Genomic DNA, 165145 nt, shown 5'->3' on the forward strand with positions numbered 1-165145 from the left:
CTACGTGCGGATCGTCGTGATGCAGCTGACCGTGATTTTCGGGGGATTCTTGGCCTTCATCATCGGCACGGTTGCCGGGGTCATCCTGCTGGCGGTGGTCAAGTCCGTCGCGGACCTGCTTGCCGAACCGATCATTGCGTGGCTCCGCAAGATGGAGCCGGGCAACGCGACGCCACCCGGACCGCGTTGAGGCGGCCTTAAAGGGTTTCGGGCATGGCTTGAGGCGGATCGTTCGCCTGGAGAGAATCATGCAGAAAGACGTCGCAGACATGGTCAAGGCGATTGCCAGCATGTTCGCCTTCTTTGCCGTTGCGACGTTCCTGAGCTTGCTCGGGCTCGATCTCCTGGTCCGGAATGGGGGCGGGCTGCCGGTGATCGGCGGCCTTTCGGCGCATGGCTATGCGGAGGCACTGGGGGTTCTGACCGGGACCGGGCTTTACCGGCTCGTCGGCCCCGTGTTCCTGATGGCAAGTGCCATCGCCCTGGCGCTGCGAAGCGCCTATCTCGACCACATGCTGCAATTGATCGGCAAGGCGGCAGCGTTGCTGATCGCGGCGTCGCTCGGGCTCGTGGCGGGGCATTGGGGCGTCCTGCGGCTCATGCAGGGGCGCGACATCGCGCTCGACCCTTTCGTGCCGATCGTCATTGCCTTTGCACTGGCAACGATTGCAGGGCTCTTCTTCCGGCCCGAAAACTATCGCGCCTCCACGCCGGTGCGCGTCGTGCTGGTCGGCGCGCTCGCGCTTGCCGCGCCGATCACGCTCGCCATGCTCTGAGGCTTCATCCGCAAGGGAAAGCGGCGATGAGGGCTCTTACGGTCAGCGCATGTGCGGGAAGCTCGACCTCGCCCGGATTGGCGTCGAGATAGGTCAGAAGAGGCTCGCGCAGGGCTTCGGGCGTGCTGTCTTCGGGCAGGCAGATGAGGGCGGTCTCCCCGAAATTGGCCCGGTACTGATCGTGTACGCCGGCAAGAAAGCCCATGCATTGGCCGAAGAGATAATAGAGTTCGCCATCGGCACAGGCCTCGGCGAGAACAGCGCCGGTCCAGAGCGAAGACGCCGCGCTGGCAGGCTGGGGGAGGGCGAGAAGGCCCGCAAGAGCGAGTGGAGCGAGGATGGTCTTCATCGAAACGTCCCGAGCCGAGATCGGCCGAGACTACGGAGCGCGCGCTGTGCCCGTCCAGCCCCTCAACGGGGGAGGCTTGCCCTCAGCTGGCGCGGCGACATGCCGTATTCGGCGCGGAAGGCGCGGCTGAACTGGGCCGGGTCGGTGAAGCCGCAGCGATAGGCAATTTCTGAGATCTGCGCGGCATTGCCCGGGTCGGCGAGGGCCCGGTGCGCGGCCTCGAGCCGCTGACGCCGGATATAGGTCGCGACGCCGCCCTCGGGCGCAAAGGCGCGATAAAGGGCCGAGCGCGAGATGCCGGTGAGCGCGACGAGCTGATTGACGTCGAGGTCGGGGTCGGCGAGGCGCTGGGCGATGATGCGGCTCGCCTGAAGTGCAGCCACGGCATCGCCGCGCTCGTCTCCGGCCAAGGCCTGTCCCGACATTGCGAGACCGGCCAGAACGGTATTGACGAGGGCTTCTGCCAGCATGGGCGCGACGACGTCCGGGACGTCCCGCAGATTGCGGCGGAGCATGAGGACGTGCTCGACGATGAGGGTTGCCGCAGCGCCGTCAAGGACGAGGCCGTGCACGCCCTCGAGTGCGGGCAGGGCGCGGCGCACGATGGCGCGCGGCAGAGCGAGGGTGACGGTCTCGGACCGCGTGGAGCGCTGCCGGAAGGGCTGGCCAAACTCCCCGATCAGGACGGTGCCGGCACCGCCGGCAAACGCGCTGGCCCGCGTCTCGCCGCTATATGTGCCTGCCACCATGATGGCGATGCCGACGTGATCGATGCCGTCGCGCCGGATCAGGCTCTGGGAGCGGACGTAGTCGAGCCCGTCAATCCGGGCGTAGGTGAGCGGAATGCCTGCGAGACTGAAGGTTTCGGTGCGGGCCGAGAAGGGTGCCTCCGGCGGCATCGAATCCATTACCGGGGCGAGGCTTGGCCAGTCGCGGTTGCGCCACGCCTCGTAGCGGTCGGCGGGGCGATGGGCGTCGGTGGAAAAGAGCGTGCTCTTCAAGGCCGGGCCTCGGCGTTTGGGCGAACAGGGCGACGCGCGATCACCCTAGCGGCGCGGGATCCGCCGGACAAGGCCGCTCCGCCCGCCCATGACCTACTTTGGCCAGAGCGAGAAGAGGTAGACCCCATAACACGCCAGAAGCAGCGCGCCCTCGCGCCGCCCGACGCGCATGCCGGTCCAGGCGAAGGCGACGAACAGCACGGTCGCCGCGATCATGTAAGGATTGTCAAAGGTACGGATCTGTTCGGGCACTTCGAGCGGCGAGACGATGGCGGTGATGCCGCCAATCCCGAGGATATTGTAGATGTTGGAGCCGATGATGTTGCCGAAGGCGACATCGGACTGGCCTCGGATGGCTGCAACGATCGAGGTCACGAGCTCGGGCATCGAGGTGCCAATGGCAACGATGGTGAGCCCGATCACGGCTTCGGAAATGCCGAAATCGCGGGCGAGCGCGGTGGCGCCGTCTACGAGGAAGCGCCCGCCGAAGACGACGAGGACGAGGCCCGCTATCGCGATGAGGATGGCGATCGGCAGGCTACCGCCGGGCGCCGGGGTGAGCCCGGGATCGACACTGCGCGCCGCTTCGCCCTTGTCATAGGCCGCGCCATGATCGGGCACTGCCTGCCGCTCCTGCATGAAGGAGAAGACCACATAGCCCGCAAGCGCGAGCACGAAGGCGCCGCCGACGAGCCGGTCGATGACGAAGAACCAGCAGAGGACGGCAAAGAGTACGGCGGTTCCCAGCATCACGCCGCCATCGCGCTTCAGCGCTGCCGAAGAGACGGCAATCGGTTTCAGCAGCGCAGCCGCGCCGATGATGAGCAGGATGTTGGCGATGTTGGAGCCCACGATATTGCCGACCGCGATGGCCGGGGCACCCGCGAGGCTCGCCTGGATGGAGGTGACGAGCTCTGGGGTCGAGGTGCCGAAGCCGACGAGGGTCAGTCCGATCACAAGCGGGGAGACGCGCAGGATCGTCGCCGCCTGCACGGCGCCGCGGACGAGCAGTTCGCCACCGGCGATGAGGAGGACGAGGCCGCCGAGGATGGAGAGGAAGACGGTCATAGTGAGAAGGCTCCGGGGCGCCACCTGGCGCTGGCCTAATCTAGGGTGCACTCTGCGCTTTGCAACGGGGGAAGGCGTTGATCAACAGCGCTTAAGCTGGCTTTAACCGGGGCGGCCATAGCGTCTTGCGTACCCGCGGTTACCCGAAGGATGGGCACGTGCAGGATCCGACCCGCGCCGAAGACGCTCGTGAGCACGCGCTGCTTTTGAACGCCGCGCTCGAGAGCATTCCCTACGGCTTCTGCGTCTGGGGCAGTGATTTTCGGCTCGTGATGTGGAACAGGCATTGGCGGGAACTCTACGGGTTTCCCGAAAAAGCCGTCAGCCGCGGGGTGAGCCTTGCCGAGGTCGTCGCGCTCAGCGCCCGGCTCGGAAACCACCCGGACGTGACGCCGGAGGCCTTTCTCCACGGATATACGTCCGAACTGCTCGCCAACCGGGGCGGGGCGCGCGCCAAGAGCCGCGAGCGGCTCCTGCATGGCCGGGTGATCGAGACGGCACACGTCTATGCACCCGGGCTGGGATGGGTCGTGACCCATGAAGACGTCACCGAGGAGATCGCGGCCGACGAGATCGTCCAGGAGCGCAAGCGACGGCTCGAGGTACAGAACCTCCGCTTCGACGCTGCGGTCAACAACATCTCCCAGGGCCTCAGCATGTTCGACCGGACGGGCCGGCTCGTCATCTGCAACGGCCCCTTCGCCGCGATTTACGGATTGCCGGCCGAAATGGTTCGCCCCGGCACAGAGCTCGAGGACATCCTCGGCCATCTCTTCGCGCGCGGCATGTATGCGGAGGCAGACCAGGCCGAATACATGGCGTGGCGCCGGCAGGTGATCGCGTCGGGCAGTTTCGCCAAGACCGTGCACGAGCTCGATGGGCGCATCATCCTGATGCAGCACCATCCGATGGCCGATGGTGGCTGGGTCTCGACCCATGAGGACGTAACCGAGCAGCGCGAGAACGAGGCGCGGATCCGCTATCTGGCCCGGCACGATGCGCTCACGGGCCTGCCGAACCGGGCGCAGTTCCTCGACGCCATGGGGGAGGCCGAAAAAAGCCTAGGGCGCGGACACGGCTTCGCCGTGCTCTGCATCGACCTCGACCATTTCAAAGCGGTCAACGACACGCTCGGCCATGCCGCGGGCGACAGGGTGCTGCGGGAGGTTGCCGGAAGGCTGAGCAGCGCGGTGCGCGAGGGGGATCTGCTCGCGCGGATCGGCGGCGACGAATTCTCCCTCCTGATGCACGAAGTCGACCAGCCGGGGGATGCCGCGACCGTCGCCGAGCGCATCATAGAGGCAATGACGCCGGCGCTGCTGATCGACGGGCACCAGGCGCTGGTCGGGGCCAGCGTCGGCATTGCCATGGCGCCCGCCGACGGGGCGACGACGGACGTGCTGCTCAAGAATGCGGATCTCGCGCTCTATCGCGCCAAGATGGAGGCGCGTTCGGCCTTCCGCTTCTTCGAGCCCGAAATGGATGCGGCCATGCAGAAGCGCCGCACCATCGAGGCAGGCCTGAGGCAGGCACTCGAGCGGGACGAAATGCGGCTCGTGTTCCAGCCGCTGGTGGGGCTCGCCGAGAACCGGGTGACCTGTTTCGAAGCGCTGCTGCGCTGGGAGCTCGATGGCCAGATCATTTCACCTGCCGATTTCGTGCCGATTGCCGAAGAGACCGGGCTGATCGTCAGCATCGGGGAGTGGGTGCTGCGGCGCGCCTGCGCGGTGGCGGCAGGCTGGCCGGAGGATGTGCGGGTGGCGGTCAACCTGTCGCCGGTGCAGTTCAAGAACCGCGGCCTTTTCGACATCGTGCAGTCGGCGCTGGCGGCGTCGGGCCTGTCGCCGAGGCGCCTAGAACTCGAGATCACGGAATCGCTTCTTCTGGCCGAGAACGACCAGACGCTCGAGACCCTCCACAGATTGCGCGCGGAGGGCGTCCGGATCTCCATGGACGATTTCGGGACCGGCTATTCTTCGCTCTCCTATCTGCGCAGCTTTCCGTTCGACAAGATCAAGATCGACCGCTCCTTCATGCGCGACCTGTCCAAGACCGGGGGCGACCTCGCCATCATCAAGGCGGTGATCGGTCTCGGGCAGAGCCTTGGCATGTCGACCACGGCCGAGGGCGTCGAGACCCAGGAGCAGCTCGATGCGGTGCGCGAGCAGGGGTGCAGCGAGGTGCAGGGCTTCCTCTTCAGTCCGCCCCTGCCTGAGGGCGCGGTCGCGGCATTCCTGAGCGGGCAGGCCGATGAGGAAACGCTGCGCGCCGCGAGCTGAGGTTCCTCACAGGGTGGCGACGAGCGCCTCGAGCTGGTCTGTGCACTGGCCCCAGCCTTCGTGAAAGCCCATCTTCTCGTGCGCGTCGCGATCCTCGGCGCTCCAGTGAAGGACGCGGGCGGTGTAGCGCGTCTTGCCAGCCTCCTCCTCGAAAGTGAGGATCAGCGTCATGAAGGGCTTTTCGGAGGGCTGCCAGGCGCTCACATAGGCGTCCGTGACGACGATGCGGCGATTGGGGACCACTTCGAGATAGACCCCGAGATTGGGGAATTCATTGCCGTCCGGATCGGCCATGGTGATCCGGTTGGAGCCGCCGGGGCGCACATCGAGCTCTGCGCGCGGGGTGGTCCAGGGCTGGGGCGCGAACCACTGCACGACGAGCTCGGGATCGGTCCATGCGCGAAAGAGCTTGTCGGGGCTGGCATCGATCAGGCGGGTCAGAACGAGTTCGCGATCGCCGGCGGGGGCGGATTGGGGTTGGGTCATGGGGGTTCTCCTTGGCGGGTTCAGGTTCGACCCAAAGGACGGCCGAAGGCAAGCGGTGCCGACATGGGCCCAGGATTTTTGCGGTGCGTCGCCATGCCTCGGGAACCGGGCCGGGCGCGGCGCCTTTTCCACCGACCGGATAAGCGGAGAAGGATGGGTGATGCTGATTGCGAGCGTGGTGCTGTTCGGGGCGTTCTGCCTTCTGGCCGTAGGCGTGCTGCAGGGAGCGCTGGACGGGATCGACTTGGCGATCATGAACCTGCTGCGCAATCCGGATGCGCCCGACGCTCTTCTCGGCCCGACCTGGCTGCACGAGATGGGGCGGGATGTCACCGCGCTCGGAAGCCTCTCGGTGCTGTTCCTCGTTACGGGCACGAGTTTCGCTTACCTGCTCGTCACCGGACGGACGCGGTTGGCGGCTTTCCTTGCCGGGGCATTCGGGGGTGCGTTTCTGCTCAGCTTCGCGCTCAAAGAACTCGTGGGGCGTCCGCGGCCCGAGTTCATCTCGATCGCCGAAGTGTTCACGCCGAGCTTTCCGAGCGCGCATGCGTCGCTTTCGGCTGCAACCTTCCTGTCGGTGGGACTACTGCTGACCCGCGCCGAGCCCGGCGAGACCAAGGACCGTTACGTCATCGGCGTCGCCATCGTACTGACGTTGCTCGTCGGCCTCAGCCGGCTCTATCTCGGGCTGCATTACCCATCGGACATCCTCGCCGGATGGATGCTGGGGGCGGGCTGGGTCTGCCTCTGCTGGTGGTATGCCGAGCGCCGGGAGCACCGCGCGGAGATCGCGCTGGCCGAAGCTCGGCGCTACTGAGGGGCACCGCCTCAGATCAGGTTCAGGCGGCCTCGTCCTCGGGCTGCGCTTCGGGGGCAGGATCGCCCGGCATGACGACGAGATCGCTCATCTGCACCGCGCCCTCGTCGCCCACGACGGCCACCGCTGCGCTGGTCCCCAGATCGAAGTTCTGCTTTTCGGCCTCGCTCAGGCCCTCGCGGCGCGCGAGGCGGGCCAGCACGAAGACGATGAGAACGAGCTGGATGACGCCGTTGACCGCAAAGAGCGCGGACTGGCCGAACCCTTCCACAGCAAGCGAGGCGATCAGAGGCCCGAGCGTGGAACCCAGCCCGTTTAGGAGCAGGAGGCCGGCGGAAATCTCGACATAATCGCCCCGCTCGGCGAAGTCGAAGACGTGGGCTGTGGCGATGGCGTAGGTCGGCAGCAGACCGGCCCCGAAGAGGAAGGCGATGCCGAGCCAGGGGCCATCGATCGCGGGAATGGCGATGATGACGACGCCGACGAGGGCGCAGAGGGTGGCGAGGGCGATCAGCACTTTCCGGCGGTCCATGCGGTCCGAGATCTTGCCGGCCGGCCATTGCGCAAGCGCACCACCGAGCACGGCCGTGCTCATGAAGAGCGCCGCCGTGGTGACGCTGCCGCTCTTGGCGCTCGCAAAGATCGGTGCCAGCGACCAGAATGCGCCGGTGGCGAGCCCGATGAGGAAGACCGACACCGTGCCGGTAGGCGAGAGCCGATACATGCGGAGGGGGCGGAAACGGACATAGGTGATCGGGGGCGGCTGGCTCGAGCGAGTGAGGGCGACCGGCACGGCGGCGACCGAAACGAGAATCGAGGCGATCGAGAACAGCACGAAGGACGTGGGCTGGAAGAGCGTCACGATCATCTGGCCAAGGGTGATGACGGTGAAATTGATCGCCACATAGGTCGAGATCAGCGCGCCGCGGGTTTCATTGGTGGCCCGATCGTTGAGCCAGCTTTCGACAACGAGGTAGAGCCCCGCAAGGCAGAAGCCCGTGATGAGCCGCAGCACGACCCAGATGCTCGCATCGACGGCGAGCGGGTAGCCGAGCGCGGCCGCCGAGGCGATGGCGACGAGCGCCGCGAAGGTGCGGATGTGCCCGACCCGCGCGATCAGCCGGGGCGTGAACGCGCAGCCGAGTACGAAGCCGAGGAAATAGCCCGATCCGAGCAGGCCGATGGCGAGCGGCGAGAAGCCTTCGATCTCACCGCGGATGGGGAGCAGCATGAGCTGCAGGCCGTTGCCGGTGATCAGCAGCGCGACGCTCATCAGGAGCGCGGCGACCGAAAGAAGGGGCGACGGATTTGATGTCGATGGCTGGGCCAAAACGCGGTCCGGGTCTGCTCTGTCGAGCGAGCGACACTCGCACAAGGGCCCGATGATGAACAGGGGCAGGTGGCCGCAGGGGCTGGCCCCGTCGGACGCCTGCCCCTATAAGCCTCGCCGACCGAAGGCAGGGACGAGAGGCGGGACGACATGGCTTCGGGAGAAAACGGCACGGGACGCCGTCCCGTGATCCCATCGAGCCTCAAGGCGCTTGCGCCGGGGCTGTTCCTCGCCCTGACGGTTGCGGCGGCAGCCAATTTCGTCGCTTCGGCCTATGGCGGGCCGGTCATGCTGATGGCGCTCCTGATCGGGATCGCGCTCAATTTCACCGCAACCAGCGAAAAGACGCGGCAGGGGCTCGCCTTTGCCTCGCGCACGGTGCTGCAGGTGGGGGTGGCGCTGCTGGGGCTGCGGATATCGGTCGAGCAGGTGGTGGGGCTCGGCGCCGAAACGCTGGCGCTGGTGATCGGCGGGGTGCTGGCGAGCATCGGAGCGGGCGTTGTGCTCGCCCGGTTCAACGGCCGATCGCGGGCGTTCGGAATTCTCGCGGGCGGGGCCACCGGGATTTGCGGGGCGTCGGCGGCACTCGCCATTTCCTCGGCACTGCCGCCATCTGAGCAGCGCGAGCGGGAGACGGCGTTCGTTATCGTCGCCGTCACGACCCTGTCGACGCTGGCGATGGTGCTCAATCCGGTGCTGGCGCACGGGCTCGGGTTCGACGACCGCATGACGGGCATCTTCCTTGGCGCTACCATCCACGACGTCGCCCAGGTGGTGGGCGCGGGCTACGCCGTGTCGGATGAGGCGGGCGACACGGCGACGGTGGTGAAGCTCTTCCGGGTCGCGCTGCTGCTGCCGACGATCCTCGTCATCTCGATGGTCGTTGCACGCAGGCGACCAGAGGGTGGGCGCGCGACCCTTCCGGTGCCTCTCTTCGTCATCGCCTTCGCCGTGCTCGTGGCGTTCAACTCGGCCGGATGGGTGCCGGCGGTGGCTCAGGCGCCGCTGGGTGAGATCGCGCGATGGTGCCTCGTCATCGCGGTGGCGGCGATCGGGATCAGGACTTCGATCCCCGACATGCTGGCGATGGGGCGCTCGGCGCTTGCGGTGCCGGTGGGGGCAACCCTGCTGCTGCTGGTGCTGGTGGTCGGTGTGCTTCTGCTGGGCTAGCTGCCGGTCAGCGCGGCCTGGCAGATTTCGGCCTCATCCTCGACCGCGCGGGCTTCGGCGAGCCCTGCCACCTTGACGAGCGCGGTATAGAACTGGTCGGCCTCCGATCGGCTCAACCGCGAAAGGATCTCGTGTTCGACCGCCCCCACCGCCTTGCTCAGCTGCGCGAGGGCATCGGTGCCTTCGGCAGTGAGGTTGATGTGGCGACTGCGCCGGTCCATGGGATCGGTGCTGCGCCGGATGAGGCCGCGCTTTTCGAGCCCGTCGAGAAGGTAGGTCAGCGTGGTCTTGTCCAGCCCGAGCCGCTCGGCGATGGCGATTTGGCTCTGGCAGGTTTCCCGCTCGACCAGCGACATGACGAGAAAGGCGCGCGAGCCACCGGGCAGGTCGGCCAGAACGGCTTCGACCTGCTTTTGGTAATCTCGCAGCACTGAGGCCAGCGCCCAGCCCAGATTGACTGGGAGGGCAGGCGATGTCGATGGCCGGTCCGAACTCTTCATGCAGCCATTTTAGCTTCCGGTGCGTGCCAAGTCGAGCATGGGGGCGGAGCCCACAAGCCGCTGGGCGAGCCGCCGGCCGTTTTCCTCTGCTGCAGCGTGGGCTCGGGCGAGATTTTCGGCCGCGAGGCCGCGCAGGGACTCCATGGCGGGCGTGACGTCGGCGAGGGTCAGTTCACATTCGATCAGCTCGACCTCGAGCATCCAGACGTCCTCGAGCATGCGCCGGTACCAGGCCGTGCCGTGGTCCCAGCCATGCCGGGGCGTGCCCGGACCATAGCCGCCGCCGCGGGCAACGATGAGCTCGGCGGGGCGCCCCTTGATCGCGCCGTGGCCGCCCGGGCCGACGCGGGGATCGGTGAGGGCGAGATCCACCCAGGCTTTGAAGTGCTGCGAGACCCCGAAATTGTAGAAGGGGACGGCGAAGACATAGGCGTCCGCCTCGACCAGTTCGTCGACGAGCGTGGTTGCGAGCGCCATAGCCTCGTCCTGCCGGGGCGAGCGCTGTTCGGCCGGAGTATGGGGGCCGAAGACGGCATCGGCCCACGCGGTGGCGGGCACCGGCGTCAGCCCGATCTCGCGCCGGACGATCTCGGCATTGCCGAGACCCGACAGGAGGCTCTTCTCGAGCGTATCGGCGATGGCGCGGGTGGCCGAGCCGGTCTGCCGGATGCTGGCATCGAGGCGGAGGATGGTGGTGGTCATGGGTCGCTCGTTCATTTGGTATCAGCTGCAGATGATCTATAACATAGACGATCTATAGTCAATATCGTCTGTTGCGTCGATCGTGTGTGGCGCGGATCGCGTTCAGCCGAAAGTACCGAGAGGCCCGGCACCGCGACCGGGCAGGCGGTGGCCCCGAGGTGGGAAGGCGCAGATTTCTGGGATCAGAAGGGGTTGGCGGGCGGAACGCCCCTACGCAGCCGCGGCAGGACGTGCGGCGCGCAGCAGCCAGTCGTGCAGCGCCATGACGGCGCGGCGGCGGGCTTCGGAGGCGCTAGGCTGGATGAAATAGTGCGCCTCGTCGTCGATGCCGACGTCGCTGATGGCAATGAGCCGGCCGGATCTCAGGTCCTCGGCGATCAGGTTCTCCCGGCAGATGGCGATCCCATAGCCCTTGAGCGCAGCGTCATGGAGCATGGCCGAGCCGGAGAGGAACAGAAGACCCCTGTCGCCCGGGGTGCGCGAGGGCAGGCCTACGGTGGCGAACCAGAGGTCCCACATGCGCGAATCCTCGTCGTGGAGGAGGCGGGCCCTGGCGATGTCGGCGGGTGAGCCGATCGGATGCGCCTCAAGATAGGTGGGGGCGCAGACCGGAATGGCCCGACCCGAGAGCAGCGGGCTCGCGCCTGCGGGGATATCGCCATTGAGCGAGAAGAGGATCGAGATGTCGGGTTGGGGCGACATGTTGCGATCGGACGGGATGTCGGCGACGTGGACCGAAATGTCGGGGTTCTGCGCCATGAAGGCTTCGACCTGGCCGATCAGCCATTGAGACGTGACCAGAGGCATGGACGCGATGGTGACCGGCATGCGCTCGCGCATGGTGAGCCGGTCCATCTCGTGGCGCATGGCATTGAAGCAGTCATGGGCGACCCGCGCGAGGCTGTCGCCGGCATCGGTGAGGATGGTGCGACGCCCGTCCCGCACCACGAGATGGACGCCCGACCATTCCTCGATCATGCGGATCTGGTGGGAGACGGCGGAGTGCGAGACGTTGAGCATGCGAGCGGCGCCGGTGACCGAACCGGTACGCTGAAGCGCTTCGAGCACGAGCATGGCCCGCAAAGGGGGCAGGCGGTCGATGTGCACCATTGGTGGATCCCGCGCAAAATCGTGCTCCAACATGTGAGAAATTTAGACCGCTGGCAAGTTTATTGCGCTTTTTCAAGACGGCTTACTGGCTTAGCCTTTGGTCACAGTGCTCGCGGGCACGAGACACGAGGCCGGAGACGAAGCGATGCAGCAGGATGGCACCGGGGCGGACGGACGGGAACGCGACACGCTGAAGCTCGCCATCGCACAGATGTGCTCGAGCAATACGCACGCCGCCAATGTCGCGACGCTCGAAGCTCTGGCCGCAGAGGCGCATGCGGCGGGCGCGGATCTCCTGGCGCTTCCCGAAGCGGCCGGGCTCGTCAACAAGGACTTCGTCGCGGCCAGCCAGATCGTGCGGCCGGAGGCCGATGATCCGTTCGTTGCCGCCTGCAGGGCGCTGGCGTCGCAATACGGCATGTGGATACACACGGGCTCCACTCCGATCCGGCTCGAGGGCGAGGAGCGGTTCCGCAATCGGGGCCATCTCATCGATCCGCAGGGCAAGATCCTCGCCCATTACGACAAGATCCACCTTTTCGACGTCGACCTGCCGGGCGAGACGCCCCGGCGGGAATCGGACCGCTACGTACCGGGCGAAGAGGCCGTGTCGGTGCCCACGCCCTGGGGCGTCTTCGGGCTCTCGGTCTGCTACGACATCCGCTTTCCGCATCTTTATCGCGACTATGCGCGGGCCGGCGCCAGCGTGCTCCTCGTGCCATCGGCCTTTGCGCTGCGCACGGGCGAGGACCATTGGGAGACACTGCTGCGGGCGCGCGCCATCGAGAACGGCGCCTATGTCATCGCCGCCGCGCAGGCGGGCCATCACGATGACGGGCGGCAGACCTGGGGGCATTCGCTCGTCATCGATCCCTGGGGCAAGGTTCTGCTCGACATGGAAAAGCGTATCGGGCTCGCCGTGCTCGAACTCGACATGACCGCCGTCAACCGTGCGCGCGCCTCGATCCCGTCGCTCGCCAACGAGCGCCCCTATCACATCCGGGCCTAACCGAACGGCGCCCCGCGCCGATGCCCGCTTTCACGTAAACCCAAACAGGACAAAGCCATGACAAACCGAATACAGCGCCTGCTGTTCGTTCTCGCTGCCAGCTTCCTGCTGGCCTTCGGGATATCGGGCGCGCAGGCCCAGGAGGACGCCCGTCCACCCTTCGTCTTTGCCGTGGACGGGCTCTGGCCCACGCTCGATCCGGTGATCGGCATTTCCACGACCGGCGGGCGTGTCCACACCAACATTTTCGACACGCTGGTGCGCCGCAATTACGACGAGGATCCCGAGGGCAACACGCTCGTTCCGGGCCTCGCCGAGAGCTGGGAACGGACGTCTCCGACCGTCTGGACGCTGACGCTGCGCGAGGGCGTGCTGTTTCACAATGGTGAGGAAATGACGTCCGAGGACGTCGCGTTCTCGCTTTCGGCCGAGCGCCTCTGGGGCGAAGAGCCGATGGCGCCGCGCGGCTCCAATTTCGCCCGCGGGCTCGTGCGCGTCGAGGCGACGGGTCCCTACACGGTCGAGCTCGAGACCGAGTTTCCCGATGCCACCTTCATTGCGCGGCTGACCACCGCCATCGGCTTCGTCTTGCCCAAGGCCTATTACGAGGAAGTCGGCACGGACGCCTTTGGACAGGCCCCGATCGGGACGGGTCCATACCAGCTGACCGAATTCGACCCCTCCGAACGCGCGGTTGCCGTGGCGTTCGACGAGTATTGGGGCGAGCCCGCGCCGTTCTCGCAGGTGACCTGGCTCGTGGTACCGGAGTTCTCCACCCGGCTCGCTGGCCTTGCGTCGGGCCAGTACGATCTCATCATCAACGTGCCGATCGACCAGCAGGACGTTGTCGCCTCGACGCCGGGAGTGAAGCTCCTGGTCAACCAGGTCGGGAATTACCCGATGTTCGCGTTCAATACGCTGACCGTGGACGGGATGGATGACAATCCGCTCCAGGATGCCAATCTGCGCAAGGCGATGGTGGCCGCCATCGACATGAACGAGATCACCGAGGCGCTCTGGGACGGGCAGACCTTCACGCCGACCCCGTTCAACTTCCCCGAATATGGCGACTATTACGATGCCGAGCGGGAAGCCGCGATCGGGTATGATCGTGCGCAGGCCGAGGCCTATCTCGACGCAAGCGACTACAATGGCGAGACGCTGATCTGGCACGTGGTGCGCGGGTTCTTCGACAATTACGAGACCGCCGCCGAGTTCATGATCGAGGAGTGGCGTGACCTCGGCATCAATGTCGAGATGCGCATCCTCGACAATTTCGCCCTTGCCTATGAGCGGCCGTTCCACCTGCTCAACATGTCGATGTCGTCAGAGTTCACCGGCGATCCCTACCGGCCGCTCTGGCTCGACTGGGGCCCGTCCTCGAGCCGCGTGACCGCGTCGCATCGCACCTGGGAGCCGAGCGAAGCCTTCCTCGAGGCCGGGGAGCGGTTCGAGCGGGCCGAGGAGTTCGAAGAGCGCAACGCTGCCTACCTCGACCTCGTCGCAGCCTGGGAAGACGTGACGCCGGGCATGTATCTGTGGCGGAACCTCCAGACCTTCGCCATGCGCGAAGACCTCGACTGGACGCCCGGCAACACGCAAGTGACGGTGTTCGACGCCCGTTTCGTCGATCCCCAGAGCTGAGGGTCAGTCCATCTTGGATCCAGCGATGACCAGCGTGCTGGACATATCAAACCTCACGGTCGCCCTCCCTGAAGGGGGCGACCGGCCTTTCGCCGTTTCGGACCTGTCGCTTTCGGTTGGCGCGGGCCAGTGCGTCTGCCTCGTGGGCGAGAGCGGCTCGGGCAAATCGGTGTCCGCCCAGGCGATCCTCGGCACGCTGCCACGTGCCCTCAAGCGGAGCGGCGGCCGGATCAGCTTCCTGGGCAAGGATTTGCCGCTCGAGGACAAGGCTGCAATGCAGACGCTTCGGGGCGGGCGGATCGGCATGATCTTCCAAGAACCGTCTGCGAGCCTCGATCCGGTGATGCGGGTCGGCGCGCAGCTCGACGAACTGCTCAGCGTCCACGGGGTCGCCTCGCGCCAGGAGCGGCGCCGGCGGATCCGCGAGCTCTTCGCGGCGGTGCGCCTTCCCGATCCCGAACGGATCTATGCGGCCTATCCGCACCAATTGTCCGGCGGGCAGGCGCAGCGCATCGTGATCGCCATGGCGCTGGCGCTGGAGCCGGCGCTCCTCATCGCCGACGAACCGACCACCGCGCTCGACGTGACGACGCAGGCCGAGATTCTGAAACTGATCAAGGATCTGCAGACGCGCTCGGGCGCCGGGCTCCTGTTCATTACGCACGATCTGGGGGTCGTCGCCGATATCGCGGACCAGGTGCTCGTGATGCAGGAGGGCAAAGTGGTCGAGGAGGGGACGCGCGATGCGGTGTTTTCGCGCCCGACCCATCCCTACACGATCAAGCTCCTGAAGGCCATTCCGCGCCGGCAGGCAAGGCCCGAGCGGGAGGCCGGGCCTCTGGTGCTCGAAGCGGAGGGCATCCATCTCACCTATCGGCCTTCTGCGGGCTTCCTGAAGCGGCGCGAGATCGTCGCGGTCGAAGACGTATCGATCACGCTGCGGCGCGGGCAGGTGCACGGCATCGTAGGCGAGAGCGGCTCGGGCAAATCCTCGCTCGTGCGTTGCATATTGAAGCTCGAGACCATGGATGCGGGCCGGCTGATGATCGGCGGCGAAGATGCCGGGCAATGGCGCAAGGGCATGCCCAAGCCGATGCGCAAGCGGCTCCAGATCGTGCTGCAGGATCCCTATAGCGCGCTCGATCCGCGCCAGAAGATCGGAGACGCGATCGCCGAGGCGGCCCGGGTGCATGGCGCAAGCGGCGCGGAGGCCGCCGCCAAGGCGCGCGAACTGCTCGGCATGGTCAACCTGCCGCCCCAGGCCTATGAGCGGTTTCCGCATGAATTCTCCGGCGGCCAGCGCCAGCGCATCTGTATCGCGCGAGCGCTCGCGACCGATCCCGAAATCCTCATTGCCGACGAAGCGATCTCCGCGCTCGACGTGTCGATCCAGGCGCAGATCCTCAAACTCTTCAGGGATTTGCAGGAGCGGCTGGGGTTCGCAATGCTGTTCGTCACCCATGATCTGCGCGTGGCCTCGGCCATCTGCGACGACATCACCGTGATGTGGAAGGGGCGCGTGGTCGAACAGGGCAGGGTGGACGACGTTTTCGACCGGCCGCGGCACGACTATACCCGACAATTGCTCGATGCCATTCCCGACAAGGGGAGCTTTGCGACCTCGGGGCTCTCGCATCTCGAGGCGACGCCATGACCGGTTTGGTGCTGGGCAAGATCGTGCGGGCCATGATCACGCTTCTGATCACGGTGACGCTCGTCTTCTTTTTCATCCGCCTCTCGGGCGACCCTGCCGCAGCGCTTGCCCCGCCAGATGCGCCGCCCCAGGTGATCGAGCAGTACCGGCGCGCCATGGGCCTCGATCAGCCCCTGCCGGTACAATATTTCAACTATGTGCTGGGGCTGGTGCAGGGGGATTTCGGCTATTCGATCCACACCGGTCGGCCGGTTGAGGAAATCTTCCTTGCGCGTGTGCCCGCGACGCTGCTGCTCGGGCTAACGGCGCTCGGCATCGCGCTGGTGCTCGGGGTGACGCTGGGCACGGTCGCTGCGCTCAGCCGGGCGAGCGTGCTGGACCGGTTCGTCATGGCCTTTTCGGTCTTTGCCTTTGCCATGCCGAACTTCTTCTTCGGCATTCTGGTCATCCTCACTGGCGCGTTGGTGTTCGGGGTCTTCTTCGGAGGCACCGGCGGCATCGCCAATTTCGGACAGGTGCTGGCACCAGCGGCGACGCTCGGGCTCGCTTCGATGGGCTCGTTCGCCCGGTTCACGCGATCCTCACTGCTCGAAACGCTGAACAAGCCCTTCATGGGGGCGCTCGAAGCGCGCGGGATCCCGCCCATGCGCCGGCTGCTGCGCCACGCTGCGCCCAATGCGGCGATCCCGATCGTCACAATGCTGGGGCTCAGCCTCGGTGGCCTCGTCGCGGGCGCGGTGGTGACCGAGCAGGTCTTCAGCTGGCCTGGCGTGGGCCAATTGCTGATCCGATCCGTTCAGACGCGGGATATCGCCGTCATCCAGTTCAGCGTGATCGCGGTCTCGTTCACCATGACGCTCGCCAATCTCGTCGTCGATCTCGTCTATTTCTGGCTCGATCCCCGCATCAGGAGGAGCGGCAATGTCTGAGCGGCGCGCACCAGCAGGCGGGAGCATGCCCTGGAGCGTTCGGCTCAGCATGGGCTTCGTGGCGCTCTTCGTGCTCTTTGCGCTGTTCGGGCAATGGCTGTCGCCCTTCGATTTTCGCGAAACCTCGCTTCTCAACCGGCTCGAGCCGCCGGCGCTTTTCACCGGTGAGGACAGCCCCTATCTGCTCGGCACCGATGCGCGCGGGCGCGACCTTCTGGTCCGGCTTGCCGTCGGCGCGCAGATTTCGCTCATCGTCGCGGTGGTCGGCACGCTGATCAGCGCCGTCTTCGGCTCGCTGCTCGGGCTGATCGCCGGAGCGCGGCGGGGCTTTGCCGAGACGGCCATCATGACGGCGGTCGACGTGCAGGCGTCCCTGCCGATCATCATCGTGGCGCTGTTCGTGCTCGCCATGTTCAACAACAGCTTCATTTTGCTGCTGATCATGATCGGGTTCACCGACTGGGAGGGCTATGCGCGGCTCGTCCGGGCGGCAACGCTTTCGGCCAAGGAGCAGGGCTATGTGACCGCTCAGCGCGTGCTGGGGTCCTCTGCGGCGCGGATCTATCTGCGGCACGTCCTGCCCAATATCTTCAACATCATCCTCGTGAAATTCACCGTCAGCCTGCCGCTGACGATCCTGCTGGAAACGGCACTCAGCTTCCTCGGGCTCGGGGTGCAGCCGCCGATGACGAGCCTTGGGCAGATCATGAGCGAGGGGCGCGACCGGCTGCTCAACGCCTGGTGGCTGACGCTCTTTCCGGGGGCGATGATCTTCCTTCTTGCCCTCAGCGTGTCGCTGATCGGGGACTGGCTGCGCGACCGGCTGGACCCCACGCTGATCGAGGGGCGCCGGGCCTGATGGCTCATTTTCAAATCGGTTCGAGGTAGACGATGTATCATATGGGTTCGATGCCGGCGCAGGTGGATGCCGAGGCGCTGGCGCTTCTGGCCGAGGCCGAGACGGCGACGATCGGGCATTTCCGGCACATGGGCTTCATGCACCGCGCGATCCAGGCGCTGCGTCCCGGCCGGGTGGTGGGCACGGCGGTGACGCTGGCGCTGCCGGGGCTCGATTCGACGCTGCTGCACCATGCGCTTTCGGACGTGCGGCCCGGCGACATCCTCGTGATCGACCGGCTCGGAGACGACCGGCACGCCTGCTGGGGCGGCGGGGTAACGCGGGCCGCCAAGGCGGCCGGCGTCGTCGCGGCGATCATCGACGGCCCGTGCACGGACCCATCGGAGATCATCGAAGAGGCGTTTCCGCTCTGGTCGCGCGGGCCGGCGCCGATCACCACGCGCGTGCTCGACCTCGGCGGCGGCATGAACGTTCCGGTCTCATGCGGGGGTGCGGTGGTGCTGCCGGGCGATGCGATCCTCGCCGACGAGAGCGGGGTCATCGTCCTGCGGCCCGAGGAGGTGCGCGCGACCGCCGAGGAGGCGATCCGCCGCCAGGAGCGCGGCAAGATCCGGCAGGCCGAGATCGCCTCGGGCCGGCTCAAAATCGGCGATGCTTCGGGCGCCCGCGCCAAGGTCGAGGCGGCGCTCGCTGCGGGGCGCTGAGGCGGGGATCAACGAAGGCGTCGGAGGGGCGAACCTGCATTCTCCTCCGGCATGGCTCTGATGCACGGGGCGCCTTGCTCGCCTCTTGCCCCCTCGCCAAGCGTGGGTATAGTGCGGGCCGAAAGCGAGGACGGCCTCCCCCGGTGCGGGCAAGTCAGTCGGGACGACCCGGCGCCATATGGGGTTTTCCATGCGCACCGTTCGCGATCGTATCCGCCACGCCCTCAGCTTCGAGATCATCGGCCTCATGCTGGTGACCCCGCTTGGGGCCATCGCCTTCCACATGCCCATGCATCACATCGGCGTCGTCAGCCTTGTCGGGGCGACGATCGCGACGGCGTGGAACTATGTCTACAACTGGCTTTTCGATCACGCCATGGTGCGGATCGCAGGCACCGTCCGCAAGACTGTTGCGGTGCGCGTCCTGCATGCGGTGCTGTTCGAGCTCGGCCTGCTTGCCGTGCTGCTGCCCTTCATCGCGTGGTATCTGGGGATCTCGCTGATCGATGCGCTGATCATGGATATCGCCTTCGCGCTTTTCTACATGGTCTACGCCTTCGTCTTCAACTGGGGCTATGACCGGGTATTTCCGCTGCCTGTCGAAGAGCCGGCTTCGGCATTGGGGATGGAAAGTGCGGTGCGGGCGGATTAGACTTCTCCCATGAGCGAACTCGTCCTCACCACGTTCGACTGGGTGCCGCCGCCACCGCGTGGCCTTGTCCGCGATTTGCGCATCCGCTGGGCGCTCGAGGAGGCAGGGCTCCCCTATCGTGTGGCGAGCGTGCCCTTTTCCGACCGCGGTGAGGGGCACCTTCGGCACCAGCCCTTCGGCCAAATTCCCTGGCTCGAAGATGGCGACCTCTCCATCTTCGAGAGCGGCGCCATCCTGCTGCACCTCGGCGAGCGCAGCGAAAAGCTCATGCCGCGCGATCCGCCAGGCCGGGCCAAGGCCATTGAATGGGTCTTTGCCGCACTCAACTCGGTCGAAATGGCGAGCCTCACCTGGGGGCTCTACAAGTTCAGCGGCGATGATGAAGACACGCCTGCCTTCGCCCGCATCGACCAGTTCCTCACTCTTCGTCTCACGCGCCTCGAGCCGGTGCTGGCAGAGGGGCAATGGCTTGCGGGGCCGTTCAGCGTTGCGGACATCCTGATGGCAGACGTCCTGCGGCTGGTCGACCGCTTCGACGGGCTGGCCCGCTATCCGGCCGTCTCGGCCTACCTCGCCCGCGCCACTGCCCGCCCAGCCTTCGGCAAGGCGCTGGCGGACCAGCTCGCCCATTTCGCGGCGGGGGATCGGGCAAGGAATTGAATGGTGGGCCCACCAGGACTCGAACCTGGAACCAGACCGTTATGAGCGGTCGGCTCTAACCATTGAGCTATAGGCCCTCGGGGCCTGCATTAGCCAATCGCGGCGGCGGCGTCATCGAAAAAGTGCGCGCGGGCCGGCCGGGAGGGTCCGACCGACCCGCGCATCCGTTTCCTCAATGGGCAACCAGCACCGGGACGGGCGCTTCGTTGAGCAGGGTGCGGGTGACGCCCCCAAGGACCCACTGGCGGAAGCGCGAATGGCCATAGGCGCCGCTGACGATGAGCTGTGCGCCTGAGCGGCCGGCTTCGTTGAGGAGCGCCGCGCCGGCGTCCGCCCATCCGTCGAGGTTGCGTACCTCCACATTGACGCCGTAGCGGGCGAGATGACGGGCGATATCCGCTGCCGGCTCGCGACGTTCCGCTTCGCTCGAATGTTCACTCGCGGTGCAAAGGACGACGTTTTCGGCGCGGGTGAGGAAGGGCATCGCTTCGGCGAGGGCGCGGGTCGATTCGCGGCTGTCGTTCCATCCCACGAGGATGGTCCGGTATTGCCCCTGCGGCGTCGTACGGGGGACGAAGAGACAGGCACGCCCGGCATTGAACAGAACGGTCTCGGCCAGCTCCGCTGCATCGGGCGCATCCGGATGATGGATGGGGGCGATGTAGAGGTCCGCCGCGCGGGCCTCGCTCGAGACGACGCGTCCGGCCGCGGGAGAGTAGAGTTCGATCAGCCGATGTTCGGCCGGGACGGACAGGCGATCGAGCCGGCGCTTCAGAGTGTCCCGGAGCGTCCGGGCCTCGGCGCGGGCCTCCTCCACGATATCCTGCACGAGCCCCGCACTGACCGGATAGCCCATGCCCTGCAGCTCGGGCAGGATATTGACCTGCAGCGCCAGGATGCTGGCGCCGAACTGGCTCGCAATGGGTTCGGCATGGGCGAGCAGCGTCTCGTCATCCTGCGAACCGTCGAGCCGCACTACGATATCCTTGGGCATTGATCCCTCCTCGATCGCGCGCCCTCTGCGCGCCATGTCCCGGTATCGGGCTTCCAGGGGCGCGATGCCTTGACCTGCATCAAGCCGCGCCGTGCGCTCGGAAACCAAATCGCCCGAGCGACTTGCGGGCCAAACCACAATCGCCCATGGTGGACCATTGTCAGAAAGGACCGACTTCGGCCGGGTCCGCAGATGCGGAGCATGCCATGTCCGAAAAACGCAGGGACGTGCACAATTCAGACGTGCCGATCCTCTGTCGCAGCTGCGAGGCGCGGCACAAGGGGATGTGCGGCGTGCTGGAGCCCGAGGAACTCGTCGCCCTCGCGCGGCGCACGCACAAGACGAGGCACGAGCCGGGCGCCGAGCTCATCGGTGAAAGCACCGAAATCCGCAGCTACGCCAACGTCATGCGGGGGGTGGTCAAGCTCACCAAGGGGCTGGAGGACGGCAGGCAGCAGGTCGTCGGGCTGCAATTCGCGCCGGACTTTCTCGGGCGCCTGTTCGGGGACGAAAGCCAGACCACGGCGCTAGCGGCGTCCGATGTCGATCTCTGCGTCGTCCCGCGCGGTGCGCTCGAGCAGCTCATCGCCGAGAACCCGGCGCTCGAGCACCGGCTGATGCAGCAGACGCTGCGCGAGCTCGACGAAGCGCGCGACTGGATGGTGACGCTCGGACGAAAGACCGCGCAGGAGAAGGTGGCGAGTTTCCTCCATCTGATTGCCCTGCATGCCGATCCCCACCGACCCGACGGCGCGCTCGGGGCAGTTTTCGACCTGCCACTGAGCCGGGCAGACATTGCCGATTTTCTTGGGCTCACCATCGAAACGGTGTCCCGGCAGATGACGAAGCTGCGCCAGGCAGGCGTGATCACCATCACCGCCAATCGCCATGTCGAGGTGCCCAATCTGCGGCGTCTGGCCGACATGTGCGGCTGATCAGGCCGAGCGCAGCACCCCACTCGCCGGCGCATGCCGCATCAGCGCGGCCAGGGGCAGGAGCGCCTGGCGCTCGAAGGCGACGTGGCGGCGGATGCCTTCGAAGAAGCCGCGCAGCATGAAGCCTGCCGCATCGGGGGCGGGGCTCGGCCGGCCCTCGCCATAGGCGCGCAGCATGTCCTGGATCTCCTCGGCATAGCAAAGATCGCTCTGGTGCTCGAAGCGCAGGCGCTCGAGGGTTTCGGCCATTTCAGGCTCGAGGCTCTGCCAGCCGGCAAGCACGGGAAAAGCGAGCGTCTCCTCCACCGTCTGGATGCGGTAGAGCGCAGGGCCGAGCGCACGGGCGAGGACGAGGCATTCCTGCCGGTCGATCCCGTCGGGCAACCGGTCTGCGATGCGCTCGAGCTGGTCACAAAGCGCGAGCAGGAGGCGGTGATTGTTCCTGATACGCGTCAGTTCGCTTTCAGCCATGGGCATGTCATGCCTCCGAGAAGGGATTATGGGGCGCTCGCGATGCGGTCGGAAGAAGTCGGCCGGCACGGAGGCGCAGCACGGCGTCGAACCCTTGCACGGGCAGGGCGGCGTGAGTGATGACGACGATGGTGCGACCATTGGCGAGGGCCGGCAGGTCGGCGAGGAAGGCGGCTTCAGCCTCGGCGTCGAGGCCGCTCGTGGGTTCATCCAGAACGAGGATGCGTGCTGGCGAAAGCAGGGTCCGCGCAAGCGCGAGGCGCCTCACCTGACCGGCCGACAGGGTCTGGCCGGCTTCCCCAACCAGCGTCGAAAGCCCGTCCGGCAAACCTGCGACGAAATCGGCGAGGCCTACGTCGGCGAGCACCCTCCAGAGCGCCGTATCGTCCGCGTCCGGCCTTCCGAGCCGCAGATTGTCGGCGATGGTGTCGAGGAAGACCGGAGCATCCTGCGTCATCAGTCCGATGGTCTCGCGGAGATCGGCGAGGCGTAGTGTCGCGATGTCAGTGCCGCCCAGGGTGATCGTGCCCGACTGGGGCTCGGCGAGCCGGACGAGCAGTTGCGCGATGCTCGACTTGCCCGCCCCGCTCGGGCCGGTGATTGCGGTGCAACTGCCCGGCGCCAGCGTGAAGCTCAGATCGTGCAGCACGGGCCGGCGCGGATCGTGCCCGAAGGCGACGGCATTGAAGGCGAGCGTCATGTCGCTCGGAAGAGGCGCGGGAACGGCCGGCTCGGCAATGGCGGGCTCGAGATCGGCGAGGGCCCGCAGTCGCTCGGCGGAGGCAGCGGCAGCCGCGAGGCGGGTGGCGCTTCGTACGAGCGGGGCATAGGCCTCGAAGCTCGCGATCACGGCGAGGAGGAGAGCGGCGAGCACCGGTCCATCGAGCAGTCCGTCTGCCAGTGCCGAGAGCCCTGCCAGCAGCGTGCCGAGCATGGCAAGTCCCGCAAGCGCCCCGAGCAGCGCCGAAGCGATCGCGCCGTGGAGGGAAAGACGCCGGCGCGCACGCGCGAGCGCCTCGGCTGCCCTCGTGGCACGGAGCCGGGCGCGGTCGAGGCCATCAAAGACCACGAGGTCCTGATGCCGGTCGAGCCCGTCGAGGACGGCGTTGCGCAGGAGAGCCGACGCGCGCGCGGCATCCCGTGCGGCGGCACGCGAGGCGCGGATGAGGCCGACCGGCACGAGGATCGCCGTTGCGAAGGCCGCCGCGCCATAGGGCAGAGCGGCGGATGGCAGCAGAGCGACAAGGCCGAGCGTCATCGCAAGGCCGACGAGCAGGGCGTTGGTGATCGGCCCGAGGGCGACGAGGAAGGCGGTATCGAGCGCATCGATGTCGGCGACGAGCCGGCTGACGAGATCGGCCCGGTCGTGCCCCTGCCGGCGCAGCGGGAGGAGGGGGAAGAGGCGCCCGAAAAGCCAGCGGCGGAGATCGGACAGGAGCCGCAGGGTCGCATCGTGGCCGGCGAGCTTTTCGCCATAGCGCGAGAGGATGCGGAGGAAGGAGAGGCCCCGTACGCCGGCCGATGGCGCAAAGAGATTGAAAAGGGCCCCTGCGGTGGTGAGCGCCGCCGCCGTCAGGAACCAGCCGGAGAGCCCGAGCAGCGCGATGCCTGCGGCGATGGTGACGAGGCCGAGGACAAGCGCGCGGGCAAGGCGACCCTTGTGCTGGGCAAGCAGCGGGGCGAAAGACAGGAGAGCGTTCATGCGCTGGCTCTCCAAACGCTCGAGGCGGGCAGGGTGGGGTGCGGGGTGGGCAGGAGCGAGCGGCCGGCGATGCGCAAGGCTAGGTCCATGCGCGCGGCGACCGCGAGGGAGTGGGTGGCCACGATCATGGTGCGGCCGGCTGCGAAAGCCTGGAGCCCATCGAGAACCGCCATTTCGGTTTCGGCATCGAGGTGCGCTGTCGGTTCGTCGAGGAGGATGAGGCCGGGATCGCGCAGATAGAGGCGGGCGAGCGCCACGCGCTGGATTTCGCCGCCCGAAAGGCCAAGCCCGTTCTCGCCGAGCAGCGTGCCGAGACCACGGGGCAGGGCGGCGCTGAAATCGGTGACGCAGGCGCGCTCGGCGGCCAGCCGGATCGCCGTGCCGCAGGCATCGGGGCGACCTATCGCTATGTTTTCGGCGATCGTGCCGGAGATGAGACGCGGGCGCTGGCCGAGAAAGCCGATCCGGCGGCGGAGGACGGCTTCGTCAAAACGGTCGAGCGGCCAGCCGTCGAGTACGATCTCTCCCCCATGCGGGCGCAGCCGGGCGATGGCTTCGAGGAGCGTGCTCTTGCCCGAGCCGCTGGGGCCGAGGATCGCAAGGTGCTGGCCTGGTCTGAGGGCAAGGCTGACATCCTCGAGCAGCGGGCGGCCTTCGGGATCAGAGATCGCGACGCGCTTCAGCGAGAGAAGGGCGGGCGCGAATGGTCGGTTGGGCGTTGCCGGAATAGCCGGTTCGACATCTGCCGCAGGCAGCGGCAGGGCGCCAAGCATAGACTCGATCTCGCGCGCCGCGGCCTTGGCGGTGGCCCGATCGTGGTAATGGGCGGCCAGCAAGCGGAGCGGATTATAGATTTCGGGCGCCATCAGGAGGCAGAAGAGCCCCGCCTGCAGCGTCAGCGGATCTGCTCTCAGCGCGATCAGGTCGAGGAAGGTCAGACCCACATAGAGCGCTACCCCGGCGACCCCAAGTGCGGCAAAGAACTCGAGGACTGCGGAGCTCAGAAACGCAATGCGCATGACCACCATGCTGCGACGCCGAAGAGCTTCGCTCGTCTCATGGATGGCGTCGGTCTCTGCCTGTTGCCGGCCGAGAAGTTTCAGCGTGACGAGGCCGCGCAGGCGATCGGCAAAGCGTCCCCCTAGCCGTAAGAGCGCGCGTGCCTGAGCGCGGCTTGCAGCCTCCGCGCCCCAGCCCGCCAGCATCATGAAGACCGGGATCAGCGGCGCCGTAACGAGAAAGAGCAGCCCGACGATCCAGTCGACCGGCATGATGATTGCGGCGAAGGCGATGGGCAGGACCGCCGCCTGCACCATGGCGGGCATGTAGCGGGCGAAATAGCCATCCAGCGCCTCGACCTGCTCGAGGACCAGCCCCGAGAGTGCGCCGGAAGGGCGGCTTGCCGTCCAGACCGTGCCGCGCGACAGGAGGCCCGCGAAAAGGGTTGTGCGCAGGCGCGCCTTGATCGCTTCGCTTGCGCGTGCACCGCTCACGTCCGACAGGAGACCGAGGGCGGCCCGGAAGACGACGAGCAGGGCGATGCCGGCGATGGGCAGGTGGAGGCTTTCGATTGGTGCGCCATCGGCAATGGCGCGTCCGAGGACCAGCGCCAGCAGCCATGCCTGGGGGATGAGCAGGAGGCCCGAGAGTAGAGGCACGCCGAGGGCCAGGGAGGCGGACATGCCGCCCCCCTTGAAGAGGCGCGCGAGCCAGCGCCCGGACGTGCGATCGTGTGCGGCATCAGATGTCATGGAGCGGCCTCGAAGCTGATCCCTCGCTCCTAGGCTCGTGCCGGCATCTGCACCTTGATCCAGGTCAAGGCGAGGGGTCGAAGGCGGGCCTACCTGACGCGGGACGCCGGCAGCAGCCGGATCGTGACAAGGGGCTCTCTGCCATGATCGATCAGACCATCGTCGATCTGTCGCGCCTGCAATTTGCGGCGACAGCGATGTACCATTTCATCTTCGTGCCGCTGACGCTCGGCCTCTCCTTCATGATGGCGATCATGGAAAGCGTCTATGTGATGACGGGCCGCCCGATCTGGCGGCAGATGACGCTGTTCTGGGGAACGCTGTTCGGCATCAACTTCGCCATGGGCGTCGCCACCGGCATCGTGATGGAGTTCCAGTTCGGCATGAACTGGGCCTATTACAGCCATTATGTCGGCGACGTTTTCGGCGCGCCGCTCGCCATCGAGGGGCTGATGGCGTTCTTCCTCGAAGCGACGTTCGTCGGGCTCTTCTTTTTCGGCTGGGACAGGCTTTCGAAGGTCGGGCACCTGACGGTAACCTGGCTCGTCGCGCTGGGTGCCAATTTCTCCGCGCTGTGGATCCTGATCGCCAATGGCTGGATGCAGAACCCGGTCGGGTCGCGTTTCAATCCCGACACCATGCGCATGGAAATCACCGATTTCATTGCGGTGATCTTCAATCCCGTCGCGCAGGCAAAATTCGTCCATACGGTCAGCGCGGGCTATGTGACGGGCGCAGTGTTCGTTCTGGGCATCAGCGCCCTCTTCCTGCTGCAGGGGCGGCACCGCGAACTCGCACGGCGCTCCATGGTGGTCGCGGCCAGCTTCGGTCTGGCTTCGGCGTTGTCGGTCGTCGTGCTCGGGGACGAGAGCGGCTATGTCGCGACCGAGCACCAGAAGATGAAGATCGCCGCAATGGAGGCGATGTACCATACCGAGCCCGCGCCGGCTGGGCTCACGCTCTTTGCCATCCCCAATGCCGATGGCGAGCCGAGCTTCGAGGTGCGCCTGCCCTGGGTGCTCGGACTGATCACCACGCGGTCGCTCGACATGGAGCTGCCCGGCATCACCGAGCTCGTCGAGCACGCAGCGACACGCATCCAGAACGGCCTCGTCGCCTATCAGGCCCTCGCCGACATCCGCGCCAATCCGGACGACCAGACCGCAAGGACGGTTTTCGAGGAGACCTCGCAGGACCTGGGCTATGCGCTGCTGCTCAAGCGCTATCGCGAGGACGTCGAGAACGCCACCGGCGAGGAGATCGCGCTCGCAGCCTTCGACACGGTTCCCGATGTCTGGCCGCTCTTCTGGAGCTTCCGCATCATGGTGGCGATCGGGCTCTTCTACATCGGCTTTTTCGCGCTCTGGTTCTGGAAAGCCAGCCGGCATCGGCTGGAGGACAACCGCGCCATGCTCTGGACCGCCGTCGCGACCCTGCCGCTGCCCTGGGTCGCGGTGGAAGTCGGCTGGATCGTTGCCGAATACGGCCGGCAACCCTGGGTGGTCGAGGGCGTGCTGCCGACCTTCTATGCGGCGTCCGACCTGCGGTTCTGGGATCTCGTCATCTCGCTCTCGTTCTTCATGATCGTCTACACGGTGCTTCTGGGCATCATGGCCTGGCTGATGGTGCGGGTCGTCCGGGCGGGTCCCTCGGACAAGCCCGTCTTCGCGATCGATGACGAGCCGGCCATCATCCCCGCGCCCGCGCCCCCGCCTGCCGCACCCCGCACTCCAACTCCGGAATTTGCCAAATGACCGCGCTTCCGCTCGACTACGAGATTCTTCGCCTCATCTGGTGGGCCCTGCTGGGCATCCTGCTGATCGGCTTCGCCATCATGGGCGGGATGGATCTGGGGGTGGGCACGCTGCTGCCCGCGGTGGCGCGAAACGACGAGGAGCGGCGCGTGCTGCTCAATCTCGTCGGCCCGACCTGGGAAGGCAATCAGGTGTGGCTGGTGCTGGGAGGCGGGGCGATCTTCGCTGCGTGGCCGCCGCTTTATGCGGTGTCCTTTTCGGGCTTCTACATCGCGATGATCGCGATCCTTCTCGCACTGATCCTGCGGCCGGTGGGCTTCAAGTTCCGCGGCAAGGTCGACGATCCCCGCTGGCGGAGCGCCTGGGACTGGGGCCTGTTCGTCGGCGGATTCGTGCCGGCGCTGGTGTTCGGGGTCGCCGTCGGAAATGTGCTCCTGGGGGCGCCCTTCGGGCTCGACCCCGTGCTGCGGCCATCCTATGCCGGAAACTTCTTCGGCCTTCTCACGCCTTTCGCCATCCTCACCGGGCTCGTCAGCGTCGCGATGCTGGTGATGCAGGGGGCGGTGGTGATCGCATCGCGAACCGAAGGTGCCCTTGCCAAGCGGGCAAGGATCTACGGCCGCTGGGCGGCACTCGCGACCATCGGGCTCTTCGCGCTAGCCGGCCTCGTCGTCGTCTTCTGGCTCGACGGCTACCGCGTGGTCAGCGTCCAGGATGCGCTCGGGCCATCCAATCCGCTGGGCAAGACCGTGATGATCGAGCGCGGAGCATGGGCCGCCAATTACGGGGCCCATCCCTGGATGATGATCGCCCCGGCACTGGGCCTTGCAGGGGCCTGGCTTGCCTATACCTTCCTCGGGCTCAAGGCGGGCGCGCGGGCGATCATCGCCTCGAGCACGGCGATCTTCGGGATCGTGGCGACGGCGGGGCTCTCGCTTTTCCCGTTCCTTCTGCCGTCTTCGCTCGATCCGTCGGCAAGCCTCACGGTCTGGGATGCGAGCTCGAGCCAGCTGACACTCTTCATCATGCTGGGCGCTACGATCGTCTTCCTGCCGATCATCCTGCTCTACACCGCCTGGGTGTTCCGCGTGATGCGGGGACCCGTCACCACGGCCAGCATCGGCCGCAATCCGAACGCCTATTGAGGACAATCAGATGTGGTATTTCGCCTGGATACTCGGTGTCGGCCTTGCCTGCAGCTTCGCCATTCTGAACGCCATGTGGTTCGAGATGCGGGAGGACAGGCAGCGCTAAGCGCGCCTTTGCGCAAACGGGAGAAAAGGGGCCGCCCATGGCCCCTTTTTTCTTTTGTCGTCAGGGGGTTGATCTGGATCAAGGGAGAGCAGGGCAGGGAGTGGTCTAGTGAGGCTGTCCAACACAGAGGAGTTGAAAATGCCTATCGAGGCCGCCATCGTCGTCTTCGCCGTGCTCTGCGCGTTCGGAACGTTCATCAGCGCGCTCAGCATCGCCCACTGGCGCGAAAGCCACGTCCGAAAGGCCGGCTGACGCATCGCCAACCTTAAGAGGAGACCGATCGTGCAGACCGACATCTTCATGCCCGTCCTGACCTATCCCGACCCCACCGCCCTTGCAGCGGTCGGGCAGATGATCGGGCTCGTCTCACCGCTCGCCAGTGCGATCAGCGTCTGCGCATTCGAGATCGACCTGCCGGCCCCGCCGGCACGGATGGTGAGCGGCCTCGTCGACGTCAAAGGCATGTCGGCGGCAGCCGAGGGCCGGAGCCGCGCGGTGGCGGCGGATCTGATCGCGGCAGCAAGGGCAGCCGGCGCGAGCGTGCCGGTAACGACCGGATCGGTCCGGTTGACGCAGGACCAGGTCGGCAATGGGGCGGCGCGCATGGCGCGCAGCCATGATCTCAGCGTCATCGCCATGGACCGGGGCAGCGCCGACAAGGCAGGCCTTGCCGAAACGGTGATCTTCGGCTCGGGCCGACCAGTGCTCCTCGTGCCAGAAGGTCCGGCCGGCTCCGCCGATTTGCGGTCGATCGCCATAGCCTGGGATGGCGGACGGGCTGCGTCCCGGGCGCTCCACGACGCCATGCCGCTGATCGTCCAGGCACGTGAGGTGACCCTGGTTACCGCGATGGAAGATAAGGACATCGGCGAGCGCGCAATCGCCGAGGTGCGCGCCTATCTGGGGCGGCATGGCATCAGCGCCGGGCACCATGATTTTTCGAGTGCCGGCAAGAGCATCGGGCTGGCGCTGCAGCAGGGCGCGATTGCGCAAAATGCGGGGCTACTGGTCATGGGCGCGTTCGGGCACAGCCGGCTGCGCGATTTCGTGCTTGGCGGCGCCACGCGCTCGACCCTCGACGATCTGCGTCTGCCGGTGCTGCTCTCGCACTGACGCCCTCATCGCAGCGCCCGGAGGGCGTTGAGGATGACCGCAACATCGATCGCCTCCTGCAGAAGCGCGCCCTGTACCGGCGGGAGATAACCGAGGGCCGCCACTCCCATCGCCGCGAGCGAGAGGCCCAATCCCACAACGACGCTCTGGAGGGCGATCCTGCGGCTGCGGCGTGCGATCTCCACCGCGCGGGCCAGCGGTTCGAGCGCATCGACCAGCAGCACCACACCTGCGGCCTCCGAGGAAGCCGCGGTGCCGCGTGCACCCATCGCGACCCCGACATCGGCTGCGGCCAGGGCGGGCGCATCGTTGACGCCATCTCCCACCATCATCACCGGCCCCGCTGCGCGCTCTTGGGCAATGATTGCAACCTTCCCCGCAGGGTCGAGCCCGCCTTCGACACGGTCGAGGGCAAGCGACCGGCCGATCGCGGTTGCGATCTCGGGACGATCGCCCGAGGCGAGGACGAGGCGGGCAATCCCGGCGGCGCGAAGCCTCCCGAGCATGGCGCCTGCATCGGGGCGCAGCTGGTCGCGCAGCACGATGAGCCCCGCGAACGTGCCGTCGATCGCCACCGCCACGGTCATCGCGTCGGCAGGCAACCCATCGCCCAGCGTGCGCGGATCTGAATTGCCGCTCCGGCGGGAGACATAGGTATTACCCCCCAGAGCGATCTTGCGGCCGCCAACCCATCCCTCGATACCGGTCCCCGCCTGTTCCTCAGTGTCTCTGGGCGGCGAGAGCGGCAGATCGCGGGCGGTCGCGGCATCGATGAGGGCGTTGGCCACGACATGGGCGGAGGCCTGATCGAGGCTGGCGGCAAGGCGCAGAATCTCGTCTTGCGGCACGTCGCCGGCGGATATGATGTCGGTGACGCGCGCGCGGCCATGGGTCAGCGTGCCCGTCTTGTCGAGAATGCCAATCTTCACCTGCGCAAGCGCTTCGAGCATGCCGCCGCTCTTGATGAGCGCCCCGCTGCGGGCTGCGCGCGAGAGGCCGGAAATGAGGGCGACCGGGACGGCGAGGATCAGCGGGCAGGGGGTCGCAACGACGAGCACCGAGAGTGCGCGCACCGGGTCGCCGCTCCATCCCCAGGCGCCGCCGGCGACGAGAAGCGTGAGGGCGAGAAACCAGATGGCGTAGCGGTCGGCGAGCCGCGCCATTGGCGCATGGCTCTGCTGCGCGGCCTCGACGAGCCGGACGATGCCGGCATAGGTGCTCGCCGCAGCCGGCCTCAGGCAGCGAAGCCGAAAGGCAGGCCCGACCGAAGTGGCGCCGCTGAGCGCTTCGCCACCGGCAAGGATGCGCTCGGGCACGGCTTCTCCGGTCAGCGCGGAGAGATCGAGCAGCGCCTCGCCCTCATCAACCCGGCCGTCGACCGGCAGGGTCTCGCCGTGACGAATGAGGATGACGTCGCCGGGAGCGAGGGTGTCGATGGGGATCTCTTCGAGCCGGTCGCCCGCATAGCGCATCGCGGTGCGCGCAACACGCCCGAGGAGCGCGCTCATCTCGTTCCGTGCCCGGCCCTGGGCGTAAGTCTCGAGGATCTGTCCGCCCGCATACATGAGCGCGACGACATTTCCGGCCAGGGGCTCGCCGAAGGCGAGTGCTGCCGACATCGACAGGGCAGCGACGATATCGAGCCCGACATCGCCGCGCCGAAGCGAGGTGACGATCTCGAAAAAGAGAGCGAGGAGCACGGGCGCGGTACCGCCGGCCCAGGCGAGGGCGGCAAGATCGCCGCGGCCGGTCAGCCAGAGGATGCCGCCCCCGGCAAGGCCGACACTGGCAATGATCCCGAGCAAAGTCTTGCGTTCGAAGACCACCTGGCTCGCGCGGCGCAACATCGAGGCCCCGATTGGCTATACGGAGGCATCCTAGCCGGGCCGTCTCGGTCGTGGAAGCGACTAGCGATCGCTCCGGTCTGCATTTGCGCTTCCGATGGCCACGCCAAGAGCGAGGCCGACGCCGATGCCCAAGCCTACATTGTCCATCGCAACGCCGATCCCGACGCCGAGCGCCAGCCCGATCCCGATCCACTTGCCCATTACTGCCTCCGCTTTGTCATCAGCATCTGCTCTGCTAATGCCCTCCGGGAACGGTGGTTGCGGGCGCCCGGGCGGGCTAGTGTGCGCACGGTCCAGCGGCATTGAACGGGGGGACGACATGGACGAGGCGCTGAAATTCGGCACGAGCGGGCTAAGGGGCCTTGCCGAGGCGCTCGATGGCCCGGCGGCCGTGCGCTATACGCGCGCCTTCATCGCCCATCTGCGTGCGACCGGCCGGATGGGAGACGCCGATGCGGTTCTCGTCGGGCGCGACCTGCGCGAAAGCAGCCCCTCGATCAAGACGAGGGTTTTTGCCGGCGTTGCCGAGGAGGGACTGCGCCCGCTCGACTGTGGCGCGCTGCCGACGCCAGCGCTCGCCCATTTCGCCATGGAGACGAGACGACCGGCAATCATGGTGACGGGCAGTCACGTGCCGGCCGACCGCAACGGGCTCAAATTCTACTGGCCCGGCGGTGAAATCGACAAGGACGACGAGGCCGGAATTCTCGCGGCGCTGGAGTCGGTTGGCGGCGAAATCGGAGAGACCGATTCAGCCGAGTCGACGCCGGAGGCGGGCACCCGCTTCATTGCGCGCTGCATGGCGATCCTGCCACGCGGCGCGCTGGCGGGGCTCAGGATCGGCGTCTTCCAGCACAGTTCGGTCGCGCGGGACGGGCTCGTCAACATCCTTACCGATTATGGCGCAGAGGTGCAGCAGCTGGGGCGCGCGACGAGTTTTCGCGCGCTCGATACCGAGGCCATCGACGCCGAGGACGAGACGCTCGCCCGGGCCTGGGTTTCCGGCATGGGGCTTGACGCGCTGGTTTCGACCGATGGGGATGCCGACCGGCCGATGATGGTCGACGAGACCGGTGCGATGCTGCGCGGCGACGTCATCGGCGTTCTCGTTGCCCGTGCCTTGCGGGCTGACCATGTCGTCACCCCAGTAACGTCCAATTCGGCCATCGAGGCAACGCGGTTCTTTCCCCGTGTCATCCGCACGCGGGTGGGTTCGCCCTATGTGATCGCGGGGATGGAGGAGGCGGCGCGCGCGGGTGGCCGGATCATCGTCGGGTTCGAGGCCAATGGCGGCGTGCTGCTGGGCAGCGACGTGCGTCCGGCAGGGAGCCTCGTCAAGGCGTTGCCGACGCGGGACGCCATGCTGCCGATCCTCGTGCTGCTGGGGGAGATCGCCTCCCGGCGCCAGACGCTCTCGGCGCTCGTCGCGGAGATGCCTTCGCGCCAGGCCCGCAGCGACCGGCTCGAGGACGTGCCGGCAGAGCGGAGCGCGGCGCTGCTTTCGGAGCTCGCCGGCCCCGAAGCCGCCGCCCGCTTCTTCACGGAGGTCGGCCGGATTGCCTCGGTATCCGACATCGACGGCATGCGGTTCGGTTTCGAGGGTGGCGAGATCATCCATTTTCGCGCCTCGGGCAATGCGCCCGAACTGCGCTGCTACACCGAAGCCGAAAACGGCGCCCGCGCCGGCGCGCTGCTCTATTGGGCGCTGGCAGCAGCGCGCCGGGCCGTCCGCGGCTAGCGCCAGACGACCGCCGCGGCGGCCGCAGTCATGATTGCAGCGGCGGTCTTGTTGAGCCGGCCGAGCGCCACCGGGCTGCGGAAGACGTCCCGCGCGGCCGCGGCAAGGAAGGCGTAACCGCATCCGATTGCGAGCAGCACGACGATGACGATGGCGGTCAGTTCGGCAAAGGCGAGGGCCGTCATCTGGTCGAGCGGGACCACGGTGGGCAGAAGCGCAAGATAGAAGACTATGGTTTTCGGATTGCCGAGCGTCAGCGCCACCCCGGCAAGGAGCGTGCGGCTCCAGTGCTCGCCGGCGCGGGCGCGGACGGTTTCGGCGTCGGGCCGCGCCGTCCAGAATTTGTAGGCGATGTAGAGCAGGTAGAGCGCCCCGGCCCATCGGACGACGATGAAGACGGCGCTGAAATGCATGGCGAGCGCAGCAAGCCCGAACACGGCGACGACGAGGTAGAGGAGATCCCCGATCAGGATGCCCAAAACCATCGGAAAGGCACTCGCGAACCCGCCGCCGAGCGCGCGTGCTACGACCGCGGCCACGCCCGGCCCAGGCACGAGGACGGCGATCGCATAGGCGATGGTGAAGGTGAAAAGGGTAACCAGGTCCATTGTCGGCATCCGCAGCGTGGGCGGCGCAATCTAGCCGAGCTCCGCCCCGTCGCCAATGGGCTCAGGGGAGCCGCGCTAGCCGTTGGAGGAGAAGCGCATAGAAGCCCTGGGCATTCCCGCTGCGCAGGAAATTCACGTTCTTTGGCCGGTCCGTCACGCCCCAATAATCGGCGACTGTGGCGCCGATCGTCAGTGGGCTCGCCGTTTCGATCTCGACATTGATCAGCCGACCTTCGAAGAGTTCGGGTGCGAGCAGATAGGCGATCACGCACGGGTCGTGCAGGGGTGCGCCCTCCCAGCCATATTTTCTGAGATCGAAGCGCTCGGAGAAACCCAGCATCTCAGCGATGGCAGACCCGGCGCGGTTGCCGAGGGCCTCGAAGCGGGAGAGGCGGTCGGGGGTGGTCAGCATGCCGTGTGTCACGTCGAGCGGGACCATCGTGACCGGCACGCCGGAGCCAAGCACGACAGCGGCGGCCTCCGGGTCCACATAGATGTTGAATTCGGCCGACGGGGTGATGTTGCCGCCTTCGAAATAGCCCCCGCCCATGAGGACGATGGCCTCAATGCGCTCGGCGATCTGCGGGGCCTTGACCAGCGCCATGGCGATATTGGTCAGCGGGCCGAGGGCGCAGAGGGTGACGGTCCCGGCGGGATGGGCGAGCAGCGCCTCGATGATGAAGTCGACCCCATGCTCGGCCTCGAGCCGGATCTTGGGCTCGGGCAGGACGGGGCCATCGAGACCGGTCTCGCCATGGACGTGCTCGGCCGTCACCAGCATGCGGTGCATCGGGCGTTCGCACCCGGCATAGACGGCGACGTCGCGCCGCCCGGAAAGTTCGACGACCTTGAGCGCGTTGCGCGCATTCTGCGCGAGCCGGACGTTGCCGGCGACCGCCACGATGCCGAGCACCTCGAGTTCGTCAGGCGACGCGAGCGCGAGGAGGATCGCCACGGCGTCGTCCTGCCCCGGGTCTGTGTCGATAATGATCTTCTTTCTCATGTGCCTGGCCCGGGGTCCGCAGAAATTGATTCCGCTCGATGATAGAGGGGCGGGCGAGGCAAGTCGACGCGGCCGGGAACCCCGGCCCGCGGGGCGGGTTTACGTGGCGGAGGGTCCGCCAGTGGCTATTAGAACATCGTCCGGGCGTGACAGAGCCCTGCCCAGGGAAATGAGCGAAACGCATTTCGAGCGCGTGCTGGGCAACGCGTCGCGGATCGCGCTCGTGCTCATCGGCGCGGTCGTGCTGCTCGCGACGCTCCAGATGGGGCAGATGTTCCTCGCACCCATCGCGCTCAGCATCGTCATCGGACTGATGTTCGGCCCTGTCGCCGACATGATCGAACGGCACGGGGTGCCTGCGGGTGTCTCGGCCGCGGTCCTCGTCCTCCTGTTCCTCGTCATGATCGCGACCTTTGTGATGGCGTTTGCCATGCCCCTTTCGGGGTGGATAGACAGCCTGCCGGTGATCTGGGAAAAGCTCCGCAGCGAGCTCATGAACTTGCGCGCTCCGCTCGAGGCGCTGTCCGGTATCGAGGAGCAGGTCAAGTCGATCTTCGGCAACAGCCAGGGGATGACTGTGTCGGTCGAGGACTCGAGCCCGATGCGCGATCTCGCCATGCTCGCTCCTACCTATCTGGCGCAGATCGGCATATTCCTCGTAAGCCTCTATTTCTTTCTTGCGACGCGCAATGCGATCCGGCTCTCGGTGCTTTCGCTCTGCTTTTCGCGGCGGCTGCGCTGGCGGGTGGCGCATGTGTTCCGCGATGTCGAGCAGCAGGTCAGCCGGTTCCTGATCACGGTCTCGCTGATCAATCTCGGGTTCGGCATCATCGTAACGATCGCGATGTACGCGGTCGGGATGCCCTCGCCGATCCTCTGGGGCGTGCTGGGCGCGATCCTGAACTTCATCCCCTATGTGGGACAGGTCATCATGCTGACCATCCTGTTTGCCGTCAGCATCGGCACTCAGGATGGCTGGTTCGCGATCCTGCTGCCGATCGTCGTCTACAGCTTGATCAACTTCACCGAGAGCCAATTCGTGACCCCCCATTTCATGGGGCGCGCGCTGACCCTCAATCCGTTCATCATCTTTCTCTCGCTCACATTCTGGATCTGGGCATGGGGGCCGGTGGGGGGACTCGTCGCCGTACCGTCGCTGCTCATCATGCAGGCGATCATCACCCATATCATCCCCGTCCGCCGTGAGATCAGCGCGGTGCACCAGCGCGTCAACGCAAAGACCGCGCAGGATGTCGTGGCCGCCGAATCCACCTCGCCCTGCGATACCGATCCGATCGTGCCGCCTGCAGAGTTCGATCGCGGCGCCACCAGAGAACCTGGGCCACGGGGCGCTGCGCCGGCGCGCTGAGGCTGCGTGCAGCTCATACCCCATGCGCAGTGTGGCAGCTTGACGCAGCAGGGCAGCGGCGCAACATGGGCCCATTCACGGCACTGGGCCGGGTCGAGGCACGGACATGGCAGGCGAAGCTGCGGCCCACGGGGTCGATCTCATCCAGGTGGTAGCGCTCCTGGGCGCCGGCGTCCTCGCGGTGCCGCTCTTCAGGCGGCTGGGGCTCGGCTCCGTCCTCGGATATCTCGCGGGCGGGCTCGTCGTCGGCCCCTATGGTCTCGGCCTCGTCAGTGAGCCCGAAACGATTTTGCATGCGGCCGAGCTCGGCGTCGTCATGTTCCTCTTCATCATCGGTCTCGAGATGGAGCCGGCCAAGCTCTGGAGCCTGCGCAAGCAGATCTTCGGGCTTGGCATCATCCAGGTGGCGGCCTGCGGAGCGCTGCTGACGGCGATGGGCGTGCTGCTCGGCTTTGCTCCCGTCGTCGCCTTCGTCTTCGGCCTCGGCTTCGTGCTGACCTCCACGGCCATCGTCATGCAGGTGCTTGGCGAGCGTGGGGAGCTCGCGCTCCCATCGGGGCAGAAGATGATCTCGATCCTCCTGCTCGAGGATCTCGCAATCGTGCCGCTGCTCGCCATCGTCGCGATCCTCGCGCCGCGCGGGGTGGAGGAAACGCTGGGCGAGCGGCTCTTCGGCATCGGGCTTGCGCTGGGTGCGATCATCCTCCTCATCTTCATCGGTCGGCGCATCCTCAACCCGTTTTTCAGCCTGTTGGCCAAATCCAAGGCGCGCGAAGTGATGACGGCCGCAGCGCTGCTTGTGGTCCTTGGCGCTGCGCTCCTCATGCAGGTCAGCGGCCTCTCCATGGCGATGGGCGCATTCCTTGCCGGGGTGCTGCTCTCGACCTCGACGTTCCGCCATCAGCTCGAGGCCGATGTCGAGCCGTTCCGCGGCATCCTGCTCGGGCTCTTCTTCCTTGCGGTCGGCATGTCGCTCGACCTCGCCACGGTCGCCTCGAACTGGCAGATCATCGCTGCAAGCGTCATGGCCTACATGATCGCGAAGGCGGGGATGATCTACGTGATCGCGCGGCTCCTCCGTTCGAGCCATGTCGAAGCGCTGGAGCGGGCGGTGCTGATGGCGCAGGGGGGAGAGTTCGCCTTCGTTCTCTTCACCCAGGCCGCAACGGTCGGGATCATCGATGCGCAGACCAATGCGGTCTTCACCGCGACCGTGATCATCTCGATGGTGCTGACGCCGCTCGCGATCATGGCTCTCGATCGGCTGATGCCGCGCCGCGCCCCTTCGATGGACGGGGTGGAGGCGCCGCATGATCTGAGCGGGCGCATCCTGATCATCGGGTTCGGCCGGTTCGGACAGATCGCGAGCCAGCCGCTGCTCGCCATGCGCCACCGTATCTCGATCATCGACAACGACACCGACATGATCCGCGCGGCAAGCCAGTTCGGCTTCAAGGTCTATTACGGCGACGGAACGCGCCTTGACGTGCTGCATGCCGCCGGCGCGGACTCGATCGATGCGGTGCTGATCTGCGTCAACGACAAGGAGGCCGGCACGCGGATCGCCGAGCTCTTCCGGGACGAGTTCCCGCTGGTCAAGGTCGTGGCGAGGGCATTCGACCGCGGGCATGCCATTGCTCTCGTGAAGGCAGATGTCGACTATCACATACGCGAAGTGTTCGAGTCGGCGCTGACCCTCGGGGCTGCGACCATCCGGATGCTCGGGGCGACCGATGAGGAGGCCGACGATGTGATCGCAGCCGTGCGCGATCGCGACACCCAGCGCTTCGAGGCGCAGGTGTTCGGCGGAATCACCGCCGGCGCGGGCCTCTTGCTGTCGAACGCAGTCGAGCAGGCCCGCGAGCAGGGCGTCCAGGCGCCCGATGCGCCGGCCGAGGAATCCCGTGCGGCTGCGGACGCCTGAACAATTGCCCCGGCCATTGCGCTGGGGCACTTCCCAGCCCCTTCAATGCGTGCCAAGGTACGTGCAAGAGGGGAACATCGTCATGAAACTTGGATTGCGATATGCCGCAAAAGCCCATCGTTTTCGACGCTCCTCAGCCCGAGCCTCGCGCACGCACAGTTGAGGCCCTGAAGGCCGAAATCCTCGAAAGGCTGACCTATTCGGTCGGCAAGGACCCCGCAGTCGCAAGGCCTCATGACTGGCTGACCGCCACGATTCTCGCAGTGCGCGAGCGCGTCATCGACGGCTGGATGGAATCCTCGCGCGAGACGTGGCGGACCGGCAACAAGCGGGTCTACTATCTCAGCCTCGAATTCCTCATCGGCCGCCTGATGCGGGACGCCTTCAGCAATATCGGGCTGATGGAACCGGTCCGCCAGGCGCTTGACGGGCTCAATGTCGACCTCAAGGAACTGATGGATCTCGAGCCGGATGCGGCACTGGGCAATGGGGGTCTCGGCCGGCTTGCGGCGTGCTTCCTTGAATCCATGTCGACGATCAAGATCCCGGCCTATGGCTACGGTATCCGCTATGCGCACGGGCTCTTCCGCCAGGAAATGAGCGAGGGCTGGCAGGTCGAGCTTCCAGAGGAATGGCTCGCCCATGGCAATCCTTGGGAATTCGAGCGGCGCGAGAGCAGCTACGAGATCGGGTTCGGCGGGCATGTCGAGCCGGTGCAGGAGCCCGACGGGTCGGTGCGGCACGAATGGCATCCATCCGAGCATCTCAACGCCGTCGCGTTCGATACCCCGATCGTCGGCTGGCGCGGGGCGCGGGTGAACACGCTGCGGCTCTGGAGCGCGCAGCCGATCGACCCGATCCTGCTCGACAAGTTCAACGAGGGCGACCACATCGGCGCGCTTGCCGAAAGCGCCAAGGCCGAGGCGATCACGCGCGTGCTCTATCCGGCCGACGCGACCCCGGCAGGGCAGGAGCTGCGCCTGCGCCAGGAGTTCTTCTTTTCCTCCGCCTCGCTTCAGGACATCGTGCGGCGGCACCTGCAGCAGTTCGGCGATCTCGGCTCTCTCCCCGACAAGGTCGCCATTCAGCTCAACGACACCCATCCCGCGATTTCCATCGCCGAGATGATGCGCATCCTGATGGACACGCACGGGCTGCGCTGGGCAGAAGCCTGGAAGCTGACCAAGGGTGTCTTCAGCTACACCAACCACACCCTCATGCCCGAAGCGCTCGAGAGCTGGCCGGTGGCCCTTCTCGAGCGGCTGCTGCCGCGCCACATGCAGATCATTTACGCGATCAATGCGGAGGTGCTGACCGAGGCGCGCACCGTCGCCGGCTTCAACGACGCGCAGATCGCCAACGTCTCGCTGATCGACGAGGGCGGGCAGCGGCGCGTCCGCATGGGGCAGCTGGCCTTCGTTGGCTCGCACGCCATCAACGGGGTTTCGGCGCTGCATACCGAGCTCATGAAGAAGACGGTCTTTGCGAACCTCAACACGCTTTACCCGGACCGGATCAGCAACAAGACCAATGGGGTGACGCCGCGTCGGTGGCTGCTGCAGTGCAATCCGGGGCTGACCCGGCTGATTACGGACCGGATCGGGCCTGCCTTCCAGGATGATATCGAGCGGCTCGCCGATCTCGAGGCGCATGCGGAGGATCCGAACTTCCAGGCGCAGTTCGCCAAGGTCAAGCATGCCAACAAGCAGGCGCTGGCGGCGCTGATCAAGGAGCGGCTGAACGTCACCGTTTCGCCCGACGCGCTCTTTGACGTGCAGATCAAGCGCATCCACGAGTACAAGCGGCAATTGCTCAACGTCATCGAAGCGGTCGCCCATTATTCGGCGATCCGCGCCCATCCGGAGCGCAACTGGGTGCCGCGGGTGAAGGTGTTCGCGGGCAAGGCGGCCCCGAGCTACTGGAATGCCAAGCTGATCATCAAACTGACCAACGACATTGCGCGGGTCATCAATAACGATCCGGCGGTCCGGGGACTCCTGAAGGTCGTGTTCCTGCCGAACTACAATGTGAGCCTCGCCGAGACGATCATCCCGGCCGCCGACCTCTCCGAGCAGATCTCGACGGCGGGCATGGAAGCCTCGGGCACCGGCAACATGAAGTTCGCGCTCAATGGCGCGCTCACCATCGGCACGCTCGACGGCGCCAATGTGGAGATGCGCGAAGCGGTCGGGCCGGAGAACATGTTCATCTTCGGGCTCACGGCCGAGGAAGTGGCCGAAAAGCGCAGCCGGAGCGAAGTGCCGCGTGGCGCGATCGACAATTCTCCGGCGCTCAAGGAAGCTCTCGAGATGATCTCCTCGGGCGTCTTCTCGCCTGACGATCCCAACCGGTATCGCGAACTGATCGGTGGGCTCTACGACCATGACTGGTTCATGGTGGCCCGCGACTTCGACACATATGCCGATGCGCAGCGCCAGGTCGACACGGTCTGGGCCGACCGTCGGCGGTGGAACGCCATGGCGATCCGAAATACCGCGCATATGGGCTGGTTCTCCTCGGATCGCACCATCGCGCAATATGCGGCCGAGATCTGGAACGTGCCGACGAGCAGGGGCGGGGCGTGACCACAGCGGGCTGGCAGGCGCCCCAGGGCGATGTCGAGGCGATCATTGCGGGGCGGCACGCCGATCCATTTTCCGTCCTCGGGCTCCATGAGAGTGCCGCGGGCTGGGTGGCGCGTGCCTTCATCCCCCACGCCGCGAGCGTCCATGCGTTCACGCGTGACGGCGAGGCACTGGGAGCGCTGACGCTCCGGGACGAGGCCGGGTTCTTCGAGGGTCTCGTCGCGGTTTCAGGGCGCCAGCCCATCCGCTATCGGGCCGAGAATGCGGGCGGTGCGTGGGACGTCTACGACCCATACAGCTTCGGTCCGGTGCTCGGCCCGCTCGACGATTATTATATCGGCGAAGGCAGCCATCTTCGGCTCTTCGATCGGCTGGGCGCACATGCCCGGACGTTTGAAGACGTTGAGGGCACAAGCTTTGCAGTCTGGGCGCCCAATGCGCGCCGGGTGAGCGTCGTCGGCCCGTTCAACGACTGGGACGGGCGCCGCAATCCGATGCGGCTGCGCCACGATACGGGCGTGTGGGAGGTCTTCGTGCCCGGCGTCGGGCCCGGGGCGCTCTATAAATTCGAACTCGTCGGCCCTGATGGGAGCCTCCTGCCGCTGAAGGCCGATCCGTTCGGCCGCCAGTCCGAGATGCGGCCGCGCACCGCCTCCGTCGTCGCCGATCCCACGCCCTTTGCCTGGAGCGACGGAGACTACATGGCTGCGCGGGCCGACCGGGATTGGCGACGGACGCCGATCAGCATTTATGAGGTGCATCTGGGCTCGTGGCGGCGGCGCGCGGATGGCAGCTTCATGAGCTACGACCAGCTCGCCGAACAGCTCGTCCCCTATGTGGCGGATCTGGGCTTCACCCACATCGAATTGCTGCCCATCACCGAGCATCCCTATGATCCGAGCTGGGGCTACCAGCCGGTGGGCCTCTACGCGCCGACGGCGCGCCATGGCGATCCGGCGGGGTTCAAGCGGTTCGTGGATGCCGCGCATGCCGCAGGGCTCGGGGTGATCCTCGACTGGGTGCCGGCGCATTTCCCGACGGACGCACACGGGCTTGCCCAGTTCGACGGCACGGCGCTCTACGAGCACCTGGACCCGCGCAAGGGCTATCACCCGGACTGGAATACGGCGATCTACAATTTCGGGCGCAAGGAGGTGGCGAGCTTCCTGCTCAACAACGCCCTCTACTGGCTAGAGGAATTCCACATCGACGGGCTGCGCGTGGATGCCGTGGCGTCCATGCTCTATCTCGACTATTCGCGTCAGCCCGGGCAGTGGGTGCCCAACCAGCATGGCGGCAACGAGAACCTCGAGGCGGTCGAGTTCCTGCGGCGCGTCAACACCGAAGTCTATCGGCTCCATCCGGGAGCGTTCACCATCGCCGAGGAATCCACCGCCTGGGGTGGGGTCAGCGCGCCGGTGCATGCGGGCGGTCTCGGCTTCGGGTTCAAGTGGAACATGGGCTTCATGAACGACACGCTGCGCTATATGGAGCGCGAGCCGGTTCATCGCCGCTATCACCACAACGACATGACCTTCGCTGCGCTCTATGCGTATTCGGAGAATTACGTGCTGCCGCTCAGCCATGACGAGGTGGTGCATGGCAAGGGTTCGCTGATCGCCAAGATGCGCGGCGACGACTGGCAGCAATTTGCCGGGCTTCGCGCCTATTACGGCTTCATGTGGGGCTGGCCGGGCAAGAAACTCCTGTTCATGGGCCAGGAATTCGCCCAGCGCGAGGAGTGGAGCGAGGCCAAGGGGCTCGATTGGTGGCTGCTCGACGCCGGCTGGCACGAGGGGATGCGCCGCCTCGTCGGCGACCTCAACGCGGCCTATCGCGACCTGCCGGCGCTTCACGCCCGCGACAACGAGCCCGAGGGCTTTGAATGGCTGATCGGCAACGACCAGGCCAATTCCGTCTTCGCCTGGGCGCGCCACGTGGAGGGGCATCCTCCCGTGGTGGTGATCTCCAACATGACCCCCGTCCCGCGGGAAGGGTACCGGGTGCCCATGCCGAAGGCGGGGCTCTGGAGTGAGCGGGTCAATACCGACGCCGAAGTCTATGGCGGCACCAATACGGGCAATCAGGGCAAGGTGGAGGCGCGGCCGGTTGCGGACGGGCACTGGCCCGCCGAAGCAAGCCTCTACATTCCACCGCTCGCAACGCTAATCTTGAAATACGATCCGGACTGAACGGATCGCCGGAGGAGGGCAGGACTATGGCCGACTATCGAAACCCATCGCCTCTGGCGCGCGATGCGATGGCGTATGTGCTCGCGGGAGGGCGCGGCACGCGCCTGATGGAGCTGACGGACCGCCGCGCAAAGCCGGCGGTCTATTTCGGAGGGAAGTCGCGCATCATCGACTTCGCGCTCTCCAATGCGCTGAACTCGGGCATCCGCCGCATATCGGTGGCGACGCAATATCAGGCGCACAGCCTGATCCGGCACCTGCAGCGGGGCTGGAACTTCCTTCGCACGGAGCGTAACGAAAGCTTCGACGTGCTTCCGGCAAGCCAGCGCGTCAAGGAAGACATGTGGTATGCCGGCACCGCCGATGCGGTCTACCAGAACATGGACATCATCGAGGATTACGGCCCGCGCTATCTCGTCATCCTCGCGGGCGACCACATCTACAAGATGGACTACGAAATCATGCTCCGCCAGCACGTGGATACGGGCGCGGACGTGACGGTGGGGTGCCTCGAGGTGCCGCGCATGGAAGCGACCGCTTTCGGCGTCATGCATGTCGACGGGCGCGACCGGATCATGGATTTCGTCGAAAAGCCGAAGGACCCGCCGGCCATCCCCGACAAGCCCGATACCGCGCTGGCGTCGATGGGTATCTATGTGTTCGAAACCAAGTTCCTCATGGAGCAGCTGCGCCGCGACGCAGCCACGGAGGGGTCCTCGCGCGATTTCGGCAAGGACATCATCCCCCATATCGTCAAGAACGGCACGGCATGGGCGCACCGGTTCACCCGCTCCTGCGTGCGCTCGGCCAATGAGGAGGTCTCCTACTGGCGCGACGTGGGCACGGTCGACGCCTACTGGAAAGCCAATATCGACCTCACCGACGTGACCCCCCAGCTCGATCTCTATGACCGGGACTGGCCGATCTGGACCTATGCCGAGATCACCCCGCCGGCAAAGTTCGTGCATGATATGGACGGGCGCAGGGGCTCGGCGGTTTCCTCCCTGGTGTCGGGCGACTGCATCGTCTCGGGCGGCATGCTGACGCGCACGCTCCTCTCGACGGGCTCGCGCGTCCATTCTTACTCCGAGCTCAGCGAAGCGGTGGTTCTGCCCTATTGCACGATCGGGCGGGGCGCGCGGCTGCGCAAGGTCGTCGTCGACCGCGGCGTCAACGTGCCGGACGGGCTGATCGTGGGCGAGGATCCCGAGTTCGACGCCAAATGGTTCCGCCGGACCGCGGACGGGGTCACGCTCGTGACCCAGTTGATGGTGGACAAGTACCTGTCCAGCCAATGACCGAAATCCTTTCGGTCGCGTCCGAGGTCTATCCGCTCGTCAAGACCGGCGGGCTAGCCGATGTCGTCGGGGCGTTACCGGGCGCCCTGTCGCCGCTCGGGCTTTCGGTGCGCACGCTGGTGCCGGGCTACCGGCCGGTCATGGGTGCGCTCGGGCGGACGCGGGAGGTGGCGCGGCTCGAAGACCTCTTCGGCGGTCCGGCCCGGATCCTCGCAGGCCATGCAGGCGGGCTCGACCTCATCGTCATCGATGCACCCCATCTCTACGATCGGCCGGGCAACCCCTATGTCGCGCCGGAGGGCGGGGACTGGCCGGACAACTGGCAGCGTTTCGCGGCGCTGAGCCGCGTCGGCGCTCTTCTGGGAGAGGGGCTGGTCGATGGTTACCAGCCGGACATTCTCCATGCCCATGACTGGCAGGCCGGCCTCGCCCCGGCCTTCGTGAAATACGGCGCCAATCCTCGCCTGCGCACGGTCATGACAGTTCACAACCTCGCTTTCCAGGGCCATTTCGGCGCGGACATCTTCGGGGCGCTCGGGCTGCCCGGGGAGGCCTGGGCCGAGAGCATCGAGTATTTCGGCGGTGTGGGGTTTCTCAAGGCCGGCCTTGCCACCGCTCACGCCGTCACCACCGTCAGCCCCACCTATGCCGCCGAAATCCGGACGCCGGCTTTCGGTATGTCGCTCGATGGCCTGCTGCAGGCACGGGCCCGCGACCTGCACGGTATCCTCAACGGCATCGACACCGATGAATGGGATCCCGCGACGGATCCTGCCCTTGTGCGCAGCTACGGACCGGCGACGCTGCATCGGCGCCGCACCAACAAGCGCGCGCTTGAAGAGCGGTTCGGGCTTGCCAATGACGAGGGTCCGCTGCTGGGCGTCGTGAGCCGGCTGACCTGGCAGAAGGGGATCGACCTGCTGCTCGCCGCGCTCGACGGGGTCGTTGCCCAGGGCGGGCGCCTCGGCGTCCTGGGGTCCGGGGATCCCGAGCTCGAGGAGGGTCTGCGCGCGGCCGCGGTGCGGCATCCGGGGCGGGTCGGCATCGTCACGGGTTATGACGAGACGCTCTCGCGGCTCGTGCAGGGTGGGGCCGACATGATGGTCGTGCCCTCCCGCTTCGAGCCCTGCGGGCTCACCCAGCTCTATGGGCTGCGCTATGGTTGCGTGCCGGTGGTGAGCCGCGTCGGCGGGCTCGCGGACACCATCATCGATGCGAACGAGGCGGCGCTCGACGCAGGTGTCGCAACGGGCATACAGTTTGCCCATTCGGATGCCGGGGCGCTGTCCGAGGGGCTGCGCCGGGCCATGGCGCTCCACGCCGAGCCGGCCGTGTGGACGAAGATCCAGCGGCGGGGGATGAAGTCGGACGTCTCCTGGGCCCGCAGTGCCCAAAAATATGCCGATCTCTACAAGAGCCTTCTGGGGCAGGACCAATGACCATCAAGACCATCGCCACCACGCCATTTGACGATCAGAAGCCGGGCACGTCCGGGCTGCGGAAGCGCGTGAGCGTGTTCGCCCAGCCCAATTATGTCGAGAACTTCGTGCAGGCGCTTTTCGACAGTCTCGAGGGCTTTGAGGGCAAGACGCTGGTGATCGGCGGCGACGGCCGGTATTTCAACGATGTCGCGATCCAGCGGGCGATCAAGATCGCCTCGGCCAATGGTTTCGGCCGCGTGCTGGTGGGCCGCGGCGGGATCTTGTCGACGCCCGGTGCGAGCCATGTGATCCGTCATCACGGCGCCTTCGGCGGGATCGTGCTGTCGGCAAGCCATAATCCGGGCGGGCCGGAGGGCGATTTCGGCATCAAGTACAATGTGGGCAATGGCGGCCCTGCGCCCGAGCGCATCACCGATGCCGTCTTCGCGCGCACCAAAGCGATCACCGCGTACCGCATCGCAGACGTGCCGGACGTGGATCTGGGCCAGGTTGGCATCCAGCAATCGGGCGACATGGTGGTCGAGATCATCGATCCGGTGGCCGACTATGCAGCGCTGATGGAGACGCTGTTCGATTTCGACGCGATCCGCGCGATGTTCGCGTCGGGCTTTTCCATGCGCTTCGATGCCATGCATGCGGTCACCGGCCCCTATGCCACCGAAATCATCGAGAAGCGGCTGGGTGCCCCGACGGGTACGGTCATCAATGGCACGCCGCTTCCGGATTTCGGGGGAGGGCATCCCGATCCGAACCTCGTCTACGCCAGGGATCTCTACGAGTTGATGATGGGCCCTGATGCGCCCGATTTCGGTGCGGCGTCCGATGGGGATGGAGATCGCAACCTCATCATCGGGCGCGGGCGGTTCGTCACCCCGTCCGACTCGCTCGCCATTCTCGCGGCCAACGCCCATCTGGCGCCTGGTTATGCCAGGGGGATCGCCGGCATAGCCCGCTCGATGCCGACGAGCGCCGCCGCCGACCGGGTGGCCGAAAAGCTCGGCATCGAGATGCACGAGACGCCGACGGGGTGGAAATTCTTCGGCAACCTGCTCGACGCCGGCCGGGTCACGATCTGCGGGGAGGAGAGCGCCGGCACCGGCTCCGACCATGTCCGCGAAAAGGACGGGCTCTGGGCCGTGCTCCTCTGGCTCAACATCCTCGCGGTCCGCAAGGAGGGTGTCGACGAAATCGTCAGGGGGCATTGGGCCGAGTACGGGCGGAACTACTACACCCGCCACGATTACGAGGAGGTCGATGCCGAGGCCGCCAATGCGCTCGTCGACGATCTGCGCGCGCGTCTGCCGGGGCTGGTCGGCCAGACGCTTGATGGTCGCGAAGTCGCTTATGCCGATGACTTCGCCTACACCGATCCTGTCGATGGGTCGACGAGCGCGAAACAGGGCATCCGCATCGGCTTTTCCGATGGTGCCCGGATCGTGCTGCGGCTCTCGGGCACCGGCACCGTGGGGGCGACGCTCAGGCTCTATCTCGAGCGCTACGAGCCGGCCGACGGCGATCACGAGCTCGAAACGCAGGCGGCGCTCGATGATCTGGTGCAGCTCGCCGACAGGCTCGTGGGGATCAGGCGCGGCACGGGTCGGGACGCGCCGAGCGTGATCACCTGACCGAGCGTGGCAGGATGACCCCGGTGCTGGTGCCCAGTGGTGGTTCGCCGGAGACGCTGGGCGCTACGGTGACCGCCGAGGGCGTGGTGTTTGCGGTCTATTCCGAGACCGCCGAGTGGATCGCCGTCTGCCTGTTCGACGCCGGGGACAGGGAGATCACGCGCTTCCGCCTCGACGGGCGCGAGGGCGCGGTCCATTTCGGGCTCGTAGGCGGGCTGGGCGCCGGCGCGCGCTACGGGCTCCGGGCAGACGGGCCATGGGCGCCCGAGCGCGGGCTCTGGTTCGATCCCGACAAGCTGCTCGTCGACCCCTATGCAAGGCGCGTGGACCGGGTGTTCCACCGGCAGGACAGCCTTGGCCGGCCGCGCGGATCGGGTGTCGATACCGCCCCTGACATGCCCAAGGCGATCGTGCCCGGCGAACCACGTGCAGCCGCAAATCCGATCATGTCTGCGCCAGGCCTCTTCTACGAGCTCAATGTCCGCGGCTACACGCTGCTGCACCCGGACGTGCCGCGTCCGCTACGGGGCACGATCGAAGGGTTGATGAGCGACGCGGTGGTCAAGCATCTGTCGCGCCTCGGTGTGACGACGGTGGAGCTCATGCCGGTTGCCGCCTGGATCGACGATGCGCATCTGCCGGCCCTGGGGCTCTCCAACGCGTGGGGCTATAATCCCGTCACCTATTTCGCCCCCGATCCGCGCCTCGCGCCGAGCGGCATGGCCGATGTCCGCGCGCTCACCGACCTCTACCGCGCCCATGGCATCGGGGTCATTCTCGACGTCGTCTACAACCATACCGGTGAGGGCGATGCCGAGACCGGGCTGACGCTCAGCCTGCGCGGGCTCGATGCGCCGACCTATTACCGGCACTTCGAGGCGGATGGGCGGCTGCGCCTCGTCAACGACACCGGCACGGGCAATACGCTGCGGTGTGACCATCCTGCGGTACAGAGGCTTGTCATCGAAAGCCTCAGATACTGGGTCGAGGAGGGTGGCGTTTCGGGCTTCCGCTTTGATCTGGCACCGATCCTGGGCCGCACGCCCGGTTTCGACCCCGAGGCGGAACTCCTGCGCATGTTGCGCGAGGATCCTGTGCTGAAGGCGGCCGTTCTCGTTGCCGAACCATGGGATCCGGGGCCGGGCGGCTACCAGCTCGGGCGGTTCGGGGAACCCTTCATGGAATGGAACGACCGGTATCGCGACGACGTCCGATCGTTCTGGCGCGGCGACGGGCGCATGCTCGGACGCTTCGCCACCCGGCTGGCGGGATCCGAGGATGTCTTTGGCGAGAGCGGGCGCGGTCCGGCTCACGGGGTCAATCTGATTGCGGTCCATGACGGGTTCACGTTGGCCGATCTCGTCAGCCATGCCAGCAAATGGAACATCCCCAATGGCGAGGACAACCGCGACGGGCACGACCACAATTTTTCCTGGAACGGCGGCGCGGAAGGCCGGACGGACGATCCCGACATTCTTGATCGACGTCGGGCGGACATGCGCGCTCTGCTCGCAACCTTGTTCGTCTCGCGTGGCACCCCGCTTCTCCAGCAGGGCGACGAGTTCGGGCGCACGCAGGCGGGGAACAACAATGCCTATGCCCAGGACAATGCCACGACCTGGGTGGACTGGGCCGGAGCAGACCATGGCCTGATCGGTTTCGTTGCCCGTCTCGTCGCCCTGCGCGCGGCCCATCCGGCGCTGCGGGCCGACCGTTTTCTTTCGCCCGAGGACGTGGACTGGCTGCGGCCCGGGGGCGGGCAGATGGCGGATGCCGATTGGAACGCCGGCGACGCCGACGTGCTGGGCATGTGTCTGCGCGAGGGCGCGGACGTCGTGCTCGTCTGGTTCAACCGCCGGCACATCGCGGTCGACGCCGAGCTCCCCCGAGGCGACTGGACGCTCGTCCTGTCATCGGCAGATGGCGGGGAGATCGCCCGGGGGCGTCTCATCCTCCCGCCGCGCTCGGTCAGCGTGCTGGTGCTGGCCGAAAGGGTTCAGGCGGCCGCGAAACCGATGTCGTCGTAAAGGTGCCGGGCCACTGCGTTTTCTTCTTCCACGCGCAGCGCCACCTGATCGACGCCGCGGGCCGAAAATGCCTGAAACGCCTCGGCGAGCAGCGCACTTGCAAGCCCCAGCCGCCGGTAGTCGGCATGCACGGCCAGTTCCCGGATGAAGCCCGAGCTCCGGCAGAGCGCGAACCCGACGATATGCCCCAGAGGGTCCTGCGCGATGAAGCAGAGCAGCGGGTCGAACTCCTCATCGCTGCGGATCGCGTCCCACCAGGCCAGAAAACCGGGCATGGACCGCCCCGCTTCCTCATAGCTCGCCGAAAGGAGGGCGTGGATCTCGCGCGGATCGGCATCGACGAGCGGCACGCGCACGATGCCTTCGGGCCAGACGGGTTCCGGCAACGCCCCGGAAACGTCGCGCCACATGAGAATTGAGCGCGTCATCTACTGCGCCGCCGCGGCAGGGGAGAGGCCGCCAGCCTTTTCGATGAAGGCGATGATCTCATCGAGGTTCTCCCGTCTCAGCATATCGGTGAAGACATAAGGGCGCCCTTCCCGCACCTTTTCGGTATCGGAACGCATGACATCGAGATTGGCCCCCACATAGGGGGCAAGATCGGTGTGGGTGACGACGAGCAGGTCGGATCGGGAAATCGCCGGACCGCCCTTGCGCGGGATCTTCTCGCCCTGCGCCACTGAGATCACGTAGATCGTCATGTCGGCGAGGTCCGGCGAAAAGGTCGCGGCGAGATTGTCGCCGCCCGATTCGATCAGCACGACGTCGAGGTCGGGGAAGGTGCGGTTAAGCTCGTCGATTGCAGCGAGGTTGAGCGAAGCATCCTCGCGGATCGCGGTATGCGGGCAGCCGCCGGTCTCGACCCCGACGATGCGATCTTCCGAGATCGCCTGCACGCGCGCGAGGATCAGCGCGTCTTCCTTGGTGTAGATGTCGTTGGTGACCACGGCCATCGAATAGCGCTCGCGTAGCGCTTTCAGCAGCATCTCGCAAAGCGTGGTCTTACCCGAGCCGACGGGCCCGCCAATGCCGATCCGCAGGGGACCATGAGCCGATTTCATAGGAGCCTCATCAATGCGAGAACGACAAAGCCGGTGCCGATGACGAGGCAGACCGGAGAATAGGTCTTGCGATCCAGCGTGCGGAACGGTTCGTTGGGCGTCCGCGCCTTCCACCCCTCCGTATAGCCCAGAACACCGCGTGCGAGAAAGACGATGCCGATGACCGCCCCGGTGAGGGTCAGCACCCAGCCGCCGCCATCATGGTCGGCGAGGGCCAGCGAGAGGACGCCGAGCGCAAGAGCAACGAGAAAGAGGAGGAAGCTCAGCGTTTTCGGCCACATCGCCGTCGCTCCGGGCGCTCCGCGCATAGTGGCGGCGAGCAGAGCGCGATCGCGGATCGGCCAGCTTGCACCGAACGACCATAGCAGTAGCGCCAGGGCCGCGGCGAGGAGGGGCACGAAGATCAGGGCGGCGACCAGCATGCTCATGAGCGGAACAGTCTCGTGGTTTCTGTCTCGTGGCGCATCTGCGCGATGTCGCTCGCGTAGGCGATCGTCCCGATATCGTCAAGGCGCGCGACTGCCGCAGCCTGGGCATGTTGGGCGATCGTCTGTTCCAGCCCAGCAAGGATGGCAAGGCCTTCGGTCTGCCCGAGCGGCACGAGCCGGAGCGCCACCGAAATCTGGCCATGGACGAGATTTGTGAGGAAGGCGAGGACGGTGTCTTCGATCCCGACGCCATGTGCCCCGGCAATCGCGCCGACGGCGACCGGGTAGGGACACGGGCGGGGTAGGGCCGACCCGTGCGGGCTCGGCCAGGCGGCGGCGGCGGCGATGAAGGCGTCGCCCATGGCGAGCATTTCGGCGCGGCGCTCAGCTGCAGGCGCGAATGCCAGGGCCAGATCGGCGATCTCGCGCAGGGCGTCGGCATCAGCGGATGACCGTGCCGCTTCGGCGAGGAGGATCGCATCAGTCCGCATGCCGCCATGGGCGAGATTGCCTTCGAGCCAGTTCCGCATGGAGCTGGAATCGCTTACGCGGCCTTCCGCAATCGCGGTCTCAAGGCCTGCCGACCAGGCAAAGCCGCCGATCGGGAAGGCAGGAGACAGCCAGACGAGCAGGCGCTGCAGCGCCGGGTGAGCGATCATCTGTTGAGCAGCGCGTGGCCGTGGTCGCCATGGCTGTGATAGGCGCCTTCCTCGGGCACGAAAGGACCGCTTATCTCGCTTACGGTCGCGCCGAGCCCGGCGAGCATGTCCCCGATAACCCGATCGCGCAGGATCAGGATGGCGGGGCCATCGGGGCCGTCAGCCTGGAGCTCGGCGCGCAGGTGCCGATTGCCCAGATGCCAGCAGAGCTGCATCACATGGCGCAGATCGCGTCCGGTGACGCGGTAGAGGGGTTCTTCTGCGGCAATGACTTCGATGAGCCGACCATCCTCGAGCACCAGCGCGCCTCCATGGGGCAGGGTGATGGTCGTCGGGAGGTCGACGAGTACTTCGCCGCCGCCCGCAAGCGTCAGCAGCTTGCGCCGCAGGCGCCGCTCGTCATGGGCGAGGCGGACATGATCGAAGGCCTTGGCCTCCGCAAGAGAGGGCCGGTGGGCAGTCGCGCGCAGCATCGGTATGGCTCCGTGCTCGAAAGGATCTCTGGGGTCAGGGCGTGCCGGAAAGTTCGAGGCAGCTCAGGGGCTCGGCCTCTTCCCCGGCGATTTCGTCATGCAGCGTCGCTTCGGCGCCCCGCGTCCACCACACATACTGGCCCGATGCATAGCGCGCGCCCGAAGCGGCGAGCACGTTGACGAAGACCAGCTTTTCCCCATCGACCGGCACGAAGGCGAGGAAGATCGGGTTGGCGTTGACGTATTCCACCGTGATCGGGTCGATGCCCTCGCACTCATAGGTCACGACGTTGCGCTCGGCGTCGCCCTGGAGCTCGAGCACGATCTGCATCGAGGTTTCGACCGCGAAGGCGGGGGGCGCGGCGAGCACAAGGCCGGCGGCGATGAGGGAGCGGATGGTCATCGGAAATCTCCTTGTCGGCGATGCGCAGAGGCTATCGGAAACGCCATGCGATCAGAACAGGAAATAACGCTGGGCCATCGGCAGTTCGGTCGCGGGCTCGCAGGTGAGCAATTCGCCATCGGCGCGCACCTCATAGGTTTCGGGGTCGACCTCGATCTCGGGCGTCGCCGAATTGTGGATCATCGAGGCCTTGCCGATGCCCCCCCGAGTATTTTCGACCGCCAGCATCTGCTTGGCGGTGCCCAGCCGGGCGGCGATGCCATCCTCGAGCGCAGCCTTCGAGACGAAGGTGACCGAGGAGTTGGTCAACAGTTTCCCATAGGCGCCGAACATGGGGCGGTAGTGCATGGGCTGCGGGGTGGGGATCGACGCGTTGGGGTCACCCATGGGCGCTGCAACAATCGAGCCACCGAGCAGAACCATTTCGGGCTTGACCCCGAAGAAGGCCGGGCTCCAGAGCACGAGATCGGCGCGCTTGCCCACTTCGATCGACCCGATATGGGCCGAAAGGCCGTGCGCGATTGCGGGGTTGATCGTGTATTTGGCGATGTAGCGGCGGACGCGGAAATTGTCGTTCTCGCCTTTCTCCTCGGCCAGACGCCCGCGCTGGCGCTTCATCTTGTCGGCGGTCTGCCAGGTGCGGATCAGCACCTCGCCGACGCGGCCCATGGCCTGGCTGTCTGAGGAAATGACGGAGAAGGCTCCGATATCGTGCAGGATGTCCTCGGCGGCGATGGTTTCCTTGCGGATGCGGCTTTCCGCAAAAGCCACGTCCTCCGGGATCGACTGGTCGAGATGGTGGCAGACCATGAGCATGTCGAGATGCTCGGCGATCGTGTTGCGCGTATAGGGGCGCGTCGGATTGGTCGAGGACGGGATGACGTTGGGCAGGCCCGCAACCTTGATGATGTCGGGCGCGTGCCCGCCACCGGCGCCCTCGGTGTGGAAGGCGTGGATGGTGCGGCCCGCGATCGCCGCGACGGTATCCTCGACGAAGCCGCTTTCGTTCAGCGTGTCGGTATGGATCATCACCTGCACGTCAAAGGCGTCGGCAACCGAAAGGCAGGTGTCTATGGCCGCGGGGGTCGTGCCCCAGTCCTCGTGAAGCTTGAGGCACGAGGCGCCGGCGCGCACCATTTCCTCGATCGGTGCGGCCCGGCTGGCATTGCCCTTGCCTGCCAGTGCCAGGTTCATCGGGAACGCGTCGAAGCTCTCGATCATCCGCCCGATATGCCATGCGCCGGTGCAGGTGGTGGCGAGCGTGCCGTGTGCCGGGCCGGAGCCGCCCCCGAGCATGGTCGTCACCCCGCTCATCAGCGCTTCTTCGATCTGCTGGGGGCAGATGAAATGAATATGCGCGTCCATGCCCCCGGCGGTGAGGATCTTGCCTTCCCCGGCGATCGCCTCGGTCGATGGGCCGATGATGATGGTGACGCCGGGCTGGGTATCCGGGTTTCCCGCCTTGCCGATGCCCGCAATGCGACCGTCCTTGAGCCCGATATCGGCCTTGTAGATGCCGGTGTGGTCGACGACGAGCGCGTTGGTGATGACGGTATCGACCGCGCCCTCGGCGCGCGTGCGCTGGGACTGGCCCATGCCGTCGCGGATCACCTTGCCGCCGCCGAACTTCACCTCTTCGCCATAGACGGTGAAATCCTTCTCCACCTCGATGAAGAGCTCGGTGTCGGCGAGCCGCACCCGGTCACCGGTGGTGGGGCCGTACATGTCGGCATAGGTGGCGCGGGATATGCGGGCGGGCATGGCTGGCTCCGGGTCAGTGGGTGGCAGGCTCGACGCTCTTGCCGTGCTTGCGATAGTTGAGGATGGTCGTTTCGATGATGCGGTCGAGCAGCTTCTCGCCCTCGCGCACATGCGGGTCGGTCTGGGTGCCGGCCACAATGGAGACCGCAATGGCCTGCAGCGCATAGGCTGGCTTGACCTGCCCGGCGGCGATGAACTCGTTGCCGCGCTTCTGCAGCGCCATGAGCACCGAATCATAGGCCTCGAGCGAAAGGTTCTGCTTCAGGGCCTTCCAGTCAGGTTGCTTGGCCTCTTCGAGCATTCGGTTCGCGATGCGGCCGAGCAGGTACATGGCCTCGCCATCCTCCTTGCCGCTCTTGAGATCGCGCATGACTTCGGCGAAGCGGGCCTTGAAGGCGAGTTCGGCGGGGGTCTGTTCGGGTTCGGTCATCGGGCGTCATTCCTCGTGATGGGCTTGGTCAGCCTATCAATACCAATCCCTCCGGCGAAGGAAGGGCGACTCCCCCCTTTGGCACAAGGCGAGGTCGGCTTGCCCGAGATTACGAGGCGCAACGCATCGGGTGAGCGTGCGTTGGCCATTCGGGCAATCACAGAAAAACAAGCCTCAAGAGGAGAACACCCATGAAGATCGCAACTGCACTCAGTCTCGCCACGCTGCTCGTCGCATCGACCGGAAGCATTGCGCTCGCGCAGGATGCGGGTGCGACGCCAGGCGCGGATGGCGCTGTCACGGCGGCGCCGGAAGCCGGCGCCACGATGGCTGCCGGGGCGAACGCCGAAGCCAGCTATGAAGGGCTGATCTCCGCTCTCGGCGGCGTGGCCAGCATCGATATCGGCATGATCACCTCGGAAACCGAAATCACCATCATCGGCATCTCGACCCTCGAAGGCGACGATAGCGGGCTCGATGCCGCCATGGCGGCCAATGCCGATGCCGGCACCGCGCTGCGCAGCGAGATCGAGGCGAATGCGGCGCTGATGAACGAGCTCGAAGCGGCCGGCCACACCGTGGACGAGGTGGTGGCCATCGCAACGCCCGACGGTGCTGCGATCGTCTATGTCGACGACCGCGCCTGACGGACGCTTATCCGGAAATAGACTATCGGGGCGAGGCGCAACTGCGTCTCGCCTTTCGTCATTGCCGGGCGTACGAGGCCTCACAGCTTCCCCATGATGCGCTGCTGGAAGCCGTAGACCATGCGATCGCCACCCAGTGGCACCAGCCGCACTTCGCGGGTTTGCCCGGGCTCGAACCGCACGGCGGTTCCCGCAGCGATATCGAGCCGCATCCCCCGGGCGCTTTCGCGCGTGAAGCGCAGGGCGTTGTTGGTCTCAAAGAAATGGTAGTGCGAGCCCACCTGGATCGGCCTGTCGCCGGTATTGGCAATTTCGATCGTTACGGCCTCGGCGCCCGCATTGATCTCGATTTCGCCTGACTGTGGAATCACTTCGCCGGGGATCATCGTCTATCTCCTCAATTGGACGGGCCTGCCGGTCGATCAGCGGATCGGCTGGTGGACGGTGACGAGCTTGGTGCCGTCGGGGAAGGTGGCTTCCACCTGCACATCGTGAATCATCTCGGCGATGCCCTCCATCACCTGTTGACGGGTGACGACATGGGCGCCCGCTTCCATGAGTTCGGCCACGGGCCGGCCATCGCGCGCGCCCTCGACGACGAAATCGGTGATCAGCGCGATCGCCTCGGGATGATTGAGCCGGACGCCGCGTTCGAGCCGCCGGCGCGCCACATTGGCGGCCATGGCGATGAGCAGCTTGTCCTTTTCACGGAGGGTGAGGTTCATCTGAACTCCTAGAGGTGCCAGAGGCGCGGAAGGCTTCCCGCGCCGGACATGATGGCGACAGTTGGCGCGATGATGCGGCGCAAGGCAAGCCCGGACGGGGCCAGCGCACGCAGGACGAGCTTTTCCCCGATAAGGCTTGCGGCCGCGCGTGCACCCGCGGGCAGTGCGGCACGCACGGGCTCGAGCCGTCGATCAGCGCCCGGCCCGATATAGACGAGGGTTGCAAAGGCGATGGCGCCATCCAGCAGCGAGAGCCCGTCCCGTTCGAGGGCGTCGGCAGACAGCAGCGTCGACTCCGCGTGCACGAGCCGCCCCTCACGCCGGATCCGCCAGCGATCGCGCAGATGGGCGTTGCGCGCGCCTTCGCCCATGGCCTCCCGCCCGAGCAGCACAGCCTCGAGCGCGCACACGCTCGCTCCGGGGGCCAGATCGATCTCGAGCGAGCGATCGAGCCGGGCATCCTCGAAGAGTATGGTCTCCTGCGGCAGCCAGTCGACATGTGCGTCCGCGCCGACGCTGATCCGGGTCCCGAGCGTCGCCACCGGGCCGGTGGAGCGATAGACACGCTCGCAGGCCTGCGTCGTCAGCACCATGCTTGCGCCGGCGTCAGCCTCCACACCCCACTGCACCGCGTCACCACCGCAGAGCCCGCCGGCCGTGTTGATCATCACCGCCTCGATGGCGCGGCCATGGGCATTGGGCAGGCGGATCTTGGCGCAGCCTTCCTGGTAGAGCGTGCGCAGCCGCGTCCGTCCGTCGCGCGGAGCAGCGGAGATGCGGCCTTCTCCACGGGCGCGCTGGTGGCGCGGGGGAAGAAGCGGTTCGCGGGGCAGGGCGACGGCCATGGTCAGACCATCAGATGGCGTCGCACCTCGGGCAGGTCGAGGTCGCTCGCCGGTCCGGAATGCTGAATTTCGCCGCGGTCCATCACGTAGATATCGTCGGCGATCTCGCGGCAGAAGTCGAGATATTGCTCCACCAGGAGGATGGTCATGCCCATGTCGTCGCGCAGGAACTGCAGCGCGCGGCCAATATCCTTGATGATCGAGGGCTGGATGCCTTCGGTCGGCTCGTCGAGCACCAGCACTTTTGGCCTCGTGACGAGCGCGCGGCCGATGGCGAGCTGCTGCTGCTGGCCGCCCGAGAGGTCGCCGCCGCGCCGTCCGAGCATGGATTTCAGCACCGGAAACAGCGTGAAGATGGTCTCCGGGATGTGCCGGTCGGCCCGCTTGAGCCCGGCATAGCCGGTTTCAAGGTTTTCCTTCACCGTCAATAGCGGGAAGATCTCGCGGCCCTGCGGCACATAACCGAGCCCCATCCGCGCGCGCTTGTAGGGCGGCGACTTCTTCAGCGCTTCGGCATCGAAGACGATGTCGCCCGCCGAGACCGAATTGATGCCGGTGATGGCGCGCAGCGTCGAGGACTTCCCAACGCCATTGCGCCCGAGCACGGCCGTAATACGGCCTGGGCGGCACTCGATGGTCACGTTGCGCAGCGCCTGGGCTGCGCCGTAATGCAGGTCGACGGCACGGATGGTGAGGGCGGTCATGATCGTACCGATGCAGGTTGGGCTACAGGTGAGGTGGACGTGAGGCGGGATCGCACTTTCATCGCCCCAGATAGCTCTCGATGACCTTCGGGTTGGCGCTCACCTGGTCGAGGCTGCCCTCGGCCAGCACCGAACCTTCGGCAAGGCACATCACGCGCGTGTCGAGATCGCGCACGAAGCTCATGTCGTGTTCGACCACGACGACGGAGCGGGTCCGGGCGATGTCCTTGAGGAGTTTTGCCGTCTCCACCGTCTCGCTGTCGGTCATGCCCGCGACCGGTTCGTCGACGAGGAGAAGCTTGGGGTCCTGCGCGAGCAGCATGCCGATCTCGAGCCATTGCTTCTGGCCATGGCTGAGATCTGCAGCCAGATCGTTCTTGCGCGCGGTCAAGCGGACGGTTTCGAGGATCTCATCGAGCCGGGCGCGGTCGGACGCATCCATGGCGTAAAAGAGCGTCGCCAGCACGTTGCGGGGCTTTTTGAGCGCCAGCTCGAGATTGTCCCATACGGTCTGGTTCTCGAACACGGTCGGCTTCTGGAATTTTCGCCCGATGCCCAGATTGGCGATGGCGGCCTCATCGAGCTGGGTGAGATCGGTGCGGCCGTCGAAAAGCACTTCGCCGTCATCGGGACGGGTCTTGCCGGTGATGATGTCCATCATCGTTGTCTTGCCCGCGCCATTGGGTCCGATGATGGCGAGCATTTCGGCCGGATAGACGATGATCGAGAGCCCGTTCAGCGCCCTGAAGCCGTCGAACGATACCGAGACGCCGTCGAGATAGAGCATGGTGTCGGTTTTGTCGGCCATGATCTACTCCGCGGGCTTGGGCTGGGGGTCGGCTGCGACGAGCGGCCGGTCGGCACTGGCGCCCGTGTCGCGCGGGGTCGTGTTGTCGCGACGCGGGCCGCGGGCCTGGCGCCACCATTGCGCGAAGGTGCCGACGATCCCCTTGGGCAGGAAGATGGTGACGAAGATGAAGAGTCCGCCCAGCGCAAAGAGCCAGAGATCGGGCAGGGCGCCGGTGAAATAGGACTTGCCCATATTGACCAGCACCGCCCCGATGATCGGGCCGACGATCGTGCCGCGTCCGCCGACGGCGGTCCAGATAACGACTTCGATGGAGTTGGCCGGCTCGAATTCGCCGGGATTGATGATGCCGACCTGCGGCACGTAGAGCGCCCCGGCAATCCCGGCCATGATCGCGGAAACGGTGAAGGCGAAAAGCTTCACATATTCGACGCGATAGCCGAGGAAGCGCGTGCGGCTCTCGGCATCGCGGATGGCGGCCATCACCTTGCCGAGCTTGGAATTGACGATCATCGAGCAGACGATGACCGAAAGGGCAAGCGTGACGGCGGTCGCCGCAAAGAGCGCCGAGCGCGTGCTCGCGGCCTGGATCGGGAAGCCGAGGATCTCCTTGAAGTCGGTGAGCCCGTTATTGCCGCCGAAGCCCATGTCGTTGCGGAAGAAGGCGAGCAGCAGTGCGAAGGTCATCGCCTGCGTCATGATCGAGAGATAGACCCCGGTGACGCGGCTGCGGAAGGCGAGGAAGCCGAAGACGAAGGCGAGGATGCCCGGCACCAGCACAACCATGATCATGGCGAACCAGAACTGGTCGAACCCCTGCCAGTACCAGGGCAGCTCCCGCCAGTTGAGGAAGACCATGAAGTCCGGCAGGGTCGGGTTGGCATAGACCCCCCGGTCCCCGATCTGGCGCATCAGGTACATGCCCATCGCGTAGCCGCCGAGCGCGAAGAAGGCGCCGTGGCCGAGCGAGAGAATGCCGCAATAGCCCCAGACCAGGTCGAGCGCGAGCGCCAGGATCGCGTAGCAGAGATATTTGCCGAAGAGCGTGACGATATAGGCCGGCACATGGAAGGGCTGCCCGGGCGGGATCAGGAGATTGCCCGCCGGGATGGCGATGGCGATGACCAGAAGGATGCCGACGAGCCAGATCGCCTTCTTGTCGAGCGCGCGGAGGATGGCCTGGGTGATCATTGTTCGACGGCCCTGCCCTTGAGCGCGAAGAGGCCGCGCGGCCTGCGCTGGATGAAGAGGATGATGAGGACGAGGATGAGGATCTTGGCCAGCACCGCGCCCGCATAGGGTTCGAGGAACTTGTTGGCGATGCCGAGCGTCATTGCGCCCACCAGCGTCCCCCAGAGGTTGCCGACCCCGCCGAACACCACCACCATGAAGCTGTCGATGATGTAGCCCTGTCCCAGGTTGGGCGAGACGTTGTCGATCTGGCTCAGTGCCACGCCGGCAAGTCCGGCAATGCCCGAGCCGAGCCCGAAGGTCATGGCATCGACGAAGGGCGTGCGGATGCCCATGGCCGAGGCCATGCGCCGGTTCTGCGTCACCGCCCGCATCTGCAGCCCCAGCGCGGTGCGTTTGAGCACCAGCAACAGCGCAACGAAGACGACGATCGCAAAGACCACGATCCAGAGCCGGCTCCAGGTGATGGTCAGGCCGCCGAGTTCGAAGGCGCCCGACATCCAGGAAGGGTTGGAGACCATCTTGTTGGTCGGCCCGAAGATCGAGCGCACGGCCTGCTGGAGGATCAGCGAGATGCCCCAGGTCGCGAGCAGGGTTTCGAGCGGGCGACCGTAGAGCAGCCGGATCACCCCGCGCTCGATGCAGATGCCGACGAGCGCCGTCACGAGAAACGCGAGCGGCAGCGCGATGGCGAGCGAATAGTCGAAGAGCCCGGGCGCAGACTGCCGGATCACCTCCTGCACGACGAAGGTCGTGTAGGCGCCCAGCATCACCATCTCGCCATGGGCCATGTTGATGACGCCCATGACACCAAAGGTGATGGCAAGCCCGATCGCGGCAAGGAGCAGGACAGAGCCGAGCGAGATGCCGAACCACACGTTCTGCGCGGCGCCCCAGACGGCGCGGTCGCGCTCGATGCCGGCAATCGAGGCTTCGATCGAGGGCCGAAGCTCCTCGGGGGCGGTTGAGAGGGCGGCGTTGAGGATGGTCGCGGCCTCGCGGCCGGCGGACTGTGCGACCACGGGGATGGCGGCGCGCTTCTCCTCGAGGCTCGCGTCGGGCATGCCCAGAATGGTGACGGCACGGGCCGCATTCATCATCCGGCGGACCGCATCGTCGGTTTCCTCGGCGATGGCTTCCTCGAGCAGCGGCAGATTGTCGGGGCTTCGCGCCGCAAGCATGGAGCGGGCGGCGCTCATGCGGGTCGCGGTATTGGGGCTCATCAGCGTCAAGCCGCCGAGCGCGGTGCCGATGTCGCGCCTCAGGCTGTTGTTGACGCGGATGCGGGAGAGGTCGGTGTCGCCGACCGGGGCGATTTCCTCTTCGGAGACAGGATCGTACATGCGGTTGCGCTGCATGATGACGACGGCGCCCGTCTCGTCATTGACGTAGAGATTGCCGGCGGCCAGCGCTTCGAGAGACGGCGTCACCGACGGATCGCCTGTCGCCGCGAGATCGGAAACGATCGCCTGCAGTTCGCGCAGGCTCGCTTCGCCCATGGCCCGGACGAGCGCGCCGATATCGGCCCCGCCATCCTGGGCGCGCGATGGCGCAGTGGCGAGCAGGCCGCAGGCGAGCGCCAGGGCGAGCATCAGCAGTTGGAGAGGGCGAAATCGCATCGGCGGCTGTTTCCCAGTGACGCTATTGGGGAAGGGCAGGGGCGGCGTGCCGCCCCTGCTGGCTCGGGAGGAGCTCTGTGATCAGGGCGTGACGGTCGAACCGCCGCAGGTCTGGGTCTGCGTGTTGTAGTTGCCGCAATTGATCGGGGCGGTCCAATCGGCCTCGAGAACGGCGGATTCGGGCAGGAAGTCGCTCCAGGCGTCGCCCGGAACGAGATCCTCGGTCTCCCACACGACGAAGAACTGGCCGTCGTCCTGGATTTCGCCGATCAGCACGGGCTTGGTGATGTGGTGGTTGGGGAGCATGGTCGCGACGCCGCCGGTGAGGTTCGGGACTTCCACGCCGACGATGGCGTCGATGACCGCATCGGGGTCGGTGGTGCCGGCCGCTTCGACTGCGGCGACCCACATGTTGAAGCCGATATAGTGGGCTTCCATCGGGTCATTGGTCACCCGGTCGGTCGAGCCGATGAAGCTCTGCCAGGCCTCGATGAACTCCGCATTCTCCGGAGTGTCGACGGACATGAAGTAGTTCCAGGCCGCCAGGTGCCCGACGAGCGGGGTGGTGTCGAAGCCCGAGAGCTCTTCCTCGCCCACCGAGAAGGCAACGACCGGGATGTCCTCGGCCGCGACGCCCTGGTTGGCGAGTTCGCGGTAGAAGGGCACGTTCGCGTCGCCATTGATGGTGGAAACGACGGCGGTCTTCTTGCCTTCCGAGCCGAAGGCAACGATGTCGGAGACGATGGTCTGCCAGTCGGAATGGCCGAACGGGGTGTAGTTGATCAGGATGTCTTCCTGCGCGATGCCGGCATCGAGCAGGTACTGCTCGAGGATCAGATTGGTCGTCTGGGGATAGACATAGTCGGTACCCGCGAGCACCCAGCGTTCCACGCCCTCTTCATCCATCAGATAGTCGACGGCGGGGATGGCCTGCTGGTTGGGCGAGGCGCCGGTGTAGAAGACATTGCGCTGGCTCTCCTCGCCCTCGTACTGGACGGGGTAGAAGAGCAGGGAATTCAGTTCCTCGAAGACCGGCAGCACGGACTTGCGGCAGACCGAGGTCCAGCAGCCGAAGACGGCATCGACTTCGTCGACCTCGATCAGGCGACGCGCCAGTTCAGCAGCCAGCGGCCAGTCCGAAGCGGTGTCGACCACCACCGGCTCGATCTGGCGCCCGAGAATGCCGCCCTTGGCGTTCTGCTGCTCGATGAGCATCAGCATCACGTCGCGCAGCGTGGTTTCCGAGATCGCCATCGTCCCCGACAGCGAATGCAGGATGCCGACCTTGATCGGCCCCTCGTCCTGCGCGAATGCGGGCACGGCAGAAAGCGCCCCCATCGTCATTGCCACCCCGAGGCCCAGGCGGGCCAGATTGCGGTGTACTCCTGTCATATTTACCTCCGACAGTTCGTTGTTTGCACCGCCGGGAGAATTGCAAAGCCCATGCCAGTGCTTGGGCGCCATCGTTAATCGCTTGATTCAAATGGGAAGTATGTGGGCGCGTACAGAAGGAGTGGGCCAGCTCGGTTGCAGCGTCAGCAGTCATTCTGATTACGTGATGAGCAGTTCGAACGAGCGCTGCCGAAAACTTAGGCGACGCGCCTGTCTCGCAGAAGCGGTTTCGCGACGCCTGTGCGCATGCTAGATCGAAATTCCGGATTTCGATCCGGCAGAGCGTGTTTGCACCAACACCTCGGCCCCGCGTCGCCAGTCGACGCGGGGTTTGTCGTTTCTGGCGATTGGAACGGCGCGATGCAGGCCCCGATCACAAATGGCGTTTGTGATCGGAACACCCGGAACCGTTCCGCGCAACCTCCCGTTAACCCCCCGAACCAGCACGGTTCACCATGAAAAAGCGTCGAATTACAAAGCGTCGAACAATAAGAAGTCTATACGGAGAAGAATAATGAAGACGACTAGTGGCATTTCGATCGCAGCACTTATGGTTGCACTCGTTGCAACGCCCGCTCTGGCCCAGAATAACTCGGGCGGACTTGGTGGGGTGCTCAACGATGTGACGGGTACGGTCAGCGACACCGTCAATGACGTGACAACCGGTGTGACGGGTGGCGACATCGGCACCACCGTGAGCGACACCGTCGGCGGCATCACCGGTAGTGGCAATGTGGACGGCGGCAATGTCGGTGGGGACACCGCGGTCGGAGATGTGGGCAATGTCGGCGGCGTGTCTGACATCGGCAGCTTCGGCGATTTCCTCAACAACCTCAACGCAGGCAATCTCGACAACAGCGTCGGCGACATCTCCGGCATCCGCGGCGTCCGCCTTGTCGACGTCGGGAGCGCCTTCAATGATTTTGATGCCAATGCGCTCAACGACTCCCTCAATGGGAACGCCAGCAACATTACGGCGCTTCAGGACAGCATTAACGGCAACGAGACGCTGAGCAATTTGCTCAACTCCAACAATGTCGACGTGTCGGACGTGATTGCCGTCCACAATTCGCAGGACGGAAACCTGACGATCTACACGAGCGACCGTTCGTAACCAATTCTCTGCCCTCGGGCAGATCAGGGTTCGGTAGAGGTCAAAAGGGCTGACGCTCCCTTTTGGTCGACACCGGGAGGCGCGGAACTTCGGTTCCGCGCCTTTTTTTGTGCCTGAAATGCTATGTACGAACACGTACAAAAACATGTTCGGACATATATGTAGCATTGCCGTCTAATGCTCTGAAAATTCAATTTCAATCTATCTCGAGTCCAACAATTTTCGTTACGTAACGGTTTGTACTGTGTAGAAGAGCAAGAACCCTTTCACGTCTGTCGTGCGTTGCTTTGCATGCAGCGTAATCATGCTGTGCAGTGACGCTAAGACAGGAGAGGCATAATGAAGCGCTCAAGAACGATGCTAGTGGCGATGCTGATGGCAGCGACGGCCTTTGCGGCCGGTCCGGCTTCGGCACAATTGATCAGTAATGGTGGCTCGGGAGGATTGGTGAACCTGGGCGGGGATGGTGGTGTCGTCAATCTCGGCGGTAGCGGCGGTGCCGTGAATGTCGGTGGTTCAGGCGGCGGAACGGTAGATGTGCTGCCCAATAGTGGCGGCGGCAGTGGTGGTGGGTCCAATCCGATCGCCAATGTCGATCTGAATGTAGGCGGTTCGGGCGGAGGTGGGTCCGGCGGTGGATCGTTGCTCAACGGCAATGTGCGCGTCGGCGGCGATGCGCTCGTCGATGGCGATGTGCGTGTTCTCAATCGCGGCAACAGAAGTGTAGGGCGCGTCGATCTCGGCGTCCTCCGCGGCGATCAGCTTTTGAACCTCGAGGTCAGTCTCGGCCTCGGCGGGCTGCGCGGCCCCGGTGGTCCTGGCGGCCCTGGTGGACCCGGCGGCCCGGGCGGCCCCGGTGGTCCTGGTGGTCCCGGCGTCGGTGGTGGCGGTGGCGGCGGTGGCGGCTTCATGCCCGGCGCGGTGGCGTGCCGCGGCGAGGATGGGCAGCGCCTCGTCAACATCATCGCGGCGTCCAGCCTCAGCCGCAATACGCTCAACGGATGGGCCCGGGCCCGCGATGTTCAGCTCGTCCCGGTTCGCGTCTGTCGCGACGTGAAGAACCGCGTGCAGGCCTCGGTTTCGGGCCAGCTCGGCCAGCTTCACGCCGCAGTGGCGTCCGACCCGCTGATCTCGGCCTATCTCAGCCGCAGCGGTCAGAATGCGAGCAATGTGTTCGCCGTGCAGCAGCAGGGCAATCAGCTGGTGGTCTACACCTACTGATCGGGCCGACAGACGAAAAAGGCGCGGGCTCTGTCCCGCGCCTTTTGCTTGGATACGTGTTGTGCAGAAAGGCGCCTTGTTCGTGAGCATGGCGCATACAGATTGTGCATATCTCCGTTCTGCCCTCATCGTGAGCAAAAACCGCTTGCCAGTCCATTGCGGCTGGGCTTTGGATGGAGCCCGAAACTGCAACAGGGAAGGCTCACATGCTCAATCGCAGACACCTAATGGCAGGCGCCGGCACGCTCGCGGCGCTTCTTGTGGCGACCGGACTGACATCGCCCGCACTCGCCCAGACGACGGATATCCGCTTCACGCTCGACTGGCGCTTCGAGGGGCCGGCCGCCGGTTTCCTGCTTGCCGAGGACAATGGCTATTTCGCCGAAGAGGGGCTCAACGTCACAATCGACACCGGCAACGGGTCGGTCGAGGCCATCCCGCGTGTCGCGACTGGCGCCTACAATATGGGTTTTGGCGACATCAACTCGCTGATCAAATTCCTTGATGAGGACCCGACCCAAAACGTCAAGGCCGTGATGATGGTCTACGAGCGGCCCACCTTCGCGGTCGTCGGCCGCAAGTCCCTCGGGGTCACCGAAGATCCGGCTTCGCTCGAAGGCAAAACGCTCGGCGCCCCGCCGCCGGACGGTGCATTCGCCCAATGGCCGGCCTTCGTCGAGGCCGCTGGCATCGATACCTCCGAGATCACCATTGAAAGCATCGGCTTTCCCGTGCGCGAGCCCATGCTCGCCCAGGGCGATGTCGATGCGGTGTTTGGTTTTGCCTTTTCGGTGATTCTGAACCTCAAGGCCAATGGCGTGCCCGACGAGGATATCGCCACGATCCTCATGGCCGAGAACGGGCTTAACCTCTATGGCAACGCCATCCTCGTGAACACCGATTTCGCCGCGGAGAACCCCGAGGCGGTGCAGGGCGTGCTGCGGGCGCTTGCCAAGGGCTTTGCCGACGCCGTCGCCGATCCTGCTGCGGGCGCGGCAGCCGTGCTGGCGCGCAACGAGACGCTCAACCTCGAGATCGAAACCGAGCGGCTCGAAATGGCGAATGCCATGAACATCAAGACCCCGTATGTCGTCGAGAACGGCTTCGGCGGCATCGATCCGGATCGCCTCGCTGCGTCCATCGAGACGCTCGGCATCTCGATGGGCCTGCAGGGCAATGTGACGGCAGAGGATGTCTTTGACGACAGCTTCCTGCCGCCCGCCGAAGAGCGCATGCTGCCCTGATGCAAACGGGCCGGGCGCCTGCGCGCGCCCGGCCCCTCACGGATGGAGGTGGGTATGGCTCTCGTCGAGATCGAGCGCGTCGACATGCGGTATGGCGGGGCAGGGGGGACGCTTGCGGTCTCCGGCCTCGACATGAAGGTGGAGCGTGGCGCCTTTGCCGCGGTCGTCGGGCCTTCGGGGTGCGGAAAATCCACGCTGATGAAGCTCGTCACCGGACTTCATATTCCCCAGGCAGGCAATGTCAGCGTCGCCGGGCGCCAGGTGACGGAGCCGGTTTCGATTGTCGGCATGGCCTTTCAGAACCCCACCATGCTCCCCTGGCGGACCACCCTCGACAACATTCTGCTGCCGCTCGAAATCGTCGAGAAGCACCGCCATCGGCTGCGCAAGCACAAGAAGGACTATGTCGCCAAGGCAGAGGCGCTGCTCGAGACGGTGGGGCTCAAGGGGTTCGGGGACAAATATCCTTGGCAGCTCTCGGGAGGCATGCAGCAGCGTGCCAATCTCTGCCGGGCGCTCATCCATGAACCCGAACTCCTGATGCTCGACGAGCCTTTCGGGGCGCTCGATGCCTTCACCCGAGAGGAACTCTGGTGCGTGATCCGCGACCTGCACGCAGCCAGCGACGTCACGATCATTCTCGTGACCCATGACCTGCGCGAGGCCGTCTTTCTCGCCGACCAGATCTTCGTGATGAGCGCGCGCCCGGGCCGTATACTTGCCGAGCATCACGTGCCTTTCGCGCGGCCGCGGGAACTCTCGGTTATGTACGAGCCCGCCTTCAACGAGATGGTGCAGGGCCTGCGTTCGGAAATTGCCGAGGCGAGGGTCGCAGCATGAGCGCCATGGTCGAAAATTCCGCGGTCGCCGGCACGCCGCCGCGCCCCGCCTTCCGCATGCCCTGGCTGAGGCTCGCGCCCTGGCTCTATACGCTCGGCCTTTTTGCCCTGTGGGAACTTGGGGTGCGCCTCTCGGGCATTTCGCACACCATCCTGCCCGCACCGACCGTGGTCTTCGGCGCAATCGTCCAGTACTGGTCGCCCATCTGGAAGAACTCGCTGCAGACGCTTTATACGACGACGCTCGGCTTCGGCATCGCGGTTGTCGCGGGGCTGGCTCTCGGCCTTTTCGTTGGATGGTCGCGCTCGATCTATGCCGGGCTCTATCCGCTGATGGTGGGGTTCAATGCGATCCCCAAGGTCGCGCTGGTGCCTATTCTCGTCATCTGGTTCGGTATCGGCACCGTTCCGGCGGTGCTGACCGCATTCCTGATCTCGTTCTTCCCCATCGTCGTGAACGTCGCGACCGGGCTCGCGACAATCGAGCCCGAAACCGAGGACGTGCTGCGGGCGCTCGGCGCCAAAAAGCTCGACATCATGCTGAAGGTGGGTATTCCGCGCTCGATGCCCTATTTCTTCGGGTCGCTGAAAGTGGCGATTACGCTCGCCTTTGTGGGCTCGGTCGTCTCCGAAACGGTGGCCTCCAACAATGGGCTCGGCAACATGATGGCGTCGGCGCAGAGCCAGTTCAACGTGCCGCTGGTGTTTGCCGGCCTTCTGATGCTCGCGATCGAGGGCATCGCTATGTATGCGCTGATGGCCTGGGTGGAAAAGCGGATGACGGGCTGGGCGCATCGCTCGACGATGTCGCAATAGCGAAATGGCGAAGGGCGTTGTCAGCCCTTCGCCATGGCCGTCCAATCACTCGGTCGGCGCAGCTTCGATGACCGCACAGGCAATGCGGTCGCCCGAAGCGCCCGCCGGCTGGCTGATATAGTCATCGGCGTCGGCGTGGAGCACGAGCGCAGAACCGTCTTCGTCAAAGACGCTCGTCTCGCCCTCGCCGAGGGTCACGCTATCCACGGTGACGTCAATCTCGATTGTGCCGTCGGCGCTGGCGATCTGGTTTTCGATATCCCCGGCGTGATGACCTTCGGCATGTTCGAAGCCATGCGCCTCTCCGCCTGGATTGAAGTGGTCTCCTGCGCTTTCGAAGTCGGTGGTTGGGTCGCAGTCGCCGGTTTCGTGAATGTGAAAGCCGTGCGTCCCGCCCCCCGGCAGGCCCGTCACATCCCCGAAAATGCGGACGCCGTTCTCGTCCTCGGTGAGTTCGACCGTTCCGATCGTTTGCCCCTCGATATTGAGGAAGGTGGCGACCGCCTGCGGGCTCTCCTGAGCGAGTGCCGGGGCGGTCAAAAGCGTGCAGAGCGCTGCAGTTGCGAGCAGTTTCTTGGTCATCTGGAAGCTCCTTATTCCGGTGCGTTCCATGCCAACGGGCCCGTGGACTGAGGGTTCCGGGACGTTGACAAGCCTGTGCGGACAACCATACAAGCCCGCTTTACGGCCCCATAAATCATATGTATGATTTTTGAATGGGGATGAGGACACGGCACGCGGCCGCCGTGGATGCGATTGCCGGATGGCTCCTTTCGGGGCGATACGCGGCGCATTCAGTTCTGCCGCGTGAGGACGAGATCGGGGAGGAGTTAGAGGTCAGTCGCACGGTGGTGCGCGAGGCTATGCGGACGCTCGTTGCCAAGGGAATGGTGGTGGTGCGCCGCCGCCATGGCACCGAAGTCCAGCCGATGGAGAACTGGAGCCTGTTCGACGAGCAGGTGCTGGACTGGCGGCTCGCGCTCGGTCCCGACCGCCGGTTCGTAGACGATCTGATGCGGTTCCGCATCGGCATCGAAACCATGGCCGGCCCGCTTGCTGCCGAAAATCCCGCCTTTCCCCTCGATGCCCTGTCCGGCGCCTATGTGCGCATGGCTGCGGCCGTTGACGGCGAGGGGGACTACAAGCAGGCCGACCTCGATTTTCACAAATGCATCATGCTCGGCACAAAGAACCAGTTCATCGCCCAGCTTGTCCCGATGATGGGCAACGCCCTGCGCGTGTCGTTCGATCTCTCGGTCTTGAGCATGGACACGGCACGGGGTTCGCTCCCCATGCATAAGGACGTTCTCGACGCCATTGCCGACCGCGCGCCGGCAAGAACCGAAGCGGCTCTTCGCAAGCTAATTGAGTCGGCAAGAGACGATATTCTGTCTATCCTGTCTGAAATGGGAGGCTGCCCCGAATGAAAAAGGGAATCGATTACCTCACACGAGGTATCGAGGTCATACTCGTCCTGCTGCTGGCCAGCATGGCGGTCATGGTCTTCGCCAATGTGGTCATGCGCTACGGATTCAATTCGGGTCTCGCGATCTCCGAGGAGATGTCGCGCTTCTTCTTTGTCTGGCTGACCTTCATCGGCGCGGTCGTGACCTTCAAGGAAAACGGCCATCTGGGCGTCGAGACGCTGGTGCGCATGTTCGGCCGGCGCGGGCGGATGATCTGCATGGCGCTCACCAACGCCCTCATCATCATGTGCGCGGTCATCCTGTTCTGGGGCACCTGGCTGCAGCAGCCGATCAATGCCAGCGTCATCGCGCCGGTCAGCCGCATGCCGATGATCTACGTCTTCGGCGTCACCTATTTCGCCGCAGTCGGCATCGGCATCATCGCCGCGGTGCGCCTCTTCCGGGTGCTCACCAATACCGTCAGCGAAGCCGAGCTGCGCCAGTTCGCCGGCGAATATGACGACGACAGCCAGCTTGTGGGGCGCTCCGAATGATCATTCTCGTCTTCCTCGCCTCGCTCCTGGGGTCGATGGCCATCGGGCTGCCCGTCGCCTTCGCGCTGATGTTCACGGGCATCGTCCTGATGTCCTTCATGGGCATCTTCAACCCGCAAATCCTCGCCCAGAACATGATCGAGGGCGCCAATACCTTCACGCTTCTGGCCATTCCGTTCTTCCTGCTCGCCGGCGAGCTGATGAACCAGGGCGGACTCTCCAAGCGCATCATCAATTTCGCGATCTCCTTCGTCGGCCATTTGCGTGGCGGCCTCGGCATCGTGGCGATTGTCGCCGCCATCATCATGGCGTCGCTTTCCGGTTCTGCCGCGGCCGATAGCGCGGCACTCGCGGCCATCCTCATTCCGATGATGCGCGACGCCGGCTACAACGTTCCGCGCTCGGCCGGCCTCATCGCTGCCGGCGGCATCATCGCCCCGGTCATCCCGCCCTCGATCGCCTTCATCATCTTCGGCGTCGCGGCCAATGTCTCGATCACCCAGCTCTTCCTCGCGGGTATCACCCCGGGCATCATCATGGGTCTCGGGCTGCTGGTCGTCTGGCAGTTCATCGCCCGTCGCGACAAGGTCGCCACCCTGCCGCGGCAGGACTGGCCGGCAAGGCTCAAGGCAACTGCCGATGCCGGCTGGGCGCTGCTCATGCCCGTCATCATCCTCGGCGGCATCCGGTTCGGTGTCTTCACCCCGACCGAGGCGGCCGTCGTTGCTGCGGCCTATGCGCTCTTCGTCGGCCTCTTTATCTACCGCGAACTCAAGATCGCGGACCTCTACTTCGTGCTGCTGCGCGCGGCCAAGACGACGTCTGTCGTCATGTTCCTCGTCGCCTCGGCGCTGGTCTCGGCCTGGCTCATCACCAGCGCCAACATTCCGGGCGAAGTGGGCAATCTGATCCGGCCGCTCATCGACAATCCGACGCTGCTGCTGTTCGCGATCATCGCGCTGGTCCTGGTCGTGGGCACCGCCCTCGACCTGGCGCCGACCATCCTGATCCTCTCGCCCGTGCTCATGCCGATCATCCGGCAGGCGGGCATCGATCCGGTCTATTTCGGCGTGCTGTTCGTCATGACCACCTGCATCGGGCTCATCACCCCGCCGGTGGGTATCGTTCTCAACGTGGTGAGCGGCGTCGCCCGCGTGCCGATGGGCAAGGTGATCGGCGGCGTGCTGCCGTTCCTGCTCGCCCATATCGCGGTGCTCGTGCTGCTCATCCTGTTCCCCGAGCTCGTGCTCACCCCGCTCCGCTGGCTGCGCGGCTAGCGGCGGGGTGTGCGAGAAACCCGACTGCCAAACCAAGAACTTCAAGGGAGAAGCTATATGAAACTCGGTACTCTGACCCTGCTGACCGCCGCCCTGGCCCTCAGCGTCACCCCGGTGATGGCCCAGTATCAGGACCGCACCTTCCGCGTGTCGAACGGCATCAACGAAGACCACCCGGTCGGCGACGGCGTGCGCGCCATGCAGGCCTGCCTCGACGAGCGCACCGGCGGCGCGCTGAAGCTCAACGCCTTCTGGGGCAACGCCCTCGGCGGTGACCTGCAGGCCACCCAGTCGCTGCGCTCGGGCACGCTCGAGATGGTCATCACCTCGTCCTCGCCGCTCGTTGGCATCGTGCCGGCGCTCGGTGTGTTCGACCTGCCCTTCCTATTTTCCAACGAGCAGGAAGCCGACGCGATCCTCGATGGCGAGTTCGGCGACTACATCGCCGGCCTGCTGCCTGAGTTCGGCCTCGTGAACCTCGCCTATTGGGAGAACGGCTTCCGCAACCTGACCAACTCGCGTGGTCCGGTCGAGAAGTGGGAAGATTTCGAGGGCCTCAAGGTCCGCGTGATGCAGAACAACATCTTCCTCGACACCTTTGCCAACATGGGCGCCAACGCGACCCCGATGGCCTTCGGCGAAGTGTTCTCTGCACTCGAGACCCGCGCGATCGACGCGCAGGAAAACCCGTTCGTGACCATCGACACCTCGCAGTTCTACGAAGTGCAGGACTACCTGTCGGTCACCAACCATGCCTACACCCCGTTCATGGTGCTCTTCTCCAAGCCGATCTGGGATACCCTGTCGGAAGACGAGCAGACCGCGATGAGCGATTGCGCCGTGGTCGGCCGTGACGCCCAGCGTGCAGCTGGTCGCGCGCTTGCAAGCGAGTCGCTCGCCCGCGTCCGCGAAGCTGGCATGCAGATCAACGAGATCTCGCCTGAAGAGCAGGCCCGCATGGTCGAGAAGGCCCAGGTCGTCTACGAGCGCCATGCCGAAGAGATCGGTGTGGAGGTCGTCGAGCGCATGCAGGCCGCACTGGCCGAGCTGCGCGCGCAGTAAGCTCCGGCTGAACGCACTGATGAAGGGCGGCGGGCTTCGGCTCGCCGCCCTTCGCATTTTTACTGTCCGAGGCGCTGACGCCGGCGCCGCGGGCGGCTATTCTGCCCAGGAGGAGGAATCTGCCCATGCCAGCCAGCACAGAAATGCCCCGGAACATCGTCGGCGGAGGGCCCAAGAAGGTGCTCTACACGCTCGATACCGTGCGGCGCATGGGGCTTGGAAAGGCTGCCAAGGCGCTGACCAGCAAGAACACCTGCAAGGCCTGCGCCTACGGCATGGGCGGCCAGAATGGCGGCATGACCAACGAGCTCGGCGAGTTTCCCTCGGTCTGCAACAAGTCGGTGCAGGCCCAATCGACCGACATCCAGCCGGCGATCCCGCTCGAAGTCTTCGAGCACACGCTTGGTGATTTACGCGAACTGACCGGCAGGGAGATGGAGCATCTGGGGCGCCTCGATACCCCGCTCTACCGAGCGCCCGGCTCGGATCGGCTGCGTCCGGTCGACTGGGATTTCGCGCTCGATCGTGCCGCCGAGCGCCTGCGCGCCGCCGGCCCCGCGAGGAGTTTCTTCTACGCGTCGGGACGATCCTCGAACGAGGCCGGCTTCATTTTCCAGCTGCTCGCACGGGCCTTCGGCACCAACAATGTCAACAACTGCTCCTATTACTGCCATCAGGCGACGAGCGAGGGCCTCGCCAGCACGATCGGCACCGGCACCGCGACGGTGGAGCTCGAGGATCTGACCGGCGCCGGCCTGATCTTCGTCATCGGCGCCAATCCCTCCTCGAACCACCCCCGCTTCATCCACATGCTGAAGGCCTGCCGTGATCGGGGCGGCGAGGTGATCGTCATCAATCCCGCCCGCGAGCCGGGGCTCGTCAAGTTCGCGGTGCCCAAGAGCCCGTCCTCCATGCTCAAGGGCGGCACCGACATTGCCTCGCTCTACGTGCAGCCCCGCATCGGCGGGGACATCGCGCTCTTCAAGGGCATCGCCAAGGCGCTCTTCGAAGCCGGTCTCGTCGATGAGGCATTCCTCACCAACCACGCCACCGGGGTCGGTGACTTCCGGGCCGATCTCGAGGCGCTCTCCTGGTCTGAGATCGTCGCTGCATCCGGCGTCCCCGAAGCGCGCATTCGCGAGGTCGCGGCCCGGTACGGGGCCCACGAAAACGTCGTCTTCGCCTGGGGCATGGGGATGACCCATCACCTGCACGGGGTGGAGAACGTCGAGGCGATCGCGAGCCTCGCGATCCTGCGCGGCATGATCGGCAAGCCCTTTGCCGGCCTCCTGCCGCTGCGCGGCCACTCAAACGTGCAGGGGATCGGCACCATCGGCGTCAAACCGGTGGTCTCGGCCGAGATCTTCGCGCGCATGGAAGAGGCCCTCGGCATTGCCCTGCCGCGCGAGAAGGGCTTCGACACCATGGCCGGCCTCGAGGCTGCAGCCGCCGGGCAGATCGATGCGGCGGTGATGATGGGTGGCAATCTCTGGGGTGCGACGCCCGACACCGCATTCGCGGACCGGGCAATGGGGGCCATCGGCTTCAAGCTTTTCCTGACCACGACGCTCAATCGCGGGCATGTCCACGGGCTGGGTGATGGCGAGGTGCTGATCCTGCCGGTGACCGCGCGCGACGAGGAATGGCAGCCCACCACGCAGGAATCGATGTTCAACTTCGTGCGCCTCTCCGATGGCGGCATCACCCGGCTCGCCAATGTGCGGCCCGAAAGCCATATCCTGTGTGACCTCGCTCAGCGCCTTTTGCCCGACAGCGCCATCCGCTTCGGCGCCTTCCGCGAGCACTCGACGGTCCGGGACGCCATTTCGCGGATCGTGCCGGGCATGGAGCAGCTGGCCTCCATCGATGTCGCCAAAAGGGAGTTCCATATCGCCAACCGTGTGATGCACGCGCCGCGCTTCAATACCGATGACGGCAAGGCGCATCTGAGCGTCGTTCCGATGCCGGTGCTGGACGTTCCCCGGAAGGCGCGCGCGCTTCACCTGGCGACCGTGCGTAGCGAGGGCCAGTTCAACACCATGATCTACGAGGAAAAGGACAGCTATCGCGGCAATGCCGGACGCGACGCGCTCTTTTTGAACCTCGAGGATATGGCGGCCTTCGGCCTGTCGCCGGGCCAGCGCGTGACGCTCGCCTCCGATACCGGGCGCATGCAGGCGACCGTTCACGGCTTTGATCTGCCCCGCGGCAGCGCCATGGCCTATTACCCCGAAGCGAACGTGCTCGCCGGCCGATCCGTGGATCCGCGCAGCCGGACGCCGGCCTTCAAATCGATCCCGGTCTGGATCGAGTGATCCGCCCCGTTCGAGGCATTCCGCACCCGGGCAATCTGGCGTAAGACTCCTTAATCGCGAGGGGGCTGGCGTGGCAGAAGACGGCATGACCGACGAGACGGGCAGGGCGGGCCGGTTCCGCTGGCTCGGCCATTTCTTCAGCCCGAGCTTCGGCATTCCGCTGCTCGTTTTTGTTCTGGGGCTCCTGACGGGGTTCCCGATCGCCATATTCGGGTTCGACATCCTCGTCCAGCACGCCGCTACCGCGTTCGCGCTGCTGATCGGGCTCCTCTTCCTTGTCGTCATCGTCAGCGTCCTGATCCTCGCCTTCCGCCGCCCGATATGGCAGCGCGTCTTCGGGCATGCCGAAGTCGAGCTCGAGCGGATGGCGCAGCCCATGGGCGAGGTCGTCCGCCTCGCTGCCGGCGGCGAGGTCGCCGAGGCAAGTCGGGTCGCCGGTGATCTCGCCCGGTTCGTCGCTGCCCGATATGCCTGGATCGCCACGCGCCGCTGGATCATCGCCGCAGTCACCGGGTTCGTCGCGGTGATCGCGGCGCTGGCGGGCTCGGCGCTACTTTTCCAGCAGAACCAGCTCCTGCGCATCCAGAGCGACCTGATGCGCGAGCAGACCATGCGACTCAACGAGCAGACCGTGCTGCTTGATGCGCAGATCCAGCTCGGCGAAGCGCAGCGCTCGACTTCGATCGTCCCGGAAATCCTCGCCATCGGCGCGGCCTTGGCCGAGCAGGTGGCCGCTGCCCGTCCGCCACAGATCGATGCCGACGACCCCGATGCCAGCGTCGCCGCGGTCGGAGCGCAGCTGGCGACGCCCTTCCGGTTTTCGTCCGCGGACCTCGGCGACGCCCTGCGCGGGCGGATCATCGCGGCGACGACCGCGGCGCGGCCCTATCGCTATCTCGGCAATCCGCTCGAAGGGCTGAGCGACGACGAAATCTCCGCGCTCGCCTTCGGGCGCCGGACCGATCTCACCGAGACCCGGCAGAGGTTCGACCTGATCATGTCCGAGCGCGCGGCCCAGTATGGCGGCATGCTGCCAAGCCAGCGCGACGATCCGCTGGTCGATCGTATCGTCAGCCCCGAGCGCGGCCAGATCCTTGCCATGCTCTACAATGCCGGGGTCGCCGATACCGAAGTGCTGAGCCATAGCGGCGCCGATTTTTCGTTTGCCGAAGTCCGCATCCCGGCCCTGCGGGACATGTCGCTGCGTCACGCAATGATGCGCTATTCCGATCTGTCGCGCCGCGAGATCGTGAACCTCGACCTGAGGGGCGCCTATCTCGACCATTCCCGCTGGCGCAGCGCACGGATCGCCGGCACCGATTTCTCCAGCATCGCCAATGAGGAGGTGGCGCTGCCCTTCGGCCCGCATCCGAGCCTGCCTTACTGGCCGGGCCGACTGATCGGCAGCGATTTTGCCGAGGCGCAGATCGAGCGCAGCGCGTTCATCGCTTCGGTAATGATTGCAGCCGATTTCGACCGGGCGCTCATAGCCGAAACAGACTTTTCCATCGCCACCCTTGCGACGGCGACCTTCCGCAACGCGATCCTGCATCGCAACGATTTCAGCGGGGCCGACCTCACCAATGTCGATTTCGACGGTGCGGTGGTGTTCGAGCCTGGTTTTCTCGATGGGCTCGCCGAACAGGCGGCCGAAGGGACCTTCCGGCGGGATCTCTTCGGGCTTGATCCCGTGGGCGACGAAATCCTCCCAACGCACCCCAATTTCTTCGGCATTTCGCGTCTGGCCGGGGTGCTCGTCGACACCCAGACCTACCGCGTGCGGCGGCTCGGGCCTTTCGAATAGACCCCGTGCGGGGCGGTCGGCGGCTGTTGCCCCGGGCGGCCTCTTGGCCTACATACCAGCCCAATCACACAGGACTTTCGAGGTTTCCGGCCAATGGCCCGTCAATTCATCTATCACATGCACGGCACGTCCAAGGCCTATGCGGGCGGCAAGAAGGTGCTCGACAACATCCATCTCAGCTTCTACCCGGATGCCAAGATCGGTGTGCTCGGGCCCAACGGCTCGGGCAAGTCGACCCTGCTGCGCATCATGGCGGGCATCGAGACCGAGTTCACCGGCGAGGCCTGGGTCGCCGACGGTGCGCGCGTCGGCTATCTGCCGCAGGAGCCCGAGCTCGATCCCGCCCTCGACGTCCTCGGCAACGTCATGACCGGCGTCAAGGAGAAGAAGGACATCGTCGACCGCTACAACGAGTTGATGATGAACTATTCGGACGAGACCGCCGACGAAGCCACCCAGCTTCAGGACGTGATCGACAGCCAGAACCTCTGGGATCTCGAATCCCAGGTCGAGGTGGCAATGGAAGCACTCGGTTGCCCGCCCGCAGATGCGGACGTCACCAAGCTTTCGGGCGGCGAGAAGCGCCGCGTCGCGCTCTGCGCGCTGCTGCTCTCCAAGCCCGACCTGCTGCTGCTCGACGAACCGACCAACCATCTGGACGCCGAGACCACGGCGTGGCTCGAAAAGCATCTGCGTGAGTTCCCCGGCGCCGTGCTGATCATCACCCACGACCGGTACTTCCTCGATAACGTCACCGGCTGGATTCTCGAACTCGATCGGGGTCGCGGCATTCCCTATGAGGGCAATTACTCCGCCTATCTCGAGGCGAAGTCGAAGCGCTTCGCCCAGGAGCAGCGCGAGGATGCGGCGCGCCAGAAGGTGCTCGAGCGCGAAAAGGAGTGGCTCGGCCAGTCCCCGCAGGCCCGCCAGTCCAAGTCGAAGGCGCGTATCCGTGCCTATGACGAGCTCGTTCAGCTCAACGAGGCGCGCACCCAGTCCTCGAACGCGCAGATCATCATTCCGCCCGGCGAGCGGCTCGGCCAGAACGTCATCGACGTCGAGGGGCTCACCAAATCCTATGGCGATCGGGTGCTGATCGAGGATCTGACCTTCAAGCTCCCGCCTGGCGGCATCGTCGGCATCATCGGCCCCAATGGCGCGGGCAAGACCACGCTTTTCCGCATGCTGACCGGGCAGGAAAAGCCCGATGCCGGCGGGATCACCGTCGGGGAGACGGTGCGACTCGGCTATGTCGACCAGAGCCGCGATACGCTCAGCCCCAACGCCACCGTCTGGGAGGAAATCTCGGGGGGCAACGACATTCTGATGCTGGGCAAGCGCGAGATGAACTCACGCGCCTACACCTCGGCCTTCAACTTCAAGGGCGGCGACCAGCAGCAGAAGGTCGGCAATCTCTCGGGCGGGCAGCGCAACCGCGTCCATCTCGCCAAGATGCTGAAATCTGGCGCGAACGTCCTGCTGCTCGACGAACCGACCAATGATCTGGATACCGAAACCCTCGCCGCGCTCGAAGAGGCACTCGAGGAGTTCGCCGGCTGCGCCGTGATCATCAGCCACGATCGCATGTTCCTCGATCGGCTCGCGACCCACATCCTCGCTTTCGAGGGCGACAGCCATGTCGAATGGTTCGAGGGCAATTTTGCCGAGTACGAGGCCGACAAGATCCGTCGCCTCGGGCCCGATGCGGTCAACCCGCGCCGCGCGACCTACAAGCGCCTGACGCGCTGAACATGGGCGGGAGCCGCGGCCTTGCTGTCGCGGTTCTGCGCCCGGCGCCATCCGGCTATGTCCGGATGCGGCGCCGGGCGGGGCAGGGCTCTCGTGTGGCCCGCGCTCCGTCCCACGAGGCTGGAGATCAAGAATGGCGACACGTTTCGAAGTGAATTTCGACGGCGCAACCCTTGTCGGCGAATCGGGTGGCTTCGGCATGCCCGTCGTGTTCCTGCACCCGGGTGTGGCCGACCGGCGCGTCTGGCGGTCGCAGATGGATGCGCTGGCGGGCGCGGGCTACCATGTGGTGGCCTATGACAGGCGGGGACATGGCGAAACCGTCGCGCCGGACGAACCCTTCGACCATCTGGTCGATCTCGAGGCGGTGCTGGACCAGCTCGGCATCCATGCGGCGGTCTTCGTCGGCGGCTCGATGGGCGGTGCGCTCGCCATCGATTTCGCGATCGAGAACCCCGGACGCACCATCGGGCTGGTCCTGGTCGGTACGGCGGTCAGCGGCGAGGACGAACCGGACCTGCCCGACGACATCGCCGTGATCCTCGATGCGGCCGAGTATGCCGCCGAGCGCGAGAACTGGGACGGCGTCAATCGCATCGCAGCTCATATGTGGCTCGATGGACCGCTGAGCCACCAGGGGCGCGTCGATGGCGGCGTGCGCGACCTCTTCCTCGAAATGAACGGCACGGCCTTGCGCAAGGGCGCGGAGCTGACGCTGGAGGACGAGCGGGAGCCCGCGATCGACATCCTGTCTACGATCACTGCGCCTGTGCTGCTGATGGTAGGGGAGCTCGACTTCCCCCACATCGTGGATCGGCACAACGAGCTTTCCGACGAGTTCGAGAATGCCTTTGCGGTCGTGCTCGAGGGCACGGCCCATCTGCCCAATCTGGAGCGGCCCGATCTGTTCAATCCGCTGCTGCTCGAGTTCCTCTCTGCCGTCAGCGGCGAAGTGGAAGAGTAAACAGGCCCCGCCGAGGCGGGCGGGGCCGGCATCTCAGATCGCCATCACATCCTCGAAATGGGTGCCGAGCTTGTCGGTGGGGATGTTGGTGAGGTCCTTCGGCACCTCGGCCAGCAGCGTCTTTCTGACGCCATCGGAGAGATGCGGGCGGATCACCCCGAGCGCCGTTGGCGCGGCAGCGATGACCAGCCGGTCGAAGGCCCCTTCGGCGCGCTTTTGCTCGATCATGTCGGCCATCGACTTGACGAACGCTGTCTCACGCTGCTCGACCGGGTCGGTGCGCGGCTCCATGGCGCTCCGCTGGCCGGGTCCAGTGTCCGCGCGGCGGCCGGGGCGATCGGTCACGATGTCCCTGCCTTGCAGTGGCTCGATGCCGAAATCGAGACCGCCGACCTGGCGCAGGCCCTTTCCGGGGCCGGTGTTTTCCAGGACACGAGCCTGCGCGCCATCGGCGATCAGGAACCAGGTGACGGTCTTTTTCATGAATTCTGCTCCTCATTTGACAATACGGCACGGGTCAGGCGACCAGCGCCCCGGTGCCGCACGAAACGAACGCGCGGCCGGCTCGAAGGTTGAAGGCCATCTGCGGCAATTTCATTGCAGCGATGGGCGCTTGGACTGGCGAAGCGTCGGCACGGCTGTTAGGGAAGACTGAAGGTCCGCGTCCGCGGACGCGGAGTCTCCGATGTCACTTCCCGAACTCGACCCCCATTCCCGCCCGGATGTCGGCGCGCGCGTGGCGCGCACCCCCGAGCAGGAGGAGCAGCGTGCCGGCCTCATTGCCGCGCTCTTTTCCTATCTGTTGTGGGGCTTCCTGCCGCTCTTCTTTGCGTTGCTCGAAGGGGTCGATACGATCACCATCGTCGCCAATCGCACGCTCTGGACGCTGGTGCTGGTGGGCGCCATCCTGCTCGTCGCGCGCCGCATGCACGAGGTGAAGATCGTCTTCTCGAGCCGCCGAACCATGGCGGTGATGACCCTGACGGCGCTGCTTCTGGCATTCAACTGGTCGCTCTACATCTACGGGGTCGAGAGCGGCAATGTGCTCGAAACGAGCTTCGGATACTTCATCAACCCGCTGATCAACGTGGCGCTCGGCATGGTGCTGCTGGGGGAAAAGCAGAACCGCCTGCAGCTGGTGGCGATCGGCGTCGCCGTGATCGCCATCGGCATCCAGGCGGCCGGCATCGGCGGCATTCCCTATATCGCGCTCGGCCTCGCGTTCAGCTTCGGGCTCTACGGCTATGTCCGCAAGACCGCCTCGGTCAACGCGACCACTGGGCTCTTCGTTGATACCGCCCTCATGGTGCCGCTCGCGCTCGCCTATCTTGCCTATAGCGTGCTGACGGTCGGATGGGGACCGCATGCCGATCCCTACACCATGGGCCTGCTGCTCTTGACGGGGCCGGTGACGGCGGTGCCGCTCCTGCTGTTCTCCTATGGCGTGCGGAGGCTGCGGATGACGACGATCGGCATGCTGCAATATCTCGCGCCATCGCTGCAGTTCATGCTCGCCATCACCTATTTCGGCGAAGACCTCAACGCGCTCCGGCTGCTGAGCTTCGGGCTGATCTGGCTCTCGCTTGCCATCTTCACCTTTGATACCGTTCTGCGGCACAGGCGAAAGGGAGCCGAGGCATGACCCCCTTTATCAGGGCGCGCACTCTCGAGGGCCGGGTCACCCAGCTGCTCGCAGCCGAAGGCTCGAGCTTTGAAACAACGGCCGTCCCCGCCCTCGACCTCTCATATGAAGGCATCCCGGCGGATCGCCATTCGGGCCTCCTGCGCAAGAGCGGACCCCGCGAGCCCTGGTATCCGCGCGGCACCGAAATGCGCAACGAGCGCCAGCTGTCCATCCTCGGGCAGGACGAGCTCTTGGCCCTCGCGCGCGATCTCGATATTCCGTGCCTAGCCGCCGAATGGATCGGTGGCAATCTGGTGCTCGAAGGGGTGCCCCATGTCAGCCTCCTGCCGCCGCGGACGCTGCTGATGTTCGATGGCGGCGTCACCATCCGAATCGATGGCGACAATGGTCCGTGCCGGAAATCGGGCGCCATGATCGCGCGGCATGTCGAGGGGCGCCCCGATCTCGAATTCGCATTCGTCAAGATTGCGCAGCACCGGCGGGGCGTCCTGGGCTGGGTCGAGCGCGCCGGCAGGATTACGGCAGGGGAGACGGTCAGGGTCCGGATCTGGGAGCAGCAACCCTATCCGGACCCCGAGCCTCACCAGCGATAGGCGAGCCCTGCGCTGAACCGGTGCGCAAGCACGCTGCCGGCAAAGACCGCGTCATAGTCGACCCGTCCTGAAAGCCCGTCATCGAGTGCCATCTCGATGCCGCCTCCGATCCGAGCCGAGAACCGCTCGGGCGTTCGTCCGGTGATGACGAAGCCCGTATCGTCGCCGACGAAGCGAACGGCGAGCCCCTCGCTTTCTGCGGAGAGATCATAGCCAAGCTGCGCCCGTCCTTCGGGCCTCAGAGTCGCGCCTTCGGCAAGACGATAGCTCGCTGCGATCCGCGCACCGGCATAGAGCGTGAACCGCGTGCTGCTTACCCCGCCGCCGGCAAGGTCGAAGACCTCCGAGCCGCTTTCGGTGAACCCCTCGACGCTCACATGGCTCACCCGCAGGCCGGCAAAGGGCTCAAGATCGAATTCGCCCAGGACGATCGGCCGGCTCGCCTCGATATCGGCGAACAGGGTCTGCATGTCGTATTCGGCGTTCGCCGCATCCGGCCCGAAGCTCAGCCGTCTGGTCTGGAGGCCGTGATACCCAAGGCCGATTCCACCGCGGAGGCTCCATTCGCCGAAATCATGGCGCGCCTGCGCGCCGACGGTCACGCCCTGATAGTCGATGGTGTCGCCGGTCACATCCTCGTTGATCCGCCCCGATCCGACCCCTGCTGCAAGGCCGATCTGGAGCGGACCGTCGCTATAGAGCGCTCCGCCATCGATGCTGCCGCCACTGGCCGACCAGCCGGGGAAGGGCCCTGAGGCGTCTTCATCCAGCCGCAGGCCTCTCGCGCTGATCCATCCGCTCCATCCGGACCGCACCGGGACGGCTGCCTGATAGGCGATGGCATCGAGCACGGGCGGCTGGAACGCACCGCCGGCATAGGCGAGGGGCGCGGGCGTCCGCAGGGCCGCCAGCATGCCCTCTGGTCCCGCTTGCATGGCGTCGAGAAACCCGCCGGTGAGCTCGTGGCCGAGGGGCATGACGAGGGTGTGCAGATTGCCGCCCAGCACCGCCGCACCCTGAGCGGTGAGCGACACCGGCACGTCGTGGATCTCGTGCATGAGCGTCGTGCGGTTCGTCGTATAGATCCGATAGGTGCTGCCCTCGGGGATCAGGGTCGCCTTGCCGGGGTCGTCGGTTATGAGAGGATGGTCCTCGACGGCGTCGTGCAGATCGCTCGCATGGTCGATCTCGAGGATTTCGGGGTCGGCCTCCTGATGCGAATAGGCAGCAGGGCCCATGGTGAGGAATGGCGAGAGCGCGCTCTGCCAGGCCGAGCCCTTGTCTCCGCTCAACGCGGCGCCGAGCCGGCGACCCATCGGGCCGTCATAGCGCCAGCGATGCACGGGGACGGGGCTCAGCAGGGTGTCATCGGTTATGATGTAGCAGCTGAAATCCTCTTCTGCGCCGCTTTCGGCTTCATAGCAGAGATCGCCGGGCGGCGGACCCGCCACGAGCTCGCCGCCGGAACTGTCCGGGATTGATGGCGGCAGCGGGTCATCTGTGTCCGGAATGTCATCGCCCGGTGGGGTGGTCTCATCTGGCTCGGTCTCGACCGGATCGGGCTCGCTGCCATCGTCGCCCCCAGAGCCCGGCTGGCCCGGATCCTGCGGATCGGTCTGCTCGTCAGGATCGACGGGGTCCATCGGCTCCTCGTCCGGCCCGTCAGGGTTGCCGGGCCCGTCAGGCTCCTGCGGATCGTCCGGGGTGCCGCCGTCTCCGGGCTCGTCCGGATCCTCCGGGTCCAGGGGATTGTCAGGCGGCTCCCAGGGGTGGGGGTCCTCTGGGTCCGGATCGTCGGGTAGAACCGGTGGCGGTTCCGCGTCGGGATCGAAGTGTTGAGCGGTCACCGGCGTCCCGGCAACCAGAAAAAACGTCAATACAGTAACGGGCAGCGCAAGGCCGCGAATACCCATCGACATGAACTGCCCCCAAGGCAAATGCTTTGGTTAAAAATTCTTAAATAGTATGTGCGTACAAAAACGGATCGAAGAATTGTTGGCAAGCAAAAAGTGATTCGGATCAGTCGCTTTTTGTGCGCGTCTCGCGGATCAGCTGTGCGATGTCGCGAAACTCGGCTGCGCGGCGGTGGCCGTGACGCCAGACGAGCTGCAGGGTCCGCCCCGCCCCGGGCGCGACGAGCCGTCGGATGGCGATGCGCGGATCGGCTGCCTCCTTGCGCAGCGCAATCTCGGGCAACAGCGTGATGCCCTGTCCGCTCGCCACGAATTCGACGATCGTCGAGAGCGAGGTCGCTGCGAACACACGCTTGTGGTGCTCCGGGGTCAGGCTGCAGGCCGCAATGGCCTGGTCGCGAAAGCAATGTCCTTCATCGAGCAGCAGCATGCGTTCGGTCGCAATCGCCCCGAGCGGGATCGGGGTGTCCTCCGCCTCCCTGGTGCTGATCGCGAGCACGAAAGGATCCTCAAAGAGCGGCTCCACATCGAGCCGCAATCCGGCCGAGGGCGGCGTGGTCGCGATCAGCGCCAGGTCGAGGCTCCCATCGGCCAGCCCCGCGAGCAGAGCCTCGGTTCGGTTCTCCGAAATCTGGAAGCGTTGCGGCCCATCCTGTGGCTGCAGATGCGGAAAGATCTCGGGCAGAAGATAGGGCGCGACGGTCGGGATCAGCCCGAAGCGGATCGGACCGGCCGGGGCGCCCGCCTGCCGGACGATGAAACGCTCGAGCGCATCCGCGCAGGCCACGACGTCGCGGGCGAGCGCCAGCACCTCCCGGCCGAGCTCGGTCGGCTGCACGGTGCGGCCGAGCCGGTCGAACAGCGGCGCGCCGACTTCCGCCTCCACCAGGGCGATCTGCTGGGACAGCGCGGGCTGCGTGATCGCGGAGGCCTCGGCGGCTTTGCCGAAATGGCCGGTCTCGGCGAGTGCGAGGCAGTATCGCATCTGTCGGAGTGTGAGCGTCATAGGATAAGCTTATCAGATCGGTTAGATCAATCAATTGGCCCTATCGCGAGCGATGCGTTATGTTTGGAATCATTCCAGGTTAATTATGAGGAACCCATGAGCGATCGTCCCCGCATGACCACCAGCGCCGGTGCGCCGGTGCCCGACAACCAGAACTCGCAGACGGCGGGTCCGCGTGGTCCCGTCCTGCTGCAGGATTACCAGCTCATCGAAAAGCTCGCCCACCAGAACCGCGAGCGCATTCCCGAGCGCGTCGTGCACGCCAAGGGCTGGGGTGCCCATGGTACGCTTACCATCACCGGCGACATTTCCCGCTACACCCGCGCCAAGGCACTTCAGCCGGGTGCGCGCACCCCGCTCATCGCGCGCTTTTCGACCGTGGCCGGCGAACTCGGCGCGGCCGATGCCGAGCGCGACGTCCGTGGCTTCGCGCTCAAATTCTACACCGACGAGGGCAATTGGGACCTCGTCGGCAACAACACCCCCGTCTTCTTCGTGCGTGATCCGCTGAAGTTCCCGGATTTCATCCACACCCAGAAGCGCCACCCGCGGACCAATCTCAGGTCCAAGACCGCGATGTGGGATTTCTGGTCGCAGAGCCCCGAAAGCCTGCACCAGATCACCATCCTGTTCTCCGATCGCGGACTGCCGGTCGCGCCCATGTTCATGAACGGCTATGGCAGCCACACCTTCTCGCTCTGGAACGATCAGGGCGAGCGGTTCTGGGTGAAGTTCCACTTCAAGACCATGCAGGGCCACAAGCATTACACCAATGCCGAGGCCGAGAAGATTGTCGGCGAGAGCCGCGAGACCTATCAGGAAGAGCTGTTCGGCACGATCGAGCGCGGTGAGTATCCGCGCTGGAAGATGCAGGTCCAGATCATGCCCGAGGCGGATGCGGAAAAGACGTCCTACAACCCGTTCGACCTCACCAAGGTGTGGCCGCATGCAGAGTATCCGCCGATCGACGTCGGCGTGCTCGAGCTAGACCGCAATGCGGACAATTACTTCGCCGAGATCGAGCAGGTCGCGTTCTCGCCGTCCAACGTCGTGCCGGGCATCGGCTTCTCGCCCGACAAGATGCTGCAGGCGCGCGTCTTCTCCTATGCCGATGCGCACCGCTATCGGCTGGGTACGCATTACGAGGCGCTGCCGGTCAACGCTCCGAAGGTCCCCGTCCATCACTACCACAAGGACGGCGCCATGCGCTTCTTCCCGAACAATCCCAATCCGGATGCCTATTACGAGCCGAATTCCTTCGGTGGTCCGGTCGAGGACAAGTCCGTGCAGGAGCCGCCGCTGAAAATCTCGGGCGACGCGGACCGCTACAACCATCGCGAGGGCAATGACGATTACGGCCAGCCCCGCGCGCTCTGGGAGCTGTTCGACGAGGGCCAGAAGCAGCGGCTCTACGACAATTACGCCGCCGCCATGGAAGGTGTGCCCGACGAGATCATCGAGCGTCAGCTCATGCATTTCGGCCGGATCCACCCCGACTATGCCGATGGCGTGCGCCAGGCCCGTGCGCGGCTGGCCGGCAAGGCCAAGGACAGCATCTCGGATGGCGAGAGCAGCCCGGCCGCGGCCGAATAGCATCCCGGCGTCAACGAAGCCCTGCCTCACAGGGGGCTCCCGGGCCGTCTTTCGCTTCTGGCGGAAGGCGGCCTTTCGCCATCTTTAGGGGCTGCTAACGGATCGCATTTTATTCAAGTGGGAGCGGTCGGCTTCAGCCGGGCTGAAACCCGCTTCTGTCAATGTCGTGCCGACGTCGGCGCAATGCCGGGGAGTAGCGGGATGCAGGAAATGGATGAAGGCACGACCAGGGCGTTCTCGTCGTTCAGGGTGCTGAACGGGGATTCCAATATCACCGAGCGCGACCAGCTCTTCCGGAACATGGCGCAGCTTTATTCCTACGTATCAGATCGCTGCGACGACGAGCAGGTCGCCCAGTATGACGAGGTGCTCTGCCAGCTCGCCGAGCTCGTCGAGACCGAGGCGCGGGCGCATGTCGCCAAACTTCTGGCGCCGCTCGATCGGGCTCCGGGCATGGTCGTGGTCAAGCTCGCCAATGATGATTTCAGCGTCGCCCAGCCGCTGCTCGAATTTTCCAACGTGCTGTCCGATGACGATCTCATCGACATCGTCTCGCGCCAGAGCGAGGCCCATCGCGTGGCCATTGCGGGCCGGGCGAGCGTGCCCGAGCGGGTAGGGGAGGCGATCGTCGCCCATGGCGGCTCGCAATCCGTGGTGCGGCTGGTCCGGAACGAAGGGGCGAGCATTGCTCCGGCGACCGCCATCCGGCTTGCCGAACGCGCGGGCACCGATCCCGAGATCGCGTCCGACCTGCGCGGGCGCGCCGATATCGACTGGAAGGGCCTTTCGGGCCAGATCTCGGCCACGGGCGCAAAATTCCTCGAGAACATGATCGGCAGCAGCATCGCGCTCGATCCTTCGACGATCGGCAAGGTCAACGCCGTCGTCTACAATCGCATGCGCAATCGCGCCGGCTTTTCGAGCCAGGAGTGGAAGGTCGCCTACAATCAGGTGAAGGCGCTTTCGGACCGCAAGCAGCTCGACGAGCGCGCCCTGCTGCGCTTCGCCAGGTTTGGATATGGTCATCACACCGCCGCCGCGGCCACCGTGCTGCTCCGCGTCAGCCCCGAAGTCTTCGTCAAATGGCTCGCCATGCAGGATTATGTCGCGGTGACGGTCGCCTTGCGTGCGATGGGTGTATCGCCCGACCTCTTTGATGCGATGGTGGCCACGCTCCCCTGGCGCGACATGCCGACCGAGGCCGACCGTACCAATGTGCGGGCCCGCTTCGAGGCGATCACGCAGGACGAGGCCGAGGAAATCTTCGAGCTCTGGCGCGCCCACTCGTTTCGCCGCCGGTCATCCGCCGAAGCCTGATCCGCCATCGCCTTGACCGGCTCCTGGCGCCATGATCTCTGATCAAATGGCTCAGGATGCCCATGGAACCTGCGACGAATGCGGCAGCGCCTTTCTCAAGGCGCGCTCGGTCATGGACGGGCTCTGCCCCGAATGTGCGCACTGGCTCTATGGCAAGCCCGCATGCCGCCACGAGATGGTGGGCGGCCGGTGCCGGCACTGTCATTGGGACGGCTCGGTCTCTCCTTTTGTCGCAGGACTCAAGCCCGCCTGAACGGCCGAATTTCTGCTGGACCACAAGGCCGCGATAGATATAAAGATATCTTTATATCTATGGAGGGCGTGGTTTGGCTGATGCCGAGCGATTGGTGGGCGCATTGCGCGCGGCTGGGGAGACGACCCGGCTGCGACTTCTGTCTCTGCTCGCCGATGGAGAGCATTCGGTCAAGGATCTGACCGAGATCCTCGGCCAGAGCCAGCCACGCGTTTCGCGCCATCTGAAGCTCCTTGCCGATGCCGGGCTCGTCGTGCGCCACGCCGAGGGCGCCTGGGCCTATTACCGCCTCGCTGATCGTGGGCCGCTCGCCGATCTCGCCCCACTCCTGATCGCGCGGCTGGACGAGGATGATCCCGATCGGCTGCGCGACAGGGCCCGGCTCGAGGCCGTGCGCCAGAGCCAGCAGGCGCAGGCCGGCGCCTATTTCGCCAAGGTCGCCGGCGACTGGGACATGCTGCGTGCCCTGCACGTGCCCGAATCGGCGGTCGAGGCTGCGGTTCTCGATTGCGTCGCCGATCGTCCGGTCGAATCCCTCTTCGACCTCGGGACCGGCACCGGGCGCATGCTCGAGCTCCTGGCGCCGAGCTATCGGCACGGGGTCGGCATAGACAGCAGCCGCGAGATGATCGCGGTGGCGCGCGCCAAGCTCTCCGCCGCCGGCATCGGCCATGCGCAGGTCCGCCTCGGGGACATTGCCGACCTCGACCCGGGGATCGGGCGGGCCGACCGCATCATGTTGCATCAGGTTCTCCATTATTTCGACGATCCGGGACGTTTGCTCGCCCAGGTCCGGCGTGCGCTGCGGGGTGGAGGCGAGATCCTCATCGTCGATTTTGCGCCTCACGCGCTCGAATTCCTGCGCACCAGCCACGCCCACAGGCGGCTTGGCCTGTCGGGCGAGCAGATGGCGGGCTGGGCCGACGCTGCCGGGCTTTCCGTCGCCGAACACCGCGCTTTTCCCAATACGGCAGATCCGGAGGGGCTGACCGTCTGCCTCTGGCGCCTCACCGACACCAGCGACACCCAAAGGAGCCGCTCGCAATGACAGAAATCCACGAGCAGGCGCGGGCCAGCCGCCTCGTCGCGGCGGCCCGCCCGCCGCTCGCACTTTCCTTCGAGTTCTTTCCGCCCAAGACCGATGCCATGGAGCAGCGTTTCTGGGAAAGCCTCGCCCGCCTCGCGCCGCTGCAGCCGCGCTTCGTCTCGGTCACCTATGGCGCGGGCGGCACGACGCGTGAGCGCACCCTGCGCATGGTCTCGGCGATCAAGTCCGAAAGCGGCGTCGATGCGGCCGCGCACCTCACCTGCGTCGGCGCTTCGCGCGAGGAGGTCGACGGCGTCGTGCGCGGCTACGCAGCCGCCGGCGTAAACCGCATCGTCGCTCTGCGCGGGGATCCGCCCGAAGGGGTAGGGCAGCCCTTCGTCCCGCACCCGGAAGGCTATAGGAATGCCGCCGAACTCGTCGCCGGCATCCGTGCGCTTGGGGATTTCGACATCTCGGTTGCGGCCTATCCCGAAAAGCATCCGCAGAGCCCCAACTGGCAGGCCGACATCGACAATCTCAAGCGCAAGCTCGACGCCGGCGCCGATCGGGCCATCACCCAGATGTTCTTCGACAATGGGGATTATCTGCGCTTTCTCGAACGCGCCCGCGCTGCGGGCATCACCGCGCCGATCGTGCCGGGCATCCAGCCGATCCACAGCTTCAAGCAGATCGCGGGGTTCGCCGCCCGCTGCGGGGCGGGCATACCCGACTGGCTGGCCGAGCGCTTCGAGGGGCTGGAAGAGGATCCCGAGACCCATGCGCTCGTTGCCGCTGCGGTCGCCGCCGAACAGGTGCTCGAACTCGTCGACGAGGGCGTGACCGAGTTCCACTTCTACACCCTCAACCGCTCGAACCTCGTTCTGGCGCTGGCGCGCCTGTTGGGTGTCCGGCCCGACTGATCCCGTTCACCCCCGGTTCAGCTTGGATGGCGCAGCATGGCCAGACTGCGCCATCCTTAAAATGGCCTTAAAAAACTGGTCTTCAGCGCCAGTTAGTGCCTTCAGTCTGACCCGAGGACGAACAGACATGAAACTCGACCGTCGCGTCACCGGTGGCCTTGCCTGGGCCGGTATGTTCCTGGTCCTGGCGATCCCATCCGCAGATCTCCTCGCGCGCCTCGGCGACGGAGAGCAGCCACGTGCTGCCAGCGTAACGCCGGGCGTGGGCGCCAACGCGCTAGACGGCAATGCGCTCGATGCGCGCACCGAAACGGCCACCATCACCCCCGCGACCGCACCTGCGGCTGACGCCGCGACCCCGACGCGCCCGAACCGTACCGGCGATCCCGTCGCCGATTTCGAGGCTTCGGGCCGTCCCATGCCGTCCTATATTTCCGGGGGCGGGGAGACGCCGGCGCGCACCGAGACCGCTTCGCGCCCCGAGGCCCCCGCGCCGACGCCCAATCGCGTAATCCAGCCCGCAGGACCGAGCGCGACTGCTGTGACGCCCGATGGCCGGGCTGTCACACCCGCACCCGCGACCGGGACGGCTTCGACCAATCCCGCGACGCCCGCATCGCCCACGCCCGCGCAGCCGGCCGACCAGCGCACGGCGGCCCTGCCGCAGCCCGGCACGACGCCGACCGCGCCCGTGCCGATGCCCGCCTCGATGCGGCCCGCGGCGCCCGTCCAGCAGCAGCAGGCCGTGCTGCCCCCGGCGAACACGACGCCGAATTCGTCCGCAACCTTCACCCGCGATGCGCCGCTCGTTATCGACGAAGCCGAAGTCGCCGCGCGCGAGCGCAGCACCGGTCCGATCCCGCCCGCGCCGATCATCACCAGCGATCAGCTGCAGGAGTGGGATTCGGGTTCGCTTGCCGACTATCTCGAACGGCGCGGGCTCATCTCCCGCGGCGGCGGATCGAGTGCGAGCTCCCCGCCGCAGGGCATGTATCTGGACGAGTTCAACCGCCAGCGCGGCGATGGCCAGTTCGTCGAGAATTCGGACTGGTTCTGAGCGCGAGCGACATCATCGTGAGGGCCGGGCGCACTGCCCGGCCTTTTCGTATTGGTGGGCGGGCGCGCGCTCGCTAAGGTGCGCGCGATTCGGAGGCTGCGATGTCTGTCTGGGGGCGCATTGGCGAGATCGTGGGGTCGTTCGGCGACCGCACCGGGCTTGCGGGTTCGCTCGCCAATCTGCTTGATCCTGACACCTGGCTCCCGGGTGGCAAGGATGCCGCGTTCACGCTCGCATTGATTGCGCTTTCGGCCAAGATGGCAGTGTCGGACGGGGTCGTCACGCGCTCTGAAGTCCGCGCCTTCTATCGCACCGTCGAGGTGCCAGAGCAGGAGGCGGCGCAGGTGGAGCGCCTCTTCGATCTGGCCCGACAGGACGTTGCGGGCTTCGAGCATTACGCACGCAAGGTGCGCCGCTTCTTTTCCGATAGCCCCGAGACCCTCGAGCACGTGCTCGACGGGCTCTTCTACATCGCCACCTCCGATGGCATGGTGCACGAAGCCGAGCTCGAATACCTCCGCGCCGTCAGCGGCATATTCGGCTTTGATGACGTGCGGTTCGAGCAGATCGCATCCCAGCATGTGCTGCTCGACGACGGAACGGACCCCTATCTCGTCCTCGGTCTCGTCCCTGGCGCCGATGCCGCCGAAGTCCGCCGTGTCTATCGCCAGCTCGTTGCCGAACATCACCCGGACCGCCTGATCGCCAAGGGCGTGCCCGAGGAACTGATTGAGGTCGCGACGGCCCGCATGCAGGCGATCAACCAGGCCTATGGCAAGATCGCCAAGGCGCCGGCACGACCGCAGATCGCCTTCACGCCTTGACGGGGAGGGCAGGTGCTCCCTACATGCGCCGGACGCCAGTTGACCGGGCGGCCGCTCCGCTCAGGCGGGGAGGAAAGTCCGGGCTCCATCGAAATACGGTGCCGGATAACGTCCGGCGGGGGCGACCCCAGGGAAAGTGCCACAGAAAGCAAACCGCCCGGCTCCGGCCGGGCAAGGGTGAAAGGGTGCGGTAAGAGCGCACCGCGGCCCCGGCAACGGGGACGGCAGGGTAAACCCCACCGGGAGCAAGACCAAATAGGGATGACGCGGGTTTAGGCCCGGCCGGTTTTCGAGGCCAGTCATCCGGGTTGGTTGCATGAGGGCGCCGGCAACGGCGTTCCCAGATGAATGGTCGCCACGTCGAGGAAACTCGGCCCTACAGAACCCGGCTTACAGGTCAACTGGCGTCGACCGCCCAGGCTGCGAGGACACGAGATGACAGAGCGTGACTCTCTCGATGAGCGCATCGCGACGCTCGAAACCCATATCGCCTATCAGGACCAGACGATCGAAGATCTGAGTGCCGCGCTCGCTGCCCAATGGAAGGCCATCGACGCACTGCAGCGCCGGCTCGACCGGCTGGTCGAGGACATTGCCGAAGCCGAACTCGCCGCCCGCGACGGCACCCGCACCGAACCGCCCCCGCCCCATTACTGAAAGCGGCGCACCGCGCCTTGGCAGGCCGTTGCATCAGATCCACCCCCGTCACCACCGGGCGCGTCCCGGTGGTCCAGTGCAGCACGCGATGGATTGCCGGGACGAGCCCGGCAGTGACGGGCATAAAGGCTTCGCGCTCCGTCGCCCGTCAGGGTGCCGGGGTGGCCGGTGCGTCGGCGGGCGGCGGGGTGGTGGTGTTTGCCGGAGGGCTGTTGTCGCAGGCGGCGAGGGCGAGCGCCGAAATGACGATCAGCGGCAGCAGGCGTTTGGTCTTCATGGATGATCTCCTTGATTGTCCAAAGCTCGAACGGGCCGGGCGATTGCCCGCTCCGCCGAACCCGACCCTGTTAGCCTGCCCGCAAGGCGGCGCCTTGACACTTTCGTGATCCTTTCGAGGCGCGTGCCGATGTCGCCGGCCCGTCTGCGCTGGGCCCCGCACCCTCATGGGAAACAGAATCTTAAACTCCACGGCGCACATTGCGCAGAGGTTCCCCGAAGGTGAGCCCAGCGTACCGGTGAACCGGCCGGAGTGGAGTTGCGTCTTACATGGGCACATCCCCCATGCCCGATAATGAAGGTGGCCAGGCCCATGTGCCGGTGCTGCTCGCCGAGGTGCTGGCAGCCCTCGCGCCGCTTGCGGGCGCGCGCGTGGTCGACGGTACGTTCGGGGCAGGCGGCTATTCGCGAGCGCTTCTCGAGGCCGGGGCAACCGTCACCGCGATCGATCGGGACCCCAATGTGAGACGCTTTGCCGATGCGCTCGCGGCCGAATTCGGCGATCGCTTCACCTTCGTCCCCGGAACATTCTCCGAGCTCGATCAGTTCGCGGGCGGATCGCCCGACGCGGTTGTCCTCGATATCGGCATTTCCTCCATGCAGGTCGACGAAGCCGGTCGGGGCTTCTCGTTCATGCGCGAGGGGCCGCTCGACATGCGCATGGCCGGCGAGGGCGAAACGGCCGCCGATCTCGTCAACACGCTCGACGAAAAATCCTTGGCAAACCTCCTCTTCGCCTATGGGGAGGAACGCCGCTCCCGGCGCATCGCCGCAGCCATCGTTGCTGCACGCGCCGAGACCCCGATTACGACCACAACGGCCCTCGCCGCGCTCATCGAGCGGACCATCGGGCGCAAGCCTGGCGAAATGCACCCGGCGACCCGCAGCTTTCAGGCGCTCCGGATCGCGGTCAATGACGAGTTCGGGCAATTGGTTGAGGGACTTTTCGCCGCCGAGCGCATCCTGCCCGAGGGCGGCCGGCTCGCCGTCGTCTCCTTCCATTCGCTCGAAGACCGCATCGTGAAGCGTTTCCTCGATCCGGAGAAAGCTGCACCCACCCGGTCCCGACACCTTCCGCAGGTGCAAAGCGCACTCAGCCCCTGGCGCGAGGTGCGCAAGGCGATGAAGGCGGGCCGGACCGAGCTCGAACGCAATCCGCGCAGCCGCTCTGCCGTGCTCCGTAGCGCGCTCCGCTCCGCGAGCCCTGCGCGCCCCGTGGACAGGGCGGGGCTCGGCGTACCCGGGCGGGGAGGTGACAGATGATCCGCACGCTCAACTTCATTCTGGTGCTGACCTCCATCCTGGGGCTCGTGGCCGTCTATGGGCTCAAATTCTCGGTGGAGGAAACCGCGTCCTCGAAATTCGCGCTCGAGCGCACCATCGAGGCGCAGGAGGCCGAGCTCTCGCTCCTGAAGGCCGACTGGTCGTTCCTCAACCAGCCTGGTCACATCGCCCCCATCGTGCAGAGGCACGAAGCGGCGCTGGCGCTCGTGCGCATCGATCAGAAGCAGTTCGGCAGCTTCAACGACATCCCGATGCGGCCGGCCGAACCCGATACCGACGCGCTCGACGAGCTCTTCCAGCTCCTCAATGCCGGCATCGACCCGATCGACCAGATTCTCGAACAGATCCTTGAGGAGTAGCACGCCATGGCGATAGCCACCGAAGGGACAAAGCCGATTGCGCTCGACGGAGGCCGGAAGGCCCGCGGCAATCTCACGCGCGCCCGGATCCGCTGGGTGATCGTCGCCATCGTTTTGGGCTTTGCGGTCGTTGGCGGGCGGCTCGTCCAGCTCGGTTCTGTCGTCAACGACCCCACGATCGAAGGTCAGACCCGCGATGCGATCACCGCCACGCGGCCGGCCATTCTCGACCGGAATGGCCTCGAGATGGCCGTCGACATCCGCGTGCCCTCGCTCTTTGCCGAGCCGCGCCGGATCATCGATGTCGATGAGGCGACAGAGGCGCTGATGACGGTCATGCCCGACATGAACCGGGAGTGGCTGCGCAATCGGCTGACCGGTGACCGGGGCTTCGTCTGGGTCCGTCGCGAAATCACGCCGGCCCTCAAGGAGCGCATCCTGCAGCTAGGCATTCCGGGGCTCGATTTCGTCACCGAAAGCAAGCGCTTCTATCCTGGAGGGCACGAAGCCTCCCACGTCCTCGGCGCCGTCAATATCGACAATCAGGGCATTGCCGGTATCGAGCGTCACATGGATGGGGAATCGGTCGCGCTCCTGCAGGAGCTCGGCATTGCGCGCGGGCGCGAGCTGGCGCCGGTGGAGCTCTCGATCGACATGCGCGTGCAGCACGTCCTCCACCAGGAGCTGACCGACGCGCTGACGCGCTATCACGCGATCGCGGCCGCCGGCGTCATCCTCGATGTGCGCACCGGCGAGGTGCTCGCCCTGTCCTCGCTCCCCGATTTCGACCCGAACGTACCGGCGACGGCGCTCGAAAAAGACCGCTTCAATCGCATCACCTCGGGCATTTTCGAGCTGGGCTCGACCATGAAGACGGTGACTTTCGCCGGCGCCCTCGATAGCGGTCGGGTCAAGATCACCGATCAGTTCGATGCCCGGTTCGGCATTCGCTTCGGGCGTTTCACCATCGACGATTTCCACGCCAAGCATCGCGTGCTCGATGCGTCGGAAGTCTACAAATACTCCTCCAACATCGGCACGATCCGCATCATGCAGGCCATGGGCAAGGACGAGTTCCGCGCCTTCCTGACCACGCTCGGTTTCGACAAGCGGGTGCCGTTCGAACTGCCCGAAATGCGCGATCCCGTCGTGCCGGCCACCTTCTCGGAGATCGTCGCGGCCACCGCATCGTTCGGGCACGGCCTCTCGATCAGCCCGCTCCACATGGCGGTCGCCACCGCCGCCTTCGTCAATGACGGCTTCATGGTGAACCCGACGCTCTACAAGCGCGACCTCGACGCGGCCCGTCAGCTCTACAAACCCGTCATCTCCCCGGCGACCAGCCAGGAGATCCGCTATCTGATGCGCCTCAACGCGCTCGAGGGCTCGGGCACGCGGATGAACCGGCTCGCCGCCGGGTATCGGCTCGGCGGCAAGACCGGAACGGCCGAAAAAGTCGTCAACGGACGCTATTCTTCCGACAAGGTGCTGAACGTCTTTTCGTCGGCTTTCCCGCTCGAAGACCCGCGCTACGCAATCGTCATCCTGATCGACGAACCCGAGGCCGAAAATGCGCAATCGGGCCGTACGGCGGGCTGGAATGCGGGCGAGATGAGCGGCCGCATCGTGCAGCGCATCGCGCCCATGCTCGGCATCAAGCCCGATTTCAACGAGGGCCTCGACGCCGCGATCGTGCAGGCGGCAATGCGCTGAGGCGCCGGGCCGCTGCATGGCCGGTTCCGCCGCGCCTGCCGATGCGATAGATTCGGTCGGCACTCAATCGGGATTCGACCGCCTTGGCCATTTCACTGTCCGAACTGCTCGCCGGCAGCACAGCCGCAAGCCTGCCCGAATTGAGCGTTCAGGGTCTCAATGCCGATAGCCGCGCCCTTGGCGCCGGCGAAGCCTTTTTCGCGCTACCCGGATCGTCGGTCCATGGGGATCGTTTTGCGGCCGACGCGGCGGCGCGCGGGGCGGCCATCATGGTCTCGGACCGCGCGCCGGATAGCGACCCCGGCCTGCCCGTCATTGTCGTCGACGATGTCCGGGCGGCCTACGCTCGTGCCGCCGCGCGTGCCCATGCGCTGCAGCCATCCGTCGCCGTGGCCGTCACCGGCACCAATGGCAAGACGTCCGTCGCCGCCTTCACCCGCCAGATCTGGGAAGCCACCGGCAGGCCGGCGGCGAGCCTCGGCACGCTTGGCGTGGAAACGGCCCAAGGCCTTGTCCCCGGGGCGCTGACGACCCCGGATTCGCTGACCCTCCATCGTGACCTGCAGGGTCTGGCCTCGCGGGGCATCCAGCATGTTGCGCTCGAGGCCTCGAGCCACGGCCTCGACCAGCGCCGTCTCGACGGCATGAGCTTTGAGGCGGTCGCCTTCACCAATCTCAGCCGCGATCATCTCGACTATCACCCCGACATGGCGAGCTATCGCAACGCCAAACTGCGCCTTTTCACCGATCTGCTGCGTCCCGGGGGCACGGCCGTCGTCAATCTCGACGATGCCGAGGCTGGTGCCTTTTGTGCGGCAGCTGAGGCCCGGGGCGCGCGCATTGCCGGCATCGGACGCGAGGGCAGCTTCTTTTCCTTCGAAACCGTCGAGAACGAGGGGTACGGCCAGCGCATCAGCGGCAGGCTCGCGGGACGTCCCGTCAGCTTCCACCTCCCGCTCACCGGCGCCTTCCAGGTGCACAACGCCCTGACCGCGCTCGCCCTCGCCATGGCGACCGGGGTTGCCGCCGAGGACGGGCTTGCCGCACTACCGGAGCTCAAGGGCGCCAAGGGGCGGCTCGAACTCGTCGGCCAGCACAACGGCGCCGCCGTCTTCGTCGACTATTCGCACAAGCCCGTCGCGCTCGAAACGGCGCTCCTGGCCCTCCGGCCCTATGCCAGCGGGCAGCTTCATCTCGTTTTCGGGGCCGGCGGGGATCGGGACCGCGGCAAGCGGCCGATGATGGGCGAGGTGGCGGTCCGGCTCGCTGACCGCGTGATCGTGACCGACGACAATCCGCGAACTGAGGACGCCGCATCGATCCGCGCGGAAATCCTTGCCGCCGCACCGGGCGCTCGAGAGATCGGTGATCGCCGCGAGGCCATTGGCGCGGCTGTGGCCACCCTTCAGCCCGGTGACGTGCTGCTTGTTGCCGGCAAGGGCCATGAGGATTACCAGATCATCGGCACTACCAAGCATCACTTCTCCGACCACGAAGTCGTCGCCGAGGCCATCCGATCATGAAAGCGCTCTGGAGCGTCGAGGAAATCCTGTCCGCCACCGGTGGGGAGGCGCGAGGCCTCGATCCGGCAACCCGGATCGGCTCGGTGTCGATCGACAGTCGCGATATCGCGCCCGGGGCGCTCTTCGTCGCCATCCAGGGCGACCGGTTCGATGGCCATGACTTCGTTGCCAAGGCACTCGATGCGGGCGCCGCCGCAGCGCTGGTGTGTCGGAACCGCGCCGATGCGCTCGGCGAGGACGGGCTCATCGTCGTCTCCGATCCGCTCGACGGGCTGCGGGACCTCGGGGAAGCGGCCCGCGAGCGCAGCCGGGCGCAGATCGTCGCGGTCACCGGCAGCGTGGGCAAGACCACGACCAAGGAAGCGATCCGAACGGTCCTCTCGGCCGCCGGCGAGACCCACGCATCGATCAAGAGCTTCAACAATCACTGGGGCGTCCCGCTGACCCTTGCGCGGCTTCCCCGCTCGGCGCAATTCGGCGTCTTCGAGATCGGCATGAACCATGCCGGCGAGATCGGTCCGCTTTCCGAGATGGTCCGACCGCATGTCGCCGTCATCACCGCCATCGCGCCGGCACATCTGGAAATGCTGGGGTCGATCGAAGCCATAGCGCGGGCCAAGGCCGAAATCTACTCGGGTCTCGAGCCGGGCGGCACGGCCGTCATCAATGCCGATCACGGCCAGCTCGACATCCTGCTCAAGGAGGCCGAGGCGGCGGAGGTGGGCTCGGTCATCACCTACGGCTTTTCCGAGCGCGCCGAGTGGCGCATCCTGTCCTGCGAGATCCTCGCGGGCACGACCCGCGCCAGCATCGCCCACGCCGGCGATGAGTTCACCCTAACCCTCAACGTGCCCGGCCGGCACATGGCCGCAAACGCGCTGGCCGCGCTCATCGTCGCCCATCTTTCGGGGGTCGAGCGGCCGGTTGCGCTCGAGGCGCTCGCCGGGTTCAGTGCAGGGGAGGGCCGTGGCGCCGCAAGGCTCCTCGGCAGCGGCGAGAAGAAGCTCCTTCTCATTGACGAAAGCTACAACGCCAACACCGCGTCCATGCAGGCGGCGATGGATGTGTTTGCGGCGCAGGCCGCCCCCGGCGGGCGCAAGGTGCTGGTGCTGGGCGACATGCTCGAGCTCGGCGCCGAGGGTCCGGCCATGCATGCCGCGCTCGCCGGGCACGTCCGCGCCACCGGCGCAGAGGCCGTGTTCCTCGTGGGGCCTGCCATGTCCGCCCTCGCCGAAGCGCTGGGGGAGGCGCATGTCACCCTGCATGTGAGCGGGGTCGACGAGGTGGTGGAGCCCGTCCTCAACGCCCTTGCATATGGCGATGCAGTTATGATCAAAGGGTCGAACGGGGTAAGGCTGGCGGGCCTGGTGCACGAGATACGCGGCCGATTTTCATGACCGGCCGGGCTGGGCTATTCGAGGACACGTAACTTATGCTCTATTTCCTTGGCCAGCTGGGCGACACGCTCACGGCCTTTAACGTGTTCCGCTACACAACATTCCGAACCGCCGGCGCCGTCGTCACGGCGCTTTTCTTCGTGCTCGTCTTCGGGCCGGGGATCATCAGCCTGCTGCGCGTCAAGCAGGGCCGTGGCCAGCCGATCCGCGAAGACGGCCCGCAGGGTCACCTTCTGACCAAGAAGGGCACGCCCACCATGGGCGGTATCATGATCCTTGCAGGTGCGGTCATCTCGACGCTCCTCTGGTCCAATCTGGGCAATGGCTATGTCTGGGTGGTGCTCGCGGTCACGGTGAGCTTCGGCGCCATCGGGCTCTATGACGACTATCTCAAGGTCAAGCGCATGTCGCACAAGGGCTTCGGGGGGCGGCAGCGGCTCGCGCTCGAGGCGATCATCGCGGCCATGGCCTGCTACGCCATTTCGGTGATGTCTGATCCGGCGATCGCCACCTCGCTGCTTTTCCCCTTCGTGAAGGGGCTCGCGCTCGATCTCGGCATATTCTTCGTCATTTTCGGCGCGTTCGTCATCGTCGCGGCCGGCAATTCGGTGAACCTCACCGATGGGCTGGACGGGCTCGCCATCGTGCCGGTGATGATCGCTGCGGGCTGTTTCGGGCTCATCGCCTATCTCGTCGGCAACCAGACGTTTGCGGACTATCTCTTCATCAATTTCGTTCCCGGCACGGGCGAACTCGCCGTCGTCTGCGGGGCGCTGATCGGCGCCGGGCTCGGCTTTCTCTGGTTCAATGCGCCCCCGGCGCAGATCTTCATGGGCGATACCGGTTCCCTCGCGCTCGGCGGCGGGCTCGGCGCCATTGCCGTCGCCACCAAGCACGAGATCGTCCTTGCGATCATCGGCGGGCTCTTCGTGCTCGAGACCGTCTCGGTCATCGTGCAGGTCGTCTCGTTCCGCCTGACCGGCAAGCGGGTCTTCAAGATGGCGCCCATCCACCATCATTTCGAGCACATGGGCTGGACCGAGAGTCAGGTCGTCATCCGCTTCTGGATCATCGCCTTCGTTCTCGCCCTTATCGGGCTCAGCTCGCTGAAGTTGCGCTGACCCTCAGGGCAGGGTCGGCACGCCCGCAGCTTCAGCCGCAGCTCTCAGCTGCCGGTCGAGCGTCGCGAGCGGCAGGCGGCGTCGCTGCGCAAGCTCGAGGTAAGCCGCATCGTAAACGGTGAGACCGTGCCGGTCGGCAAGATCGAGCGTTGCGCTCCAGGCGTGTTTGTCGGTTTCGAGGTCGATGGTCACGGGCAGCCGCATGAGCTCATCGAGCGCCAGCGATCGGGCCGCCAGAGACATGCGCTTCCGCCGGCACGCGGAGAGCAGGCTATTGGCAACTTCGAGGTGCCAAAGTGCGGGAACGATCGCTCCGCCAATGGCCACGTCTCGCAGCACTGCATCGATCTCGGCCGTCGCCTCGTCCTCGAACTGCCAGGCTACGGCGATCGAGGCGTCAGCGACGATCAATATCGCCTACCCTCGTCGATCAACTCTCTGATTGTGATGCCGCCCAGAGTTTGTCCCTTCCGCCTGGCGATCATCCGCGCGGCCGCAGACTTGGCAGCTTCGGGATCGTAGCTAGGCGGATCCGCTCGATCTACAATTTCAGCGACGAGCTTTCCGTCGCGGGTCAGCTCCACCTTCTCGCCGCGCCCCAGGCGCGCCACAAGGGCGGAAAGCATGTCGTCGTCAGAAATCTCGATGCGCTCGTTCATGTTAACCTCCGCCCGGTCCTGTTTAAGATAGGCCGGCAGGGTTGGGCACACAAGTTTGCCGCCCTCCCAAAATGCCATTGGCGGTTGCGATTTGCTAACCATCGCCGGCCTAGGATGCCCCATCCTCACCAGATGGAGACCGGCCCACGGGCCGGCGCTGCGCCATGTTCTCACGGGAAAGAAAGACACGTCTCGCCGAATGGTGGTGGACGGTCGACCGCCAGCTGCTTGGTGCGCTGGTCCTGCTGATGATCGCCGGCGTCGTGCTGAGTTTCGCGGCAAGCCCCCCCGTGGCCGAGCGGCTCGGCCTCAGCCCCTATCACTTCATCATCCGTCACAGCCTCTTCGTGCCGCCGGCGATCGCCGTCATGGTCCTGGCCTCGCTGATGAGCCAGCGGCAGGCGCGCTGGGCGGCGCTCGTCATGCTCTGCGGCAGCGTGGTGCTGCTCTGGGCCACGCTGCGCTTCGGCGTCGAGGTCAAGGGCGCGCGGCGCTGGATCTCGGCCTTCGGCCAGTCCGTCCAGCCCTCCGAGTTCGTGAAGCCGGCCTATGCCATTATCGGCGCGTGGCTCTTTTCGGAGAGCATGAAGCGGCCCGAAATGCCTGCGCGGACCATTGCCACCGTGCTGCTCGGGGTCATCATCGCCGCGCTGTTGCTGCAGCCCGATATCGGGCAGACGGCGCTGGTCTTCGCCACCTGGGCGGTGCTGCTCTTCCTCTCGGGCATTTCCTGGGTCATCATCTTCGGGCTTGCCGGCGCAGCGGTCGCCATGCTCTTTGGCGCCTACATGTTCTTTCCTCACTTCGCGCGCCGTATCGATACCTTCATCAACCCCGATGGCGGCGGGAATACCTATCAGGTCGATCGCGCGCTCCAGTCGCTTCTCGAGGGCGGCTGGTTCGGGCGCGGCCCGGGTGAATCGATCGCCAAGAAGCTGATCCCCGACGCCCATGCCGACTATGTGTTCTCGGCAGCGGCCGGCGAATTCGGCATTCTCTTCTGCCTCGTCCTCGTCGGGCTCATCGCCTTCATCGTCGTGCGGGCGCTCCTTGCTGCGCAGCGCCAGTCGAACCTTTTCGCGCGCCTTGCGGCCTCCACCATCGCGATCCAGTTCGCCATGCAGTGCGGCATCAATCTTGCGGTGAACCTCAACCTCATCCCGCCCAAGGGCATGACGCTGCCCTTCGTCTCCTATGGCGGCACGTCCATGCTCGCCATCGCCTTCGGCATGGGGCTGATGCTCGCCCTGACCCGCGAAAAGCCGCAGGAGCGCATCGCCACCGGCCTGCCCCTCTACCGCACAGCACTGGCGCCTGCCGAATGAGCACCTTCGTCCTCATGGCCGGCGGCACGGGCGGCCATCTCTTCCCCGCCATGGCGCTTGCGCAGGAGCTGCGGCGCCGCGGCCATCTCATCCACCTGATGACCGACCATCGCGTCGCAAGCTATGGCGAGGATTTTCCGGCCGAGGAAATCCATGTCGTCCCGGCCGCGACGCCCTCGATCCGCAATCCGATCAAGTTCACCATCGCCGGCTTCAAGATCCTCTATGGCATCTTCGTTGCGGGCGGTAAGCTCAGCCGCGTCACCGCGGACGCCGTAATCGGGTTCGGCGGGTATCCGACCTTTCCGCCCTTCCTCGCCGCGCGGCTCCTGCGCGTGCCGGGCATCCTGCACGAACAGAATGCCGTGCTCGGCCGCGCCAACAAGGCGCTCGCCCGCTTCGCCCAGATCCTGGCGCTGAGCTTTGCCGATACGCTGCGCGCCGAACCCTTTGCCGACAAGACCCTCGTCGTCGGCAATCCGGTGCGCGACCGGGTGCGGGCGGTAACCGGCATTCCCTATCCGGCCATCGAGCCGGAGGGGCCGATCCGCGTTCTCGTCTTCGGGGGAAGCCAGGGCGCCAGCGCGTTCGCCGATCTCGTGCCCGCCGCCATCGCCACCCTCCCGCCCGAGCTGCGCTCGCGGCTCGAGGTGACCCAGCAATGCCGGCGGGAGGATCTCGACCGGGTCGCCGAGGCCTACCGGCTTGCCAAGGTCAACGTCGAAATATCGACCTTCTTCGGGGATCTCCCGGAGCGGATGGCGGCGAGCCATCTGGTTATCGCACGCTCGGGGGCCTCGACCATCGCCGAGCTCTGCGTGGTCGGCCGGCCGGCCATCCTCATCCCGCTGCCAGGCGCCCTCGATGCCGATCAGAAGAACAATGCGCTCTTCCTCGACCGGGCAGGGGGCGGGTGGATCGCCGAGCAGGCCACGCTTTCGCCGCTTTCGCTTGGCACTCGGCTGGCCTCACTTTTCGGTGAGCCGGAGTCGCTGGTGAAGGCCGCTGCGGCAGCGCGGGCGCAGGGCCAGCCCGAGGCCGTCGAGCGCCTCGCCGATGCGGCGGAGGCCCTCGCCAACAAGAAGACTTCCGGCAACAAATAAAAGAAAGAGAGCGCCCATGAAGATGCCGCGCGACATAGGGCCGGTGCATTTCATCGGCATTGGCGGGATCGGGATGAGCGGCATTGCCGAGATCCTGCACGACCAGGGCTACAAGGTGCGCGGATCCGACAGCGCCAACAGCCCCAATGTCCAGCGCCTGCGCGAGATGGGCATTCCGGTCGAGATTGGTCAGAGCGCCGAAAATCTGAAGGACGCGGCCGTCGTCGTCGTCTCCTCGGCCATCCGCAAGGACAACCCCGAACTGATGGCCGCGCGCGCCAGCGCACTGCCGGTCGTGCGGCGGGCCGAGATGCTCGCCGAGATCATGCGCTTCAAGAACGCGATCGCCATCGGCGGCACGCACGGCAAGACGACGACCACCACCATGGTTGCGGCGCTGCTGGATGCCGGCAGGCTCGATCCCACCGTCATCAATGGCGGCATCATCAACGCCTATGGCACCAATGCGCGGCTGGGCGAGGGCGATTGGATGGTCGTCGAGGCCGATGAGAGCGACGGTACCTTCGTCAAGCTGCCGGCCGACGTCGCGGTGGTCACCAATGTCGATCCCGAGCATCTGGACCACTACCGCGATTTCGCCGGGGTCAAGAAGGCGTTCTTGAACTTCGTCGAGAACGTGCCGTTCTACGGCTTTGCCGTCATGTGCCTCGACCACCCCGAGGTCCAGGCGCTGGTCGGGGAAATCCGCGACCGCCGCGTCATCACCTACGGGCAGAACCCGCAGGCGGACGTGCGCCTCGTCGACCTCGAGATCGCCGACGGGATCAGCCGGTTCTCGGTCGAGATCCGCGATCGCATCCGGCTCACGCAGCTGCGCATCGACGGGCTCGAGCTGCCCATGCCCGGGGAGCACAATGCGCTCAACGCCGTCGCCGCGATCGCCGTCGCCGACCAGCTGCATGTGCCTGCCGAGGCCATCCGCAAGGGCCTGAAGAATTTCTCAGGCGTCAAGCGCCGCTTCACCCGCACCGGCGTCGTCGGCGGTGTGACCGTCATCGATGATTACGGCCACCATCCGGTCGAGATCGCATCTGTCCTTCGGGCCGCACGGCAATCGGCGCGCCGCGACGTGATCGCCGTCGTCCAGCCTCACCGCTACAGCCGGCTCAAGGATCTCTTCGACGATTTTGCCACCTGCTTTTACGATGCCGATACCGTCATCGTCGCTCCGGTCTACGCGGCCGGCGAAGCGCCGATAGAAGGGGTCACCCATGAAGAGCTCGTCGCGCGCATCCGCGCCCGCGGGCATCGGGATGCGCGGGTCATCGACCGCGCCGAAGCCCTGGCGCCGCTGCTCGCGAGCCGGGTGGCCGAGGGCGACTACGTCGTCTGCCTCGGGGCCGGCAACATCACCCAATGGGCCGCCGCGCTCCCCGGCGAGCTCGGCGCGTTGATCGGCGAAGAGCCTGAGGCGGCGGCATGAGCTTTCCCGACCTGATCCCGCAGTTCGAGCCCTGGATCTCCGAAATCCGTGGGCGCCTCATTCCCAACCAGCCGCTTTCGGAGGTCACCTGGTTCCGCGTCGGCGGGCCGGCCCAGCTCTTCTTCCAGCCGGCCGACGAGGCGGACCTCGCGCTCTTCCTCAAGCACCTGCCCGCCGAGATCCGGGTCACGACCATCGGGCTCGGCTCGAACCTGCTCATCCGCGATGGCGGGCTCGATGGGGTCGTCATCCGCCTCAGCGCGCGCGGATTCGGCGGCGTCGAGGTCCTTGAGGGGCATCGGCTCCGCGTGGGCACGGCGCTGCCCGACGTCAAGGTCGCGACGGCGGCGGCGGAAGCCGGGATCGACGGGCTGACCTTTTATCGCGGCATTCCCGGCGGCATCGGCGGGGCGCTCTACATGAATGCCGGCTGCTACGGCACCGAGACGCGCGACCGCATGGTCGAGCTCCGCGCCGTGACGCGAGACGGCGAGATCGTGACGCTCAGCAATGCCGACATGGCCTATCGCTACCGCAAGTCGAACGGACCGCGGGGCGCGGTCTTCACGTCCGCGGTCTTTCAGGGCTTCGAGGGCGACAGGGACGACATCCTTGCCCGCATGCGCGAGATCACTGAAAAGCGCGAGTCGAGCCAGCCGACCAAGGCCAAGACTGGCGGATCGACCTTCAAGAATCCCGAAGGCCATTCGAGCTGGAAGCTGATCGATGCCGCCGGCTGCCGCGGGCTCACCGTAGGCGGGGCGCAGATGAGCGAATTGCACGCCAATTTCCTGCTCAACCTCGGTGTGGCCGACGCCTACGACATCGAGACGCTGGGCGAGACCGTGCGATCCCGGGTGCGCGACACCCAGGGCATCTCGCTCAACTGGGAAATCCGGCGCATGGGCCATTTCCTGCCGGGCCGCGAGGTTCGCGAGTTCCTCGACGGCGACGTCTTCACCGGCGCGGTCTGAGCCGCACCAGCACGAAAGGCCTGTTCATGGGCAAGCATGTCGCCGTCCTCATGGGCGGTCTTTCCAACGAGCGCGAGGTTTCCCTGCGCTCCGGTCGCGGCTGCGCCGATGCGCTGCGGCGCGGCGGCTATGAGGTGACCGAGATCGATGTTGGCTACGACGTCGCCGAGCGCCTGCGCGCAGTCGCGCCCGACGTTGTCTTCAACGCGCTCCACGGGCGCTATGGGGAAGACGGCACCATCCAGGGTCTGCTCGAATTCCTGCGCATCCCCTACACCCATTCTGGCGTGCTCGCCTCGGCGCTCGCCATGGACAAGCACCAGGCCAAGATCGCCTTCAAGGCCGCCGGCATCCCGGTCACCGACCATGTCGTCGCCTCCCGCGATGAGGTGGCCCGCGGCCACGTCATGGCGCCGCCCTATGTGGTCAAGCCCATCGCCGATGGCTCTTCGGTCGGCATCTTCATCGTCAAGTCCGGCCAGTCCCATCCGCCTCAGGAAATCCTTGGCGCCGACTGGAAGGGCGGGGAGATGCTGATGGTGGAGCGCTTCATTCCGGGGCGCGAACTCACCTGTGCGGTGATGGGTGACGTCGCGCTCGGGGTCACCGAGATCGTCACCGATCTCGCCTTTTACAATTATGAGGCTAAGTACGCCAAAGGCGGCTCCGCGCACGTCATCCCGGCGCAGGTTTCACCGAATATTTACGACAAAGTGCAGAAGATGAGCCTCAAGGCCCATGCCGCGATCGGCTGCCGCGGCGTCACGCGGACGGACTTCCGGTTCAACGACGCGGCAGGGCCGGACGGGGAGCTCGTCTGCCTGGAGATCAACACCCAGCCAGGCATGACCGAGACGTCCCTGGTCCCCGAACAGGCTGCCCATGCCGGGCATGCCTTCGAGGATCTCGTCGCCTGGATGGTGGAGGACGCGAGTTGCAACAGGTAGGCACGAGGCACATGACGGCGTCGGCGACGCTCGTCGATCCGCGCCGCCTCCCGGTCCCGCTGTCGAACCCTGCGCGCCGCGCCCTGATCGGGGCGGGGCATGTGTGGGTGTTGCACCGGATCGCGGTGCTGCGCGTATTGCTTGCCCTCGTGCTCCTTGCCGTCGCGGCCGGTCTCTACCAGGTGCGCGAGCATATCGCGCTCGGCGCCGCCACCGTCGGCGAGCTCGCCCAGAGCCAGTTTGCCGAAGCCGGCTTTGCGATCGCCCAGATCTCGTTCGCGGGGCAGGGGCTGACTGCCGAAGCCGACCTCTTTGCCGCCCTCGCCCTCGAGCCCCAGGCCTCCACCCTCAATTTCGACGCCGAAGCCGCCCGCGAGCGCATCATGAAGCTGCCCGCGGTCGAGACCGCCACCATCCGCAAGATCTATCCGGGCAATGTCGAGGTCGAGATCACCGAGAAGACCCCGGTCGCCCGCTGGCGCATTGACGGGGTCACCTTCCTCGTCGACCAGACCGGCGCCCAGATCGCGGAGGCCGGCGACGGGTTTTCGGGCCTGCCGCTCGTCATCGGCGACGGCGCGGCGGACGATGCGATGGTCATGATCCGGGCCCTCGAGCGTCATTCGGCTCTCAATACCGGCATCGTCGCGCTCTCGCGCATCGGCGACCGGCGCTGGGACATCGTCTATCGCTCAGGGCTGCGCGTGCAGCTGCCCGAGATGGGCGTAGCCCAGGCGCTCGTCCAGCTCGAGACCTACCAGAACCAATACGCTCTGCTCGATCGCGATCTTACGCTGATCGATCTGCGCGTGCCGGGCATCGTTGCCCTCCGGCAGACCGTCCGCGAGGACGAATAGGGCTTTCGCAGGGATAATCTCGATGATGACCGAAGCGATGACCTCGCGACTGAAGCCGGTGCAGCCGGGGCGGACCACCCTGGTGTCCGTGCTCGATATCGGCTCGACCAAGATCTGCTGCGTCATTGCGCGTCTCACCCCGCGTCCTGAAGGCAAGGCCCTCCGCGGTCGCACGCACAATGCCGAGGTGATCGGCTTCGGCTACGGCCCGTCCGGCGGCATCAAGAGCGGCGTGATCAGCGATCTCGACAAGGCCGAGCAGGCCGTGCGCACCGTCGTCGGCATGGCCGAGCGCGGGGCGGGCCTCACCGTCCATTCGGTCATCGTCAATGTCACCGCCGGGCGTCTCGGCTCGGAAACCTTCTCGGCGACCGTCAATCTGGGCGGTCAGGAAGTGGAGCGCCGCGACATCCAGCGCGTGCTGCGCGCGGTCAACGAGCGCTCGATCCGGCCCGAGCGCTCGATCGTTCACGCGCTGCCCATCGGCTACGCCCTCGATGGCCAGAAGGGCATCAAGGAACCGCGCGGCATGGTGGGGGAGCGGCTCAGCGTCGATGTCGCCACCGTCAGCGCCGAAACGCTCGCCATGCGCAACATCGAGCTCGTGCTCCATCGCTGCCATCTGCAGGTCGAGGCGCTGATGGCGACGCCCTATGCCAGCGGCCTTGCTACGCTCGTCGACGACGAGGCGCAGCTCGGCGTTGCCTGCATCGATTTCGGCGGCGCGACGACATCTGTCTCGGTGTTCTCCGAAGGCAACCTCGTCTACGCCGATGCCATCGCCATCGGCGGCCATCACCTGACCCTCGACGTTGCGCGCCAGCTCTCGATCAGCGTCGCCGATGCCGAGCGGCTGAAGACCCTCTATGGCAGCGTGCTGCCCGGCCAGGCCGATGAGCGCGAGCTCATTCCCGTGGTGCCCGTCGGCTCGACACCCCACGAAGCTCCGGGCCAGATCCCGCGCTCGCACCTCACCCGCATCCTGCGTCCGCGGGTCGAAGAAATCCTCACCGCCATCCGCGACCGCATGCAGGCGACGGGCATGATGGATCTGTGCGGGCGCCGCTTCGTCCTGACCGGCGGGGCGAGCGAATTAACCGGGCTGCCCGAAGTCGCACGCCGGGTCCTGGCGCGCAATGTGCGCAACGGGCGTCCCATGGGCATTTCGGGGCTGCCCGAAATGGCCAAGGGGCCGGGCTTTGCGGCGGTCTCGGGCATGCTCATCTATCCGCAGGTCTGCGGCGCCGAATATGCCGAGCCGCGCTCAGGCTACAAGCTCACCGGCACCGATGGCTATCTGGCGCGCGTGGGCAACTGGCTGCGCGCCAGCTTCTGAGCGGGCAGGGGCCTAGACCCCCGCATAAGCGCGCTCGAGGCTCGCGACATCGATCTTGCGCATCTTCAGCATCGCTTGGGTGGCGCGGGCGGCGCCTTCGGCATCGGGCCCGTTGATCGTGGCGTGAAGCTGCCGGGGCACCACCTGCCAGGAGACCCCGAACCGGTCCTTGCACCAGCCACATTGGCTCTCGGCCCCGCCATTGCCGGTCAGCGCCTCCCAATAGCGATCGACCTCGGCCTGATCGGCGCAGTCGATGACGAAGGACACCGCCTCGTTGAAGTTGAAATGCGGGCCCCCATTGATGCCCGAAAAGCGTTGGCCTGCCAGTTCGAACTCGGCGGTGAACGCGCTGCCCTCAGGCCCCATGCCATTCTTGCCGTGGCGCACGATCTTCAGGATCCGACCGTCGGGAAACAGACCCGTATAGAAGTCCATCGCCTCCTCGAGCTGGTCGTTGAACCAGAGAAACGGCGTTATCTTGCTCATCTGCGTCTCCTCACGCTTTGCGTCCGGGCGGCCGAGGCATTTTTTGCTCCTCTGCCTCGGCTCAGAAAACGCATGAATATAACATAGCGGTTATATAACGTGAAGGTGCAACTTGGCGTTCGGAAAGAAGTCGATTCCGGACAATGGGTTGGCGGCGGGTCTTCACCAGACAGGTGTGGTTAACGAGATGCAAACAGAGCCGCCGTGACGTTGCATTTTGCGCCAGCGTTAACGAAATCGGGCCAATTGTTAGGGTCCGGTTAACGAATTCGCGCGTAAATCTTAACCCAACACGCCACCTATGGGGCCAGCAATGACCATCAACCTCACGATTCCCGACATCCAGGAACTTAAACCCCGCATCACCGTGTTCGGTGTCGGCGGGGCCGGCGGCAATGCCGTCAACAACATGATCTCTTCGGGTCTCGACGGGGTCGATTTCGTCGTCGCCAACACCGATGCGCAGGCGCTGGCCCTCTCCAAGGCCGAGCGGATCATCCAGCTCGGCGTCTCGGTCACCGAGGGCCTGGGCGCCGGCTCGCACCCCGAAGTTGGCCGCGCGGCCGCCGAGGAGAGCTTCGACGAGATCAACGACCACCTTTCCGGCTCGCACATGGTGTTCATCACCGCGGGCATGGGCGGCGGCACCGGCACCGGCGCGGCGCCGGTGATTGCGCGGGCCGCTCGCGAGCAGGGCATCCTCACCGTTGGCGTGGTGACCAAGCCGTTCTCCTTCGAGGGCAATCGCCGTGCGCGGCTGGCCGAGGACGGCATCGACGAGCTTCACCGCCATGTCGACACCCTCATCGTCATCCCCAACCAGAACCTCTTCCGCGTCGCCAACGAGAAGACGACCTTCGCCGACGCCTTCGCAATGGCCGATCAGGTGCTGTTCTCGGGCGTCGCCTGCATCACCGACCTCATGGTCAAGGAAGGCCTCATCAACCTCGACTTCGCCGACGTTCGGGCCGTCATGCGCGGCATGGGCAAGGCGATGATGGGCACCGGCGAAGCCTCTGGCGACGATCGTGCGCGCCACGCTGCCGAAGCGGCGATCGCCAATCCGCTGCTCGACGATGTGTCGATGCAGGGCGCTCGCGGGCTCCTCATCTCGATCACCGGCGGTCCGGACCTTACCCTTTACGAGGTCGACGAAGCCGCAAGCCGCATCCGCGAGGAAGTGGATTCGGATGCCAACATCATCCTCGGGGCAACCTACGACAGCTCCATGAACGGCTCGATCCGCGTCTCGGTCGTCGCGACCGGTACGGACGCCACCATGGTCCAGGCGCTCGAGCCGGTGAAGGCCAGCCCGTCGCGCACCCCGCTCGCCGTGCGCCGTCCCGCACCGCAGCAGGCCGCGCCCCAGGCCCAGCCCGCCCCGCAGATGCAGCAGGTCGTCGATACGATCGAGACCCAGGTGGAAGCGGCTGTCGCCGAAGCCATCACCCATGACGATCACGGCTATGGCGCCTATGCCGAGGATGACGGGGTCACCGTCGAGCCCTACATCCCCTCGGCCGTCGAAGCCCATCACGACGTCTATGACGAATCGCCCCGCATCGAGGATCAGCCGGTCCCCAGCGCCTACGTGCCCTCCAATGCCGAGCGCCCCGCGCTGCAGCGGCGCATGCCCCGCACCGAGGAGCTGCCCCCTGTTGCCAGAAGGTCACTTGAGCCGGCAGATCGTCAGGACGCAGAGCCGCGCAATGCCCGTGCGCTCTTCAAGCGTCTCGCCTCGAACGTTGCCTCGAGCCTGCGCCCGTCCGAGCAGCCCCATCACGAAGAGCCGGCGATTTCCAGCGCCGACGATGCGGCGGCACGCAGCGCCATAGAGGCCGGAGCGCCTAGGGTTTCCCAGCCGCGCGGCTATGCGCCGGGCGCTCAGGGGCAGCTCGATCCCCATGGTCGCCAGCAGGCTCAGCAGCCCGCCAAGGACCAGCTGGAGATCCCGTCCTTCCTGCGCAAGCATGGCTAGGCGGGTCGCTCGGAACCGCAGATGAGACATGCCGGCGCGGCTTCCGCGCCGGTTTCTTTTTGGTTAAGACTTCAGCGTCGTCCCAGACACCGGGGTAGGATTTCAATGCATAAACTTTCGGCCCGCCAGCGCACTCTTGCAGGTGCGCTAGAGTTCAGCGGTTTCGGTGTCCATGGTGGTCTGCCCGTCACCCTCACCATTGCCCCGGCGGCCCCGGAGACGGGCTACAGAATCATCCGCAAGTTCGCCGATGGCTCGCAGGTCGGGCCGGTTCCGGTGCATTTCTCCCGCGTCACGCGCACCACGCTCTGCACCACGCTCGATCTGGGCGACAGCGCCAGCGTCGCGACGGTCGAGCATGTGGTCTCGGCGCTGAGCGGGCTTGGCGTCGATAACGCCCTCATCACCGTAGACGGGCCCGAATGCCCGATCCTCGATGGCAGCGCAGCGCCCTATGTGGATGCGATTCGCGCCATCGGGCTCGACGTGCAGCCTGCGCCCCGCCGCTACATCAAGATCATGCGGCAGGTGCTGGTGCGCAACAACGAGGCTTCGGCCGCGCTCGAGCCCTATAACGGCCGCGCCTTCGACCTCGAGATCGATTTCGACAGCAAGGTCATCGGGCGTCAGCGCATGATCTTCGACTGGACCCCGCGGCGTTATGCCGAGGACGTCTCGCGCGCCCGCACCTTCGGCTTCGCCCGCGATGCGCGCATCCTGCGGCAGGCCGGCTACGCGCTCGGCTCCTCGCTCGACAATTCCATTACGGTCGAGGACGACCGGATCCTCAATCCCGGCGGGCTGCGCTACGAAGACGAGTTCGTGCGCCACAAGCTGCTCGACGCGGTGGGGGATCTGGCGCTCTGCGGGCTGCCGATTTACGGGCGCTTCCGGTCCTACAAGGGCGGGCATGCACTCAATGCGCTCGTTCTTCATGGTTTGTTTGCCAGCGAGGCCAATTATGAGGTAGTAACCGCCGAGCAATTGCCGTTGGCGTTCGATGCGCTCGACGACATGCCGGAGGGGATCGCCGTCCAGCCCTATCTGCGTTCGGTCGGCTAGGCCGCCACAGTTTGGTTGGATTTGGTGTCTAGGCCGCACTGAGGTTCGGCGTGTTAAGAGAATGGGGCGTTTCGTGACAATCAACGCACTTGCGGGTATTTCCAGCCGGGCCGTCCGGCTCGTCGCCACCGGTCTGGTGGTGGTCACGCTCGCCGGCTGCAGCCTCTTTGGCGCAGCCAAGATCGCCGAAGAGCCGATCATTCCTGCCAATACGCTCTACTCGCAGGGCCTGGCCGAAATGGACCAGCAGCGCTTCGTGACGGCGGTCGGCACGTTCGAGAAGCTCGAGCGCCAGCACCCCTATTCGGAATTCGCCGAGAAGGCGAAGATGATGCAGGTCTACGCTAATTACCGCATCGGCCGGTATGACGAGGCCATCATGGCCGCGGACCGCTATCTTGCCGTCTATCCCTCCTCGCAGGAGACGGCCTATGTGCTCTACCTCAAGGGCAATTCCTATTATGGCCAGATCCGCGACATCACCCGCGACCAGCAGATCTCCCAGGACGCCATCGACACCTATAGCCTGCTGATCTCGTCCTATCCGAACAGCGAATATGCCAAGGATGCGCGCGACAAGCTTGTCGTCGCGTCCGACCAGCTGGCCGGCAAGGAGATGTCCGTCGGGCGCTATTATCTCGGCAACGGCCAGTATGGCGCGGCGATCAATCGCTTCAAGACGGTCGTCGAAAAGCACCAGACCTCGACCCATATCGAGGAGGCGCTGTTCCGCCTGACCGAGGCCAATCTGAAGCTCGGGCTCGTCAACGAAGCGCAGACCGCGACCGCCGTCCTCGGGCATAACTACCCCTCGAGCAGCTGGTACCGGCAGGCCTTCACGCTCCTCCAGCAGCAGGGGCTGAGCCCGCAGATCAATCAGGGCAGCTCGCTGGCCTCCGCCGTCCGGAGCTGACCGGCGCGCCCTGCGGCGACAGATTTTCGTTGCTTGTTTGTTCTCATGCGCGCTAGGGTCGCCCCCGGCGCGCATCCTTTTGTGATGCACCTGATCTTGGGATGGCTCCCGGCATGCTGAGTGCGCTTTCGGTCCGAAACATCGTCCTGATCGACCAGCTCGATCTGTCGCTGGATGGCGGCCTCACCGTCTTGACCGGCGAGACCGGCGCGGGCAAGTCGATCCTGCTCGACGCGCTGACGCTCGCGCTCGGCGGGCGGGGCGATGCGTCGCTCGTGCGGACCGGCTGCGACAGCGGCCAGGTCATCGCCATCCTGCAGCTCTCCCAAGACCACCCTGCGCGCGTCGCGCTGCGCGACAATGCGATCGCCGACGATGCCGAGGTGATCCTGCGGCGCGTGCAGTTCGCAGACGGGCGCACGCGTGCCTTCATCAACGACCAGCCGGTCTCCGCCGGTCTCCTCTCCACCATTGGCGGGCTCGTCGTCGAAATCCACGGTCAGCACGACGACCGCGCGCTCGTCGACGTTGCGACGCACCGGGCCGCCCTCGATTCCTTCGGCGGGCACGAATCGGGCGTCGCTCAGGTGCGCGATGCGCATGCCCGGCTCGCCGAAGCCGAGGCCGCGGTGCGTGACCAGCGTGCGCTCATCGCCGAGGCAAGGGCGCGCGAGGAGTTCGCCCGCCATGTGGTCGAGGAGCTTTCCGCGCTTGCCCCCGAGGCGGGGGAGGAGGATGCCCTTGCCGAACGCCGGCACCAGCTGATGCAGCTTGAGCGTGCCGCCGACGAGGTGCGCGATGCCGACGAGATCATCAACGGCCCGACAGCGCCGGGACCTGTGCTGTCGGGTCTGATGCGCCGGCTGATGCGCAAGGCCGAAACCGGGGAGGGCAGCGTCTTCCAGCCCATCGTCGAGGCGCTCGATGCGACGCTCGTGGCGCTCGATGGGACATCCGACGCCCTCGAGGCCCTGAAGCGCGAAATGGCCTTCGATCCGCTCGAGCTCGAAAAGGTCGAGGAACGGCTCTTCGCCCTCCGCGCTGCCGGCCGCAAGCATCAGGTGCTTTGCGACGAGCTACCCGCGGTCCTCGAGCGCTACAGTGCCGAGCTCGACCTGCTCCAGAGCGGGGAGGATCAACTCAAATCCCTCGAGGAGGCCGCTGCCGCCGCCCGGGCAGCCTATACCGAAGGCGCAGGCCGCCTCAGTGCCGACCGCCTCCGCGCTGCCGAAGCGCTTGGGGCGGCCGTCGAGGCGGAGTTGCCCGACCTGAAGCTCGGATCGGCGCGCTTCATCGTCGCGGTCGATGCCGATCCCTCCCGCGTCGCGCCCACGGGCTTCGATCAGGTCTCCTTCAACGTCCAGACCAATCCGGGCACTGCCGCCGGTCCCCTTCTCAAGGTCGCCTCCGGCGGCGAACTCAGCCGCTTTCTTCTCGCGCTCAAGGTCGTGCTCGCCGATCGCGGTTCGGCCCCGGTCCTCATCTTCGACGAGATCGACACCGGGGTGGGTGGCGCCGTCGCCGATGCCATCGGGCGTCGCCTGGGGCGCCTCGCGGAGGGGCTGCAGGTGCTCACGGTCACCCATGCGCCCCAGGTCGCGGCGCGCGCCCGCAGCCATCTGCTGATCGAAAAGCAGGCGGTGGAGGAGGGCGCCTTCATGCGCACCCATGTCCGCCCGCTCGATTCCGGCGCCCGGCGTGAAGAGGTCGCGCGCATGCTGGCCGGCGCCACCGTCACCGAGGAGGCCCGCGCCGCGGCCTCCCGTCTCATTTCCGAGGTCGGTTGAGGCTTGACCTCCGGGGCGCTCCGGCGTCCCCTCCGCGTCTTTAGGGGGATTCGGGGCCTGCCCGCCGATCCGCGACCGTCATCGGGGTATCTGAGTGAGCGATCTGTCGAGAAAAGCCGTCGAGGACCTGACCGAGGAGGAGGCCGCCACCGAGCTCGCGCGGCTCGCCGCCGAGATCGCCCGGCACGACAAAGCCTATTACCAGAAGGATGCGCCCGAGATCTCGGACGCCGAGTATGACGAATTGCGCCGGCGCAATGTCGAGGTCGAAGAGCGCTTTCCCGCGCTCATGCGCATGGATAGCCCTTCCACGGCCATCGGCGCCGCGCCGGCCGAAGGCTTCGCCAAGGTGCGCCATGCCGTGCCCATGCTCAGCCTCGCCAACGCCTTCGCCGATGAGGACGTCGCCGATTTCGTCGCGCGCGGGCACAAATTCTTCGAGCGCGAGAAGGACCTCACCCTCTATTTTACCGCCGAGCCCAAGATCGACGGCCTTTCCGCCTCGCTGCGCTATGAGAAGGGCGTCTTCGTCAGGGGCGCCACGCGCGGCGATGGCAGCGTCGGCGAGGACATCACCGAAAACCTCCGCACCATCGCCGACATTCCCGATCAGCTGGCCGGCTCGGGCTGGCCGGACGTGATCGAGATCCGCGGCGAGGTCTACATGACCCATGCCGAGTTCAAGGCGCTGAACGAGAAGGCCGCCGCCGAGGGCCGGCAGACCTATGTGAACCCGCGCAACACCGCAGCCGGTTCGCTCCGCCAGCTCGATCCCTCGGTAACGGCGAGCCGCAACCTCAAATTCTTCGCCTATGGCTGGGGCGAGGCCTCGAGCCTGCCGGCCCAGACCCAGTTCGAGGTCGTGCGCGCCTTCGCCGAATGGGGCTTCGTCGTCAATCCGCTGATGATCCGCACCACAAGCACCGAAGAGATGCTGGCCCATTACCGGCTGATAGAGGCCCAGCGCGCCAGCCTCGGCTACGATATCGACGGGGTGGTCTACAAGCTCGACCGGCTCGATCTGCAGGCGCGCTGGGGGTTTGTCGCCCGCGCCCCGCGCTGGGCCATCGCCCACAAATTCCCTGCCGAGCAGGCGCGCACCGTGTTGCGCAAGATCGACATCCAGGTCGGTCGCACCGGCACGCTCACCCCCGTCGCCCGGCTCGATCCGGTGACCGTCGGCGGCGTCGTCGTCGAAAACGCGACGCTCCACAACGAGGAATACATCGCCGGTCGCGACAGCTTCGGCGAGGCAATCCGCGACGGGCTCGACATTCGCGAAGGCGATACGGTGATCGTCCAGCGGGCCGGCGACGTCATTCCCCAGATTGTCGCGGTGATTCCGGAAATGCGGCCAAGCGACGCCGTGCCTTACGTTTTTCCCACGGTCTGTCCGGTCTGCGGCTCCGAAGCGGTTCGTGAGCTCAACGAGAAGACCGGCAAGCTCGACGCCCGCCGGCGGTGCACGGGCGAGCTCATCTGCGCGGCACAGGCGACCGAGCTCCTCAAGCATTTTGTCGCCCGCGATGCCCTCGACATAGACGGCTTCGGCAGCGAGCAGGTCGATCTCTTCTATCAGGAAGGGCTCGTGCGTTTTCCCGCCGACATCTTCACCCTGCATGAAAAGCGCGAGGCCGTGCGCGCGGCCCTTTTCAAGCGTCGCGAGGAGCAGGCGGCCGCCCGCGAGGCCGCGACCGGCAAGAAGCGCAAGAAGGTCCTGTCGGCAGCCGAGCGCACCTATGAGGGGCTCGACAAGCTCTTTGCCGCCATCGACGCGCGGCGCACGCCCGAGCTCAACCGGTTCATCTTCGCGCTTGGCATCCGCCATGTGGGCGAAACGACGGCAACGCTCCTCGCGCGCACCTTCTCCACCTTCGAGGCCCTGCGCGAGACGGCCATTGCCGCGGGCAGGGCAGAGGGTGGCGCCGAAACCGTCTTTCCCTCGATCAACGGCATCGGCGGCACGGTGCTCGCCTCGGTCGTCTCGTTCTTTGCCAACCCGCGCAACGAGCAGGCGATCGATGATCTGCTCGAACAGGTGAAGCCGCAACCCTTCGAGATCACGGTGCGCTCGGACAGCCCCGTCGCGGGCAAGACGGTGGTCTTTACCGGCTCGCTCGAGCAGATGACGCGCAGCGAGGCCAAGGCGATGGCCGAGCGGCTCGGGGCCAAGGTCGCCGGGTCCGTGTCGGCCAATACCGACATCCTCGTCGCCGGTCCCGGCGCCGGCTCGAAGCTGAAGAAGGCCGAGGAGCTCGGCCTCATGGTTCTCGACGAAGACGGCTGGTTCGATCTCGTCGGCCGGTGAGGCCTGAGCTCAGATCGGTGCCGTCGCGCGTTCCAGCCAGTCCCGCACGTCCCCGGCAAGGGCCGGGGCGATCTCGGCGCGGACACGGGCGTGATAGGCGTTGAGCCAGTCGCGCTCCGCTGGCGTCAGGAGCGCCCCGTCCACCAGCCGCGTATCGATCGGCACGAGCGTCAGCGTTTCGAATTCGAGATAGCCGGGGAATGCCTCCGCCTCGATCACCGCAACGAGGTTCTCGATGCGGATGCCGTATTCGCCGGCCTTGTAATATCCGGGCTCGTTCGAAAGCACCATTCCGGGCTCGAGTGGCAGGGTGTAGCGCGGGGAGATCCCCGTTGGGCCCTCGTGAACGGCGAGGAAATGCCCCACGCCATGGCCCGTGCCATGGGTATAGGTCACCCCGGCCTGCCAGAGAAACTGGCGGGCGAGGCTATCGATCTGCGCGCCGGACGTGCCCTTGGGAAACCGCGTCGTCGAGACCGCCATCATGCCCTTCAGAACCCGCGTATAGCGGTCCTTTTGCTCGGGGGTCGCGCTACCGGTGAAGAACGTCCGCGTGATGTCGGTCGTGCCGCTCAGATACTGCCCGCCGCTGTCCACCAGCATCAGCTCGCCCGGATGCAGCGTGCGGTCGGTCCCGGTCGAAACCCGATAATGCACGATCGCGCCATTGGGGCCCGAGCCCGAGATCGTGTCGAAGCTGATGTCGACGAGGCTCTCCTCCTCGCGCCGGAACGCTTCGAGCGTGGTGACGATGTCGATCTCGGTCAGTTCACCCTTCGGGGCCTCGCGGTCGAACCAGGCGTTGAACTTGGCGTAGGCGATGGCGTCCAGCCGATGGGCCTCGCGCATGCCGGCCAGTTCCACCGCGTTCTTGCGCGATTTGGGCAGCAGCACCGGGTCCCGTCGTTCGACAAGCCGCGCACCGGCGGTCTCGAGGGTCGTGGCGATCGCCGCCGGCGCGGTGGCCGGATCTATCAGCACGGCGCGCTTGGCTTGCCCGAGGGCCTGAAGGTCGGCGGGCAGCTGCGCTTTGCCCGCAAGCTCCGCCACGCCCTCGAGCGCGGTCACGAGCGCGTCGTCGATCCGGTCCGGCTCCAGATAGAGCGTCGGCATGCCCTGGGCAGGAATGAGCGCAAAGCCGAGGACGAAGGGCGTGTTCGGCACGTCCCGCCCGCGCATGTTGAAGAGCCAGCAGATCGATTCGGGCAGTGTCAGCACCGCTGCGTCGGCCCGCTCAGCCACGAGCGCCTGCCGGATCTCGCCCAGCTTGTCGGCCGAGGTCCGTCCTGCGCGATTGTGCCCCAGAAACTCGATCGCCGTCGCCGGCGCCGCAGGCCGATCGGTCCAAATCCGGTCGACGAGATTGCCGACCGGTTTCAGTTCCGCGGTCTCGCCGAGCTTTTCGGCGAGGTCCCGGATCTCGCCCGGCGTGTGGAGCCAGGGATCATAGCCGATCGTGCCGCCCGCGGGCACGAAGCGCTTGAGTTCGCTGCCGATGCTCACGCCCTGGCCGATCTCGATCACCTCGAGCAGGCTCGTATCGGTTTCCGCCGGCGCCTGCAGGGTGTAGCGGCTGTCGACAAAGAGCCCCGCCTTTTCCGTACCGATCACCGCTGCGCCTGCCGATCCGGTAAAGCCCGTCAGCCAGCCCAGCCGCGCCTCGCCCGGCGGCACCGATTCTCCCCGATGGGCATCGGCGCGGGGGACAAGAAATGCGTCGAGCCCCTCGCTCTTCATCGCTTCGCGCAGGGCAGCCAGTCGCGGGGCGACGGCGGCCTTGTCCGAGCGCGTCGAAAAGCTCTGGAAGCGTGCGGGCGGGAAGGGGGTCTTCGTCATCGCGGTCTCGGCTGTGCGTAAGGTGAATGGCTGGTCTGTGTCCGGAGGCCTAACCAAACCGGCTCATAACGCTATCTATAGGGCAACAGAAAACTTGTGCAGCCCCAAGGGGCAGGAGAGCAGACCATGACCAAGAGCCGCAACTTCTTCGCCCGGGCCTTTGACGCTGTCGTCGATGCCCGCACCCGCCAGGCCGAGCGCTATGTCGCCAACTACATGCGCGATCACGACCTCGTCGAGCGCCCCAAGACCAACCGCGAATAGTCCGCTCCCCGATTCGGTTAAGCGCCGTTAATCGGGGTTGCATCTGGGACATGGGTGGCTTGCCCAAACGCCTATGTTCCATCAGCGCAAGCGGCGCTATCACACTCTGCGACGCGGGCTCTTCCGCCCCGTCGAAACGATCGAACGAGCAGGACCATGACCGAGAGCAAGACCACCTTCCGCAAGTCGCTTGATGGGCTCATCGCAGCGCGCGGCCGCGAATCCACGCGCCAGGTGAGCTATCGCATGCAGCATCAGCTGATCGGCGCCTTTACCAAGCGCCCCTGATCCGGCAGCGCGCAAGCGCTCCATCCCAAGGCCGACCCGATCCCCGGAGCCACCTCCGGGGATTTGCTTTTTTCAGCGCTTTTCCAGCACCAGCGTCGACCAGTTGCCCCGGGTGATCTTGCTGCGCAGGATCATCGATTGCCCGACATAGGCGCTCGTCACCCGCGGGGCCTGCTGGTTCAGGATTCCCGACAGGATGATCGTCGCGCCGCGCTGGGTGATCCGCGCCATGCCAGGCGCAAGTGCGGCGAGGGGACCGGCGAGGATGTTGGCGATCACGAGGTCATAGGGCGCGCCCGAAGCGATCAGATGATGGTCCAGCCCTTCCGCTTCGATCGCCACGATCTGGCGCTCGACGCCATTGTCGCGCGCGTTCCCGAGCGTCGTTGAAACCGCGACCGGGTCGATATCGGTCGCGAGCACGCGCCGCTTCAGGCGCTTGGCCACCGCGATGGCGAGCACGCCCGTTCCGGTGCCGATGTCGATCACATTGGTGAAGCGCCGCCGCTTCAGCGCCCGGTCGATTGCCTCGAGGCACCCGGTCGTCGTTTCATGGTGCCCCGTGCCGAAGGCCTGCGCGGCGTCGATCCGGATGCCGGTCAGCCCGCCGGGCACAGGCGCCGTCTCGTGGCTGCCATAGACATAGAAGCCGCCGGCCCTCACCGGGTGCAGCCCTTCGAGGGATTTCGCCACCCAATTGACCGAGGGGTCGATCTCCTCGATCCGGAATTCGACGTCCCCGCCAAGGGTTAGGCGCGCCAATTCGGAAAATGAATCGAGCTCGGGCCTTTCGAGGCACGTGGCCTCGAAAATCCATTCGCCGGTCTCCGCATCCTCATGGGCCGACGCCGTGACGGCGAGGTCGTCGCGCTCCATGACCGCATCGACCAGCGCATAGGCCTGGTCCTTGGTAAGGGCGAGCGAGAGCTGGGAAAGCGCCATGGGATCCACCTTCTATGGTCTGCCGCCTTGTTGGGCCGGCACCGCACGGCTGTCAATGGTGCGCCCGCTTGACTTGGCGTCCTTCATGTCGTCCCGTCGTCGTCTGGAGCGGAGGGACGGCACATGTACGGGCTGATCGGCAAGATGAAGGCGGTCGAGGGGCAGGGCGAGGCGCTCCTCGCGCTCATGGCGGGCAATATCGGGCCGATGCCGGGCTGCCTCAGCTATATCGTCGCCCGCGATCCCGCCGATCCCGACGCAATCTGGATCACCGAGGTCTGGGTGGACAGGGATCACCATGCCGCGTCACTCGGGCTGGCAGGGGTGCAGGCCCTCATCGCCCGGGCGCGCCCCCTGATCGCCGGCTTTGGCGAGCGCTTCGAGACCGAGCCCGCGGGCGGGCTGGGCATGCTGCCCGAACCCGGCGTATGAAGCCCGACATTTCGGGCGCCCCGGATGGGCCGTTCCGGCAGGTCTTCGCCAATGGTGTGACCGCCGCAGAAGGCGAAGTCTGCGGCGGGCGGAAGACCGGACACTGGCGCCACTATTTCAAGGATGGGTCCTTGCAGGCCGAGGGCGAGTACCGCGATGACGCGCCCGACGGCCCCTGGATCTGGAACCGTGCCGATGGAGGAAGGCTTCAGGAGGGCACGTTCGTCGAGGGCAAGCAGTCGGGCCTCTGGCGCCGGTGGCATGCCGGGGGCGCTCTCATGGATGAAGGTCTCTACGAGGCTGGCCGGCGCGTCGGCGTATGGCGCAGCTTCGGTCCGGGTGGCGAGCCCAGGGCCGAAAAGCGCTATCGCGCCTCGCCCCAAGAATAATTCGGGGCATTCGGCCCACCGCCCATTGAAGGCGAACCGGCGCCGCGCCATCTAGAAGCGCTCAACCCCGCCCGAGTGCCCCTCATGACAGACCCCGTGATGCCCCACGCTCCCCGTCGGCGCGCACTCATGCTGGTCAATCCGCGCGCGCGGCGCGGTAGCGAAGCGCTCGACAGCGTGGTCGCGCGGCTCGAGGCGGGCGGGCTCGAAGTTCGGCTCGAACGCTTCGATACCCCCGAAGAGGTTTCCGCCGACATCGTCCGACGCCGTGACGAGGCCGATCTCGTCATCGTCTGCGGCGGGGACGGCACCATCAATTCGGCCGCGCGCGGCGTCCTTGCGACGGGCCTGCCCATGGGCATCATCCCCATGGGTACCGCCAATGATCTGGCGCGGACCCTTGGTATTCCGCCCGAACTCGATGCCGCCGCCGACATCATCCTCGCCGGGCAGACCAAGCGCATCGATCTGGGCGAGGTCAACGGCCATCCCTTCTTCAACGTCGCGAGCATCGGGCTCGGGGCCGATCTTGCGAGTGGGCTCACCGCCGAGACCAAGAAGCGCTGGGGGCAGGTGGGCTATGCGCTCGCGGCCCTCAAGGTCGTCTTCTCCGCCCGCCCGTTCCGCGCCATGATCATCGATGGATCGGGACGGCGACGGGTGCGGACCTATCAGATCGCCGTGGGCAATGGCCGGCACTATGGGGGCGGCACCGTCATCGAGGCCAGCGCCACCATCGATGATGGCCATCTCGATCTCTACAGTCTCGAAATGGACAATGTCTGGACCCTCGCGCTCATGCTCTCGGCCTTCCGCCGCGGCGAGCATGGCGCCTGGGCTGAAGTGCGCACCGCGCGCAGCACCGAATTCGAGATCCGCACCACCCGGCCGCGCGCGGTCAATACCGATGGCGACATCGTCACGGAGACGCCGGCCCGCTTCGTCATCCGGCCCGATGCGATCACCGTTTTCGCCCCATTGGCGGCCGCTTCGACCGGTTGAGACGAAAACGGGTTCTACGAGGCGAAAAGGGGTTGCCATCACGCCGGTTTGGGCTGATGTAACGGGGAAACCCGCCCTCCCAGTCGATCGCGCCCCTCGCGCCGCCGGACAGCTTTCGTGGCCAGCTCAGACGAAGTCATTCCCGGCGATCAGCCCAACCCCATGCTCGGCATCGGGCTCAAGATCGCGTCGGTCGGCATCTTCCTCGTCATGTCGAGCCTCTTGAAGGCCGCAGACGACGTTCCGCCGGGCCAGCTCGTCTTCTTCCGCTCGCTCTTTGCGATCCTGCCGATCATCGTCTTTCTCGTCTATCGGCGCGAGCTGATGGCGGGGCTCAAGACCGCGCGGCCGATGGGCCATCTCTGGCGCGGGCTTATCGGGGTCTGCGGAATGGGCTGCGGGTTCTATGCGCTCACCCGCCTGCCGCTGCCCGAGGCCGTGGCGATCAACTATGCCATGCCGCTCCTCATCGTGGTGTTCAGCGCCATCTTCCTTGGGGAGGTCGTCCGGCTCTATCGCTGGAGCGCGGTGCTGATCGGGCTCATCGGCGTTGCCATCATCATCTGGCCGCGCCTCAGCATTTTTTCGGGCGGCATAACCGACGCCAGCGGAGCCACCGCCGGCGCCATCGCGGCCCTTGGCGGTGCGCTCTTCGGGGCCATCGCCATGCTGCTCGTACGCAATCTGGTGCATACCGAGCGCTCGGCGACGATCGTCCTTTATTTCTCGGTGACGTGCACGGCCATCTCGCTTGCGACCATTCCCTTCGGCTGGGTCTGGCCGACCCCGCAGCAGGCGGCGCTCCTGATCGGCGCAGGGATCGCCGGGGGCATCGCACAGGTGCTGCTCACCGAATGCTACCGCTATGCCGACATGTCGGTCATCGCGCCCTTCGAATACACCTCGATGCTGCTCTCGATCGGCATCGGCTATCTCTTCTTTGGGGAAGTGCCGACCATCCAGATGCTCGTCGGTGGTGTCATCGTGGTCGCAGCGGGCATCTTCATCATCCTGCGCGAGCACCAGCTGGGTCTCGAGCGGGGCAGGGCGCGCCGGGTCACCACGCCCCAGGGCTGAGGCGCCCTCAGCCCTTCTTGATGAAGCTGTCGAGCACCTTCTTGCGCCCGGCCTTCTCGAATTCGATCGTCAGCTTGTTGCCTTCGATCGCCACCACAGCCCCATAGCCGAATTTGAGGTGGAACACGCGCTCGCCCATGCCATAGGCGGAGCCCGAGCCGATATCGACCGAGCGTGCGACGAGCTCTCCGTCGATGGTGAGAGGCCCGGGGCCGCGGCGGTTCGCCTGCTGGGCGCGTGCGCGCTGCCAGCCGGGCGTCTCGTAGACGCTGTCGAACGGGTCGGATTTGTCGAACCGGCTCGCGCCCCGCCCGCCATAGCCATACCCGCCATAGGCAGAGCCCGTATCCTTGACCTCGACCACATCGGCGGGCAATTCGTCGAGGAAGCGTGACGGGATCGCCGATTGCCAGAGCCCGTGAATGCGCCGGTTCTGCGCCGCGGAGATCCGCACGCGCTTGCGGCCGCGCGTGATGCCGACATAGGCGAGGCGCCGCTCTTCCTCGAGCCCCGCCCGGCCGCTCTCGTCCATCGAGCGCTGGCTGGGGAAGGTGCCGTCCTCCCAGCCGGTGAGGAAAACGGTGTCGAACTCCAGCCCCTTGGCCCCGTGCAGCGTCATGATGGTGACGGCATCCTTGGCCTCGGGGCTGTCGCGGTCCATCACCAGCGCGATGTGTTCGAGGAAGCCGCCAAGCGTGTCGAACTCCTCCATCGAACGGCTGAGTTCCTTGAGGTTTTCCTTGCGGCCCTCCGACTCCAGCGACTTGTCGGCGCTCAGCATGTCGATATAGCCGCTTTCTTCGAGGATCTTCTCGACCAGTTCGAAAGGCGGCAGGTTCTGGGCATGGAAGGCCCAGTCGTCGAACTGGGACACGAGGCTCCTCAGCGTCGTACGCTGCTTGGGCTTCAGCTCCTCGGTCTCGACCAGCATGCGGATTGCCGAGAGCAGGGGCACCCTGGCCGCACGGGCGGCGCCGTGCAGCAGCTGCACCGTCGAATCTCCGAGGCCGCGCTTGGGCGTGTTGATGATCCGGTCGAGGGCGAGATCGTCCGCCGGCTGTGCCACCACGCGCAGATAGGCGATGGCGTCGCGGATTTCCTTGCGTTCATAGAAGCGCGGCCCCCCGACGACCCGGTAATTGACGCCCAGCGTTATGAAGCGCTCTTCGAACTCGCGCATCTGGAACGAGGCGCGCACCAGGATCGCCATCGAGTTGAGGCTTTCCCCGGCGCGATGGAACTGCTCGATCTCCTCGCCGACCGTGCGCGCTTCCTCCTCGGAATCCCAGACTTGGGTCACCGAGACGGGCTCGCCCTTCTCCCCCACATCGGTCTGCAGCGTCTTGCCCAGCCGGCCTTCGTTGAAGGCGATCAGGTTCGAGGCGGCCTTCAGGATATTGGAGGTCGAGCGGTAATTGCGCTCGAGCTTGATGACCTTTGCGCCCGGAAAATCCTTCTCGAACCGCAGGATGTTGTCCACCTCGGCGCCGCGCCAGCCATAGATGGACTGGTCGTCGTCGCCCACGACACAGATATTGGCCTCGTTCGCGGCTCTCCCCTGAGCCAGCAGCTGCAGCCAGAGATATTGGGCCGTGTTGCTGTCCTGGTACTCGTCCACCAGCATGTATTTGAACTTGCGGTGATATTCCGCCAGCACGTCGGGGTTTTCCCGGAACAGGCGGATGCACTCGAGCAGAAGGTCGCCGAAATCGGCGGCGTTGAGCGTCTTCAGCCGGGCCTGATAGTCGGCATAGAGCTTGGCGCCACGGCCACCAGCATAGCTGCCGCTGTCGGCAGGTGACACATCCTTGGGCAAGAGGCCCTTGTTCTTCCAGCCATCCATCATCGAGGCGAAGAGCTTGGCGGGCCAGCGCTTCTCGTCGATGCCCTCGGCACTGAGCAATTGCTTGATCAGCCGCACCTGATCGTCGGTATCGAGAATGGTAAAGGCGCTGGTCAGCCCCAGGAGCCCGGCATGCTGGCGCATGATGCGCGCGCCGATGGAATGGAACGTCCCCATCCACGGCATCGCCTCGAGACGGGGCACGAGTTTTTCGATGCGCTCCTTCATCTCCCGCGCCGCCTTGTTGGTGAAGGTCACCGAAAGGATCTGGGAGGGCCAGGCGCGATTGGTGTTGAGGATGTGCGCAATCCGCGTCGTCAGCACGCGCGTCTTGCCCGTGCCGGCCCCCGCGAGCACGAGCAGGGGGCCGTCCGTCGTCTCGACGGCGAGGCGCTGCTCGGCATTGAGCCCCGCCAGATAGTCCGGCGCCCGCCGGGCGAACTGGCCGGTGATCGAGCCGGCCTTGGGCCGCTCCATGGGTGTTGCGTCACCGGACATGGGGGATTGACGAATCTCTGTTTGTTCTCATCGCCCCTATATAGGCATCCCGCGCCGTCATGTATACGCGCGCCGCCGTCATCGCACTGTCACCGAACCGTCATCGCGGGTTCTTGCGGCGGGCCTATCGCATCCGCTGTCCATCCCGTTCGGATCACAGGGGCATTCCATGAATTCGAGGCATCTGCTCGCCGCCTTCGCGGCCGGCCTGCTCACCACCACGGCGCTGCCGGCGTTCGCGCAGCCCTATTTCAACCGCATCGCCAGCTTTCCGGTCGATCTCAACACGCCCGAGATCGGGGCCGATGTCGAAAACTCCTCGGAGATCATCGCGGCGACCGAAGACGGCATGATGCTCGTCTATTCCAATGCTCTCGTCGGAGGCATCGGGTTCGTCGACATCACCGACCCCGCCGATCCGCAGCCGGGCGGCTTCGTCATGCTCGAGGGTAGCCCGACCTCCGTCACCATCATCGGTGAAAAGGCGCTGGTAACGGTCGACACCACCGAGGATTTCACTGCGCCCACCGGCTATCTCGCCATCGTCGATCTGGAGAGCCGCGAAGTCGAGCTGGAGTGCGATCTCGGCGGCCAGCCCGATGCGGTGGCGCGCAATGCCGACGGCTCGCTGATCGCCATCTCGATGGAGAACCAGCGTGACGAGGACCTCAATGACGGCGTGATCCCGCAGTTGCCGGGCGGCAACGTCACCTTCTTTGACGTCGATGCCGGCGTCGTCGATTGCGACAGCATGCGGGTCACCGATCTCTCGGGCCTCGCCGAAATCGCCGGCGAGGATGCCGAGCCCGAATTCACCGATTTCAACGGCCGCGACGAGCTGGTGGTGACGCTCCAGGAGAACAATCACATCGTCGTCCTCGCCGGTCGCACCGGAGAGGTGATCAGCCATTTCAGCGCCGGCGCCGTCGACCTCGAGAACATCGACGCGACCGAGGATGGCCGTCTGAGCTTCACCGAAAGCCAGCCCGGCCGCCTGCGAGAGCCCGACGCGGTCAAGTGGATCGACGACGACCGCTTCGTCATCGCCAATGAGGGCGATTACGAGGGCGGCGCCCGTGGCTTCACCATCTTCCACAAGGACGGCACCATGCTCTACGAGAGCGGCCCGTCCATGGAATACATCGCCGCCCAGCTCGGGCACTACCCCGAGGCCCGTTCGGATGCCAAGGGCGTCGAGCCAGAGGGGATGGAAGTCGCGAGCTTTGGCGACGACACCTTCATCTTCGTCAATCAGGAGCGCGCTTCGCTCGTCGCGGTCTATCGCGATACCGGCGCGGAACCCGAATACGTCCAGTCGCTGCCCTCAGGCGTCGGCCCGGAAGGCGCCGTCGCGATCCCCTCGCGCAACCTGTTCGTTACGGCCAACGAGACTGATCTCTCCCCCGATGGCCTGGCCGACAGCCATGTCATGATCTTCGAGCTCGGCGCCGAGACGCCGGCCTATCCGCAGATCATGTCCGACCTCGATGCGGATGGTCGTCTCATTGGATGGGCCGCCCTGTCTGGCCTCGTTGCCGATCTCGAGACCCCGGGCCGGCTCTTCGCTGTCAATGACAGCTTCTTTTCGATGATGCCGACCATCTACACGATCGATGCGACGGCGACGCCCGCCCGCATCGTCGAGGCGACGCCGATCACCCGCGATGGCGCGACCGCCGAAGCCCTCGACATCGAAGGGATCGCTCATGACGGGCAGGGCGGCTTCTGGCTCGCCTCTGAGGGGCGCACCGACCGCGACATCCCCCATGCCCTGCTGCGCACCAATCGCGATGGCGAGATCATCGAGGAAATCGCATTCCCCGACGCGTTGCTCGCCCATGAAGTGCGCTTCGGCGCCGAGGGTGTCACAATGACCGGCGAGGGCGACGCCGCCATCGTCTGGATCGCCATCCAGCGCGAATGGGGCGATGATCCGGCCGGGCACGTCAAGCTCCTGGCCTATACCCCGGCGACCGGTGAATGGGGCGCGGTCCACTACCCGCTCGAAACCACGGCCGAGGGCGCGTGGAACGGTCTCTCGGAGATCACCGCCCATGGCGAGACGATCTATCTCGTCGAGCGCGACAACCAGATCGGCTCGCGTGCGGTCCTCAAGGCGCTCTACTCGGTCCCGCTCTCGCAGCTTGAGCCTGCGCCGCTCGGCGGCGGGCTTCCGGTCGTCACCAAGACGCTGGTGCGGGACTTCATGCCGGACCTCGAGGCGCTCAACGGCTATGTGCTCGACAAGGTCGAGGGCTTTGCCATCGATGCGGCAGGCGAGGGCTGGGTCGTCACCGACAATGACGGCGTCGACGATGCGAGCGGGGAGACCAATTTCTTCTCGATCGGCATGATGAACTGATCCGACCCTCATCGCCACTTCAGAGCGGAGGCCGGGCCCCAGCGGGTCCGGCCTTTCGCGTTTGATGCCCCATTCTTGCCGTGGAGCGCGGGCATTTGCAGGGTGACGCCACCGGGCGACTTCCCTAGACTCGCCCGCGCGCCCCGGAGACTCACCGCACAGTGCTCAATCGCCTCTTCATCGTCGTCGGCATGCTGGCCATCATCGCGCTGGCCGGCGCATTCGTGCTGCCGGGCTTCATCCAGTGGGGCGATTATCGCGAGCGCATGCAGACCATTGCCGCCGAAGTGTTCGGCGCCGAGGTCGAGATCGTCGGCGACATCTCATTTTCGCTCCTGCCCCAGCCGCAGCTGCATTTCCGCGACGTCGTGGTCGGTCCTTCCGAATCCCCCACCCTGATGGTCGCCAATGTCGAGGCGGAGTTCTCGCTGCTCGATTTCCTGCGCGACCAGTACCGGATCACCCGCCTCGTCCTCGAGCGGCCCGTGGTCGAGATGACGCTCGGCCGGGATGGACGGCTCGAAAGCGGCATCGACCTCGCCGAGGAGGTGACGAGCGCCAGCATTTCGGTTGCGAGCGCGGCCATCGTCGATGGCATGGTGCGCCTTACCGATCTGCGCTCGGACGAGACCTTTACCGCGGCCAATGTCGCGGGCGATCTCAGGCTCGACGCCGTGCGGGGCCCCTTCGCCTTCCAGGGCACCGCGCGCATCGCCGATCGCCCGCATACGGTCCGGCTCAGCGTCGCCGCCCTCGACAGTGCCGATCGCACGCAGCTCTCGGTCTTCGTCCAGCCCAATGATACGAGCTATTCGCTTTCCGCCGAAGGCCAACTCGCGGTCGGCACCGCGCCCGGCTTCACCGGCACGATGAGCTTCCGCCAGGCGCCCGATCGCAACGCGACCGCCGATGCGGGGCGCGGCAATCTCGTCCTCACGTCCGACGTCGACATCGATGCTTCGCGGGCCATCCTCAGCAGTTTCACGCTCCTGCCAGACGAAAACCGGGTCGGCAGCCGGCTGACCGGTTCGGCCGACATCCGCCTCGGCAGCCAGCGCCGCTTCGATGCGACGCTCTCGGCGGGCGTCTTCTCGCTGCCCCCGCGCGATATCATCGCCGAAGAGGGGCCTGCCCGCTACGAGCTTCTGCGGCTCCTTGCCGAGCTGCCAGCCCCGATCCTGCCGGACATGCCCGGCGTGGTCGATCTCGATGTCACCGAGCTTAACCTGCGCGCCTTTTCGCTCCGCAATGTCCGCCTCAGCGCAGCGGCGAGTGCCGGCGGCTGGACCATTCGCAACGCGACGGCGACGCTCCCGGGCAACACCACAATCCGCGCCAGCGGCGAGCTCGCCGAAAATGCCGCGCGTCCTGCGTTCTCCGGCCTCGTTCGGCTCGATACGCGCCGGCTCGATGCGCTCGCCCAGCTCTGGCGCCGCCCCGCCGAAGCCAATCCGCTCTTCAACATGCCCGCCTCGCTCGAAGCGGGTCTCACCCTCGCGGGCGACCGGCTCAGCCTTGAAGACGGGCGCTTCGTCATGGATGGCGCCGCCCATTTCGTCTCCGCAGAACTCGATATCGGCGCCCAGCCGCGCATTTCGGTCATCGCCGAGCTCGCCGCGCTCGATGCCCGCCACAGCGCTGCGCTGGCCGCCCTGCTGCCCGATCCGCTGCAGGATCGCAGTTTCACCCAGAGCTTTCCGCGCGGCCATGTCGTCGTCACCGCGGAAGCCGCCACCATCATGGGCCTTGAGGGCAGGGGGCTTGCCGCCGACGGCGCATGGGAAGGCGGGGTGCTTGAATTCGACAGGCTCGCCGCCGAGGAGATCGGCGGGGCAAGCCTCGACGTCGAATTCACCGCCTTCGGTTCGCTGGCCCGTCCCGAGCTCTCGGGCAGTGGCCGCATCGGGGTATCCGATCCGGCAGCCCCGGCCCTCGCCATGGCGCTCGATGCGCTGGGCACGCCCCCTGCATTGCGCAGTGCGCTCGCACGCCTGGCGCCTGCCGCCCTCGAAATCACCCTCGATGCGCCCTCGGGCGATGGAAGCCAGGCGATCGAGATCGACGGCACGCTCGGCGTCGCCGAATTCGGCCTCGAAGGTCAGCTCGGGGGCGGCGTCGCGCAACTCCTCGCCTCGCCCCTCTCGCTCGAGATCGCCATGTCCGCAACCGATGCGGATGGCCTCGCGCGCCAGCTCGGGCTCGGGCAAACGAGCCTCCTCACACCCGGCGACGCGGTGCGGCTCTCCGCCGTTCTCGATGGCCCGGTCAATGGCCGGCTCCGCTCGCGCCTCCTGATGGAAGGGGGCGGGGACAGCATCGCCTTCGCCGGCGATCTCAACCTTGCCGATCCCGCCACCCCGCGCGGCAATGGCGTCGTCCGACTTTCGCTCGCCGATCCTGGGCCGCTGCTCGATCTCGCCGGGGGGGGCGCCATCCACCTGCCGGGTCTCATCGGAACGGCGGGGCTCGAATTCACCGGCGCCGATCGCATCGCCCTCGATGGCATCGATGGCCGCGCGGGCGAAAGCCGCATCGAAGGCACGGTCGGGCTTCGGCGCGACACGGCAGGCGCCGCAATCGACGGGCGCCTCAGGATCGATCGCATGCCCCTCGAAGGCCTGCTCGCTGCCCTTGCCGGGCCCGCGGCGCTGGTGCAGTCCGAGGGCCTCTGGCCCGATGGCCCGCTCGACATGACCCCCGAGGGTCGGGCCGCATCGGGCCGTATTCGCGTCGATGTCGCTGCCATGATCGCGGGCGAGGATGCGCTTTTCTCCGATGCCGGGTTCGATCTCGCCTGGGACGCGCAGGAGACGCGCCTGCGCGGGCTCTCCGCCAGCCTCGGCGGCGGTACCCTCGGTCTTGATGCGAGCCTCTGCTGCGCGGGGCCTCTTGTCGACAAGCGCCTCTCGGGCCGGCTTTCCCTCGACGGGGTGGATCTCGATGCCCTGCTGCCGCCCGTGCCCCGCTCGGTGCTGGAAGGCACGCTGACCGGCGTCGCGCAGTTCGAAAGCACGGGCGCGAGCCCCGCTGCGCTCCTCGCCGCCATGACCGGCGAGGGCAGCTACACCGTCACCGACCTCGCCATCGCCGAGCTCGCGCCTGCCACCTTCGCCCGCGTCGCGAGCCTCGAGAACATCCTCGAGCTCGAGGCCGACGCGCTTGGCGAGATCGTCGCGCGCGAGCTCGAGCGCGGCATCCTCCGGGCGCCGGAGGTTGCGGGCAGCTTCACCCTCGCCGGCGGTGTGCTCCGTAGTCCCAACCTCGCCATCGAGGATGAGGATGCCCGCCTCTTCGGCAGCTCGAGCGTGGCGCTCGTCGATCTCGCGCTGTCGGGCGGCTACACGCTCACCCCGCGCGGACCGGTCGATGCCGATGGGCTGATCTCCGAAACCACCGCCCGCGTCACTGCCAACCTCTCGGGCACGCTCCTCGATCCGGTGCGCACGCTGGACCTCGGCCCCATGGTGGATGCCATTCAGGTGCGCGCCTTCGAACTCGAAGTCGATCGCCTCGAGCAGCTGCGCGCCGAGGACGAGGCGCGATCGGCGGCCGCCGCAGCCGAACGCCAGCGGATCGAGGCCGAGCGCGCCACAAGGGAAGCGGAGGCGGAAGCTGCGCGCGAGGCCGAGGAGGCCGCCGCTGCGGCCGCCGCAGCCGCCGCCGAACGCGCCCGCCAGGACGCCGAAGCCCGGCGCGCTGCCGATGCGGAGGCCACCCGCCGAGCCGCGGAGGAAGATGCCGCCCGCCGCCGCGCGCTCGAAGAGCAGATCATCAATCGCCCGCTGACGCTCGACCTGCTGCAGCCACAGCCGCGCTGAGGCTAGCGGGCGTCCGCCCGATCGCGATACCAGCCGAGCGCCGCCACCCGCACCGCCGAGGAAAGGTTGGCGGCGGGACGGGCTTCGTCGATCTCGCGGATGAGGGTGGTGATCGGCACGCCGCGCGCTTCGGCCATGGCCTCGAGCGCAGCCCAGAATTCGGGTTCGAGCGCGAGGCTCGTGCGGTGCCCGGCTATGCTGAGCGAGCGCTTCTGCACCGCGGCCTCGTGCCTTGGAGAAGCCTCAGGGCTTCTTGCGGAACCGGTCGAGGCTCACGACCTTGTCGGCCCCTTCGCCCGAAGCCGGCTCGCCCTCGGGGGCTTCGGCAACCGGCTTTACGCCGGCGTCCGTTGCAGACGCGTCGGCGGGCGCCTCCTCGACCTGCGTACCGCCGCTCCGCTCCACGTCAAACTGCAGCCCGAACTGCACCGAGGGGTCGAAAAAGCCCTTGATCGCCGAAAACGGGATGGTGAGGAGTTCGGGATTGCCGTCGAAGGAAAGGCCCACCTCGAACGCGGTCTCGGTGACCTTGAGGTCCCAGTACTGGTTCTGCAGCACGATGGTCATTTCCTTGTCGTACTGCTCGAGAAGCCTTTGGGACATGCGCACGCCCGGCGCGCGCGTCACGAAGGAGATGAAGAAATGGTGCTCGCCGGGAAGGCCGGTCTTCACCACTTCCGACAGCACCTTGCGGACGACGCCTCGCAGCGCTTCCTGTGCCAGAATGTCGTAGCGGATGAGATCTTCGGCCATAATCGTCCTTCTGGGCGCCGGAAACGGGCGCGTTCGATGCGTGTGGGCACGGGCGCTGCGCCTTGGGGCGCAGAATCCGCTTGGCCCTAATGAGCCCCAGCGGCGGGGACAATTCAAGCGCATAAAAGGCAATGGATGCAGAAGAAGTGCAGGCTTCTGTTGCCAGGTGCCTGCGAACCCCGCCTTCTACCTGCTACAGCAGAAGGGCTTCAATTCGAGGTGTCGGACCGCTTACGCAGCCAGACGGGCCTCAGCATAGTTGTCATTGGCAACTATAAAAATGGTCCGATATCGGCGGTACCATGCCGAGCGAAAACACACCCTTTACGCCCTCGTCGATCCTGTTTCGCCCCCGCGCGCCCGTCCAGGAACGGGGAGAGTGGTGGAGGCGCCGGGTACTGCCCCCGGGTCCGATGGGTTTATTGCGATGGCCATTTATCGCCATAGCCGTTGCCGGCACGCCCAATATAGGCAAGCCCTCGCGCCCATGCAATTGCAGGCGCGCCGATGGGCTCAGAAAACCGGAGCGGGCCGTTCCTGGATCGGGCGGGGGCGCGGCGCAACGCGGCTCGGCGCGGGTGCCGATTGCGCGGCCGGTGCCGCCGGAGCCGCGGCGGGAGCAGCGAGCGGTGCGGGTTCAGGCTCGGGCTCGGGCTCAGGCTCAGGCGCTGGCGCCTCGGGCAGGGCCGATGGTGCCGGGCTCGCATCGCCTGCGGGCGCGCAGCTTTCGGCCACCGCGGCATAGGCGTCCTCATAGCCCTCGGGCGGAAACTGGGCGAGGAGGCCCTCGCTGTCCGCCGTCCGCAGCGACAGCCGGCGGACATCGCCCGGCGCTTCGTTCGCCCAGCCAACCGCTTCGGTGAAAACCGCGTGCAGGGTCTCGGCCGCCGGACCGGCCAGCACGTTCTCGCTCGCCGTCACCAGTTGCGAGGCGACCCGGTTCGAATAGACCCGGAAACCCGAAACGAACCGCGCCGCATCGACGACGAACCGAACTTCTCCGGTCACGTCGCAATCGATGACGAGCGACTGGATCATCGGCGCCGTCTCCGAGACGCCGTTGCGCGCGGCGGCCTCCCGCGTGCCGTCGCGCCGGTCGCTGACGGTCCATCGCGGCGCCGGCGCCGCCTGCGCGTTCGCCGCCCCGATCGGCATGCCCGCCACGCTCGGCGTTGCCGGAAGCGCGGGCGCAGGGGGCGGTGGCGTCGGCGCGGGGGTCGGTGTCGGCCGGGGCGGGGCAGGTTCGCTCACCACCGGCGGGGGCGCCGCCGCGATGGCGGGGATCGCCGGCAATTCAGGCTCGGGCTCGCTTTCTGCCTCCGCCGGCGTGCCGCTCGCCATGTCGGCGGCCCCGATCAGCCCCATCAATTCCCGCTGCAGCATTTCAAGCGCGGCGAGGCCCGGGGCGACGAAGCCGCCATCGGCCGCGGGTTCCGGCGTTTCCGCCATGGCGGGGGGCGTCGGCGTCGCCGGGGCCGGAGCCGTCGGGGGCGTCGGTGCCGAGGGCAGGGCAGGCGGCACCGGGCTGGCCGCAACCCCGATCGGGGGCATCACATTGCCCTGCGGCAGCGCCGGGAGCCGGTCGCGATCGGGTGCAACCGGCGCAGCGAGCGCGGGGAGGGCCGCCGGGCCGGCGCTGAGTTCGGCCAAAAGCGCGGGGCGCGGCGTCCGCGGGCGGGTCGCGGCAATCTGCGGGTCCTCGATCGACCAGCTCTTTTCTTCGGGCACATAGGCCGCATCGGGCAGGAGGCCCGCGGTCTCAGCCTCGGTCATGATGGCGGCATAATCCTGCCAGCCGGCCACCATTTCGAGCCCGAGATCCTCGGATGCCAGCTGCAGCCTCGTATAGGCGGCCATCGCCTGGTCGAGCGCGGGATTGGCGCGCACGCGTGCCGCCACCCCCTGCACCATGGCGATGTTGCGCCGCGTCAGCATGATGATGCCTTCGCCCATGGCGACGTCCAGCGTGGCAACCGGCGCCAGCGCCAGTGCGGCGAGCGTGTGGGCGTTGTCGATGAAGGTCTCGGCGATCGCCTGCAGTTCGGCGTCGGCGGCCAGTTCGTCTCCGACGAGCGGGGCGAGCAGCGCCGCCGCCTCACGCTGGTGGCCGGCGATCTGCCGTCCGAGCGCCATATTGTCCTGCTGCAGTTGCGCCAGCCGCGTGAACACGTCGCCGATGCGCATCGCGTCCTGCGCCATTGCGGGCGCAAGCAGCGCTGCGATCACCGCGGTGCTTGCGAGCAGCCTCAGCATTGGGCGGTAGACGTCCATGCAGTCCCCTCGTGCCGCAGGCTCCCCACCGGCCGCGGCCCGCATTGCTTGCGCACAATTGTTGTTAGCGTCAATAGCGAGGGACCACGTGCAGATGCGAATCGCCTACTAACAAAGACATGCAGCCCTATCTTCAGCTTCTCGCAGACGTTCTCGAAAACGGCGCCGACCGCGCCGACCGCACCGGCACCGGCACGCGCTCGCTCTTCGGGCGCCAGATCCGGTTCGATCTGTCGGCCGGCTTTCCGCTCGTCACCACCAAGAAGCTGCATCTGCGCTCCATCATCTACGAATTGCTGTGGTTCCTGCGCGGGGACACCAATATCGGCTGGCTGCAGCAGAACGGCGTCCGGATCTGGGACGAGTGGGCCGATGAAAACGGTGATCTGGGGCCGGTTTATGGCAGCCAGTGGCGCAGCTGGCCTGCGCCCGACGGCCGGAAGATCGATCAGATCGCCAATCTGGTCGAGGCCATCCGCACGCGGCCCGATTCCCGCCGGCACATCGTTACGGCGTGGAACCCGGCCGAGGTCGACGAGATGGCCCTGCCGCCCTGCCATTGCCTTTTCCAGTTCTACGTCGCCAATGGCCGGCTCTCCTGCCAGCTCTACCAGCGCTCGGCAGACCTCTTCCTCGGCGTTCCCTTCAACATCGCCTCCTATGCGCTCCTCACCCACATGATGGCGGAGGTGACCGGGCTCGAGGCCGGCGAGTTCATCCACACCTTCGGGGACGTGCACCTTTACGCCAATCATTTCGAGCAGGCGCGCGAGCAGCTTTCGCGCATCCCGCGCCCCCTGCCGCGGCTCGAAATCCTCAACCGGCGCCAGAACCTCGACGCATTCGTCTTCGAGGATTTCGCCATCGTCGGCTACGATCCCCACCCGCACATCAAGGCCGAGGTTTCGGTGTGAAGGCGCCCTCGCTCCCGGTCGCGATGATCGCGGCCGTCGCGCGCAATGGCGTCATCGGGGCCGACAACGCCATGCCCTGGCACCTGCCGACCGATTTCGCCTTTTTCAAGCGCCAGACGCTGGGCAAGCCGCTCATCATGGGCCGGCGCACCTTCGAGAGCATCGGCAAGCCGCTGCCCGGCCGCACCAACATCGTGGTCACCCGTCAGCCCGGCTATCACCCCGATGGCGTCATTGTGATCTCGGGGCTCGCCGAAGCACTCGGCCATGCGGAGGCCATAGCGCTTGCCGATGGCGCCGAGGAGATCATGATCGGGGGCGGCGCCACGCTCTACGAAGCCTTCATGCCCGTTGCGCAAAGGCTTTATATCACCCATGTCGATCTCGAGCCTGAGGGCGACACCCGCTTCCCCGAGATCGATCCGGCATTGTGGGAGGCGGTGGCTGAGCTCGACGCAGTGCCTACCGAGCGCGACAGTGCGTCGTTTCGCATCACCCAATACGCACGCCGGGGCGGCCCTAAACGTTGATAGCGGGGGGCTGGTTCCCTATATAGGCCACAAGAACTCTAAGCGGTGAAAGGTGGCAGATGCCTTGGGATAACAATACGGGCGGAGGCGGTGGTCGCAGCAATGGCGGCGGACCGTGGGGACAGGCCCCTGGCGGGGGTGGTCCACGACGGAGCGGAGGCAGTGGGGGTGGCAACACGCCCAACCTCGAAGACATTCTCAATCGCGGGCGGGATCGCTTTCAGGGCGGCATCCCGGGCGGCGTTCCCGGCGGGCGCTGGGCGATCATCGGCGGCATAGCGGCCGTGCTCGTCTTCTGGGGCGCGAACGCGATCTACACGGTGGCTCCCCAGGAAGTGGGCGTCGAGATGCGGTTCGGCGTACCCAAGCCCGAACTGGCCATGCCGGGGCTCCATTTCCACCTCTGGCCGCTGGAAACCGTCGAAAAGGTCACCATCACCGAGAACCAGACCACGATCGGCACCATCCAGCAGGGCAATCGCAGCGGCACCGATGAGGGGCTGATGCTGTCGGGCGACCAGAACATCGTCGACATGCGCTTTGCGGTCCTCTGGTCGGTTTCGCAGCCGGCCGAATACCTCTTCAACGTCCGCGATCCCGAGGACATGGTGCGCAGCGCCGGCGAAAGCGCGATGCGTGAAGTGGTTGGCCGCCGCCCGGCCCAGGACATCTTCCGCGACGACCGCGCGGGCATCGCCCTCGAGGTCCAGCAGATCACCCAGAACATTCTCGAAAACTACAATCTGGGCGTCCGCGTCAGCCAGATCGCTATCGAGAACGTGGCGCCTCCGATCGACGTGGCCGATGCCTTCGACGAAGTGCAGCGCGCCGAGCAGGACGAGGACCGCTTCCAGGAAGAGGCCCGCTCCTACGCCAACACGCTGCTCGGCGAGGCCCGAGGCGAAGCCGCGCAGATGCGCGAAGACGCCGCGGCCTATCGTAACCGGGTCGTCCAGGAAGCCGAAGGTGAGGCCTCGCGCTTCCTCTCGGTCTACGAGGAATACGCCCGTGCCCCCGAAGTCACCCGTCGTCGTCTCTTCCTCGAGACGATGGAGCAGGTGCTCGGCGGCTCCGAGAAGGTGATCGTCGAGAGCGGCGCAGGCGGCTCGGGCGTCGTGCCCTATCTGCCGCTGCCCGAATTGCGTGCACGCCAGAACGCCACCGTTCCCGCCTCAAACAGCGGCATGTGAGGATAAGCCATGAACAACAGACTTATCATTTTGGCCGCAGTCGTCGTCGGTGCGCTCTATGTGTTCTTCTCGTCGATCTTCGTGGTCAACGAGCGTGAGCAGGCGATCGTGCTGCGTTTCGGCGCCATCGAGGCCGTCCACACCGAGCCCGGGCTCTACTTCAAGGTCCCGACCGACATCGTGGATACCGTCCAGATCATCGAGGACCGGCTCCTGCGCTACGACATCGCGAACATGACGCTGCAGGTTTCGGGCGGCAAGTTCTACGAAGTCGACGCCTTCCTCACCTATCGCATCACCAATCCGCGGCTCTTCCGCGAGAGGGCCCAGGGCCAGCTCGTCGTTGCCGAGCAGCGTATCGGTACCCGCTTCGATGCGGCGCTGCGCCAGGTCTACGGCGTGCGTGAATTCGATGCGGCGCTCTCCGAAGAGCGTGGCGAGATGATGCGCGAAGCCCGCGACCTGATCCGTCCGGACATGGCCGAGCTCGGCATCGAGATCGTCGACGTCCGTATCCTGCGCACGGATCTCACCCAGCAGGTTTCGTCCCAGACCTTCGACCGCATGCGCGCCGAGCGTCTGGCCGAAGCCGCCCTGCTGCGTGCCCGTGGTCAGGAGCAGGCGCAGAGCCTGCGCGCCATCGCCGAGCGTCAGGCCGTCGAGATCGTTGCCGCCGCGCGGCGCGATTCCGAGATCCTGCGCGGTGAGGGTGAAGCCGAGCGCAGCGCCATCTTCGCTGCCGCCTACAACAACGACCCGGAATTCTTCGAGTTCTATCGCTCCATGCAGTCCTACCGCCTGGCGCTCGGGGCCCAGACCGGCACCACCATGGTGCTGACCCCGGATTCGGAATTCTTCCGGTATTTCGGCAGCGGCACGCAGGGTGGCATCGGTTCTCCCTCCGCCGGCATCCAGGCCGCGACCCCTGCGCCCCAGCCGCCCGCGACCGCCGAAGTTGCGCCCGATGTGGCCCCCGAGGCGGTGCCCGCACCGGCCCCGGCGCCCTGATCTCAGGGTCATCGCAAGACTAAAGCGAACCGGCGGAGCCCAGCTCCGCCGGTTTTTCGTTTCCGCGATCACGCCGCTTTGCACCCTCGTGAGCGCTCGCCTCTTGTGGGCGCTGCGCATTCAGCCTCATACTCTGGGTCGATCGGCGTGCGGGAGAGCGGGACATGGCGGCATTTGGGGCAGGGCGGCTCGTGGCGTCCTTGGCGCTGGCGCTCATGCTGGGGGCGGGCGTTGCGGTGCCCGCAAATGCGCAGGTACTGCGCACGCACGGGCCGGCCTCGGTCGCCGACCTTGCCCGCGAGCTTTCGCCGGCCGTCGTCAACATCGGCACCTCCCGCCGCGTCCGGGGCGGTCCCGGCGTGCCGTTCCCCGACCTTCCCGAGGGCTCCCCGCTCACCGAGCTCTTTGACCAGCTCAATCCCAATCGCGACCAGGGCCCCCGGTCCATGCGCGAGGCGCGCAGCCTCGGCTCGGGCTTTTTCGTCAGCGCGGACGGGCTCGTCATAACCAACAATCACGTCATCGACGGCGCCGAGGAGATCCAGGTCTTCCTCACCGACGGCTCGCGCCTTCCCGCCCGCCTCGTCGGCGCCGACGAGAAGACCGATCTCGCCGTCCTCAAGGTCGAGGTCGAGCGCGAATTTCCCTATGTGGAGTTCGGCGACAGCGAAACCGCCGAGGTCGGCGACTGGGTGATGGCCATCGGCAATCCCTTCGGCCTCGGTGGCTCGGTCACGCTCGGCATCGTCTCGGCGCGCAATCGCGACATCCAGTCCGGCCCCTATGACAATTTCATCCAGACCGATGCGGCCATCAACCAGGGCAATTCGGGCGGTCCGCTCTTTGACATGGACGGCAAGGTCGTCGGCATCAACACCGCGATCCTGGCGCGAGGCGGCTCCTCGCTTGGCATCGGCTTCGCCGTGCCCGTCAACCTTGCCCGCCCCGTCCTCGACCAGCTGACCGAGTTCGGCGAAACCCGCCGTGGCTGGCTCGGCGTCGGCATCCAGGAGGTGACCGAGGACATTGCGGCGAGCCTTGATCTGCCCAACACCTTCGGCGCTCTCGTCATCGACATCACCGCCAGCGGTCCGTCCGATGGCGTCATCCGTGAAGGCGACATCATCGTCGAATTCGACGGCAAGGCCATCCTGCGCATGCGCGACCTGCCGCGCGTCGTCGCCGAGACGGCGGTGGGCCGTGCCGTGTCGGTGCGGCTGCTGCGCGGGGGCGAGGAACAAATGGTCGACATCACGCTCGGCCGGCTCGAGCTCGGCGAGCAGATCATCGCCGCCGCGCGCGACGAAGGCGTGTTCCCCACGCCCGATGCCCCCGACGCGCCGATCGGCCCGGCGCCCGGCCTGCCCGAACTCATGGGCTTCGAGATCGCCCCGCTCGACGAGACGGCGCGCGACACCTATGCCATCGCACCCGATCTGCAGGGCGTCGTCATTACCGGCGTCGAGGAGGGCAGCGATGCCTTCGACAAGGGCTTCCTCGCCGGCATGGTCATTCTGGAGGTCAACCAGCACGAGGTCGGCACCGTCGCCGACGTCACCGGCCATGTCGGGGATGCCCGCGAGGCTGGGCGGCCCGCCGTGCTCTTCAAGGTCGCCGACCCGCTCGGCACCAGCCGGTTCGTTGCGGTGCGCCTCAACTAGCTAGCGGATGATCTCGTCTTCTTCATAGCCCTGCAGGTAGAGCAGGGCCGTGAGGTCCCCGTGGTCGATCCGCACCTGCGCCTGTGCCGCGACCGAAGGCTTGGCGTGCAGCGCCACCCCGAGCCCCGCGGCCCGGATCATGTCGAGATCGTTTGCGCCATCACCCACCGCCAGCGTCCTTGCCATGGGCAGGGTGCGTTCGATCGCGAGCGCCTCGAGGCGCCGCAACTTGGTGGTCTTGTCCACGATCGGCTGCGCGACCGTGCCGGTCAGCGTCTCGCCATCGAATTCGAGCACGTTCGCCACCGCCTCGTCGAACCCGATGCGTTTGGCGAAATAATCGGCAAAGAACGTGAAGCCCCCAGAGATCAGCGCAGTATAGGCGCCATAGGCCTTCATCGTCTGCACGAGGGCACGCCCGCCCGGCGCCAGCGTGATCTTCTCGCGCCGTACGGCCTCGATCACCCGGCGTTCCAGGCCGGTGAGCAGGCTCACCCGGGTGGCGAGGGCTTCGGCGAAATCGAGTTCGCCATTCATCGCCCGCTCGGTTATCGCGGCGACTTCGGCCTTCAGCCCCAGCGCATCGGCCAGCTCGTCGATGCACTCCTCGTTGATCATGGTGGAATCCATGTCGGCGATCAGCAGCCCCTTGCGCCGGTTCTCGCTATCGACCACTGCCGCATCGATCGGGGCCGAGCCGATGGCTTCCCGTGCGATGCTGAGCGCATCGGTTGACTTGGGGGCGATGATCTCGCAGGCAATGGTCCGATGGAGCCAGTTGATCTCGCCGCCGGTTTCGGCATGGATCGCGGCGATGAGTGCAGGCTCGAGCACGGGCTCGGCCGGATTGGCGATGAGGCAAAGTACGGACAATGGACGCGTTCCCCAAATGGCGTTGGCCGGCATGGTGGTGAGCGGGCGCCCGGCGCGGCGCGTCGTCCTGATAGCCGGTCCCACCGCCAGCGGCAAGTCAGCCCTGGCCCTCGAGATCGCGCGGGCCGATGGGGGGATCGTCGTCAACGCCGACGCCATGCAGGTCTATGGCGTGCTCGATCGCCTCACCGCCCGCCCGCGCCCCGAGGAGACCGGGGAGGTCCCCCATCTCCTATACGGCCATATTTCTCCTGCCATCCGCCATTCCACCGGCGCCTGGCTGCGCGAAGCCATAGCCATCCTCGAAGATCCCGCGCTCTCCGGCCGAACGCTGGTTTTCGTCGGCGGCACGGGGCTTTATTTCGAAGCGCTGACAAAGGGAATCGCCGAAATCCCCGATGTGCCCGAGCCCATCCGTGCCGCCATCGAGGCCGAGCTTGCCGGGCTCGACCGCGAGGGGCGCGAGGCGCTCCTGCTTGCCCGCGATCCGCTTATGGCAGGCCGCATCGAGGCCGCCGATCCCCAGCGCGTCGCCCGGGCGCTCGGCGTTCTGGCCGCCACCGGCCACTCGCTAACACGCTTCCAGGATGCCCCGCAGGCCGGTCCGCTGGCCGAGGGTGCGCTCGAGCGCATCGTCCTCGATCCGGATCGCGACGTGCTGCGCGCCCGGATCGCGAACCGCTTCGAGGCCATGCTCGACGCCGGCGCCATCGAAGAGGTGAGGGCGCTCCTTGCGCTCGATCTCGACCCGCGCCTGCCGGCGATGAAAGCGATCGGCGTGCCCGAGCTTGCCGCCGTCCTTGCGGGCACCATGACCCTGGCCGAAGCGACCGAGCGCGCCATCATCGCCACCCGCCAGTTCGCCAAGCGCCAGCGCACCTGGTTCCGCAACCGCATGGGCGACTGGCCGCGCCGGCCCGCCTGATCAGACCGGGTGCGCGCGCAGCAGCCCCAGCCGCTCGCGCATCGCAAAGCGGATGTTGAGGATCACCGCGACCAGCGCCAGCCCCGTTGCGAGCCCGAACCAGATGCCGAGCCCGCCGAGCCCCAGCGTGAACCCGCAGAGATAGCCCACCGGCAGTCCGACCGCCCAATAGCCGAGCAGCGCGATCAGCATCGGCGTGCGCGTGTCGCTGAGCCCCCTGAGCGCCGCCGCGGCACTCACCTGCGCCCCATCGACCAGCTGGAAGACCGCCGCGACCCCCAGAAAGCTCGCTGCGAGCGCAAGCGTCTCGACATTCCCGGGCTGCGCTGCGTCGAGGAAGAACCCAACGAACTGTTCGGGCAGCACAACGAACGCGATTGCCGTCATGCTCATGAAGCCCAGCGTCACCGCGAGCGCGGTCCAGCCCGCAAGCGCAATGCCGCGCCGGTGGCTCCGCCCATAGGCGACGCCCACGCGCACGGTCGTCGCATGGCTCAACCCGAGCGGCACCATGAAGGCGAGCGAAGCGCATTGCGAGGCGATGGCGTGCGCGGCGACCGCCTCGGTGCCGATCCAGCCCATCATCACTGCCGCGACCGAGAACATGCCGACTTCGGCCGCGAGCATCAGCCCGATCGGGGCGCCGATCCTGAAGATCTCGATGAAGCGCGGCCAGTCCGGCTTCCAGAAACGCACGAGGATGTGGTAGCGCCGCAGCCGCTTGTGGGTCAGCGCATAGGCCAGCATCAGCCCCATCATCACGATGTTGACGAGGGTCGTCGCGATGCCGGCGCCGGCGAGCTCGAGGCGCGGAAAGCCGAAATTGCCGAACATCAGCACATAGTTGAGCCCGGCATTCACGAGCACCCCGACAAGCGTGATGACGAGGATGATCCGCGTCACGTCATGGGCGGAGAGGAACGAGCGCAGCACCACGATGCCGAAGGCGGGAAAGAAGAGCCAGGCAGCGAAATTGACATAGACCTGGGCAAGCGCGGCCAGCTCCGCCTCCTGCCCGAGAAACAGCAGGATCGGCCCCACCTGCAGCAGCACCGGCACCATCAAGAGCCCGAGCAGGATCGAGGCCCAGAAGCCCTGCCGCACGGTGCGCCGCACGCTGCGGAATTCGCGTGCCCCGCGCGCCTGCGCCGCCATCGGCGCCACCGCGCTGACGATGCCGACGCCAAAGAGCTGGAACACGATGAGGAAGGAGGAGGCGAGGGTGCCCGCGGCAAGCTGCGTCGGGCCCAGCCACCCCATCATGATGACGTCGGTGGTGAAGAGCGCGTTCTGCGCGAGCTGCGCCACCACCAGCGGCCACCCCAGCCCCAGCAGCGCGCGCATCTCGCCCTGCCAGTCGCGCATGGGGGGCGGCGGGGCGATCCCCGCCTGGGTCGCCAGCTCAGGCGTGCTCATTGTTCGGCTCCGGTTACGGCCTTCTCGTAGCCATTCCTCTGGCAAAGGCAAGGCGACACTCTGTCACCAAAATGCAACAGGCTGGTAACCTTGATTAATGTGGTGCGGAACCTAATCCAAAAAGCCGCATTTCTCGATCAGCCAATGCGCGCAACCGCCTAAATCCGGAGAGAACTATGCATAAGCTTCTTATCATCATCGCCGCAGTCTTCGCTCTCGCAGCCTGCACCCCCACCCAGCAGAGTGCGGCCGTCGGCGGTGGCGTCGGTGCGGTCATCGGTGGCGTTGCCACCGGCAACGTAGCCGGCGCTGCGGTTGGCGCCGTGGTTGGCGCTGCTGCCGGTACGGTCGTCGCGACCGTCGCCAACAGCAATCGCTGCGTTTACTCGGACGGCCGTGGCGGCACCTACACCGACCGCTGCCCCGCTCGCTAAACGAACCTGACCGACTGACATCAGGTTTGCACCAGCCCGGTTCGATGTCCGCATCGAACCGGGTTTTTCTATGCCTTTTTTGAGGGAGTTGCCGATGACCGGCACTAAGGGGGCGCCCGATATGAAGCGCCTGAAGACGGCCATCGACGCGGTCGTCGAGGAGATCGCGAAAACCGACGCGCGGGGCACGCCATCCCAGGCCGTCCCGGCGCTTGCGGGCGCCGATACCGGCCAGTTCGGCATCGCCGTTCACACCTGCGAAGGCGAAACCGTCTCCGGCGCCGCCGCCGATACGCCCTTCACCATCCAGTCAATTTCCAAGGTCTTCTCGCTCACCCTCGCGCTCGAAGCGCATGGCGACGACGTCTGGACGCGCGTCGGCCGCGAGCCGAGCGGGGACCCGTTCAATTCCATCGTCGATCTGGAGCGCCATGAAGGCATTCCGCGCAACCCCTTCATCAATGCGGGCGCTCTCGTCGTCATCGACATGCTGCTGGGCAAGAATGCCGGCAAGGCTTCCCATGACAGCGTCCGCGCCTTCCTCGAGGCCCGGATCGGTGCCGACGCCATCGGCATCGACGATGACGTCGCCAATGAGGAGCAGTCCTCGGGCTTCGTGAACCGAGCCCTCGCCAACCTCGCCAAATCCTTCGACAATCTCGACAACGAGGTCGAGACCGTGATGAAGGCCTATGTCGAGCAGTGCGCGCTCACGCTCAGCTGCGAGGGGCTTGCCCGCGCCGGCGCCTATCTGATGAGCGACCGGGCCGACCAGCATTCGGATTCGGTCGCCGAAGCCCGCCGCGCCCGGCGCATCAACGCGCTGATGCTCACCTGTGGGCAATATGACGGGTCGGGCGAATTTGCCTATCGCGTCGGCCTGCCGGCCAAGAGCGGTGTCGGCGGGGGCATTCTCGCCATCGTCCCGAACGAGGCCGCAATCGCGGTCTGGTCGCCCGGTCTCGACGATAACGGCAATTCCCTCCTCGGCACGCGCGCGCTCGAACTCCTCGCCGAGAAGATGGACTGGTCGGTCTTCGGATCGATCGAGCGCCGCTAGCCGGTCTCTCCATCTTGGTGATGATGGTGGTGCGGGTGCTCGCCATGCCCATGCTCATGGGCTTCGTCCGCGGGAATCAGCACCACCTCGCCATGGCGCACCGAGCGTTCCGCGATCACGCTCTCGGCAAAGCGCTGCACCTCCGCCGTCGGCCCCTTCAGCACCGAGACCTCGAGGCAATTGTCGTGGTCGAGATGCACATGCATGCTCGACACGGTGAGGTCGTGGTGGTCGTGAAAGGCGCTCGTCAGCCGCCGCGCGAGATCCCTTGCGGCATGATCGTAGACATAGCTCAGAACCCCGACACAGCGGGCGCTGGCGCCTGCCTCGATATTGGCCTGCCGCAACCCGGCGCGCGCGAGATCGCGGATGGCTTCGGAGCGGTTCTGGTAGCCGCGGGCCGCCATCACCCGGTCGAGTTCGCCCATCAGTTCATCGTCCAGCGTCACGGTCACCCGATGCATGCCGATCTCCTCCCAACGGTATGATCTTTTCGTCTAGACATCATACCCGAGCCCTCCTAGTCTCCACTCAGCGGCGCTTCTCGCGCCGTCATCGCAGGGTGCAATGCGATATAGGGGCAGATCGATGCAGTTTTCAAACGCGGCCAGGCTGCTGGCCGCCGCCTGTCTTGTCGCATGGCCTTCCGCAGCCATCGCCGAAACCCCGGATCGCCTGGTCCTCGCCATTGGCGGCGAGCCGTCCGAGGGGTATGATCCGCTGCTGGGCTGGGGCCGCTACGGGCACCCGCTCTTCCAGTCGACGCTCTTGAGCCGCAATAACGCGCTCGAGACGGTCCCCGATCTCGCCACCGACTGGTCGCTCTCGGAGGATCGTCTTATCTGGACGATCCGCATCAGGCCCGATGCCCGTTTCTCCGATGGCACCCCGCTCACCGCCGCGGACGTCGCCTTCACCTTCACCGAGGCTGCCCGTGCCGGCGGCGCGCTCGATCTCAGCGTCTTCGTCTCCGCCGAAGCTCTGGATGACGAAACGCTCACGATCACGCTCTCGCGTCCCTGGATCACGTTTACCGAGAGCTTCTACACCCTCGGCATCGTCCCTGCCGCGTCCTACGGGCCCGGCTATGCGCGCAATCCCGTTGGCTCGGGTCCCTATCGGCTGGTTTCATGGTCCGAGGGCGAACAGCTGATCGTTTCGCGCAATCCCCATTATCACGGCACGACGCCCGCGTTCGAAACCCTCGTTTTCCTCTTCACCGACGAAAGCACGAGCCTTGCCGCCGCCCGGGCCGGTCAGGTCGATCTCGTCGCGGTGCCCGCTGCCCTTGCCGACGCCGTGCCCACAGGCTTCACGCGGCACGCCGTGCCCTCGGTCGACAATCGCGGCATCACCTTCCCGATGCAGCCTCCGGGGGAAACCACGGCGGAGGGTGCGCCGGTGGGCAACCCCGTCACGTCCGACCGCGCCATCCGGCAGGCGATCAATTTAGGGGTCGATCGCGACATTCTCGTCGACATTGCGCTCGGCGGAAACGGCCGCCCCGCCCAAGGCCCGGCCGACGGGCTCCCCTGGTCCAACCCCGATGCCGCGCTGCCCTTCGATCCCGAGGCGGCGATCGCGCGTCTCGATGAGGCCGGCTGGATCCCGGCGTCCGACGGCATCCGCATGCGCGAGGGCGTACGCGCCGAGTTTCCGCTCAACTATCCATCGAGCGATTCCACCCGGCAGATGCTGGCGCTGACCGTCGCTGAACTCCTCCTGCCGCTCGGCATCGAAGCGACCCCGCGCGGCATCAGCTGGGACCAGATCACCCGGATCATGCATGCCGAGCCCGTGCTCTTTGGCTGGGGCAGCCACAGCCCGCTCGAAATCTACAGCCTCTATGCCAGCGCCTGGGCGGGCGTCGAATACTTCAACGCCGGCCATTTCCGCAGCGAAGATGTGGACGCCCATCTCGATGCCGCGCAGGCCGCCGAAAGCCTCGAAGCCTCCTATCCTCATTGGCAGGCCGCCGAATGGGATGGCGAAACCGGCTTCGGCCCGCGCGGGGAGGCGGGCTGGGCGTGGCTGGTCAATCTCGACCACGTCTATTTCGCCGATGCCTGCCTCGACCTCGGCACCCCGCAGATCGAGCCGCATGGCCATGGCTGGCCGATCACCGCCAATCTCGCCCAGTGGCGTTGGACGTGCGACTGAGTGCCGATCATCCGGGAGGCTTCGTCCTCCTCCGCCTCCTGCGGCTGGTGCTCGTCCTTCTGGCGGTCGCCATCATCGCCTTTGCGCTCCTCAAGGCCTCGCCGATCGATCCGGTCGATGCCTATCTCGGCGCCGACATCGCCCGCGTCGGGCCCGATCAGCGTGCCGCGATCGCCGAGCGCTGGGGCCTCGATCAGCCCGCGCCCGTACAGTTCACGCGCTGGCTCAGCCAGCTGCTCTCGGGCGATCCGGGGTTCAGCCGGCTCTATAACGCGCCGGTAGCCGAGGTGATCGCCGAGCGGGCAGGGGCCTCGTTCCTCCTCATGGCGCTCGCCTGGGCGCTTTCGGGTGTCGTCGGCTTCGGTCTTGGCATCCTCGCCGGCGCGCGCGAGAATTCGCTCGTCGACCGCATCATCCGCACCTATGCCTATGGTCTTGCCGGCACCCCCACGTTCTGGATCGCCATGGTCATGCTGATGGTCTTTTCGGTCGGGCTGGGGGTGACCCCGGTCTGCTGCGCGGGCCCCATCGGCGTACCGCCCGCAGACGTCACCCTCCTCGAGCGCCTCCATCACCTCGTCCTGCCGCTCATCGCGCTGACGCTCCTCGGGGTCGCGCAGATCACCCTCCACACGCGCGCCAAGATGGTCGAGATCATGTCGTCCGAGATCGCGCTCTATGCCCGCGCTCAAGGCGCCTCGCGCGCCGACATCGCGCTTCGCCACGGCGCGCGAAACGCTGCACTCCCGGCCATCACCATGCTCTTTGCCTCGCTCGGCGAGCTCTTCGGCGGCGCGGTCCTCGCCGAACAGGTTTTCGCCTATCCAGGGCTCGGCCAGGCGACCATCGCAGCCGGGCTCGGGGGCGACGTGCCGCTGCTTCTTGCCATCACCCTCGTTGCGGCCGCTCTCGTGTCGGTCGGCAATGCCATTGCCGACCTCCTCTACCGGCTCGTCGATCCACGTATGCGGCGTGGCCCGCACGAGGTGCTCCAGTGAGCGCGATCCCCGCCATCGCAGCCGCCCCGATCGGCCGCCGCGTCTCGACCCTGCGCACAGCCGCGGCCGCGGCTTTGGTCGTTCTTGCCATTCCCGCCATCGCGCTCCTCAGCGGCCGGGCCGGCATCGCGCCCGATTTCGCCGCCCGGCTCCTGCCGCCGGCGCTCGCGCACCCCTTCGGCACCGATCCGCTCGGGCGCGACATGCTCTTTCGCACCATCAAGGGGCTGGCGCTCAGCCTGCAGGTCGGCCTCGTCGCTTCGCTGCTTTCTGTTCTCATCGCCACGGCCCTCGCGCTCCTTGGCGCCACCAGCCGCTGGGCGGATGAAGTGGTCGGCTTTCTCGTCGAGACGGTAATGGGCCTGCCTCACATCGTCCTCCTGATCCTCATCGCCTTCGCGCTCGGGGGTGGCACCGGCGCCGTCATCGTCGCGGTCGCGGTCACCCACTGGCCGCGCCTCACGCGCATCCTGCGCGCCGAGATCCTGCAATTGCGCAGCGCCGACTACGTGCGCATCTCGCGCCGGTTCGGCAAATCCTGGTTCTGGATCGGCCGGCGCCACATGCTGCCCCATCTCTTGCCGCAAATGCTGGTGGGGCTGCTCCTTCTCTTCCCCCACGCCATCCTCCACGAGGCGGCGTTGAGCTTCCTCGGCTTCGGCATCGAGCCGGCGCGCCCCGCGATCGGCATTCTCCTCAACGAGGCGATGGGGTATCTGCTGGCCGGGCGCTGGTGGCTGGGGCTCTTTCCGGGCCTCTGCCTCGTGGGGCTCGTGCTCTGCTTTGATGCCATCGGCAATGGCGCCCGCGCCATGCTCGACCCGCGCGCCAGCGAGGACTGACAAATGCTCGAGATCACCGACCTCTCCATCGCCTTCCGCCGCTACGGGCCGCTGCTGACGCGCCGTGAAACGCGCATGCTGGGGCCGCTCGAGCTCACGCTGTCGCGCGGCGAGGTGCTGGCGGTGGTGGGGGCATCGGGCGCCGGCAAGAGCCTTCTCGCCCACGCCATCTTCGGCGTGCTGCCTGGCAATGCGGTCGTCTCGGGCGCATTGCGGCTCGATGGTACCCCGCTCGATGCCGCCCGTCAGGCCGCCCTATGCGGGCGCCTAATGGCGCTCGTGCCTCAATCGATCACCCATCTCGATCCGCTCGTCCGCGCCGGTCGGCAGGTCGGCTGGGCCGCCGGGCGTTCGGGCCATGCCCGCCGCGCCCGCCACGGCCTCGCCCGCGATGCGCTCGCCCGTTTCGGTCTGGGGCCCGATGCCGCGCGCGCCTATCCGCACGCGCTTTCGGGCGGCATGGCGCGCCGGGTCATGCTCGCCATGGCCAGCGTCGGTTCGGCCGACCTTATCGTCGCCGACGAACCCACCAACGGCCTTGATCCCGAGAACGCCGGCCGCGTTCTCGATCATCTGCGCAGTCTCGCCGATCGCGGACGGGCGGTGATGATGATCACCCACGACCTCACGGGCGCGCTCGGCCATGCCGATCGGGTCGCCATCCTCCGCGAAGGGCAGCTCGTCGAGATCGCCCCGGCCACCGCCTTTCGCGGAGCAGGCGAGGGGCTCGCCTCGCCCTATGCCCGCGCGCTCTGGCAGGCGCTGCCGGCGAACGGCTTTCTCGTCCCCGTCGCGGCGTCCTGATGCTCGAGGCCCGCGCACTTGGCTTCGCCCATCCCGAGGGGCCGCCGCTCTTTACTGATGCCACCCTCGCCATCGCCCCCGGTGAAATCGTCGGGCTCCACGGCCCTTCGGGGATCGGCAAGTCGACGCTCGGCCGGCTCCTGTCCGGTCATCTCGCGCCCGGTTGGGGCGCCGTGCTCCTCGATGGCGCGCCGCTGCGAATGGCCGGCTTCTGCCCGGTGCAGTATCTGGGCCAGTCGCCCATGCACATGGTCAATCCGCGCTGGCGCGTCGGCGCGATCCTCTCTGAGGCTTCTGCGCCCGAGCCGAAAACGCTCGCCGCGCTCGGCATCGCCGAGGGCTGGTCGGCCCGCTATCCGCATGAGCTTTCGGGCGGGCAGCTGCAGCGCGTCGCCATTGCCCGCGCGCTCGCGCCGGGCCTCCGCTTTCTCGTCGCCGACGAGATCTCCACCATGCTCGATGCCATCACCCAGGCCGAGATCTGGGCGTTCCTCACCCGCCTTGCCGCGGAGCGCGGCATCGGCATCCTCGCTATCAGCCATGACAGGGCGCTGCTCGAGGCCGTCGCAACGCGCACGCTCGAATTTCGCGAAATCGCCCTTGGGCCTTGACAGGCCGGTCGCCTCGCACATATCAATGCCGGAAGATTAAATTCGGAGTAGTCCCGTGCGGGCATCCATTCTCGTAGTAGGTAGGCGCATCGGCAACGTGGGGTAACTCCCCGCGAGTGACGGTGCGCGCAACAGGCTCCCCCCGGGGGCCTTTTTTATTGCCTTTTTTCCCGCGAGGCGGGTAGGGCAGGGTCGGCAAGGCAGGAGAGAATTCATGGCCGAGAAGATGACAGGCGCCGAAATGGTGATCCGGGCGCTGCAGGACCAGGGAGTCGAGCATATCTTCGGCTATCCCGGTGGCGCGGCGCTTCCCATCTATGATGCGATGTTCCAGCAGGACAAGGTCCAGCACATCCTCGTGCGTCACGAGCAGGGCGCCGGGCACATGGCCGAGGGCTATGCCCGTTCGACCGGCAAGCCCGGCGTCGTGCTGGTGACTTCGGGGCCTGGCGTCACCAATGTCGTGACCCCGCTCACCGATGCGCTGATGGATTCGGTCCCGCTCGTCGTGATCTCGGCGCAGGTCGCGACGACGCTGATCGGCTCGGATGCCTTCCAGGAATGCGACACGGTCGGCATCACCCGCAGCTGCACCAAGCACAATTACCTGGTCAAGCGCATCGAGGATCTCCCGCGCGTCCTGCACGAGGCGTTCTTCGTCGCCATGAGCGGCCGGCCCGGCCCGGTCCTCGTCGACATCCCCAAGGACGTCCAGTTCGCCATGGGCACCTATCAGGGGCCCGGCGAAGTCAGCATGCACAAGAGCTACAAGCCCCATCGCGAGGCCGATATCCGCGCCATCGAGGCGGCGGTCGATCTGATGCTGAAGGCTGAGCGCCCGGTGTTCTACACCGGTGGCGGCGTCATCAATTCGGGTCCCCGCGCCAGCGAGCGCCTGCGCGAGCTCGCTTCGCTCACCGGCTTCCCGGTCACCTCGACGCTGATGGGCCTCGGTTCCTTCCCGGGGTCCGATCCGCAGTGGCTGGGCATGCTGGGCATGCACGGCACCTACGAGGCCAACATGGCCATGCATGATTGCGACGTGATGATCTGCATCGGCGCACGGTTCGATGACCGCATCACCGGGCGCATCGATGCCTTCTCGCCGGCAAGCACCAAGATCCATGTCGACATCGATCCCAGCTCGATCAGCAAGAACGTCGTCGTCGACCTGCCGATCATCGGGGATTGCGGCTGGGTGCTCGAGGAAATGGTCCGCATCTGGCGCTCCAAGACCAATGAGAGCCGTGCCGAGGCGCTGAAGCCCTGGTGGAAGGAGATCGAGAGCTGGCGGGCCAAGAACTCGCTCGGCTTCACCAATTCGAGCACCATCATCAAGCCCCAGCACGCCATCCGTCGTCTCTACGAGGGCACGAAGGGCCGCGAGGTCTACGTCACGACCGAAGTCGGCCAGCACCAGATGTGGGCGGCCCAGCACTTCCCGTTCGACCTGCCCAATCGCTGGATGACCTCCGGCGGGCTCGGCACCATGGGCTATGGCCTGCCAGCCGCCATCGGCGTTCAGGTTGCCCATCCCGATGCGCTCGTCATCGACATCGCGGGCGAGGCCAGCGTGCAGATGACCATGCAGGAGATGTCGACGGCGGCCCAGTACGGCCTGCCGGTCAAGATCTTCATCCTCAACAATGAGCGCATGGGCATGGTGCGCCAGTGGCAGGATCTCCTGCATGGCGGGCGCTACGCCCATTCCTACAGCGAGAGCCTGCCCGATTTCGTCAAGCTCGCCGAGGCCTATGGCGCCCACGGCATCCGCTGCGAAAATCCGGACGATCTCGACGAGGCGATCGCCGAGATGGTCAATATCGACAAGCCGGTCCTCTTCGACTGCCTCGTCGAAAAGCACGAGAACTGCCTGCCGATGATCCCGTCGGGCAAGCCGCACAACGAGATGATCCTGCCCGATTTCAAGGAAGACATCGGGGATATCATCGATGCCAAGGGGAGGCAGCTGGTCTAGCGGCCGGCGAGGAGACACGCATATGAACGCACATCTGTTGCCCACGGGCTCGCCATACTTCACCGCCGCGGAAACCCAGATCCCCGAGCGCCACACCCTTTCGGTCCTCGTCGACAACGAGCCGGGCATTCTCGCCCGGGTGGTCGGGCTCTTCACCGCCCGCGGCTACAATATCGACAGCCTCACGGTCAGCGAGACCGAGCATGAAAAGGGCCTGTCGCGCATCACCGTCGTCACCGTCGCGACGCCCAAGGTGCTCCTCCAGATCAAGCTCCAGCTCGAGCGGCTGGTGCCCGTGCACAAGGTCCATGACCTGACCGCCGAGGGCAAGGCGCTCGAGCGCGAGCTGGCGCTCGTCAAGGTCGCCGGCACCGGCGAGCATCGCGTCGAGACGCTCCGGCTCGCCGACGCCTTCCGCGCCCAGGTGGTGGATGCCACCACAGAGAGCTTCGTCTTCGAGATCACCGGCAAGCCCTCCAAGATCGACAGCTTCATCGCACTGATGGTCCCGCTCGGGCTCCTCGAAGTCGTGCGCACCGGCCTTGCGGCGATTTCGCGTGGCCCCGAGGGCATGTAGCCACTGGTCTGCTTGACCCTCTCGGGGTGCCGGGATAGGAAAATATTTCCTTTCCCGGCAGGTCGGCCATGACTCCCCCAGCCTCAAATCTGCGCGGCATCGCCCTCATGGTGCTCGCGACCGGCGTGTTCGTCATAAACGACACCCTGCTCAAGCTCGCCACCGATGGCCTGCCGCCCATGCAGGTGCTCTTCCTGCGCGGGCTCGCCGCCACTTTCTGGGGCGTGCCGCTCATCCTGTTCACGGGCAATCTGCGCAACCTCAAGGGCGCCTTCGACCGCATCGTGCTCTTCCGCAACGTCACCGAGCTCTTTGCGGTCCTCTGCTTCATCGTCGCGCTGGCCAACATGCCCATCGCTGATATCACCGCCATCGGTCAGATCGCGCCCATGGTGCTATTGCTCGGGGTGTCGCTGATCTATGGGGAAAAGATCGGCCTTCTGCGCATGGGGTTGATCGCGCTCGGCTTCGTCGGTGCCATTCTCGTCGCCCAGCCATCGGGGGAGGGGTTCTCGATCTACGCGATCCTCGCGTTCTTCGCCGCGCTCCTCACCGCCGCCCGCGACATCATCGGGCGCAAGGTGCCCGCCTATGTCCCCGGCCCGGTCGTCGCCTTCGGCACCATTCTCGTCGTCATGGCGGGCGCCGGCATCGCGACGTTCTTCTTCGAGCCCTGGGTCGCCCCCGCGCCGCACCATCTGATGTTCGTCGCGGGTTCGGGCTTCTTCCTCACCATCGGCCATGTGGCGATCTTCCTCGCCTACCGGCAGGGCTCCACGGCGTCGGTCGCGCCCTTCTACTATACCTTCACCGTCTGGGCGGTGATTTCGGGCGTCGTCGTCTTCTCCGAATGGCCCAATCTCATCGCTTCGATCGGCATCGTGCTCGTGGTCGGCAGCGGCCTCGCCGTCGTTCTACTCGACGAACGCCGCCGCCGGCTCCTCATCACCGCGTGAGGCGCTTGCGCCCGCGCCTCGTCCCGACCATATCCGCCAGAGCCCCCGCAGCGCCGGAGATCCCGAAATGACCAAGCTCTCCGTCAATCTCAATGCCGTCGCCCATCTGCGCAACCGGCGCGACCTGCCCTGGCCGAGCGTCACCGGCATTGCCCGCGCAGTGCTCGATGCGGGCGCCGAAGGCATCACCATCCATCCGCGTCCCGACGAGCGCCACATAAGGCGGACCGACGTCTTCGACCTCGAGCGCCTGCTGCGCACCGATTATCCCGGTATCGAATACAATATCGAGGGCTATCCGAGCGCCGATTTCCTCGCGCTCTGCCTCGAGGCACGCCCGGACCAGGCGACGCTCGTGCCCGATGATCCGGCCCAGTCGACCTCCGATCACGGCTGGTCGGTCCGTAAGAGCGCCGAAATCCTCGTGCCCGCCATCGAGACGCTGAAGGCCGCCGGCATCCGCGTCTCGCTCTTCATCGACGAAGATCCCGCCCAGCCTGCCGATGCGCGCGCGCTCGGGGCAGACCGGGTCGAGCTCTATACCGGCCCCTATGGCGGCAGCCATGGCACGCCGGAGGGCCGCGACCATCTCGCCCGGCTCGCCGCCACGGCCGAAGCGGCTCATGCCGCCGGGCTCGGCGTCAATGCCGGCCACGATCTGACGCTGGCCAACCTGCCCGATTTCCAGGCTGCCGTGCCCGGGGTGCAGGAGGCGTCGATCGGCCATGCGATCACGGCCGATGCGCTCCTGATGGGGTTCCCCGAAGCGGTTCGCCGCTATCGGGCCGTCCTCGCACGCCCCGCCTGAGCAGGCGCGCGGTCAGTCGGTGAAGGTGAACCGCGCGATCTCGCAGACGTTCACGCCGCCCTTGACCGCTTCGTCGCCATCATCGAACACGGCGCGGAAGTCGAAGAGGCACGCTCCGGTGCCGTCGTCGATGTTCATCATCACGCTGTCGCCGGCCGGCAGCACGTCCTTGCCCAGGATGTCTTCTTCCCAGGTGTCGGCGTCCACCGAGGAGGCATAGAACTCCATGATGGTGAACGACGTCTCGTTGATGATGAGCACGCGCCTGTCCTCGGCGAGGCCAGCGCCCGTCGAGAAGATGAACGCCGCGGCGCCGGCCATGGCCGCCCGGGCGAAAAGGTTCTGCATTTTGTCCTCGGATGCATGAATGCCGCCGCCAATCCGGCGGCAGATCGAGCCTAGCACTGCCCCGATTGCGGCGAAATCGGGATTCGCTGTCACACATCCTCTGTCCGGGATCGATCAGTTCTGTCGAACAGTCCTTCGAGCGAGCCGGGCTGAACCATCGGCACGGGTCGCGCGCGATGTCTCAGCCGTCCGCAAAGCCCCGTCAGCCCGTTACGCACATCGATGTAACTGGCGTAAATCCATGATCCTACACCACATCTCTGACACCCACTCACACATCCGTACCTCCTTGTGAGGGCGCCGGGCTTGGCCATATGGGGCGGTATCCTTTTGTTACTGGAAAGAGCTTCTCCCCATGTCCAAGCTTAAGATCGCCGTGATCCTCGGCAGCACCCGCGACGCCCGCTTTGGCGAAAAGCCGGCCCAGTGGATCTTCGACCTCGCCAGCAAGCGCGAAGACCTCGATGTCGAGCTTCTCGACCTGCGCGATTTCGACCTGCCCTTCTTCAACGAAGTCGCCTCCAATGCCTGGGCGCCGAGCACCGATCCCAAGGTCATCGCCTGGCAGAAGAAGGTCGCCGAGTTCGACGGCTACATCTTCGTTACCGCCGAGTACAACCGCTCGATCACCGCAGCGCTCAAGAACGCGCTCGACCAGGCCTATGTCGAATGGAACCGCAAGGCCGCAGCCTATGTGGGCTATGGTTCGGTCGGCGGCGCGCGCGCCATCGAGCACCTGCGCAACATCTCGGTCGAGTTGCAGATGGTCCCGGTCCGCTCCGGCGTCCACATCGGGGGCAGCGAGTTCTTCACCGTCTGGGGCGGTGGCAAGAACGAGCCGATGTCGGCCATCGAAGGCGCCATCGGCCCGAGCGCGAACGACCTGCTCGACCAGCTGACCTGGTGGACCCGCGCCACCAAGACGGCGCGCGAAGCGTCCTGATCGGCCGATCAGGCCTCAAGCCTTTAAGGGCGGTGCTTCGGCGCCGCCCTTTTTCATGGCGCCTGCACGTCCCGTCGAGCGGGTTGAGTCTGTCGCCAATGAGGAGTAGAGAGACGCCCGCCTCTCACCACACGAGCAAGGGCTCATGACGCAGACGAGTTCTACCGGCCCCGCTGCCGGTGTCGTTGCGACCGATCATCCCGGCCACACGAACAAAGACTTCCCGATCCTCGTCCTGGGGGCGCTTGGCGTCGTCTATGGCGATATCGGGACGAGCCCGATCTATGCCTTCCGCCAGGCGCTCGCCGCCGGTCCGGGGGCGCAGAGCACCGCCGAAGTGCTGGGTCTGCTCTCGCTCATCATCTGGGCGCTGACCATCACGGTTACGGTCAAGTACATCTTCTTCGTCACCCGGGCCGACAACAAGGGGGAGGGCGGAACGCTCTCGCTGATGGCGCTGGCGCGCTCGGGCTTCACCAGGGCCCCGCGCTGGATCACGGCGCTCGGCGTCGTGGGGGCGGCGCTCTTTTTCGGCGACGCGATCATCACCCCGGCGATTTCGGTCCTCTCGGCGGTCGAGGGCATCGAAATCGTCGCGCCCCAGTTCAGCCGCTTCGTCGTGCCGATCACCCTCGTCATCATCGTCGGGCTCTTCATGGTGCAGCGCTTCGGCACGGCTGGGGTCTCGCGCGTCTTCGGGCCCGTCACGGCCGTCTGGTTCCTCTGCCTCGGCATTTCGGGGCTCTCGCACATCGTGGGCAATCCCGAAGTCCTGTGGGCGGTCAACCCGGCCTATGGCATCAACTTCCTCATCGGCCATCCGGGCATCGCGACCGTGGTCCTCGGTGCAGTCTTCCTCGCCGTCACTGGCGTCGAGGGGCTTTACGTGGACCTTGGGCATTTTGGCCGCCGGCCGCTCGTCGTCGCCTGGTTCTCGCTCGTCTTTCCCTGCCTGCTCCTCAACTATTTCGGGCAGGGGGCGTTCGTGCTCTCGCACGACCTTTCCACCATCAGCCATCCCTTCTTCGAGATGCAGCCTGAATGGGCGCTTGGGCCGATGGTCGGCCTTGCCACCTGCGCCACCATCATCGCGAGCCAGGCGGTCATCACCGGCGCCTATTCGCTCACCCAGCAGGCCGCCGCGCTGAACATGATTCCGCGCATGACTGTGCTGCACACCTCCGAAACCCAGTCCGGCCAGATCTACATGCCCCAGGTCAACACCATCCTCATGGTGCTGGTGCTTGCGCTCGTTATCGGGTTCGGCAGTTCGGATTCGCTCTCCAACGCCTATGGCATTGCCGTCTCGGGCGTGATGCTCGTCACCGTCGTGCTCCTCGGCATCGTCATGTGGCGCGTCTGGCGCTGGCATCCGGTCGCGGTCGCCATGGTCATGGTGCCGTTCCTTGCCATCGACCTCGCCTTTTTCGGCTCCAACGTGCTCAAGCTCTTCCAGGGCGGCTGGGTGCCTGCCGCGACCGCGCTCGTCGTCGCGATCCTCATGGGCAGCTGGATGGCCGGCCGCAAGCGCCTCGCCGAAAAGACCCGCCGGGAGGAAGTGCCGCTCGAATTCCTCGTCGAAAACCTCGTCAAGAAGCGCCCCACCATCGTGCCGGGCACGGCCGTCTTCCTCACCAGCGACATCGAGGGCGCCCCTACCGCGCTCCTTCACAGCCTCAAGCACTACAAGGTGCTGCACGAGCACAACGTCATCCTCACCGTGCTCACCTCGGCCTCGCCGCGCGTCAGCGATGACGAGAAGATCCATTTCGAAGGCTATAACGACCTCTTCAGCCGCGTCGTCGTCACCTTTGGCTACATGGAAACGCCGAACATCCCGAAGGCCCTGGCGCTCGCGCGAAAGCTCGGCTGGAAGTTCGACATCATGTCGACCTCCTTCTTCCTCAGCCGCCGTTCGCTGAAGCGCGCCGAGCGCAAGGGCCCCTGGTTCTGGCAGGACCGGGTGTTCATCGCGCTTGCGCGCAACGCCACCGACGCCACCGAATATTTCCACATTCCCACCGGCCGCGTCGTCGAGATCGGCACGCAGGTGCTGCTCTAGCGGCTCCTCTGAACCGGGGAGGGGGCGGACACAAATCCGCCCCCACTGCATCGGATTTTTGCAGCCTGTCTCAGGGGGATCATTCAGCACCATGACCAAGATCACGCGCCTCTTCCCGCTCGGGCTCGCTTCCGGCCTCTGCGTTATTCTCGCCCTGCCGGCCCTCGGCCAGGAGGAGAATGCCGGGGAAGCCGAAATCGCCCGGGCCGCCTTCGAGGCCGCCTATGCCGAGGAATGCTCATGGTCGCTCGGCGGCTCGCCCGACATGGCCGAGCCCGAGCGCTTCGAGTTTTCCTATCGTTATGAATTCGACGACGCCGAGATGCCGGACCGGTCCTACCGGCTCTACCGCTTCTTCTGCAGCCAGGGCGCCTACAACCAGAACCACGTCTATTTCGCGGCCGAAGACGACACCGGTATCGTCCCCGTCCAGTTCGCAGTGCCGGCCTTCGATGTCGTCTATGAAGATGATGACGAACGCGATGGCGCGGTCGAAGCGATCACCGTCACCGGCTTTCACGCCCAGGCGACCCTCACCAATTCCGAGATCGACGAGGGAGCTGGCACCATTACCTCATACGGGCTCTGGCGCGGGCTCGGGGATGCCTTCTCGTCGGGCACATGGGTCTTTGCCGAAGGCCGGTTCGTGCTCGTCCGCTTCGAGGTCGATGCGAGCTATGATGGCGAAGTGACGCCTGAAACGCTTGTCGACTATACCGGCCTCCGCTGAGCCTATCGCGGCATGTCGGGGCAGACGAACGGCACCTCGGCGGCGCGGTAGGACTGCTCTTCCAGCGTCCCGTTGAGGTCGAGCTGCAGCCGCAGCTGCGTTGCCGAGACCGAGAGGATCTCCGCCTTGATCTCCGCGCCGTCCTCGGTCCAGCTAAGCGAGGTTTCGGACGTCGAGGTCCAGGGCGAAAGTCGGTGCGTCTCCCAGCAGGAATCCTGCACGAGCGTCCCATCCGACAGGAAGATGCGGATCACGCCGGGCAGATCGCCGCTTTCCTCCATCACCCAGACGCGGTTGGTAAAGCTGCGCTTGGCGGGACTATGGTCCGCGCGCTCCTCCACGGTCTCGTCCTGGGCATAGGCCATGGGCAGGGCCGCCGGCCCGCCAATGCCCCAAAGGGCGAGAAGCGCAAAGAGTGCAGCCTTGCTGGCCATCGGCATATCCTCAAATCGATGCGATCAGCACCGATCTCGCCTCCCAATTGCGACGGATTTAGGGGCAAGCGTGGATTTCCGTGAACGTGATCGCAGCCGCTGGCCTATCCGTGCCGCCCTCGATGCTCCGTTGCGATTGCGCAAAACCGGGTCTGCCCCTCCCTGCTAAGGTCGGGGCGGAACGATCGCTCGGCATCAGGGTGCAGCGATGCGGTCGGTCTGCACGTCCTGCCCGAAATCGGGGCGAGAGCCGCAGATCTCGTGGAAGGGCGTTGTGAGAGGTAAATTTGTGGCAGCAATCGGCGCCGCGAGCACCCCGGGGCCGGAATGGAGGATGCCATGCAGACTCTGGGAACAGTGACCGGGACGGAACTCAAGCGCGCCATCGAAGGCCGGGATGGTGCGGCGCTCGCCTCGTTCTATGCCGACGATGCGGTGATGCGGGTGATCGACCGCAACAATCCGCCGAGCCTCCCCCACGAGATCAAGGGCCGCGGCGCGATTTCAACCTTCTGGAAAGACATCTGCGGCCGCACGATGACCCATCGCGTCGACGTCACCATTGCAGACGGTGGGCAGATGGCCTTCACCGAGGCCTGTACCTACCCCGATGGGGCCAAGGTCTTTTCCATTTCGATGCTGCGGCTCGAGAATGGACGGATCGCCGATCAGACGGTCGTTCAGGCCTGGGACGAATAGGCGGGCCCGCCCCCGCATGTCCAACGCCGCGATGGCGCCGGCGCAGCGCCCCCCGGTGCCCATTTCACTGGCGTCTGCATAAGTCGAGCGTGCCGCGGGCGCCAGTCCGCACATCCTCCACCCCCATCGCCCCGATGCCTCTTGCGCCGAACCGTACGTTACGGTACGGGTCTGCCGACGCCGGGATGGTCCGGCCTCGACACCGGAGCCGGATGTGGGCGCAGCGCTCGACATCGCAGACGAAGCCCTCACGCCCCGCCAGCAGGTGGTGCTGACGGCGGCGCTCGAGCTCTTGGTGGCGAGCGGGGACGGGCTCACCATGACCGCCGTGGCGCGGCGCGCCCGCTGCTCCAAGGAAACGCTCTACAAATGGTTCGGGGATCGCGACGGTCTCCTCACCGCCACCGTGCAGTGGCAGGCGGCCAAGGTGCGCATGCCGCAGGTCGATCGGGCCCGGCTCGACGCCGCCTCGCTCCGGCGTTCGGTCAAGGAGTTCGCGCGCGATCTTCTCACCGTCATCACCGGCGAGGTCTCGGTCACGCTCAACCGGCTCGCCGTCACCCATGCCGGCGCGGAGAAGACGGGGCTCGGGCGCATCGTGCTCGAAAACGGCGTGCTCGCCATCCGCAAGCGCCTCAAGCCCATCCTCGAAGCGGGCCGGGATGCCGCGCTTCTCAAATTCACTGACAGCGAGGATGCGTTCCGCACCTTTTTCGGGCTCGTCGTGCGCGACGTGCAGATCCGGCTCCTCCTCGGGGAGGAGCTCACCCTCGACGCCGAGGCGGTCGAGGCTCACGTCGCCAAGGCGACCGAACAGTTCTTCACCCTTCACGGGGTGTGACCAAACGCAACACAAGGGAGATGTCCATGCGCGTTTATTACGATCGGGATGCCGATCTCAATCTCATCAAGAACCGCAAGATCGCCATCATCGGCTATGGCAGCCAGGGCCATGCCCACGCGCTGAACCTCCGCGATTCCGGCGTCAAGGACGTGGTCATCGGGCTGCGCGAAGGCTCGGCATCGGCCAAGAAGGCCGAGGGCGAAGGCCTCAAGGTCATGGGCGTGGGCGAAGCCTCCGCATGGGCCGACGTCATCATGCTGCTCACCCCCGACGAGCTGCAGGCCGACATCTACAAGGAGCACATCGAGCCCAACATCCGTGATGGCGCCGCGCTCGCCTTCGCGCACGGGCTCAACGTGCACTTCAACCTGATCGAGCCCAAGAAGACCGTCGACGTCATCATGATCGCCCCCAAGGGCCCCGGTCACACCGTGCGCGGCGAATATGTCGGTGGCGGCGGCGTGCCCTGCCTGATCGCGGTCCATCACGATGCCTCGGGCAATGCCCATGACATCGCGCTGGCCTATGCCTCGGGCGTCGGCGGCGGCCGTTCGGGCGTCATCGAGACCAATTTCCGCGAAGAGTGCGAGACCGATCTCTTCGGCGAGCAGGTCGTGCTCTGCGGCGGCCTCGTGGAGCTCATCCGCGCCGGCTTCGAGACGCTGGTGGAAGCCGGCTACGCGCCCGAAATGGCCTATTTCGAGTGCCTGCACGAAGTGAAGCTGATCGTCGACCTGATCTACCAGGGCGGCATCGCCAACATGAACTACTCGATCTCCAACACCGCCGAGTGGGGCGAATACGTCACCGGCCCGCGCATCATCACCGACGAGACCAAGGCCGAGATGAAGCGCGTGCTGCACGACATCCAGTCGGGCAAGTTCACCTCGCAGTGGATGCAGGAGATCAAGTCGGGCGGCGGCGCCCGCTTCAAGGCCACCCGCCGCATGCATGACGAGCACCCGATCGAGGAAGTCGGCGAGAAGCTCCGTGGCATGATGCCCTGGATCAAGGCCGGTGCGCTGGTCGACAAGTCCAAGAACTAAGGGACGCATCGCGTTCTTCTGATGGGCCGGGATCGTACGATCCCGGCCCTTTTGTTTGCCGGCGCTTGCCGCGCCGTCCCGGCTTCGTGCTATAGCCGGCATCCGAGCACGAGGGGGAACACCATGGCCGTCGCAGACGATATCAGCACCATCATCCGGCAGGAGCAGGAGCTCGTCTTCGAGCGCTTCGACGAGGCGACGGCGTTTGCCATCGGCAGCCACATCCGCGAGCGGGCGCTTGCCGACGGGCTGACGCTCGTTGCCGACGTGCGCCTCTGGGATCGGCCGCTCTTTTACTGCGCCATGCCCGGCACCACGGCCGACAATCCGGTCTGGGTGCGTCGCAAGGCCAATTCGGTGCAGCGGCTCGGCCGGTCGAGCTATCGGCTTGTCCTCGAAAACCCCGGCGAAGAACGCGTCTTCCCCGTCCGCCGCGCGCTCGATCCCAACGACTACGCGCTTGCGGGCGGTGGCTTCCCGATCCGCGTCGCCGGCATCGGCATCGTGGGGGCGGCGACCGTTTCGGGCCTGCCCGAGCGGGAGGATCACAACGTCGTCGTCGCCGCCATCTGCCACGTCCTCGGCAAGCCTTATGCCGATTACGCCCTGCCGCGGCCGGCCTGACGGGGAGGGGGTGCGATGAAGCTCAACTATCTCCTGCTCGACGTCTTCACCACCGAGCGGCTCAAGGGCAATCCGCTCGCCGTCGTCCTCAAGGCCGACGACCTCCTCGACGACCAGATGCAGGCGATCGCCGCCGAGTTCAATCTCTCCGAGACCGTCTTCATCGCCCGGCCCAAGCTCGAGCGCCACACGGCCGCCGTGCGCATCTTCACCCCGCGGGTCGAACTGCCCTTTGCGGGCCATCCCACCATCGGCGCCGCCGTCGTCCTTGGCCTCCAGAACCGGGCCAGCGCCGTCCGTCTCGAGGAGAAGGTCGGGCTCGTCACCTGCGTCATGGAGCCTTCGGGCAAGCGCGCGGGCAATGCGCGGTTCGGCCTGCCCAAGCTCCCCGAGGAGATCGGCGAGGCGCCCGACCGCGCTGCGATCGCCATCACCCTCGGGCTCGATCCGGACGCCATCGGCTGCGGATCGCTGCGTCCGGCGGTCTATTCCGCAGGCGTGCCGTTCTACCTGATCCCGGTGCGGGATGCAGAGGCGCTCCGTTCGCTGCGGCTCGAGCGGCGCGGCTGGGGCGAGACCTATCCGCTCGGCCGGCATTCGGTTTACGTCTTCACCCGCACCCCCGACGAGCCCGAAAACGATCTGGCGGCGCGCATGTTCTCCCCGGGCATGGGCATTGGCGAGGATCCCGCCACCGGCTCGGCCGCCGCGGCGCTGATCGGCCTTCTTGCCCGCGATCTCGATGACGGGCAGACCGAATACCGCCTGCGCCAGGGCCACGAAATGGGGCGCCCCAGCGAAATCCTCCTTCAGATCCGCAAGACCGACGGCGTCCTCACCCATGGTGGCATCGGCGGTTCGGCGGTCATCCTAGCCGAAGGCGTGCTCGATCTGGGCACCGCCTGATCCCCTCGCCAGCGCCGCTGTGGCGCTGGTAAACTCGCTCATCGGCGAATCGGGGGGCAGGGGCCATGGACATCGTCATAAATCTTCTCATCTGGGCGCACCTCATCGCGCTCGTTGCCGGCGGATCCAATTCCGTCGTCATGCCGATGATCGGCGCCCGCCTGCCATCCGCCCCCGCAGAGACGCGGGCCGCGCTCTTTGCCATGGGCCTCGCCATGGCGCAGGTCGGCAAGATCGCCATGGGCGTCCTGCTCGTCACCGGCCCGCTCGCCCTCTGGCTCAAATATGGCGGGTTCGGCGGCATGAACGCCTGGTTCTGGGTCAAGATGGCGCTGATCGTCGTCATGCTCGTCTCGATCGTCTCGGGCGGCATCGCCTTCAAGCGCGCATCGGGGGGCGAGATGGCCGCGCTCGAGCGGGCCGAGCTCTTCGGCAAGGTCACCCTCGTGGCGGCGCTCGGGGTGGTTCTGGCCGCCATCTTCGCTTTCGGTTGATCCCGATCGCATTCCCGGGTTGCGTCGGCGGCGCGAATTGGCCATTATCGCGCCCGCAGAACGGGAAATGACCATGCAGCGCAAACGCGCCATCGCCATTGCAGCCGAACAGCGGGTCCAGGCGGCCCGGCTGGCGCTTGCCGGCGGCCTGCTGCTGCTTCCCGCTCTCCTTCTCCTTCTTATCAGCCCCTGATCACCGGCAGCTCGGCAAGCGAGCGGGTCGTCAGGGGATAGCGAGTTTCAAGCCGAACAGAGATTTTGTCCGGCCGTGTGGGCGTTGCGCCCCGGCCGCCGATAGGAAAGCAGGACCATGACGACCCAGAACACCGAGACCAACAAGGACCGCGTCTTCATCTTCGACACCACGCTGCGTGATGGCGAGCAGAGCCCGGGCGCCACGATGACGCTCGAGGAGAAGCTCCAGGTCGCCGAAGCGCTGGACGATATGGGCGTCGACATCATCGAGGCAGGGTTCCCCATCGCCTCGAACGGCGATTTCGAGGCGGTCGTTGCCGTCGCCAAGCAGGTCAAGAGCGCCACCGTCGCCGGTCTCGCCCGCGCCATCACCGCCGATATCGATCGGGCAGGGGAGGCGGTGCGCCACGCCCGTCGCGGCCGCATCCACACCTTCGTCTCCACCTCGCCGATCCATCTGGCCCACCAGATGAAAAAGACCGAGGACGAGGTCATCGAGATCATCGCCCGCACCGTCGCGCAGGCGCGCAATCTGATCGACGATGTCGAATGGTCCGCCATGGACGCCACCCGCACCCCGATCGAGTTCCTGAAGCGCTGCGTCGAGACCGCGCTCAAGGCCGGCGCGACCACCATCAACCTGCCCGATACCGTCGGCTATGCCGTTCCGGACGAGCACGAGGCCATGTTCCGCGAAATCATCGCCTCGGTGCCGGGCGCCGATGGCGCGATCTTCTCGGCCCATTGCCACAATGATCTGGGGCTCGCCGTCGCCAATTCGCTGGCTGCTGTGCGCGGCGGGGCGCGCCAGGTCGAGTGCACCATCAACGGGCTCGGCGAGCGCGCCGGCAATGCCGCCCTCGAGGAGATCGTCATGTCGCTGCGCACCCGCGCCGACGCCATGCCCTATCACACCCATATCGAGGCGACGCACCTCGCCCGTGCCAGCCGTATCGTCGCGGCCGCCGCGAACTTCCCGGTGCAGTACAACAAGGCGATCGTCGGCAAGAACGCCTTCGCCCATGAGAGCGGCATCCATCAGGATGGCATGCTCAAGAATGCCCAGACCTACGAGATCATGACGCCCGCCAGCGTCGGGATCAAGGAAACCACCCTCGTCATGGGCAAGCATTCGGGGCGCGCTGCCTTCAAGGACAAGCTGCGCGAACTCGGCTACGAGCTGGGCGAGAACGCCTTTCAGGAAGCCTTCCAGCGCTTCAAGGATCTCGCGGACCGCAAGAAGCATGTCTACGATGCCGACATCGTCGCGCTGGTCGATGATGAAGTGGGCTCGGTCGGCGACCGCATCCGGCTCGTCGACATGGAGGTCGTCTCCAAGACGGGCGGCATCCATCGCTGCGATCTGACGCTCTCGGTCGATGGCGAGGAAGTGGCCGTGTCCTTCGAGGGCACCGGCTCGGTCGACGCCATCTTCAACGCCATCAAGAAGGCCGTCGGGCAGGATCCGCATCTGGTGCTCTATGCGGTCGATGCGGTGACCGGCGGTACCGACGCCCAGGCCAGCGCCCATGTCCGGCTTGAGCTCAACGGCCGGATCGTTTCCGGCAACGCCGCCGAGCCCGACACCCTCGTCGCCTCGGCCCGCGCCTATCTCAACGCCTGCAACCGCCTGATGATCGAACGCGGCGCCGCCGCCCAGGGCGCCATGGCCGGCTAGCCCCTTCTCCTCCCCCTATCAGGGGGAGGCCGGGAGGGGGTAGAGCCCCCCGCTCTGGGCTCGCCAACCCCCACCTGACCTCCCCCTGATAGGGGGAGGAACAGGACCGAGTCGAGCCCC

General features: G+C 66.2%; 154 protein-coding genes, 1 tRNA gene and 2 other RNA genes (1 of these 157 running past the window's edge). 104 read left to right on the forward strand and 53 right to left on the reverse strand.

The genetic code is table 11. The features are described from left to right. Together EMQ25_RS03520 and EMQ25_RS03525 are read left to right on the forward strand one after the other, a co-directional pair. Positions 1–190 carry the end of a DUF6498-containing protein gene (locus EMQ25_RS03520; protein ID WP_127187154.1) on the forward strand. Its footprint begins 473 nt before the window's first position, so the window shows 190 of its 663 coding nt (coding positions 474–663); its start codon lies beyond the left edge, outside the window; the stop codon is at positions 188–190. Positions 191–248: 58 nt separating this feature from the next. Continuing rightward, positions 249–776 (forward strand): hypothetical protein, encoded by a 528-nt coding sequence (locus tag EMQ25_RS03525; protein WP_127187155.1) that lies wholly within the window; start codon positions 249–251, stop codon positions 774–776. 4 nt (positions 777–780) lie between these two features. Here EMQ25_RS03525 and EMQ25_RS03530 read toward each other — a convergent pair whose 3' ends face one another. From EMQ25_RS03530 to EMQ25_RS03540, 3 genes are all read right to left on the reverse strand, one after another. Continuing rightward, positions 781–1125, reverse strand: coding sequence for a Rap1a/Tai family immunity protein (locus tag EMQ25_RS03530; RefSeq protein ID WP_127187156.1), 345 nt, complete (start codon positions 1123–1125; stop codon positions 781–783). 62 nt (positions 1126–1187) lie between these two features. Next, positions 1188–2126, reverse strand: coding sequence for a helix-turn-helix domain-containing protein (locus tag EMQ25_RS03535; protein ID WP_127187157.1), 939 nt, complete (start codon positions 2124–2126; stop codon positions 1188–1190). Positions 2127–2219: 93 nt separating this feature from the next. Next, positions 2220–3194 (reverse strand): calcium/sodium antiporter, encoded by a 975-nt coding sequence (locus EMQ25_RS03540; RefSeq protein ID WP_127187158.1) that lies wholly within the window; start codon positions 3192–3194, stop codon positions 2220–2222. A 158-nt stretch (positions 3195–3352) separates the two neighbouring features. Between EMQ25_RS03540 and EMQ25_RS03545 the strand changes: the two genes are divergently transcribed. Beyond that, positions 3353–5473 carry a putative bifunctional diguanylate cyclase/phosphodiesterase gene (locus tag EMQ25_RS03545; RefSeq protein ID WP_158625940.1) on the forward strand — a complete coding sequence of 707 codons (2121 nt, stop codon included), beginning with the start codon at positions 3353–3355 and terminating at the stop codon, positions 5471–5473. Between the two features lie 6 nt (positions 5474–5479). Here EMQ25_RS03545 and EMQ25_RS03550 read toward each other — a convergent pair whose 3' ends face one another. After that, positions 5480–5959, reverse strand: coding sequence for an SRPBCC family protein (locus tag EMQ25_RS03550; protein ID WP_127187160.1), 480 nt, complete (start codon positions 5957–5959; stop codon positions 5480–5482). Between the two features lie 160 nt (positions 5960–6119). Between EMQ25_RS03550 and EMQ25_RS03555 the strand changes: the two genes are divergently transcribed. Next, positions 6120–6776 (forward strand): phosphatase PAP2 family protein, encoded by a 657-nt coding sequence (locus EMQ25_RS03555; protein WP_158625941.1) that lies wholly within the window; start codon positions 6120–6122, stop codon positions 6774–6776. A 22-nt stretch (positions 6777–6798) separates the two neighbouring features. Here EMQ25_RS03555 and EMQ25_RS03560 read toward each other — a convergent pair whose 3' ends face one another. Then, positions 6799–8106, reverse strand: coding sequence for an MFS transporter (locus EMQ25_RS03560; protein ID WP_127187162.1), 1308 nt, complete (start codon positions 8104–8106; stop codon positions 6799–6801). A gap of 150 nt (positions 8107–8256) precedes the next feature. On the opposite strand from EMQ25_RS03560, the gene EMQ25_RS03565 reads away from it, so the two are divergent. Beyond that, positions 8257–9276, forward strand: a complete 1020-nt coding sequence (locus EMQ25_RS03565) for a YeiH family protein (protein ID WP_127187163.1) — start codon at positions 8257–8259, stop codon at positions 9274–9276. Here the strand turns inward: EMQ25_RS03565 and EMQ25_RS03570 are convergent. The 3 genes from EMQ25_RS03570 to EMQ25_RS03580 form a co-directional block, all read right to left on the reverse strand. Next, positions 9273–9776: a MarR family winged helix-turn-helix transcriptional regulator gene (locus tag EMQ25_RS03570; RefSeq protein ID WP_127187164.1), complete on the reverse strand. Its 504-nt coding sequence runs from the start codon at positions 9774–9776 to the stop codon at positions 9273–9275. The two genes, EMQ25_RS03565 and EMQ25_RS03570, sit on opposite strands and share 4 nt — an antisense overlap. Positions 9777–9785: 9 nt before the next feature. Then, positions 9786–10478, reverse strand: coding sequence for an FMN-dependent NADH-azoreductase (locus tag EMQ25_RS03575; RefSeq protein WP_127187165.1), 693 nt, complete (start codon positions 10476–10478; stop codon positions 9786–9788). A gap of 210 nt (positions 10479–10688) precedes the next feature. Next, on the reverse strand, positions 10689–11588 hold the full coding sequence (locus tag EMQ25_RS03580) for a LysR family transcriptional regulator (protein WP_158625942.1): 900 nt from the start codon (positions 11586–11588) through the stop codon (positions 10689–10691). Between the two features lie 145 nt (positions 11589–11733). Between EMQ25_RS03580 and EMQ25_RS03585 the strand changes: the two genes are divergently transcribed. From EMQ25_RS03585 to EMQ25_RS03620, 8 genes are all read left to right on the forward strand, one after another. Further along, entirely contained in the window at positions 11734–12597 is an 864-nt protein-coding gene (locus EMQ25_RS03585) for a carbon-nitrogen hydrolase family protein (RefSeq protein WP_192895619.1), read from the forward strand. Positions 12598–12654: 57 nt separating this feature from the next. Then, on the forward strand, positions 12655–14241 hold the full coding sequence (locus EMQ25_RS03590) for an ABC transporter substrate-binding protein (RefSeq protein ID WP_127187167.1): 1587 nt from the start codon (positions 12655–12657) through the stop codon (positions 14239–14241). A 25-nt stretch (positions 14242–14266) separates the two neighbouring features. After that, the gene (locus EMQ25_RS03595; protein WP_127187168.1) at positions 14267–15895 is read left to right on the forward strand and encodes a dipeptide ABC transporter ATP-binding protein; all 1629 of its coding nucleotides are present in this window, start codon (positions 14267–14269) and stop codon (positions 15893–15895) included. Continuing rightward, positions 15892–16824 carry an ABC transporter permease gene (locus tag EMQ25_RS03600; protein ID WP_127187169.1) on the forward strand — a complete coding sequence of 311 codons (933 nt, stop codon included), beginning with the start codon at positions 15892–15894 and terminating at the stop codon, positions 16822–16824. Before EMQ25_RS03595 ends, EMQ25_RS03600 begins: the two co-directional genes overlap by 4 nt. 25 nt (positions 16825–16849) lie before the next feature. After that, the gene (locus tag EMQ25_RS03605) at positions 16850–17683 is read left to right on the forward strand and encodes an ABC transporter permease (RefSeq protein WP_204569840.1); all 834 of its coding nucleotides are present in this window, start codon (positions 16850–16852) and stop codon (positions 17681–17683) included. Positions 17684–17715: 32 nt separating this feature from the next. After that, positions 17716–18387: an RraA family protein gene (locus EMQ25_RS03610; protein ID WP_127187171.1), complete on the forward strand. Its 672-nt coding sequence runs from the start codon at positions 17716–17718 to the stop codon at positions 18385–18387. Between the two features lie 190 nt (positions 18388–18577). After that, a complete protein-coding gene (locus tag EMQ25_RS03615) occupies positions 18578–19039 on the forward strand; it encodes a PACE efflux transporter (protein ID WP_127187172.1) in 462 nt (153 codons plus the stop codon). Positions 19040–19048: 9 nt separating this feature from the next. After that, positions 19049–19699 (forward strand): glutathione S-transferase family protein, encoded by a 651-nt coding sequence (locus EMQ25_RS03620; RefSeq protein WP_127187173.1) that lies wholly within the window; start codon positions 19049–19051, stop codon positions 19697–19699. Position 19700: 1 nt separating this feature from the next. On the opposite strand, the gene EMQ25_RS03625 is transcribed toward EMQ25_RS03620, so the two are convergent. Continuing rightward, a tRNA-Ile gene (locus EMQ25_RS03625) sits at positions 19701–19776 on the reverse strand. Between the two features lie 95 nt (positions 19777–19871). Next, the gene (locus EMQ25_RS03630) at positions 19872–20693 is read right to left on the reverse strand and encodes a universal stress protein (RefSeq protein ID WP_158625943.1); all 822 of its coding nucleotides are present in this window, start codon (positions 20691–20693) and stop codon (positions 19872–19874) included. A gap of 206 nt (positions 20694–20899) precedes the next feature. Here EMQ25_RS03630 and EMQ25_RS03635 point away from each other — a divergent pair, with 206 nt between their 5' ends. After that, positions 20900–21628, forward strand: a complete 729-nt coding sequence (locus tag EMQ25_RS03635; RefSeq protein ID WP_127187175.1) for a Crp/Fnr family transcriptional regulator — start codon at positions 20900–20902, stop codon at positions 21626–21628. Here EMQ25_RS03635 and EMQ25_RS03640 read toward each other — a convergent pair whose 3' ends face one another. The 3 genes from EMQ25_RS03640 to cydD are packed head-to-tail and all read right to left on the reverse strand — an operon-like array spanning position 21629 to position 25483. Then, a complete protein-coding gene (locus tag EMQ25_RS03640; RefSeq protein WP_158625944.1) occupies positions 21629–22105 on the reverse strand; it encodes a hemerythrin domain-containing protein in 477 nt (158 codons plus the stop codon). It lies immediately after the preceding gene. Position 22106: 1 nt separating this feature from the next. Then, positions 22107–23801 (reverse strand): thiol reductant ABC exporter subunit CydC, encoded by a 1695-nt coding sequence (cydC, locus tag EMQ25_RS03645; RefSeq protein ID WP_127187177.1) that lies wholly within the window; start codon positions 23799–23801, stop codon positions 22107–22109. Further along, positions 23798–25483 carry a thiol reductant ABC exporter subunit CydD gene (gene cydD / locus EMQ25_RS03650; RefSeq protein WP_127187178.1) on the reverse strand — a complete coding sequence of 562 codons (1686 nt, stop codon included), beginning with the start codon at positions 25481–25483 and terminating at the stop codon, positions 23798–23800. Before cydD ends, cydC begins: the two co-directional genes overlap by 4 nt. 212 nt (positions 25484–25695) lie before the next feature. Here cydD and EMQ25_RS03655 point away from each other — a divergent pair, with 212 nt between their 5' ends. The 4 genes from EMQ25_RS03655 (at position 25696) to EMQ25_RS03670 (ending at position 29673) form a co-directional block, all read left to right on the forward strand. Next, positions 25696–27306, forward strand: a complete 1611-nt coding sequence (locus EMQ25_RS03655; RefSeq protein WP_127187179.1) for a cytochrome ubiquinol oxidase subunit I — start codon at positions 25696–25698, stop codon at positions 27304–27306. Continuing rightward, a complete protein-coding gene (gene cydB / locus EMQ25_RS03660; RefSeq protein ID WP_127187180.1) occupies positions 27303–28451 on the forward strand; it encodes a cytochrome d ubiquinol oxidase subunit II in 1149 nt (382 codons plus the stop codon). Before EMQ25_RS03655 ends, cydB begins: the two co-directional genes overlap by 4 nt. Positions 28452–28461: 10 nt before the next feature. Beyond that, positions 28462–28560 carry a cytochrome bd-I oxidase subunit CydX gene (cydX, locus tag EMQ25_RS03665; RefSeq protein WP_127187181.1) on the forward strand — a complete coding sequence of 33 codons (99 nt, stop codon included), beginning with the start codon at positions 28462–28464 and terminating at the stop codon, positions 28558–28560. 282 nt (positions 28561–28842) lie between these two features. Next, entirely contained in the window at positions 28843–29673 is an 831-nt protein-coding gene (locus EMQ25_RS03670; protein WP_127187182.1) for a universal stress protein, read from the forward strand. 5 nt (positions 29674–29678) lie between these two features. Here the strand turns inward: EMQ25_RS03670 and EMQ25_RS03675 are convergent, their stop codons facing one another. Continuing rightward, on the reverse strand, positions 29679–31520 hold the full coding sequence (locus EMQ25_RS03675) for a heavy metal translocating P-type ATPase (RefSeq protein WP_127187183.1): 1842 nt from the start codon (positions 31518–31520) through the stop codon (positions 29679–29681). A 60-nt stretch (positions 31521–31580) separates the two neighbouring features. After that, on the reverse strand, positions 31581–31721 hold the full coding sequence (locus tag EMQ25_RS18165; RefSeq protein WP_192895620.1) for a glycine zipper domain-containing protein: 141 nt from the start codon (positions 31719–31721) through the stop codon (positions 31581–31583). A gap of 130 nt (positions 31722–31851) precedes the next feature. Here EMQ25_RS18165 and EMQ25_RS03680 point away from each other — a divergent pair, with 130 nt between their 5' ends. Then, positions 31852–33258 (forward strand): phosphohexomutase domain-containing protein, encoded by a 1407-nt coding sequence (locus tag EMQ25_RS03680; protein WP_127187337.1) that lies wholly within the window; start codon positions 31852–31854, stop codon positions 33256–33258. Here the strand turns inward: EMQ25_RS03680 and EMQ25_RS03685 are convergent. Together EMQ25_RS03685 and EMQ25_RS03690 are read right to left on the reverse strand one after the other, a co-directional pair. After that, positions 33255–33866 (reverse strand): LysE family translocator, encoded by a 612-nt coding sequence (locus EMQ25_RS03685; RefSeq protein ID WP_127187184.1) that lies wholly within the window; start codon positions 33864–33866, stop codon positions 33255–33257. The genes EMQ25_RS03680 and EMQ25_RS03685 overlap by 4 nt on opposite strands. Positions 33867–33927: 61 nt before the next feature. Beyond that, a complete protein-coding gene (locus tag EMQ25_RS03690) occupies positions 33928–34869 on the reverse strand; it encodes a nucleoside hydrolase (RefSeq protein WP_127187185.1) in 942 nt (313 codons plus the stop codon). A 169-nt stretch (positions 34870–35038) separates the two neighbouring features. Between EMQ25_RS03690 and EMQ25_RS03695 the strand changes: the two genes are divergently transcribed. The 8 genes from EMQ25_RS03695 (at position 35039) to glgX (ending at position 49331) form a co-directional block, all read left to right on the forward strand. Continuing rightward, positions 35039–36238, forward strand: coding sequence for an AI-2E family transporter (locus EMQ25_RS03695; RefSeq protein WP_158625945.1), 1200 nt, complete (start codon positions 35039–35041; stop codon positions 36236–36238). A gap of 106 nt (positions 36239–36344) precedes the next feature. Beyond that, the gene (locus tag EMQ25_RS03700; RefSeq protein ID WP_127187187.1) at positions 36345–38162 is read left to right on the forward strand and encodes a monovalent cation:proton antiporter-2 (CPA2) family protein; all 1818 of its coding nucleotides are present in this window, start codon (positions 36345–36347) and stop codon (positions 38160–38162) included. A gap of 101 nt (positions 38163–38263) precedes the next feature. Then, on the forward strand, positions 38264–40747 hold the full coding sequence (locus tag EMQ25_RS03705; protein ID WP_127187188.1) for a glycogen/starch/alpha-glucan phosphorylase: 2484 nt from the start codon (positions 38264–38266) through the stop codon (positions 40745–40747). Continuing rightward, on the forward strand, positions 40744–42939 hold the full coding sequence (gene glgB, locus EMQ25_RS03710; RefSeq protein WP_127187189.1) for a 1,4-alpha-glucan branching protein GlgB: 2196 nt from the start codon (positions 40744–40746) through the stop codon (positions 42937–42939). The genes EMQ25_RS03705 and glgB overlap by 4 nt, the downstream gene beginning before the upstream one ends. Before the next feature lie 26 nt (positions 42940–42965). After that, positions 42966–44237 carry a glucose-1-phosphate adenylyltransferase gene (gene glgC, locus EMQ25_RS03715; protein WP_127187190.1) on the forward strand — a complete coding sequence of 424 codons (1272 nt, stop codon included), beginning with the start codon at positions 42966–42968 and terminating at the stop codon, positions 44235–44237. Further along, positions 44234–45676, forward strand: coding sequence for a glycogen synthase GlgA (gene glgA, locus EMQ25_RS03720; RefSeq protein WP_127187191.1), 1443 nt, complete (start codon positions 44234–44236; stop codon positions 45674–45676). The genes glgC and glgA overlap by 4 nt, the downstream gene beginning before the upstream one ends. Then, a complete protein-coding gene (locus EMQ25_RS03725) occupies positions 45673–47304 on the forward strand; it encodes an alpha-D-glucose phosphate-specific phosphoglucomutase (RefSeq protein ID WP_127187192.1) in 1632 nt (543 codons plus the stop codon). The genes glgA and EMQ25_RS03725 overlap by 4 nt, the downstream gene beginning before the upstream one ends. Positions 47305–47318: 14 nt before the next feature. Continuing rightward, a complete protein-coding gene (gene glgX / locus EMQ25_RS03730; RefSeq protein WP_127187193.1) occupies positions 47319–49331 on the forward strand; it encodes a glycogen debranching protein GlgX in 2013 nt (670 codons plus the stop codon). Here glgX and EMQ25_RS03735 read toward each other — a convergent pair. Genes EMQ25_RS03735 through EMQ25_RS03770 form a run of 8 tightly spaced genes read right to left on the reverse strand, consistent with a single transcriptional unit; the run spans position 49301 to position 54546 of the window. Then, positions 49301–49759 (reverse strand): GNAT family N-acetyltransferase, encoded by a 459-nt coding sequence (locus tag EMQ25_RS03735; protein WP_127187194.1) that lies wholly within the window; start codon positions 49757–49759, stop codon positions 49301–49303. The genes glgX and EMQ25_RS03735 overlap by 31 nt on opposite strands. Next, positions 49760–50392 carry an urease accessory protein UreG gene (gene ureG, locus EMQ25_RS03740; protein ID WP_127187195.1) on the reverse strand — a complete coding sequence of 211 codons (633 nt, stop codon included), beginning with the start codon at positions 50390–50392 and terminating at the stop codon, positions 49760–49762. Then, positions 50389–50820, reverse strand: a complete 432-nt coding sequence (locus tag EMQ25_RS03745) for a DUF3995 domain-containing protein (protein WP_127187196.1) — start codon at positions 50818–50820, stop codon at positions 50389–50391. The genes ureG and EMQ25_RS03745 overlap by 4 nt, the downstream gene beginning before the upstream one ends. After that, entirely contained in the window at positions 50817–51479 is a 663-nt protein-coding gene (locus tag EMQ25_RS03750; protein WP_127187197.1) for an urease accessory protein UreF, read from the reverse strand. The genes EMQ25_RS03745 and EMQ25_RS03750 overlap by 4 nt, the downstream gene beginning before the upstream one ends. Further along, positions 51476–51952: an urease accessory protein UreE gene (locus tag EMQ25_RS03755; protein ID WP_127187198.1), complete on the reverse strand. Its 477-nt coding sequence runs from the start codon at positions 51950–51952 to the stop codon at positions 51476–51478. Before EMQ25_RS03755 ends, EMQ25_RS03750 begins: the two co-directional genes overlap by 4 nt. Positions 51953–51986: 34 nt before the next feature. Then, positions 51987–52355: an MliC family protein gene (locus EMQ25_RS03760; RefSeq protein WP_127187199.1), complete on the reverse strand. Its 369-nt coding sequence runs from the start codon at positions 52353–52355 to the stop codon at positions 51987–51989. Positions 52356–52406: 51 nt separating this feature from the next. After that, positions 52407–54116 (reverse strand): urease subunit alpha, encoded by a 1710-nt coding sequence (ureC, locus tag EMQ25_RS03765; protein ID WP_127187200.1) that lies wholly within the window; start codon positions 54114–54116, stop codon positions 52407–52409. A gap of 13 nt (positions 54117–54129) precedes the next feature. Then, positions 54130–54546, reverse strand: a complete 417-nt coding sequence (locus EMQ25_RS03770) for a hypothetical protein (RefSeq protein ID WP_127187201.1) — start codon at positions 54544–54546, stop codon at positions 54130–54132. A 191-nt stretch (positions 54547–54737) separates the two neighbouring features. Here EMQ25_RS03770 and EMQ25_RS03775 point away from each other — a divergent pair, with 191 nt between their 5' ends. Next, on the forward strand, positions 54738–55193 hold the full coding sequence (locus tag EMQ25_RS03775) for a hypothetical protein (RefSeq protein ID WP_127187202.1): 456 nt from the start codon (positions 54738–54740) through the stop codon (positions 55191–55193). Between the two features lie 80 nt (positions 55194–55273). Here the strand turns inward: EMQ25_RS03775 and EMQ25_RS03780 are convergent, their stop codons facing one another. The 8 genes from EMQ25_RS03780 to urtA form a co-directional block, all read right to left on the reverse strand. Next, complete coding sequence (locus tag EMQ25_RS03780; protein ID WP_127187203.1) at positions 55274–55579, reverse strand: urease subunit beta; 306 nt, start codon at positions 55577–55579, stop codon at positions 55274–55276. Between the two features lie 36 nt (positions 55580–55615). Beyond that, positions 55616–55918, reverse strand: a complete 303-nt coding sequence (locus EMQ25_RS03785; protein ID WP_127187204.1) for an urease subunit gamma — start codon at positions 55916–55918, stop codon at positions 55616–55618. A gap of 8 nt (positions 55919–55926) precedes the next feature. Then, on the reverse strand, positions 55927–56763 hold the full coding sequence (locus EMQ25_RS03790) for an urease accessory protein UreD (protein ID WP_127187205.1): 837 nt from the start codon (positions 56761–56763) through the stop codon (positions 55927–55929). 2 nt (positions 56764–56765) lie between these two features. After that, positions 56766–57467, reverse strand: coding sequence for an urea ABC transporter ATP-binding subunit UrtE (urtE, locus tag EMQ25_RS03795; protein WP_127187206.1), 702 nt, complete (start codon positions 57465–57467; stop codon positions 56766–56768). Positions 57468–57525: 58 nt separating this feature from the next. Then, complete coding sequence (gene urtD, locus EMQ25_RS03800; protein WP_127187207.1) at positions 57526–58275, reverse strand: urea ABC transporter ATP-binding protein UrtD; 750 nt, start codon at positions 58273–58275, stop codon at positions 57526–57528. A gap of 3 nt (positions 58276–58278) precedes the next feature. Beyond that, complete coding sequence (gene urtC / locus EMQ25_RS03805; protein WP_127187208.1) at positions 58279–59466, reverse strand: urea ABC transporter permease subunit UrtC; 1188 nt, start codon at positions 59464–59466, stop codon at positions 58279–58281. Beyond that, the gene (gene urtB / locus EMQ25_RS03810; protein ID WP_127187209.1) at positions 59463–61085 is read right to left on the reverse strand and encodes an urea ABC transporter permease subunit UrtB; all 1623 of its coding nucleotides are present in this window, start codon (positions 61083–61085) and stop codon (positions 59463–59465) included. Before urtB ends, urtC begins: the two co-directional genes overlap by 4 nt. Positions 61086–61166: 81 nt before the next feature. Next, positions 61167–62477, reverse strand: a complete 1311-nt coding sequence (gene urtA / locus EMQ25_RS03815; protein WP_127187210.1) for an urea ABC transporter substrate-binding protein — start codon at positions 62475–62477, stop codon at positions 61167–61169. A gap of 514 nt (positions 62478–62991) precedes the next feature. On the opposite strand from urtA, the gene EMQ25_RS03820 reads away from it, so the two are divergent. From EMQ25_RS03820 to EMQ25_RS03840, 5 genes are all read left to right on the forward strand, one after another. After that, positions 62992–63591 (forward strand): hypothetical protein, encoded by a 600-nt coding sequence (locus EMQ25_RS03820; RefSeq protein ID WP_127187211.1) that lies wholly within the window; start codon positions 62992–62994, stop codon positions 63589–63591. Between the two features lie 339 nt (positions 63592–63930). Then, positions 63931–64812, forward strand: a complete 882-nt coding sequence (locus EMQ25_RS17970) for a hypothetical protein (protein ID WP_158625946.1) — start codon at positions 63931–63933, stop codon at positions 64810–64812. A 206-nt stretch (positions 64813–65018) separates the two neighbouring features. Next, positions 65019–66056 (forward strand): ABC transporter substrate-binding protein, encoded by a 1038-nt coding sequence (locus EMQ25_RS03830; RefSeq protein WP_127187213.1) that lies wholly within the window; start codon positions 65019–65021, stop codon positions 66054–66056. An 84-nt stretch (positions 66057–66140) separates the two neighbouring features. After that, complete coding sequence (locus tag EMQ25_RS03835) at positions 66141–66896, forward strand: ABC transporter ATP-binding protein (protein ID WP_127187338.1); 756 nt, start codon at positions 66141–66143, stop codon at positions 66894–66896. Continuing rightward, positions 66893–67711, forward strand: coding sequence for an ABC transporter permease (locus EMQ25_RS03840; RefSeq protein ID WP_127187214.1), 819 nt, complete (start codon positions 66893–66895; stop codon positions 67709–67711). The genes EMQ25_RS03835 and EMQ25_RS03840 overlap by 4 nt, the downstream gene beginning before the upstream one ends. A gap of 45 nt (positions 67712–67756) precedes the next feature. Here EMQ25_RS03840 and EMQ25_RS03845 read toward each other — a convergent pair whose 3' ends face one another. Further along, positions 67757–68293, reverse strand: coding sequence for a superoxide dismutase family protein (locus tag EMQ25_RS03845; protein ID WP_127187215.1), 537 nt, complete (start codon positions 68291–68293; stop codon positions 67757–67759). A 134-nt stretch (positions 68294–68427) separates the two neighbouring features. Here EMQ25_RS03845 and EMQ25_RS03850 point away from each other — a divergent pair, with 134 nt between their 5' ends. The 8 genes from EMQ25_RS03850 to EMQ25_RS03885 all read left to right on the forward strand — a co-directional run bounded on the left by EMQ25_RS03850 (position 68428) and on the right by EMQ25_RS03885 (position 78842). Continuing rightward, entirely contained in the window at positions 68428–69138 is a 711-nt protein-coding gene (locus EMQ25_RS03850; protein ID WP_127187216.1) for a FadR/GntR family transcriptional regulator, read from the forward strand. Then, positions 69135–69671, forward strand: coding sequence for a TRAP transporter small permease (locus EMQ25_RS03855; RefSeq protein WP_127187217.1), 537 nt, complete (start codon positions 69135–69137; stop codon positions 69669–69671). Before EMQ25_RS03850 ends, EMQ25_RS03855 begins: the two co-directional genes overlap by 4 nt. Continuing rightward, positions 69668–70948 (forward strand): TRAP transporter large permease, encoded by a 1281-nt coding sequence (locus tag EMQ25_RS03860; RefSeq protein WP_127187218.1) that lies wholly within the window; start codon positions 69668–69670, stop codon positions 70946–70948. Before EMQ25_RS03855 ends, EMQ25_RS03860 begins: the two co-directional genes overlap by 4 nt. A 57-nt stretch (positions 70949–71005) precedes the next feature. Then, on the forward strand, positions 71006–72010 hold the full coding sequence (locus tag EMQ25_RS03865; protein ID WP_127187219.1) for a TRAP transporter substrate-binding protein: 1005 nt from the start codon (positions 71006–71008) through the stop codon (positions 72008–72010). A 125-nt stretch (positions 72011–72135) separates the two neighbouring features. Further along, positions 72136–74325, forward strand: coding sequence for an FdhF/YdeP family oxidoreductase (locus EMQ25_RS03870; protein WP_244606456.1), 2190 nt, complete (start codon positions 72136–72138; stop codon positions 74323–74325). Between the two features lie 85 nt (positions 74326–74410). Then, positions 74411–76129 (forward strand): pentapeptide repeat-containing protein, encoded by a 1719-nt coding sequence (locus tag EMQ25_RS03875; RefSeq protein WP_127187220.1) that lies wholly within the window; start codon positions 74411–74413, stop codon positions 76127–76129. Positions 76130–76222: 93 nt separating this feature from the next. Next, positions 76223–77878 (forward strand): energy-dependent translational throttle protein EttA, encoded by a 1656-nt coding sequence (ettA, locus tag EMQ25_RS03880; RefSeq protein ID WP_127187221.1) that lies wholly within the window; start codon positions 76223–76225, stop codon positions 77876–77878. A gap of 133 nt (positions 77879–78011) precedes the next feature. Next, positions 78012–78842, forward strand: coding sequence for an alpha/beta fold hydrolase (locus EMQ25_RS03885; RefSeq protein WP_127187222.1), 831 nt, complete (start codon positions 78012–78014; stop codon positions 78840–78842). A gap of 33 nt (positions 78843–78875) precedes the next feature. On the opposite strand, the gene EMQ25_RS03890 is transcribed toward EMQ25_RS03885, so the two are convergent. Beyond that, complete coding sequence (locus tag EMQ25_RS03890) at positions 78876–79325, reverse strand: host attachment protein (protein ID WP_127187223.1); 450 nt, start codon at positions 79323–79325, stop codon at positions 78876–78878. A gap of 202 nt (positions 79326–79527) precedes the next feature. On the opposite strand from EMQ25_RS03890, the gene rarD reads away from it, so the two are divergent. Both rarD and EMQ25_RS03900 read left to right on the forward strand, forming a co-directional pair. Further along, positions 79528–80484 (forward strand): EamA family transporter RarD, encoded by a 957-nt coding sequence (gene rarD / locus EMQ25_RS03895; RefSeq protein WP_127187224.1) that lies wholly within the window; start codon positions 79528–79530, stop codon positions 80482–80484. Beyond that, positions 80481–81080 carry an MOSC domain-containing protein gene (locus EMQ25_RS03900; RefSeq protein WP_127187225.1) on the forward strand — a complete coding sequence of 200 codons (600 nt, stop codon included), beginning with the start codon at positions 80481–80483 and terminating at the stop codon, positions 81078–81080. The genes rarD and EMQ25_RS03900 overlap by 4 nt, the downstream gene beginning before the upstream one ends. Here the strand turns inward: EMQ25_RS03900 and EMQ25_RS03905 are convergent. After that, a complete protein-coding gene (locus EMQ25_RS03905; protein ID WP_127187226.1) occupies positions 81068–82999 on the reverse strand; it encodes an autotransporter outer membrane beta-barrel domain-containing protein in 1932 nt (643 codons plus the stop codon). The two genes, EMQ25_RS03900 and EMQ25_RS03905, sit on opposite strands and share 13 nt — an antisense overlap. Before the next feature lie 100 nt (positions 83000–83099). After that, positions 83100–83999, reverse strand: coding sequence for a hydrogen peroxide-inducible genes activator (locus EMQ25_RS03910; RefSeq protein ID WP_127187227.1), 900 nt, complete (start codon positions 83997–83999; stop codon positions 83100–83102). A 96-nt stretch (positions 84000–84095) separates the two neighbouring features. On the opposite strand from EMQ25_RS03910, the gene EMQ25_RS03915 reads away from it, so the two are divergent. The 8 genes from EMQ25_RS03915 to EMQ25_RS03955 all read left to right on the forward strand — a co-directional run bounded on the left by EMQ25_RS03915 (position 84096) and on the right by EMQ25_RS03955 (position 91647). Then, the gene (locus EMQ25_RS03915; RefSeq protein ID WP_127187228.1) at positions 84096–85592 is read left to right on the forward strand and encodes a catalase; all 1497 of its coding nucleotides are present in this window, start codon (positions 84096–84098) and stop codon (positions 85590–85592) included. 201 nt (positions 85593–85793) lie between these two features. Further along, positions 85794–86909 carry a DUF2336 domain-containing protein gene (locus tag EMQ25_RS03920; RefSeq protein ID WP_158625947.1) on the forward strand — a complete coding sequence of 372 codons (1116 nt, stop codon included), beginning with the start codon at positions 85794–85796 and terminating at the stop codon, positions 86907–86909. Between the two features lie 326 nt (positions 86910–87235). After that, positions 87236–88210, forward strand: a complete 975-nt coding sequence (locus EMQ25_RS03930) for an ArsR/SmtB family transcription factor (RefSeq protein ID WP_127187230.1) — start codon at positions 87236–87238, stop codon at positions 88208–88210. Further along, positions 88207–89109, forward strand: coding sequence for a methylenetetrahydrofolate reductase [NAD(P)H] (gene metF / locus EMQ25_RS03935; RefSeq protein ID WP_127187231.1), 903 nt, complete (start codon positions 88207–88209; stop codon positions 89107–89109). Before EMQ25_RS03930 ends, metF begins: the two co-directional genes overlap by 4 nt. Before the next feature lie 127 nt (positions 89110–89236). Further along, positions 89237–90166 (forward strand): hypothetical protein, encoded by a 930-nt coding sequence (locus EMQ25_RS03940; protein WP_127187232.1) that lies wholly within the window; start codon positions 89237–89239, stop codon positions 90164–90166. A gap of 101 nt (positions 90167–90267) precedes the next feature. Further along, positions 90268–90990 (forward strand): J domain-containing protein, encoded by a 723-nt coding sequence (locus EMQ25_RS03945; RefSeq protein WP_127187233.1) that lies wholly within the window; start codon positions 90268–90270, stop codon positions 90988–90990. A 35-nt stretch (positions 90991–91025) separates the two neighbouring features. Continuing rightward, positions 91026–91399, forward strand: an RNA gene (rnpB, locus tag EMQ25_RS03950) — RNase P RNA component class A. Between the two features lie 26 nt (positions 91400–91425). Beyond that, positions 91426–91647 (forward strand): SlyX family protein, encoded by a 222-nt coding sequence (locus tag EMQ25_RS03955; protein WP_127187234.1) that lies wholly within the window; start codon positions 91426–91428, stop codon positions 91645–91647. A 148-nt stretch (positions 91648–91795) separates the two neighbouring features. Here EMQ25_RS03955 and EMQ25_RS18475 read toward each other — a convergent pair whose 3' ends face one another. Further along, positions 91796–91924, reverse strand: a complete 129-nt coding sequence (locus tag EMQ25_RS18475; RefSeq protein ID WP_280177625.1) for a hypothetical protein — start codon at positions 91922–91924, stop codon at positions 91796–91798. 269 nt (positions 91925–92193) lie between these two features. Here EMQ25_RS18475 and rsmH point away from each other — a divergent pair, with 269 nt between their 5' ends. The 6 genes from rsmH (at position 92194) to mraY (ending at position 99320) form a co-directional block, all read left to right on the forward strand. Beyond that, positions 92194–93186: a 16S rRNA (cytosine(1402)-N(4))-methyltransferase RsmH gene (gene rsmH / locus EMQ25_RS03960; protein WP_244606457.1), complete on the forward strand. Its 993-nt coding sequence runs from the start codon at positions 92194–92196 to the stop codon at positions 93184–93186. Beyond that, complete coding sequence (gene ftsL / locus EMQ25_RS03965; RefSeq protein ID WP_127187235.1) at positions 93183–93566, forward strand: cell division protein FtsL; 384 nt, start codon at positions 93183–93185, stop codon at positions 93564–93566. Before rsmH ends, ftsL begins: the two co-directional genes overlap by 4 nt. A 6-nt stretch (positions 93567–93572) precedes the next feature. Then, positions 93573–95279 carry a peptidoglycan D,D-transpeptidase FtsI family protein gene (locus EMQ25_RS03970; RefSeq protein ID WP_244606458.1) on the forward strand — a complete coding sequence of 569 codons (1707 nt, stop codon included), beginning with the start codon at positions 93573–93575 and terminating at the stop codon, positions 95277–95279. Positions 95280–95362: 83 nt separating this feature from the next. Then, positions 95363–96802 (forward strand): UDP-N-acetylmuramoyl-L-alanyl-D-glutamate--2,6-diaminopimelate ligase, encoded by a 1440-nt coding sequence (locus tag EMQ25_RS03975; protein WP_244606459.1) that lies wholly within the window; start codon positions 95363–95365, stop codon positions 96800–96802. Then, complete coding sequence (locus EMQ25_RS03980; RefSeq protein WP_204569843.1) at positions 96799–98199, forward strand: UDP-N-acetylmuramoyl-tripeptide--D-alanyl-D-alanine ligase; 1401 nt, start codon at positions 96799–96801, stop codon at positions 98197–98199. Before EMQ25_RS03975 ends, EMQ25_RS03980 begins: the two co-directional genes overlap by 4 nt. Positions 98200–98234: 35 nt before the next feature. Beyond that, positions 98235–99320: a phospho-N-acetylmuramoyl-pentapeptide-transferase gene (mraY, locus tag EMQ25_RS03985; protein WP_127187237.1), complete on the forward strand. Its 1086-nt coding sequence runs from the start codon at positions 98235–98237 to the stop codon at positions 99318–99320. Between the two features lie 3 nt (positions 99321–99323). On the opposite strand, the gene EMQ25_RS03990 is transcribed toward mraY, so the two are convergent. Both EMQ25_RS03990 and EMQ25_RS03995 read right to left on the reverse strand, forming a co-directional pair. Then, a complete protein-coding gene (locus EMQ25_RS03990; RefSeq protein ID WP_204569846.1) occupies positions 99324–99731 on the reverse strand; it encodes a type II toxin-antitoxin system VapC family toxin in 408 nt (135 codons plus the stop codon). Beyond that, entirely contained in the window at positions 99728–99979 is a 252-nt protein-coding gene (locus tag EMQ25_RS03995) for a type II toxin-antitoxin system prevent-host-death family antitoxin (protein ID WP_127187239.1), read from the reverse strand. Before EMQ25_RS03995 ends, EMQ25_RS03990 begins: the two co-directional genes overlap by 4 nt. 164 nt (positions 99980–100143) lie before the next feature. Here EMQ25_RS03995 and EMQ25_RS04000 point away from each other — a divergent pair, with 164 nt between their 5' ends. The 7 genes from EMQ25_RS04000 to ftsA are packed head-to-tail and all read left to right on the forward strand — an operon-like array spanning position 100144 to position 107965. Then, positions 100144–101304 (forward strand): FtsW/RodA/SpoVE family cell cycle protein, encoded by a 1161-nt coding sequence (locus EMQ25_RS04000; protein WP_127187240.1) that lies wholly within the window; start codon positions 100144–100146, stop codon positions 101302–101304. Then, entirely contained in the window at positions 101301–102407 is a 1107-nt protein-coding gene (murG, locus tag EMQ25_RS04005) for an undecaprenyldiphospho-muramoylpentapeptide beta-N-acetylglucosaminyltransferase (RefSeq protein WP_127187241.1), read from the forward strand. The genes EMQ25_RS04000 and murG overlap by 4 nt, the downstream gene beginning before the upstream one ends. Positions 102408–102423: 16 nt before the next feature. Continuing rightward, a complete protein-coding gene (gene murC / locus EMQ25_RS04010; protein ID WP_127187242.1) occupies positions 102424–103851 on the forward strand; it encodes a UDP-N-acetylmuramate--L-alanine ligase in 1428 nt (475 codons plus the stop codon). Beyond that, positions 103848–104825: a UDP-N-acetylmuramate dehydrogenase gene (murB, locus tag EMQ25_RS04015; RefSeq protein WP_127187243.1), complete on the forward strand. Its 978-nt coding sequence runs from the start codon at positions 103848–103850 to the stop codon at positions 104823–104825. The genes murC and murB overlap by 4 nt, the downstream gene beginning before the upstream one ends. A gap of 26 nt (positions 104826–104851) precedes the next feature. Then, positions 104852–105772, forward strand: coding sequence for a D-alanine--D-alanine ligase (locus tag EMQ25_RS04020; protein WP_127187244.1), 921 nt, complete (start codon positions 104852–104854; stop codon positions 105770–105772). An 11-nt stretch (positions 105773–105783) separates the two neighbouring features. After that, on the forward strand, positions 105784–106629 hold the full coding sequence (locus EMQ25_RS04025; RefSeq protein WP_127187245.1) for a cell division protein FtsQ/DivIB: 846 nt from the start codon (positions 105784–105786) through the stop codon (positions 106627–106629). A 22-nt stretch (positions 106630–106651) separates the two neighbouring features. Next, a complete protein-coding gene (gene ftsA, locus EMQ25_RS04030; RefSeq protein ID WP_127187246.1) occupies positions 106652–107965 on the forward strand; it encodes a cell division protein FtsA in 1314 nt (437 codons plus the stop codon). 12 nt (positions 107966–107977) lie between these two features. Here ftsA and EMQ25_RS04035 read toward each other — a convergent pair whose 3' ends face one another. Then, positions 107978–108454, reverse strand: a complete 477-nt coding sequence (locus EMQ25_RS04035) for a VOC family protein (protein ID WP_127187247.1) — start codon at positions 108452–108454, stop codon at positions 107978–107980. 313 nt (positions 108455–108767) lie between these two features. On the opposite strand from EMQ25_RS04035, the gene ftsZ reads away from it, so the two are divergent. The 5 genes from ftsZ (at position 108768) to ligA (ending at position 116502) form a co-directional block, all read left to right on the forward strand. After that, on the forward strand, positions 108768–110432 hold the full coding sequence (gene ftsZ / locus EMQ25_RS04040) for a cell division protein FtsZ (RefSeq protein ID WP_127187248.1): 1665 nt from the start codon (positions 108768–108770) through the stop codon (positions 110430–110432). Between the two features lie 105 nt (positions 110433–110537). Further along, positions 110538–111494 carry a UDP-3-O-acyl-N-acetylglucosamine deacetylase gene (gene lpxC / locus EMQ25_RS04045; RefSeq protein ID WP_158625948.1) on the forward strand — a complete coding sequence of 319 codons (957 nt, stop codon included), beginning with the start codon at positions 110538–110540 and terminating at the stop codon, positions 111492–111494. Positions 111495–111567: 73 nt separating this feature from the next. Beyond that, positions 111568–112407: an outer membrane protein assembly factor BamD gene (locus EMQ25_RS04050; RefSeq protein ID WP_244606460.1), complete on the forward strand. Its 840-nt coding sequence runs from the start codon at positions 111568–111570 to the stop codon at positions 112405–112407. A 113-nt stretch (positions 112408–112520) separates the two neighbouring features. Then, positions 112521–114194: a DNA repair protein RecN gene (recN, locus tag EMQ25_RS04055; protein WP_127187251.1), complete on the forward strand. Its 1674-nt coding sequence runs from the start codon at positions 112521–112523 to the stop codon at positions 114192–114194. Positions 114195–114297: 103 nt separating this feature from the next. After that, positions 114298–116502 (forward strand): NAD-dependent DNA ligase LigA, encoded by a 2205-nt coding sequence (gene ligA, locus EMQ25_RS04060; RefSeq protein WP_127187344.1) that lies wholly within the window; start codon positions 114298–114300, stop codon positions 116500–116502. Positions 116503–116511: 9 nt separating this feature from the next. Here ligA and EMQ25_RS04065 read toward each other — a convergent pair whose 3' ends face one another. Then, positions 116512–118338 (reverse strand): aminopeptidase P family protein, encoded by a 1827-nt coding sequence (locus EMQ25_RS04065; protein ID WP_127187252.1) that lies wholly within the window; start codon positions 118336–118338, stop codon positions 116512–116514. Positions 118339–118464: 126 nt separating this feature from the next. On the opposite strand from EMQ25_RS04065, the gene EMQ25_RS17975 reads away from it, so the two are divergent. Beyond that, positions 118465–118602, forward strand: a complete 138-nt coding sequence (locus tag EMQ25_RS17975) for a hypothetical protein (RefSeq protein ID WP_158625949.1) — start codon at positions 118465–118467, stop codon at positions 118600–118602. A 156-nt stretch (positions 118603–118758) separates the two neighbouring features. Beyond that, positions 118759–118890: a hypothetical protein gene (locus EMQ25_RS18480; protein ID WP_280177626.1), complete on the forward strand. Its 132-nt coding sequence runs from the start codon at positions 118759–118761 to the stop codon at positions 118888–118890. A 72-nt stretch (positions 118891–118962) separates the two neighbouring features. Here the strand turns inward: EMQ25_RS18480 and EMQ25_RS04070 are convergent, their stop codons facing one another. Then, complete coding sequence (locus tag EMQ25_RS04070; RefSeq protein WP_127187253.1) at positions 118963–119832, reverse strand: 50S ribosomal protein L11 methyltransferase; 870 nt, start codon at positions 119830–119832, stop codon at positions 118963–118965. Between the two features lie 123 nt (positions 119833–119955). On the opposite strand from EMQ25_RS04070, the gene EMQ25_RS04075 reads away from it, so the two are divergent. From EMQ25_RS04075 to EMQ25_RS04090, 4 genes are all read left to right on the forward strand, one after another. Next, positions 119956–120264, forward strand: coding sequence for a putative quinol monooxygenase (locus tag EMQ25_RS04075; protein ID WP_127187254.1), 309 nt, complete (start codon positions 119956–119958; stop codon positions 120262–120264). After that, entirely contained in the window at positions 120261–120653 is a 393-nt protein-coding gene (locus EMQ25_RS04080; protein ID WP_127187255.1) for a toxin-antitoxin system YwqK family antitoxin, read from the forward strand. Before EMQ25_RS04075 ends, EMQ25_RS04080 begins: the two co-directional genes overlap by 4 nt. Positions 120654–120752: 99 nt before the next feature. Beyond that, positions 120753–121655, forward strand: a complete 903-nt coding sequence (locus EMQ25_RS04085) for a lipid kinase (protein WP_127187256.1) — start codon at positions 120753–120755, stop codon at positions 121653–121655. 162 nt (positions 121656–121817) lie between these two features. Continuing rightward, positions 121818–122732, forward strand: coding sequence for a DMT family transporter (locus tag EMQ25_RS04090; protein ID WP_127187345.1), 915 nt, complete (start codon positions 121818–121820; stop codon positions 122730–122732). Positions 122733–122739: 7 nt separating this feature from the next. Here the strand turns inward: EMQ25_RS04090 and EMQ25_RS04095 are convergent, their stop codons facing one another. Further along, positions 122740–125073, reverse strand: a complete 2334-nt coding sequence (locus EMQ25_RS04095; RefSeq protein ID WP_127187257.1) for an ATP-dependent helicase — start codon at positions 125071–125073, stop codon at positions 122740–122742. Positions 125074–125242: 169 nt separating this feature from the next. On the opposite strand from EMQ25_RS04095, the gene EMQ25_RS04100 reads away from it, so the two are divergent. Both EMQ25_RS04100 and EMQ25_RS04105 read left to right on the forward strand, forming a co-directional pair. Then, positions 125243–127435 (forward strand): esterase-like activity of phytase family protein, encoded by a 2193-nt coding sequence (locus EMQ25_RS04100; RefSeq protein ID WP_127187258.1) that lies wholly within the window; start codon positions 125243–125245, stop codon positions 127433–127435. A 161-nt stretch (positions 127436–127596) separates the two neighbouring features. After that, complete coding sequence (locus tag EMQ25_RS04105; protein WP_127187259.1) at positions 127597–131253, forward strand: AsmA family protein; 3657 nt, start codon at positions 127597–127599, stop codon at positions 131251–131253. Positions 131254–131255: 2 nt separating this feature from the next. On the opposite strand, the gene EMQ25_RS04110 is transcribed toward EMQ25_RS04105, so the two are convergent. From EMQ25_RS04110 to EMQ25_RS04125, 4 genes are all read right to left on the reverse strand, one after another. Next, complete coding sequence (locus tag EMQ25_RS04110; protein WP_127187260.1) at positions 131256–131471, reverse strand: ribbon-helix-helix domain-containing protein; 216 nt, start codon at positions 131469–131471, stop codon at positions 131256–131258. Between the two features lie 25 nt (positions 131472–131496). After that, positions 131497–132006 carry an SspB family protein gene (locus EMQ25_RS04115; protein ID WP_127187261.1) on the reverse strand — a complete coding sequence of 170 codons (510 nt, stop codon included), beginning with the start codon at positions 132004–132006 and terminating at the stop codon, positions 131497–131499. A 145-nt stretch (positions 132007–132151) separates the two neighbouring features. Then, positions 132152–132503: a transfer-messenger RNA gene (gene ssrA, locus EMQ25_RS04120) on the reverse strand. Between the two features lie 16 nt (positions 132504–132519). Next, positions 132520–134277 carry a hypothetical protein gene (locus EMQ25_RS04125; protein WP_127187262.1) on the reverse strand — a complete coding sequence of 586 codons (1758 nt, stop codon included), beginning with the start codon at positions 134275–134277 and terminating at the stop codon, positions 132520–132522. A gap of 119 nt (positions 134278–134396) precedes the next feature. Between EMQ25_RS04125 and EMQ25_RS04130 the strand changes: the two genes are divergently transcribed. The 5 genes from EMQ25_RS04130 (at position 134397) to EMQ25_RS04150 (ending at position 139580) form a co-directional block, all read left to right on the forward strand. Then, entirely contained in the window at positions 134397–135191 is a 795-nt protein-coding gene (locus EMQ25_RS04130; RefSeq protein ID WP_127187263.1) for a thymidylate synthase, read from the forward strand. Continuing rightward, complete coding sequence (gene folA, locus EMQ25_RS04135) at positions 135188–135721, forward strand: type 3 dihydrofolate reductase (RefSeq protein ID WP_244606461.1); 534 nt, start codon at positions 135188–135190, stop codon at positions 135719–135721. The genes EMQ25_RS04130 and folA overlap by 4 nt, the downstream gene beginning before the upstream one ends. A 59-nt stretch (positions 135722–135780) precedes the next feature. Then, positions 135781–136911, forward strand: a complete 1131-nt coding sequence (gene hflK / locus EMQ25_RS04140) for an FtsH protease activity modulator HflK (RefSeq protein WP_127187264.1) — start codon at positions 135781–135783, stop codon at positions 136909–136911. A 9-nt stretch (positions 136912–136920) separates the two neighbouring features. Continuing rightward, positions 136921–137919, forward strand: coding sequence for a protease modulator HflC (hflC, locus tag EMQ25_RS04145; RefSeq protein WP_127187265.1), 999 nt, complete (start codon positions 136921–136923; stop codon positions 137917–137919). 164 nt (positions 137920–138083) lie between these two features. Continuing rightward, on the forward strand, positions 138084–139580 hold the full coding sequence (locus tag EMQ25_RS04150; protein ID WP_127187266.1) for a Do family serine endopeptidase: 1497 nt from the start codon (positions 138084–138086) through the stop codon (positions 139578–139580). On the opposite strand, the gene serB is transcribed toward EMQ25_RS04150, so the two are convergent. After that, on the reverse strand, positions 139581–140453 hold the full coding sequence (gene serB, locus EMQ25_RS04155) for a phosphoserine phosphatase SerB (protein WP_244606462.1): 873 nt from the start codon (positions 140451–140453) through the stop codon (positions 139581–139583). It lies immediately after the preceding gene. Between the two features lie 37 nt (positions 140454–140490). Here serB and miaA point away from each other — a divergent pair, with 37 nt between their 5' ends. Beyond that, entirely contained in the window at positions 140491–141378 is an 888-nt protein-coding gene (gene miaA / locus EMQ25_RS04160) for a tRNA (adenosine(37)-N6)-dimethylallyltransferase MiaA (RefSeq protein WP_425290224.1), read from the forward strand. On the opposite strand, the gene EMQ25_RS04165 is transcribed toward miaA, so the two are convergent. After that, complete coding sequence (locus tag EMQ25_RS04165; protein WP_244606464.1) at positions 141379–142794, reverse strand: MATE family efflux transporter; 1416 nt, start codon at positions 142792–142794, stop codon at positions 141379–141381. 176 nt (positions 142795–142970) lie between these two features. Here EMQ25_RS04165 and EMQ25_RS04170 point away from each other — a divergent pair, with 176 nt between their 5' ends. Beyond that, positions 142971–143228 carry a hypothetical protein gene (locus EMQ25_RS04170; RefSeq protein ID WP_127187268.1) on the forward strand — a complete coding sequence of 86 codons (258 nt, stop codon included), beginning with the start codon at positions 142971–142973 and terminating at the stop codon, positions 143226–143228. A 94-nt stretch (positions 143229–143322) separates the two neighbouring features. Then, positions 143323–144288: a glutaminase gene (locus tag EMQ25_RS04175; protein WP_244606465.1), complete on the forward strand. Its 966-nt coding sequence runs from the start codon at positions 143323–143325 to the stop codon at positions 144286–144288. Here EMQ25_RS04175 and nikR read toward each other — a convergent pair. Next, positions 144285–144752, reverse strand: coding sequence for a nickel-responsive transcriptional regulator NikR (gene nikR, locus EMQ25_RS04180; protein ID WP_127187269.1), 468 nt, complete (start codon positions 144750–144752; stop codon positions 144285–144287). The two genes, EMQ25_RS04175 and nikR, sit on opposite strands and share 4 nt — an antisense overlap. A gap of 124 nt (positions 144753–144876) precedes the next feature. Between nikR and EMQ25_RS18235 the strand changes: the two genes are divergently transcribed. The 9 genes from EMQ25_RS18235 to EMQ25_RS04225 all read left to right on the forward strand — a co-directional run bounded on the left by EMQ25_RS18235 (position 144877) and on the right by EMQ25_RS04225 (position 154022). Continuing rightward, on the forward strand, positions 144877–146448 hold the full coding sequence (locus EMQ25_RS18235; protein WP_158625950.1) for an ABC transporter substrate-binding protein: 1572 nt from the start codon (positions 144877–144879) through the stop codon (positions 146446–146448). After that, complete coding sequence (locus tag EMQ25_RS04190; protein WP_244606466.1) at positions 146439–147446, forward strand: ABC transporter permease; 1008 nt, start codon at positions 146439–146441, stop codon at positions 147444–147446. Before EMQ25_RS18235 ends, EMQ25_RS04190 begins: the two co-directional genes overlap by 10 nt. Next, positions 147443–148288 (forward strand): ABC transporter permease, encoded by an 846-nt coding sequence (locus tag EMQ25_RS04195; RefSeq protein ID WP_127187272.1) that lies wholly within the window; start codon positions 147443–147445, stop codon positions 148286–148288. Before EMQ25_RS04190 ends, EMQ25_RS04195 begins: the two co-directional genes overlap by 4 nt. 3 nt (positions 148289–148291) lie before the next feature. Further along, the gene (locus EMQ25_RS04200) at positions 148292–149092 is read left to right on the forward strand and encodes an ATP-binding cassette domain-containing protein (RefSeq protein WP_127187273.1); all 801 of its coding nucleotides are present in this window, start codon (positions 148292–148294) and stop codon (positions 149090–149092) included. Continuing rightward, the gene (locus EMQ25_RS04205; protein ID WP_192895622.1) at positions 149092–149703 is read left to right on the forward strand and encodes an ABC transporter ATP-binding protein; all 612 of its coding nucleotides are present in this window, start codon (positions 149092–149094) and stop codon (positions 149701–149703) included. The genes EMQ25_RS04200 and EMQ25_RS04205 overlap by 1 nt, the downstream gene beginning before the upstream one ends. Before the next feature lie 214 nt (positions 149704–149917). Next, complete coding sequence (locus EMQ25_RS04210; RefSeq protein ID WP_127187275.1) at positions 149918–151681, forward strand: acetolactate synthase 3 large subunit; 1764 nt, start codon at positions 149918–149920, stop codon at positions 151679–151681. A gap of 22 nt (positions 151682–151703) precedes the next feature. Further along, positions 151704–152258, forward strand: a complete 555-nt coding sequence (ilvN, locus tag EMQ25_RS04215; protein WP_127187276.1) for an acetolactate synthase small subunit — start codon at positions 151704–151706, stop codon at positions 152256–152258. 68 nt (positions 152259–152326) lie between these two features. Next, positions 152327–153214, forward strand: a complete 888-nt coding sequence (locus EMQ25_RS04220) for a DMT family transporter (protein WP_127187277.1) — start codon at positions 152327–152329, stop codon at positions 153212–153214. Between the two features lie 67 nt (positions 153215–153281). Continuing rightward, complete coding sequence (locus EMQ25_RS04225; protein WP_127187278.1) at positions 153282–154022, forward strand: pyridoxine 5'-phosphate synthase; 741 nt, start codon at positions 153282–153284, stop codon at positions 154020–154022. Positions 154023–154034: 12 nt separating this feature from the next. On the opposite strand, the gene EMQ25_RS04230 is transcribed toward EMQ25_RS04225, so the two are convergent. Next, positions 154035–154370: a hypothetical protein gene (locus EMQ25_RS04230; RefSeq protein WP_127187350.1), complete on the reverse strand. Its 336-nt coding sequence runs from the start codon at positions 154368–154370 to the stop codon at positions 154035–154037. A gap of 355 nt (positions 154371–154725) precedes the next feature. On the opposite strand from EMQ25_RS04230, the gene EMQ25_RS04235 reads away from it, so the two are divergent. The 3 genes from EMQ25_RS04235 (at position 154726) to EMQ25_RS04245 (ending at position 158105) form a co-directional block, all read left to right on the forward strand. Then, entirely contained in the window at positions 154726–155313 is a 588-nt protein-coding gene (locus tag EMQ25_RS04235) for an NADPH-dependent FMN reductase (protein ID WP_127187279.1), read from the forward strand. A 145-nt stretch (positions 155314–155458) separates the two neighbouring features. Next, complete coding sequence (locus EMQ25_RS04240) at positions 155459–157375, forward strand: potassium transporter Kup (RefSeq protein WP_127187280.1); 1917 nt, start codon at positions 155459–155461, stop codon at positions 157373–157375. Between the two features lie 91 nt (positions 157376–157466). Next, complete coding sequence (locus tag EMQ25_RS04245) at positions 157467–158105, forward strand: DUF1176 domain-containing protein (RefSeq protein WP_127187281.1); 639 nt, start codon at positions 157467–157469, stop codon at positions 158103–158105. Between the two features lie 2 nt (positions 158106–158107). Here EMQ25_RS04245 and EMQ25_RS04250 read toward each other — a convergent pair whose 3' ends face one another. Continuing rightward, complete coding sequence (locus EMQ25_RS04250) at positions 158108–158539, reverse strand: hypothetical protein (protein ID WP_127187282.1); 432 nt, start codon at positions 158537–158539, stop codon at positions 158108–158110. Between the two features lie 339 nt (positions 158540–158878). Here EMQ25_RS04250 and EMQ25_RS04255 point away from each other — a divergent pair, with 339 nt between their 5' ends. The 7 genes from EMQ25_RS04255 to EMQ25_RS04285 all read left to right on the forward strand — a co-directional run bounded on the left by EMQ25_RS04255 (position 158879) and on the right by EMQ25_RS04285 (position 165025). Further along, a complete protein-coding gene (locus tag EMQ25_RS04255) occupies positions 158879–159238 on the forward strand; it encodes a nuclear transport factor 2 family protein (protein WP_127187283.1) in 360 nt (119 codons plus the stop codon). Between the two features lie 214 nt (positions 159239–159452). Continuing rightward, the gene (locus EMQ25_RS04260) at positions 159453–160079 is read left to right on the forward strand and encodes a TetR/AcrR family transcriptional regulator (protein WP_127187284.1); all 627 of its coding nucleotides are present in this window, start codon (positions 159453–159455) and stop codon (positions 160077–160079) included. Between the two features lie 26 nt (positions 160080–160105). Further along, positions 160106–161128: a ketol-acid reductoisomerase gene (gene ilvC, locus EMQ25_RS04265; protein ID WP_127187285.1), complete on the forward strand. Its 1023-nt coding sequence runs from the start codon at positions 160106–160108 to the stop codon at positions 161126–161128. Positions 161129–161251: 123 nt separating this feature from the next. Continuing rightward, the gene (locus EMQ25_RS04270) at positions 161252–161752 is read left to right on the forward strand and encodes a heme-degrading domain-containing protein (protein ID WP_127187286.1); all 501 of its coding nucleotides are present in this window, start codon (positions 161252–161254) and stop codon (positions 161750–161752) included. A gap of 15 nt (positions 161753–161767) precedes the next feature. Beyond that, positions 161768–162658, forward strand: a complete 891-nt coding sequence (locus tag EMQ25_RS04275; RefSeq protein WP_127187287.1) for a PhzF family phenazine biosynthesis protein — start codon at positions 161768–161770, stop codon at positions 162656–162658. Positions 162659–162723: 65 nt separating this feature from the next. Further along, positions 162724–163152 (forward strand): hypothetical protein, encoded by a 429-nt coding sequence (locus EMQ25_RS04280; RefSeq protein WP_127187288.1) that lies wholly within the window; start codon positions 162724–162726, stop codon positions 163150–163152. 310 nt (positions 163153–163462) lie between these two features. After that, on the forward strand, positions 163463–165025 hold the full coding sequence (locus EMQ25_RS04285) for a 2-isopropylmalate synthase (RefSeq protein ID WP_127187289.1): 1563 nt from the start codon (positions 163463–163465) through the stop codon (positions 165023–165025). The last annotated feature ends 120 nt before the right edge of the window (positions 165026–165145 follow it).

Origin of the sequence: Arsenicitalea aurantiaca (genome assembly GCF_003994485.1) — a bacterium.
In the GTDB taxonomy this organism is placed as follows: domain Bacteria; phylum Pseudomonadota; class Alphaproteobacteria; order Rhizobiales; family Devosiaceae; genus Arsenicitalea; species Arsenicitalea aurantiaca.

Coding starts and splice junctions, on each gene's coding strand:
- cydB (WP_127187180.1), top strand. CDS start 27,303: ATGACCGCGCTTCCGCTCGACTACGAGATTCTTCGCCTCATCTGGTGG.
- EMQ25_RS04230 (WP_127187350.1), bottom strand. CDS start 154,370: ATGCAGAACCTTTTCGCCCGGGCGGCCATGGCCGGCGCCGCGGCGTTC.
- EMQ25_RS04210 (WP_127187275.1), top strand. CDS start 149,918: ATGGCCGAGAAGATGACAGGCGCCGAAATGGTGATCCGGGCGCTGCAG.
- EMQ25_RS04280 (WP_127187288.1), top strand. CDS start 162,724: ATGGACATCGTCATAAATCTTCTCATCTGGGCGCACCTCATCGCGCTC.
- EMQ25_RS03570 (WP_127187164.1), bottom strand. CDS start 9,776: ATGAAGAGTTCGGACCGGCCATCGACATCGCCTGCCCTCCCAGTCAAT.
- EMQ25_RS04225 (WP_127187278.1), top strand. CDS start 153,282: ATGACCAAGCTCTCCGTCAATCTCAATGCCGTCGCCCATCTGCGCAAC.
- ettA (WP_127187221.1), top strand. CDS start 76,223: ATGGCCCGTCAATTCATCTATCACATGCACGGCACGTCCAAGGCCTAT.
- glgX (WP_127187193.1), top strand. CDS start 47,319: ATGACCCCGGTGCTGGTGCCCAGTGGTGGTTCGCCGGAGACGCTGGGC.
- EMQ25_RS03675 (WP_127187183.1), bottom strand. CDS start 31,520: ATGTTGCGCCGCGCGAGCCAGGTGGTCTTCGAACGCAAGACTTTGCTC.
- EMQ25_RS03565 (WP_127187163.1), top strand. CDS start 8,257: ATGGCTTCGGGAGAAAACGGCACGGGACGCCGTCCCGTGATCCCATCG.
- EMQ25_RS03755 (WP_127187198.1), bottom strand. CDS start 51,952: ATGCTGCGCGCGACTGCCCACCGGCCCTCTCTTGCGGAGGCCAAGGCC.
- EMQ25_RS04035 (WP_127187247.1), bottom strand. CDS start 108,454: ATGAGCAAGATAACGCCGTTTCTCTGGTTCAACGACCAGCTCGAGGAG.
- EMQ25_RS03850 (WP_127187216.1), top strand. CDS start 68,428: ATGGGGATGAGGACACGGCACGCGGCCGCCGTGGATGCGATTGCCGGA.
- EMQ25_RS04065 (WP_127187252.1), bottom strand. CDS start 118,338: ATGACGAAGACCCCCTTCCCGCCCGCACGCTTCCAGAGCTTTTCGACG.
- EMQ25_RS03820 (WP_127187211.1), top strand. CDS start 62,992: ATGAAGACGACTAGTGGCATTTCGATCGCAGCACTTATGGTTGCACTC.
- cydC (WP_127187177.1), bottom strand. CDS start 23,801: ATGAACGCTCTCCTGTCTTTCGCCCCGCTGCTTGCCCAGCACAAGGGT.
- EMQ25_RS03920 (WP_158625947.1), top strand. CDS start 85,794: ATGCAGGAAATGGATGAAGGCACGACCAGGGCGTTCTCGTCGTTCAGG.
- EMQ25_RS04090 (WP_127187345.1), top strand. CDS start 121,818: ATGCTCGGCATCGGGCTCAAGATCGCGTCGGTCGGCATCTTCCTCGTC.
- EMQ25_RS03600 (WP_127187169.1), top strand. CDS start 15,892: ATGACCGGTTTGGTGCTGGGCAAGATCGTGCGGGCCATGATCACGCTT.
- ureC (WP_127187200.1), bottom strand. CDS start 54,116: ATGCCCGCCCGCATATCCCGCGCCACCTATGCCGACATGTACGGCCCC.
- EMQ25_RS03995 (WP_127187239.1), bottom strand. CDS start 99,979: ATGAACGAGCGCATCGAGATTTCTGACGACGACATGCTTTCCGCCCTT.
- EMQ25_RS03945 (WP_127187233.1), top strand. CDS start 90,268: ATGTCTGTCTGGGGGCGCATTGGCGAGATCGTGGGGTCGTTCGGCGAC.
- EMQ25_RS04000 (WP_127187240.1), top strand. CDS start 100,144: ATGTTCTCACGGGAAAGAAAGACACGTCTCGCCGAATGGTGGTGGACG.
- ilvC (WP_127187285.1), top strand. CDS start 160,106: ATGCGCGTTTATTACGATCGGGATGCCGATCTCAATCTCATCAAGAAC.
- EMQ25_RS17970 (WP_158625946.1), top strand. CDS start 63,931: ATGAAGCGCTCAAGAACGATGCTAGTGGCGATGCTGATGGCAGCGACG.
- metF (WP_127187231.1), top strand. CDS start 88,207: ATGACAGAAATCCACGAGCAGGCGCGGGCCAGCCGCCTCGTCGCGGCG.
- EMQ25_RS04285 (WP_127187289.1), top strand. CDS start 163,463: ATGACGACCCAGAACACCGAGACCAACAAGGACCGCGTCTTCATCTTC.
- EMQ25_RS04250 (WP_127187282.1), bottom strand. CDS start 158,539: ATGGCCAGCAAGGCTGCACTCTTTGCGCTTCTCGCCCTTTGGGGCATT.
- EMQ25_RS03780 (WP_127187203.1), bottom strand. CDS start 55,579: ATGATCCCCGGCGAAGTGATTCCACAGTCAGGCGAAATCGAGATCAAT.
- lpxC (WP_158625948.1), top strand. CDS start 110,538: ATGCATAAACTTTCGGCCCGCCAGCGCACTCTTGCAGGTGCGCTAGAG.
- EMQ25_RS03910 (WP_127187227.1), bottom strand. CDS start 83,999: ATGACGCTCACACTCCGACAGATGCGATACTGCCTCGCACTCGCCGAG.
- EMQ25_RS04085 (WP_127187256.1), top strand. CDS start 120,753: ATGCCCCACGCTCCCCGTCGGCGCGCACTCATGCTGGTCAATCCGCGC.
- EMQ25_RS04165 (WP_244606464.1), bottom strand. CDS start 142,794: ATGAGCACGCCTGAGCTGGCGACCCAGGCGGGGATCGCCCCGCCGCCC.
- EMQ25_RS03615 (WP_127187172.1), top strand. CDS start 18,578: ATGCGCACCGTTCGCGATCGTATCCGCCACGCCCTCAGCTTCGAGATC.
- EMQ25_RS03550 (WP_127187160.1), bottom strand. CDS start 5,959: ATGACCCAACCCCAATCCGCCCCCGCCGGCGATCGCGAACTCGTTCTG.
- urtE (WP_127187206.1), bottom strand. CDS start 57,467: ATGACCGCCCTCACCATCCGTGCCGTCGACCTGCATTACGGCGCAGCC.
- EMQ25_RS04080 (WP_127187255.1), top strand. CDS start 120,261: ATGAAGCCCGACATTTCGGGCGCCCCGGATGGGCCGTTCCGGCAGGTC.
- EMQ25_RS03750 (WP_127187197.1), bottom strand. CDS start 51,479: ATGATCGCTCACCCGGCGCTGCAGCGCCTGCTCGTCTGGCTGTCTCCT.
- EMQ25_RS03595 (WP_127187168.1), top strand. CDS start 14,267: ATGACCAGCGTGCTGGACATATCAAACCTCACGGTCGCCCTCCCTGAA.
- glgA (WP_127187191.1), top strand. CDS start 44,234: ATGACCGAAATCCTTTCGGTCGCGTCCGAGGTCTATCCGCTCGTCAAG.
- EMQ25_RS03885 (WP_127187222.1), top strand. CDS start 78,012: ATGGCGACACGTTTCGAAGTGAATTTCGACGGCGCAACCCTTGTCGGC.
- EMQ25_RS03610 (WP_127187171.1), top strand. CDS start 17,716: ATGTATCATATGGGTTCGATGCCGGCGCAGGTGGATGCCGAGGCGCTG.
- EMQ25_RS03840 (WP_127187214.1), top strand. CDS start 66,893: ATGAGCGCCATGGTCGAAAATTCCGCGGTCGCCGGCACGCCGCCGCGC.
- EMQ25_RS03735 (WP_127187194.1), bottom strand. CDS start 49,759: ATGACGCGCTCAATTCTCATGTGGCGCGACGTTTCCGGGGCGTTGCCG.
- mraY (WP_127187237.1), top strand. CDS start 98,235: ATGCTCTATTTCCTTGGCCAGCTGGGCGACACGCTCACGGCCTTTAAC.
- EMQ25_RS03525 (WP_127187155.1), top strand. CDS start 249: ATGCAGAAAGACGTCGCAGACATGGTCAAGGCGATTGCCAGCATGTTC.
- EMQ25_RS03890 (WP_127187223.1), bottom strand. CDS start 79,325: ATGAAAAAGACCGTCACCTGGTTCCTGATCGCCGATGGCGCGCAGGCT.
- EMQ25_RS04020 (WP_127187244.1), top strand. CDS start 104,852: ATGGGCAAGCATGTCGCCGTCCTCATGGGCGGTCTTTCCAACGAGCGC.
- EMQ25_RS03705 (WP_127187188.1), top strand. CDS start 38,264: ATGCCGCAAAAGCCCATCGTTTTCGACGCTCCTCAGCCCGAGCCTCGC.
- cydX (WP_127187181.1), top strand. CDS start 28,462: ATGTGGTATTTCGCCTGGATACTCGGTGTCGGCCTTGCCTGCAGCTTC.
- EMQ25_RS04095 (WP_127187257.1), bottom strand. CDS start 125,073: ATGTCCGGTGACGCAACACCCATGGAGCGGCCCAAGGCCGGCTCGATC.
- EMQ25_RS03790 (WP_127187205.1), bottom strand. CDS start 56,763: ATGGCCGTCGCCCTGCCCCGCGAACCGCTTCTTCCCCCGCGCCACCAG.
- recN (WP_127187251.1), top strand. CDS start 112,521: ATGCTGAGTGCGCTTTCGGTCCGAAACATCGTCCTGATCGACCAGCTC.
- EMQ25_RS04200 (WP_127187273.1), top strand. CDS start 148,292: ATGCTCGAGATCACCGACCTCTCCATCGCCTTCCGCCGCTACGGGCCG.
- EMQ25_RS03685 (WP_127187184.1), bottom strand. CDS start 33,866: ATGGACCTGGTTACCCTTTTCACCTTCACCATCGCCTATGCGATCGCC.
- EMQ25_RS04240 (WP_127187280.1), top strand. CDS start 155,459: ATGACGCAGACGAGTTCTACCGGCCCCGCTGCCGGTGTCGTTGCGACC.
- EMQ25_RS04025 (WP_127187245.1), top strand. CDS start 105,784: ATGACGGCGTCGGCGACGCTCGTCGATCCGCGCCGCCTCCCGGTCCCG.
- ureG (WP_127187195.1), bottom strand. CDS start 50,392: ATGAAATCGGCTCATGGTCCCCTGCGGATCGGCATTGGCGGGCCCGTC.
- EMQ25_RS03860 (WP_127187218.1), top strand. CDS start 69,668: ATGATCATTCTCGTCTTCCTCGCCTCGCTCCTGGGGTCGATGGCCATC.
- EMQ25_RS18480 (WP_280177626.1), top strand. CDS start 118,759: ATGACCGAGAGCAAGACCACCTTCCGCAAGTCGCTTGATGGGCTCATC.
- EMQ25_RS03915 (WP_127187228.1), top strand. CDS start 84,096: ATGAGCGATCGTCCCCGCATGACCACCAGCGCCGGTGCGCCGGTGCCC.
- EMQ25_RS03845 (WP_127187215.1), bottom strand. CDS start 68,293: ATGACCAAGAAACTGCTCGCAACTGCAGCGCTCTGCACGCTTTTGACC.
- EMQ25_RS04150 (WP_127187266.1), top strand. CDS start 138,084: ATGGCGGCATTTGGGGCAGGGCGGCTCGTGGCGTCCTTGGCGCTGGCG.
- EMQ25_RS03835 (WP_127187338.1), top strand. CDS start 66,141: ATGCGGTATGGCGGGGCAGGGGGGACGCTTGCGGTCTCCGGCCTCGAC.
- EMQ25_RS04245 (WP_127187281.1), top strand. CDS start 157,467: ATGACCAAGATCACGCGCCTCTTCCCGCTCGGGCTCGCTTCCGGCCTC.
- EMQ25_RS03745 (WP_127187196.1), bottom strand. CDS start 50,820: ATGAGCATGCTGGTCGCCGCCCTGATCTTCGTGCCCCTCCTCGCCGCG.
- EMQ25_RS03760 (WP_127187199.1), bottom strand. CDS start 52,355: ATGACCATCCGCTCCCTCATCGCCGCCGGCCTTGTGCTCGCCGCGCCC.
- EMQ25_RS03605 (WP_204569840.1), top strand. CDS start 16,850: ATGCCCTGGAGCGTTCGGCTCAGCATGGGCTTCGTGGCGCTCTTCGTG.
- ftsZ (WP_127187248.1), top strand. CDS start 108,768: ATGACCATCAACCTCACGATTCCCGACATCCAGGAACTTAAACCCCGC.
- EMQ25_RS03690 (WP_127187185.1), bottom strand. CDS start 34,869: ATGAGAAAGAAGATCATTATCGACACAGACCCGGGGCAGGACGACGCC.
- EMQ25_RS03630 (WP_158625943.1), bottom strand. CDS start 20,693: ATGCCCAAGGATATCGTAGTGCGGCTCGACGGTTCGCAGGATGACGAG.
- EMQ25_RS04130 (WP_127187263.1), top strand. CDS start 134,397: ATGCAGCCCTATCTTCAGCTTCTCGCAGACGTTCTCGAAAACGGCGCC.
- EMQ25_RS04115 (WP_127187261.1), bottom strand. CDS start 132,006: ATGGCCGAAGATCTCATCCGCTACGACATTCTGGCACAGGAAGCGCTG.
- murG (WP_127187241.1), top strand. CDS start 101,301: ATGAGCACCTTCGTCCTCATGGCCGGCGGCACGGGCGGCCATCTCTTC.
- EMQ25_RS04235 (WP_127187279.1), top strand. CDS start 154,726: ATGTCCAAGCTTAAGATCGCCGTGATCCTCGGCAGCACCCGCGACGCC.
- EMQ25_RS03580 (WP_158625942.1), bottom strand. CDS start 11,588: ATGGTGCACATCGACCGCCTGCCCCCTTTGCGGGCCATGCTCGTGCTC.
- EMQ25_RS03530 (WP_127187156.1), bottom strand. CDS start 1,125: ATGAAGACCATCCTCGCTCCACTCGCTCTTGCGGGCCTTCTCGCCCTC.
- EMQ25_RS03940 (WP_127187232.1), top strand. CDS start 89,237: ATGAAACTCGACCGTCGCGTCACCGGTGGCCTTGCCTGGGCCGGTATG.
- EMQ25_RS03980 (WP_204569843.1), top strand. CDS start 96,799: ATGAAAGCGCTCTGGAGCGTCGAGGAAATCCTGTCCGCCACCGGTGGG.
- EMQ25_RS04220 (WP_127187277.1), top strand. CDS start 152,327: ATGACTCCCCCAGCCTCAAATCTGCGCGGCATCGCCCTCATGGTGCTC.
- EMQ25_RS03540 (WP_127187158.1), bottom strand. CDS start 3,194: ATGACCGTCTTCCTCTCCATCCTCGGCGGCCTCGTCCTCCTCATCGCC.
- EMQ25_RS03770 (WP_127187201.1), bottom strand. CDS start 54,546: ATGACCGAACCCGAACAGACCCCCGCCGAACTCGCCTTCAAGGCCCGC.
- EMQ25_RS03575 (WP_127187165.1), bottom strand. CDS start 10,478: ATGACCACCACCATCCTCCGCCTCGATGCCAGCATCCGGCAGACCGGC.
- EMQ25_RS03870 (WP_244606456.1), top strand. CDS start 72,136: ATGCCAGCCAGCACAGAAATGCCCCGGAACATCGTCGGCGGAGGGCCC.
- EMQ25_RS04275 (WP_127187287.1), top strand. CDS start 161,768: ATGAAGCTCAACTATCTCCTGCTCGACGTCTTCACCACCGAGCGGCTC.
- cydD (WP_127187178.1), bottom strand. CDS start 25,483: ATGTCCGCCTCCCTGGCCCTCGGCGTGCCTCTACTCTCGGGCCTCCTG.
- hflK (WP_127187264.1), top strand. CDS start 135,781: ATGCCTTGGGATAACAATACGGGCGGAGGCGGTGGTCGCAGCAATGGC.
- ftsL (WP_127187235.1), top strand. CDS start 93,183: ATGATCCGCACGCTCAACTTCATTCTGGTGCTGACCTCCATCCTGGGG.
- EMQ25_RS03725 (WP_127187192.1), top strand. CDS start 45,673: ATGACCATCAAGACCATCGCCACCACGCCATTTGACGATCAGAAGCCG.
- EMQ25_RS03905 (WP_127187226.1), bottom strand. CDS start 82,999: ATGTCGATGGGTATTCGCGGCCTTGCGCTGCCCGTTACTGTATTGACG.
- EMQ25_RS03775 (WP_127187202.1), top strand. CDS start 54,738: ATGAAGATCGCAACTGCACTCAGTCTCGCCACGCTGCTCGTCGCATCG.
- hflC (WP_127187265.1), top strand. CDS start 136,921: ATGAACAACAGACTTATCATTTTGGCCGCAGTCGTCGTCGGTGCGCTC.
- EMQ25_RS03830 (WP_127187213.1), top strand. CDS start 65,019: ATGCTCAATCGCAGACACCTAATGGCAGGCGCCGGCACGCTCGCGGCG.
- EMQ25_RS18475 (WP_280177625.1), bottom strand. CDS start 91,924: ATGAAGACCAAACGCCTGCTGCCGCTGATCGTCATTTCGGCGCTCGCC.
- EMQ25_RS03875 (WP_127187220.1), top strand. CDS start 74,411: ATGACCGACGAGACGGGCAGGGCGGGCCGGTTCCGCTGGCTCGGCCAT.
- EMQ25_RS04205 (WP_192895622.1), top strand. CDS start 149,092: ATGCTCGAGGCCCGCGCACTTGGCTTCGCCCATCCCGAGGGGCCGCCG.
- EMQ25_RS18235 (WP_158625950.1), top strand. CDS start 144,877: ATGCAGTTTTCAAACGCGGCCAGGCTGCTGGCCGCCGCCTGTCTTGTC.
- nikR (WP_127187269.1), bottom strand. CDS start 144,752: ATGCATCGGGTGACCGTGACGCTGGACGATGAACTGATGGGCGAACTC.
- EMQ25_RS03655 (WP_127187179.1), top strand. CDS start 25,696: ATGATCGATCAGACCATCGTCGATCTGTCGCGCCTGCAATTTGCGGCG.
- EMQ25_RS18165 (WP_192895620.1), bottom strand. CDS start 31,721: ATGGGCAAGTGGATCGGGATCGGGCTGGCGCTCGGCGTCGGGATCGGC.
- glgC (WP_127187190.1), top strand. CDS start 42,966: ATGGCCGACTATCGAAACCCATCGCCTCTGGCGCGCGATGCGATGGCG.
- EMQ25_RS03865 (WP_127187219.1), top strand. CDS start 71,006: ATGAAACTCGGTACTCTGACCCTGCTGACCGCCGCCCTGGCCCTCAGC.
- EMQ25_RS04270 (WP_127187286.1), top strand. CDS start 161,252: ATGGCCGTCGCAGACGATATCAGCACCATCATCCGGCAGGAGCAGGAG.
- EMQ25_RS03590 (WP_127187167.1), top strand. CDS start 12,655: ATGACAAACCGAATACAGCGCCTGCTGTTCGTTCTCGCTGCCAGCTTC.
- EMQ25_RS03900 (WP_127187225.1), top strand. CDS start 80,481: ATGACCCCCTTTATCAGGGCGCGCACTCTCGAGGGCCGGGTCACCCAG.
- EMQ25_RS03635 (WP_127187175.1), top strand. CDS start 20,900: ATGTCCGAAAAACGCAGGGACGTGCACAATTCAGACGTGCCGATCCTC.
- urtA (WP_127187210.1), bottom strand. CDS start 62,477: ATGACAGGAGTACACCGCAATCTGGCCCGCCTGGGCCTCGGGGTGGCA.
- EMQ25_RS03970 (WP_244606458.1), top strand. CDS start 93,573: ATGGCGATAGCCACCGAAGGGACAAAGCCGATTGCGCTCGACGGAGGC.
- EMQ25_RS03700 (WP_127187187.1), top strand. CDS start 36,345: ATGGCAGGCGAAGCTGCGGCCCACGGGGTCGATCTCATCCAGGTGGTA.
- rarD (WP_127187224.1), top strand. CDS start 79,528: ATGTCACTTCCCGAACTCGACCCCCATTCCCGCCCGGATGTCGGCGCG.
- EMQ25_RS03695 (WP_158625945.1), top strand. CDS start 35,039: ATGAGCGAAACGCATTTCGAGCGCGTGCTGGGCAACGCGTCGCGGATC.
- EMQ25_RS04175 (WP_244606465.1), top strand. CDS start 143,323: ATGACCGGCACTAAGGGGGCGCCCGATATGAAGCGCCTGAAGACGGCC.
- murB (WP_127187243.1), top strand. CDS start 103,848: ATGAGCTTTCCCGACCTGATCCCGCAGTTCGAGCCCTGGATCTCCGAA.
- urtB (WP_127187209.1), bottom strand. CDS start 61,085: ATGCGATTTCGCCCTCTCCAACTGCTGATGCTCGCCCTGGCGCTCGCC.
- EMQ25_RS03785 (WP_127187204.1), bottom strand. CDS start 55,918: ATGAACCTCACCCTCCGTGAAAAGGACAAGCTGCTCATCGCCATGGCC.
- urtC (WP_127187208.1), bottom strand. CDS start 59,466: ATGATCACCCAGGCCATCCTCCGCGCGCTCGACAAGAAGGCGATCTGG.
- EMQ25_RS04255 (WP_127187283.1), top strand. CDS start 158,879: ATGCAGACTCTGGGAACAGTGACCGGGACGGAACTCAAGCGCGCCATC.
- EMQ25_RS04070 (WP_127187253.1), bottom strand. CDS start 119,832: ATGGCGCTTTCCCAGCTCTCGCTCGCCCTTACCAAGGACCAGGCCTAT.
- EMQ25_RS03555 (WP_158625941.1), top strand. CDS start 6,120: ATGCTGATTGCGAGCGTGGTGCTGTTCGGGGCGTTCTGCCTTCTGGCC.
- EMQ25_RS04170 (WP_127187268.1), top strand. CDS start 142,971: ATGCATAAGCTTCTTATCATCATCGCCGCAGTCTTCGCTCTCGCAGCC.
- EMQ25_RS04125 (WP_127187262.1), bottom strand. CDS start 134,277: ATGGACGTCTACCGCCCAATGCTGAGGCTGCTCGCAAGCACCGCGGTG.
- murC (WP_127187242.1), top strand. CDS start 102,424: ATGAAGATGCCGCGCGACATAGGGCCGGTGCATTTCATCGGCATTGGC.
- ilvN (WP_127187276.1), top strand. CDS start 151,704: ATGAACGCACATCTGTTGCCCACGGGCTCGCCATACTTCACCGCCGCG.
- rsmH (WP_244606457.1), top strand. CDS start 92,194: ATGGGCACATCCCCCATGCCCGATAATGAAGGTGGCCAGGCCCATGTG.
- EMQ25_RS03855 (WP_127187217.1), top strand. CDS start 69,135: ATGAAAAAGGGAATCGATTACCTCACACGAGGTATCGAGGTCATACTC.
- EMQ25_RS03955 (WP_127187234.1), top strand. CDS start 91,426: ATGACAGAGCGTGACTCTCTCGATGAGCGCATCGCGACGCTCGAAACC.
- urtD (WP_127187207.1), bottom strand. CDS start 58,275: ATGGCCGACAAAACCGACACCATGCTCTATCTCGACGGCGTCTCGGTA.
- EMQ25_RS03620 (WP_127187173.1), top strand. CDS start 19,049: ATGAGCGAACTCGTCCTCACCACGTTCGACTGGGTGCCGCCGCCACCG.
- EMQ25_RS04100 (WP_127187258.1), top strand. CDS start 125,243: ATGAATTCGAGGCATCTGCTCGCCGCCTTCGCGGCCGGCCTGCTCACC.
- ftsA (WP_127187246.1), top strand. CDS start 106,652: ATGATGACCGAAGCGATGACCTCGCGACTGAAGCCGGTGCAGCCGGGG.
- EMQ25_RS03640 (WP_158625944.1), bottom strand. CDS start 22,105: ATGCCCATGGCTGAAAGCGAACTGACGCGTATCAGGAACAATCACCGC.
- EMQ25_RS17975 (WP_158625949.1), top strand. CDS start 118,465: ATGACCAAGAGCCGCAACTTCTTCGCCCGGGCCTTTGACGCTGTCGTC.
- EMQ25_RS04075 (WP_127187254.1), top strand. CDS start 119,956: ATGTACGGGCTGATCGGCAAGATGAAGGCGGTCGAGGGGCAGGGCGAG.
- EMQ25_RS03585 (WP_192895619.1), top strand. CDS start 11,734: ATGCAGCAGGATGGCACCGGGGCGGACGGACGGGAACGCGACACGCTG.